This window comes from Paenibacillus sp. JT31N7 (assembly GCF_059692095.1).
In genome coordinates, this window is sequence record NZ_JCAUAT010000001.1 from 115,344 (window position 1) to 346,029 (window position 230,686).

At 51.0% G+C, this 230,686-nt stretch carries 196 protein-coding genes, 6 pseudogenes and 1 riboswitch (2 of these 203 only partly in view); of the genes and pseudogenes, 88 read left to right on the plus strand and 114 right to left on the minus strand.

All coding sequences use genetic code 11. From position 1 onward, the window contains the following. Positions 1–604: the 3' portion of a KPN_02809 family neutral zinc metallopeptidase gene (gene ypfJ, locus AC58P5_RS00505; protein WP_497383911.1), read on the plus strand. It extends 236 nt beyond the left edge of the window; only the last 604 of its 840 coding nucleotides appear in the window; the start codon falls outside the window, past its left edge; the stop codon is at positions 602–604. A gap of 156 nt (positions 605–760) precedes the next feature. Next, positions 761–1,546 (plus strand): delta-lactam-biosynthetic de-N-acetylase, encoded by a 786-nt coding sequence (gene pdaA, locus AC58P5_RS00510; RefSeq protein ID WP_497383912.1) that lies wholly within the window; start codon positions 761–763, stop codon positions 1,544–1,546. Positions 1,547–1,845: 299 nt separating this feature from the next. Here the strand turns inward: pdaA and AC58P5_RS00515 are convergent, their stop codons facing one another. The 3 genes from AC58P5_RS00515 to AC58P5_RS00525 form a co-directional block, all read right to left on the minus strand. Next, positions 1,846–3,441: an oleate hydratase gene (locus AC58P5_RS00515; protein ID WP_497383913.1), complete on the minus strand. Its 1,596-nt coding sequence runs from the start codon at positions 3,439–3,441 to the stop codon at positions 1,846–1,848. Positions 3,442–3,804: 363 nt separating this feature from the next. After that, positions 3,805–4,341, minus strand: coding sequence for a GNAT family N-acetyltransferase (locus tag AC58P5_RS00520; RefSeq protein ID WP_497383914.1), 537 nt, complete (start codon positions 4,339–4,341; stop codon positions 3,805–3,807). A 166-nt stretch (positions 4,342–4,507) separates the two neighbouring features. Then, on the minus strand, positions 4,508–5,221 hold the full coding sequence (locus AC58P5_RS00525) for a 2OG-Fe(II) oxygenase (protein WP_497383915.1): 714 nt from the start codon (positions 5,219–5,221) through the stop codon (positions 4,508–4,510). 490 nt (positions 5,222–5,711) lie between these two features. Here AC58P5_RS00525 and AC58P5_RS00530 point away from each other — a divergent pair, with 490 nt between their 5' ends. The 11 genes from AC58P5_RS00530 to AC58P5_RS00580 all read left to right on the plus strand — a co-directional run bounded on the left by AC58P5_RS00530 (position 5,712) and on the right by AC58P5_RS00580 (position 21,207). Next, positions 5,712–6,749: an EamA family transporter gene (locus tag AC58P5_RS00530; protein WP_497383916.1), complete on the plus strand. Its 1,038-nt coding sequence runs from the start codon at positions 5,712–5,714 to the stop codon at positions 6,747–6,749. 267 nt (positions 6,750–7,016) lie between these two features. Continuing rightward, entirely contained in the window at positions 7,017–9,326 is a 2,310-nt protein-coding gene (locus AC58P5_RS00535; protein ID WP_497383917.1) for a helix-turn-helix domain-containing protein, read from the plus strand. 203 nt (positions 9,327–9,529) lie between these two features. Continuing rightward, positions 9,530–11,155, plus strand: coding sequence for an extracellular solute-binding protein (locus AC58P5_RS00540; protein ID WP_497383918.1), 1,626 nt, complete (start codon positions 9,530–9,532; stop codon positions 11,153–11,155). A 97-nt stretch (positions 11,156–11,252) separates the two neighbouring features. Next, complete coding sequence (locus AC58P5_RS00545; RefSeq protein WP_497383919.1) at positions 11,253–12,209, plus strand: ABC transporter permease; 957 nt, start codon at positions 11,253–11,255, stop codon at positions 12,207–12,209. Between the two features lie 18 nt (positions 12,210–12,227). Beyond that, entirely contained in the window at positions 12,228–13,103 is an 876-nt protein-coding gene (locus tag AC58P5_RS00550; RefSeq protein WP_497383920.1) for a carbohydrate ABC transporter permease, read from the plus strand. Positions 13,104–13,115: 12 nt separating this feature from the next. Then, positions 13,116–15,380 (plus strand): glycosyl hydrolase family 95 catalytic domain-containing protein, encoded by a 2,265-nt coding sequence (locus AC58P5_RS00555; protein ID WP_497383921.1) that lies wholly within the window; start codon positions 13,116–13,118, stop codon positions 15,378–15,380. 2 nt (positions 15,381–15,382) lie between these two features. Next, a complete protein-coding gene (locus AC58P5_RS00560; protein ID WP_497383922.1) occupies positions 15,383–16,033 on the plus strand; it encodes an SGNH/GDSL hydrolase family protein in 651 nt (216 codons plus the stop codon). Positions 16,034–16,215: 182 nt separating this feature from the next. Further along, on the plus strand, positions 16,216–18,093 hold the full coding sequence (locus AC58P5_RS00565) for a chondroitinase-B domain-containing protein (protein WP_497383923.1): 1,878 nt from the start codon (positions 16,216–16,218) through the stop codon (positions 18,091–18,093). 236 nt (positions 18,094–18,329) lie between these two features. Further along, entirely contained in the window at positions 18,330–18,929 is a 600-nt protein-coding gene (locus tag AC58P5_RS00570; RefSeq protein ID WP_497383924.1) for a TetR/AcrR family transcriptional regulator, read from the plus strand. A gap of 158 nt (positions 18,930–19,087) precedes the next feature. Further along, positions 19,088–20,287 carry an MFS transporter gene (locus AC58P5_RS00575; RefSeq protein WP_497383926.1) on the plus strand — a complete coding sequence of 400 codons (1,200 nt, stop codon included), beginning with the start codon at positions 19,088–19,090 and terminating at the stop codon, positions 20,285–20,287. A gap of 53 nt (positions 20,288–20,340) precedes the next feature. Then, positions 20,341–21,207, plus strand: a complete 867-nt coding sequence (locus AC58P5_RS00580) for a proline iminopeptidase-family hydrolase (protein WP_497383927.1) — start codon at positions 20,341–20,343, stop codon at positions 21,205–21,207. 547 nt (positions 21,208–21,754) lie between these two features. Here the strand turns inward: AC58P5_RS00580 and AC58P5_RS00585 are convergent. After that, complete coding sequence (locus tag AC58P5_RS00585; RefSeq protein ID WP_497383928.1) at positions 21,755–22,465, minus strand: response regulator transcription factor; 711 nt, start codon at positions 22,463–22,465, stop codon at positions 21,755–21,757. 173 nt (positions 22,466–22,638) lie between these two features. Between AC58P5_RS00585 and AC58P5_RS00590 the strand changes: the two genes are divergently transcribed. The 9 genes from AC58P5_RS00590 to AC58P5_RS00630 all read left to right on the plus strand — a co-directional run bounded on the left by AC58P5_RS00590 (position 22,639) and on the right by AC58P5_RS00630 (position 32,724). After that, positions 22,639–22,752 (plus strand): lariocidin family lasso peptide, encoded by a 114-nt coding sequence (locus tag AC58P5_RS00590; protein WP_497383929.1) that lies wholly within the window; start codon positions 22,639–22,641, stop codon positions 22,750–22,752. A gap of 109 nt (positions 22,753–22,861) precedes the next feature. After that, the gene (locus AC58P5_RS00595) at positions 22,862–23,131 is read left to right on the plus strand and encodes a PqqD family peptide modification chaperone (RefSeq protein ID WP_497383930.1); all 270 of its coding nucleotides are present in this window, start codon (positions 22,862–22,864) and stop codon (positions 23,129–23,131) included. Then, the gene (locus AC58P5_RS00600; RefSeq protein WP_497383931.1) at positions 23,128–23,592 is read left to right on the plus strand and encodes a lasso peptide biosynthesis B2 protein; all 465 of its coding nucleotides are present in this window, start codon (positions 23,128–23,130) and stop codon (positions 23,590–23,592) included. Before AC58P5_RS00595 ends, AC58P5_RS00600 begins: the two co-directional genes overlap by 4 nt. Then, positions 23,589–25,592, plus strand: a complete 2,004-nt coding sequence (locus AC58P5_RS00605) for an asparagine synthase-related protein (RefSeq protein WP_497383932.1) — start codon at positions 23,589–23,591, stop codon at positions 25,590–25,592. Before AC58P5_RS00600 ends, AC58P5_RS00605 begins: the two co-directional genes overlap by 4 nt. 72 nt (positions 25,593–25,664) lie before the next feature. Beyond that, complete coding sequence (locus tag AC58P5_RS00610; protein ID WP_497383934.1) at positions 25,665–27,689, plus strand: ABC transporter ATP-binding protein; 2,025 nt, start codon at positions 25,665–25,667, stop codon at positions 27,687–27,689. Positions 27,690–27,799: 110 nt separating this feature from the next. Further along, entirely contained in the window at positions 27,800–29,491 is a 1,692-nt protein-coding gene (locus AC58P5_RS00615) for an ABC transporter ATP-binding protein (protein WP_497383936.1), read from the plus strand. A gap of 11 nt (positions 29,492–29,502) precedes the next feature. Beyond that, positions 29,503–29,952: a GNAT family N-acetyltransferase gene (locus tag AC58P5_RS00620; RefSeq protein WP_497383937.1), complete on the plus strand. Its 450-nt coding sequence runs from the start codon at positions 29,503–29,505 to the stop codon at positions 29,950–29,952. Between the two features lie 132 nt (positions 29,953–30,084). Next, entirely contained in the window at positions 30,085–31,083 is a 999-nt protein-coding gene (locus AC58P5_RS00625) for a helix-turn-helix transcriptional regulator (RefSeq protein ID WP_497383938.1), read from the plus strand. A 195-nt stretch (positions 31,084–31,278) separates the two neighbouring features. Next, on the plus strand, positions 31,279–32,724 hold the full coding sequence (locus tag AC58P5_RS00630) for an MFS transporter (protein WP_497383939.1): 1,446 nt from the start codon (positions 31,279–31,281) through the stop codon (positions 32,722–32,724). 164 nt (positions 32,725–32,888) lie between these two features. Here AC58P5_RS00630 and AC58P5_RS00635 read toward each other — a convergent pair whose 3' ends face one another. From AC58P5_RS00635 to AC58P5_RS00655, 5 genes are all read right to left on the minus strand, one after another. Next, on the minus strand, positions 32,889–34,343 hold the full coding sequence (locus AC58P5_RS00635) for an esterase-like activity of phytase family protein (RefSeq protein ID WP_497383940.1): 1,455 nt from the start codon (positions 34,341–34,343) through the stop codon (positions 32,889–32,891). 225 nt (positions 34,344–34,568) lie between these two features. After that, positions 34,569–35,750, minus strand: a complete 1,182-nt coding sequence (locus tag AC58P5_RS00640; protein WP_497383941.1) for an MFS transporter — start codon at positions 35,748–35,750, stop codon at positions 34,569–34,571. 162 nt (positions 35,751–35,912) lie between these two features. Further along, a complete protein-coding gene (locus AC58P5_RS00645) occupies positions 35,913–36,179 on the minus strand; it encodes an ArsR/SmtB family transcription factor (protein WP_497383943.1) in 267 nt (88 codons plus the stop codon). A gap of 218 nt (positions 36,180–36,397) precedes the next feature. Beyond that, positions 36,398–37,957 (minus strand): glycosyl hydrolase family 18 protein, encoded by a 1,560-nt coding sequence (locus AC58P5_RS00650; RefSeq protein WP_497383944.1) that lies wholly within the window; start codon positions 37,955–37,957, stop codon positions 36,398–36,400. Between the two features lie 391 nt (positions 37,958–38,348). After that, positions 38,349–38,861, minus strand: a complete 513-nt coding sequence (locus AC58P5_RS00655; RefSeq protein WP_497383945.1) for a DUF3231 family protein — start codon at positions 38,859–38,861, stop codon at positions 38,349–38,351. A 326-nt stretch (positions 38,862–39,187) separates the two neighbouring features. Here AC58P5_RS00655 and AC58P5_RS00660 point away from each other — a divergent pair, with 326 nt between their 5' ends. Continuing rightward, positions 39,188–40,018, plus strand: a complete 831-nt coding sequence (locus AC58P5_RS00660; RefSeq protein ID WP_497383947.1) for a CPBP family intramembrane glutamic endopeptidase — start codon at positions 39,188–39,190, stop codon at positions 40,016–40,018. Positions 40,019–40,136: 118 nt separating this feature from the next. Here AC58P5_RS00660 and AC58P5_RS00665 read toward each other — a convergent pair whose 3' ends face one another. After that, positions 40,137–40,715 (minus strand): NAD(P)H oxidoreductase, encoded by a 579-nt coding sequence (locus AC58P5_RS00665; RefSeq protein WP_497383948.1) that lies wholly within the window; start codon positions 40,713–40,715, stop codon positions 40,137–40,139. A 314-nt stretch (positions 40,716–41,029) separates the two neighbouring features. Here AC58P5_RS00665 and AC58P5_RS00670 point away from each other — a divergent pair, with 314 nt between their 5' ends. Then, positions 41,030–41,368 (plus strand): winged helix-turn-helix transcriptional regulator, encoded by a 339-nt coding sequence (locus tag AC58P5_RS00670; protein WP_497383950.1) that lies wholly within the window; start codon positions 41,030–41,032, stop codon positions 41,366–41,368. A 101-nt stretch (positions 41,369–41,469) separates the two neighbouring features. On the opposite strand, the gene AC58P5_RS00675 is transcribed toward AC58P5_RS00670, so the two are convergent. The 6 genes from AC58P5_RS00675 to AC58P5_RS00700 form a co-directional block, all read right to left on the minus strand. Next, positions 41,470–45,870 carry a family 10 glycosylhydrolase gene (locus tag AC58P5_RS00675; RefSeq protein WP_497383952.1) on the minus strand — a complete coding sequence of 1,467 codons (4,401 nt, stop codon included), beginning with the start codon at positions 45,868–45,870 and terminating at the stop codon, positions 41,470–41,472. 292 nt (positions 45,871–46,162) lie between these two features. Next, a complete protein-coding gene (locus AC58P5_RS00680) occupies positions 46,163–46,708 on the minus strand; it encodes a GNAT family N-acetyltransferase (RefSeq protein ID WP_497383954.1) in 546 nt (181 codons plus the stop codon). Between the two features lie 92 nt (positions 46,709–46,800). Next, the gene (locus tag AC58P5_RS00685) at positions 46,801–47,610 is read right to left on the minus strand and encodes a cytochrome c oxidase assembly protein (protein ID WP_497383956.1); all 810 of its coding nucleotides are present in this window, start codon (positions 47,608–47,610) and stop codon (positions 46,801–46,803) included. After that, complete coding sequence (locus AC58P5_RS00690) at positions 47,607–48,107, minus strand: DUF2243 domain-containing protein (RefSeq protein WP_497383958.1); 501 nt, start codon at positions 48,105–48,107, stop codon at positions 47,607–47,609. Before AC58P5_RS00690 ends, AC58P5_RS00685 begins: the two co-directional genes overlap by 4 nt. A 182-nt stretch (positions 48,108–48,289) precedes the next feature. After that, positions 48,290–49,162: an S-layer homology domain-containing protein gene (locus tag AC58P5_RS00695; RefSeq protein WP_497383960.1), complete on the minus strand. Its 873-nt coding sequence runs from the start codon at positions 49,160–49,162 to the stop codon at positions 48,290–48,292. A gap of 85 nt (positions 49,163–49,247) precedes the next feature. Continuing rightward, positions 49,248–49,685 (minus strand): GreA/GreB family elongation factor, encoded by a 438-nt coding sequence (locus tag AC58P5_RS00700; RefSeq protein ID WP_497383962.1) that lies wholly within the window; start codon positions 49,683–49,685, stop codon positions 49,248–49,250. 222 nt (positions 49,686–49,907) lie between these two features. Here AC58P5_RS00700 and AC58P5_RS00705 point away from each other — a divergent pair, with 222 nt between their 5' ends. The 21 genes from AC58P5_RS00705 (at position 49,908) to AC58P5_RS00805 (ending at position 71,642) form a co-directional block, all read left to right on the plus strand. Further along, the gene (locus tag AC58P5_RS00705) at positions 49,908–51,257 is read left to right on the plus strand and encodes a sensor histidine kinase (RefSeq protein WP_497383963.1); all 1,350 of its coding nucleotides are present in this window, start codon (positions 49,908–49,910) and stop codon (positions 51,255–51,257) included. After that, positions 51,244–51,882: a response regulator gene (locus AC58P5_RS00710; protein WP_497383965.1), complete on the plus strand. Its 639-nt coding sequence runs from the start codon at positions 51,244–51,246 to the stop codon at positions 51,880–51,882. The genes AC58P5_RS00705 and AC58P5_RS00710 overlap by 14 nt, the downstream gene beginning before the upstream one ends. 157 nt (positions 51,883–52,039) lie before the next feature. Next, on the plus strand, positions 52,040–52,531 hold the full coding sequence (locus AC58P5_RS00715) for a thiol-disulfide oxidoreductase DCC family protein (protein ID WP_497383967.1): 492 nt from the start codon (positions 52,040–52,042) through the stop codon (positions 52,529–52,531). Then, a complete protein-coding gene (locus tag AC58P5_RS00720) occupies positions 52,528–53,484 on the plus strand; it encodes a DoxX-like family protein (RefSeq protein WP_497383969.1) in 957 nt (318 codons plus the stop codon). The genes AC58P5_RS00715 and AC58P5_RS00720 overlap by 4 nt, the downstream gene beginning before the upstream one ends. Beyond that, positions 53,457–54,134 (plus strand): DUF4166 domain-containing protein, encoded by a 678-nt coding sequence (locus AC58P5_RS00725; RefSeq protein WP_497383971.1) that lies wholly within the window; start codon positions 53,457–53,459, stop codon positions 54,132–54,134. The genes AC58P5_RS00720 and AC58P5_RS00725 overlap by 28 nt, the downstream gene beginning before the upstream one ends. 292 nt (positions 54,135–54,426) lie before the next feature. Continuing rightward, on the plus strand, positions 54,427–54,960 hold the full coding sequence (locus tag AC58P5_RS00730; RefSeq protein WP_497383973.1) for a TQO small subunit DoxD: 534 nt from the start codon (positions 54,427–54,429) through the stop codon (positions 54,958–54,960). Positions 54,961–55,352: 392 nt separating this feature from the next. Beyond that, entirely contained in the window at positions 55,353–56,204 is an 852-nt protein-coding gene (locus AC58P5_RS00735) for a 2-oxo acid dehydrogenase subunit E2 (protein ID WP_497383974.1), read from the plus strand. A 155-nt stretch (positions 56,205–56,359) separates the two neighbouring features. After that, positions 56,360–56,980 (plus strand): LuxR C-terminal-related transcriptional regulator, encoded by a 621-nt coding sequence (locus tag AC58P5_RS00740; protein WP_497383976.1) that lies wholly within the window; start codon positions 56,360–56,362, stop codon positions 56,978–56,980. Between the two features lie 256 nt (positions 56,981–57,236). Further along, positions 57,237–58,799 carry an amino acid adenylation domain-containing protein gene (locus AC58P5_RS00745; RefSeq protein ID WP_497383977.1) on the plus strand — a complete coding sequence of 521 codons (1,563 nt, stop codon included), beginning with the start codon at positions 57,237–57,239 and terminating at the stop codon, positions 58,797–58,799. A gap of 14 nt (positions 58,800–58,813) precedes the next feature. Next, positions 58,814–59,074 (plus strand): acyl carrier protein, encoded by a 261-nt coding sequence (locus AC58P5_RS00750; RefSeq protein WP_009673659.1) that lies wholly within the window; start codon positions 58,814–58,816, stop codon positions 59,072–59,074. Positions 59,075–59,086: 12 nt separating this feature from the next. Further along, the gene (locus tag AC58P5_RS00755; protein WP_497383978.1) at positions 59,087–60,253 is read left to right on the plus strand and encodes a cytochrome P450; all 1,167 of its coding nucleotides are present in this window, start codon (positions 59,087–59,089) and stop codon (positions 60,251–60,253) included. A 35-nt stretch (positions 60,254–60,288) separates the two neighbouring features. Next, entirely contained in the window at positions 60,289–61,209 is a 921-nt protein-coding gene (locus AC58P5_RS00760) for a 3-oxoacyl-ACP synthase (RefSeq protein WP_497383979.1), read from the plus strand. 13 nt (positions 61,210–61,222) lie between these two features. Next, positions 61,223–62,404, plus strand: coding sequence for an aminotransferase class III-fold pyridoxal phosphate-dependent enzyme (locus AC58P5_RS00765; protein WP_497383980.1), 1,182 nt, complete (start codon positions 61,223–61,225; stop codon positions 62,402–62,404). 21 nt (positions 62,405–62,425) lie between these two features. Then, the gene (locus tag AC58P5_RS00770; RefSeq protein WP_497383982.1) at positions 62,426–63,112 is read left to right on the plus strand and encodes an RraA family protein; all 687 of its coding nucleotides are present in this window, start codon (positions 62,426–62,428) and stop codon (positions 63,110–63,112) included. 62 nt (positions 63,113–63,174) lie between these two features. Further along, the gene (locus AC58P5_RS00775; protein ID WP_497383983.1) at positions 63,175–64,935 is read left to right on the plus strand and encodes a thiamine pyrophosphate-binding protein; all 1,761 of its coding nucleotides are present in this window, start codon (positions 63,175–63,177) and stop codon (positions 64,933–64,935) included. A gap of 32 nt (positions 64,936–64,967) precedes the next feature. Next, positions 64,968–65,786 (plus strand): methyltransferase domain-containing protein, encoded by an 819-nt coding sequence (locus tag AC58P5_RS00780; protein ID WP_497383984.1) that lies wholly within the window; start codon positions 64,968–64,970, stop codon positions 65,784–65,786. 82 nt (positions 65,787–65,868) lie between these two features. Further along, a complete protein-coding gene (gene cimA / locus AC58P5_RS00785) occupies positions 65,869–67,491 on the plus strand; it encodes a citramalate synthase (RefSeq protein ID WP_497383986.1) in 1,623 nt (540 codons plus the stop codon). A gap of 35 nt (positions 67,492–67,526) precedes the next feature. Beyond that, the gene (locus tag AC58P5_RS00790) at positions 67,527–68,783 is read left to right on the plus strand and encodes an MFS transporter (RefSeq protein WP_497383987.1); all 1,257 of its coding nucleotides are present in this window, start codon (positions 67,527–67,529) and stop codon (positions 68,781–68,783) included. A gap of 52 nt (positions 68,784–68,835) precedes the next feature. After that, on the plus strand, positions 68,836–70,257 hold the full coding sequence (locus AC58P5_RS00795) for an FAD-dependent oxidoreductase (RefSeq protein ID WP_497383989.1): 1,422 nt from the start codon (positions 68,836–68,838) through the stop codon (positions 70,255–70,257). 53 nt (positions 70,258–70,310) lie between these two features. Next, a complete protein-coding gene (locus tag AC58P5_RS00800) occupies positions 70,311–70,613 on the plus strand; it encodes a Dabb family protein (protein WP_009673837.1) in 303 nt (100 codons plus the stop codon). Positions 70,614–70,880: 267 nt separating this feature from the next. After that, positions 70,881–71,642, plus strand: a complete 762-nt coding sequence (locus AC58P5_RS00805) for a hypothetical protein (RefSeq protein ID WP_497383990.1) — start codon at positions 70,881–70,883, stop codon at positions 71,640–71,642. A gap of 22 nt (positions 71,643–71,664) precedes the next feature. Here AC58P5_RS00805 and AC58P5_RS00810 read toward each other — a convergent pair whose 3' ends face one another. From AC58P5_RS00810 to AC58P5_RS00850, 9 genes are all read right to left on the minus strand, one after another. Beyond that, the gene (locus AC58P5_RS00810; RefSeq protein WP_497383991.1) at positions 71,665–72,273 is read right to left on the minus strand and encodes a flavin reductase family protein; all 609 of its coding nucleotides are present in this window, start codon (positions 72,271–72,273) and stop codon (positions 71,665–71,667) included. Positions 72,274–72,339: 66 nt separating this feature from the next. Next, a complete protein-coding gene (locus AC58P5_RS00815; RefSeq protein ID WP_497383992.1) occupies positions 72,340–73,044 on the minus strand; it encodes an ArsR/SmtB family transcription factor in 705 nt (234 codons plus the stop codon). Positions 73,045–73,400: 356 nt separating this feature from the next. After that, positions 73,401–73,895, minus strand: coding sequence for a GNAT family N-acetyltransferase (locus AC58P5_RS00820; RefSeq protein ID WP_497383993.1), 495 nt, complete (start codon positions 73,893–73,895; stop codon positions 73,401–73,403). Between the two features lie 126 nt (positions 73,896–74,021). After that, a complete protein-coding gene (locus tag AC58P5_RS00825; protein WP_497383994.1) occupies positions 74,022–75,125 on the minus strand; it encodes a GerAB/ArcD/ProY family transporter in 1,104 nt (367 codons plus the stop codon). A gap of 31 nt (positions 75,126–75,156) precedes the next feature. Further along, positions 75,157–75,348 carry a hypothetical protein gene (locus AC58P5_RS00830; RefSeq protein WP_497383995.1) on the minus strand — a complete coding sequence of 64 codons (192 nt, stop codon included), beginning with the start codon at positions 75,346–75,348 and terminating at the stop codon, positions 75,157–75,159. Between the two features lie 44 nt (positions 75,349–75,392). Beyond that, the gene (locus AC58P5_RS00835) at positions 75,393–76,544 is read right to left on the minus strand and encodes a Ger(x)C family spore germination protein (protein WP_497383997.1); all 1,152 of its coding nucleotides are present in this window, start codon (positions 76,542–76,544) and stop codon (positions 75,393–75,395) included. Between the two features lies 1 nt (position 76,545). Then, positions 76,546–77,991: a spore germination protein gene (locus AC58P5_RS00840; RefSeq protein ID WP_497383998.1), complete on the minus strand. Its 1,446-nt coding sequence runs from the start codon at positions 77,989–77,991 to the stop codon at positions 76,546–76,548. Positions 77,992–78,204: 213 nt separating this feature from the next. After that, positions 78,205–78,648: a carboxymuconolactone decarboxylase family protein gene (locus tag AC58P5_RS00845; RefSeq protein WP_497384000.1), complete on the minus strand. Its 444-nt coding sequence runs from the start codon at positions 78,646–78,648 to the stop codon at positions 78,205–78,207. A 115-nt stretch (positions 78,649–78,763) separates the two neighbouring features. After that, the gene (locus AC58P5_RS00850; RefSeq protein WP_497384001.1) at positions 78,764–79,624 is read right to left on the minus strand and encodes an RNA polymerase sigma-70 factor; all 861 of its coding nucleotides are present in this window, start codon (positions 79,622–79,624) and stop codon (positions 78,764–78,766) included. Between the two features lie 232 nt (positions 79,625–79,856). On the opposite strand from AC58P5_RS00850, the gene AC58P5_RS00855 reads away from it, so the two are divergent. Both AC58P5_RS00855 and AC58P5_RS00860 read left to right on the plus strand, forming a co-directional pair. Next, entirely contained in the window at positions 79,857–82,016 is a 2,160-nt protein-coding gene (locus AC58P5_RS00855) for a heavy metal translocating P-type ATPase (RefSeq protein WP_497384002.1), read from the plus strand. Positions 82,017–82,137: 121 nt separating this feature from the next. Then, positions 82,138–82,503 (plus strand): ArsR/SmtB family transcription factor, encoded by a 366-nt coding sequence (locus tag AC58P5_RS00860; RefSeq protein WP_497384003.1) that lies wholly within the window; start codon positions 82,138–82,140, stop codon positions 82,501–82,503. A gap of 12 nt (positions 82,504–82,515) precedes the next feature. Here the strand turns inward: AC58P5_RS00860 and AC58P5_RS00865 are convergent, their stop codons facing one another. Further along, the gene (locus AC58P5_RS00865) at positions 82,516–83,796 is read right to left on the minus strand and encodes an ATP-binding protein (protein ID WP_497384004.1); all 1,281 of its coding nucleotides are present in this window, start codon (positions 83,794–83,796) and stop codon (positions 82,516–82,518) included. Positions 83,797–83,964: 168 nt separating this feature from the next. On the opposite strand from AC58P5_RS00865, the gene AC58P5_RS00870 reads away from it, so the two are divergent. The 5 genes from AC58P5_RS00870 to AC58P5_RS00890 all read left to right on the plus strand — a co-directional run bounded on the left by AC58P5_RS00870 (position 83,965) and on the right by AC58P5_RS00890 (position 90,243). Next, entirely contained in the window at positions 83,965–84,612 is a 648-nt protein-coding gene (locus AC58P5_RS00870; protein ID WP_497384005.1) for a hypothetical protein, read from the plus strand. After that, positions 84,609–85,394, plus strand: coding sequence for an arylamine N-acetyltransferase family protein (locus AC58P5_RS00875; protein WP_497384006.1), 786 nt, complete (start codon positions 84,609–84,611; stop codon positions 85,392–85,394). The genes AC58P5_RS00870 and AC58P5_RS00875 overlap by 4 nt, the downstream gene beginning before the upstream one ends. A gap of 50 nt (positions 85,395–85,444) precedes the next feature. Beyond that, a riboswitch (cobalamin riboswitch) is annotated at positions 85,445–85,638 on the plus strand. 186 nt (positions 85,639–85,824) lie between these two features. Next, positions 85,825–88,122 (plus strand): 5-methyltetrahydropteroyltriglutamate--homocysteine S-methyltransferase, encoded by a 2,298-nt coding sequence (metE, locus tag AC58P5_RS00880; RefSeq protein ID WP_497384007.1) that lies wholly within the window; start codon positions 85,825–85,827, stop codon positions 88,120–88,122. A 222-nt stretch (positions 88,123–88,344) separates the two neighbouring features. After that, positions 88,345–88,587, plus strand: coding sequence for a YolD-like family protein (locus tag AC58P5_RS00885; RefSeq protein WP_497384008.1), 243 nt, complete (start codon positions 88,345–88,347; stop codon positions 88,585–88,587). Positions 88,588–88,695: 108 nt separating this feature from the next. Further along, positions 88,696–90,243 (plus strand): FAD-dependent oxidoreductase, encoded by a 1,548-nt coding sequence (locus tag AC58P5_RS00890; protein ID WP_497384009.1) that lies wholly within the window; start codon positions 88,696–88,698, stop codon positions 90,241–90,243. Between the two features lie 93 nt (positions 90,244–90,336). On the opposite strand, the gene AC58P5_RS00895 is transcribed toward AC58P5_RS00890, so the two are convergent. The 4 genes from AC58P5_RS00895 to AC58P5_RS00910 form a co-directional block, all read right to left on the minus strand. Then, positions 90,337–91,557: a GNAT family N-acetyltransferase gene (locus AC58P5_RS00895; protein WP_497384010.1), complete on the minus strand. Its 1,221-nt coding sequence runs from the start codon at positions 91,555–91,557 to the stop codon at positions 90,337–90,339. A gap of 141 nt (positions 91,558–91,698) precedes the next feature. Further along, complete coding sequence (locus AC58P5_RS00900) at positions 91,699–91,956, minus strand: hypothetical protein (protein ID WP_497384011.1); 258 nt, start codon at positions 91,954–91,956, stop codon at positions 91,699–91,701. Positions 91,957–92,163: 207 nt separating this feature from the next. After that, positions 92,164–93,738: an FAD-dependent oxidoreductase gene (locus AC58P5_RS00905; protein WP_497384012.1), complete on the minus strand. Its 1,575-nt coding sequence runs from the start codon at positions 93,736–93,738 to the stop codon at positions 92,164–92,166. A 5-nt stretch (positions 93,739–93,743) separates the two neighbouring features. Beyond that, complete coding sequence (locus AC58P5_RS00910; protein WP_497384013.1) at positions 93,744–94,577, minus strand: sugar phosphate isomerase/epimerase family protein; 834 nt, start codon at positions 94,575–94,577, stop codon at positions 93,744–93,746. Positions 94,578–94,824: 247 nt separating this feature from the next. Between AC58P5_RS00910 and AC58P5_RS00915 the strand changes: the two genes are divergently transcribed. The 4 genes from AC58P5_RS00915 to AC58P5_RS00930 all read left to right on the plus strand — a co-directional run bounded on the left by AC58P5_RS00915 (position 94,825) and on the right by AC58P5_RS00930 (position 98,757). Then, positions 94,825–94,926, plus strand: a complete 102-nt coding sequence (locus tag AC58P5_RS00915; protein WP_497384014.1) for a sporulation protein YjcZ — start codon at positions 94,825–94,827, stop codon at positions 94,924–94,926. A 198-nt stretch (positions 94,927–95,124) separates the two neighbouring features. Then, entirely contained in the window at positions 95,125–97,254 is a 2,130-nt protein-coding gene (locus tag AC58P5_RS00920) for a catalase (RefSeq protein WP_497384015.1), read from the plus strand. Positions 97,255–97,419: 165 nt separating this feature from the next. Beyond that, positions 97,420–98,154: an MBL fold metallo-hydrolase gene (locus AC58P5_RS00925; RefSeq protein WP_497384016.1), complete on the plus strand. Its 735-nt coding sequence runs from the start codon at positions 97,420–97,422 to the stop codon at positions 98,152–98,154. After that, positions 98,155–98,757 (plus strand): TetR/AcrR family transcriptional regulator, encoded by a 603-nt coding sequence (locus tag AC58P5_RS00930; protein WP_497384018.1) that lies wholly within the window; start codon positions 98,155–98,157, stop codon positions 98,755–98,757. It abuts the gene before it with no gap. 224 nt (positions 98,758–98,981) lie between these two features. Here AC58P5_RS00930 and AC58P5_RS00935 read toward each other — a convergent pair whose 3' ends face one another. After that, on the minus strand, positions 98,982–99,926 hold the full coding sequence (locus AC58P5_RS00935) for a hypothetical protein (RefSeq protein WP_497384020.1): 945 nt from the start codon (positions 99,924–99,926) through the stop codon (positions 98,982–98,984). Between the two features lie 594 nt (positions 99,927–100,520). Between AC58P5_RS00935 and AC58P5_RS00940 the strand changes: the two genes are divergently transcribed. The 3 genes from AC58P5_RS00940 (at position 100,521) to ilvD (ending at position 105,722) form a co-directional block, all read left to right on the plus strand. Then, the gene (locus AC58P5_RS00940) at positions 100,521–102,935 is read left to right on the plus strand and encodes a glycosyl hydrolase family 18 protein (RefSeq protein WP_497384021.1); all 2,415 of its coding nucleotides are present in this window, start codon (positions 100,521–100,523) and stop codon (positions 102,933–102,935) included. A gap of 255 nt (positions 102,936–103,190) precedes the next feature. Then, positions 103,191–103,922, plus strand: coding sequence for a phosphonate ABC transporter ATP-binding protein (locus AC58P5_RS00945; RefSeq protein ID WP_497384022.1), 732 nt, complete (start codon positions 103,191–103,193; stop codon positions 103,920–103,922). Positions 103,923–104,036: 114 nt separating this feature from the next. Beyond that, positions 104,037–105,722: a dihydroxy-acid dehydratase gene (ilvD, locus tag AC58P5_RS00950; RefSeq protein ID WP_497384023.1), complete on the plus strand. Its 1,686-nt coding sequence runs from the start codon at positions 104,037–104,039 to the stop codon at positions 105,720–105,722. 139 nt (positions 105,723–105,861) lie between these two features. On the opposite strand, the gene AC58P5_RS00955 is transcribed toward ilvD, so the two are convergent. After that, positions 105,862–106,731 (minus strand): AraC family transcriptional regulator, encoded by an 870-nt coding sequence (locus AC58P5_RS00955; protein ID WP_497384024.1) that lies wholly within the window; start codon positions 106,729–106,731, stop codon positions 105,862–105,864. Between the two features lie 138 nt (positions 106,732–106,869). Beyond that, on the minus strand, positions 106,870–107,475 hold the full coding sequence (locus AC58P5_RS00960) for a TetR/AcrR family transcriptional regulator (protein WP_497384025.1): 606 nt from the start codon (positions 107,473–107,475) through the stop codon (positions 106,870–106,872). 204 nt (positions 107,476–107,679) lie between these two features. On the opposite strand from AC58P5_RS00960, the gene AC58P5_RS00965 reads away from it, so the two are divergent. After that, the gene (locus AC58P5_RS00965; RefSeq protein WP_497384026.1) at positions 107,680–108,894 is read left to right on the plus strand and encodes an MFS transporter; all 1,215 of its coding nucleotides are present in this window, start codon (positions 107,680–107,682) and stop codon (positions 108,892–108,894) included. A 77-nt stretch (positions 108,895–108,971) separates the two neighbouring features. Here the strand turns inward: AC58P5_RS00965 and AC58P5_RS00970 are convergent, their stop codons facing one another. The 3 genes from AC58P5_RS00970 to AC58P5_RS00980 form a co-directional block, all read right to left on the minus strand. Next, a complete protein-coding gene (locus AC58P5_RS00970) occupies positions 108,972–111,206 on the minus strand; it encodes an MMPL family transporter (protein WP_497384027.1) in 2,235 nt (744 codons plus the stop codon). Between the two features lie 74 nt (positions 111,207–111,280). Further along, the gene (locus tag AC58P5_RS00975; RefSeq protein WP_497384028.1) at positions 111,281–112,663 is read right to left on the minus strand and encodes a sensor histidine kinase; all 1,383 of its coding nucleotides are present in this window, start codon (positions 112,661–112,663) and stop codon (positions 111,281–111,283) included. Then, positions 112,660–113,340 (minus strand): response regulator transcription factor, encoded by a 681-nt coding sequence (locus AC58P5_RS00980; protein ID WP_497384029.1) that lies wholly within the window; start codon positions 113,338–113,340, stop codon positions 112,660–112,662. Before AC58P5_RS00980 ends, AC58P5_RS00975 begins: the two co-directional genes overlap by 4 nt. 285 nt (positions 113,341–113,625) lie before the next feature. Between AC58P5_RS00980 and AC58P5_RS00985 the strand changes: the two genes are divergently transcribed. Together AC58P5_RS00985 and AC58P5_RS00990 are read left to right on the plus strand one after the other, a co-directional pair. After that, the gene (locus tag AC58P5_RS00985) at positions 113,626–114,351 is read left to right on the plus strand and encodes a YceI family protein (protein ID WP_497384030.1); all 726 of its coding nucleotides are present in this window, start codon (positions 113,626–113,628) and stop codon (positions 114,349–114,351) included. Between the two features lie 67 nt (positions 114,352–114,418). Further along, positions 114,419–115,237, plus strand: a complete 819-nt coding sequence (locus AC58P5_RS00990; RefSeq protein ID WP_497384031.1) for a class I SAM-dependent methyltransferase — start codon at positions 114,419–114,421, stop codon at positions 115,235–115,237. Between the two features lie 122 nt (positions 115,238–115,359). Here the strand turns inward: AC58P5_RS00990 and AC58P5_RS00995 are convergent, their stop codons facing one another. Both AC58P5_RS00995 and xerS read right to left on the minus strand, forming a co-directional pair. Then, positions 115,360–115,914 (minus strand): GNAT family N-acetyltransferase, encoded by a 555-nt coding sequence (locus AC58P5_RS00995; RefSeq protein WP_497384032.1) that lies wholly within the window; start codon positions 115,912–115,914, stop codon positions 115,360–115,362. 146 nt (positions 115,915–116,060) lie between these two features. After that, entirely contained in the window at positions 116,061–117,143 is a 1,083-nt protein-coding gene (gene xerS / locus AC58P5_RS01000; RefSeq protein ID WP_497384033.1) for a tyrosine recombinase XerS, read from the minus strand. 434 nt (positions 117,144–117,577) lie between these two features. Here xerS and AC58P5_RS01005 point away from each other — a divergent pair, with 434 nt between their 5' ends. Continuing rightward, positions 117,578–118,249, plus strand: coding sequence for a DUF421 domain-containing protein (locus tag AC58P5_RS01005; RefSeq protein WP_497385999.1), 672 nt, complete (start codon positions 117,578–117,580; stop codon positions 118,247–118,249). Positions 118,250–118,267: 18 nt separating this feature from the next. Next, a complete protein-coding gene (locus AC58P5_RS01010; protein WP_497384034.1) occupies positions 118,268–118,777 on the plus strand; it encodes a DNA-deoxyinosine glycosylase in 510 nt (169 codons plus the stop codon). A gap of 327 nt (positions 118,778–119,104) precedes the next feature. Here AC58P5_RS01010 and AC58P5_RS01015 read toward each other — a convergent pair whose 3' ends face one another. From AC58P5_RS01015 to AC58P5_RS01030, 4 genes are all read right to left on the minus strand, one after another. Then, positions 119,105–120,268 (minus strand): iron-containing alcohol dehydrogenase, encoded by a 1,164-nt coding sequence (locus AC58P5_RS01015; protein ID WP_497384035.1) that lies wholly within the window; start codon positions 120,266–120,268, stop codon positions 119,105–119,107. 106 nt (positions 120,269–120,374) lie between these two features. Further along, positions 120,375–120,791 (minus strand): organic hydroperoxide resistance protein, encoded by a 417-nt coding sequence (locus tag AC58P5_RS01020; protein ID WP_497384036.1) that lies wholly within the window; start codon positions 120,789–120,791, stop codon positions 120,375–120,377. 256 nt (positions 120,792–121,047) lie between these two features. Beyond that, positions 121,048–122,574: a PH domain-containing protein gene (locus AC58P5_RS01025; protein WP_497384038.1), complete on the minus strand. Its 1,527-nt coding sequence runs from the start codon at positions 122,572–122,574 to the stop codon at positions 121,048–121,050. Then, positions 122,567–123,046 carry a PH domain-containing protein gene (locus tag AC58P5_RS01030; protein ID WP_497384040.1) on the minus strand — a complete coding sequence of 160 codons (480 nt, stop codon included), beginning with the start codon at positions 123,044–123,046 and terminating at the stop codon, positions 122,567–122,569. The genes AC58P5_RS01025 and AC58P5_RS01030 overlap by 8 nt, the downstream gene beginning before the upstream one ends. Before the next feature lie 258 nt (positions 123,047–123,304). Between AC58P5_RS01030 and AC58P5_RS01035 the strand changes: the two genes are divergently transcribed. From AC58P5_RS01035 to AC58P5_RS01045, 3 genes are all read left to right on the plus strand, one after another. Beyond that, positions 123,305–124,609, plus strand: coding sequence for a PASTA domain-containing protein (locus tag AC58P5_RS01035; protein ID WP_497384041.1), 1,305 nt, complete (start codon positions 123,305–123,307; stop codon positions 124,607–124,609). 191 nt (positions 124,610–124,800) lie between these two features. Beyond that, complete coding sequence (locus AC58P5_RS01040; protein ID WP_497384042.1) at positions 124,801–125,358, plus strand: hypothetical protein; 558 nt, start codon at positions 124,801–124,803, stop codon at positions 125,356–125,358. 179 nt (positions 125,359–125,537) lie between these two features. Then, on the plus strand, positions 125,538–126,962 hold the full coding sequence (locus tag AC58P5_RS01045) for a PQQ-dependent sugar dehydrogenase (protein WP_497384044.1): 1,425 nt from the start codon (positions 125,538–125,540) through the stop codon (positions 126,960–126,962). 61 nt (positions 126,963–127,023) lie between these two features. Here the strand turns inward: AC58P5_RS01045 and AC58P5_RS01050 are convergent, their stop codons facing one another. Then, complete coding sequence (locus tag AC58P5_RS01050; protein WP_497384045.1) at positions 127,024–127,413, minus strand: YmaF family protein; 390 nt, start codon at positions 127,411–127,413, stop codon at positions 127,024–127,026. Between the two features lie 303 nt (positions 127,414–127,716). Then, positions 127,717–127,902: a hypothetical protein gene (locus AC58P5_RS01055; RefSeq protein ID WP_497384047.1), complete on the minus strand. Its 186-nt coding sequence runs from the start codon at positions 127,900–127,902 to the stop codon at positions 127,717–127,719. 215 nt (positions 127,903–128,117) lie between these two features. Here AC58P5_RS01055 and cls point away from each other — a divergent pair, with 215 nt between their 5' ends. The 5 genes from cls to AC58P5_RS01080 all read left to right on the plus strand — a co-directional run bounded on the left by cls (position 128,118) and on the right by AC58P5_RS01080 (position 132,650). Next, positions 128,118–129,563, plus strand: coding sequence for a cardiolipin synthase (gene cls / locus AC58P5_RS01060; RefSeq protein WP_497384049.1), 1,446 nt, complete (start codon positions 128,118–128,120; stop codon positions 129,561–129,563). A gap of 219 nt (positions 129,564–129,782) precedes the next feature. Then, entirely contained in the window at positions 129,783–130,502 is a 720-nt protein-coding gene (locus AC58P5_RS01065) for a YebC/PmpR family DNA-binding transcriptional regulator (protein ID WP_497384051.1), read from the plus strand. Positions 130,503–130,684: 182 nt separating this feature from the next. Then, the gene (locus AC58P5_RS01070; RefSeq protein ID WP_497384053.1) at positions 130,685–131,068 is read left to right on the plus strand and encodes a GntR family transcriptional regulator; all 384 of its coding nucleotides are present in this window, start codon (positions 130,685–130,687) and stop codon (positions 131,066–131,068) included. Beyond that, the gene (locus tag AC58P5_RS01075) at positions 131,065–131,964 is read left to right on the plus strand and encodes an ABC transporter ATP-binding protein (RefSeq protein ID WP_497384055.1); all 900 of its coding nucleotides are present in this window, start codon (positions 131,065–131,067) and stop codon (positions 131,962–131,964) included. Before AC58P5_RS01070 ends, AC58P5_RS01075 begins: the two co-directional genes overlap by 4 nt. Continuing rightward, positions 131,961–132,650, plus strand: coding sequence for a hypothetical protein (locus tag AC58P5_RS01080; protein WP_497384057.1), 690 nt, complete (start codon positions 131,961–131,963; stop codon positions 132,648–132,650). The genes AC58P5_RS01075 and AC58P5_RS01080 overlap by 4 nt, the downstream gene beginning before the upstream one ends. Before the next feature lie 1,014 nt (positions 132,651–133,664). Here AC58P5_RS01080 and AC58P5_RS01085 read toward each other — a convergent pair. The 22 genes and pseudogenes from AC58P5_RS01085 to AC58P5_RS01190 form a co-directional block, all read right to left on the minus strand. Next, on the minus strand, positions 133,665–133,919 hold the full coding sequence (locus AC58P5_RS01085) for a glutaredoxin family protein (RefSeq protein WP_497384059.1): 255 nt from the start codon (positions 133,917–133,919) through the stop codon (positions 133,665–133,667). 14 nt (positions 133,920–133,933) lie between these two features. After that, positions 133,934–134,554, minus strand: a complete 621-nt coding sequence (locus tag AC58P5_RS01090) for a nitrite reductase (protein WP_497384061.1) — start codon at positions 134,552–134,554, stop codon at positions 133,934–133,936. 11 nt (positions 134,555–134,565) lie between these two features. Next, positions 134,566–135,489 carry a DUF8832 domain-containing protein gene (locus AC58P5_RS01095; RefSeq protein WP_497384063.1) on the minus strand — a complete coding sequence of 308 codons (924 nt, stop codon included), beginning with the start codon at positions 135,487–135,489 and terminating at the stop codon, positions 134,566–134,568. 21 nt (positions 135,490–135,510) lie between these two features. Next, positions 135,511–137,967, minus strand: coding sequence for a heavy metal translocating P-type ATPase (locus tag AC58P5_RS01100; protein WP_497384065.1), 2,457 nt, complete (start codon positions 137,965–137,967; stop codon positions 135,511–135,513). 32 nt (positions 137,968–137,999) lie between these two features. Beyond that, positions 138,000–138,200 carry a copper ion binding protein gene (locus AC58P5_RS01105; RefSeq protein WP_497384067.1) on the minus strand — a complete coding sequence of 67 codons (201 nt, stop codon included), beginning with the start codon at positions 138,198–138,200 and terminating at the stop codon, positions 138,000–138,002. 99 nt (positions 138,201–138,299) lie between these two features. Beyond that, positions 138,300–138,452, minus strand: a complete 153-nt coding sequence (locus AC58P5_RS01110) for a metal-sensing transcriptional repressor (RefSeq protein ID WP_497384069.1) — start codon at positions 138,450–138,452, stop codon at positions 138,300–138,302. A gap of 200 nt (positions 138,453–138,652) precedes the next feature. Beyond that, a complete protein-coding gene (locus tag AC58P5_RS01115) occupies positions 138,653–139,003 on the minus strand; it encodes a metal-sensitive transcriptional regulator (protein WP_497384071.1) in 351 nt (116 codons plus the stop codon). Between the two features lie 122 nt (positions 139,004–139,125). Further along, positions 139,126–140,571: an MFS transporter gene (locus AC58P5_RS01120; protein WP_497384073.1), complete on the minus strand. Its 1,446-nt coding sequence runs from the start codon at positions 140,569–140,571 to the stop codon at positions 139,126–139,128. Between the two features lie 773 nt (positions 140,572–141,344). Further along, a pseudogene (locus tag AC58P5_RS01125) lies at positions 141,345–141,566 on the minus strand (hypothetical protein); the annotation flags it as partial. Positions 141,567–141,621: 55 nt separating this feature from the next. Further along, the gene (locus AC58P5_RS01130) at positions 141,622–142,335 is read right to left on the minus strand and encodes a GntR family transcriptional regulator (RefSeq protein ID WP_497386000.1); all 714 of its coding nucleotides are present in this window, start codon (positions 142,333–142,335) and stop codon (positions 141,622–141,624) included. Between the two features lie 272 nt (positions 142,336–142,607). After that, a pseudogene (locus AC58P5_RS01135) lies at positions 142,608–142,976 on the minus strand (amidohydrolase/deacetylase family metallohydrolase); the annotation flags it as partial. A 173-nt stretch (positions 142,977–143,149) separates the two neighbouring features. Beyond that, the gene (locus AC58P5_RS01140; RefSeq protein ID WP_497384074.1) at positions 143,150–143,737 is read right to left on the minus strand and encodes a DUF1349 domain-containing protein; all 588 of its coding nucleotides are present in this window, start codon (positions 143,735–143,737) and stop codon (positions 143,150–143,152) included. 151 nt (positions 143,738–143,888) lie between these two features. Next, positions 143,889–144,029, minus strand: coding sequence for a hypothetical protein (locus tag AC58P5_RS01145; RefSeq protein WP_497384076.1), 141 nt, complete (start codon positions 144,027–144,029; stop codon positions 143,889–143,891). Positions 144,030–144,473: 444 nt separating this feature from the next. Continuing rightward, positions 144,474–144,887, minus strand: a complete 414-nt coding sequence (locus tag AC58P5_RS01150; protein ID WP_497384078.1) for a nuclear transport factor 2 family protein — start codon at positions 144,885–144,887, stop codon at positions 144,474–144,476. A 231-nt stretch (positions 144,888–145,118) separates the two neighbouring features. Then, positions 145,119–145,634 (minus strand): GNAT family N-acetyltransferase, encoded by a 516-nt coding sequence (locus AC58P5_RS01155; RefSeq protein WP_497384079.1) that lies wholly within the window; start codon positions 145,632–145,634, stop codon positions 145,119–145,121. Between the two features lie 439 nt (positions 145,635–146,073). Further along, positions 146,074–146,304, minus strand: a complete 231-nt coding sequence (locus tag AC58P5_RS01160) for a hypothetical protein (RefSeq protein ID WP_497384080.1) — start codon at positions 146,302–146,304, stop codon at positions 146,074–146,076. Positions 146,305–146,379: 75 nt separating this feature from the next. Further along, positions 146,380–146,604 (minus strand): helix-turn-helix domain-containing protein, encoded by a 225-nt coding sequence (locus tag AC58P5_RS01165; protein ID WP_497384081.1) that lies wholly within the window; start codon positions 146,602–146,604, stop codon positions 146,380–146,382. A 150-nt stretch (positions 146,605–146,754) separates the two neighbouring features. Next, complete coding sequence (locus tag AC58P5_RS01170; RefSeq protein WP_497384082.1) at positions 146,755–147,897, minus strand: alpha/beta hydrolase; 1,143 nt, start codon at positions 147,895–147,897, stop codon at positions 146,755–146,757. A gap of 103 nt (positions 147,898–148,000) precedes the next feature. Beyond that, positions 148,001–148,660, minus strand: a complete 660-nt coding sequence (locus AC58P5_RS01175) for a TetR/AcrR family transcriptional regulator (protein ID WP_042226198.1) — start codon at positions 148,658–148,660, stop codon at positions 148,001–148,003. 535 nt (positions 148,661–149,195) lie between these two features. Further along, positions 149,196–149,753 (minus strand): fibronectin type III domain-containing protein, encoded by a 558-nt coding sequence (locus AC58P5_RS01180; protein ID WP_497384083.1) that lies wholly within the window; start codon positions 149,751–149,753, stop codon positions 149,196–149,198. Between the two features lie 915 nt (positions 149,754–150,668). Beyond that, positions 150,669–151,376: an ATP-binding protein gene (locus AC58P5_RS01185; protein WP_497384084.1), complete on the minus strand. Its 708-nt coding sequence runs from the start codon at positions 151,374–151,376 to the stop codon at positions 150,669–150,671. A 164-nt stretch (positions 151,377–151,540) separates the two neighbouring features. Next, entirely contained in the window at positions 151,541–152,200 is a 660-nt protein-coding gene (locus AC58P5_RS01190) for a TetR/AcrR family transcriptional regulator (protein WP_497384086.1), read from the minus strand. 126 nt (positions 152,201–152,326) lie between these two features. Here AC58P5_RS01190 and AC58P5_RS01195 point away from each other — a divergent pair, with 126 nt between their 5' ends. The 3 genes from AC58P5_RS01195 to AC58P5_RS01205 all read left to right on the plus strand — a co-directional run bounded on the left by AC58P5_RS01195 (position 152,327) and on the right by AC58P5_RS01205 (position 155,624). Beyond that, positions 152,327–153,892 (plus strand): FAD-dependent monooxygenase, encoded by a 1,566-nt coding sequence (locus AC58P5_RS01195; RefSeq protein ID WP_497384087.1) that lies wholly within the window; start codon positions 152,327–152,329, stop codon positions 153,890–153,892. 99 nt (positions 153,893–153,991) lie between these two features. Then, the gene (locus AC58P5_RS01200; protein ID WP_497384088.1) at positions 153,992–154,939 is read left to right on the plus strand and encodes an ABC transporter ATP-binding protein; all 948 of its coding nucleotides are present in this window, start codon (positions 153,992–153,994) and stop codon (positions 154,937–154,939) included. Beyond that, positions 154,914–155,624, plus strand: a complete 711-nt coding sequence (locus tag AC58P5_RS01205; protein WP_497384090.1) for an ABC transporter permease — start codon at positions 154,914–154,916, stop codon at positions 155,622–155,624. The genes AC58P5_RS01200 and AC58P5_RS01205 overlap by 26 nt, the downstream gene beginning before the upstream one ends. Positions 155,625–155,628: 4 nt before the next feature. Here AC58P5_RS01205 and AC58P5_RS01210 read toward each other — a convergent pair whose 3' ends face one another. From AC58P5_RS01210 to AC58P5_RS01225, 4 genes are all read right to left on the minus strand, one after another. Beyond that, a complete protein-coding gene (locus AC58P5_RS01210) occupies positions 155,629–155,847 on the minus strand; it encodes a hypothetical protein (protein ID WP_497384091.1) in 219 nt (72 codons plus the stop codon). A gap of 431 nt (positions 155,848–156,278) precedes the next feature. After that, positions 156,279–156,701: a DUF3221 domain-containing protein gene (locus AC58P5_RS01215; protein ID WP_129112501.1), complete on the minus strand. Its 423-nt coding sequence runs from the start codon at positions 156,699–156,701 to the stop codon at positions 156,279–156,281. A 144-nt stretch (positions 156,702–156,845) separates the two neighbouring features. Further along, positions 156,846–157,997 (minus strand): chymotrypsin family serine protease, encoded by a 1,152-nt coding sequence (locus tag AC58P5_RS01220; protein ID WP_497384093.1) that lies wholly within the window; start codon positions 157,995–157,997, stop codon positions 156,846–156,848. 462 nt (positions 157,998–158,459) lie between these two features. Beyond that, positions 158,460–159,086 (minus strand): nitroreductase family protein, encoded by a 627-nt coding sequence (locus AC58P5_RS01225; protein WP_497384095.1) that lies wholly within the window; start codon positions 159,084–159,086, stop codon positions 158,460–158,462. A gap of 111 nt (positions 159,087–159,197) precedes the next feature. Here AC58P5_RS01225 and AC58P5_RS01230 point away from each other — a divergent pair, with 111 nt between their 5' ends. Next, on the plus strand, positions 159,198–159,560 hold the full coding sequence (locus AC58P5_RS01230) for a winged helix-turn-helix transcriptional regulator (RefSeq protein WP_497384096.1): 363 nt from the start codon (positions 159,198–159,200) through the stop codon (positions 159,558–159,560). Positions 159,561–159,921: 361 nt separating this feature from the next. Here the strand turns inward: AC58P5_RS01230 and AC58P5_RS01235 are convergent, their stop codons facing one another. Continuing rightward, positions 159,922–160,875 carry an aldo/keto reductase gene (locus tag AC58P5_RS01235; RefSeq protein ID WP_213645251.1) on the minus strand — a complete coding sequence of 318 codons (954 nt, stop codon included), beginning with the start codon at positions 160,873–160,875 and terminating at the stop codon, positions 159,922–159,924. 158 nt (positions 160,876–161,033) lie between these two features. On the opposite strand from AC58P5_RS01235, the gene AC58P5_RS01240 reads away from it, so the two are divergent. Continuing rightward, positions 161,034–161,699 carry a TetR/AcrR family transcriptional regulator gene (locus AC58P5_RS01240; protein ID WP_497384097.1) on the plus strand — a complete coding sequence of 222 codons (666 nt, stop codon included), beginning with the start codon at positions 161,034–161,036 and terminating at the stop codon, positions 161,697–161,699. A gap of 400 nt (positions 161,700–162,099) precedes the next feature. Here the strand turns inward: AC58P5_RS01240 and AC58P5_RS01245 are convergent, their stop codons facing one another. After that, positions 162,100–163,026 carry a ketopantoate reductase family protein gene (locus tag AC58P5_RS01245; RefSeq protein WP_497384099.1) on the minus strand — a complete coding sequence of 309 codons (927 nt, stop codon included), beginning with the start codon at positions 163,024–163,026 and terminating at the stop codon, positions 162,100–162,102. A 162-nt stretch (positions 163,027–163,188) separates the two neighbouring features. Between AC58P5_RS01245 and AC58P5_RS01250 the strand changes: the two genes are divergently transcribed. Further along, the gene (locus AC58P5_RS01250) at positions 163,189–163,740 is read left to right on the plus strand and encodes a TetR/AcrR family transcriptional regulator (protein ID WP_497384100.1); all 552 of its coding nucleotides are present in this window, start codon (positions 163,189–163,191) and stop codon (positions 163,738–163,740) included. A gap of 589 nt (positions 163,741–164,329) precedes the next feature. On the opposite strand, the gene AC58P5_RS01255 is transcribed toward AC58P5_RS01250, so the two are convergent. The 3 genes and pseudogenes from AC58P5_RS01255 to AC58P5_RS01265 form a co-directional block, all read right to left on the minus strand. Next, on the minus strand, positions 164,330–164,593 hold the full coding sequence (locus AC58P5_RS01255; RefSeq protein WP_317954793.1) for an acyl carrier protein: 264 nt from the start codon (positions 164,591–164,593) through the stop codon (positions 164,330–164,332). Positions 164,594–164,732: 139 nt separating this feature from the next. Continuing rightward, positions 164,733–165,722 (minus strand): hypothetical protein, encoded by a 990-nt coding sequence (locus tag AC58P5_RS01260; protein WP_497384101.1) that lies wholly within the window; start codon positions 165,720–165,722, stop codon positions 164,733–164,735. 470 nt (positions 165,723–166,192) lie between these two features. Beyond that, positions 166,193–166,273, minus strand: a pseudogene (locus tag AC58P5_RS01265) (Gfo/Idh/MocA family oxidoreductase); the annotation flags it as partial. A 713-nt stretch (positions 166,274–166,986) separates the two neighbouring features. On the opposite strand from AC58P5_RS01265, the gene AC58P5_RS01270 reads away from it, so the two are divergent. After that, positions 166,987–167,442 (plus strand): hypothetical protein, encoded by a 456-nt coding sequence (locus AC58P5_RS01270; RefSeq protein ID WP_497384102.1) that lies wholly within the window; start codon positions 166,987–166,989, stop codon positions 167,440–167,442. A 189-nt stretch (positions 167,443–167,631) separates the two neighbouring features. On the opposite strand, the gene AC58P5_RS01275 is transcribed toward AC58P5_RS01270, so the two are convergent. Further along, on the minus strand, positions 167,632–167,868 hold the full coding sequence (locus AC58P5_RS01275; RefSeq protein ID WP_497384104.1) for an NUMOD4 domain-containing protein: 237 nt from the start codon (positions 167,866–167,868) through the stop codon (positions 167,632–167,634). A 21-nt stretch (positions 167,869–167,889) separates the two neighbouring features. Between AC58P5_RS01275 and AC58P5_RS01280 the strand changes: the two genes are divergently transcribed. After that, on the plus strand, positions 167,890–168,846 hold the full coding sequence (locus tag AC58P5_RS01280) for a sigma-70 family RNA polymerase sigma factor (RefSeq protein WP_497384105.1): 957 nt from the start codon (positions 167,890–167,892) through the stop codon (positions 168,844–168,846). 27 nt (positions 168,847–168,873) lie between these two features. Continuing rightward, positions 168,874–169,108 (plus strand): annotated as a pseudogene (locus AC58P5_RS01285) (SRPBCC family protein). A 79-nt stretch (positions 169,109–169,187) separates the two neighbouring features. On the opposite strand, the gene AC58P5_RS01290 reads toward AC58P5_RS01285, so the two are convergent. The 13 genes and pseudogenes from AC58P5_RS01290 to AC58P5_RS01350 form a co-directional block, all read right to left on the minus strand. Next, complete coding sequence (locus AC58P5_RS01290; protein WP_217563010.1) at positions 169,188–169,604, minus strand: VOC family protein; 417 nt, start codon at positions 169,602–169,604, stop codon at positions 169,188–169,190. 287 nt (positions 169,605–169,891) lie between these two features. Then, positions 169,892–169,981, minus strand: coding sequence for an aminoglycoside 6-adenylyltransferase (locus tag AC58P5_RS01295; RefSeq protein ID WP_497386001.1), 90 nt, complete (start codon positions 169,979–169,981; stop codon positions 169,892–169,894). Between the two features lie 192 nt (positions 169,982–170,173). Beyond that, positions 170,174–171,448 (minus strand): alpha-L-fucosidase, encoded by a 1,275-nt coding sequence (locus AC58P5_RS01300; protein ID WP_497384106.1) that lies wholly within the window; start codon positions 171,446–171,448, stop codon positions 170,174–170,176. Positions 171,449–171,666: 218 nt separating this feature from the next. Next, on the minus strand, positions 171,667–172,623 hold the full coding sequence (locus AC58P5_RS01305; protein ID WP_497384108.1) for an ROK family protein: 957 nt from the start codon (positions 172,621–172,623) through the stop codon (positions 171,667–171,669). A gap of 154 nt (positions 172,624–172,777) precedes the next feature. Further along, positions 172,778–173,046, minus strand: a pseudogene (locus AC58P5_RS01310) (copper homeostasis protein CutC); the annotation flags it as partial. Next, positions 173,043–174,671: a leucyl aminopeptidase family protein gene (locus AC58P5_RS01315; RefSeq protein ID WP_497384109.1), complete on the minus strand. Its 1,629-nt coding sequence runs from the start codon at positions 174,669–174,671 to the stop codon at positions 173,043–173,045. The pseudogene AC58P5_RS01310 and the gene AC58P5_RS01315, both read right to left, overlap by 4 nt. Before the next feature lie 17 nt (positions 174,672–174,688). Further along, positions 174,689–175,675 carry an ABC transporter ATP-binding protein gene (locus AC58P5_RS01320; RefSeq protein ID WP_497384110.1) on the minus strand — a complete coding sequence of 329 codons (987 nt, stop codon included), beginning with the start codon at positions 175,673–175,675 and terminating at the stop codon, positions 174,689–174,691. Next, on the minus strand, positions 175,672–176,673 hold the full coding sequence (locus tag AC58P5_RS01325; RefSeq protein WP_497384112.1) for an ABC transporter ATP-binding protein: 1,002 nt from the start codon (positions 176,671–176,673) through the stop codon (positions 175,672–175,674). Before AC58P5_RS01325 ends, AC58P5_RS01320 begins: the two co-directional genes overlap by 4 nt. A gap of 14 nt (positions 176,674–176,687) precedes the next feature. Continuing rightward, positions 176,688–177,599, minus strand: coding sequence for an ABC transporter permease (locus tag AC58P5_RS01330; protein ID WP_497384113.1), 912 nt, complete (start codon positions 177,597–177,599; stop codon positions 176,688–176,690). Between the two features lie 12 nt (positions 177,600–177,611). Continuing rightward, positions 177,612–178,538, minus strand: coding sequence for an ABC transporter permease subunit (locus AC58P5_RS01335; protein ID WP_497386002.1), 927 nt, complete (start codon positions 178,536–178,538; stop codon positions 177,612–177,614). 239 nt (positions 178,539–178,777) lie between these two features. Further along, a complete protein-coding gene (locus tag AC58P5_RS01340) occupies positions 178,778–180,379 on the minus strand; it encodes a glutathione ABC transporter substrate-binding protein (RefSeq protein WP_497384114.1) in 1,602 nt (533 codons plus the stop codon). 72 nt (positions 180,380–180,451) lie between these two features. Next, complete coding sequence (locus AC58P5_RS01345) at positions 180,452–181,468, minus strand: asparaginase (protein ID WP_042234427.1); 1,017 nt, start codon at positions 181,466–181,468, stop codon at positions 180,452–180,454. Positions 181,469–181,523: 55 nt separating this feature from the next. Further along, the gene (locus AC58P5_RS01350) at positions 181,524–182,681 is read right to left on the minus strand and encodes an ROK family protein (RefSeq protein ID WP_497384116.1); all 1,158 of its coding nucleotides are present in this window, start codon (positions 182,679–182,681) and stop codon (positions 181,524–181,526) included. Between the two features lie 645 nt (positions 182,682–183,326). Here AC58P5_RS01350 and AC58P5_RS01355 point away from each other — a divergent pair. Continuing rightward, positions 183,327–183,599 (plus strand): VanZ family protein, encoded by a 273-nt coding sequence (locus tag AC58P5_RS01355; protein ID WP_497384117.1) that lies wholly within the window; start codon positions 183,327–183,329, stop codon positions 183,597–183,599. A gap of 304 nt (positions 183,600–183,903) precedes the next feature. On the opposite strand, the gene AC58P5_RS01360 is transcribed toward AC58P5_RS01355, so the two are convergent. Further along, positions 183,904–184,581 (minus strand): hypothetical protein, encoded by a 678-nt coding sequence (locus tag AC58P5_RS01360; RefSeq protein ID WP_497384118.1) that lies wholly within the window; start codon positions 184,579–184,581, stop codon positions 183,904–183,906. 625 nt (positions 184,582–185,206) lie between these two features. Then, positions 185,207–186,856, minus strand: a complete 1,650-nt coding sequence (locus AC58P5_RS01365; protein WP_497384119.1) for an FAD-dependent monooxygenase — start codon at positions 186,854–186,856, stop codon at positions 185,207–185,209. A 215-nt stretch (positions 186,857–187,071) separates the two neighbouring features. On the opposite strand from AC58P5_RS01365, the gene AC58P5_RS01370 reads away from it, so the two are divergent. Further along, positions 187,072–187,716, plus strand: a complete 645-nt coding sequence (locus AC58P5_RS01370; protein ID WP_497384120.1) for a TetR family transcriptional regulator — start codon at positions 187,072–187,074, stop codon at positions 187,714–187,716. Between the two features lie 187 nt (positions 187,717–187,903). Here the strand turns inward: AC58P5_RS01370 and AC58P5_RS01375 are convergent, their stop codons facing one another. From AC58P5_RS01375 to AC58P5_RS01405, 7 genes are all read right to left on the minus strand, one after another. Further along, entirely contained in the window at positions 187,904–189,211 is a 1,308-nt protein-coding gene (locus tag AC58P5_RS01375) for an alpha/beta hydrolase family protein (protein ID WP_497384121.1), read from the minus strand. Between the two features lie 176 nt (positions 189,212–189,387). Then, complete coding sequence (locus AC58P5_RS01380) at positions 189,388–189,816, minus strand: DUF3021 family protein (RefSeq protein ID WP_497384122.1); 429 nt, start codon at positions 189,814–189,816, stop codon at positions 189,388–189,390. A gap of 16 nt (positions 189,817–189,832) precedes the next feature. Beyond that, positions 189,833–190,279: a LytTR family DNA-binding domain-containing protein gene (locus tag AC58P5_RS01385; protein ID WP_497384123.1), complete on the minus strand. Its 447-nt coding sequence runs from the start codon at positions 190,277–190,279 to the stop codon at positions 189,833–189,835. A 391-nt stretch (positions 190,280–190,670) separates the two neighbouring features. Further along, entirely contained in the window at positions 190,671–190,799 is a 129-nt protein-coding gene (locus AC58P5_RS01390; protein WP_497384124.1) for a Mur ligase family protein, read from the minus strand. 5 nt (positions 190,800–190,804) lie between these two features. Beyond that, on the minus strand, positions 190,805–191,950 hold the full coding sequence (locus AC58P5_RS01395; RefSeq protein ID WP_497384125.1) for a hypothetical protein: 1,146 nt from the start codon (positions 191,948–191,950) through the stop codon (positions 190,805–190,807). A gap of 335 nt (positions 191,951–192,285) precedes the next feature. Beyond that, positions 192,286–192,738, minus strand: a complete 453-nt coding sequence (locus tag AC58P5_RS01400; protein WP_497384126.1) for a VOC family protein — start codon at positions 192,736–192,738, stop codon at positions 192,286–192,288. A 436-nt stretch (positions 192,739–193,174) separates the two neighbouring features. Continuing rightward, entirely contained in the window at positions 193,175–194,677 is a 1,503-nt protein-coding gene (locus AC58P5_RS01405) for an alpha/beta hydrolase family protein (protein ID WP_497384128.1), read from the minus strand. 182 nt (positions 194,678–194,859) lie between these two features. On the opposite strand from AC58P5_RS01405, the gene AC58P5_RS01410 reads away from it, so the two are divergent. Next, the gene (locus AC58P5_RS01410) at positions 194,860–194,991 is read left to right on the plus strand and encodes a hypothetical protein (RefSeq protein WP_497384129.1); all 132 of its coding nucleotides are present in this window, start codon (positions 194,860–194,862) and stop codon (positions 194,989–194,991) included. 415 nt (positions 194,992–195,406) lie between these two features. On the opposite strand, the gene AC58P5_RS01415 is transcribed toward AC58P5_RS01410, so the two are convergent. From AC58P5_RS01415 to AC58P5_RS01445, 7 genes and pseudogenes are all read right to left on the minus strand, one after another. Beyond that, positions 195,407–195,697 carry a hypothetical protein gene (locus AC58P5_RS01415; protein ID WP_497384130.1) on the minus strand — a complete coding sequence of 97 codons (291 nt, stop codon included), beginning with the start codon at positions 195,695–195,697 and terminating at the stop codon, positions 195,407–195,409. 33 nt (positions 195,698–195,730) lie between these two features. After that, positions 195,731–195,859: pseudogene (locus tag AC58P5_RS01420) on the minus strand (IS110 family transposase); the annotation flags it as partial. Continuing rightward, positions 195,811–196,002 carry a hypothetical protein gene (locus AC58P5_RS01425; RefSeq protein WP_497384131.1) on the minus strand — a complete coding sequence of 64 codons (192 nt, stop codon included), beginning with the start codon at positions 196,000–196,002 and terminating at the stop codon, positions 195,811–195,813. The gene AC58P5_RS01425 and the pseudogene AC58P5_RS01420, both read right to left, overlap by 49 nt. A gap of 120 nt (positions 196,003–196,122) precedes the next feature. Then, complete coding sequence (locus tag AC58P5_RS01430; protein ID WP_497384132.1) at positions 196,123–196,911, minus strand: class I SAM-dependent methyltransferase; 789 nt, start codon at positions 196,909–196,911, stop codon at positions 196,123–196,125. A gap of 633 nt (positions 196,912–197,544) precedes the next feature. Beyond that, a complete protein-coding gene (locus AC58P5_RS01435) occupies positions 197,545–198,000 on the minus strand; it encodes a DinB family protein (protein WP_497384133.1) in 456 nt (151 codons plus the stop codon). A gap of 436 nt (positions 198,001–198,436) precedes the next feature. Continuing rightward, the gene (locus tag AC58P5_RS01440) at positions 198,437–199,852 is read right to left on the minus strand and encodes a sensor histidine kinase (protein WP_497384134.1); all 1,416 of its coding nucleotides are present in this window, start codon (positions 199,850–199,852) and stop codon (positions 198,437–198,439) included. Then, positions 199,853–200,566: a response regulator transcription factor gene (locus AC58P5_RS01445; RefSeq protein WP_497384135.1), complete on the minus strand. Its 714-nt coding sequence runs from the start codon at positions 200,564–200,566 to the stop codon at positions 199,853–199,855. A gap of 168 nt (positions 200,567–200,734) precedes the next feature. Between AC58P5_RS01445 and AC58P5_RS01450 the strand changes: the two genes are divergently transcribed. From AC58P5_RS01450 to AC58P5_RS01465, 4 genes are read left to right on the plus strand one after another with little or no spacing between them, the layout of a single operon-like run. Beyond that, complete coding sequence (locus AC58P5_RS01450) at positions 200,735–201,652, plus strand: ABC transporter ATP-binding protein (protein WP_497384136.1); 918 nt, start codon at positions 200,735–200,737, stop codon at positions 201,650–201,652. Then, positions 201,649–202,401 (plus strand): ABC transporter permease, encoded by a 753-nt coding sequence (locus AC58P5_RS01455; protein ID WP_497384138.1) that lies wholly within the window; start codon positions 201,649–201,651, stop codon positions 202,399–202,401. Before AC58P5_RS01450 ends, AC58P5_RS01455 begins: the two co-directional genes overlap by 4 nt. Before the next feature lie 12 nt (positions 202,402–202,413). Continuing rightward, on the plus strand, positions 202,414–203,145 hold the full coding sequence (locus tag AC58P5_RS01460) for an ABC transporter permease (RefSeq protein WP_497384139.1): 732 nt from the start codon (positions 202,414–202,416) through the stop codon (positions 203,143–203,145). A gap of 22 nt (positions 203,146–203,167) precedes the next feature. Then, positions 203,168–203,548, plus strand: coding sequence for a YxeA family protein (locus AC58P5_RS01465; RefSeq protein WP_497384140.1), 381 nt, complete (start codon positions 203,168–203,170; stop codon positions 203,546–203,548). Between the two features lie 748 nt (positions 203,549–204,296). Here the strand turns inward: AC58P5_RS01465 and AC58P5_RS01470 are convergent. The 9 genes from AC58P5_RS01470 to AC58P5_RS01510 form a co-directional block, all read right to left on the minus strand. Then, a complete protein-coding gene (locus AC58P5_RS01470; RefSeq protein ID WP_497384141.1) occupies positions 204,297–205,664 on the minus strand; it encodes a M20/M25/M40 family metallo-hydrolase in 1,368 nt (455 codons plus the stop codon). 14 nt (positions 205,665–205,678) lie between these two features. Then, entirely contained in the window at positions 205,679–206,959 is a 1,281-nt protein-coding gene (gene fabD, locus AC58P5_RS01475; protein ID WP_497384143.1) for an ACP S-malonyltransferase, read from the minus strand. A 21-nt stretch (positions 206,960–206,980) separates the two neighbouring features. Continuing rightward, positions 206,981–207,697, minus strand: a complete 717-nt coding sequence (locus AC58P5_RS01480; RefSeq protein ID WP_497384144.1) for a thioesterase II family protein — start codon at positions 207,695–207,697, stop codon at positions 206,981–206,983. 39 nt (positions 207,698–207,736) lie between these two features. Continuing rightward, complete coding sequence (locus AC58P5_RS01485; RefSeq protein ID WP_497384145.1) at positions 207,737–208,708, minus strand: cysteine peptidase family C39 domain-containing protein; 972 nt, start codon at positions 208,706–208,708, stop codon at positions 207,737–207,739. 33 nt (positions 208,709–208,741) lie between these two features. Continuing rightward, positions 208,742–219,046, minus strand: a complete 10,305-nt coding sequence (locus tag AC58P5_RS01490; protein WP_497384147.1) for an amino acid adenylation domain-containing protein — start codon at positions 219,044–219,046, stop codon at positions 208,742–208,744. Positions 219,047–219,060: 14 nt separating this feature from the next. Further along, complete coding sequence (locus AC58P5_RS01495; RefSeq protein WP_497384149.1) at positions 219,061–219,864, minus strand: CPBP family intramembrane glutamic endopeptidase; 804 nt, start codon at positions 219,862–219,864, stop codon at positions 219,061–219,063. Beyond that, positions 219,861–220,670 (minus strand): CPBP family intramembrane glutamic endopeptidase, encoded by an 810-nt coding sequence (locus AC58P5_RS01500; RefSeq protein WP_497384150.1) that lies wholly within the window; start codon positions 220,668–220,670, stop codon positions 219,861–219,863. The genes AC58P5_RS01495 and AC58P5_RS01500 overlap by 4 nt, the downstream gene beginning before the upstream one ends. Before the next feature lie 4 nt (positions 220,671–220,674). Then, positions 220,675–221,547 carry a CPBP family intramembrane glutamic endopeptidase gene (locus AC58P5_RS01505; protein WP_497384152.1) on the minus strand — a complete coding sequence of 291 codons (873 nt, stop codon included), beginning with the start codon at positions 221,545–221,547 and terminating at the stop codon, positions 220,675–220,677. Positions 221,548–221,911: 364 nt separating this feature from the next. Then, a protein-coding gene (locus tag AC58P5_RS01510; protein ID WP_497384153.1) for an amino acid adenylation domain-containing protein crosses the window boundary here: on the minus strand, positions 221,912–230,686 show its 3' portion. 3,375 nt of this gene lie beyond the right edge of the window; only the last 8,775 of its 12,150 coding nucleotides appear in the window; its start codon lies off the right edge, out of view — the gene reads right to left on this strand; the stop codon is at positions 221,912–221,914.

Sequence of the window (230,686 nt, forward strand, 5' to 3'; positions counted from 1 at the left end):
GGCCGATACGGAAGACGTGTGGACCGCCCAGTTTAAGGAACGTGGTCTCACTTATGAAAAACCGACGCTTGTTCTGTACACGGACCAGGTGCAATCCGCTTGCGGGACGGCAGGTTCGTCAACGGGACCGTTTTATTGCCCGGGCGACCGCAAGCTTTACATCGATCTAAGCTTCTATAACGAGCTTAAGCAGGAATTTAAAGCGCCGGGCGACTTTGCCATGGCCTACGTAATCGCCCATGAAGTCGGGCACCATGTGCAGACACTGCTCGGGACGTCCGATAAGATTATGCCGCTGCGCCAAAAGATGAGTGAAGCGGAGTTCAATAAATACCTGGTCCGCTTTGAGCTGCAGGCCGATTATTTTGCCGGCGTCTGGGCGCATCATGCCAAAGGAATGGACGTGCTTGAAGAAGGGGATCTGGAGGAAGCGTTAACGGCTGCGAGTGCGGTCGGGGATGATACGATTCAGAAAAGAGCGCGCGGCTACGTGGTTCCCGAAAGCTTTACGCACGGCACATCGGAACAAAGAAAATCCTGGTTCAGCAAAGGCTATCAATCGGGAAGAATAGAGGACGGAGATACTTTTTCGAATAGTAAATAGGAAACACAGTCCACTTAAGAGAAAATATCCGCCATTCCGGCGGGTATTTTTATTTTGTCAAGTCCCACAAAGTTCCAAAGCATGGAATCGCATGAATCCTTCCAATAAGAGACATAGTACCAAATGAATCAAAGTTATGAAAAACGGAGGGAAATCATGAAACGGTTCGCGATCGTTTTTTCTTTATTCACCCTTTTCATCACGCTGTTTCCTTTAGACACCTTGGCAGCCGACGGGGGAAACAAGCCCTATCATTTCGGTTTTAAAAAGAGTAAAAAAGGGAAGCCCGCTTCCATTAATGAAGAAGGGTTCAAGAGCATTTTGGAGAAGCATGGAGCCGTTTTTCTGGGAGACCCCGATAAAAAAGAACTTTATCTCACCTTCGATAACGGGTATGAGAACGGATGTACGTCCAAAATACTGGATGTTTTAAAAGCCAAGCAGGTGCCCGCGGCGTTTTTCGTAACCGGTCATTTTGTCGAGGACAAGCCCGAATTGGTTAAACGAATGACGGCCGAAGGCCATCTTATCGGCAACCATTCCTGGAGTCATCCGGATATGTCCCGGATCTCCGAGGAGAAAATCAAGACCGAGCTGGACCGGGTCAAAAATGCCGTCGCCAATCTGACGGGTGTGCAGACGATGTCTTTTATGCGTCCGCCGCGCGGAATTTTCAGCGACCGGGTGTTAGAGGTAAGCAAACAGTCGGGTTACACCAACGTATTTTGGTCGGTTGCTTATAAAGACTGGGACGTCAACGATCAAAAGGGCTGGAAATATGCCTACGATAAAGTCATTGCCCAGCTTCATCCGGGCGCAGTCATTCTGCTGCACTCGATTTCAAAGGACAATACGGATGCCCTGGACAAAATCATTGATGAAGCAAGAAAGCAGGGATATGACTTCGAAAGTCTGGAAAAATTAGATAAAAAGACTTATTGAATTAGTGAAACCGGAGTAGTCACTCAGACGGCGAAAAACCAGGCATCGTTCCGTTGTCCTGGTTTTTCATTATTCTCATGCCGGACGGCATTCGGAGCATTCTCCCAGGATTTGTACCAGACAATGCTGCTCTTTCCGCCATCGAAATTACTGACTTCCTTCCATTCCACGTACTTTTTTATGCGGGCGAAGACAGCGCCTATTTGACGGGCACTTACCTGCCTGTCAGCGGGGGCGGGGAAATGTAGCGGACATCCGAAAAAGCCCCCGCCGGTTTAGTGGGGGCTTCTCGAAGCGGGCTATCTGACCATGGTCACTAACGAATCGAATAGCACTTTCGCATGATGGTTCCCGTGGTACATCCCGGGAATCTTTTTGTCGATGTCGAGCAGCTTATAGACAGCCGTTTGAGCCGTGCGGACGGAATATTCCACCGTGAACACGACATCGTCCGGAATTTCGGTGAATTGACCGATAAAAGCGAAATTTCCCGAGCCTTCCGGTACGACTTGGGGACGATCCCCCGCTTCGCGGGGCATGAACTGGCTCGTGATAAACGGCATCATGCAGGGAATGCAGATGGAGCTTTCCAGCATTTCCGGCCGTTTTCCCCCCAGTTTCAGATGAGACAGCAGTTCCGTTAAAATTTCTTCTCCCGTACATTCGGACATTTTCTTCGGTACAAAGTCACCCGGCTTGTCCGGGAAAAGGCCGTAGCCCCAGAACACCTGCACATCGTCCGGCTGGTTGCGGAAATGCGGCTGGTGCGCAAGCACAACGGACATCAGCCAGCTGGAATCTTTAAAGGTAACGAGCGCGCCCGTACCCGCTTTGTTGCCGGAGAAGTTTTCCATGAAGTCGAAAAACATCGGGTCCTTGCAGGTGACCGTAAACGATGCCCACTTGGACTCGGGGATATGATCGTCGAATGCGGACGGGTTGCCGGAGCCGGGCAGCTTGGCGGCAATTTTTTCCCAAAGGCTGAACGAAGGTCCTTTTTCGCCGAGCTTAGGTGCGGAGGTCATCGAACCGAGATCCGAGCCTTCCGTCATGGAGCCGTTCGTGAAGAACACGAGATCGTCCGGTTTTACCTCAATCGAGCCGACATTTCCGTCTTTGACGACCTGTATGCGGTCCACCACCGCCGGGCTTTTCCCCGTGGGGTCCGGCTTGAAATCCAGATCGGTTACGCGCATCTTTCTTTCGTACCGGACGCCCTGGCTTTCCAGCCATTTCTGGATGGGCAGCACGATCGAATCGAATTGATTGTAAGGCGTGCGGGCGACACCGGCCAGTGTGTGGATGCGGGGAAACTCGTGCATAAACCGGATCATATATCTTTTAAACTCCACGAGGCTGTGCCAAGGCTGAAAAGCGAACATGGTCGCCCACATAAACCAGAAATTCGTTTCAAAAAATTCGGGTTCGAACCATTCGTTTATTTTTTGCTTGCCGAGACGATCTTCCGGTGTGACAAGCAGCTTACCGATATCCAGGCGGTCTTTATTGGAAAAGAGCATATGCTCCACATCGACGATATTCCGGTCCTTATCCACGAGGCGGGCCTGTGCGTGGGTCGGATATTTTTCCGTAAAGGCGTAGATGTCGTCTTTGACGGATTTCCCGGGCGAATCAATCGAAGGAATGGAATCCAGCAGCTCCCACGTGCATTCGTAGGTCGGTTCGTTCAGCATCCGGCCTCCCCGGATCACATAGCCTTGCTGCTCGTCACCGCTTCCGTCCAAAGATCCGCCGTTTACCGGACGGTCTTCCAGGATGTGAATCCGTCCGCCTGCCCAGCCGCCGTCCCGGATCAGAAAGACGGCCCCCGCCAGGGAAGCGATGCCACCTCCTATGAAATAAGCATGGTTGTGTGTCCCTTGATGCGTATTCATTCTCATCAGCTCCTCTCCCTGATTACTTGGACACAGGACGGAGAAGAGTAAACTAGACAATTTCCGCGTTTTGTCGCAAGAAATAAGCCGGAGCCAGCAAAACAGCGGGGTTTACAAACCGGCTGCCGTCTTTTTCTTTCCGTTTTCGGCAGGCCGGACGCGAAATCCTAAGCCCGCAAATCCTGCCAGCAAACAAAGCGCGGCTCCCGTAATAAACATGACCGGAAACGAGGAGGAAGAAGCGACAGGCTCCATTTCCATGTGGCATCGCCAAGAACACCGTTTTGAAACGTGAGAAAAAACGCAGCAAAGGCTGCCGCGAATGTGCGGCAGCCTTTGCTGCGTGATCGGGCCGGCTGCGAGTCAGTCTTCCCGGCTTCTTATATAAAGGTTTAAAGAGGGGGAAGAAGGGTCGGACCCGGCATCTTCCCCGCTGCTGAGCGTGCCTGAGAAAGTAAAACGCAGCTTCTGCAGCACTTTAATCGAATTGGCGTTTCCCGGCTCGACTTTAGCTTCGATCCGGTTCATTCCGAGCTCATCGAAGGCATAAGCAAGCAGGCATCCGATCGCTTCGGGAGCATAACCTTTTCCCCAGAATGCCCGGTCCAGATCGTAGCCGATTTCGGCTCTGCGTCGTCCGTGATCGAGTTCATTGAATCCGCATGAACCTATAATCGCACTCGATTGCCTGTCGATGACCACATAGCGGACAGCCTTGTTTTCCAGGGCCAGTCCGTTCAGAAAGGCAATCATTTCCGCTGCCTGTTTAACCTCCGTAAACGGATCGATATTCATAAATTTCGTTACATCGGGAGAAGACCAGATCTCGAATAGACGGGGAGCGTCCGCTTCCGTCATGGTTCGGAGTACGAGTCTTTCCGATTCCAGCTTATCTTTCATCAATAGCTTTACCTCCAGTTTATTTTAGCTTCGGCGGGTTAAAGTATTGATATCTGCGCATAGTTCAGTCCTTCCTCTATGTAGATTCATCCAGTATACCTCAAAATGGCGCTTTTTGCATGAGTTGAACTTATAGGCCCTGAGCCCGTGAAAAAACATGCGGCTGTTACTTGGCATCGTGAAAAACGAGTCCCAGACTGTAGCGTGTACCCGTCGTTACGGTGCTTACGCCATGCCGGAGCGTAGTCTTGTAGTACCCCCGGGAACCGGACACCGGACGATGTGTCGTCGGGAAAATCAATCCTTCGCCGCGTTCCAGCGTAAGGACATGCCCTCTGCTCTGAGCGCGCGGCCGCTGTTCCATTAGCAGAAATTCTCCGCCCGTATAATCCTTTTCTTTCTGATTCAGCGCAAAAACGATCTGGAAGGGGAAGAACACGCTTCCGTACACATCCTGATGCAGGCAGTTGTAGCCTCCGGCTTCATACTTCAAGATGAGCGGGGTAGGGCGGGTCTGTTCCTCCATGCGGCACTGTTCCAAAAACTCGGATAACGAATCCGGATAAACGGCCTCTTTGCCCAGCAGTTCCAGCCAGCGGTTTGCCGTGTGCGCAAGCGGCGGATAAAACCCTTCGCGCATCGCCTGAATCACGTCCGGAAGGGGAGCGCGATAATATTTGTACTCCCCGAGCCCGAAACGGTACCGGGCCATAAGGATCGTGCTGCGGAAGAGCTGCTCCTCCCCATAGCCGCCGATAAGCTCCTCGCAGTGCGCGGAATCGAGCATAGCAGGGAGCTTCGCATATCCGTGCTCGTCCAAAGACTGCCGGATCGAATCCCAGTCCAGCCCGGCGATGCGACCGGTTATGTTATCCGGCATACGGAATCCCTCCTCCGGCGCAAAAGTCGTCGCTGACGAATCCATCGAAGGCTGAACGGACGGCGGTACCCGTATAAACAGGTCCTAGTGGCGACGGGGGAAGCGCAGCTTCTTTTTTGGACGGCAAAAGAGTCCGGTCAAGGTCAATATCAACGGAATGATTCATAACGGATGATCCTCTCTTTCGGTTAATAAACGGGTGACAGCGTTTGGGCTTTTCTGAAACAGTATACCTCTGGAAGGGCATTTGCGTACCCGTTCCCGAATGAAACCGCAAGATTACGAAATGCGCCTATGGTGACCAGGGAGATTCGCGGAAAATGACGCCGGTAACCTGCGAGTATCAAGTGCGGCGTAACCCGGAAGCTGCTGCCGATAGAAAAGCTTACCCGGGCCGGGTATACAGCAGACGGCATTAAAGGCTATTATGTCTATAAAGATGATAGGCGTTTTAGTTTGGCTGATCGTACAGAGACGGAGGAAACGAACGATGTGGTTTATGTATGCTTCACTTGCAGCCGTCTCTTTCGGGCTGCGTGGAATTTTGTACCAATGGACTTCCCAGCGGCGCACCGACCGGAACGTGCTGCTTTTCGGCGTTTATTTGTCCGGCGCCCTGATTTCATTGGTCGTTAATTTGTTTGTTAACCAGGCATGGAGTTACGGCGTGTGGTTCGGAGTCCCTATGGGGCTTTTCTCCTTTATTGCGAACGCGTCCATGTATAAAGGCTATTCGGTCGGAAGAGCTTCCCTGATCGCACTGTTTACGGGTCTGCCGCCGGTGGTCGTGGCGACTCTGGCGTATTTCTTGTGGGGAGAAGCGCTGAGCCTCGTGCAGCTGGCCGGTTTTTGCATCGTCATTCTAGGTCTGCTCGTTATCCGGTATTCGCATGATCTGAAGCTGGGTCAGCTGCAAGGAATCCAATGGGGCCTGCTGACCATGCTATTCTTCGGCTTCACGGATTTATCGTCCAAGCAGGCGACCTTATCGGCAGCGAACACACTGCCTGTATTAACCGTCATGTACGGTACAGGCACTTTCATGTTCGCATGCATGTATCTGCTGTCCAAGCTGAAGACTCCGGCGGATACGGGGCAAAAAATCTTGGCGGTCGAGACGACGCGCGACAGCACGAACGACCGGGAGACGGGGGATGGCGCCTATTCGCAGCAAGCCCGGATTTCCCGGCACTCCGGCGAAGACAGGAGTCTTTACGACAGCGGAGACGATGGCCGGTCGCATCAAATCTCGGACGGCACGGACAATACGGCATCACCAGCCTGGTCGATGAAACGGACCTTGCTCTGGGGGATGACCGTGGGCATTACGAACCTGGCCGGGATGCTGTTTATCATCCCCGCATTCCGGGGAGGCGTGACGGGGATCGTATCCGCCATTAGTGCGATGAACGTCGTGCTGGTTCTGCTGTACGCACAGTTTTACCTCAAAGAAAACATTTCCGGAAGGGAAGCTTGCGGCATGCTCCTCGCTTTGGCCGGTATTCTTGTGGTAAGACTGGCGTCGTGACACGGTGCTTCCGGATATTCCGGTTGAATCCGAGCCCACTCGAAACGATTTATGATTCTTGCCGCAAAAAAAAAAACGAGCCGCACGTAAATGTAGCGGAGATATCATGCAGCCAGTCTGTTCCGCTGAGAACACTGGCCTTTTTTACGCACCTTTACAAAAAAAACTTAAAAGAAGCCCGATCAACGTTCATGTTCACGGTCCGGCTTTTCAGTATAATGTTTAATAAAGCGTTTACATTTTGAGGTGAATGGGGAAGAGTGCAGCATGAAGAGATTTAGATTCAACCGGCGCAGCGTTATTGTAACCTGGCTCATTTCCTACATAACCGTGCTGCTAGTTCCCGTTCTGATCAACGGTGTTATTTATATGGTGACGTGGAATGTGGTCGAAACGGAAGTAAACCGGTCCAACGAAGCTGTGATCAAGCAAATGGAGCAGGCGATTGACAATCATTTAAAAGGCATCGAAAGGCTTAGCGTCGAAATGGCGCTCAACAAGCGGCTTGCGGGGTTTATCCATGCGGGCAGTCCTTTGGCGGACGACGATCACTATGAGCTGATCGGGATTGCGGGCGATCTGGGCGTGTATAAGGTGGCCAACGATTTTATCGATCAAATCTATATCTATTACAAAAATAGCGATACGGTCATTTCTCCCCGCGAACGTACAGACAGCCGTGCATTGTATGAGATTTTACGCGAAAAAGAAGTCACGGGCTACGACGAATGGAAATCTTTCTTCGATAAAAGATTTATCCAGGAGTATACGCCTGTGAAACTTATGGAAAACGGCAGCGAGACTAGCGCCGTCCTGTATGCGAAATCGATTATTCTGGACAATCCCGATCTTCCCGGCGGGGTCATTCTGTTTGTCATTAAAGATTCCAAGCTTCTCGCTAATCTCGAGTCCGTCCATAATGCCTCCGTCGCCGTGCTGGACGAGAAGAACCGCCTGCTGGCTTCCTCCGGCCCCGGCCAAAAGACCGACTATCCGGCCTACGGAGAGCTCTCCGGCAAGAGCGGGCTGGTCTATAAAGAATCGGCCGGCAGGAAAATGGCCGTGTCTTATACCACGTCCGAGCAGACCGGCTGGAAGTACGTGTCCATGATGCCGGCGGAGATTTTTAACGAGAAGATGATGCATATGTCGGTTCTTATTTTTGTGAACTTGTTTTTAAGCCTTCTGATCGGGGGGATTTTGACGTTCCTGTTCCTGAAAAAGAACTACAGCCCCATTCATGGTCTGATCCGCAATCTCTCCTTGAAGTCCGGCGTGGCGTTCGATGAAGGCTCCAATGAATACGGCTTCGTCCAAAACGCGCTGAACAACGCTTTTGCCGAAAAGGAGATTGTCAGCCGGAGGCTGATGCAGCACCGCGATGCGATCCGTTCTCATTTTCTGCAGGGGCTGCTCAAAGGCAGGCTCGATCCCAACGTCCCGGTCCACGAATCGCTGGCCGCTCATGATATCGGGTTCCTGCATGAGAACTATGCCGTCCTGCTGTTCCGGATCGATCAATTCGGGAAATGGGACGAACCCGGCGAGAACGACGCCAAAAAAATCAGGCAGATTCATTTCCTCCTGATGAACGTGGCGGAAGAAGCGGCGGCGGCCGGAAACTGTCGCGCGGTTACGACCGGGATAGACGATATGCAGGCCTGTATTCTGAATATCGGACCGGAGGCAGGCACACAAGAAATCCGGCGGCTGGTCGAACAGGTGAAAACGTTTCTGTCGGACCACTTTCAGGTCCGGTTAACGATCGCGATCAGCGGTGTCCATTCCGGGCTTGCGGGCATTCCGCTCGCTTATCAGGAAGCGCTGGGGGCCATGGAGTACCGCATTGTCATGGGAAGCGGAGAAATGATCGCGTACGGTGATCTGCCGGGGGGAGACGAGTCCGGGGAAGCGGCTTTCTATTCATATCCGATGCATGTGGAGCAGCAGTTGATCAACTTCGTAAAAGCGGGGGATTTCGTGCAGGCAAACGCTCTCGTGGAGCAGGTTATTGAGCTCAACGTAGTCCGGAAGACGCTTTCCGTGCCGCTAAGCCGCTGTCTTCTGTTCGATCTGGTCGGCACCCTGCTCAAGGCGCTGGATGAAATCGGACTGCCGGGCAAACGGGAGCTGATCCGCGAACTGAATCCGGCCGAACGGCTGGCCGGCTCGGAGACGCTGCAGGAAATGACGGCCGGAATGCGGGAAGTGCTGGCGCGCGTATGCGGATTTATCCAGGAAAACCGCAAACCGGAACACGATCAGCTCAGCCGGCAGGTAACGGAGTATGTACGGCAGAACTACAGCTCGGAGAATCTGAATATTAGCATGATCGGGGAAGCGTTTGGCCTCACGCCCTCTTATTTGTCCAAGCAGTTCAAAGCGCAAACGGGCGAGGCGCTGCTGGACGTGATCAATAAGATCCGTCTCGCGGAAGCCAAAAACCTGCTGTCGCGCACAAGCGACCCGATCATCGAGATTGCCCGGAAAGTCGGCTATTCCGATATTAATACCTTCAACCGGATTTTCAAAAAATTCGAAGGCGTCACACCGGGCAAATACAAAGAGATCCTGTAGAGGCGGCCCTCCGGCGGTTTTATGTTTTTGTGTTTTTTGCAGAGAGACTGCGGTTTTTACAGCCCGCCAGGCGGGTCGTTTTTCGGCAAATTGATGAACCATTCCGGCTTTTGAAGATATCTTTTGGGGGCAATGGCGAGTCATACTGACACTGAGATGCGCGGCGTAACTGTGCATCCGTGATTTTGTAGAGGAGGGTTTGCATGGTCAGACATTCGGGGAAAAGAAACACCCGCTCGGGCGTCATCGTCGTTCTGGCAGCATCGGTTATGCTTGCCGCTTGTTCGGCCGGTACAAATGGAAGCAAGGGTGACAAAGAATCGAAGGTGGCTTCGGAACCGGGCAAATATCCGGTTCGTGCGGAAGAAACGCTAACCTCGTGGGAGCCGATGGACACGAACCTTTCCGCGTTCGTAACCAATCTGGCGGACTCGCCGTTCGGCAAACAGCTTGAGAAAGAGACGGGCATCAAAGTCAAGTATACGCATCCGGCGGACGGACAGTCCAAAGACCAGTTCAATCTCTTGATCGCGTCCAACAATTTGCCCGATGTGATCGAGTACAACTGGAGCGGAGGCAGCGGATCGTACCCGGGCGGACCGGAGAAAGCCATCGCCGATAAGGTGATTATTCCGCTCAATTCGTATATCGACAAGTATGCCCCGAATTTGAAAAAGCTGCTGGAAAAAGACAAAGAGCTGGACAAAATGATCAAGACGGACAGCGGGAATTATTATGTTTTTCCAATGATCCGTCCGGAGAACGGCCTTGTATTCCGGGGACCCATGATCCGCAAGGACTGGCTGGACGAATTGAAATTGGACGTTCCGGCCACGATCGATGACTGGTACACCGTTTTGAAAGCGTTTAAAGAGCGCAAAGGGGCCGCCTCGCCGTTTTCCGCCTTATACCAGAACGAGTTTAACATCCAGGACGCTTTTATCGGCGCCTATAAAACGGCAAACCGCTACTATATCGACGACGAGGGGAAAGTCAGATACGGGCCGATCGATCCCCAGTTCAAAGAGGCGCTGACCCTTCTGCGCAAATGGTATGCGGAAGGGCTGATCGATAAAGATTTCGCCCTCAATACGGATTCCAAATCCCTGGATACGAAAATGCTTAACGAAAGCACCGGGGCAACGGTTCATCTCCTGAGCGGAGGAATGGGACGGTGGATGGATACGGGTAAGAAAAAGAACCCGAATTTCCAACTGGTCGCCGCCCCGTATCCGACACTGACCAAAGGGGAGCGGCCCTTCATCGGCCAGCGTGATTTCAAATATAATCCGGCTGCCAGCAAAGCGGTTACGGACGCCGCCGCTAATCCGGAACTGGCCGTGAGATGGCTGGATTACGCATACGGCGAGAAGGGCAGCCTGCTTTTCAACTTCGGCACGGAAGGCGAGAGCTATACGGTGGAGAACGGCACCCCTAAGTTCACCGAAAAAATTGCGAAGGACGGGAAATACACCCTTCAGCAAATGGTTTCCCAGTATACGAAACCGAACGGACCCTATCTCGGAGACAGCCGGAAGAACTTCAATACGTTCAAGCAGCAGGACGAGGCCCTTAAAATATGGTCGGAGACCGATGCCGCGAAGCATGTCATGCCGCAGTTTCTTACGCCTACCGTAGAGGAAAGCAAAGAAATCGCCAAGCTGAATACCGCTATTACGAGCTACAAAGAAGAAATGTTTATTAAATTCGTTATGGGAAAAGAATCTCTGGACAAATACGACGAGTACGTAAAGCGGATCAAGGAGATGGGAGTCGATAAAGTGACGAAAATTTACCAGGATGCCTTCGATCGCTACAACAAGCGCTAATAACATGCTTTGCGGCAGCCCGCCGATCGGATTTTAACGCGTGCGCCACTACATCGCGTACGGCCGGAGCTGCCGATACGAACGGAGGGATTGTGTCATGGCCGCCATGAATCAGGAAGTTCTGCCGTACCCGGCCGCAAAAAAACGGGCCCGGTCCGGTCTCCTGCTCGATATCCGCAAAAATAAGCTTCTGTATGTGATGCTGCTGCCTGTTTTGCTGTACTACGTTGTTTTTCACTATGCTCCCATGTATGGCGCCATTATCGCGTTTAAAGATTTCTCGCCGAGGCTGGGCATCTGGGGAAGCGAATGGGTCGGATTCGCCCATTTCGAGAACTTTTTCACCGGAGCCTATTTCTGGAGAACGATCAAAAACACGGTTCTGATCAGCTTGAACGAACTTGTTTTCGGTTTTCCGGCGCCGATCATTTTGGCCCTGCTGCTGAACGAGGTGCGGAACTCGATCTTTAAACGGACGGTTCAGACCGTCACTTATATGCCTTATTTCATTTCTCTCGTCGTTATCTGCGGCATCATTAAAGATTTCACGGCCAGCAGCGGGGTGATTAACGATATCATCGCGTTCTTCGGCGGCGAACGCCTGACGCTTCTGCTGGAACCGGAATGGTTTCGTACCATTTATGTGTCCTCGGGCATCTGGCAGCATATCGGCTGGGGAACCATCATCTATTTGGCGGCATTGACCGGTATAGACCAGGAGCAATACGAGGCGGCCAAAATGGACGGGGCCGGGCGCTGGAAGCAGATGCTGAACGTTACGCTGCCCGGAATAATGCCGACCATCATCATTCTGCTGATTCTGGAGCTGGGCCGTATGATGAACGTCGGTTTCGAAAAAATCATCCTCCTCTACAATCCGAGCACGTTCGATACCGCGGACGTCGTGTCTTCCTACGTGTATCGGGTCGGACTGCAAGAGTTTAATTACAGCTTCAGCTCCGCGGTCGGTCTATTCAATTCCGCGGTGAACTTCACGCTGCTTCTCGGTTCCAACTGGATCAGCCGGAAGCTGAACAGCACGAGTCTCTGGTAGGAAAGGAAGGAATGCCTTGTGAACAGACGGACTTTCTCCGAACGGGCGTTTGACGGCTTCAATCTGTTTTTTCTTACGCTGCTTATGATCGTAACGATCTACCCACTCGTGTATGTCGTGTTCGCCTCGCTCAGCGATGCGGGAAGTCTTCTCGCGCACAAAGGGTTTTTGTGGAAACCGGTCGGCTTTTCGCTGGACGCTTACGCCAATGTTTTCCGCAATCCCATGATTTTGAAAGGTTACGGCAACACGTTTTTCGTAGTCGTCGCGGGTCTTGCGATCAATATTTTGCTGACCTCGCTCGGCGCTTACGCCTTGTCCCGCAAAAGTCTCGCTTACCGCAAGCGGATCATGCTGTTTATCGTATTCACGATGTTTTTCAGCGGCGGTCTTATCCCGTTTTATTTGACGGTCAAAGGAGTGGGGCTTGCCAACACCTTGTGGGCGCTCATTATCCCCACGGCGGTCAACACGTTTAATCTGATTCTGATGAAAACGGCTTTCGAGGGCATCCCGGATGCGCTGGAGGAGTCGGCCAAAATCGACGGGGCGAATGATTTCGTCATTCTTTTCCGGATCGTCCTGCCGCTTTCTCTTCCGGTTCTAGCCGTCATGCTGCTCTATTATGGTGTCGGTCACTGGAACGCGTGGTTTAATGCCCTTATCTTTCTGCAGGAAAGATCCATGTTTCCTTTGCAGCTCATTTTGCGCGAAATTCTTCTTCAGGGGGAAGCGAACTCGAACCTGGGCGCATCCGAAGGCGATGTGGCTATGCTCACCGTCACGCTCAAATACGCGACCATTATCGTCGCAACGGTGCCGATCCTGCTCGTGTATCCGTTTTTACAGAAATATTTCGTAAAAGGAGCTCTCATCGGAGCGATAAAAGGATAGGAGTGACGCTTCATGAAGCAATCCCTAACGAACAGCGTGCGGCTGGATCTCGATTGGCCGACTTTTATGGCGGAGCACGATATGCAATGGGTCGTAAAACCGACGAGTTGGGATGAAGGCGCTTTCATTGGTAACGGAACGATCGGAGCGATGGTCTACGGGGCGGAAAATGTGAAAAAGCGGCGGACGCTCCGGTTTGTCATGGGCCGAACCGATGTAACGGCGACCCGTACGGACCGCGAAGATTTTAAACCCCGTGTACCGATAGGCGAAATGAATCTGGAGCTGGCGGGTCTGATTTATAATCCTACGCAGATGCGGCTGGATTTGTGGAATGCCGAGCTTCGGGGCTCGCTGACTACGACATGCGGAGAAGTGCGCCTCCGGGCACTAGTGCATGCCGAAGAAGAGGTCATGGCCGTTGAACTGGAAACATCGGAGGAGGAAAAGGAGGCATGCCTGGAATGGGTGCCTCACTCCGAAGTGGACGAAGTACTCAAGTTTGCCGACGGAATCAACGCGAATCAGTACATTCCCGATGCCGGACACGAGACGTCCCGGGAGGACGAAATAACCTATACGATCCAGCGCTTCGCGGTAGGAGAAGACTGCGGCGAAGGGTGCGTCACCGCCTGGACCGTAACGGAACTTCCGGAAGGACGAAAAATCGCCTTCGTCTCTGTCCAAAACGGCTGCACCGAGCAGGCGAGAAAGGACGCGGTGGAGGCTGTCCGGAAAGCGGCGTCCGCCGATTTCGGCGAATGGGTGGCCGCTCACCGCAGGTGGTGGCACGGCCATTACCGCCAAAGCTTTGTTTCCATCCCGGACCGGCGTCTGGAAAGCTTTTACTGGATTCAAATGTACAAACTGGCCTCGGCGGCCAGGGCGGACAGTGTCCTGCTGGACAATCAGGGTCCATGGCTCGCACCGACTCCCTGGGCCGGGAACTGGTTTAACATGAACGTCCAGATGAGTTATTCTCCGGTGTATGCGGCCAACCGTCTTGCCATCGGAGAGTCGATGGTGAAAGCGGTAGCGGCTAACAGAGAGCATCTGAGAGGCAATGTTCCGCAGCCGTACCGCCACGATTCCGCCGGTCTGGGAAGAAGCGGCAGCTTTGACCTGCGCAGCGAAGTAGGCGAGGAGACCGGGAACTTGACGTGGCTCTGCCACTGTCTCTGGCGGCAGTACCGCTATTCCATGGACGACGGACTGCTGCGGGATGTCCTGTATCCCGTGCTGCGCGAAAGCGTCAATTACTACCTGCATCTGCTTCAGACAGGCGAGGACGGGAAGCTGCATCTGCCTCCGACGATCTCGCCGGAATACGGCTCGTTCAAACGGCTGACCGTCAGCGACTGCCATTACGACCTCGCGCTGCTCCGCTGGGGGTGCGAGACGCTACTAGCCGCAGACGCACGGCTCGGAATCGGCGATCCCCTTGCCGGCAGATGGCGTGAAGTGCTGGACAACCTGACTCCGCTGCCGGTGGACGAAAGCGGCTATATGGTCGGCCGCGGAGTCCCCCTTGCCTTCGGGCACCGGCACTTCAGCCACCTGCTGGCGGTTTTTCCGCTGCACCTGGTCAGCCCGGACCGGGAAGAGGAACGGGAGCTGATCGCCCGTTCCCTCCGGCACTGGCTGGACAGCGAAGGCGACCTGCGCGGCTTCAGCTTTACCGGGGCGGCTTCGATCGCCGCCACACTCGGCTGGGGAGACGCGGCCCTGCGCCTGCTGCATACCCTTCTTGGCATGGCCAAGCCGAACACGATGTATAAAGAAGCCGGGCCTGTTATCGAGACGCCTCTGGCCGGAGCCGAATCGCTGCACGATATGCTGCTGCAGAGCTGGGGCGGCACGATCCGGATCTTCCCCGCAATCCCGGAAGAGTGGAAGGAGGCCGCCTTCCACGACCTGCGCGCCGAAGGCGCCTTCCTCGTCAGCGCCGTCCGCCGCGGCGGGGCCACGACTTTCGTACGGGTCAAGAGTCTGGCGGGGGAGCCGTGCGAAATCCGGACGGGCTGGACCGGTACGGTTCACTGGCGGCTGGCCGGAGAAGACAGGCGCCATGACGTACAGCTGGCGGACAGCCGGGAATCCCTCACGCTTCCGCTACAACAGGGGGAGGAAGCGATTCTTTATCCGGCCGGCGGTAAAGACCCCGAGCTGCGGATCAGACCCGTTGAGGCGAAGACGGGCCCCGTCCGGTATTTCGGAGGCTCCAAGCCGTGGCGGATGCACGGATTTCCGTTCCGAAGCCTATTAGAGGAGGAGTGAACATGAAGGAGCACAAAGATATGGCGATCGGACGGGGAGAACTTCTGCTTTTTCAAGGAGACAGCATTACGGATACCGGCAGAAACCGGGAAAATCATGCGGACCTGGGAAAAGGCTACGTCCAGATGATTGCAGGCTTGTTCGGTGCGGCTTGTCCCGCAAGCCGGGTTTCATTTATTAACAGGGGGATCAGCGGAAACCGCGTGAAAGATTTGCAGAACCGCTGGCAGCAGGACTGCATCGATTTGAAGCCGGATTGGGTCACGATTTATATCGGGATCAACGATTGCTGGAGAAGATATGACCGCAAGGACCCGACATCGCTGGAGACGTTTGCCGAGGGATACCGTCAGCTCTTGACGCGCACGAAGGAAGAAACGGGAGCCCGGATCGTGATGATGGAGCCTTTTGTCCTGCCCGTGCCGGAAGACCGCAAGGCTTGGCGGGAAGATCTCGATCCGAAGATCGGAGCCGTACGGGAGCTGGCCCGTGAATTCGGCGCCCGGCTTGTTCCGCTCGACGGCTTGTTCGCCCGCGTTTCCGCGGAAGCTCCCCCCGCCTATTGGGCTCCGGATGGCGTACACCCCTCGGCCGCCGGCCACGGCCTGATCGCCAAGGCATGGCTGGAAACGATGAAGGTAAAGCTTTTTTAAAAGAAGAAGGCCGATATTCCGGATTTTGAGGAGTCTTTTCGAGAATTAAAGATGGATATTGCGGGTTATTTGCGGTATACCGGAAGTAGAGTGCGCACTCTGCAGCCTGTTTACCGGAAGGAGAAAGAAAACCGCGAGTCAAGCCATGCGCCGAAAATACGTTCAAAAAAGGATGTGTTGTGATGAACGCAAGTAAACGTACTTTTTCGCTCATTATGAGTCTTTGTCTGCTTCTCATGCTGGTTCCCGCTCAAGGTTATGCGGCGGACTCCAAGTTTACGATCCCCGCTTCATCCGTAACGGCAAGCAACGATGACGGCAACAAGCCGGGTAATACGGTGGACGGAAACCTGGGGACCCGCTGGTCTTCGAACGGCGACGGCCAGTGGATCTTATTCGATCTCGGTTCACTCCATAAAGTCTCCTATATCAAGATCGCTTTTCTGAGCGGCGACACGCGGACATCCACTTTCGATATCCAAACTTCGGCGGACAACGTCACGTTTACGAATGCCAAGGCAAATGTGACGAGCAGCCTGAACACGCAGCTTCAGACTTTTGATTTTACCGATGTGTCTTCGGCGCGGTATGTAAGAATCGTCGGACACGGCAATTCCACGAATCTGTGGAACAGCTACACGGAGGTCGAAATTTACGGAGAAAACGCCGGCCAAGGAGGAATTCCCGTATCGACTTCGGCAGGACTGGCGGCGGCTCTGAAAAACGCAAGCGCGGGGCAGACGATCGTGCTGGCGGACGGGAGCTATACGGTCAGCGGCAGCAATACGTCGATTCTGATCGAAAACAAAAACGGCACGGAAGCTAACCCCATTACGGTCAAAGCCGCAAACCGGGGAAAAGCCGTTATTACGGGTTCTGCTACGTTCGAAGTCAAGAATTCGTCGTACGTCACGATTGAAGGCTTGAAATTTACGAATTCGGCCGACAAGGGCGTCCTGCTGAACGGGTCCCATCATATCCGGCTGACGCGCAACCAGTTCGCCTTGCCTGCACGGGGCAAAGACACTATCTGGCTTCAGGTCAGCGGTACGAACAGCCATCATAACCAGATCGACCGCAACGATTTCGGCAACAAAACGGACACCAATCCTCTGATTGCTTATGAAGGGGACGGAAACGGGAAGATTTCCCAACATGACGTGATCGAATACAATTATTTTCACGATGTAGGTCCGTGGGTCGACAACGGCAAAGAAACGATCCGGCTGGGCTTGTCCCAAATCTCGCTTTCCGACGGGTTTAACAAAATCCAGTATAATCTGTTTGAAAATACGGACGGCGAACCGGAAATCGTTTCCGTAAAAAGCAGCAACAATACCGTTCGCTATAATACGTTCAAAACGTCCAAGGGCGGACTTACTTCGAGACACGGTCACAGCAACAGTTTTTACGGGAACTTCTTTCTCGGCGACGGGGTAGAAACGAAGCAGGCAGGCATCCGCTTTTACGGGAACGATCATAAGATCTACAACAATTACATGGAAAATCTGACGGAAAGCGCGATCATTCTGGACAATGGAAACTATGACGGGGGAACGGGCGGTTATCCTTCGAATCCGAGCAAAGACGATCTGAAGGCACAATGGAGAATTTACCGGGCCCAGGTTGTGAACAACACGATCGTGAACAGCACGACCGGTATCGTAGTCGGCTCGGGCAAAGCTTTCACACCGGTAGACAGCCGGGTAGCCAACAATATCGTGAAAAACAGCTCCGGCATCCTTTATAACGAGGCAACAACGACGAATACGGTATTCGAAGGCAACATCGGCTACGGAGGGACGGTTACGAACAAAAACAGAACGTCCGCCGAGATCTGGAATAAGAATCCGCTGCTGACGGTCGTGCAAGGGCTGCAGAAATTATCGGCTTCCAGTCCGGCAATCAATTATGCCAAAGGCTCTTATTCTTTTGTCCAGGAGGACATGGACGGGGAAACCCGCTCGGTTAACGATGCGGGGGCCGATGAGCGTTCGAGCGCGTCAAGCTTCACGAATCATCCGTTGACTCAAGCGGAAGTGGGCCCGGATGCTCCCTGATTTATAAGGGGGAAAGACAGCAGGGGATCTGCATTCCGCTGTGAAATGTAATGGAGCCGGCACGGGTTGTGCCGGTTTTTTTCTATGGTTTGAGCCGAAAGCGAAGAATAAAAAATTTGCCTTAGTCAGCTGTTTTTGATAAGATACAGAACGAACGTTCAGTATTATTTACCCGAGAAAACGACCGGCAGGTACGAATGCCGTCAAACCATCCACGAAGGAGTGAAGCGGAGCGGATGAATAAAAAGCAGCTGCAAAGCGAACAGACAAAAAAACGGGTTGCGGATGCTGCCAGGACTTTGTTCGTCCAGAAGGGTTACAAAGCCACTTCTATCGAAGATATCGTGGAGGCCACCGGAAGCAGCAAAGGGAACATTTATTATCATTTCAAAAGCAAAGAAGGCTTGTTTCTTTATTTGATCGACGAGTGGGATGGCGAATGGGAAGAAAAATGGCTGGAAAAAGAACCGCTTTATAAAACGACGACCGAGAAGCTGTTAGGGATGGCGGAGCAGATGGTCATCGAAGATTTGAACCATCCCCTGACCAAGGCGGCCGACGAGTTTTTCAACAATGAAGAAAAAACGAACGATGTGGAAGAACGGATCGCCGAACTGGTGAACCGGCATCTTAAGTTCAATCAAGACCTGATTCAGCAGGGGATAGACAACGGGGAATTCAAAGACGCCGATGTGGAGCCTCTTGCGGTGATTCTGGAAAGTCTGATCATGGGGCTGAGCCAGATGTCGCGGAAATCGTCCACGGCGGAAGCATTGAAGTTGTACCGGCTGGCTTTCGGCGTCTTCCTGCACGGAATCGCCAAACCAAGCCGATAAGACGGATTGCCGATGACAGCCCACGAATCTTGCGATTCAGCGCATTGGCGTCTTCTATCGCGTCTATATATAGAACGAACGTTCAGTATATAAACGGCGAATGAAGCGATCCCGGATAGATAACGATACAGATACAACTCGTGGAGAAGGGGATGGAAATGGATTTGCTGCTAAGAAACAGAGGAGCTGTACTGCTGCTCATGCTTAACATTTTTCTCGTATTTACCGGTATCGGACTCGTTATTCCGATTATGCCGACCTACATGGATGAGCTCCATTTAAACGGCAGCATTATGGGCTTCCTCGTTGCCGCGTTTTCGCTGACCCAGCTCATTTTCTCGCCGCTGGCCGGCAGGCTTTCCGATTCGCTGGGCCGGAAAAAAATGATTGTGTCCGGCATGGTCATCTTCACCGTGTCCGAGCTGCTCTTCGGCGTAGTAAGCTCGCCCGTTCTGCTTTTCGCTTCCAGAATGCTCGGGGGCATAGGTGCGGCGCTGATTATGCCTTCGATTATGGCGTACATAGCGGACGTCACTACAACCGCGGAACGGGCCAAAGGAATGGGATATATCAACGCCGCGATCACGACGGGCTTCATTATCGGCCCGGGCATCGGCGGTTTTATAGCGGAATTCGGCATTCGCGCGCCTTTCTACGCCGCTGCGGCCGTCGGCGCCGTCGCCGCGGTTGTCACGCTGTTTATTCTGCCCGAATCGAAACCGGTGGAACCGCCCGTCAAAGCCGGAGCGGCTCCCGCGCAGAAGCAGGGCTTTATGGCCCAGATGCTGAGTTCGTTCCGGGAACCGTATTTTATCAGCCTGGTCATCGTATTCGTGATGTCGTTCGGCCTGGCGAATTACGAGACGGTTTTCGGACTTTTTGTGGATCATAAATTTGGATTTACACCGAAAGATATCGCTTTTATCATTACGTTCGGCTCTATTTCCGGAGCTGTCGTGCAGGTCACGATATTCGGCTGGCTCCTGAATCGTTTCGGGGAGAGAACCGTCATTTCGGTCTGCCTCGCCATGGCCGGTCTGTTCGTTTTGCTGACTTTGTTCGTAAATCAATACTGGCTGATTGTTGTCGTGACGTTTATCGTTTTTTTATCCATCGATATTTTGCGTCCGGCGATCGGAACTCAGATGTCGAAAATGGCGAACGAGCACCAGGGATATGTAGCGGGTCTGAATTCGGCGTATACCAGTCTCGGAAATATTACGGGTCCGATCGTTGCCGGAATCCTTTTCGACCGGAATTTGAATTATCCCTATGTGTCGGCGGCCCTGGTCTTGTTTCTATGCTTCGCCTTGTCCTTGCGGGCAGGAAGAAGAGGATCGGAATCCGGCGTTTCGTAAAGCCGCAGGAAGCTTTATACTAAAAGGATGATAGAAAGCGGGAGGCATGCAGGATGCAGGATTCGGAAGGCTATATCGAAGTACCGGGGGGTAAAGTGTGGTACACCTCGGCAGGAGAAGGCGGCGGAACGCCTCTGCTCGTTCTTCACGGCGGGCCCGGCAATACTCACGACCCGCTCAAAGCGGCCCTTCACGTGCTGGGAGATGAAAGGCCGGTTATTTTCTACGATCAGCTCGGAGGGGGCAATTCGGACAGACCGGAAGATTCCTCCTTATGGCGGACTGAACGGTTCATCGAAGAACTGGTTTGCGTCAGAGAGGCGCTCGGGCTGGAGGAGGTTCATATTCTCGGGCATTCCTGGGGAACGATGCTTGCGGCTTCGTATTTGATCGAACGCAAGCCCGCCGGAGTGCGCAGCGTCATTTTCTCGAGTCCCTGCCTGAGTGCGTCACGCTGGAAAGAAGACGCGGACCGATTCCTGGCTGAACTGCCGAATGAAGTCCAAGCGGCCATCTCGCGCAGCGAGGAGCAGGGCACAACGGATTCGGATGACTACCGGGAAGCGATGAAAGAATACTACAAACGGCATGTATGCCGAATCGATCCTCTGCCTGCGGTCATGCTGGAAAGCCGGGGCAAGGCCAATAAGGACATTTACATGTCCATGTGGGGGCCTTCCGAGTTTTGCCCGACCGGCAGCCTGAAAACTTACGACGTGACACCGCGGCTTCATGAGATTAACGTGCCGTCGCTGTTCCTGTGCGGCCGGTATGACGAAGCGGCACCGGAGTCTACGTTTTATTATCACTCGCTTGTCCCGCATTCGGATTTTCAAGTGCTGGAAAACAGCTCCCATGTGGGGTATCTGGAAGAACCAGATGAATATGTCCGTATCGTACGCGGCTTTTTAACTTCATAATGGCCTGGCAAAAAGACAGATTTTCTTCAAAAGAAAATCTGTCTTTTATTTGGTGAGCCGTAGTCCGGAGCGTTGAGAGCGAGGTTGTGACTGAGAGTGTCCTGCAGCAGCCTGCCGTCCGAAAGGCAGACACGGGTGCCGAGTCTTGCCAAGTGATATCCGTCCGCTCCGTATCCCCGAGATTTGCCAAGGGCTACCTGTCCAGCTCCGACCCCGAGATTTGCCAAAAATGCCCGTCTCCTAACCGCCCGCACCGTAACCCGGACTAGGCTTGGTGCAGTCTCCCTCCGGTTTGCCTTTCCATCTATCCGGGACCCAGAGGCGGGCGCCGCCGGATACATCGAGAATCTGGGCGGTGACCCACCGCTGTCCTTCGACGCCAGAAAAGCCGCCGCATCGGCGATGTCGCCGACGGAGTATCCAATACGCTGATGATGCACGTTCATGCGGAGGATAAAAGTCCGTATTGACGCAACCGGATAAATAATATCCTGGAACATGTCCCGTTTTTTACAAATGAAGCCGGGTCTGTTCCCGGTATGCACAATTAGGCTGTCATAAGTGTCCCGATTCCTTGAAGAAATCTTTCCGACAGTAGAGCAAACGGAAGCAGAGTAAAATTTTCGATCTCAAATAGCCGCAGCGCCCTGCATTTACGCACCGCGTAAGACCGGGAAGTCACATCCAGTTTCCTGTAGCTTCGACTGAGATGGTATTCGACATTTCGCGTTGACATGGCCAGAGATTCCGCGATTTCTTTGTTCGTTTTCCCGGCAGCCACTTCCCGGAGGATTTCAAGCTCGAAGTCCGTTAACGGCTCGGGTAAATCTTCCAGAAGGACGGGCGGTTGAAGATGGACCTTTTTCAGAAGGTCCAGCGGAAGTAAAACCGTCTCATCCATGCAGAGTGAGATGCTCGTTACAACCTGCCTATCCGTGTAAGATTTATCGATGAATCCTTTCACGCCCGCTTCTACCAGACGGTCAAAATATGGGTTGATTTCGTCGCCTGAGAAGAAGATCATGATTCTTGCCTCGGGTAGTAGTTCAAGAGTTTGAATGCTCAAATTCAGGCCGTTCATCCCAGGCATAATCAGGTCGAACAGCATGACATCTGCAAAAGCTCCCTTCTCTCTCATTAAATGAATTGCTTCCTCACCGGAATGACAGACCGTAACTCTCATCTCATACTTTTCGAGAATCAGCTTCATCCCCGAAGCGGATACCCTGTGATCATCCACCAGCAGTATACGGAACATGGACAGCGCCACCTTTGCGAATAGTATCTACCGAAACAGAAGCGAAAAAACCGAAATGATAGATTTGGGCAAATTTTGCGGTTTTTTGGTTTTCTTTTCGGAGACGGGTCTACTCCTTCATGATATATTAAAATAGAAATATATTTCAAATATGTAAAAAGGAGGTGTTAATCATGAGCAAATTGCAACCAGCTCAAGTTAAAAGTTATGGTGCATTCTTAACAGTTACCCTTTCCAAAAAGAGCAAACCGGGCGACGGAAAATCCGGCCGTGGTGTGAAAGGCTAATGAAGCCGGAACTATTGGATTCCTTGTAAAGAGAGCCTACCGGCTCTCTTTACTCTTTTCCGCCCGTATATATCCCGTAAAAAATAGGACAGAAAGGACTCGGCTGCAGATGAAAATTAACCGGAATAAGGAAACCGCCACAACGGTGTTGGAAGAAGAATGCATTGTGCTTGAAACTGGGAGTGGACAATACTTCGGACTGGAAGGAGCTTTGAAGGAACTGTGGCTCGAAATTGAGAAGGAAGGAAAGGACACGGCCGAGATTCTAGCAAAATGGCGGATTGCTTTCGATCAAACGGAACAGGAGCTGAGCCTCATCCTCGATGATGCCGTCCGGGAGCTTTCGGATAAAAGGCTGATAGTGGTGGAAGCGTCATGAAAGCGAGGCTGTCCGATGCCAGTCGAGTTTATTTTACGGCCATGCATGGATTTGTTCGAATGATGCTGCTGGAGCATGATTTCGCGGAAGCGTATGAAAAAATCGCCGTCCATATGTTTCCGCTTCATGCCAGCGCCGGTCGGCGGAAAGCCGGCTCGGTATCCATCAGCGAACTGCACAGCCTTGGACAGATGCTCTATGCTTTAGACGAAGAGGATCATCTGGTCACTTCATGCGTGTCGATTGCGCTCACTGTCCAGGCTGTTCTTTTTAGCGCGGGTTATGAATCCGACTTGCTAATCGGCGTCAAAAAAATCGACCAGAAGCTTTTTTCTCATGCGTGGGTGCGCTTAAAGAGCGGTGAAACGATCGATCCCAATCATAAAAGCGAAGACCTGAGTGTGCTTCAGACGTATGACATGAGCGAGTATGCGGAGAGGTGGGTGATGTCTTTAGCATGAAGATCTGGATCGCAATGCAAGGTGAAGACCACAGTAAATGGGGGAATTGGTTGAATGCCCTGAAGCATTGGGGACGCACCACAGCCGTCCGATCAACCGAATCCCGCATAGCACACGTGGCGGAGATCCGCATCGATTACGGAAAAACTTTGGTAGGTGCTGCGTACGAGCCTCTTTCGGTTCCGCTGGCCATAGACGGATGGATAAGCGGAAGTATCAACGCGAAAGCGGAAGGGAGAGACGTATTGAAGGAGCACTGCCGTCAGGAATTGTATTCGGTTCTGCAAGACAAGCCCCGGCACTTGTTGGCTGGCTGCCATGGCGAGTTTACAATGCTAGGCTGGAATGAAAGGCTTGGCAGCTTTATTGTTGCCACGGACATTTATGCAACCCGGCCTGTCTATTACTGGATCAGTCCTTTCGGAGAATGGTTTATCGCCAATGATATCCGGGCCCTTCTGCTGCTCGATGAATTACCTTTCGAGGTGGACGAGGAAATCTGTAAAATGTTCCCCACTTCAGGCTTTGCCGTCGGAGAAAACGGTTTTGAGGATAGGACCTTTTTCAAAGGCATCCGCAAAATTGCTTCCGCTTCTATCGCTTTTTGGCATCACGACACTTTAAAAACGGAAGCCTATTGGGGATTGGGGGACCTCCTTAGCAAGAAGCAGTTGACCGGGGACGCCGTGCCCGTTTTCCGCCAGAAACTCCAATCCGTGACGGCTGACCGGCTGACCGGCCGCACTCATATCCTTGAACTGAGCGGGGGCCTTGACTCGGCGGCCGTTGCCGCAGCGGCTTTAGCAGGGGGGCATAGAGAAAAAATGGTGGCCGTAAACATTTCGTTCGAAGCCCCGGACATGATTTTAAGCCATGATAAAGATCTTGTTCACAAGATGATGACAGACCTGGGAGTAACGGGCCATATTATTCTGGGAGATGCGACGGCCCTGATTCCGAATGCGGAGCCGGGACGGGACCCTCTTTGGTTCGTCGACGGTCCCGATCCCCGGGCGAATTCGCTTGTGAACGAGACATTTACAGTAATTGCCCAGGAATACGGGGCAGACTCCGTCCTTACAGGGGAAGGGGGCGATTTTCTTTTCAGCGGGGAAGAAGCCGTACTGGATTCCTACATCCGGCAAGGAAACATATTAGAAGCGTACCGGGTGCTGCGCGATTGGTCGGAAGGCAAGCCGGGAGAGATGATTAAGAAAGGATTTCGTTACGGCCTAGCTCCTTTTCTTCCAATTGTAGGGGAGAAGTTCTATTACAAGCTTTTATGGTCGGACACGGAGTATGAGCTGCCCGAATTTTTCACCCCCGAGCATCGTACCAGGGAAAAGGAAATAAACGCGATGGATAATCTACGCTACCATAAAAGCGGCCCTCTCGGTTACTGGGGAAAGAGGTTTCATTACGATTTTCTGTGGCCGCGGGCCCGGTATATGGACTCTGTCGGCGTGTCACTTCCGACGTATCACCCCTTTCTGGATAAAAGGATGATCGAATTTTCATTTAGAGTGCCGCCGGAACAACATTTCGATGTGATGAAAGGTCAGGCTGACAGCTATGCCGGGTCGAAAAAGCTGCTGCGCCAAGCATTTACCGATATTTTGCCTTCCTATGTGTATAACCGCTCTTCCAAAACAACGTATGCGCACATGGCGAGAAAAAGCTTCCTTAATGACCGAAAGCATCTTATAAACTTGTTCGCCAAAGGAGAGCAGGTGCGGGTCGTCGAAATGGGTATCGTTGACAGGGACCTGTGGTGGAAACATCTTCTTGCCATGGCCATTCGTTCCGAAGATCCGAATAACGACTTAGGGATGGGTTACCAATATATGAGATCGGTTATCGATCTGGAAATCTGGCTGCGGGAGATGGCAAAAGGGAAGGAATATGTCCTAGAGCGGGCTCGTCCGGGTAAGCCACGTTTACTTGCCGATATCGTTCCGGTTAATGCGGGAGACAAGAAGCGGTTTTATTCGTACGGCTGAAATTGATTTTATTAGAAGGTGCGCGAGAGAATGGAAAATGCGAAACGGGAAGGAATAAGTAAGAGGGATCGCATGCGGGATGCGGTCAGGACGGGACGACTGCTTGGGGGGATGGTTTGGCAGTCGGGACCCTGGCTGACGCTCTGCATCCTTTTGTTTGTGATCGTGGAAGGGACCCTACCGGCTGTCCAACTCTACGCTTCCAAGCAAATGATCGATGGGATATCCCTCAGGGATTTGTCATATCGCGCTGAAATCTGGGCGTTCGTTTATGCGGGCAGTCTTGTTATGCTGGGTGTTGTCAAATCCTTGGAAACGTGGGTCAAAACCCTGCTTGCAGAAAGGTCGATGATCACGGTAAACAGCCTTCTCCTTGACGCATTCGACAGAATCCGAGGCATGCGTTTTTTCGAGGACCGGCGTTATCGTGATAAGCTGGAGACACTACGGGACCGATCCACATGGTTGCCGGCACAGCTTATTAACTTTAGCGCAAACCTTTTTACCGCCGTTTTGACATTGACGGGCATTCTTCTCGTTATGGCTGCGTTGTCTCCGTGGCTCGCGGTTATTCTTGTGCTATCCACCGGGCCGTTTGCGTTTGTGCAAAACCGGTATAATGAAATGGAATGGCAGTACTCCAAGGAATTTGCCCACGTGAGAAGAAGGGTGGCGTATACACGGGGCCTGCTGCTGGGCAGACGTTCCGCGAAGGAGATCCGCCTTTTCGGCCTGGGCTCTTATTTTTACGACAGGTATATAGAATCTTTCCGGTACTTGTATGAAAGGTTTCAACAACTGCAGAGTAAAAGCGTCCGGGGAACCGTTCTGACCGGCTTTCTGTCGGGGACTGCCGCGGGAGCGGGTTATTTCTGGATTATCGTCCAGTCCGGATCTGGAAGCGTATCTCTCGGCGATATCGCATTATATCTGGGTGCTGTATTTCAACTGTCATCCGCTCTTCGGGGAGTCGCCAAGGAGGGAGCGGATACCGTCGATCTCTGGAGAATGGGCAAGGATTTCGTTCACTTTATGAAAGCGGAGCAGGACATAGCTGCCCCATCCGAACATGCCCTGATTGCCGGAAAAGGAGCGGTTTCGATTGAGTTCCGGAATGTTTCGTTCCGGTACCCCTACCAGGAAACGCCCAATGAGGAGAAGGAAGGGGCTTTGCAAGAGGAAATGGAAGAGGGGGAAGATGACGAACACGCCGAGATCGAAAAGCTTTACGAGCCTTATGAGGAGATGTACGATGAGGTAGATCAAAAGAAGCCCCAAGCGGGTCCCGGAGACGATATGTCGGGCGGGAAACGGCAGGACGTCACTGAAAAAGCCGGCGATAAGAGCGATGAAAGCCGGCAAAACCGGAAAACAGGTTCCCGTCTTGTGCTTGATAATATCAGTTTTTCCGTAGCTCCGGGCGAACGGATCGCAATCGTGGGAGCGAACGGATCGGGAAAAACAACGCTTGTTAAGCTTTTATGTCGTTTTTACGAGCATGATGGGGGAGAAATCAGGATAAATGGCACTGATATCCGTTCTCTCGATGTGCAAGAACTGCGAAACCGTATTGCAGTTGTTTTCCAGGAATTCGGTCGCTATGAGCTGTCACTGCGTGAGAACTTCGGCCTGGGCGACCTGACTTCACTGGATGACGATGACAAAATCCAGAGAGCCCTCCGAGTTTCCGGTCTGGAGCCGCTTACGGATTCGCTTCCGCAAGGCTTGGATACGGCGGTCGGTCCCGAATGGGGAGGGACCGACTTTTCAGGGGGGCAATGGCAGCGTATCGCATTGGGCCGGGCGGTTATGAAGCAGGCCGATTTGTTCATTCTGGACGAGCCTGCAGCATCCTTGGATATCCGGGCGGAATATGAAATCTTCCGTCAGTTCCAGGAGTTTACACGTGGCAAAACCGTTGTCATGATCTCCCACCGATTCAGTACGGTGAAGATGGCGGACCGCATCCTCGTGCTGAAAGGCGGGAAAATTGCAGAGGAAGGAAGTCATGAGCTGCTGATGCGCCAGAATGGCGAATATGCCGCAATGTTCCGGTTGCAAGCAAAATCTTTTCAGGGAGAGGATGCGGTTTCTTGATTACAATCCGGCGAATCATGACACAACTGCCTCGGTCTTTTGCTCCACTGTTGTTCGGAATCCGGTTAATCTGGAATTGCGATCGGCCTAAAACGGTTACGGTGTTTCTCATGAGAGGGGTTGAAGCTCTGCTGGGGCCGCTGCTCGTCTGGTTGAGCGCTATGATAATCGACGAGCTTGTGCAAGGACCTGTCCGCTTGTCTTCCTGGAATATGCTGGTCTGGATGATCTTGCTTTATATTACCTGCACAATGACGGTAGATGCCCTTCAACCGATAGCCGAAATGAAAAAGCGGCTTCTTACGGCCAAACTGCAAGCCCATATCGACGAATTGCTCATGAGCAAAGCGATATCCATTCCGGATATCGCCTCATTTGAGGACGCTTCCTTCCATACGAGAACACAGGTGATCCGTTATAACGAGCATTTCGTTACCATGTGGCTGAACCTTGTCACCCAGACTTTCGGCGGAGTCGTTATGATCGTTGCGGGGAGCGTTCTGATCGGGTCGGTAGTTCCATGGGCGCCGCTGCTGCTTTTCGCATTGGCCATACCGAAGCTATACTGGGAAGCGAAGATAAATAATGCGACCTTCGAAGGCCGCGAGGAAGTGCAAGAATTGCGGCGCCGGGCAGAATACTACTCGGGGACGCCCTTAATACCGGAGACGTCTGGCGAAATCAAGATGTACGGGCTTGTTCCTTTTTTCAAAACCCGGTATAGGGGAGTTGCCCTGGAGCTTCTGCAGACTCTTTCGAAAGATCAAAGAAAACTGGCGTTTCATCATTTGTTGTGGTCAGTACTTCAAGCTATCGCTTCCGGAGTTATTCTGATTTATTTGGTCCATCAAGCCGTACAAGGACAAATAGTGATCAGCAGTCTGCTGCTTTTTATCGGTGCCGCGCTCCAATTCAATGAAGGAATTAACGAACTTTTCGCAGTATTCGCCATCGGTGCCAGAGAAACACGTCATTTAAGCAAGATGGTTGCATTTCTGGACAGTGAAAACCAGATGCAGACGGGTTCCGTCATTCCTTCTTCGAAATTACAGGAAGGCTTTAGACTGGAAAATGTCTTATTTACATATAACGGCACAAAAACGGTACTGGATATTCCGAATTTGGATATCCCCGCCGGTAAAACGACCGTGTTGGTCGGCGAAAACGGTTCGGGGAAAAGCACGCTGGTGAAGCTGCTTTTACGGTTTTTCGACCCCGATCAGGGTACGGTATATTATAACGGTTTACCTCTCGGCGTTTATGATATCGATGTGTTCAGAGCCGGATCTACGGCCGTTTTTCAGGATTTTTTGCGCTACGAAATGAATCTCAAAAGCAATATCGGTCTTGGGGATATCCGGGCTGCAGACGACGAAACCAGAATTGCGCAAGCGGCTTCTCTCGGAGGGGCCGATCATTTTCTACACAAGCTGGACCGAAAATTCGAGACAGAGCTCGGTAGGCTGTTCGGAGGTAGAAATTTATCGGGAGGAGAATGGCAACGCATCGCATTATCACGCGCGTACATGCGGGATGAGGCGGCAAATCTGCTTATTTTTGATGAACCGTCTTCCGCGTTGGATGTTTTCATGGAAGAAGAGACTTTTGAAAGATTGCGAGGTTTATCTCAAAGAAAAACGGTGATTGTAGTCTCGCACCGGTTATCTACGGCACGTTTTGCCGATCATATCATTTTCCTGGAGCAGGGAAGGGTAGCCGAAACCGGAACCCATGTTGAGCTGTTGGGAAATCGGGCTCAATACGCCGAATTGTACGAGCTCCAAGCACAAAAATACAGATAGGAGTAGGCAAAATGGCAAACGGACAAGGATTTAGAGTCTTAGAGGAGCAAGACCTTGAGATCTTGGAGACGTGGTTTGAAGACAGAGAGGTATACCGGCGATTGGAGGGAATGCTCCCTCTTCGGAAATGGTACGGTTTTATCCGTTATAATCCCGCGTACCGGGTTTGGTTGGCTTGGGAAGAGGGGAAGCCGGTAGGAATCGTAATGGCCGAAATGGAGGATAACCTTACGAGCAGTATAGCGCTGCTCGTTCATCCCTCCTTGCGAGGCAGGGGATACGGCAGGGAACTGATCCGGAAAATGATGGCTCTGTCTGAGATGAAGGCCGTCCGGAAATGGTACGCCGGAATCGAGAAAGACAACACGGCATGTCTGAAATGCTTTCAGGCTGCCGGTTATACCTATGAAAATGCAGAACCGGATTCAGACGGTTTTTACTCGCTTCATTATTTCAGTTAAACATTACCGTATTTCCGAATCGGGCATTTGGTATCTCCGTTAGTTCAATAAATTGAGCTAAAATTGTATTCCTAAAGTGCATAGAATATAATGCAGATAATCTCTGGATTAATTAGGCAAGAAGGTGTCAATTTGACTTTACATATAGTTAATAGCGAGGTGCACAGCCTTTTCGATCAATTTACGGATCTGATTCAAGGACAATCCCGGCTTCGGGCATGGGAGCAGCATATTACGATTCCGCCCGAGATTGGACAAGGAAGCATCCTCAGGACGCGAATCCGTCCCGGCATGGAAATCGTGATAACGGACCTGACCTATGTGCAGGATATGAAGCTGCGTATTCAGGAGGCTTGTCCGTTGTTTGAGCTAAGTTATTGTCTTAGCGGCGATATTTATTGCGAGTGGGGCGGAAAGGAAAGCTATACCAATCATCGGACGGGCAACGTGCTTTTTTTCGAGGATGAATTGGTATATGAAGAGAAAAAGGCGGGTGTCCGCAATCATATGCTGGAAATCCGCTTATCTCCACAGGAGCTGTTACATTATGCGGCCGATTTTACCGAGAAAGAGAGGATGGAATCCTGGCTGCAGCGGCATAAGGGCAAAATCGATAAATACCCGAATACGCCGGAAATTCTTCGCTGTGTGTCGGATATGCTGAACTGTTCATATGATGGGGCGATGAAACGGTTGTACATGGAGAGCAAAGCCATGGAGCTGATCGCTTTGTTCGGGGAAGTAGAAGGCCATTATGCGGAGATTGGAAAACCGTTTTTGAACCGTGATGATCTGGCGAAGCTGGATCAAGCCAGGGAACTGGTGATTCGTCATTTCGAACAGCCGTTATCGATCCGGGAGCTGGCGAGAAAGGTCGGACTCAATGAATTCAAGCTGAAAAAAGGTTTTCGGGAACGATTTGGCATGACTGTATTTGAACTGGTACGCAAGCAGAGGATGGAAAAGGCGCTTTATTGCATGGAAGTGCAGCGGATGAACGTCGGAGAAACGGCGGTGGCCGTCGGCTACAGCAATTTCAGCAATTTCGCGGCAGCCTTCCATAAAATATATGGATATAATCCGAGTGAATACCTCAAGATGTTATCCCATCGGGATGCAAAAACAGAATAGATCGGCTTATTCGTTTAAAAAAGGATTTCGGACATAGTGATCATGTTCGGAATCTTTTTTTGTTCCTTCCCCTCCTTCTATAGGGAGAGAAAATACCTTTGCAGGTAGAACCACCGTTTCATTATCGCTGATAATAATGATCAATTGGCCATGCTGGTTCGCTTAATTTGGCGCTGGACGAGGGGGGGGTTAACAATGAAGGATCTAACTACTGCTTATACGAGGGAACCCGGCGCGGCAACGCATCCCGATCCACGCCGCTGGATGGCTTTAGTCCTGATTTTACTGCCGACGCTTCTGATTTCGCTGAACAATTACATGATGCAGGTGGCGCTTCCGAGGATGCAGGCGAGCGTCCATGCCGGCTTTGCCGAAGCGCAGCTTATTTTTTCGGGATATTCGTTAGGGCTTGCCGTTGCTTTGATTTTGGGCGGAAAACTGGGTGACTTATATGGCCGAAAACGAATGTTACGAATCGGGGTTTCCGGGTTTACCTGTATGTGCCTGCTTGGCGGATTGGTATCGAGTCCGACTTTACTCATTGTCATTCGCGTCATCCAGGGTTTATCGGCAGCGATGATCCAACCGCAGGTTTTGTCCATTATGCAGAGCATCTTCCTCCCGAGGGAAAAAGGGCTGGTTTTTGCCATCTACGGGGCCGTTATCGGCATAGGTTTCACCCTTGGCCTGATTTTGGGCGGGTTTTTGGTGGACTGGAACCTGTTCGGCCTTGGCTGGAGGATCGTTTTTCTGGTTAATGTGCCTTTTGGACTGCTTGTGATGATGGGACTGTCGGTCGTTCCCGAATCACGCGGGCATTCCGATCCGAGCATCGACTGGATCGGCATTGCTCTTGTTATGTCCGGATTGTTTTTGCTCATTTATCCGTTAACGATCGGGCAAAAACAAGGATGGCCGGTATGGACCTGGGGATGCTTGCTTTTATCGATTGTGCTTCTGCTTCTATTCGTGCTTCTGCAGAAACGGAGAGAGGAGGCGGGACGCGCGCCGTTGATGGAACTTTCCATGTTCAAAATAGGTTCCTTCCGGATCGGAATCATCACGGAGGTAGTTGTCTATCTCAGTATGTTCTCTTTTTTCTTCATTTTAAATTATTATTTGCAGGCGGGACTGCAATTCGATCTTAAATCGACCAGCCTAGTTTTTTTACCGCTTGGCTCGGGGTGTTTCGCCACTTCTTTAATGTCGGCGTGGTTGGTGAAAAGATGGGGAGTTGCCGTATTAAAAACAGGGACGCTTACGATGGGAGCGAGCTTATTTATGCTGATTTGGTCTCTGCATGCCGATGCCGTGCATGTATTTCATTTTCAAAACCTATTGATTCTGTTGGTATACGGGCTGGGTCTGGGAATGGCCACAACACCGCTTGCCAATACGATCTTGAATCGCGTGCCGGCGGCATCGGCCGGAACCGGTTCGGGGCTGTTTACGACCTTTATGTATTTGGCGAACGCTATGGGTGTGGCCTGGATCGGCATTTTGTTTTCCGCCGCGCTGAATGCGCCCCTTGCCGAAGCCGGCCTGGGGGATTATATCAGAGCTTTTACCGTTTCAACCGCCGCGAGCGGAGTGCTGGCTTTTGCCGCTTTTGCATGCATCTGTATGTTAAAAAAGGAGTGATGTGACTGATGTGAGTAACTTACTTGAAGTTTACAGAAATGAGCTGCTTGGAATAGTTATTCATTTATCATTTTGATATAGAAAATTTTCAGATTACTCGACCGATTCAAAAACATAAAACCCGGCGGACCGAGGTCCTGACCGGGTTTGCTGATTTACGCGTTTTACTTGATGGTGTAAGGGAGCTTGAATGTCCAGAGCTCGGTGCCGTTTTCCGGAGAGCTGCTGTCGACGCCGAAATCGTTGTCGTTCACGATGACAAGTGTGTTGCCGTTTACGAGAGACACGCCTTCTACTTTCTCATACGGATATTTGAAAGCGACCAGATCGAGCAGCGTCCGTTTGGAAGGAGGAAGGATGTTCTGACCTTTCAGGTCGGCCGGTGTCATTTGCTCCAGTGTTTTACCCGCTGCTTTGGTATCGTCGTATTTACCGAGAATGTTGGTCGCGTTGGACAGATCGATGGAATAAATGCGCTTCAGCTGCGCTTTGTCTCCCGCATTTTTGTCGCGTTCGTCGATAAGCAGCGTATTTTCGTCCACTACCACGAGGTCCGAAATGACGATATCGGCTTGCTTTAATCCCTTGAAGTCCTTGGCGTCTTCCGAAAGGTAAGCGAATTCGGCAACCGGCTCCAGCGTTTGCAGATCAAATTTGACGATACGCAGCTGACGTGAGTTGTCGGACTCCTTATTCGGGCTGCGCAGCGGGCTTTGCATTGCCATGAACATATAGCGGCCGTCCGGTGTGATGCCTACGGCTTCGGCGCCGCGGTTTTGGCGGAGCTTGTTGTAGACGGCCGGCAGTGTTTCACGGGCAGGTAGAAGCGGTGTGGATACTTGAGCGGACCAGCCTTTGGGCACGATGCGCTCGATCAGGGTGCCGTCGCGTTTTACGTGCACGAGGGAGGGACCGTATTCGTCCGATACCCAGAACGTGTCGTCTTTGGGGTTATACGCCAAGCCCTCTACGTCCAGACCGTACGGATCGTAAGCGAGTTCTTTCTCGGCTTTGGCGTCGAAAGGCGCTTCGTCCCGGCCTTTGATGTTCGGCAGACCGCTGATGTTAGCTTTTCCGGTCGCCGGATTGATTCCGCTTAATTTAAGAGGGAATTGATCGAGAATGTTGATTTGACCGTCTTTAATTTCGATTTTGTAAATGGTCGGGGTGTAGTCGGCGAGCGGGAACGTACGGACGGTGGTTCCTTTCACATCGACTTCACCGTTCGGACCGCGGTCCGCCGTTGTATAGAAAACATTGTCGGGATCGCCCGGCAGGTGGGTCAGCGAGGAGCCTATGCCCATTTTGACTCCTTTGGCCAGATCGGGAGCATTCAGCTTGTATTTGCCTGTCAGTGCAGGCTTGTCCGTCAGGGAGACACGGCTGCGGAACGCGTCCCAATCGACGTATTTGCCGGTCGCTTCACTGATGGCGCGAAAAGGCAGATACAGGCTGCCGTCGATGTTCACGGCCGGAACGGACGGAGCAACGGCTTCCCCGTTATTGGTGTAGGTGACCGAATCCGCCGTAGAGCCTTTCAGATCCGCGGCAAAAGCGGACCCCGTTCCGGATACGAGCGTAAGCACTGCCGATGCGGCGATAAGCCAATTCTTTTTCATGTTTGTAGCTCCCCTTCTTAAGTCGGATAGTATGTATGAATTACTAAACCTGACTATAGCAGGGCATTGTTAACGTTGAGTAAGTGGATTATAGAGATTTTGTAAAGACGGGACAGTGAATAGGTCAAAATGGCCCACGGTTCACAGCCAAGCACCGTGCAAGAATGATTCGTACCGAAAAAAAAGCTATCCCTGCCGGGATAGCTTACCGCCTCATACGGGCGTTTAGGCGTGTTGTATGTTCTCAGTTTTGCGTCTTCCGGCATTCGAGAGCTTGAAAGAGATGAAGTTGATGACGATTGCCACCGCGACCCCGACCGCTCCTATCCATGTAACGGCATTCAGAGAGACGCTTCCGACGATGATGCCGCCGATTCCCGCACCGGCCGCCATGGAAAGCTGCATCACGGAATTGTTCAGACTGAGCATAATTCCGGACGATTCGGGCGCCATCGTGACGAGATTATACTGCTGGGTCGGGCCGGAAGACCAGGCGGCGAACGACCACAGAATCAGTATAGCGATGACGACAACAGCGGAGTAGGCGGCCAGCGTCAGCAAAAGCAGCGTGACGACATGCAGTGTCATGCCGGACATGAGCGTGCGGTAGACACCCCATTTATCGGCGCTGTAGCCGCCCAGCTTGGAACCGGCGAGGCTGGCGATACCGAATGCGAGCAGTGAGGCGCTTAGCGTTTGTTCGTTCATACCGGTAACCGTCAGCAGATAGGGGGAGATATAGGTGTAGGCGATGGAGTAGCCCCCGAGCCAAAAGAAACTTACCGACAAAGCCAAGAGTATTCGGGGTTGTTTGAGAAGAGCCAACTGTTCGCGCAGGGGAACGGGGGCATCTCCTTCCGTTTTCGGTATGGTGACGGACAGGATGAACATGGCCAGCAGGCCGAGCGCGCCGATTCCGGCGAAAACCGTTTTCCAGTCGTAAGCCGCCGCAATCAGTCTTCCGAGCGGAACGCCCACGATGAGTGAAGCGGTAAAGCCCATAATGACGGTCGCAATCGCGCTTGCCTGCTTACCGGAGGGAGCAATTTTGGCGGCTACGGTCAAAGCGGTTACGACGACCACTCCCGCACCGAGCGCCATCAGAACACGGGCTCCTATAAAAGCGGCAAAGCCCGGCAGGATAAAAGCGAGTACGTTCGCGACGACAAAAAGTCCCAGTGAACAGATCAGTAATTTGCGCCGTTCCCAGCGGGCGGTCAATGCGATCAGAACCGGAGTCCCGAGCCCGTAAACGAGCGAAAAAACGGTAATCAGCTGGCCTGCGGCAACTAGCGAGATGTCGAGACTGGAAGCGATTTTATCCAGAATTCCGGCAATGATGTACTCGGATGTTCCCACCAGAAAGCTGATCAGGGCAAGCATGTAAATTTTCCATGTTTTAAACATATCGTCATCCTCATTTCTCAATAATATTGTATTTCTAGAAATATAGAAATTAAAAGCGGATAAGGGCGTTGTAGACTATCTAGGCACGCAAGCAATTAAGGAGAGGCATCGCAATAAATATTTTGTTGTTTCTAGATATATCGAAATATAAAGTAAAAAAAACTAGTCGATCAAATAAGGCGCAAATTTTTTGACCGTTTCTTCATTCAAACTGTAATAAATGTAAGTACCCTTTTTCTGGGAATGAAGCAATCCGCAGTCCGATAATTGTTTCAAATGATGAGACAAAGTGGAAAGAGCGATCGATTCTAAACGGCTTTCGAGATCCGCCGGACAGAGATTGCTTTCCTTGGTCAGAATTTGAACGATTTTATAACGCGTCTGCTCACCTAATGCCCTGTGCACTTTAACGGCTTGATTCGTTTCCATGCTATCTACACCCTTTTTCTACCGGCCTGACACGCTGCTTGCCGCTTTTTCATATTTCTAAACTTTTCGAAATAACTATACCATGCCTTTGTTCAAAAGTAAACGGCTTTTCGGTCTGAAATCAACATAAGAGTACTATTTGCTCTAAAAATAAAAAGCTGCCCCGGTCCAAATAGGACGTCGGGACAGCTTTTTCTATGGCGAAACGGAACAGAGGTTTATTTGAGTGCGGTATAGATGGCATCCAAAAGCTCTCCGCCCAGGTTTTGACCATACTCCCAGAACATGATGCCGCCCAGGTTGTTGCTTTTGAGATAGTTGACTTTTTGAGTCAGAGACTCTGCGTCATCGTAGCTCAGCATGCTGCTGCCGTTAGTGAGGTAAGGGGCTTTGGCAACATCGTCCCATTGGCGGGTCCAGCCGTTTTTGTTGATGTAGCTGGCTTTGAGCTCGTCATACGTATAATCGCCGGCACCGTGGGAATAGAAAGCCCCGCCGATTACGATTTTTTCCGATGGGAAGCCGCGTCCTTTGTAAAGCTTCACGGCATTGTCCACACTGTAGCTGGAATTCAGGGAAGACGTGTACAGGTTCGTGTGATGGGTGTTGGCACCGACCTGCATGTCATAGGTCATAATGTTAATGAAGTTGAAATAAGGGTGTACGCTTCCCAGGTCGATTCCTTGTACGCCGTACTCGGAAGCGCCGGTAGCGGCTGTAATTTCATACTTTTTGGAGCCGGTACGGCCGTCGGCCGCACTTCCGGCATCGAGAACTTCACGAAGCTTTTTCAGGAAAAGAGTATAGTTTTGTTTATCCGCCGTTGTCGGATACTCCCAGTCGAGATCGATTCCGTCAAGTTTGTTGGCACGGATATACTGCAGGGCGCTGTTAGCGAAAGCGGTACGGTTCGCATCTGTGGAAGCTGCGCCCGCAAAACCATCGGAACGGCCCCAGCCGCCTACGGAAATCAGAACTTTCAGGTTCGGATTTTTCTGTTTCAGCGTGACCAGTTGGGCGATTTGCGAAGTATCTCCGCCGCTGACGCCGTTATTGGCGACATCCGCGAACGCATAGAAGATGTGCGTCAATTTGTTGGCAGGAACCGTGCTCACGGCCGGGAAATGCCAGGAAGCAACGTAGGCACCGTTGATTTTAGCAAGAGGTGTCGTACCGCCGCCGTCCGCGGACGTAGTCACCGCGAGGACATTGCTGGCTGCCGACAGGTTGCCCGCCGCGTCCTTGGCTTTAACGCTGAAAGAGTAAGCCGTATTGGCTGCGAGTCCGGTAACCGTAGCGGTTGTGCCGGTTACCGATGTAGCCAGCGCGGAACCGTTGTACACGTTGTAGCCGGTTACGCCGACATTATCCGTGGAAGCATTCCACGAAAGGGACACGCTTGTGGAAGTCTGGCCGGTCGATGTCAGGCCTGCAGGAGCGGTCGGTGCCGTTGTATCCGTCGTGCCGCCACCGCCTGTGCAGTCGCTGACGTATTTCCAGCTTCCCCATGTGTTCGTCTGGGAAGGTGTTTCGCCCTGCGTCCACCATTTCGCTTCGAATACTTTACCGTTGTAGGAAACTTTCTGTCCACCCGTGTAGACTTTCGCCGAATCCCAGGCCGCATCCGTACAAGCGGCAGCCGCAACGCTTGACGCCGCGGAAGCCTGCTGGGTATTCAAACCAAGGAAAGGCAGCAGAGATACAAGCAGGGATGCGATAAGCAAAACGCGGAACAAGACCTGCTTCGGAGATTGAGAGCGAATAGATTGCCAATTCATTACATAATGCCTCCTTTAATAGATGAGTATGATACCGCTTACATGAAATTGTTTCGCTGCTTCACCTCGCTTTGTAACGACTCCCGTACGGCCGGCGATCCAAAAGATTAGCCGGGTTGCAGAAAACCGCTAGTAAAGAACGGTAACTCCGTCATGCGGCATCGGAAGTCATTTATTGAAAAGGATACTGCGCAAGTCTATGAATCTGCTTGCTCTCCTATTATCGTTTAATATTTTTACCAAAAAAAGGGGGATTTTTTTATTATTAGGGAGAAATTCTCTCTTTTTTTACATTTTTCATCGAAACAGGGGAAAAGACTCGAAGGGGAATAACGTTCTTGCGGAAATAAAAAAATCCCGCCCGGAGGCAGGATAGAAAGCAGGTTCACGCTTATTCGGATTCGGGGCGTTTCAACTGCAGCGGGGGAGGAACTAACCAGCCCTTTTCCTTAGTAAGCCTCAAAATTCGGACGCCCAAGGCGGCTTTAGTCAGATGATATTTGGCGAACAAAGCGCCGATATCTTCACGGATGGATTGACCCATAGCCTGACTGCAGGCAACCAGACCGATGGATGTATCCGCGGCCAGCTTGGCGGCAATTTCCGGATCCGTAAAACGGGCACCGGGCGGGATATCTTCCAGTTTAACGGGGGGCCGTTCCGGCAGAACGGGTGCAGGAGGGATTCCATTGTCGGTTAGTAAGGTATCGCATTCTTTGATTTCAAGCTTTGCCTGATCGATAAGATCGTCCAGTATTTTTTTGAGGTCCTTATCGCCGGCATGATTCAAATACGCCTGGTAACAGGAGACAGAGCCTTTGGCAGCCATGGAAAACTGCCATACACTGTTGATTTCGCCGAAGTGCATCGGTTCTTCTTTCGGATTGCCGCTTAAAATACCCACATGTTTCGCTCCCTTTTTTGCATGTTGTTTACAGAGCTAATATTCCCATTTTCGACGTATTTATGTAAGGAAGAGCTGCCTGGGGAACAGCTCTTGAAGCACGTAAACGGGGGCAGGCGGCTATTTTCGGGGAAATGCCGAGTAAATGGGTACCTTCCAAGAACATAATTCCTTTCAACTTACTATATATAGAAGGTGTCGATATAAAAGGTCGAGAGACACGGAGGTAGTTTAAGAGAGGAGAATGTGCTATTAAACCTTCACTTGAAACTCAGGGCAGCCGTGTGTCCGCGGGATTTATCCGGGATACCGAAGGAAGAATTCACTTGGTCTGGCGCATCCTGCTCGGCTGGCTGTCGTTTGTCACGGCACTGGGACTGGCCGTCGCCGTTACCCTGACCGCGCAAAACTACGGCTTCCCCGTCCTTGCCCAACAAATTATCCTTGCGGTCGTGACTTCGGGTATTGCGGTGCCGCTCATTTATTTGTTGAGACGGTATGCCGACAACAGACCTTGGAGCGGATTGGGACTTAGCCCCCTTCCGTCGGGGCTTCCGCATCTGCTGCTGGGCGCAGGTTTTTTAAGCGCGATGATGGCCATAGCTCTGCTTGCGGGAACGCTGGCAGGCTGGATCCGGGTGGTAGATGTTCACTTGCCTGCCGAGACTCTGCTCGTCATTCTGATCAATATTCCCATCGCTTTTTTCTACGAGGCGTTTCCGGAGGAAGTAACGTTCCGTGGCTATCTGTACAGCAACCTGAACACACGGTTCACCAGATGGCTGGCGCTGCTGCTTCAGATCGTTCTTTTTGTGCTTGCCCCTGTCGCTCTGACTGGCGCTCTGGTTGCCGCCGGAGTTGGTACATGGGATCTGATTACCTTTGACTACGTCATCAATTTGCTTGCCTTCGGCACCGCACTTCAATTGTGCCGGATCTTCTCCGGAAATTTGTGGATGTGTATCGGATTTCATCTCGCCTGGCTGGAAATCATTCGTTTTGTGATTGTTCCTTCGGATTATGCCCTAATTGAAGTGGAATATTTGTCGCCTTACGGAAGTTACCTGGTGTCGCTCGGTTCCGTAATCATCGGCATTCTTGTCCTGCTCTACTGGACGTACCGGAACAGAAATCGGCAAAAGGAGATTCGCGAATAGGCACGCCCCCTTCCGCATAAATACTACGGAGTATGCGAGACGAATGATTAAGGGAAAAACGGCACTTTCGCCCATAGGGGAATGTGCCGTTTTTTTGTCGGGAAAAGAAGAACCGCTGCTATTGTTCGCGTCCGTAATGAAGCCCGTGCTCGTAGGCTTGATGCAGCAAATCCTCCATATGGCCGGGATTGGCGCTTAAAGTATCATATAGAAATTCAACTTTGGAAGTTGGAATTCCCGCATATTCCGCCAAGCCGATATTTAACTGGTGAGTGATCATCTGGTCGTAATTTCTTATTTTCAAGTGCTCGGAAGTCGCTCCCGCGAGGCTGAGCCACAACACTTTGCGATGATGCAGCTTGCGGGGGCCATAGGCGAATCCGTAGTTCCATACGCGCTCGATGTATCCTTTCAGCATAGCCGGCATGCCGTACCACCAGAGCGGGAAAATGTAAGCCAAACCGTCGTGTCGGTTCATGCGTTCCATTTCGGTTAGCACTTCAGCGGAATACTGTTTGCCGCTGTCCGTCCAGTCCGGCTCGTCCGGTGCGTTCAGGACGGGGTTAAATCCGCTGCGGTAAAGATCCAGCACTTCCGTTTCATGGCCCGCATCCCGAAGGCCGCGTTCGAAGCGGTCGGTAACCGCCATGGTCAGGGAATCGGTTCTAGGATGGGTAACAACCGTCAGCACTTTCATTTTTCAACCTCCTCAAAAGGAAATAGGCGCACGCCGAATTGTCCGAAACGGTTCCGGGTACAAGGGAATTATGCATCCTGGGATCGGGAATGGGAAGTACGCACTTTTTCGTCTTATTGCTACCAAAAAGTATCTTAGGCACCAATTGGTGCCTTAAAATTCGCTTTGCTGCCGGGCTTTTTTCCGGCCGTATTCCTTGCCGAAGGCGGGGTTCACATTTTAGACAAATACTGGTTAATAGCAACGGGGTAGGTTAAAATGGGCGTAAGAACCGCACGATAGACATTCGGATAAAAAAGGATGTGCAGCAACCGATGCCCGCGAAACCAAAAAATAAACGCACGTACCATATTCCGGTGGAAGCGACCTTGGATGTTATCGGGGGAAAGTGGAAAACCGTTATTTTGTGCTACTTGACCGAAGGCCCCAAAAGAACGAGCGAGTTGAAAAAAGAGATACCGGCCATCACCCAGAAAATGTTGACCCAGCAGCTTAAAGAGCTTGTGGAAGACGAAATTATCACCAGGACGGTATACAATCAGGTTCCGCCTAAAGTGGTGTATGAACTGAGCCCGCTTGGCTGGTCGTTGAAATCGATTCTGGATCAAATGTGCGACTGGGGAGACCAGTACATGAAAGACTACATCAAGTAAGACAGACGGGTAAAAACGCAGTCATTCCATACAAAAAAACAAGCTGGCCCGGTCTTAACCGGTGCCAGCTTGTTTATCGTGAACACGGACGCCGAGCACGTTTATTTCAAAAGGTTGTAAACCGCCTGTGCGCTTTCCGCGCGGGTAAGGACGGCTTGAGGCGCGAATGTGTTGCCTTCACGCCCGTTTATCAGCCCGGCGTCTGCCGCTTTCGCGACATCATCCTTTGCCCATTCGTGGATGCTTCCGGCATCCGTGAAGGAGACAGAGGGCGCTTCAGCGGACAACTTCCCGTGCTTTGCTTCGTAGGCGCGGATCAACATCGCCGCCATCTGTTCGCGTGTAACCGCTCCGCCCGGATCAAACACCGAATCGGTCATACCGGTTACGATTCCCGCGTCATATGCTGCGGCGACTTCTCCGGCAAACCAGTCTCCGGCTTTTACGTCCGAGAATGGAGGGATTGCTTTTTGGGGCAATCCCAGAGCGCGAACCAGCAGGGCGGCGAATTCGGCCCGGGTTACCTGACGCTGGGGACTGAAGAGGTCCTCGGCAACACCGTTTACGATCAACTTGCGGCTCAGCTCGCTGATTGCGGGATATGCCCAATGATCGGTATTTACATCTTGGAACGATTTGGTTATCTCCAGCAGGCCGTAGATACTGAAATGACCGATGTTCGCCATGATCGTTCCGCTGCCGGATGGTTTCTGACCAGGGATATACTGGATCGTTCCGTCACCGGATAAGTGATAGAGCGCCGTACGGCTCAGGTCGCTTCCATCCGCAGCCTGAAACGAGATCTCAAGCGGAGTAGAGAAGCGGTCCATCACCGCTGCAGACTTGCTTCCGGTCAGGACTTCCATCCGGAAGTCGTAAATTCCCCGGGTGCGGATTTCACCGCCCAGCTTATGTTTAGCGGCTTGAAGCAAAGCTTGTAGTGGACCGCCTTCGACGGGCTGCGCTTTGAAAACAAGCTTCGCTCCGATATCGGCGGTTAAACCCTGCCACTGCTGTATCACCGGGTTCGGTATCGATACATTCACGTTGGCAAACCGAAGAAGAAGCGGGCTGCTATTGCCTATCAACGTGCCCGTGTTAGCCGGCAGCTGTACTTCATGGATACCCGGAGGGATGGAGATGGTAACTTTGCCGTCCGTTTCCTTAAGATCCTTGGGTTCTATGACTTGAACCCCGTCTGCCGGTGATGGCGAAGGCGAAGGCACGGACGGATCTGTCGGTCCCGAACCGCCAGTTGATCCGGAACCTCCGGAACCGGATCCGCCGGAGCCGGAGCCATCGGAGCCTGAAGAAGACTGAGTGGTTACCGTAATGGCGGTACCCTGACTTTCCAAGCTGCTTCCGCGTTCGAGAGCCGTAACGGCGTACGTGTAAGTCGCACCGGCCTTGACGTTGCTGTCAATGACAGTTTGAAGCCCCGCCGGTCCTGTCTTTACCTGTTTCCAGATAGATGAAGGATCTGAAGTATCGGGTGCAGCCGTACCCGCCGATCTGTAAATCACGTAGGTTCCGGCCGTGCCGCCCCCTTCGTTTTGAATACTCAGGTTGATGCCGCTGCCTTCAGCGGCAGCCGTTACGATCGGAGCGGCGGGAAGCGATTTGGAAAGCCAGCTCATTTCCGGCTTCAGGGCCGGGTATGGATACAAATCGGTTTTTAACCGGTCCTGAAAACCGAGTTTATTTTCCAGAACCTGCACGGCGGAGAAGAACATACTTCCTTTAACGTCGGCGAAGTTCCTGTTGAATAAGATTTGGTTAGGCAGTTGGTCCGGATCCAGCCAGTTCGGGTCGTCTGCTCCGATTTTATGAACGCCGTGACCCGCATAGAGCAGGACATGTTTGCCTTCTACCTGCCGCTTCCACCAGTCGATGAGCTTATCGTAGGCAGCGGGACTGTAATTGATGTTCCAGTACAGCTGCGGCGTGATGTAGTCGATCCATTGTTCGTCCACCCATTTCTTGCTGTCCGCATAGATGGCCGAGTAGCTTTCCAACCCGTTCGTCTCGGAACCTGCCGGATCGTTCGCTTTGTTTCTCCAGATACCGAACGGACTGATACCGAACTGGACGTAAGATTTGGATTGTTTAATCTCGGCGGAGAGCTGCCGGATCAGCGAGTCTACGTTACTGCGCCGCCAATCCGCAATGTTCATGCCCGATCCGTAGGCCGCATATTCCGCAGCATCGGGATAATCCACACCGGTTACTGGATACGGGTAGAAATAGTCGTCAAAATGTATCGCGTCGATATCGTAGTTGTTTACCACTTCCATTATGCTGTCGATAATATACCGCTTCACTTCCGGTTTACCCGGATTGTAGCCGAGCTTACCTCCGTAAGAGACGACCCAATCGGGATGCCTTACCGCGGGATTCGTATCCGCCAGCTTGCTTATATCCGTATCGTTGCTGATGCGGTAAGGGTTGAACCAGGCATGAAGCTCCATATTCCGCTTATGAGCTTCCTGTATGGCGAAGGCAAGAGGATCGTAACCCGGATCCTTGCCTTGTGTCCCCGTGAGCCAAGCAGACCACGGATTCAAAGCGGAACGGTAGAAAGCGTCCGAAGTGGGACGGACCTGATAGATCACCGTATGGATTCCGGTGGCTTCAAGTTCGTCGAGCAAATTAATCAACTGCTGCTTCTGCTGCTGGGCATCGTAGGTTCCTTTTGCGGGCCAATCGATATTTTCGACGGTCGCAATCCAGGCGGCTCTCATTTCGCGTTTTGGAGCGCCGGTATCTTTATTAACGACCAGGGAATACGTGTCCGTTTTGCCGTTTAGCGAGGCACTGATTGTCGTGACACCAATGCTTTTGGCTATAATTGTTCCGCTGGCGTCGATCTCGGCTACTGCCGGACTGCTGCTTGTATACGTCACGCCGCTTGTAGCTGCCGCCGGTGGCTGGGGAACATCGAGCAGCGTATAGGTGGCAAGTACTTTTGCCTGCCGAGCGGCTCCGATATTCATTGATTTCATGTCGGTCAGCTGAATTTTGGTCAGAACCGGAACGGGTTCGGTAACCGTTAAGGGAATTACCGCCTGACGGCCTGCGAAAGTAACGGTCACCGAAGCGGTACCGGGTGATTTTGCCACAATTTTCCCGTCAACCGATATTTCGGCTACAGAAGGGTTGGAACTCACTAACCGGGCTTCTTTCGTGACTTCGAGAGAATCGGCTTGATTGGCGTAAGCTGCAAAAACTTTGGGAGTACCGGTCCGGCCCGCTTCCAGCCGATCCGGTGCGAATGCCTGGATGCTCAACACCTGCGGTTCGTCATCGGTGACGTCCAATTCAAATGCGGCGGGCTGACTATCGGAATAAAGGGCGACAATAACCGCTTTTCCGGCCTTGAGCGTACTTACCCGGCCGCTGCCGTCAACGATAGCCACATCCGGATTGCTGCTGTAAAAGCTGACTCCGCTTTCGACTTTTTGAGGCGAAGTGCTGTTGACTTTGGTCAAATAAACCTCTGCGGTTTTGCTTTGACCTGTTTTCATCGGAGTCAATCCGGTCAGGTCGAGTCCCGTAATTTCAGTGTTTGAGTAGATCGCGCTCAACCGGTCGTAATAAAGAACGCCGGCGTTTTTGTTCGTATCTTTCGTTTCGACCAGATAAAGGTCCATAAACTTGAAGGGACCTGGCTGTGAGGAAGGAATCTCTGCCGTTACGTAGCGCCATCCTTTCCAGTTGAAGCCGGTGCTGCCGGTAAAATCAACGGTAAAAGAAACGCCGGCCTGATTTCTGAGTCTTGCGCGCAGCCAATGACTGCTCTCGTCCCCGTAAACCCAGACGCCGATTTTTTTCGGTGTGCCTTCGATCACTCTGTCAAGAGCTCCCGTATCTGTATGACGGAGACTAACGAATGCGGCCGACGTACCGGAGGTTCCTCTCATATCATAAGCAAATTTAAGGGAGCGGCTGCCGTAAAGCACGGGTTCGGGCCTTTCCGCCAAGCTGATGGAGCTTTTTGTTCCCGCCGCGCCCGCGGTTCCTGCGCTCAACACCGCTTTACCGTTATGGATGGTTTCAAAATCTTCAAGTACGGCCGTCGCTTTGCTTCCCACCATTACAAGCGCTTGGGCGCTTAGCCCTCCGTAAGAAGCGGTAACATAACCGGCCTTGAATCCGCCGCTGCCAGCTGCTGTCGTAAGCAAACCGCTCGGATCGATAGTGCCGATCGCGCTGTCGGCGGACCAGCTTACATCGTTAGCCTGGAGTTGAGTCGCACTTCCGTCGGCACCGTAAGCAGACACGGCAAACTGCTGCAAGGAGGAGGGAGTAACGGTGATCGGATTGGGAGTCAGGGCGAGCGAACGATAGGTACCATAAGTAACGCTGGTTACTGAACTAACGGGGAGAGCAGAAGAAGGAAAGTGGTAAGCGCTTACAGAAAGGGGAGGAAATAAGCCGATCAAAAGTGCGAAGGCCAGAAAAAATGAGAGAGTGGGACGGCAGCGCTTAAATGTGCGATCCAATCAAGTATCACTCCTTATCTAATTTTAAAAGGGCCGGCTTGTGGAAATGCTCAATCTTTACAAGCATTTTAATGTGTAAAGTGACCTCCTTTCCGTTCTTGGCAATCAGCTCTATTATAGAAAAACATATTTGGAGAATCAATCCATTTTATTTTTTTGTTCAAAAGCGCTGGAAAACACATTCCGTCTGTTCCAACATTTCCAGCGCATGGAACTTTGAGTTGTGCCTCCGTGGCTGCACGGCACCTTATGCGCCTGAAATGGATCGCCGCGGGTCTTCGAAAGACGAAAACTAAACCATACGTTCTACTGAATTCCCGGGAAATTCAAGTCTCCATTCATTGGACTTCATCCAGGTACCTACGGGAAATTCAACCTCCGTCTCTCCCGCGAGAGAGAAGCCGAGCTTCCTGCAAATGGCGTTCGAAGGGGAGTTGGACACAGATGGAAACGCATAAACGACTGTGCCGGGCATATCGTCTCGGAGGATGGCGAGCATGGCCGAGGTTGCGGTTACAGCGATACCGTGCCCCCGAAACTCCGGCAATACGCCCCAACCCACTTCAAAAACATCCTGATCTCTCCAGTTTTGCGCCCAGTAGCCTACGTTGCCCACAGCTTCTTCTCCGAAAAGAATCGTAAACATGCGTACCTTGCCCGGTACGGCTTTCATGTATCTCTGATGCCTGGAAGCTAAAGCCTCTTCCGATTCGGGGCCTCCAAGATGGGCCCACATTTCTGCCGTGTTCATCCGTTTGAGCAGAGGAAGGTCATTTTCGGCCCAGGGACGGATAGAAATTTCTAAGCTCTCCGGCTTACCGGAATGGGGTGTGCTCATCGTTACCTTACCCTCCATTATTTACTAATACCTCTATATTAGAACAAATGTTCTTGTGATTCAATATACGAACTACAAAAAGGCCCGAACTTTTAAGAGTTCCGGCTTCTTTGTCGTCCGCTGCCCGATAGGGCAGTATTCCGGGGACGGGCCGCTTTGTACCATTGCAGGCAAAATAGCGTGATGAGCATAATGTCTGCGGCATCGCCGCCGTAATACATGATCAGCGATCCGGTTTCCGCTTGCTCCGGTGGAACACCGTCAGGCGGGTGCGCGTACAAGTATTTCGCCAGAATTCCGTGTGCGGCCAGAGCAAGAACGAGCACAACGGCCCGGTAAACGAAACTTTTGCGGTGCGGTGCCGGGTCGATGGGAATCAGGGAGGCCGTAAATAAGTAGCCCGCCAGGAAAACATGGGCATGAATCACCACATGGAATAGGAAGCTGTGATGTATCCATGAATATAACGGGGTCAAGTAAAGGAGATACAACCCTCCGATGTTGAGCAAAGAGGCGGTGATGGGGTCACTTAGCAGCGCGAATGCCCGGTGTCTCAACACACCAGAAACGCACCGCGATGCCCGCACAGGCAGCGCTCTCAAAAGCAGCGTCACCGGCGCCGCGAGCGTCAATAAGAGCGGAGCAAGCATGCCGAGCAGCAGATGCCCGGTCATATGCGAGGCAAAATCCGTACGCGCCCGGTCGGCAAGGGGGCCCGCAAGAGCCGCGGCGGCACTCGCGATACCGAGGAACGCATACAAATATCTGTGGAGCGGCCATGATTTATAGCTCCGGCCGCTTTTCAACGCAGTATAACAATAAAGCAGCAGTATAAACAGGAAGGGCAGAAAAGACAGCCCGCTCGGCCATGCTTCGCTGCCGTGATGAACATGACCGCTCACTGTGCACCGCTTCTTTCAGCCGCGTCCACTTCTTTGCGGGAACGGACAGCAAGCATGCTTCCTGCGATGATCATGACAAGCGCCAGCAGGTTCCAAATGATATCGTAGACGGCTACATCGTCTACATAGCGGATTTGGTGGAGTCGCATAAGTTTATGCTGGATCGTCCCGTCATAAAGCTGAAAAATTCCACTGCCGAGAAGCGAGCCACCCAGCCAGCGTTTTTTCACCCAGACGTTCCGCCTGCGGAGGTCGGCAAACAGGAATAAAGCGCCGATCGTTGCAAACCAGCTGAACGCGTGAAACAGGCCGTCGGAAATCAGCCCGATGTCCGAAGTGGACTTGTCATAGAAATGATGCCAATGAAGCAGCTGATGAAAAACCGTCTCATCTAGAAAGGCGACCAGTCCGACTCCGAAAAGAAAACCGGATCCTAAATTGCGGCCAAGGTAGGCGGCGCGCCGTTCCGGACTTTTACATATGTGTCGTGCAGCCATGGGGGGAACCTCCCGATCGAGATAAACGCTAGTCTTTTCTTCCATTGTCACCCTTTCAACAGCGTTTTAATCAGAAAGGCCGTCTTCCGCTTCCACAGGAAAGAGCTTCTAGCAGAGGACACTTTGCAAGGTACGAATAAAAAAAAGCGCCGCTCTCCGTAACCGGAGGCGGCGCCTGAGTGTCAGTCGGCCTGGATATCTACTTTATATTTACTCGAAAGATAGGTTTCCGTTTTCGATGTCCATATGACTTGGGGGTACATTTTACCCGGTTCTGGAGAAGTCAGCTTGTAATGGATTTTCGCGTGCCCGCTGTCGTTCATCTCGATTTTCGTAATCGAGAGGCCGTATCCGGGACTGGGCTGCTCCCTGCGGGTGAGTACGATTTTGTTGATGTCCGCGTTTACCTTTTCGATCGTAAAGCTTACTTCCTGATTCTCTTGATTATCCGTTTGTTCCTTGTGGCGGTCGGTAAATTCAATCGCCTTGGCGATCATACCCGCCGCTTCCATCCGGGTAATGCGGTCCTGCGGATGAAACTCGTTTTTGCCGTCGAGGAAGGCAACCTTCATAAGCAGCAGGTTCTGTATGCTGCCTTGATACGACGGGTTCATCTGATCTTCGTCCGCGACTTGAATATACATCTTGATCAGCGGATAGTCGCCGGTCGCCCGGATTCCCTTATACAGAAGTTGTGCGAACTGTTCGCGGGTCAGCTCGGCCGACGGGTCTGCCGCGAGTTCGACGGGCAAACCGTTTTTTGCGGCGATTTCAAGCGATTCGGCATACCAGGGCGCGTTCGGATTAGTCAAAGTTCCGTCGCCCGCCTTTAACTGCAGTGCCTTGACGATCAAATGTACGCCCTGCACGGATGTCAGCTTGCCTTGAGGGACAAATTTGTCCTCCGACACGCCTTGAATCACTCCTTTGCTCTGTAAAGACTCGATAACGGCGGCATCCGAGCCTTGAACGTCGGAGAACGCCGAAGCGGAAGAAGCTGCCAGCAGAGAGCATCCCAAAGTCAGTGCTGCAATCATGTTCTTTTTATTTTTCATCGTTTAGTTCACCTCAACCTTACTGACGGAAAAAATTTCTAGAAGGTTGCTTGTTCTTGAATCCGCGATACAAATCGTATACCGGTTAAACATCGCCGGCGTTCATAAACCGGATATCTTCGATCCGCACGCAGCATTCGCCCGAAGGAGTCTCGATCGTAAACGTTTGTTCCCGCGATCCCAGCAGGAGATGGCTCCCGATAGGAGATAAGAAAGAAATCCGGTTGCTGGAAGGATCCGTTTTGGACGGGAAAACGATCGAATACGTATCCGACTGGTTATCATCCAGGTATCGGATTTGTACCTTGCTGCCAATAAGCACTTTGGAATGCAGAAGCTCCTCGCTAAATTCGCTGATCAGATTGGTGAGAGCTTCGGAATACTCGTGAAGCCGCTCTTCGGTATAGGTCCGCGATTTGGTCGGGGAGGGATAATAGAGCTCCAGGAACTGATGCAGTTCCTCGTCGAAATAGACGAGCTGGTTAATGAGCTGATGCCGGGACCCCGTCAGACTAAGGTTCATAGTAGATTCCTCCTTCCATCCCCAGATCCGCGCCGGCAATGCCGGTCAGCCTTTCTTTCCAGTTTGTCGTCATAGGGGGTTGCCTCCTTATGTAAAAATAAGACTCCCGGTAGGAGCCCTTCCTTCTATACTATCAGAATTTTCCGTAAAAGCTATCCGTGATCGGATTTCCTTGGGGGAATATGGTAGGATAAATATATCTGTTTCCGTAAGGGTGATGGTATGCTTTATTATTTTCTGGCTCTCTCGCTGGCATCGCTTATTCTTCTGGTTCCCCACCTTCATAAGGAGACGAACCGGTGGGCGGCGTTCTTTCTCTTCAGCGCTTCCATAGGCGGATTGAACGGGCTGCTCCAGCAAAAAGGTTTTACGGGTCTGGCTCACGCATCGGAATTTATCAATCATACGCTGACGCCTTATGGGGTGCTTGTCTTTAGTCTTGTTTACTCGGGCGTTTTGGAAAACAAACCGCGGGCCGTGCGGGCCGTCAAAGGACTGCTGCTGCTGCCTGTTCTGGCCATGTTAATCTATACGGCTTCGAGGGTTGTCTTTGCCATCCATTACGGCCCGCTGCTTTTGTGGACGGCTCCTTATTATCTGGGCGCCTGTTCGCTGCTTGTCCTTTCTCTCCGGAGAGAAGGGAATCCCGTCCGCAAAAGAAACCGGCTTATCACGACGCTGATCATCGTTCCCACGCTGCTTGGCGTACTGCTGTTTATTAACGTGGCTCGTGTGTTATCGCCGGAATTCGATTTTTTTCGCTACGTTTCCGTATTTGTGATGTATTCGTTCGCGGTGGCGCTGCTATGCGTTTTTGTATACGGCGTATTGGGTATCCGGCTCCGTTTTGAAAGGGATTCGCTCGATACGACTATGCAGGCGGTCACATCCGGCACGACGCTGCTCAATCATTCCATCAAGAACGAGCTAGGCAAAATATCGCTTAGCACGGTAAATTTGCAGGGAAACCTGGACGAGAAGGACGAGGAAGCGAAGGAGCATCTTCGGATTATTTCAGCCGCCTCGGATCATATGCTCGATATGGTAGGCCGCATCCATAACCGGACGAAGGAGATTACGCTTAAAGAACGGCCGGTCTCTTTGGATGAACTGGCCTTGGAAGTTGTCCGCCGGCACGGACAGCTATTTGCACGGCAGAGCATTACGGTCCATACTGTCTTCGACTGGCGTCCGGCTGTCAGGCTCGATCCCGTGCATCTAACGGAGGTCATCGGCAATTTGCTCGGCAATGCGGCCGAAGCGATGCCGGACGGGGGAGCGCTTACCGTGACGCTGGCAGCGTCACGTCATGGCGCGGTGCTGAGCGTTGCCGATACAGGCGGCGGAATTCCTTCCGACCGGCTGTCGCGCGTGTTTGAGCCGTTTTATACCACCAAGAAAAAAGCGGCCAATTACGGGCTTGGTTTGTCTTATGTGTACAACGTGATGCAGAAAGCCGGAGGCTCGGTGGAGATTTCAAGCAAACCGGGAGCCGGAACATGCGTCCGTCTTTATTTTCCGCGCAACAAAATCGTTCAACTAAACGGAGAGAAGTCCGATGGAACTTATTAAAATACTGCTTGTGGAGGATGATCCGGATTGGATCAAAGCCATGACTTCCTATTTAAATAAGGAAGACGATCTTCTGGTTGTCGGCGCGGCCGTTCATCCCGATGAGGCAGTCAGTATGGCGGCGAAACTTGATTTCGACGTGGTTTTGATGGACATTCAACTGACGGATCGCGGACTTGACGGCATCTATACCGCCGTGGAAATACTGGAACTGCGTCCGGTCAAGATCATTATGCTGACTTCCGTGTCCGACGAGCATGTCATGACGGAAGCTTTTACCGCGGGGGCCGTCAATTATATTGAAAAAACGAGGTTCCGTGAAGTTCCCCACGCCATTCGCGGCGCCTATCGCCATCCTGCCGCCATGGACGCTCTGTTGAAGGAATTTTCCCGGCTGAAAAGGGAAGAACAGCTGAAAGAGCTGACGGCCGCCGAGCGGGAAGTATTCGAGCTGATCGAAGAGGGCTATACGCAGCCTCAGATCGAGAAAAAGCTCGTGAAGGCGGAGAGCACCCTGAAGAACCAGGTGAATAAGATGCTTAAAAAGCTGGGTGCCAAAAGCAGCAAAGAAGCGGTGGAGAAAGTGCGAAGGCGGGGGATTTCGCGGGATAAGCAGACAGAATGACCCCTGATCCGGCGGTATGGCCGACAAGAGGTTCTACGATTCGTAGAACCTCTTTTTGCCGCGTTCTAAATAAGTTAGAACTGAGCAAAAACGCCATTCTGCCCTATACTGGCGTTAAGACAGCGGAGATAGAAGACGGCTGCCGGGGAGCGGAGAGATGGGGAGACGAAAATTGGCTTATCAAAAGGATTCCGTCATCCTCCTGATAGACGGATCCTGCATCTTGTGTCACGGGATCACCCGGTTCGTGATCCGCAGGGACCCCTCGCGGCGGTTTCGGTTCGCTGCCATCCAGTCGGAGGCGGGCAGACGCCTTCTGAACACGCAGGGGCCGGCGGCAGACGACCCGGATACATTTGTGCTGATCCAGGACGGCCGGGCATATACGAAATCCGCGGCGGCTCTGCGCGTTTTCCGGTGCATGCCGGGTTTCTGGCCGGTACTGGGCATTTTCGCGGCCGTGCCTATTCCTGTAAGAGACGGGGTATACGACTGGATTGCCCGGAGACGACACCTCTGGTTCGGGAGAAGGCCGGACTGCCTTCTCCCTGACTTGGACATCCGGAAGAGATTTATGGAACAAGGGAGGGACACGGACGGCACGGGTAGCGGAAAACCGCCGGGACGCGGAGAGGGGAGAAACGAATGAAGGCAAAACCGATCTACGTGGAGCTCGACATTCAGACAGACATGGAGGCGCTGTGGAAAGCGACGCAGACTCCGGGACTGCATCAGCAGTGGGATCTGCGCTTTACGGAAATAACCTACCTGCCTCGAAGCGGGGATAGGGGGCCTCAACGGTTTCATTACCGGACAAGAATCGGCTTCGGGATGAACATTGCGGGAACGGGGGAGACAAAAGCAAAAGTGAACCTGCTGACCGGGGAACGCATTTCAGGTTTGAAGTTCGGCTCCCCCCAGCGGATCTCGCTGATCCGCAGCGGGAGCGGATATTGGAGATATACGCCCAAAGGCGGCGCTGTGACGTTCGCGACACGCTATACGTACGATACACGCTTCGGAGCGGCGGGGCGCTGGTTCGACCGGATCTTGTTCCGCCCGCTTTTCGGCTATGCGACGGCTTGGAGCTTTGACATGCTCCGCATCTGGCTGGAAAAAGGAATTCCGCCTTCGGTCAGCATCCAGCGCGCTCTGATGCACTATTTCAGTGCGGGACTGCTCGCGCTGCTGTGGGTGTACCAAGGGCTGGTGCCGAAGCTGCTTTTCCCGGGCGGAGGCGAGCTGGCCGTCCTGCAGGCAGCCGGGTGGTTCCCCGGAGGCGAAAAGCCGGTACTCGCCCTGCTGGGCGCGGGCGAAATCGGCATCGGCCTGCTTGCGGCTGCGGCTCACAGACAGGCCGGCGTTTACCGCGCGCAGGCGGCGCTTCTGCTTCTGCTGCCCGCGATCGCCCTCGCCCGGAGTCCCCAGCTGCTTCAAGCGCCGTTTAATCCGCTGACCCTCAGCGGAGCGATGGCCGGCTTGTGCCTGCTGGCGTTCTGGTCGAGGCGGGATCTGCCGCAAGCAGGGCGATGCTTGCGCAAGCCGCGCAGCCATCACAAGGAGGGAGAACTACAATGGCATCCATATACGAGCGGGCGCTAGGCGAGGACTTCGCCAGGCTGCATCCCCGTATCCGGGAGCGGTTCGGTTTCAGCAGCGGGGACGGCGTTGCTTCCATTGGCGAAGGCGTGATGCACCGTATCTGGGCCAGCAAGTGGACGGCTCTCCCGCTGCTGATCGGCACCTCGCGGCACATCATGTTTCCGGAGAGCGGCACGGAAATTCCTTTCACCATCGAAAATTTCGCCTACCGGGACAGCTACGGCCGGGAAACGGTAACCTGGATCCGGAACTTTACGTTCGGACCCAGGGCACGGCATTTCGATGCCACGATGATCTACAGCAGCCGGCGCGGACGTATCGTCGATTACCTGGGGAACAAGCAGCATCTCGCCGTAGATCTTGATCTTGCGCCGGCTCCCAATGGCGGTATCAAGATCCGGTCGGGGAACCAGCGGTTTTATGAAGGCTGGCTCCAGTTTCCTTTTCCCGCCGGATTAACCGGGACGGCCGAAGTATGCGAGTGGTACGACGATGCCGAAGACGTTTATAAAATTTCCGTAAACGTGAGCAATCCCGTCCTCGGCCCGGTGTTCGGCTATCAGGGATCTTTCCGTGCAAAGCTTGTCCCCTGCAGAACGACCGACATTCCGGATCGTGTAAAACCGCTGCGGGAAGAGCGCCGGGAGTGAGGGCGATTTCATTAAATTTTACCCCCGTCCAGAACGGAGTTTTCTTTATTTCACCCTGAATTGACGGGATTTGTGCTTCACCTTCGATGCGAGTGTCAAAAAAGTCCATTAGTTAATGACAAAAAACAAATTGATAGCGTTTTAAAAATCAAGTACAATTAAGTCGATATTTACCATTACATGGAAAGGAGGGTATCTATATCCAGTTTGGATTGATCGGAAGGAGATTTTCACCAAAACACAGCTCTGACATGTTTATGCAGAGCCATACCAAAAGGAGATGATCAAATTGATGAATTGGTTAAGAACGAATGTTTACGCCTCGGGTTTACTGCTCTTGCTTCGTCTTTACGTGGGATGGAAGTGGGCAAGTGCGGGATGGGGCAAGATTACGGGAGGTTTCGATGCATCGGGTTTTATGAAGGGCGCTATTGCGAAACCGGTGACGGATAAGGCGACTAACGCGCTCGTTTATCCGACGTACCATGCTTTTCTGGAAAATGTGGCGCTTCCGGGCGTTAAGGCATTTAACATCCTGGTTCCATGGGGTGAACTTCTGGTCGGTCTCGGTCTGATTCTTGGCGGTCTGACGGCCGTAGCGGCCACGTTCGGATTGATGATGAACTTTATGTACATGTTTGCGGGAACGGTCAGCACGAATCCATGGATGATCCTGCTCGGGTTTTTCGTGGTTGCGGCAGGGGCAAACGCAGGAAGATTCGGTCTCGATTATTACCTGCTTCCCTATTTAGCTTCTAAGGCGGGCCGGAAAAGAAAAGCGGTTGGTTTCAACAAGGACAACAAACCGGCTTTTGAACACGGGTGAAGATTTAGCTTTACGAATGTTTACAAAAGGATCTATTAGCCTTGCCTTAGCGGCAGGGCTTTTTTTCTGTTTGAATCGGATTGGCCCGCCTTAGAATGTGCTGCCAGAAACAAGAATAGAACTTATTTAATACTTATTCCTATATTGTATCATATATTCTTCCAATTACCAGTTGTATCCAATTTAATCGCTGTCCAGTTAGACGATTTCTTCGATTAGGCGAGATTTGGCGGGTTTTGTCAGAAACAATGAAGCCTTTTTTGATGATTGCGAATCAATTGACAGGCTGTAAACGAGTGGGGTACAATTTCTAAACAATAAAAGGCATTCATAACCAATAATGGAAGTATAGGCAGGCGGATTCTTACAAAAGAAAGGAGACTTTCCCGGTTATGAGTTTGGAAAAGGAGCGGGAGCATATGGAGAAAGGCGATAAAAGTCATGCGGAAACGAAAGAAAAACCTGTTCACGTAAGAAGCACCGGCATCCATCTTTCGGACAATCCTCCAACCCCATTTGGTCAAACGGAAGCGGAAACAGTCGGCGAGGCGGAGGATTTTATCAAAGTCACGCCCGTCCGTCATACGATAGCCATGCGCACGCTGCAGAGCGTCCGGGAAATTCCCCACGCCTTAACATCGATTGAGACGGATGTAACGGATCTGGTAAAGCTCCGAACGAAACTTAAAGATGATTTTATGCGCCGAGAAGGCGTTAATTTGACCTATCTGGCTTTTTTTATTCAAGCGGTCGTATCGGCCATTAAGGATTATCCGATGATGAACTCGGTGTGGGCCGTCGATAAAATCATTATGAAACGAAATGTCAACATCTCCCTGCTCATCGGGACGGAAGATTCCGTCCTTGCCCCCGTTATTAAATTCGCGGACCAGAAAAGCGTCTCCGGGATCGCCCTGGAAATCGCAAGCCTGACGCAGAAAGCACGGACGGGCCGCCTCACTCTGGACGATATGCAGGACGGAACGTTTACGATCAACAATACGGGTGCCTTCGGTTCCATCCTTTCCTCTCCGACTATCAATTACCCACAGGCAGCTATTCTGACGATCGAATCCATTGTAAAAAGACCCCGGGTCGTCGACGAGATGATTGCGGTCCGTTCCATGGCAAATCTCTGTCTCTCCAGCGATAACCGGATCCTCGAAGGCCGGGTTACCGGTCAATTCCTGCTTAGAGTCAAGGAAAATCTGGAGGCTTTCCATCCGGATTCCCAAATCTATTGAGGCTCCGGCTCGCAATCCGTAATCTCCCTACACTCCCGGGCCAAGCCGTTCACGATGCTCCAAACGATAAGGAGTGATCCGCTATGTCCTAAAACGGATGCAGATCAAGAGGATAGAACGGTTCAAAAATAAGAATCAAAAACGGAGAATGTGTGATGAGAGAGAAAAACAAGCCAATTCATGTCTTCATTGTGGATAACAGTTCCGGGAAAAATCCCACGATTGCAGACTATCTCAGCCAGTCCGATCAATTCCAGATCGCCGGAATCGATACGGGAATGAAATCGGCGTCTTTTAACCATTTGGGTGTGCTGCCCGAACCGTTCGTCGTCGTTATGCTCATGAGCGATTCCCCGCATTGTGATATTTTATGGATCAAGAAAATGAAAAAAACCTACGCGGATCTGCGGATCATCGTATTGTCCGAATACAACTACGTCCTGTTTTTCCATACGCTTATGGAAGCGGGAGTCAACAATATCCTGAATATGGATACAAAACCGGAACAGGTGGCTCAAGTGATCGAGTGCACGCTGGACGGGCATTTCTTCCTGCCGTATTCTTTCTATCATTTGTTAAATCATATCTCCTCGGTATTCACGGAAGTGGAGATTCAGACGCTGGAGCTGATTGCCCTCGATTATACCAACGCCCAGATGGCCAAGGAACTGAACGTCACCATACGTACAGTAGAGAGCCGGCTGACCAAAATCTATGACAAACTGGAGGTGTCGTCGCGCAGAGGCGCTGTGAAGAAAATTATGCAAATGAAGTGAGCAAAAGGTTCCCCGCCGGACTTTAACCGGTGCAGGGAGCCTTTTTTGATGGAGACAAAACCACATTTTTTATGTGGGTGACCACATTTTAATTTCGGTAGGGGTAGTGATAATTTAAGGACAGCAATCCCTCTAAATATCCCCATTAAATGAGCAAAGGATGTGACCGGACAACGGCAAAAAAGCCATGCGAGAACTCACCGTTTCGTTCAGCTGATGAATAGGCACACGAACATGACGCCCAGTGGAGGTCTGTATGTATCGCTCTGACGAACCTAAATTTCTGCATGATTATTTCTTGAAATTTGCCGCAAGCACTCCGGAATCACTAGCTATTATACACCATTCCGAGAAATGGACGTACGCACGCCTAGCGGAGAAATCCCGCAATTATGCGGAACGGCTGAAATCGACCGGCCTCCGTACCGGGGACCGTGTCGTTCTCGAGCTCGACCCTTCGGCGGATGCGGTTGCCGTCATGATTGCGTGTTCGATCCGGGGATTCGTGTTTGTTCCCCTGAATCCGGACACTCCGCAGGAGCGGCTCGAATCGATCCTCACGCGTACGGGTGCCCGGCTGCATATTCAAAAAGGCCGCAGCCGGAAGCTTTCGCCACAAACGGAAGCCGTGCAGGCTTATCTCGAAGAAGACAGTCTGCTTGTACCGGATATAAGCCCAGCTGCAGGGGAGGATCGTTCTGCGGCTCCTAAACTGCTGGACACGAATCTCGTTTACCTCATCTTTACCTCGGGCTCTACGGGACAGCCGAAGGGCATTATGATGACTCACCGGGCGGTAGTTAGTTATTTCGACGGGATGAACTCGCAGTGCGCCCTGCCTAAGAACACACGGGTCGGTACGGTATCGTCCCTGCAATTCGATTTCAGCCTCCTCGACATGGGGCTGGCGTTCGGTACCGGAGGCACCCTCGTCATCGTCCCGCGTTCGCTCATTTTCCAGCCCAGACGGTTTCTGGAGCACCTGCATCAGCAGCGGGTGGACTTGATGAGCGGCGTTCCTTCCATCTGGAAAAATGTCCTGGCTCACGAGCGTCAGCCGGTCGAGGAGATTCATCTCCATTCGATCTTGTACGGAGGCGAGTACTGCTCGGCGCGGGATCTTCGCAAACTGCAGTCTCTGCTCGGCTTGAAGCGGATTATTAACTGTTTCGGGCAATCGGAATCCATTGCGTGTTCGTTTAAGGATTTACCTCTTCCGCTCCCTGATACGGAAACGATTTCCGTCGGTTCGGGGATGCACAACATCGAGATGCTGCTCGTCGACGAAGCGGGCAAAATCATTCGCGAACCGGGAATCACCGGTGAAATTTACCTGAGGGGAGCTTGTCTGTTTTCAGGCTACTGGCTGGAGGAAGAATTGACGAGCAGCCGGCTGGTCCCTCATCCCGAAATGCCCTACACCGGTGAGAAAGTGTTCAAAACCGGCGACCTGGCATATATGGACGAGAACGGCGAATTTTATTACGTCAGCCGGACCGACAACCAGGTTAAAATTATGGGCTACCGGGTCGAATTGGAGGAGGTGGAGCGAAGACTTCTTTCACATCCGATGGTCGACGGCGTAAGCCTGATTGTAAACGAGGGGAACAAAACGGAGCTTCACGCTTTTACGGTCCTGACGAATCAGGAAAACACACAGGCCGTCCAGCGGCAGCTGCGGGCTTATTGCGCCGAAATTCTGCCGTCTTACATGATCCCTTCACGTTTTATTTTCCTCAAAGAATTCCCGCTCAATACAAACGGCAAGGTCGACCGGAAGGCGCTTAAAGGAATGCAGATTCCAACCCTAACCCGTTAAGGAGATGATCGATTATGACTAAAGAAGACGTGTACGCGAAATTTGTGGAGCACATCCAAAAAACGAACCAGGTGGAAGACCTGCAGATCGACGAGAATGATAATTTGCTGGAGCACGGGTATATCGACTCCTTGTCCATGGTGGATATGATCGTGTTTCTGGAAGAGCAGGTCGGGCGTGAAATCGTCATTGAAGATTATGATATCCGCAAGTTTTACACGCTGAAATCCATTTACGAAACCTTCTTCCAAGACCATCTGGTTTCCTCCAATTAGGATGGTGACTCTATGAGAAGCGAAGCGACTCCTCTCGTCATCGATTATATGTCCACCGAGTTCAGGCAGGACCCCTGGCCGCTTTATACCGCTTTAAGGCAGGAGGAGCCGATTCACTGGTCGGAAAAGCAGCAGTGCTACTTCCTGAGCAAGTTTAAACATATCAAGCAGGTTCTGCTCGATACGGAGAATTTTACGGTCGAGCATCCGTTCCGGACGACCCGCCACCTGTTCGGCTCCACGATCATCGATATGGACGGCAAGAAACACAGCGAGAGACGCCCGATCATGAGCAATCAGTTCAAGCCCAGCGCGATGCAAAAAGGGATGGAGGACGCCGTCAGGCAGGTGATTAAGCGGATTGTGGACGGGATCCCTTCCGGCCGGGAGGTGGATTTTATCCAGGAGGTCGCCATCCCCATTCCGATGACCATCATCATGGAGGCGATCGGTCTGCCGGCCGAGGACGCCATGTGGGTCTATCGCAAGATGCGGCCGATTATTCTCCATCTGGATAACCCCAAAAGTCATTTTCAGGCGGCCCTTGAAGCGAGCGATGAGCTGTACGCTTACATCGAGAACTTCGTGAATGGCGGAACTTCCCGTGGGATGATCACCCATTTCCGGGCTGCGGTGGAGAAGGGACAGTGGACGCAGGAAGATATGAACCGGCACATTCTGCTTCTGCTGTCCGCCGGTTCCGAGACGACGGCCTGCTCCATTGCCAATATCATGGCCATTCTGCTGGACAAACCGGAAGAGCTCGCGCGTGTGATGGAGGATGGCGACTATCTGAAGTCGGCCGTTCAGGAAAGCCTGCGCTGGCAGCCGCCGCTTCATACGACGACAAGAATTTGCAAGAAAGATTACGAGCTGGACGGGGTCGTCATACCGAAAGGGAAGTTCGTTATCCTTTTTCTGGCCAGCGCCAACCGGGATGAGGAGATGTACGACAATCCGGCCCAGTGGATTCCTTCCCGCAAAGAAAAAGTGAATTTATCGTTCTCAATGGGCTCGCACAATTGTCTCGGATTTAACCTGGCAAAGCTGGAGCTTGAGGAAACGTTCCTGCAGCTGTTCGACCGGTTCGGCGGAGTCAAACTTGCCCAAAGCGAACGTCCCGTTATCCAAGGACAAACGTTCCGCATTCCGCAGAAGCTTCTGCTTACCTTTTCGTAAAGCAGGATGCGATAGAGAAGAAACGAGGTTTGGCTATGGTCGGAATCAGTCATGTGCATTATGTGTTGGGAGATTATAAACCTTTGACGGAAATTCCCGAGATGGATACCTCCAAAGAAAATCTGGCCAAATTCCGGATCAACGGGGTCCGGCAGTACTGCGGGTCCGATAAGACGATGTACCAGCTTGCGCTGGAGACGGCCACGGCTACTCTGGACAAAAGCGGACTGGACAAAAACTCGGTTGGCGCCGTTTTCTTCACTACGGGAAACCATCACTGCCGGGAGCTGCACGAGGAGGATTTCGCCGGGCGGCTGCTTGACGAGCTTGGACTTGGCAGCGCGTTTTTTTACGGCGTTTTCATGCAGTACTGCGCAAGCGTTGCGGCAGCCCTTCAGCTGGCGGCCCAGTTTGCGGAAGCGAACGACACGAACGTACTGCTCGTGAGCGTGGATAAAATCCTCGATTACGGACCTATCGTGCGCATCATTCCCGGCGTGATCGGTCTGCACAGCGATGGCGCCGTTTCCTGTATCGTAACGGGCCGGAATCCGCAGTTTACGATGACTCCTTTTCAGACGCTTCAGGATTCTGCTTCGTGGCGGCTTATGTACGGCCAAGAGAAGAAAGGGCTGCAGGACAGTTTTCTTACGAATTCCCGTCTCGTTATCGCCCGGGTTCTCGAAGCGAACAACCTGCCGAAAGAGAGCATTCATCATGTGGTAACGAACAATTTTAATTTTACCATTTCCAAAAATCTTTCCGTATACTGGGAAATCCCGTACGAGAAATTTTTCAGCCTGAACATACCGAGAACGGCTCACTGTCCGGCCGGGGACGTGTTTATTAATCTTCTGGACATGAAGACGGCTGGAATCATTTCCAGGGGAGATTCCATTCTGACGTTCTTTCCGGCTCCCCATTCGTGGATGGGAACGCTATTGACTAAAAATTGAAGGAGCTGAGCATATGACGTTGAGCGTTTTTGATGAAAAGTCAATTTATGGTGCGGATTATTATCTGGCCGGTTCCAAGAACGAATTTCTGATCCTGGAGGACCGTGAAGGAAGACGGAAGCATTATATCGACTGCATGAGCGCCTACGCTTCGGTGAATTTTGGTCACTGCAACCCGGATATCGCTCCGTTCCGCGAGCTGCGCTCGGATATTGCGGCCTGCTTTTACCCGAAAGAAGCGGAGCAGTATGCACAGTGGCTTCTCGGCAAGCTCAAGGCTCCCGGCTACGAGCTCCTGTTTCAGATTGGCGGCAGTATGGCGGTTTCCACGGCTCTTTCCATCGGCCAGCGCGTCAGAGAAGGCAAAATCGCTTATCTCAAAGGCTCTTTCCACGGACTGGGCCTGGATGCGCTTGCCGTAACGAGTGTGCACAAAAATTTTGCCCTGCAGCAAACGCCCCTGTTGGGCGAGCTTGAAAAGCACTGCATCGAAATCGAGCCTGGGCAGACGGATATTCCGTGGGAGACGATTTCGACGTTTATCTACGAGCCGGTGCAGGGAGCGAACGGGTACATTCCCCTTCCGGCGAAGTGGCTGACCGATACGGCCGCCGAAGCCAGGCGGCATGGCGTGGTCGTCGTTTCCGACGAGATCCAGTGCGGCTTCTACCGGCACGGTCATCTCAGCATATCCTGTCACCTCGGAATCGAGGCGGACATTTACTTGTTCAGCAAGTCGATGACCAACGGGCTGTATCCGTTTTCCGCCGTCGTATACCGGGGTTCGCTGAAAGAATCGATCCCGGGCTCGCTGTTTCTCGCCCATACGTTCCAAACTTCGTCTTTAGGCTGCTTTGCGGCCATGGCGGTCGCCGAATATATCGATGCCAGCCGTCCCGAAGAGCTGTGCGGCGAAATCGAAGCGCTGATCCGCGAGCATTTTCCTTTCGAGCTTCCGCTGCTGCGGGACGTCCATCTGACAGGTCCGACGCTCTCCTTCGAAGTCGAAGGCGTTTCCGGAAAGTCGATCGTCCAGCAGTGTCTCGAACGCGGAATTCTGATTTTCACGGGCGGTCCCGCCGGCCAACGCATCCGTTTCGCCCCGCCGCTGACGATTGAGAAGACGAATCTGGTGTACGCCATCAAACAGCTTGCCGATGTGCTGACACACGCGGGCGCGGTTCATTCCATTTAACCTAGAAGGAGAGTGCTGAACATGATTACGGAAGAGAAGGGCATCGACTTATCCACGATCGAGCAGGTCAGACGCCAGTTTGCCAATATCGGCTGCGCTCAGCTTAACGATGCTTCCCAGAAGTACACGGTTCCGTTCCCGACGACCTTTCAGAACCGGACGCGGCATCTTAAACTGTGCGGACCTGTGTATACGGTCAATACGGACAACGATATGCTGCCGGGCCTGGAGGCGCTCAGCAGGGCACCTCAGGGCAGCGTCCTGTTTTTGAACAATGTGAACGAACGTTCCGAAGCGCTCGCGGGAGATATTTACGTGCTGGAAGCGATCCGCCGGAAGCTGGGCGGTCTGGTCATCAACGGCGCCGTCCGCGATATCGACGATATCAATAAGCTGGACTTTCCCGTGTTCTCTACGGAAGTTACGTACGTATCGGCCAAAACGGCGGTTAAGCCGGCGACGAAAGTGCCGGATACTGTCAAGGCCGGGGACATTGTCATCGAGCCGCAGGATTGGATTTTCGGAGACAACGACGGGCTGCTGCTCATTAAGCGCAAATATTTAAACGCGGTTCTTCAGGGAGCCCTTTATGTCGAACAGAGGGAAGAAGAATTGAAGAAGGAAATTTTAAGCGGCAAAAGCATGGCCTCCCTCACGGGGCTGGACGATTATCTGGCCGGCAAGGGACCGCTGAAATTTGATGTCTAGGACGGGATCTCGCTTCCGTCCGGTTATTCTTCCATTTCCGTTAGAAGAAGGGGAATAAAACGATGTATATCAAGGAAATTGTCGCGCTCTGGTTAAAACGGATGGGCATCCATACCGTCTTCGGCATCCCCGGAAGCTATGTGCTTCCGATGATCGACGAAATCTCCCGCAAGGAAATCCGGTTCGTGCTTTCCCAGCACGAATACGGGGCCGCGCTTATGGCGGACGGCTTCGCCAAAGCCGGCGCCGCGCCCGCCTGCGTCATCACGACGACGGGGATAGGAGCCACGAACGCACTCAGCGGAATTGTGAACTCTTTCACAGATTCGCAGCCCGTCATTCTGCTGACCGGCCAGGTTCCCATATCGACATACGGGAAAGGCGCGCTGCAGGAATGTGTCGGTGAAGGGCGCACGTTCGATCTGGAAGCGCTCATGTCCAACGTGACCAAGTATTCCAAGCTGGTGGAGTCCGCGGATCACCTCCTGGATACACTGAAGGAAGCGGAGGAGCACTTGTGGACGGGACGTAAGGGACCCGTACATATCTGCATTCCGATCGACGTGCAGTTCACGGAAATCGATTTTGCCGGGTTCGAGCCGTTCAGCTTCCCGAAGCCGACGGAAATCGTTGACGCCACCGGAGAAGAAGTGAGCCGGCTCGGAAATCTGCTGAAAGAGTCGCAAAAGCCCCTGCTGCTGCTCGGGGCCGGCGCAAATTACGCCCATAACGAAGAAGTCGTCGAGCAGATTGCCGATCTGGGCATTCCGGTAGCTACGACGCTCAGAGGAAAGGGGATTCTCAGCGAGAATCATCCGCATGCGCTCGGCTGTACGGGTCTTCACGGAAAATCGGCGGCCAATTATTATTTGTACCGGGAAGCGGATCTCGTCATCGCGGTCGGCGTGTCCATGAGCGAGTTTACGACGCAAGGCTGGGACTCCATTTTCGATAAAGTCCCGCTGGTGCAGGTTGACATCGATCCGAAGCAGATCGGCAAAAACTACGAGGTGCGCATTGGTATAGCGGCGGACTCGGAGACTTTCCTGCTTGCTCTGTATAACTTGCTGGAAGACGCGTCTTGGGAGAAAGCGACGGCGGCGCTGCGGCAATCCAAGCACAAATTTGCCGATGCCGACCGGGAGAAAGATTTGACTTACGTCTCCGCCGTCGAAGGCAAGCTTCATCCGGTGCAGGTCATCGAAACCCTGCAAAAACTGCTGCCGCAGGGCAAAACGATTTGGGTAACGGACCCGGTCTCGTGGACCGAAACCCATTTGCTTTCGAAAGGCGCGGGCACGTATATCGAGGGCTTAAACGGCGCGGCCATCGGGTATGCGCCTCCGGCCGCGATCGGCGCCAAATGCGCCAAGCCCGATTCGTATGTCGTTTCGATCTTCGGAGACGGCGGTTTCCGCCAGACCGCGCTGGAAATGGCGACGGCCACATCCCATGAAATACCGGTGCTCTGGCTCAACTTGAACAACGAGAAGTTCGAGTCCATCAACAATGCCCAGAAATCCTACTACAAAGGCAACGTGGTAGGAACGTCGTATAAACCGATCGACTATGTGGCCTTTGGCGAGTCCATGCTGATCGATACCATCCGTGTGACAACAGTAGAAGAGCTTCAAGAGGCGGCGAAATCGTTTCTGCATGAAGAGCGGCCGCTGCTTCTGGACATTATGATCGTGGGTTCGGTCGTGTCCGCGCCTAAATTCAGGCAGCTCGCCAGGTACAAAACGTGGAAGCTCACGACAACCCGGAAGTCTTCCGAGGATATGAAAGAAATCGTCAGCTATTTTCTGAAAAACCGGTATTAAAAAGCGGGATACGTATGAAAGGAGACGCGCTTATGAGCGGTGGAATAACGGAAAACAGAGCCAGACTGGACAGTACCGCGTCCAGTGTGCGGAGCGTGTTCGACGCAAGAACGGTGGGAGCCTCGCACCGCAGACTGGCTGAGCTTCTTGAGCCGGGGCAGTCGGTACTCGATGCCGGCTGCGGGACGGGAGCCATTACGAAAGGGATAGCGGAAGCGGTCGGTCAAGAAGGCCGTGTCGTCGGAATCGACAATAACGAAGGACTGATCTCATACGCCCGGGAAACTTTCGGCGGGCAGGCGTCGCTTGACTTCGAAACGGCGGATATCCACTATTTGCCGTACAGGGGCGAATTCGACATCGTGACGACGGCACGCGTGCTTCAGTGGCTGGCCGATCCCCGGCAGGCGCTCGGCCAGCTCATTGAAGCCGCGAAACCGGGCGGACGCGTGATCGTGCTGGATTATAATCACGACAAGATCAGCTGGCAGCCGGAGCCGCCCCCGAGCATGAAGGTCTTCTACGCGGCCTTTCTGAAATGGCGTTCCGATGCGGGAATGCGCAACGGGATAGCCGACGAGCTGCCCGACGTTTTCGCGGACCTGGGGCTCGGAGATATCCAAAGCAGCGAACAGCACGAAACCGTGTCGCGTGAAGACGAGAACTTCCTTCGGCAGGCCGGAATCTGGGCGGACGTTGCGGCAACCCGCGGTGTCCAGATGGTGGCGGACGGCTACTTGTCCGAGCACGAACGGGCGGCTGCCGAAACCGAGTACCGGCAGTGGGTAGAAACGGAAGCGGTCTCCCAGACGATGTATATGCTTGCCGTCGAGGGAGTCAAGCCGGAATAATCCTGGCCGACAACTGACCGGAGGCCGCTAGGCAGGCGGTCTCCGGCACAAGTCGGCGGAGATTTTCAAGCGGGAGGGAGCTATGGACACTCGGATTACGATCTTGGATACGACTCTGCGGGACGGCACGCAAGGTGAAGGAGTCAGCCTGACGGTCGAGGATAAGCTGAAAATCGCCAAGCGGCTGGATATGCTGGGGGTTTCCTTCATCGAAGGCGGCTGGCCCGGCAGCAATCACAAGGATGTCGAATTTTTTGTCCGCGCCAGAGAGTTGAACCTGCAGCAGGCGAGGATTACGGCGTTCGGCTCGACCAGGCGCAAGAACAGCTCGGCCGAGCGTGACGCGAACCTCCGGCAGCTGCTGGATATCGGGGTAGGCACGGCGGCGATTTTCGGCAAATCGTGGGATTTTCAGGTTCAAACGGCGATCCAGACGTCGCTCTCCGAAAATTTGAACATGATCGAGGACACGGTCCGCTTTCTGAAATGCAGCGGAATAGATGTGATCTACGATGCGGAGCATTTTTTCGACGGCTTCAAGAGCAACCGCGCCTACGCCATGTCGACCATCCGAAAAGCTTACGAAGCCGGAGCGGACTGGATCATTCTCTGCGATACGAACGGAGGAACTCTTCCGCATGAGGTCGCGGCGATAGTCGCTTCCGTCAAAGAACAATTGGACTGCCCGCTCGGCATTCACGCTCATAACGATTGCGAGCTCGCCGTAGCCAATACGATCGCCGCCGTCATGGCGGGCGCCGCACAGGTGCACGGAACGATCAACGGCTATGGCGAAAGATGCGGCAACGCCAATCTCATCTCGGTTATTCCGAATCTCCAGCTTAAGCTGGGCCTGCCGGTTATAACCGGAGAGCAGCTCGCCGGACTAACAAGTACGGCGCGTTATGTGAGCGAGATTGCGAACATGCACATGCCCGTGAATCAGCCTTTTGCCGGACATGCGGCCTTTGCTCACAAGGGCGGTGTCCATGTTTCGGCTATTTTGCGCGACTCCAGCACGTATGAGCACATAGCACCCGAACTGGTTGGGAACAGGCAGCGGGTTCTGGTTTCCGAGCTTTCCGGCCAGAGCAACCTTGTTTTCAAGGCTCAGGAACTCGGTCTGGAGCTGGCAGCGAACAACCCGAATACGAAAATCCTTATCGAACGCGTAAAGGAGCTCGAGCATCAGGGCTACCAGTTCGACGGGGCTGACGCCTCCCTTGAGCTTCTGATCCGGAGCGTGCACGGGAATCTGGAAGAAATCCTTACCTTGGAGTCGTTTAAAATAACGGTCGTCAAATCCGTCGACCAGGCGATTTTGTCCGAAGCGGTTGTGAAGGTCAAGGTACACGGAGAGTCGGTGTATAACGCGGCCGAAGGCAACGGTCCCATCAACGCGCTGGATAACGCGCTCCGCAAATGCCTGATGCAGCACTATCCGACTCTTCAGACGATGCACTTGTCGGACTATAAGGTCCGCGTGCTCGACGACAAAGACGGGACCGCCACGAAAGTCAGAGTTCTGATCGAATTTTCGGACCGCGAAGAAACCTGGAGTACGGTCGGCGTTTCCGAGAACATTATCGAAGCCAGCTGGCAGGCTTTGTGCGACAGCATCCGCTATGCGCTGCTGGATGTCAAGCCTGCGGAGAACAAGCGGGCCGAGGGGATTAAAGAAGCCGTCGGTCTCGTTAATCACTGACAAACTAGTCAAACAGATAGAGAGAGGTGAGCACCATGTCTACGAAACAACCCAAAGAAGGGAAAGCGGCTCATGCTTCCGGTGCCGGGATTCAAGGACCCGAACGGACCCGGATGCCGCTGGCCGTATATTTCCTAGCTGTGAGTATTTTCATTATTTGTACCGCCGAGCTTCTGCCGATGGGCCTGCTGCCGCAGATTGCCCGGGATTTCAACATGAATGTGTCGAGCGCGGGTCTGCTCATTACGGTTTACGCACTCGGCGTCGCGATCGGCGGGCCCCTGATTACGGCCGCGACGGGAAGAATCGAGAAGAAGAAGCTGTTGATAGCCCTGCTTCTTCTATTCGTTGTCGGATCCTTGATCAGTGCGGTTACGACCAACTATTACCTGCTGATGGTCGGACGGCTGTTCTGCTCGTTTGCTCACGGGACGCTTGTCGGTGTGGCCATCGTGGTGGTCCAGCGGCTTGCGCCTCCCGGAAAAGAAGGCAGCGCCATCTCTTATTTGACCGTGGGTTTGACGGTTGCCACCATACTGGGCGTTCCGGTAGGGACTTTTATCGGCAACAGCTACGGCTGGCGGATGTCTTTCTATGCCTTGACGATTGCGGCTGCCATCTGTGTTATCGGAATGGCATGGCTTGTTCCAACGATCAAGTCCGGCAAAGCCGTCGGGATGGCTAAGCAAACCCGGGAAATTTTCCGCGCGAAGCCTCTTATCGCATTGCTGACGACGGTTTTCAGCTCCGGCGGCTTGTTTGCCGGTTATACGTATATCGCGCCTTACCTTGAAGAAATCACAGGCTTTACCCCGACAGCGGTTTCTCCCATTATGCTCGCGTTCGGGATCGGTTCCGCCATCGGCAACATCGCCAGCGGAAAGCTGGCCGATAAGGGCCTGATGAAGACGCTGCTCGGTTCGCTGGCAGCCATGATCATCACGATGACAGGCTTCGCCCTGCTGGGACAGGTGCCTATTCTGGCCGTGATTTTCTCCTTCCTCTGGGGACTGACCGGTTTCGCTATCGTAACACCGCTGAATATGCTTGTCCTGCGGAAAGCAGGAGACGCGGCGGATCTGGCGGCTTCTCTCAATATTTCCGCCTTTAATGTAGGCAGTGCCATCGGAGCCGCTGTGGGCGGAGTTGCCATCAATACCGCGCTGGGACTCCGTGGAGCGCCGCTGTCCGGCGTGGCCATCGGCTTGATCGGCGTCCTGTTCGCCATTACGCTGATGTGGATGGACCGCAAATCGGCCTGGCGGCAAACCGTAACCAAAAGCAGCACCTGAACGATCGGTGGATCAGTTGAGGGACTTTTAGACGGGAAGGAAGTGTGGCGGAATGAATGATTTCAAGAAGGAACACGGCAGGCCGCGCAAAGCGATCGTCATCGGCAACAGCATGGCCGGAAAACTGGCCGCTCGGGTTCTGTCCGATTACTTCGATACTGTGACGATCATCGAGCAGGACCCTCAGCCGGAAGGGCCTTATCCTCGTAAAGGCACACCGCAAAGCTATCATACCCACGGGCTTTTAAAAAGCGGTGAAAATACGCTCGATAAGTTTTTTCCCGGTATTATGCAGGAGCTGGAGGGCCATGGCGGAGAGAGACTCGATTTTATTCGGGATATTTCCTGGGTTTACCAGAATTTTCACTTCGTCCGGTTCAACAGCGGGTTCGAGGTAGTTTCCCAAAGCCGCCCCCTGCTGGAATGGCGGGTTCATCAGCGGCTGCTGCAGCGCTCCAACATCGAATTCGCTTATTCGCACAGAGTCGTTCAGTATATGAGCAGTCCCGGCGAGAGCCGCTTTACGGGTGTCGAGACGGAGAATCTGGTTACCAAGCAATCCGAGCGTCTGGAGGCCGACCTCATTATCGATGCGGCGGGTTCGGCGACTAAAACGCCGGATCAGCTCCTCAAGCACGGCTTTGATCCTTTACCGCAATCCGAGGTGCATATCAATCTGGCTTATGCCACACGAATGTACGAGCGAGATCCTTCCGTAAATCACGACTACAAGTCCGTGATCGTGTTTCCGAATCCGCCGGAAGTGTCCAAAGGCGGCCTGACTTTCCCGATAGAAGGCGACCGCTGGTCCGTTACCCTAGTCGGATACGGAGATGAAAATCATCCGCCGCGCGATGACCAGGGATTCCTGAATTTCGCCAAGTCCTTAACACATCCGCATTTGTATGACCATATCAAATCGCTTAAACCGGCGGGCGATATTCATGTGTACCGGTTTCCGAGCCAAGTGCGCCGGCATTACGAAAAACTCGACCGTTTCCCGTCAGGACTTGTTGTCATTGGGGATGCCTTCTGCCGGTTTAACCCGGTTTTCGGGCAGGGCATCAGCATCGCTTGCCTGGAAGCGCTGGAACTGCAAAAGGTTCTGCAGGAAGTCCGTTCGGGCAAGATCACTGCCGAGGTTATTCCGTCCGTTCTCCATAAGCGGTTGTCGGCGCTGGTTGATCCTACGTGGATGACGGCGACCTCGGATGCGTTCCTGTATCCGAATACGAAGGGGAAAAAGCCGGCCGGCCTCGGTTTTATGCAGTGGTACGTCCGCAGACTGTACCGCCTGTCCGAGTACGACGAGGACGTGTACGGGAAGTTTATCCGCATTCTGCATATGGTGGAAAAACCGACCGAACTGTTCAAACCGGCGATGATTTACAAAGTCATGCGGGCCAAAATGCCCAAGCCCGTCAAAAAAACGCCCGGCAGCCCGATAAACCGGGATCGCGAGCAAACCTTGTAGTCCGTAATCTGTTCAAATTTGTACAGACAAACACAGGAACGGGAGGAACGGAAATGAGCACTATTCGTCATCTGGTATTATTCAACCTGAAGCATGAGGAAGGTTCGGCCGAAGCGGAAAAGTTTTTGAGCGACGGAAGAGAGCTGCTCGCCTCCATTCCGCAGGTGCAGAAGCTTCAAGTTTTACGGCAGATCAGCCTGGAAAACGACTATCAGTACGCGTTCTCGATGGAGTTTTCCAGCCAAAGCGATTATGACGAGTATACGGCCGTTCCGCGGCATATCGAGTTTGTGGAGCAGCGGTGGCTGCCGGAAGTGGTACGTTCCTTCGAAGCGGATTTCGAAGTACACAGCTAAAATCCGGCAGGCAGTGAAGTCTGATTGCTACGGAATAACAAAAGAAGCGCCTTTCATGACGGTCGCAAGGAAGACCCGATTGAAGAGGTGCTTCTTTTTTCTTTTTACTTCCGGGAGGACCTATAAAAGTTAGACCTGTTTGACCGGGAGGTCTTTTGGTATTCTCGACATGAGCGAGAGGGCGATGGGACGTTTCTTCCAGGCGAAAGGTCTCTGGTTGACAACGAAACATGCAGATGCTAGCCATTAGCAGAAAGGAGGAGCGGGATGAAAGAAACAGCGGGCGTTAGCGGAAATAACGTCTGGAGCTTTATCCTGTCCAAACTGGCTGCAGCCGGTACATTATTTATCATTTTTATCGCCGTAACGGTAGGGGAAGCGGATTTGTACAAAATTTCGGAAGGTGCCCGGTTCTCCTTTTTTTGGTGGCTCCTATACGGCTACGCCATTACTTTTTCCGTGATTGCCGAGTCGGTTCTGGTGAAATTCTTTCCGCAGGCAAAGGTTGGCGTCCGGATGATCGTATACGGTGCCGGAGGATTTGCTCCGTTCGTTGTCCTTTTTTTTAACACGCCTTATCTAGCGATTCCCGGTCTAATCGGATCTCTCTGCGCGCTTTTTTTCTATGCGGCGGATTCGCTGTTCAGAAGAACGAAGATGTTGTCGGCGGTGGCAGGCCTATGTATTCCGGCCGTTCTGCTTATATTTGCTGGGGGCGATTTCACGGAGACGAAACAGTGGCAGGAGGTTTGCACCCAATCGTCTTACGAAGTAAGCTTTGCTTATTTTAACGGGGAAAAAGCCGTTCCGGTTCCTTTGAAAAAGGGAGAAACGGCTCTGTTGACCTATTCGTGGACGATGAAAAGCGGCGGATACGGGATCCGGTTTACGGACGTTAAGCAGATACCCGGAGATCCGCCGGAAGATAACAAGATTCGCATCCATGCCCCCGAATCCGGCATTTCTACCCTTATACTAACGGGAGATCATGCGGAAGGGACATTCCGGATGGAATGGAAGGCGGAGTAGAACGCGTCCCGTACATGCCCATTCAGGTTTCGGACTTGAAGGACTTGCCTTTTTCCGCATCCAAGCCGAAGTAATGCCGGAAGCTGTAGATGAGCGGATTCCAGGCGGCCGGATTCACATAGCGTTCTCCCAGCACGATCCGTTCGTCGGCGTGGACGGCGCGGGATTCCGTCTCCACGATGCAGAATCCGTCGCTTGGGTGCAGCCCTACGAGAGCGGCTTCGATTTGCAGGGAACATTCCTGAATTCTCTGGGGCTTCACACATTCGGACGGAAGAGGAGTAAAGCCGGCAGCGGCAAACTTGTCCCTTTCGAATCGGTATAACTCACGTTTGTTTTCCGGAACGGGGGATTTGCCGGTCAGCGGGGCCAGCTTCTCGACTTGTTCCCACAGGGAACTGTCCGGTAGGTTGATTACGCATTCACCTGTCCGGGACAAATTTTCGAGCCCTTTTCCACCATTTCCGATGCCCAGAATAATCCGGCTGCCGAGCGCCCAGGCGGACGACAAAGGAGAAATATTTGTACTGCCGTCTTCGCTCAGTGTGGTGAGGAGAACGACCGGCGTTCCGAAATAAAGAATCGAAGGCCGGATCGTCCGGAACGTGTGGTGTGCTTCTTGTTTGATCATCAATATCACCTCGCAAGAAGTATACATGTCCGATTATTCGGCCTCCGTCGAATTGTCCTTGCAAGCTCAGCGCGCTTTCGCAGCCAGGTTCAGGTCCACCCCTAAATGCCGGAGCCCGTCACATCCGGTGTCCGTAATCCGGACGGCCCGACCGCCGGGAATCCGTTCGATCCATTCCCGTCTGAACAGCTGCTCCGTCAAGGCGGCGCCCAGGCTTCCGGCAATGTGGTACCTGCGTTCGCTCCAGTCCAGGCAGCACTTGGCGAACTGTCTCCGGCTTCTGCGGAGCTCCGCGCAGTTTATGCCGAAGGCTCGGAGAAAGGCTTCGCCTTTCTCCGTAACCGTAAAATCGCGGCCGGACTGGCCGATGATGCCGGTCTCAAGCAGGCGGTCGGCCAGCGCGACTCCCGCTTCTCCCGCCAGATGGTCATAACAGGTTCGGGCGAAGCGCAGATGATTGAGCCGGTCGTACTCCCGCAGCGAGTTGACCGGCTTAGGCTGCGCCAGTGTGTTCAACGCTTCAAGCGCATCGGCGACTTCCGGGCCCGCAAGCTTGTAGTAGCGGTGGCGCCCGGAGAGCTCAACCGTTAGCAGTCCGCCTTCCACCAGCTTGGCCAAGTGCGAGCTGGCCGTCTGGGGAGTGATGCGGGCGGCTCCGGCCAGTTCGCTGGCCGGCATACATTTACCGCTCAGAAGCTCCAGCAGCATCTGCATCCTCGACGGTTCTCCGATCAGACCGGCTAGGGTTATTGTGTCGGGTATAGCATTCATGTTCGCATCCCTCCAAAGCAGTTACATGTTCTACTTCTACAATAGCACATCCACTATTCGACCGGGATCGAATTTTAAGGAGACGAAAAAAAGAGCCCCAAAGGGCTAATTCATTTAATTAACCTCGTTAACTAAGGAGTTTAATTAATGAGGTTAACTATAATCAATCAGGCTCTCAAAATGTCTTTCACTGCCCCGTGAATAGCTGCATTACTCACTAAAATAGCGGGATTTTGAGCATTCATGATACGACTATAATGCCGATATGGCGTCAAGCGGCACCTGCTCTTAGGCGACATCCCCCCGTCTGCTGTTCAAGAAACAGATGCGGCCACAGACGGCCGCATCTGTCCTGGTTACAGGGGCAGGGTAAGAATGTGCTGAGGGCCAAGCGGACCGAGCTTGGTCCGTCCGTGATCCTCGAACCCGCATTTCAAATACAAATTCCGTGCCGGACTATTTTTCATATTGACCCCGAGGCCAATGATACGGACCAGAGGAAACTGTTTTTTCACAAAATCGGGGAGGAGAAGCAATCCCTGCTTGGCGTATCCTTTCCCCTGTTCCGCATGGTTGACCGAGAAAGCTCTCAGTACGATAGTGTGCGGGTCGTCCGAGTACAGGGCGATTTCTTCGCCGTCGTATAAGACAAAAAAACCGACCGGTTTCGAATCGGCCAAAATGACAACCGGATAGCGGTGAGGATCCTGGGCAGCCACCGTCAGCACGTCATGAGGCATGGCGCTGAACTGAAGCTGCTCGTCCGGCAAATAAAAGGAACGGAGTCCGTCGTCGTACTCGGTTTTGTAAAAATCCAACTGAACGAATGATTTTGCGGCAGAAGTTGACATGATATCTCTCCAGTATTCATTGGGAATAAGTGCCTGAACCGACCCCAAGGCACCACTCTTTACAGAATATCACAGCCCAATGAATTTGTATGGAGAGCTTAAGGAGAAACAGAGAAAACATTCAGTTTATTCAGTGATTTGGAATTTTTTTTTGCTAAATTTAATTCTCACATAAGCGATAATCGTGTAATAAACGGGCAGAGCATCCACCAACACCCAAAACATGATGATGGAAGGGGAGTTCATTTCAGACATAAAACGGGTCGAGTCCCGGGAATATTGAAGTGCCGCGACAACTGCGGTCCCGCCCAAGAGAGGAAGGATCGCTTTTCTCGTCTGAAATTTAAACAGCTGTGCCGCACATTTGGTCCCTACGTACAGGAGAAACGCATCATGAATGAACATGGATGTCGTCCACAAGCCGATCAGCAGGGGATCCGCATTGCCGAGAAATCCGCTTAACGTTGAACTTCGGATCAATTCGAGCAGGGGATACTGAATACGGCTCCCGTAGTAAGAGCCGAAATTAAACAAAGTCAGCATCCACTGCAAGGAGACGGCAAGCGTCACTAGCAGACAGGCCGAGAGCAGGTTGCGAAGCGTTTTGGGGCCGAATTTCAGATGGGGCACCATAAATAAAAAAACGAACCATTCGCCAAACCAGGAAACGGCGGTAAAGGTATCCCGCAACGCCAAGCCCATTTTGTGATGAGTCCATAAGGCGGGGAACATTTGGAAATTGGCGTTCGCCGTAAACAAGCCCAAAATGATGGCAATCCCGAGCATCGTAATGAGGAAAAGCCCGTCCGCCATATAGACAATCGAGGCAAATCCCCAGCGCGCCGTAATCACGATAACCAGCCCGATGATAAGCTGCAGGAACCATTGAGGCGTTTCTCTCATATAAATCGATCCGTAGAACAGCGTAAAGCTTTCGAGATCAATAGAAACGTAATAAACGCACCAGTACAGAACAACGAACAAAACGAAGCGGTGCGGCCATTTTCCGATAATCAGCTCGCCGGACTGAACCCAAGGAACGCCAGGGCTCAAGCGGCCGATATAGACCGTGCAGCAGATGAATAAAGCGCTGATAAGTCCTCCCAGAAGCAGGGAGATCCAGCCCTGATAGCCGGAGGTTGAAATCAGAGGGGCAATAAGAAAAGCGATCGGCTGTGAAATCATGTAAATCGTTGCAAACCGGAACGTCTGCCAGGACGTCGAGCGCATGCGATCACTTCCTTTAATCAAAATAAGAAGCTTACTCCAGCCAGCCAAACAGCAGATGCATGAGCTGAGTGGGCTGGGGCCACCACGTAAAGGCGGAGGCCATGATGCTCCAACAACCCAGCACCGAGAAAATCACCCAGAATTTGACGGTGTCGCCGGGAGGTCTGGGGCTGGTTCTGAGCCATTCCAGCAAGCCGATAGCGAAAAAAGCCACAGCGATCATAGCGGATTTTCCTTCCCTTAGAATGACGGAACGGATTGGGACCGTTAAGATTGAATTCCGATCTGCTTCACATTTATCTCGCATTTAAATTCGATATCAAGGTCGTTCTTATAATAATCGGTCCAGTTTTCCCGCTTTCTCTCCCAAAATTTTGGATAATTCCATTCAAGCAGCATGCCAAGCTGCAGGACATCCGACTCTGCTTCTCGTGTTTTGGCGAATCCGCTTTTTAACTGTTTTTCGATTTTCTCACGCAGCTTCTGTTCAAGGATAGCGTTCATTTCGTTCTCGTCGCGGTGCATGGGATCCCTTTTCTGGATCAAATCTCCGTCGCCTTTAAGGGTTAGCGTGAACCGGGGACCGTCGGGTCCCATCCGGACCGATTTTTTGCTCGTCAATTGATTAAAGAGGATGACCGCCTTACTTTGACCGTCGTCCCAGGATAGGGTGTAAACTTGCCTGCCCAGCCTGCCCAAGGCCCAGGCTATGGCCCTGCCTTCCGCGCTCGGAAGTACTCCTGTGAGCTTGTCGTTGTTATACAAGGCTATTCCTTGAATGCCCGCCCATTGCTCGGCCTTTTCGTTCTCGCTAGCCATTTTCATCACGCCCACCGACAAGTAATTGGTTGCGACCCCATGACCGGAAGCTTCTGCTATCAAGCACTGCTTGGCGCTCGTATCCAGCATCGCTCTTTGCAGGGACATTTTGAGCATCACTTCCGCCGGCATCTGTTCGTAAACGGGCGTAATTTCCGCTATCTCTCTTGCCTTGCCCGGGGCCGTATTCACAATAGTGCTGATATGAAAAGTGGGTTCTCTTTGCATCCAGCTCAGCATATCTTTGATCCCGTTCTCCGCGTATTGTCTACCGACAATAACGACCCGGGTATGCCCGAAGTTAATCTTCCTGGTCAGATCTCGTTGAATAAGCATAAGAGCCTGCTGAATGGAGGCTCCTTGTTTACTGATCATGGCGTAAGGTTTACCGTTGGCCGCGCCGCTTCCGGCCTGCTGTCCGGACATGAGGCGGTTCGGCAGGGGGCTGCTGATCGTGACTTCGACTTTATCGGGAGAATCCCCCTGATCGATGTATAAGGCGAAAATAAACGTTTGTTCGTCGATTTCGACCTTCGACCAGCAGCCTGTCATTATCAGCAGCAGGGGAAGCAGAACAAGGAGAAGTTTTATCCGGTTCATTTTATTTCTGCCTCCTGAAGTTCCTATCGATGTACGCTTTGGAACGCTTGGTCATGAAAGGCGAAGGCACACGCATAAAGATGTCCTTCCAGTCTCTGAACACCAGAGGCGCCAGCGGACTCAGGTAAGGGGCACCGAACGATCTTAGGCTCGTGAGATGACCGTACACAATGAAGGTGGCGATGAAAACACCGATGAGGCCGGTCGTCCCTCCGAGCAGCAGGAGAGGGAAACGCAGCAGACGAAGGGCCAGCCCCAGCTCGAAGTGGGGGATGATGTAGGAGGCGATCCCCGTGATGGAGACGACAATGACCATGGGAGCCGATACGATCCCGGCTTGTACGGCCGCCTGCCCGATTACGATGGCGCCGATGATCGAAATTGTCTGGCCGACCGGCTTCGGAATGCGTGTCCCGGCCTCGCGCAGCCCTTCGAAGGTCAGCTCCATGATAAGAGCTTCCATCAGTGCGGAGAACGGAATATTTTCACGGGCCGCAGCGATCGTAAGCAGCAGTTCCGAAGGGATAATCTCGGGCTGAAACGTGGTGATCGCCACGTACAACGAAGGCAGGAGCATCGAAATCATGGCAAAGAAGATCCGCACCAGCCGAATCCAGCTTGCCGATAAATAGCTCTGGTAGTAATCCTCGGAAGACTGGAGGAGAGACAAGAGCGTGACGGGAACGAGAAGAGCGGACGGCGTCCCGTCCTGCAAGAGGGCGACCCGGCCTTCCAGCAGGGAAGCGGCGACGGAGTCCGGCCGTTCCGTGTATTGGAATTGGGGAAAGGGCGTTTTATTTCCTTTCTTCATCTGCTCCGAGAGATAGCTGACTCCAAGGACCCCGTCGATGGAAATTTCATTGATTCCTTTATCCAGATCTTTTAATATTTCCGGTTTGCACAGTCCCTCGATATAGACCATATACACAGTCGTCTGCGTATAAGTGCCTACGGTATATTTGACGGTTTTCAAATCCGGGTGCTTGATTTTATGCCGGAGCAGGGACAAGTTGCTGACGATATCTTCGATAAACGCCTCTTGAGGTCCGATAACGACAAGCTCGTTCTGGGATTCGGAAACCGCTCTTTTCTGATATTTAACGACATCAAATATATAGGCGCAGCCAAGTCCTTCCATGCAGAGCGCCGCTTTACCGTGTACGATTTCCCGGACCGCATCCTGGGAGGCGTAAACCAGCTTCGCCGGCAGAGGGAACAAAGTCCCTTCGTCCAGCAGTTGAAGGAATTCCTCCATCTCATGGTCGCCTTGGGCCTCAGCAATGAGAACGGAAGCGACCTTTTCTTGAAGCGTCTTCACATCGACGATCGATTGGATGTAGATAAGAACACAGGAGCGTTCGTAAAGGAGAAAAGGCTGATAAACCGTATCCTCACTTCCTGCGAGAAGTTGCTGTATATTTTCGTACATCAGTCCCTTCATTTCCATGCGTACCCCTCCTTTAATCCATCCGGTATCCTTTTCTTTAGAATGCGGAAATTTCTGCAAGTTATACAGGAAAGCCGGACAAGCTTAGAGTAAGGGAGCGGATACAAAATTAGGGCGCTTGCTGTCGGGGCGCCTCCGCAAAAAGCAAAAACTCCCTTGCCACATAGACAAGGGAGTCTGGTTTTCGCCTTCCAGGAAGGTTGAGGATGGGAATCAGTCCGCGGCAGGCATCTTCCTGGCCGTTACGGCCAGCCGGTTCCAGGCGTTTATGACGACGATGGCCATAATAATTTCGGACGTCTGTACTTCGTCGAAATAAAGGCGCACTTCGTCGTACACGTCGTCCGGGACATGGGTTTCGGCAACGAGCGTAACGGCTTCGGTCAAAGCGAGCACCGCACGTTCTTCCGGCGTGAAAAACGGCGTTTCGCGCCAGGCGTTTAAGGCGTAAATGCGCTGCTCGGTTTCCCCGTGTTTGCGCGCGTCTTTCGTGTGCATGTCGATGCAGAAAGCACAGCCGTTCAACTGGGATGCGCGTATTTTGATCAGCTCTTTCAGCGTTTTGTCCAGGCTTGTGGACCCCAAGTACTGCTCCAGACCCAACATGGCGGCATAACCTTTCGGAATCAGCTGATCCATTTGAAGACGTGTTTTCATTGTGTATTCCTCCTCTTATTCGCATTCAGTCATATAACAGAACAGGAGGCTATTTCGTGACAGAAAAAAAAGAAAGGAGCGAAAAAGTTTTCCGCTTCCTTTGTTTGGGTTAACTCTATAGACGGATTCCGTGCAGCTTATCCGGATTGCTGACTATATACAAGCGGTCTACCCGGCCTTGTTCCCAGTCCCATGTCATGCTGACCGCAAGGACCGGACGCTCATCGCGGATGAGGACGAAGCCCAGCTCTCCGTTGATTCGGGCGGGAAGCAGGGAGCCGCTGAAATAACCGCGCGGCCAGATACCTTCGAACAGCGCCCGAATCCGGTGCGAGCCGTAAATGGGACGCAGCGCACAGCGGACTTTGCCGCCGCCGTCCGTAACCAGAACGGCGTCCGTTGTCATCTGCTCGATAAAAGCTTCAAAATTACCCGTTCTGGCCGCGTCGAGAAACAGTTTCACGAATGGGTCCTCCCGTTCGCTTTTTTGAGCGGGCGCCGTCTCCTTCCGGACAAGCTTCGTTTTGACGCGGCTGTAAATCTTGCGGCAGTTCTCTTCGGACTTATAAAGGGTATCTCCAATCTCCTTGTAGCTGTACTGGAGCGCTTCACGCAGGATGAACACCGCACGCTCGACCGGATTCAACCTCTCCATCATGACGAGCAGCGCGTAGGAGACGGTTTCTTCCTGCACCACTTGCTCGGCAAGGTCCGGCAGAACGGCCGATGGCTCGGGCAGCCATTCGCCCGTATACACTTCCCTCCGGCTGCGCGCGGATTGGAGAAAATTAATGCAGCGGTTAGTTACCGCCTTACATAAGTAAGCTTTGATATTAAAGATACGATCCAGATCCTGCTGCTGGATCTCCAGATAGACGTCCTGGATGATATCCTCGGCATCGCTCAGGGTTCCGAGCATCCGGTAAGCGATAGAATAGAGAAGAGGATGGTACTGTCTGTACAAGGCTTCCGTCATGGAATCTAAACCTCCCGTTTTCCTCTGTACCTGTTCTTTTTATCATAGCATCCTTTCGGATTTCAGTCTCCATACGGCATGTCCGCCGGTGAGGGAAGCGGGATAGGAAACTATTTTTCTCCTATGAACTTCCAGTATCTTGACTTTGCGTTTCCAAAAATTTATTATATGAACATATACTCATATTTTGCGTACTTTATAAAAAACGTTTGTTTGGAAAGAAGGAATGGAGATGGAGGAGCACCGCGTAAAAGGTCTTACCTGCGCCAACTGTACGCGCGAGCTGGAAGAACAGATTCAGAAGCTGGAACACGGAGCCGAAGCCAAGCTCAGCTATAACAGCGGCAAGCTGACCGTGGACAACCGGATATCCATGCCCGCCGTCGAGAAAATCCTGAGCGGCGACGGGGCCTATCTGGTCAAGCCGAAGCCTGCGGGCGTGCATGAGCACGATGCGGACGGACACAGTCACCATGGGCACTCACACGGTCACGACCATGGCCACGATCATGATCACGGCGGGCAATCCAACCGGTCGATTACGCGCAATCTTATCATTTCGGCGGTGCTCTTCGCGATCGCGTTTACCACGGACGGACGGATATCGGCCTATGTATCCATCCCCTTGTATTTGATCATCATGGCGCTTAGCGGTTACATGACATTTGTTAAGGGCGCCAAAAACCTGTTCCGCCTTAAATTCAACATTGATACGCTGATGACCATCGCGCTCGTGGGGGCCATCGCTATCGGCGAGTGGAAGGAAGCGACGCTTGTCGCCATCCTCTTCGGACTGAACGAGCTGCTGGAGGGAATGGGAATGGAGAAAGCGCGCCGCTCCATGGAAACGCTGCTTCAAGTGGCTCCCAAAGAGGCGGTCCTGCTGACGGACGGCAAAGAATCCGTCGTACCCATCGCGTCTCTCAAGATCGGAGACCTCGTTCAAGTAAGATCCGGGCAAAAAATTCCTTCCGACGGCATTGTGGAAGAAGGCAAAAGCTCGGTCAACGAAGCCGCGATAACCGGTGAATCCCTGCCTGTGGACAAAGCGCCCGGCGAGAAGGTGTTCGGGGGAAGCATCAACAACGAAGGCCTGCTCAAAATCCGCATCGAGAAGGCGTATGAAGATTCGTCGTTGGCGAAAATCCTGCATCTGGTCGAAGAAGCCCAGGAGACGAAAACACCGACGGAGCTGTTCATCAACCGCTTCGCCAAGTATTATACGCCGCTCATTATGATCATTTCGCTGCTGGTTATCGTCATTCCGCCGCTATTCCTGGGCGGCAGTTGGTCGACGTGGCTGTATCAGGGGCTGGCCGTTCTGATCGTCGGCTGTCCGTGCGCCCTGATTTTATCCTCGCCGATCGCCATCGTATCCGGCATTACCCGCGCTGCCCGCCACGGCATTCTGATCAAGGGCGGCGTATTCCTGGAGCAGCTGGGCAAAATCGATACGCTCGCGTTCGATAAAACCGGCACACTGACCAAAGGGGAGCCCCATGTGGAGAAGTCCGTCGTCCTGGATGAGCACAAGTTTTACCCGGCCGCCGCGGCCATCGAGAAGTCTTCCTCGCATCCTCTGGCCAAAGCGATCATGAAGGAGATAGAGGCGAAGGGCATCGTGGCTGAAGAAGCCGACTCTATCGAAACGGTATCCGGCAGGGGAGTCGTGGCCAGCTTCAAGGGAGAGCGTTACTGGCTCGGCAACGAGAAGAGCATGGAACACCTGCGGCTCCCGGCGGATATCCAGCAGCAAATCGACTTCCTGAAGGAGGAAGGACTTACTTTAGTTATAGTCGCCGATAACGAAAAGGTGCTCGGCATGTTCGGAATATCCGACGAGATCCGGGAGGAAAGCCGCGAAGTGATCGCCGCCCTGCATAAAGCGGGCATTCACAAAACGGTCATGCTGACCGGGGATCACCAGAAGACCGCCGAGAAAGTCGCCAAAGCCGTCGGTGTAAGCGAATATTATGGCAGTCTTCTACCCGAACAGAAGGTCGACAAAATCAAAGAGCTCGCCGCAGACGGTGCGGTTGCCATGATCGGGGACGGCATCAACGATGCCCCGGCACTCGCTTCCGCCCAGCTTGGCATTGCGATGGGCAAAGGAACCGACAGCGCGGTAGAAACCGCCGATATCGTGCTGATGCAGGATCACCTCGGCAAGCTGCCCGAGGCTATCTCCGTAGCGCGTCAGGTGAACCGGGTGATCAAGATGAACATCAGCCTTGCGCTCGGATTGAAAGCCATCGCCCTGCTTTTGACTATTCCCGGTCTGCTGACCTTGTGGATCGCCATATTGTCGGACATGGGAGCCACCATTTTCGTAACGCTGATCAGCTTGACGGTTCTTATCGAGAAGAAGCCCTCTTCTTTAGCTAACAAATAGAAAAAAAGTGCTCCGCACCGGGTGCGGGGCACTTTCTTATTGCGCAGCGGAGAAGGGACTCCCTTAACCGTAATGTTTTTGATATAATAAGCCGTATGGAAACGAAGGCGGTGAATGGATCATGCAAAAACCAATCGAAGACCTCTGTGACGAATCCTGCGCGGGGACGGAATCGGACGGAACGGCTCTGGAGCACGCGAAAATGAACGAATCGATGGCCGTAAACATGGCGGAGATGTTCAAAGCGCTCGGAGATCCTACGCGCGTCAAACTCATTTATGCGCTTTCCCAGCAGGAATTGTGTGTCCACGATCTGAGTGTCGTGCTTGAAATGGGGCAGTCCGCCGTCTCCCATCAGCTCCGGTATTTACGGAATGTCCGGATTGTTAAACGGCGCAAAAGCGGCAAGACCGTCTTTTACTCGCTCGACGACGATCATGTTAAAGAAATTTTCCGTCAAACCCTGCAGCATCTCGTGCACGTATAAGAAATAGAGTATCTATTCCCGGGGAATAGATACTCTTTTTTTTGCCGACAGGGGGAAGCTGATCATAACCTCAGACCCAACGCCGACTTCGCTGGCGAACCGCATTTTCCCGCGCATGGCATCGATCAGGCGAGTCGTGACCATCAGACCGAGCCCGGTTCCCCTGCTTTTCGTCGTATAGAAGGGAGCCCCCAGTCTTTCGATTTCTTCCTTGGTCATGCCGCTTCCGTTATCCGTGATGGTAATGATGGCTTTATGCTTCCGGACATAACCGTGAATGCGGATAAGACCGTCCGTTTGGGTCGATTCGATTCCGTTTTTGATCAGATTGACGAACGCCTGTTTCAGCTTGGAAGAGTCTCCCTCGATAAAAATATTGTCCTCGCAGGAAAGCTCGATTACGGCTCCCGACATGCTGGCATAAGGTTCAAGCATCGTCACGGCCTGCTGAAGCGAATCGCCGATATGGATGATGCCGGTTTCGGTCAATTCGGGTTTAGCGAAGAGCAGAAACTCCGAGATAATCTTCTCGGCCTGGTCGAGTTCTCCGATGGCGATGTTTAAATAACGGCCGAGCTTCTCATCGGCTTCTTTCTGGGAAATCTGGATATAACCGCGCGTAACTTGAAGCGGATTACGGATCTCGTGAGCGACGCTTGCGGCCAGATCGCTGAGATGCTGCAGCTTCTCGGCTTTCTGGATTTCGATACTCATCTGGTCGTGCCGGAGCATATGCTGAAACCACAGGATAAGCAGAACCGGCAGCAGGAGCTGTACGATCACGAGAAGACTTACTTGCGGCAGCAGATCCTTCCAGATAAAACCGTGATGCGAAACGATGTACGACAGCCAGATAAGCAGCGCGGCGGCGCCGATGCCCGCGTACAAGAGCGACAGGCCGATCTTTTTCCGCGAAGGATATTGGTAGAAGACACGGGCTCTCAACAGGATGGGAAGAAAACCCGCCGCATAGAGAATGACGTCCGAAACTCCGAAAGACGGGAACATAATCCCATGAAAAATCAGCATCATCCCAAGCGCCGTAAACCCTCCGTAATACCCTCCGTACATAAAAGCGAGCAGAAGAGGAACGCCTCTTAAATCCCAATAAAAATCGGGAACGAGATACATGACCGGATAGCTTATACTGAAAATTCCGGAAAAACCCATCAGGATTCCCATCAGAAACCGGTTTCGGATTTTTTCTCTTTTGTAAAATCGCGTAAGCATAAAAATCTGGTAAATATGAGGGGGAAATGTCATGATGAATAAATGGACTAGGGTATCTTTCACGGGCCGCACTCTCTTTCTGAAAGAAAAAAGAACTCAGATTCCTATTATGGAGTTCTCTGGCAGATAATGCAATAAATAATGATGCCGATTGCGCGGAAACTCATCAAAAATTGGTGAACATGGAGGATTATTTCACCAAGTTGTTGAATCTTTCAGAATAAGTCGGAGGTGGTTAGATTGAAAATACTCGTCAGCCAGCCTAAGCTGGAGCGGAACCTGGAACAACTGCAAGCGGAATTAATGATGTATCCCGACATAACCGCGGCTGTTTTCCCCGAAGGATACTTACATACCAATCTATCTCTGGCATGCGAGCTTGCGGCCCGTACGCGTACTCTTCTTATAAGCGGAACGAAAAATCCGAAAGACCGGGCCGTGATCATTAACCGGGAAGGGCAGATCGTGATGGACCGGGCCAAATACAGCGAATATAAATCCGTAAACGAAGAGGGCCTGATTATCACTCCGATTCTATGTGATGAACTGGTTTTGCAGGAGATAGGAGAGCCGGGTAACCGGGGGACCGATTTGTTTGTTCAGCCGATCGGCGTCGGCATGTTCAGTGAAGAACAGTTCGATGAATGGGTTGCAAAAGCGAAAGAAATCGCTTCCCGGCATCATGCCATGGTTATCGGGACGAGTCATGCGGACGGATCCTTTCGCGGCAGCGAAGTTTCGCTGCCCATCGCGTATTGGATAGACCGGGACGGCAAGCCGCTGTTCATTTCCAAATGCGATGTGCGCAGCCGTATTGTGGATCTCCGCACCAAACAAATCACGGTCTGCGAGGCTGCCGTAAAGGAGGATGTCTCGTGAGAACGGATAGAGAAGCTTTGAAACCTGAAGTGGAGGCTTACCTCAACCGAATCGGGTACGAGGGGCCGCTGGACGGCAGTTACGAAGCGCTGGCCCTGCTGCAGGAGCAGCATCTGCATACCGTACCGTATGAAAATCTGGACATCCTGAACGGTGTTCCGCTGTCGCTGGAGATTAAGTATCTGCGGCATAAAATCGTCGAGCGGCGGCGGGGCGGCTACTGCTTCGAGCTGAACGCCCTGTTCGGCTGGCTGCTGCGCAAGCTCGGCTACCCGGTTACCGATTATGTCGCCCGGTTCTGGCGAGACGAGACACAGCTGCCGCCCAAACGCCGCCATCACGTGCTGAAAGTGGAGGCGCAAGGAGTCAGCTACTTATGCGACGTAGGTGTCGGGGGCATCGTGCCGCGGAGGCCTGTCCGTCTTGCCGAGAAGCTGGAACAGCGGCAGGGCGAGGAGCTTTACGCCATGGAGCGGGACCCCGTATTCGGCTGGGTGCTCAGCGAGAAGCATCATGGCAGTTGGAGGCGCATTTACTCGTTTACCGAGGAGGCGCAGCTGCCCAAAGATTTTGTCATGGCCAGCTTCTGGTGCGAGCACAGCCCGGACTCCATTTTCGCTAAGGATGCGATGGTAGCCCTACGGACCCGGGAGGGACGCAATTCGGTCTCCGGCAAGGAGTTTAAGCTGTTCACGCCCGAAGGCGTGCGCACGTTCGTGCCTGAAAACGACGCGGCTTACAAGGAAGCTCTGCTTAAATATTTCGGCATTCCTCTGGAATAAAGCTTGCATAAATAAGCTTCGTTGTGTATAGTCATTCCTAAGTTAACCAATTGAATATGTTGGGAATAGGTGCTCAGCCCCTCGGGGGAGCTGGAGCTTAAAAGGGAAGTCCGGTGAAAAACCGGCGCGGTCCCGCCACTGTAACAGAGGAGTCAAGGCGATTATGCCACTGGTCTTAGACCGGGAAGGCAGCCGAAGATGATGATTCTGGAGCCAGGAGACCTGCCTATTCTGACAGCACTGCTTTACCTACGGGAGATAGGGAGGTGTTAAAGTACGGGCCGCTGATTATACAAACAGAGGGCGTCTTTATCCTTGCATGCTTCGGGGATAATGACGTCCTTTTCTTATTTTTCGCGTACAAATAAGCAAATGAAGCAGAGAACTCATGCAAACATCCAATTCAAGCCACTATCAGGAGGTCAAGATCATGAACGCATTGAAAAGCAGCAGTTTGGGATACCCGAGGATCGGAGCGGGACGTGAATGGAAGAAGGCGCTGGAATCTTTCTGGGCCGGTAAAATCGGGGAGCGGGAGCTGACAGACAAGCTGGCCGAGGTCCGTCTGGGAAATCTGCGCATTCAGCGGGAGAAAGGCATTGAGCTTATCGCCGTCAACGATTTTTCGGGTTACGACCATGTGCTGGATACGGCCGTTATGTTCGGGATCGTCCCGGCACGGTTTCATTACGAGGGCGGTGAAGTGCCTGTCGGCACCTACTACGCGATGGCGAGAGGGGAAGATGGGGCGGCCGCATGCGAAATGACCAAATGGTTTAACACCAACTACCATTATATCGTGCCGGAACTCCAGAGCGCCAAGCCGGAGCTGGTCGAGAACAAACCGTTAAAAGCTTACCGCGAAGCGAAAGAAACGCTCGGAATCCAGGGCAAACCCGTACTGCTCGGACTGTTTACTTTTTTGAAATTGTCCAAAGGGTACGCCGAGACGGAAACCGATGCCTGGATCGACCGGCTGCTTCCGCTTTACGGCGAAGTGCTGCGCGAGCTTGAACGGGAGGGCGCCGAATGGGTGCAGGTGGACGAACCGGTGCTTTCGACAAGCGTGTCCGCACAGGATCTGGAACGGATCGAACGGATCTACAAAGCGCTGGCGGAGGCCGCACCGGGCCTGAAAATCATGCTCCAGACTTACTTTGAATCCGTGGAATCCTACAGCCGGGTGGTCCGGCTGCCCGTTCACGGGATCGGGCTTGATTTCGTCCACGGCGGTGAAAAGACGCTGCAGCTGTTAAAGAGCGAAGGTTTCCCTGCCGACAAGGTTTTGGGAGTGGGCATCGTGGACGGCCGGAGCATCTGGCGTGCCAACCTGAAGGAGAAGCTGAATACGCTTCATGACATTTTTGCCGTGGTACCGGAAGAGCGGGTGATCCTCCAGACGTCCAGCAGCCTTCTGCATGTGCCAGTGTCCGCTGTTTACGAGGACAAGCTGGATCCGGTGCTGAGAGACGCCCTTGCCTTCGCAAACGAGAAGCTGGAGGAAGTCGTCCTGCTGTCCAAGGCGGCGGTGTCCCAAACGGCGGAAACCGGCGATGCGCTCCAGCGGAACGAAAAAGCGCTTGCCGCCCTCCAGTCCTCGGAAGCTCGCGGCAACAAAGCCGTCCAAGAGGCAGCCCTGCAGCTTCAGAAGGTACCGGCGGCACGGAGCGCTAGCTTCAACGAACGGCGTGCCCTTCAGCGCGAGAAGTGGAAGCTTCCTTTTCTCCCGACCACGACAATCGGAAGCTTTCCGCAGACAGCGGAAGTCAGACAAGCACGTTCCAAATGGAGAAAAGCGGAATGGACGGACGCGCAGTATAAAGCGTTTATCCGGAGCGAGATCGGGAAATGGATGAAGCTGCAGGAGGAGCTGGATCTGGACGTCCTCGTTCACGGGGAGTTCGAACGGACGGACATGGTGGAATTTTTCGGCGAAAAACTGGACGGTTTCGCCTTCACTCGCAACGGCTGGGTGCAGTCTTACGGCTCGCGCTGTGTGAAACCGCCGGTCATTTACGGCGATGTGGCCTTTACGCAGCCGATGACCGTCGAGGAAACCGTCTACGCGCAGTCGCTCACGAAACGTCCCGTGAAAGGGATGCTCACAGGACCGGTCACGATTCTCAACTGGTCGTTCGTCCGGGACGATCTGTCCAGAGACGTAGTCGCCTACCAGATTTCCCTCGCGCTGGAGAAAGAAGTGAAAGCTCTCGAAGAGGCGGGGATCGAAATGATCCAAATCGACGAACCCGCTGTCCGCGAAGGCCTTCCTCTTAAGAAAGAAGAGCACCGGGCTTATCTCGACTGGGCGGTCAACGCTTTCCGCAGCACTACGGCGAACGTCCGGGCCACGACGCAGATTCATACGCATATGTGTTACTGCGAATTCCACGACATGATCGGGTCTATCCGTGATATGGATGCGGACGTCATTTCCATCGAAACCTCCCGCAGCCACGGGGAGTTGATCGAAAGCTTCGAACAGCATACGTACGAGAAGGGAATCGGTCTGGGTGTCTATGACATTCACAGTCCGAGGGTCCCTTCCGTCGAAGAGATGGTAAGCATGATCGAGCGCGCGCTGCGCGTACTTGACCCGCAGCTCTTCTGGATCAATCCCGATTGCGGACTCAAAACGAGAGGCGGCGAGGAAACCGCAGCCGCCCTGCGCAACATGGTTGCGGCCGCCAAACAATGCCGGGAAACGATGGCTGTTCCTCAAGGCTGAGCGGGGAGGCAAGTCTTTACTGCAGCCGCTCTCGGACCGATAAAACAAAAGCCATCCATAATCGGAGCCTTTTCCCGGTACAAACCGGGCAGGGGCTCTTTTTTACATTCGCGCGGGAAGAAAATAGGAACGCTAGTTTCCAAACCATTGGAAGAACCCCATAAACATGGTAAGATAGAAAGATAAAACGGCAAAAGGTAAGACCGTCATTCAGGAGGTATAATGGCAAAGGCAAAAGTAAAACGTCCGACCCGGGATGAATTCGAGCTGGAGGAACTGGGGAACCGGCTTGTGGAAGCCAAGAACGAGGATTCTCTAATTCTTCTTACGGTATGGGGCTGGGCAGAGCAGGTCTACGGCAGAATTACGGTCATGGATCCCCGGACGAGACTCGTACATGTTCAGGACGGCGAACAGCTGACGAAAGTTCCTTTTATGGACATTATGCAGGTGGATAACGCCTGATTAGCCTTAAAAGCATCCGGAAGGGTGCTTTTTTACTTTGGGCGGAACGAATAGAATGAGGTCACTCTGGAGAAGTTAGGAGAATATTGGTAAAAGGAGCTAATCCACGTGAACGAAACGAATTCGAAATCAGCAGCCGCTTTTCCCCAGTTTCCGGAATCGTACTGGCTGGCTTCCGCCCAAATTCCCTCCTATTCCAGGCTGAACGAAAATATCCGGGTGGACGCCGCTATCGTCGGGGCGGGAATTACCGGTCTGACAACGGCGTATCTGCTTGCCATGAAGGGCTTGAAGGTCGCGGTTCTGAACGCGGGGCGGATTTTGCACGGAACGACGGGGTATACAACCGCCAAGATTACGGCCCAGCACGATTTGATTTACGATCAGTATATTACCGACTTCGGTGAAGAAAAAGCACGTTTGTATTACGAGGCGAACCGGGACGCTCTTCAGTTCGTGCGTCATCTTGTCAAGGCACACGACATCCGGTGCCAGTTTGAAGAGCAAGATGCCATCGTGTACACGGATACGGATTCTTCTCTGCACAAAGTGTTCAAAGAATACGAAGCTTATGAAAAATTGAGAATCCCCGGTGCATATGTAGAAAAAACCGCTCTGCCTTTCGAAACGAAAGGGGCGGTCGTAATGAAAAATCAGGCACAATACAACCCGGTCCCGTTTCTGACTCATCTGGCTGAAGAAATCGTGCGCAAAGGAGGGCGGATTTACGAGGAAACGACCGTAACCGGATACGAGCCGGGGAGTCCGTCCATTCTCAAGACGAGCGGCGGGTTTACCGTCAGCAGCTCGCATGTCGTATCCGCTTCCCACTTTCCATTTAACAACCTGCACGGGCTGTATTTTGCGCGTCTTCATGCGGAGCGTTCTTACGTGCTCGCCGTCAAAACGGACAAGCGCTACCCCGGAGGCATGTACCTCAGTGCCGATAAGCCGAAGCGCTCCCTGAGGTCCGTGCTGATTAACGGCGAGCCGATGGTGATCGTGGGCGGAGAAGGACACAAGACGGGCCAGGGCATCTGCACGTTCCAGTATTACGAGGCGCTCGAGAAATTCGCGAGAGAAACCTTCGGGGTGAAAGAAATCGCGTACCGCTGGTCGGCTCAAGACCTGTACACGCTGGATACGATCCCGTACATCGGGCAGGAACTCGATGATGTTCCGAATCTGTACGTTGCCACTGGGTACAAGAAGTGGGGGATGAGCTCGGGCATTGCCGCCGCCCAGTTGAATGCGAAGCTGATTCTCGGGGAGGACAGCCCCTACAAGGACTTGTTCTCACCGTCCCGGTTTCATGCGACCCCGTCGGTTAAAACCTTTATCGTGGAAAATGCGAACGTCGCCAAAGAGCTCATCTCCGGCAAGCTGGAATATCCCTCGAAAGAAGCCGACGAACTCCGCGAGGATGAAGGAGCCGTAGTGCGGGTCCGGGGAAAAAGAGCGGGCGCTTACCGCGACCGCGAAGGCAGCCTGCACGTGGTCGATACGACCTGTACGCATATGGGCTGCGAGGTGGACTGGAACGAGTCCGAACGGACGTGGGATTGTCCCTGCCACGGCTCCCGTTTCACGTATACCGGTGAAGTGATCGAGGGTCCGGCTTTGAAGCCGCTGGCGAAAGTGCAGCTGGACGATTAGACGGCGGAATGCCTGAAAAAACCGCTCCGGCAAGGAGCGGCTTTTTGCGTGTTTTTCATAGAGGCGCGAAGCGGGACACCGGCGCTAATTCACTTAGAAGTAATCCGAGAAATAAGGCTGCTCATTCGTAATCAGCTTCTCCAGCAGTTGAACCGACTCTTTATCCGCGTGAAACCGGCGTATCCTCTGCAGGTAAGAAGGCCGCTTGTAGCTCATCAGCATCGTGGTCAAGGTCTGGATATCGAAGGAAGCGGAAGGAGTTCCGCCCCCGTCGGCCAGCCGGCCCCGGCCTTCTTTGTCCACTGTCAAAGTGAACGTTCCCTGATTCCATTCCAGCATGGGATCATGCAGGTTGAAGGTTAGCTTGCATTCTTCCCCCTGCGCCTGGAACGGGTACTGTTCGATGAACTGGCTCACATCCACGATCCTCGCCATGAAATAAGGCGCAATCGTTTCTTTGATATCTCCGTCCTCCAAGAGGAAGGACATCGGTTCGTCCTTGTAAGTATGGCCTTTTACATAGGTGACCATGGAGAAATGCGCGCTTATAAAATTCCACAGGCCCGTCCGGGCTTCTTCATCGAGAAAAACCATTTCCTTCATATGAAAAATTTCGCCTGCAATCCAGTACAGCAAAAATCCCGAAGGTTCATGGTCGGCATCGTAATAAATGGCCACGGTCATATCGTCGAGATCCCAGCGCAAATATTCTTCCCAGGCCAAATTGTTCCGCAGCATGGCGGCGTGATTCTGGAGAGCGAAGCGTTGATAAACGGTCTTGATGTCGGGGTGTTCGATTGTGACCCGTTCCACGTTGCCGGGGACAGTTTTCAGCTTGGGCAGCTGCGTGTCTTTGACTTCGAACGAAATTTTGTCGGAAATAATTTCCCAGCCTTTGCGCCGGTAGTACGGGATGGAGTATGGATACAAATACGAAATAGACTGCCTGCGTTCTCGCATGTTGGTAAGAGCCTGCCGCATCAGTTGGTTCATAAGCCCCATATTGGCGTATTCGGGATAAGTGCCGACGCCCGTCAAACCGCCCATATCGTAAATCCGGCCGAAAATATTGACTTGAAACGGGTATACGGCCAGCTGCGAAATCAGTTTGTCTTCGTCAAACCAGCCTAAGACATCGGCCTGCTTCAGCACCGGAAGTTTTGCCTGGGCAATTTCGCGGTCTTCCCAGCCGAACGTTTGCAAATCATGGTTCGTCACCTGGAACACATAGCGGAGCAAATGGTTGAACTGTTCTCCGTGCTGGGGCTCCACGCTTTTCATTTTGAGTCTTTCTTGCAGTTTCCGGCGGCTCATGGTCGCACCTCCGTATCGAGCGTTCGTTATAGGGGCCACATTAGGATGGACTCTCCCAATTTCCAGCTTACCCTTTTCAACCCGGGTGTAATCAGCATCGAAAAAAGGCGCAAGCTTAGAGAACAAATAGATCGGGAATGGTTAAAATTGTAGGTAGGAAACTACAACGGAGGCGGCAAAACCGAGTACGGCCGCAATAAAAAAAACGGAACGGAAAGCGTGTAGGAGAGGCTTTTTGTCCAGTTTAGGAGAGAAGTACTCCTCGGCGTCCGGAGGTTGTATGTACCTGTCTTCCGTATGAGTCAGATTAAACCTCGTAAAAATGCCGCTGGTGCATCCCCAGATTAACAGGGAAATAATGGACCCGATGAATAGATCATCGGAAAGAGAGCCGGCCATTCATTAACCTCCTGAAATAAAATCGTATTTCCTGATTATAACAAAAAGTTAGCGGTCTCAGGGTTTTTTTCTTTTATGAAAAAGCCTCCAGAAAGAACTGGAGGCTTTGAGCCGGACTGACGGATACCCACGAACACGTATCGGTAAGTAATAGCGTAAAATGATGCCTGCCCGCCCGCTGAGAGCCGGAGCGGACTCCTGGCGTACCTAGACCGGCCGGAGCGCGGGCCAATCCAGTTCGATCCCGGCTTTGGCCAGGTGCGACTGGAATTTGGCCAGTTCTTCCGGATCGCCACGCAGTTCGCTCGGCGTCATGCCGTTGTCGATGCAGTAAGCGGCGCAGTATCCGGCCGCTTCGCCGATATTCCACTCGACGGGATGAAGCCGGTAGCAGCCGTTCGTGATATGCGTGACGCCGATGTTTTTGCCGGCGGCCAGCAGGTTGCGGACGCGTACCGGAATGAGGCTGCCGAGCGGGATCTGAAACGGCAGGGAAGAGACGTCGATATACGGGCGGTTCTCCGTGCTCGGATGCAGGTCGATGCGGTAGCAGCCGATTCCCACACTGTCCGCGAACGCTTCGGCCCGGCCGTCGGGTCTGCACGCGGTGGCGACGTGCTGCTCCAGCACGGTAAACTCCGCTCTGATCCGGCGGGACTCGCGGATGTAAGGATACATCGCCAGGCCGTCCTCCGTGCCGACGACATCTTTGCGCAGCCGCAGGCCGGGGTAGCCTGTACCGCCGTCCGGACGGGGGGCTTCCGTCTGCAGCCAGTACAGGAGAGAGAGCGATAGCTGCTTGGCCTGGTACAGATGCTTCTGCTTCTCTTCGTCGGAAACGTCGATAACGGAACCGAGCCAGTAATCGTTTTGCGGCCAGTTGACGAGCGAAATACTGCTGCGATAGGTTCCTTCACGAAAATGCTCTTTGTCCGCGATCTGCCGGTACCGGAAGAGGGAGAAGTGCTCTGTCCCCGGAAAAATTTCATACCGGACCGGCTCGTTTGTGGCCGGCTTCACACCCGTCAGGCTGAGCAGGCGGTCCGGCCAGAAATCGGCTTTGTACGATTTCCAAAACTCGTACATCTCGGGTTTCTCGATGACGTGGTGCTCGCCTTCCAGATGATCCACCGCGAAGCAGTATGTAAAACCCTGCATATCGCCCGGAAGCGGATCTCCGGCTACCGCGTTCGGTTCTCCGGTTTCCGCGTAAGATTCCGCGCCGGTTACATACTCCGCTTTCGCAAGGGGCAGCAGGTCGCCGCATTCCGTAGCGTCCAGGAAGTAGGGAGCTTTGAGAACGGTCAGCGCGCCGCTGTCCAGGCTTTTCACCTCAACCGATGTAATCGCGTCCCCGTCTGTTTCCGCGTTTACCGGAATATGCCGGAGCAGGATGGTCACCTGACCGCTGTGAACGTAAGGAGCCAGCATTTGCTGGAGTACGGCCAGTGCCGTTCTGGGCTCGTGGCACAACCGGCTTACGGAGCCGCTGCCCGGGTTAAGCTCCGTTATCGCTTTGGCTTCGGGTGTCATCGGGAAATAATCCCGGTAATAATTCCGGACGCCTTCGCGGAACCGGCGGTATGTGCGGGTACAGCCGAATTTCTCGATCCACGGGTGTTCGTCCGGCGGAACCGCCTGACTGGTGAGCTGTCCGCCGATCCACAAGGTTTCTTCGGTCAGGATAACGCTCTTGCCTGACTCGGCTGCCGCAAGCGCTGCGGCGAAGCCGCCGGTTCCTCCGCCGATAATGACGACATCAGCTAATTGAATGGGGGTCATTGGGTTTAATCTCCTTTGGTTTGGACAAGGTGGTTGAAATTTTCATAGCTTTTGCGGATTCCTTCGGCTTCGTCTCCCGTTCCTTCGTATTCGAGGACATAGGCACCGTTATATCCGGCTTCCTTCAGTCTGGAAACGATAACGTCCAGATGGACGTCCCCTTCGCCGGCGAAGACGCCTTCATACGTTTTGCCGCTCAGCGCTTTGTATCGTCCTGCGGGTGTTTCGGCGAAGTCTTTAATATGGACATGCCCGATGTGAGGAAGCAGAACGTCCAGCGCATGAAGCGGTTTCTCGTCTACGAGCAGGAAGTTTCCCGTATCGAAGGTCGATTTCAAGGCCGGCGAGCCGACGCGTTTTAAAATCTCCAGGACTTGATCCCCTTTACCGGCAAGCTTGCCGTGATTCTCCAGACACAAGGTAATGCCCGCTTTTTCAGCTAAAGCCGCCGCTTCCCGGAGGCCGGATACGATCCATTCAAGTGCGGAATCGAACGTAAAGGCGTCAGACATATTTCCCGAGAAAACGCGGACAACCGGCGTCCCGAGCCTTCCTGCCGTTTCGATCCCGTCCCTCACCACACGGAGGGCTTCGGCTCTTTCGGCGGGAGTCCCTTTTACGAAATCGTTGCCGACGGCATAGCTGGACAAGGTTAGTCCGTTTTCTTTCAAAAAGGCAAGAACCGCTGGAATTTCAGCTTGTTTGTCTTTCCAGAAGACATCCAGAAGCTCGACTTGCGCGATGCCTTCCTGCTGACAAAAAACGAGAAAATCCAGGACGGTTCCCTGATTTTCACGGGTTGTACGGTGCATGCTCCACATACTCAAAGACAGCTTCATCAAGTTGTAACCTCCAGGTTGACAGACCCGCTGCGGGGCGAATTTATTTTATTGTAAAAGGAGGGCCGCCCTCTTAGTAGGTCAATGTCATGACCATTTCTGGTAGTTTGATGCCGACCTTAAGGTATAGTTCCGTCAGCACCTGATTTTTTGCGAAAAATTTCCTCGAACCGGGAGATGAGTCCAAAAATTATAGGATCATGGGGCATACGATATCCTATCCCAAACAAAGAAAGGGTGTTGACGAATGGGTTACGGAGGAGTAGGTTACGGCCTTGGTACCAGCACAGCTGTCATTCTGGTTCTCTTCATTCTGCTGGTCATAGTCTCCCGCACTTTCTTGTATTAGGCGAAACCCAGTGATCGGAATCCCTGCCGGCCAGGCAGGGATTTTTTGTTTGTGATTTTAGGGGCAAGCTTCCTTTAATATGGATCGATGTGGAAGGTCATGTAAGATTTTCTCATTCTGATTGCGGTTTGGCTTTATCTGAAACAGGTTATTAAGTAGAAGAGTTCATTTCCTAAACAGATCAAAGGAGGTTGTCCGATGAAAAAAGACGATCAGCGCGAGCCTGTAAACGAACAAAGCAAAGATAAACAGCTTGACCCGTACAGGGTGGACGACACCGGGCAGAAGTTGACGACCAATCAGGGACTTCGCGTCAGTGAGGATGAGCACTCCTTGAAGGCCGGGGTGCGCGGGCCGACTTTGATGGAAGATTTTCATTTCCGGGAAAAAATGACTCATTTCGACCACGAGCGTATTCCGGAGCGCATCGTACACGCAAGAGGATTTGGAGCACACGGTTATTTCCAGGTATACGAACCTATGACGGAGTATACAAAAGCGAAATTTCTGCAGGATCCTTCCGTGAAAACGCCGGTTTTCGTCCGTTTCTCGACCGTTGCCGGGTCGCGCGGCTCAGCCGATACCGTCCGTGACGTTCGCGGTTTCGCCACGAAATTTTACACGGAGGAAGGCAATTACGATCTTGTCGGAAACAACATGCCCGTCTTCTTTATCCAGGACGCCATGAAATTTCCGGACTTCGTCCATGCGGTCAAACCGGAGCCTCATAATGAAATACCGCAGGCTCAGTCCGCGCACGATACGTTCTGGGACTTCGTAACTTCCAATACCGAGACGGCTCATATGGTGATGTGGGCGATGTCGGACCGTTCGCTTCCGCGCAGTTTCCGGATGATGGAGGGCTTCGGTGTACATACGTTCCGATTCGTAAACGAACAAGGCAAAGGGCATTTCGTCAAATTCCACTGGAAACCGCTGCTGGGCGTACATTCCCTGGTGTGGGACGAAGTGCAGAAGCTGGCGGGCAAAGATCCCGACTTCAACCGCCGGGATTTGTGGGATGCCATTGAGACCGGTAATTACCCGGAATTCGAATTCGGTGTTCAGATCATCAAAGAAGAAGACGAATTCATGTTTGACTTCGATATTCTGGATCCGACCAAGATCTGGCCGGAAGAACAGGTTCCGGTGAAAATCATCGGTAAAATGACGCTCAATCGCAATACCGACAATTTCTTCGCCGAAACCGAGCAGATCGCTTTCCATCCCGGACATGTCGTTCCGGGGATTGATTTTACGAACGATCCTCTGCTTCAAGGCAGACTGTTTTCTTATACGGACACTCAGCTTTCCCGCTTGGGCGGCCCCAACTTCCACGAAATTCCGATCAACCGGTCGGTGGCTCCCGTGCATAACAACCAGCGCGACGGCATGCACCGGATGACGATTAACCGCGGACCGGTCAGCTATCACAAAAACTCGCTGGCAGGCAATTCTCCTGAACCCGCGTCGGAGAAAGAGGGCGGCTACGCTCATTACGCGGAGAAGGTGGAAGGCCGCAAAATTCAGGCGCGCAGCGACAGCTTCAAGGATCATTTCAGCCAGGCGACCTTATTCTGGAACAGTATGTCTGCCGTGGAAAAGCAGCATATCGTAAACGCGTTCCGGTTTGAGCTCGGCAAAGTGAAAACCAAAGAAATCCGCCAGCGGGCCGTCGATATGTTCAGCCGGGTAAGTGTGGATCTGGCAAAGCAGATCGCGGCGGGAATCGGCGCCAAAGCGCCGGAAGGCGCTTCCGATACCGGCGTGACGCTGTCCTCTCCGGCACTTAGCCAGATGAATACAGTGAAGACACCGCTGACCCGCAAAGTGGCCGTACTGGCCGGCAACGGCTTCCGGGGAAAAGAAGTGAGCGGCATGCTCCAAGCGTTGAAAGCGGCCGGTCTCGTTCCGGAAGTGGTCAGCGTGCAGCTCGGCACGATCGTATGCGACGGCGGAAATCCGATGGAAGTGGAGCATTCCCTTCTCACGGCAGATTCCGTGCTGTTTGACGCCGTCTATATCGCGGGCGGACGCCAGAGCGCCGACGAGCTTCTGGGTGATTCCAAGACGGCGGACTTCATCAAAGAAGCTTTCCAGCACTACAAGACCATCGGCGCAGTCGGTGAAGGCGCGGAGCTTCTCGCCGCAGCGGGAATCGCCCGATCGGCTGCCGGTAGTCCGCCGGCAACGGCTGCGCCGGAAATTCAGCCGGGCGTTCTGACGGCGGATCGCGCGGATGAAGCAGCCGGCTTCAGCCGTGATTTCGCGGCTGCCGTCGCCCAGCACCGCCACTGGAACCGCAGCCTGCAGTCGCAGGCGAAGTAAGCTCGGTTTCGGCAAGGTCTCGCTTTCAAGACCCCTGACAATTCAGGGGTCTTTTGCTTTTTTCTGATGATAGAGAAGGAAGTGAAAATTTGGGCTTGCTAAAACTAATGGCATTAGTTATTATAAAGCTAATGATATTAGTTTTTGGAAGCGGAGGAATATTCGATGAAAATTACGCGTGTGGGAAATCTGTACCAATTGGCTTTTTTACCCCGGCTATTTCCGGTAAACTGTTATCTGGTGGAAGAAAAGGACGGATTGACACTCGTGGACGCGGCGATGCCTTTCAGTGCCAAAGGCATTATGAAAGCCGCCGGCGGAATCGGCAAACCGATTAAGCGGATCGTTCTGACGCATGCGCATGAGGATCATGTCGGCGCTCTCGACGAGCTTAAGAAGATCCTGCCCCAAGCGGAGGTGTTGATCTCCGCCCGTGACGCGCGGCTGCTCAAGGGAGACGTCACTCTTGATCCGGATGAGCCTCAGACGCCCGTTCGCGGGGCCGTTCCGAAGAAAGTGACGACCGTCCCTGACGTGCTTTTAAAGGAAGGAGACCGGATCGGCTCCCTGCTTGCTTTGTCGACACCGGGACATACGCCGGGTTCGATGAGCTTCCTTGATGTCCGCAGCAATGCCGTCATCGCGGGCGATGCCCTGCAGCTCAGAGCGGGGATAGCGGTTTCGGGTCAAGTTAAACTGCTTTTCCCGTTTCCGGCGCTGGCTACCTGGAACAAATACGAAGCGCTGGATAGCGTCAAGAAGCTTCGGGAATATTCCCCGTCTCTGCTCGCGGTCGGCCATGGAACGATGCTGGCAAACCCCGCCGCCAAGCTGGATCTGGCCATTACCGCCGCCGAGCGGAATCTTGCAACCACGCTGAATGGAAGGAGCTCCCTTTAGATGTCACCCAGAATAGGTCTCGATGAACAAACACTTCTCAGAGCGGCTGCCGAGCTGGCCGACGAACACGGCTTTGAAGCCGTTACACTGGCCTTGCTTGCACAGAAGCTCAATGTGCGCTCTCCATCTCTTTACAATCATATCGAAGGACTGGGCGCTCTGAGAGCCAGACTTGCTCTCTACAGCCTGTCGATCCTTCAGGGTGATTTGGCCGCTGCCGTCGAAGGATTGGAAGGCGACAAGGCTGTCTTTGCGCTGGGGGCAGCTTATGCCGCCTTTGCACGGAGACATCCCGGTCTTTACGAAGCGACACTCCGCGCACCCGACCGGAAGGAGAGCGAGCTGGAGCGTATTTCGACCGAAATTGTCAGCCTTATCGTCGGAGTACTCCGTTACTACGGGCTGGAAGGGGATGCGGCTATCCACGCGACAAGAGGACTCCGAAGCATTTTGCATGGCTTCTCATCCATCGAGCGTTCCGGAGGTTTCGGGATCGCGCTTTCGGTGGAGGTGAGCCAGAAGCTGCTCATCTCGGCTTTTCTGGCAGGTATTCATGTGATGAAACAAGAAGAAACCGGGCCGCAGAATTCTGCTTTAAAATAAAAAGTTTGAGTTCAGACCAAAAGCATTCTAAATAAGGTTTTGGATGTAAAATAGGGTTTCAACCGAGATGAAGACAAATTAGACACCATTGATACAACACAAAACCCATAACGATCTAAATATAGAATTAATAATAAGGCAACCAAGGCTATTTCTTTAATTAGATGAAAGCCAATGGTTGCCTTTTATTTAAGTAATGTTATATATGATTAGTTTAGAGGTAATTATAATCCCATTTTGCGAACAATAATTTTTTCACGGTCATCAAATTGCTTAGGCAAAATAATGAAATCAGATTGCATTTCTCGTTTAACCTCGGTCTCGAATTCGAAATATATGGTTGAAAACTCGATATGTGAAATTAAATTTATCGGTATTAATATTTTTTTCGGATCAAAATCATTGTCGGTAGCACCAAGCAATAAACTGTTATCAATATTTGGATTTAAAAGGTATTTGTTTGCGTGGATATGTCCATTTCTAGTAGTTACATTTAACACTACTTTAGAATGACTGATAAAATGCCAGATCATTCTCAAAGGAATTAAGCTTAAGGAATATAAACTAAAACAGAGGATAAAAATATACACATAGCTAAAAGGCAATTTATAAAAATAAAAAACTGCCATAATAGAGGATGACACGTTTAAAGTATTTTCTTTTATCACCACTATTAAAAGTGAATTCACAAGGGTTCCCATACTAACCCCAATAGTTAGAAAATAGAAAATAATTAAAAAAAATAAAAGTAGCTTGGATTTTTTTGTTCGATTCTGATTGATTCCCCTTTTTGCCCAAGATCTATACTTAGATTGTGCTGTTTTACTCAATGAAAAAACAATAACTGCAATAACAAAAGGCACAAAGAACATGTAAAAATATTTAGATAAATAAATGGGAACTAAGTAATTGTAGAAAGAGAATTCTGAAGATGAATAGGTTGTAAATAAACCAAAGTATGCTGCACTGAAAACGGCACTACTCATCCATAGAAATACCCTTCGCACAGCTCTGCCTTGTCTACTCAGTAGAGTTTTTTCTTCATTGGAAAGAAGTGGTCTAAAATATCTAAGTGCATAGATGAGACCTGGAAATAGGAGTGTTACTATAGACGAGATTGTAAATACTCCTACACCACTGAATACCCATTGAATATCCGATTCTTTCAATTATTTTCATCTCCTTGCAATATGTTTAATAATTTTATCGTAATCGAACAGATATAAAATTAGAGTGCAATTTTTACAACGATATTTGTGCAATGTTAGCTTTTGGCTCCTGATTGTGCATATGACTGTTCACGATAACGGAGATAAATAATTATTTAACCCTGGAATTGGATATATTGTAAATTAAAAATAATCGACGATAACAAATCGGCGGCTAATTACTTTTGTTCAGCGATTGCTGTTTTTAGCCATTGGCTGAGAAAATATCTTGCTATCAGATTGGAAACCTGGATGATCAAAATAGGTTCATCAAACTTCAGACATAAAATTCATTTGAGAGAAGGAGCCTTCCCGGCTTCTTTTTAATTTCCAGTAAAATGGATATAATTCTCCCTCTATCATGCGAATGTCCCCCTTGTGGAAAACGCTTCCATATTTAAAAATAGGATCATGGCTTCTGCGCCCGACACCGGTATAAGCTCCTTTCATTTCGGGAGTTTTTATACAATTTACAGGAAAGGAGACGAAGAATCTTTACGCCTGCCAGGGAAGGCAAGGACCGCACAAAACTTAAATAGTGGAAGGAGTTATTTTATGCACGCAACGCAAGCGTACGGTAAGAAATTACTCCCATTGCTGCTGCTGGTCACTTTATTGCTCAGTTTACTTCCCCTTTATCCCTCTACATCATCGGGAGCGGCCGCCCAATGGGCGCCGAACACGGCTTACAAAGCGAAAGATCTTGTTTCCTACAACGGTGTCACGTATGAATGCCTGCAGCCCCATACTTCCTTGAACGGGTGGGAACCTCCGAACGTAGCTTCGCTGTGGAAAAAATCGGCGGACCCTACACCGAGCCCTAGCCCGAGTCCGAGTCCCAATCCGAGTCCAAGCCCCAACCCAAGTCCAAGTCCCAATCCAAGCCCCAGCCCGAGTCCAAGTCCAAGCCCAGGTACGGGAGCACCCGCTTGGCAGGCCGGCACCGCCTATAAGGTAGGCGACCTCGTCACTTACAACGGCAAAACATATAAAGCTCTTGCGGCGCACACTGCGCTTGTAGGCTGGGAGCCGGCTTCGACGCCGACGCTCTGGAAGCTGGATACGACGGATCCGACCAAGCCCGAACCGACGACGCCTTTCTGCGCGCCGGATTGGAGCGCTTCGAAGATTTACGCCAAAGGCAAAATTGTCGGTTATAAAGGAAAGGCATACAGAGCCACTTCCGATGTGCATGGCATAGCACCTGACGACACCACCTATAACATGTGGGAAGTAGCCGGCAAAATCAGCAACGATCTTTGTCCGGTGTCCATCCCGAACAACATAGATTACGGCACGGCGAACCCGGGAACCGGCAACACCAATGCCGGTAAAGTTAACCCGACGGGCGCAATCAGCGCCGGACATCCCGTATCCGGCACGGGAACGGGCGGCACCAAGGGCGGTATCGATCCCGCCACCGATCCCGGCGGCAACCATCCCGGCTTTGACGCCGATACGGGCGGACGGGTCGCCAAGCTTCCTTCGGGCACATTGCCGCTGCAGCACAACACGTACGAAATGAGTGCCGGCCAGGAAGTTGTCGAGTACCTCGGGGACTGGGCCATCTACGGCCGCCGGTTCGATTTCAGCAAGCTTCCGGTGAAGAACGTGAACCGGCTCGTTTACGGCTTCGCGGGCATCTGCTTCCCGGCTGCCCAGAACACGCAGGACCCGGGTTTCCCGACCACGGCTCCGGCATCGGTTAACCGGACGTGCAAGCAGAGCAAACTGCCTGACGGAGCAATGGCTATCGCGGATTTTGAAGCCGCTTTCTTGCGGACGCTTCCGGGTCAGACGGGAGGCAAAATCACGGGAACCGAGAGCATGTACGATCTAGATCCGAACGATGTAGCGGGTGTTTTCGGCGCGCTCTACCAGCTCCGCAAAGCGAACCCGAATCTGAAGCTGGATCTCTCCGTAGGCGGCTGGACGCTGAGCGAAGGCTTTCCGTGGATGGCTTCCGATACGACGCGACGCAAAGCGTTCGTCGATTCCGTCGTCCGCTTCCTGGAACAGTTCGGCTTTGACGGCGTCGACATCGACTGGGAATATCCCGCTTCCGACGGTGCCGTCATAGGGATGGCACGCAAGGACGATCCCGAGAACTACATCAAGCTTCTGAAAGAACTGCGGGCCGGCCTCGACTGGCTCACCAAGAAAACCGGCAAGGAATACCGCCTGTCTAGCGCGATTCCGGCGACGGAAGAAAAACTGGCCAAGATCGACTGGGCCGAAGCGAGCAAATACCTCAACCGTCTCTACGCAATGACCTATGATCTGAGCGGAGCCTGGGAACGGGAGCTTGGCCATCACACGCCGCTGTATCCAAACCCGAACACCAAGGACCCCGCAACGGGCAAGCACGTGGATCTCTCTCTGGATACGACTGTCAAGCTGCTTAAAGGATACGGCGTACCGGCCAATAAAATCATGATCGGCATCGCCAACTATCACCGCTCCAAAGCGATGAAAAACGGGGACATTACGGAATACACGAACGGTTTAATCGCTAAATCGACTTTCGGAGACCTGGCCTGGAAAGGCAAAAGCCTGATCCTCGGCATCGCCGGAGTAGGCTCCTGGGAAGCCGGAGTCGTCGAGGGTTACGATCTTTATCAGAACTACCTGGATAAAGAGCTGAAGCCTAAGAACGGCTATAAGCTATACACCGACAAAGCGGCCAATGCCGATTATCTCGTGAATCCGATCGGCTCGTTCATCACCGTCGAAACACCGCGTACTGTCGCGCTTAAAACGCAGTATGCCAAGGACAACGGGCTTGCCGGTATTTTCGGATGGCAGCTCGAGCAGGACAACGGCTACAACCTTAACGCGCTGAACCACATTCTCGGCAATAAGCTGGTCAGCGATGTTTCGGACGGCAAGCCGAAGGATCAGATTGCGGTGTGCGGACAGAACGTAACCGCGGCCGAATGCGATCAGCTTAACGCAAGCTTGAAAAAGTGAAGATTGAAGCAGCGGCATCCGTATCATTCCGACGATCCGGCCGATTAACCTTGTAAGCTAAATGGTCATAAGTTGTTTCTGCGGACCCTTCTGCGGGTGTCTTTTTTCAGACACCTGCGGGAGGGTTCCGTACGTCCTCCTGACGAAACGATTCCTCATCGACCGTGTTTTTGCTATAATAGGTGAAACTAGCAAAGGCTGACGCACGCAGTTGTAAGCGTGTGCACCTAACGGAGACGAGGGAGCATACGGCTGATGTTGACGATACGCAATTTGACCAAAAAGCTGACCACGGGACAGGAGATCCTATCCAAAATATCGCTGCAAATCGACGAAGGCGAGCTGATCGGGCTTGTCGGCGCAAGCGGGAGCGGGAAAACGACCCTGCTGAAGTGCATCGCTTTGAAAGAAAAATGGGACGACGGCCAGTTCATTTATAACGACCGGGACATTACGTCGCTCGGAATCGCCGAGAAGTTTAAGCTTAAGCGGGACTGGACGTTTATCGAAGAAAGCCCGGCACTGGACAGGAAGCAGACGGCCGTCAAGAACGTGCTGAAAGGGCGGTTTTACGAAAAGTCCGTCATGCGCATGTTAACCGGCACGAATGCCCGGGACGAGCATGTGCTTGCCATGGACTATCTGGAGAAAGTCGGCCTGCTCGATAAAGCCGAGAAGAAAGTCGAGGATTTGAGCGGGGGAGAGAGGCAGAGAGTTTCGATCGCGCGGGCGCTTGTGCAGGGCGCGAAAATTGTCATTGCGGATGAGCCTGTGTCCGGTCTCGATCCCGAAGCCGCCAACAGCGTGCTGCAAGATTTGCGGGAGCTTTGCAAGCGGGAGAAGGTGACGGTCGTCTGCTCCCTGCACAACGTGGAGTTCGCGGAGCGGTATGCCAGCCGCATCTGGGGCCTCGCCGGAGGGAAGATCGTCCTGGACATCGCGGGCCGCAAGCTCTCTTCAATGGAGCGAGCTAAAATCTTTGATTGATATTTTTCGACATTCCTTTGCAAAAAAGATAGGCAAACAAGGATTATCCGTGATACAATTCCTTTTAATGCAGTAAAACGGCAACGCACTTGATAGAATCGGGAGGAATCATAGATGGCTAAACAAGGCATGAGAAGCGATATGATCAAGAAGGGGTTCGACCGGGCGCCGCACCGCAGCTTGCTGCGCGCGGCTGGAGTGAAGGAAGAGGATTTCGGCAAACCGTTTATCGCGGTATGCAACTCTTACATCGATATCGTACCGGGTCACGTTCATCTGCAAGAATTCGGTAAAATCGTTAAGGACGCTATCCGCGAAGCGGGCGGCGTACCATTTGAATTCAACACGATCGGCGTAGACGACGGCATTGCGATGGGCCACATCGGCATGCGTTACTCCCTTCCGAGCCGCGAGATTATCGCCGACTCCCTGGAGACGGTCGTTTCCGCGCACTGGTTCGACGGCATGGTTTGTATCCCGAACTGCGACAAAATCACCCCGGGTATGATGATGGGTGCCCTGCGCGTCAACATTCCGACCGTATTCGTAAGCGGCGGCCCGATGAAAGCGGGTAAAGACAGCAATGGCCGTTCGATTTCCCTGACTTCCGTATTCGAAGGCGTAGGTGCCTACCAGGTCGGTAAGATCGACGATAAAGCTCTTCTCGAGCTTGAACAATATGGCTGTCCGACTTGCGGTTCCTGTTCCGGCATGTTCACGGCGAACTCCATGAACTGCTTGTGTGAAGCGCTTGGACTGGCTATGCCGGGCAACGGCACGATTCTCGCCGTATCTCCGGAGCGCAGAGAATTCGTGAAACAGTCCGCGACGCAGCTAATGGAGCTGATCAAGCTCGATCTGAAGCCGCGCGACATCGTTACGATCGATGCCATCGACAACGCGTTCGCTTTAGATATGGCCATGGGCGGATCGACGAATACCGTTCTTCATACACTGGCTCTCGCTCATGAAGCGGGATTCGAATATCCGATCGAGCGCATCAACGAAGTGGCGAACCGTGTGCCGCATCTGTCCAAAGTCGCTCCCGCATCGGACTGGCACATCGAGGATATCCACGAAGCCGGCGGCGTAAGCGCGGTTATCAACGAACTGCTCAAAAAGCCGGGCGCCATTAAAGGCGACTGCATGACCGTAACCGGCAAGACGCTGGCCGAGAACGTGGCGGGCGCGGAGATTTTGAACAAGGAAGTTATCCACTCGCTGGATAACCCGCATTCCGAGCGCGGCGGCCTTGCGGTCCTGTTCGGCAACCTGGCGCCGAACGGCAGCATCATCAAGGTCGGCGCGGTAGACGCTTCCGTAGGCGGACGCCATGTCGGACCGGCCATCTGCTTTGACTCCCAGGACGATGCGCTGTACGGCATCGCCAACGGCAAAGTCAAAGAAGGCCACGTGGTGGTCATCCGTTACGAAGGTCCTAAAGGCGGCCCCGGCATGCCGGAAATGCTTGCTCCGACATCGCAGATCGTCGGCATGGGCCTCGGCGCCAAAGTCGGCCTGATCACGGACGGCCGTTTCTCCGGCGCATCCCGCGGAATCAGCATCGGCCACATTTCGCCGGAAGCGGCCGAAGGCGGACCGATCGCCTTCGTTGAGGATGGCGACATCATTGAACTGGATCTGATCGAGCGCAAAATCGAGCTGAAAATCAGCGACGAAGAAATGGAAGAGCGCCGCAAAGGCTGGAAAGGGTTCGAACCGAAAGTGAAGACCGGCTACCTGGCCCGCTACTCCAAGCTTGTTACGAGCGCTAGCACCGGCGGCGTAATGAAGATCTAATACGCACTTATCTGTTCTATACGTTTATACTAGAATCGGACATGAAAGAGCCCCGTTGAGAACGGGGCTCTTTTTGTGCTATAGATATTTTTGGCCAATAGAGATCTTTCTTTACCTAAGCTTGTGAGAGATTGGAAGGTTACTTTTTCACAACCGGAATCCATATTTCACTTCTGTAGGTCGGGGAACTGGTATCTTTGCTTTCGTTCCATAATAGTTCCGGTCCTTCCGTACTTTCATAGCCGGAGGACGGAAACCATTCGGCATAAATCCGGCCCCAAACATTTTGAAGCGTCTGGGGGAAAGGTCCGACCGCTTCGAATACCGCCCAGGTGGAAGCCTTAACTTCCAGCTGAGCCAGTTGCTCGGGGCAGTCTTTCGTCGTTGCGGCGCCGATATAATGATCGAGCTCCCCGTGTTCGAGACGCCCTTCCGAGAAGTTCACGGACGCACTGATGATGCCCGACGGTTCTACGCTCGATAACGATTTCAGCAGTGTGATCGTCTCAGGGGTCAGACTTTGCCACATCGAATCCATCGCGGGGTTAACTCCGTTATAGATCAAGGGTACTCTCTTGTAAAGTCCGACGATCCGGAAGGCTTCTTTTTCTACAATACGATAGTTCATCTCGCTTCCTCCTTGTATCGTTAACTGGAAGGTCATGCGCGGGTAAGCTTTCAAAGATTGCCCCCGAATCCGAGCTTCGGATGGATTAATCCCATGGAGACTGAGGAATGCTCTCGCAAAAGAATCGGAAGAGCTGTAGCCGTACTTAACGGCGACATCCAGCAGCCTGAGGTCCGTGTTGGCCAGCTCCAAGGCAGCCAGTGTAAGGCGCCTGCGGCGGATATACTCCGAAAGCGTAACTCCCGCAAGGGTCGAAAACATCCGTTTGAAATGATACTCCGAGCTTACCGCAAGCCTGGCGACTTCTTTGAAATCAATGTCGTTGGTAAGGTTTTCTTCGATGTACGCAAGGGCACTGTTCATCTTTTCCAGCCCATTCATGCTCATGACCTCCTTTCAACTTTACACTAGCAGAAACGGGTTTATCGCATCCGACAATTCGTGCACCGTTTTGCAGGGGGCGCAAAAACCGGCCGTCCTTTAACGGAGCGACCGGCTATCATTTATGCCGACAGATTTTCAGGCTTTCGGCAAAAAGAGCTGAAGCAAATTGCGGTGCAGGGGAGTGCCCGTGAAAAAGATCCCTCTTGTCTCGGCAAGAAGCACGGCCTGGATCATATTCGTGAAATAGAAGGCCAACTCGCGCGGATCGCCTTGAATGAATTCGCCTTTCTCCTGGCCTTCCCGGAAAATACGGGTGAGCAGCTTCAGATTGTCGCCGATGCTCGTGCGGACGGACATTTTCAGCTGATCGGACACGGAGTCGGAAGTGAGAATCTGGTCCGCGACGACCTGGTAGAATACGGCGTCGTCCCTTCTTTCGCTGTGGACCTGATCCAGCAGCCAAGTCAGTTTCTCGTAAGAAGAGGCATCCGGCAAGTTGTGCGCCTGCTCGAAAAGCGCCGTCAGGATGCATAGATTTTTCTCCACGATCGAAATATAAATTTCTTCTTTGGACTGAAAATAGTTATAAATAAGGCCGTGGCTCATATGGGCTTCTTGGGCGATCTCTGAAATCTTCGTGGAGTTTAGCCCGTTTTTGGCAAAAAGCTCGACAGCCGCGGATAAAATTTGGTCACAGCGTTCTTTGCGGATTTCCTGGTCTCGTTTTGGATTTCTGGGCAATCTTTTCACCTCGGTTAAGCATTAAATACCAACCTTATCATAGGAACGAGACTTGTTTAAAGTCAAGCCCGTCCCGGAGAGTTATCTTATAAAAAAAACTTTACAACCTTACAAATTGACTAAAAGTTAATCTGTGCGCTATACTTCTGTAATACAAAAAGAAGCAGTTACCCTTTTATAAGGATAGCTGAAGGGAGAATCCAAATGAGCACAATGAAAAACCGCCGCTCGCCGTTGGTCATCTTGATGATCAATATGTTTATCGCGATGCTCGGTATCGGACTTATTATTCCGGTCCTGCCTGAATTTTTGAAAGAGTTTGGCCTCGGAGGCAAGACAGCGGGCTATCTCGTAGCGGCTTTCGGTCTTACTCAGTTTATTTTCTCTCCCATCGGGGGGGAGTGGTCGGATAAATACGGCCGCAGAAAAATGATCGTGTCCGGTCTGGCGCTGTTCACGATCTCTAATCTGCTGTTCGCCATGGCTTCCGAAGTCTGGATGCTGTATGCTTCCCGTCTGATCGGCGGTATCGGCGCAGCCGCTATGATTCCATCCATGATGGCTTACATTGCGGACATTACGACCGACGAGAAACGCGGAAAAGGAATGGGGATGCTCGGGGCGGCCATGTCGCTCGGTTTCGTTATCGGACCCGGCATCGGCGGGTTTCTGGCGGAACTCGGTTTGCGGGCTCCGTTCTACGTGTCGGCCGCGGTCGGCGCTTTGGCGATGATCGGTTCCCTGCTTGTTCTGCCCGAATCGTTGTCCAAAGAAGAACTCGCCGCTAACCGTTCGTCTCAGGTGAAGAAGGAAAGTATTTTTATTCAGCTGGGACAGTCGTTCAAAGCCCCGTATTTTATCCTGCTGCTGCTCGTGTTCGCACTTACTTTCGGGCTGGCTAACTTCGAAGCGGTATTCCCGCTGTTCGTGGATAACAAATACGGTTACACAGCGAAGGATATTTCGATTCTGATTACCGTCGGAGCGTTGATCGGCGCCGTTATTCAGGCGATGCTGATCGACAAGCTGATCCGTCGTTTCGGAGAGAAGAAGCTCATTAACTTGACCTTTATCCTGTCGGCAGTGTGTCTGATTCTGATGCTGCTGTCAGGCAACTTCTGGTATATTCTGGTGATTACTATGATGTTCTTCACCCTGACTTCCATCATGCGGCCCGCAATCAATACACTCTTGTCCAAAATGGCGGGAGATGAGCAGGGCTTCGTCGCGGGAATGAACAATGCGTACATGAGCCTCGGGAATATTTTCGGCCCTGCCATCGCGGGTATCCTGTTCGACGTACAAATTAACCTCCCGTATATGTTCGGTGCGGTTATCCTGGTCATATCGTTCATCATCTCGACCTCCTGGAGCAGCAAAAGCAAACGCAAGCTGATTCCGGCCGGCGGCTCTAATTAAAAAGACAAACAAAGAAACGCCATTACGGCGTTTTTTTGTTTGTCACGAGCAAGCTAGCCCTCCTGAGATTTGTTTGGTTAACGGGGCGGAATAAGTTCTGTTCCGGCTTTACGGTGCATCCGGCTATTTTTGCGGTCCCCGGTAAAGACGAGCAGAGCGGGGAGCAGCATGCCCCGGACCAGGAACGTGTCGAGAAGAATGCCGAGGGCCATCGTCAAGCCGAACAGAAAGAGCTCCTGCAGCGGCTGGGTGATGAGCACGGTGAAGGTGGCGGCAAGAATGAGTCCGGCAGATGAGATAACTCCTCCCGTCAATGCGACGCCGCGACTTACGGCTTCTTTCCACGGGTGTCGTGCCGCCTCTTCTTTAATGCGCGATACGAGCATAATGTTGTAATCGACACCCAGCGCGATCAGGAATACGAAGGTGTATACCGGCAAGCGATAGCTGATGGAATCATAACCGAGCACGAAATGAAAGATCATCCAGCCAAGGCCGAGTGTAGCCGTGTAGGACAGCAGCATCGTTGCGATCATAGTGAGCGCATGCTTCAACGATTTGGTCTGAATGAGCAGCATAAGCGTAATAAATAGCGTGATCAGAGAGAAAAGAAGGATCGTATCCCGCTTGTTCATGTTCCTGACATCGAGCTGCTCCGCCGTTTGTCCTGCGTAATGCAGGGCGAATTCGGACGGACTCAGTCCGCTTTTCTCCAGAAGCGCCGGACTGATGCCGCGAAGCAGACCGAGCCGATCGAGCGAGACCGGCTCGTACGGATTGCTCTCCAGCGTCAGCTGCAGTTTCATAGCGGTTCCGTCCGCCGATAACACATTTTTCGGAAGCTGCGTACCGCCGCTTGCGGGTAAAGCGGGCTTAATCTCCGGAGAGACGGCGTTTACGCCCGGCTGATTTTTTAAGAGGCCGGTCAGGGCGGCGGTCTTATCGTAAAAGGCGGCGTCCAGCGGCAGCTTTTTCTCCGAAGTTAAAAGGACCGATACCGGGGCAAGCTGTCCAGGCGGGAACTTGGTTTCAAGAATCTCGAAGCCTTGACGCGATGAAGTACTGTCCGGAAATGATTTCAAGAGATTAAACGAATACTTCATCGAAGTGACGGTAAGCGAAGACGCGAGCAAGGCAAGAAGAAGTATGCCGGCCGTTAAACCGGGCTTGCGCGTAACGAATCCGCCCATTCGAGCCCAAATGCCCTTCACTTTGTCGGCTGAGGGTTTCGCAGGCTTCGGAACAAACGGCCAGAACGCTTTCCTGCCCAGCAGGGCAAAAACCGCGGGAATAAGCGTAAGTCCACCGAGCAGGATAACGGTCATAGCTGCCGAGAACACGGGGGCAAAATGGTGGTAGGGCTTGAAAACGGCGGTAAACAACGTGAGCATGGCGACAAGTACCGTACCGCCGCTGAACAGGATCGGCTCCGCTACCCGGCTTAGGGCATGCTGCATGGCTTCGTATTTGCCGGCTGCCGTTTTGAGTTCCTCCCTGTAGCGGGCCAGTACGAACAAGCAGTAATCGGTCAGTACGGCGAAGAGCAGAATCATCATGATGGATAGCGCCTGTTTGTCGACGAGAAACCAGCCGTATTTCCCGGCCAGGCCGAGCAATCGGTCCACGACCATGTAGACCATGCCGGAAATGACGAGAGGGATAACGGCTAGAAGCGGTGACCGGTAAATGATCATCAGAATCACCAGAATCAGGCCGACGGTAGCGAACATGAGGACAAAGTCGGCGTTCTTGAAAAGGGAAGTCGTGTCCGCCGCAATACCGGCCGGGCCGGTGATTTTGAAATCGAGTGAACCGATTCCGGTCTGCTCGACATAGGTGCGGATTTGCTGCAGCCCTTCGTACAGCTGTCCGGATTCCAGATCTTTATGGAAAGCGGCGTTCAGCAGAATGGTCGTTCCGTCATCCGAAAACATCTTGTCCTGGACTGCTTTCGGCAGCGTATGAAAAGGGAGCGTACCGGCTATCTGCGGCGGTTTGCCGGCGGAGGCCAGCCATTCGCTTATTCCGGCTATCTTCGACCGTTCTTCGGCCGTAATCGCATTTGTGCCGTGAAAAACGAGCAGGGCGGTCAAACCGTCCTCGGATGGAAAGCGCTCGTTCATGATTTTTTGAGCCGCTTCCGAAGGCGTCTCGCTAAGTGCGCTGCCTTCTCCGCTGCTTACGGCAACCTGTTTCGATCCCGGCGCAGCCAGGCTGAGTATCACGATCGCGATTATCCATACGGCAGCGATGATTTTAGCTCCTCTGGGGGAGCTTACTGTGCGCGAGAGTTTGTTCCACGGGTTGTTCATGATGTTCATAACCTCCTGTCCTTATTCTAAACTGAATTGTAGGACAGGATTATGAACGGACGATGAACGGAAGGTTACAGTTGAGGAAGACGGATCCGAAACACCGTTCCTTCGCCCGGGCGGCTCTCGGCTTCGATACTGCCCCGGTGCAAGGTGACGATTTTATGGGCGATGGAAAGTCCTAGGCCGCTGCCGGAGCGGGAGCGGTCGCGGGATTTATCCCCTTTATAGAAGCGGTCAAAGATATGGGGGAGGTCTTCGGGAGGGATACCCGGTCCGTTATCGCCGATTGTAACGAGGATCTCATGTTCTTGTTCCAGCCGGATTTTTACGGAGATCGTGTCTCCCGGCCGGGTAAATTTGATGCTGTTGGAAATCAGATTCAACCACACCTGGTGCAGAAGCGGCGAATCCGCGCGAATGACCAGCTCGGGGAGATCCAGTTGGAGTTGAAGCGCTTTTTCCGTCCACTGCCATTCCGTCGTAATGAAAATTTGCCGGATCTGCTCGTCCAGCCGGAAGGAGGAAGGTTTAAGGACACTAGCCTCTTTGTCCAGGGCGGCCAGCGTCAGAAGCTCTTTGCTGAGAGACGATAGCCGGCGGCTTTCTTCTTCGATAATCCGGAGGTATCTCCGCTCCTCCTCGGGTGAAGCGCCTTTCTCCAGGATGCTCTGGGCAAAACCTTGAATAGTCGTGAGAGGAGACTGAATTTCATGCGAAACATTAGCGACGAACTCCTGCCGCATCTGATCAAGTTTTTCCAGCGACTGCGCCATCTGCGTAAAATGCCGGGCCAGGTTGCCGATTTCGTCCCGCCGCGTGACGTCCATATGGATGTTATAATCTCCGCCTACGATTTTGTTCGTTGCTTCCGTCAATTTCTGCACGGGCTTAACGATAAAGCGGGTGGAAATAACAATGAGCACCAGACTGAGCAGAAACGTGAAGCCGAGCAGAAGCGCCATCAGAATCCGGACTTCCCCGATCTGCTGCTCCATGTTGGGACGGATGAATAAGGCCATCGTTTTGCCGCCGCTTTGCACCGGAATTCCGATGCTGTTGCGGATGCTGTTCTCGAAAAAACCCGTCACGAGGAGCAGGTGCCGCTCTTCCATAACTCCGTGATAAGTATCGCCGTTCAGCACGCGGACAATCGTTTCTTTGTCGATCTCTTTATGTTTGAAAGGCGTCCCGTAAAAAGTTCCCCTAAGCCCGTCGTCTACCGCATAAACTTGAAACCCCATATTGGCGATGGAGGTCAAATACTCGTCGAGCTTAAGACCCGGGATTTTCTCGTACAGACCCCGGATTTCCTGTGAAATTCTCAGAATCTTCTGTTCGTTATAGTCCCGGAGCTTGGCGGAATAGTAGCCGTTGGAGAGGAGAAGCGCCGCCGCGCTGCTGACTATGGCGATCAGAAGAAAGGTGACGACGATCCGTACATACAAAGTCTTCATGTGGAGCACACCTCTAATTTGTAGCCGAGACCGCGTACCGTTGTCAGAACGAAATCCCGCGTTTTATCGTGAAAACGCTCCCGCAGCCGTTTGATGTGCACGTCTATCGTCCGGCTGCCTCCTTCATAGCCGGCTCCCCATACCCGTTCCAGGAGCTGCTCTCTCGTAAAAATGCGGCCCGGATGGCTGGCCAGTTGAGCCAGCAGTTCGAATTCTTTGAGCGGAATGACGTATGTCTTTCCTTCAATATGTATTTCATAGCTCTTGCGGTCTATAACGGTCCGGTTCAGTGCGATAACGTCCGAAGAAACGAGCTGATAGCGTCTCAAAAGAGCTTTCACTCGGAAAAGTAGTTCTTTAGGCTCGAACGGTTTCACGAGATAATCGTCCGTACCGGACAAATATCCTTTTTCCTTATCCTCAAGCTCGCCTTTGGCGGTAAGCAAAATAACCGGGATGTCATAATAGCTGCGGATTTCCTCGCACAGCTCCAGTCCGTTTTTGCCCGGCATCATGACGTCGATAACCGCGAGATGAATTTGCTCCCGTTCCAGCAGCACGGCGGCTTCTTCGCCGTTAGCGGCCTCGGATACGAGGTAATTTTCCTTTTTGAAAATAAATTGCAGAAGCTCGCGTATATGCGCATCGTCATCGGCAATCAAGAGATGAGTCTTCAAGCTAACACCTTCTTCAGGGGAATGGTTGCTCCATTATTGTACTCGATTCCTGGCGGATGTAAAAATTAACTTAAAATTTGAATAATTCCGTATACCCAGAAAAATTGGGAAAGGAATATGAAATTTTATGACGAATTAGTTATCTAGGACAAATTTCCTATAACGGTGGCATTTAGGAGATGAACTGAAAGCGCTTGTAAAATCAATTTACATGTTTACATAATAAATATTATGTAACTTATTGAAGGCCATCCGGTTATGCCAAAAAGGGGGCACTGCTTACGAATGAATCGGAGTCGCTATTGGTGGTTCGGTACGCTTGGAGCTGTTCTGATTTTGGGGAGTTTGGCGGGATATATCGCAATAGCCAGGGAACCTTTATGGACACAGGAGAAGGAAATACAACAAGGAGACAAGTTGGGCCCGCTCCAACTGGGCAAAACGTGGAAAGTGACTGCGGGGTCTTCGGCGGCGGTTTCGGTTATATCGCCTCACGAATCGCTTGATATTACGTTTCCGAAGCTTTCGGGGCTGTTAAAAATCACCCAGGAAGACACGGAACACATACTGGGCACGGTTGCCGCCGACATGACTTCTCTATATTCGGAAGATCCTGCTTGGAACGCCAAGCTGCGGGATTGGTATTTTTTTAACGCAAAAGCTTATCCGGAAGCTTCGTTTCGGGTCGTTAAAGTGGGCGGCCTGGAAAAACCTCTCCTGGAAGGGGAACCTCATCCGCTGACGATCGAAGGCGAACTGACGGTAAGGAATATGACCCAACCGATCCGGTTCAAAGGAGAGATCAAGCATACCGGCAGCCGAATCGAGCTAAAAGCAAGGTGCAGCGGCCTGGAAACCAAAAAATTCGGAATTCCCGAACTGCTCGAACCGATCTATACGGGAAAAAATATGGCCACGCTTGAAGTGACGCTTATTCTGGAGCCTGACAATCCGGATACACAACAACACCGGCAGGCCGATTCGCACAATTTCCTTGAGATTGGCGCTTGACCCATGCCAAACATCCGCTTTATCCATACGGTAATAGTATCTGGTAAAGGGATAGGGAGCGATGGGTATGAAAATCGATTTGGGATGCGGCCTGCGCAAACATCCCGGTTATATCGGTATCGACAAAGAGGCGCTCCCCTGTGTTGATCTTCAGTGCGATGTAAATGAGGGCATCCCGCTCGATAACGATACGGTTGATTTCGTCATGGCCAGCCGTTCGCTGGAATATGTGCCCGATCTGATGAACGTGATGAAGGAAATTTATCGTGTTTGCCGGCATAAAGCGGTCATCTGCCTGCTTGCTCCATATGCGCATACGTCTTATCATGCGGTTAACCCGAAGTTCCGTTCCTTGTTTGACGAACAGCTACCCCGTTTTTTCACGAACGAGTTGTATGTATACGATCCTTTGCGCGAAAACAGCTATATGACGGACGTGCCCGCCGGATGGGATAAAGGTTCCAAGGCCGAGATCGACTTAAGGCTTCTGCGCTGCGAATTCTTTTACCTGCCGCAGTATTTGTCTCCCATCTATGATGATGAAGACCGGCGTATGCTGCGTCAATCCACGCTCAATGTGGTAGACGAAATCTTGTATTATTTCGTGGCGGTTAAGGAGCCGATTTCTCAGCAGGAGCTGGAAGAGCTGGCGCAGGGGACTTACGAAGAGCCGCTTGTCCTGACGGAGCGGAGAAGGGAAGAGGCCGCCAGAACGGAAAGCGGCGGGCTGCCGCATGAAAGCATGTTCCGGCATGAGCCAGGCTCTGTTCTTCCCCAGCGGGATCCTCTGCCGGTTCCCCGCAAACGGAGGAAGGAAAGCAAGCGGCCGGTGAAAAAGAAAACGGCTTCGCGCAAACCGGTAAAAGGCCTCCGTAAACGGAAATAACAAACTTGCAGCGCAATAATATACCGGTCAAGGCCCAAGGGCACTGAAAAAGACAGTTCAGGAGAGCTTATCCAAGCTTCATCTGAACTGTCTTTTGTAATGGTTGAAGGCACAGCCGGAAGTTAAGACCGCGGCCGCTCGTCTTCTTCGAGGATGGCAAACATGACGTGGTCCTGCCAGGCTCCGTTGATTTTCACGTTTTTACGGGCGAGGCCTTCACGCTGAAAACCTGCCTTTTCCAGCACCCGGATAGAGCCGATGTTGTGAGGCATAACTCCCGCTTCCACGCGGTGAAACCCGGCTTCATCGAATGCGAAGTCCAAGGCAAGGCGTGCCGCATGGGACATGATCCCTTTACCTTGGTAGGCGTGATCCAGACAGTACCCCATCATGCATTTGTGCGCCGGTTCGCGGGAGGCGTGGAACAATGAAATCTCCCCGATCAGCTCATCGTTTTCTTTGAAAAAGAGTCCGAAATTGTAGCTCTTGTCCGCTGCCCTGTCGTCGGTCCACTTTTGAATCCGTGCGGATTGTTCTTCAAGCGTGTAAAACGAGTCCGGACGTGTAATCGTAAACGGCTCAAAGTAGGTCTGGTTTCTCTGCATGAGCGCGAGGAGAGCGGGAGCATCCTCTTGAGTCAAATAGCGAAGGTAAATAAGATCAGTTGTTATAGGCATCCTAGTCACGGCATCCTTTACGGCAAAGTTTAGTGAAGCTTAGTGAATAAAAGAAGATTCTATAGAAATTGGAGAGAAGCGGAAAGGGAGGTAAGAGCAGACTGAATATAGTTAATGAGATTAATTATTAACGACCTCAATGAATGCTAGCCTTCTTTTCGCTTGTCGATCGCTTCTTCCATCGTTTTATCGGTCAAGTGGGCATAAATTTGCGTCGTATCGGATGATGCGTGACCAAGCTGTTCCTGCGTCTTGTACAAATCGTTTTGCAAATAATAGTCGGTTGCGAACGAATGCCGCAGCTTATGTACGCTAAGAAAGGGCTTGCCGAAGCGCTTCGCATATTTGATGACCATTTCCTGCATGGCCCGCTTGGACATCAGCTGCCCTTCCTTTTTACCGTTGGGAATCGTAAGAAAAAGCGCTTTTTCCTTCTTGGGAGGATGGTACCGGGTTTCTCTAAGCTGCAGGTAGCAGGTTAGATCGTCCACGGCTTCCTGCCGGAAGAAAACCCTTGTTTTGAAAGAACCGTCGTTGTTACCTTTGCGGTATACATACACGGTTCTTTTTTTCATATCGAGATCGTCCAGCGTTAAATTGACGACTTCCGAGACACGCAGGCCCGAATGAAGAATGAGGCTTACGATGCAGGCATCGCGGATTTTGTTCAGCTCGTACGCATACAGGGCCTGCTTATTGTTCGCGATGTCATGTTCGTACCCGCTGCGGATATAGTCGATAAATTCGAAGATTTCATTTTCTTGAAGAAGCTTTCCTTCCAATTTTCCCGCCAAATCTTTGGCCTTGTTCGTCCGCTTGATTTCAATCTTGGCCATCACGTTGCGTTTAAGCAGCGGATAATAATTTTCATCCTCGGCAATCTGGCTTAAGTAATGAAACAGAGAACGCAGAGACGAAATTTTGCGGTTGATCGTAATCTTCGTGTTGGCTTGATCTTTCTTCGTCGCCAGATAAGCCCGGTAATGATCGACGCTTTCCATATGAAGCTTTTCCAGATCCTCCAGTGGAATGTCCGCCATCCGTTCCGCGGTGCTAAGTCCCTCGGCCAGGAGCCAGGAGAAGAACGTTTCATAATCCCGTACATACTCCAGCAGGGTGGAAGGGGAGAGGTCCGGAAGCTTGTGATGAATGAATTTATCCACATACCACGGCATAAAAGGAATCTTTCTATCGAGTTCTTCACGATCTTTTTGTTTCTGAATATTCATCGGGTGCACCTCAATACCTTTCTTAATCAAGCGAGCCAGGAAAGTCGAACATGAGCAGATGTGCTGAAAATGAACGATAATACGTACATACATCCGCATGCGGAAACTGGAAACCAAACGGGAGTTGGATACTACAGCAAAAACAGAGCCTACGTAAATCCGAGTGTCTTGCGGCGCAGCTTCATTCCAAAGTAAGAAGAGATGTTGTTTACATAATAAATATTATGTAACTATCTTTTTTTGTTCGGGCTTGAGTCTTAATTCCCTGTTCGTCCTTCTTCTATTATAAACCATGCCCGGCTGACACGGAATTCCTGTTTGCAAACGGGCTTTTCCGGTTATTGAGTACTATCTGAAATTTGAACGGCATGACGGCTGTTTTCAGGTTACCGAAACTACCAGGACCAGAAAGCGGGTGTTCCAGCGTGGATTTTATGTACATCGGAATCAAACTGATTACCGCATTCATCGGCTTGTGGGGAATAACCCGGCTGCTCGGCAAAAAAGAAATTTCCCAGCTCACTCCGTTCGATTTCGTCTCCGCTCTTATGCTGAGTGAACTTGTGGGGAACACCGTGTATGATAAAGAGGTCAAATATATTGAGCTTTTGTTTGCGCTCGCCTTCTGGACCGTGCTTTCCCTGACGTTCGAAAAAATTACGCAAAAATATAAAAAGCTGCGCCGCGCGTTCGAAGGCAGTCCGGCTGTCGTTATTGAAAAAGGGAAGCTGAACGTAAAGGCGATGAGAGCGAACAGTCTCGATTTGGAACAGCTTCTTATGCTGCTTAGGGAACAGGGGGTTTTTTCCCTTCATGAAGTCGCTTACGGCATTTTCGAAAACAACGGCTCGCTCAGCGTATTAAAAAAATCGCCGTACGATACGGTCGCCCGGGGAGACTTGAACCTGCCGGAAGACACCGTGGAACTGCCGGTCCCTCTGATTGAAGAAGGACAAATTAAATTCAAAGAGCTGGACCGCATCGGCCGGGACGAAGAATGGCTGAAGGAACAGGTGAAGGAGTCCGGCTTCAAGCAGATTAAAGATATTTTCTATGCGGAATGGCATCGTGAGCATGGCTTTTACGCATCGGAATGGGGAAAATAAGAACAGGAGAAGGTACTTATGTTATGTATGGGATTCGAGCCTGTCATCGCTCCGGACAGCCTTGTGCTGATCTTGGGCTCCATGCCGGGAGAGCTTTCGCTGGAGAGACAGGAATACTACGGAAATCCGCGCAACGATTTCTGGAGGCTGCTGGCTTCGCTGCATGGTGAAGACCGGGTGCCGGATACCTATGAAGAACGGCTGCGGTTTGCAGTCAACCGCAAAATCGCTTTATGGGATGTGCTCGCTTCCTGCGAGCGGGAGGGGAGTCTGGACGCGAACATCCGGGAGCCGGCCGTGAACGATTTTGACGCGTTGTTCGCGGAATATCCGAATCTTCGCACCGTCATGTTTAACGGCGCAGCTTCCGAGAAGCTGTTCCGCAAGCATGCCGGGCACCTGCTCGCCGATAGCCGGCTCGACTTTGTCCGGCTGCCGTCATCGAGTCCGGCCAACGCGATGGGCTGGGAGCGCAAGCTCGCCGCCTGGCAGGAAGCCTGGCAGGGCGTGCCCGGCCGGAACGCATAAATGCGGCGTCCTGTCCTTGCGCGCTTCGTGGGTCCCCGCCAGCCTGCGGCTTAAAGCGCGGTCCACCGTGATCCGCCGCCTTCCCGCATGCTGAAAGCTTGCGCTGTGCCAAACAAGGCACCGTGCCCAAAGCTGGCTTACCGGCCCTTCGCGCCGCCGTGATCTGCTGCCGGGCAGGCCAAGCCCTGCTGACGCAAAGAAGCCCCGCTCCACTGACAACCGTCAATGAAGCGGGGCTTCTTCTATGTTCAGCCGGAGCTTGGCAGTTGGCGCGGCGTGCGCCTTGCGGCTGCTTTACCGGGGGATGGTGCGTGCCGTTACGGTCGGTTACAGCGAAGCCCGGTAAATGGCCGTCACATCTTCGCGGTCCAGACGCTTGAAATAGCCGAACGGACCGTATACCATCGCCCGGTCGACCATGACGTCCAGCTTGCTGTCGTCGATGTCGTAATCCGCCAGACGGCTTGGCGCGCCGATGGAATTCCAGAAGCTGCGCAGCGCTTCAATACCTTCGAGCGCTACATCGCGGTCGGACTTGCCGTCGGCCGAAATGCCGAATACACGGACTGCGAACTGCTTGAACCGTCCGACATTCTCGTCCAGAACGTGAGTCATCCAGTTCGGGAACAGAATGGCAAGTCCTCCGCCGTGCGGGATGTCGTAGACGGCGGAAACCGCGTGCTCGATATTGTGACTCGCCCAATCTCCCTGCACACCCATGGCGAGCAGGCCGTTCAAAGCCATCGTGCCGCTGTAAAGAATGGTTTCCCGGTATTCGTAATTCTCCAGATCTTCAACAAGCTTCGGAGCCGTTTCAATCACAGACCTCAAGATGGTCTCGCAAAAGCCATCCTGGACAAGCGTGTTTCGCGTATGATGAAAATACTGCTCGAATACGTGCGACATAATATCGACCATGCCGTACACCGTCTGATCTTTCGGTACGGTTGCCGTGAAGGCCGGATCGAGAATGGAGAATTTCGGGAACACGAGCGGGGATCCCCAACCGTATTTCTCTTGGGTTTCCCAATTGGTGATGACGGAACCGGCGTTCATTTCCGAACCGGTCGCCGCTAGTGTCAAGACGGTTCCGAACGGCAGCGCATCTGCGGGAGATGCTTTGCGTGTCATGAAATCCCACACGTCGCCGTCGTATTTGGCACCCGCCGCTATAGCTTTCGTGCAGTCGATTACGCTGCCGCCGCCTACAGCGAGGATCACTTCGATATTTTCTTTCTTGCAAAGATCCGCGCCGCGCTTCACCGTACTTACGCGGGGGTTCGGTTCTACGCCGGCCAGTTCGAAAATTTCGGCACCGGCGCCTTGGAGCAGGGAAACGACCTGGTCGTAAAGCCCGCTGCGCTTGATACTGCCGCCGCCGTAAACGAGGAGAACTCTTTTGCCGTATGCGGTAAGCTCTTTAGGAAGCTGTTCCAGCTGTCCTTTGCCGAAAATGAGCTTGGTCGGATTATGGAAAGTAAAGTTTTTCATAGTGGGATCTCCTTCTACCGGGAAGATGGACGGAAATATCCGTCTTTTCTATTGTAGCCTATGAGCAGGGCCGCAATCCACTTTATCCAGGTAGGGATTGGAAGTATTAAACCGCTTGGAGTTCTACCTCCATATTTCCGCGTGTCGCACGGGAATACGGGCAAACCTGATGAGCTTCTTCAAGCAGTTCTTCCACTTGGGACTTATCCGCTCCGGGCACGGAGAGCTGAAGTTTAGCTGCCAATTGCAGGCTTCCATCCTCGTTTTTGCCGATAGAAACATCTGCCGTCAGCTTCGCGTTTTCCGTGGAGATGCCTTTTTTCTTGGCGACCAGTTCGACCGCGCTCAAAAAACAAGCCGAATAGCCGGAAGCGAACAATTGTTCGGGGTTCGTTCCTTCGCCACCGTCACCGCCCATTTCTTTGGGCATGCTGAGCTGTAGATCCAGTTTACCGTCCGGGGTTGCGACCCGTCCTTTGCGTCCTTTTTGAGCCGTTGCGGAAGTCGTATACATGGTTTTCATGATCGTTTATCTCCTTTCGATTGTGAGGAATGTCAGCCAAATCAAGGATTTGTCCGCTCCTACTCCTTAAAGCAACTGAAGAAGGATGAAACGAAAACGGCCGAAAGGAAAATGCTGGATACCGGCGAAAGCATCCGGAAAGCGAATAAAAAAGTATAGCCGGGTAACGAAATGCGCTTTTTACGGGTCGGGGAACAAATGTTCCATTTCCGGCAAGCTAGATGCAAGATGATGGCAAGGCGTGCTCCAAAAAGCTTCAGTCCTTGCCGTGCGCGTTTTCCGCGCTTCTGCTGAACCAGGACCATACACGCTGCGCATCCCGGTCTTCGATGTAGGAGACTTCGCAGGCGGCTGCGCTCGTGTCTCCCATAACCGAAACGGAGAGGCTCAGAAGATGCTTGCGTCTCTGAGAACTTGTGCCTTTCATGCGCAGGCTCAAAATTTGAGGGCGCCGCACGAGCCAGGTCGACCTCGCGATTATCCGGCCGCGTATGGTAAGCTGGCTTCCCCGGAGAGTCATTCCCGAACTTCTGAAGCGGGAGTATGACCAGAGGAAATCCAGCAGAAGCAGCAGCAGTCCCCATAGGGCGGCCGCTCCCCAGAAATAGATGGCTGCCGCCGCAAGAACAGCCGCTACGGCAACGTCGGTGCGGCTGTAATACAGCAGTGCTCTTGCCGGCGGCCGGTTCTCGATATCCGGCAGGCTGAAACGCGGGAGCAGAAGCGGCAGCAGCTGCGGAATCCGCTTAGCGGACACAAGCGGCATGAGCATGATTTTTTCTTCTTTGGAAGAAGAAACGACCCGCAGTTCGATTTGAGCCCGCCCTATAAGCTGCCGCACTAGCCCTTCTTTAATGAGCACCGCCTGCACGCGCGCCTCCTGGAAGGTGTGCTTCTTTTTTTCCAGCAGCCCGTAGGAAACGGTGATCGTCCCGGCCTCGGCCCGGACGGCGAAGCCCGCATATTTGAGCAGATACAAGAGTCCTGCCAGCAGCCAAGCCGCCGCCAAACCGCCGAGGCCCAGCAGGACGTAGACCAGCCAGCCGCCGTGCAGTTCGTTGCGCGCGTTCCATAACCGTGCGTATAAATTGCCGGGAAGCACGTCGTCCGCAAGAGACAGCACACCGGCCACGAAGGCTGCGATCAACCCGATGTTGAGCGTGGAGAAAGCGGCAAGAATCAACGTTCCGGCCGACGCCCGGTAAGCATACACGCCCGTTTCATCCGCAGAAGCGGAAAGCGGCGGCCGGCCCTCTTGTTCCGCAAGTTCCGCATGTTGTTCGGCAGCCTTATCCGTGCCCCCGGCACTTTCACCGTTCCCTGCGGGATGAGGGGAATAACCGGAGGAGGAGAGGAAAGCCTTAATCTCTCCGATAATCCTTGCGGCCTCTTGCGCCGATACGGCCGGCAGAACGCCATCGGACTCATTTTTTCCGCCCGGCATTTCGAGCTTGAGCTGCACAACGCCGAGCAGCCGCTGGACAAGAGGCTGTTCCGTGTTCATCGAATGGATTCGGGGATAATACAACATTTTTTCCTCGCGGAATATAAGGCCTTTTTGAATGATCAGACGGTCTTCTTCCAGCCGGTAGCGAAACGTGTGCCAGCCGACCGCTCCGAACCCCGCGAACAGGGCGCAGACGCCGAGCAGGATCAGAAGGGGAATCCATCTCCATTCTCCTTCCCGTATGGCAATAAGCACAAAAACCGGAACCAGGGTTTGAAGCCCCTTCAAGACGGGGAAAAGAATATAAGACTTATGTAATTGGCGCGGCTCATTCATCTTCGTCCACCGCCCTTGCGAGCACACCAAGCCGGTGTTTTAACGCTTCCGCATCGTCCTCGCTGAGGCCCCTGATCCGGTGAGTCGTGGCGGCCGTCACGATTTTCAGCTCGGCGAGCCCGTAATATCTCTGCAGGGGCCCCCGCTCAAGCTCGACGTGCTGGACACGTACCATCGGCACCAGAATATTCGTAATCCAGATCCAGCCACTGCGGATTTCAAGTTCTTCTTCGGTTACTTCGAACGCATACAGCCGGTATCTCGCCTGCGGAATCACGAAAGTGAATAAAACAAGCGATAGGGCGAAAGCGGCTGCCGCAATCCATCCGGGAAGCATCAGCCAATCCCGGTTTTGCGCCACCGTTAGGTAAGCTAACGAAGCCAGCAGCAAAATGCCGTTAGTCAGCAGCGAGCTGATCTGAGATACGGTCACAAATCGCCGGTCCAAACGGCGGGTCAGCGGTCTGTTCATTTCTCCTCATCCTTTCCTTTACGGTTCTCTTTGTCTAGTTTCCAGCCTTTTCCGGTAAGGCCTTTCCCCATTATAAAACATTTTTTCAAAACTGGGAGAAGAGGGAAGGATTTTTGCTATTTTCTCCGTTTTCCTTCATAATGACACGAGAGACGCTTGTTTTCGCGCACAAAACATGAATAAGCTCCGAATGGTATACTATAGAAAGAGAACGATTGGAGAATCGTAGAGGATCGCACGGACGGGAGGACTGTTAAAATGGAACAGCGCATTGGAGAGCGGTACGTATTGACCGAACCGATTCATCCTTTGGCGGATGGCGTCATGTATGCAGGGAAAGACCTGTCTTTGCACCGGGATGTATTTCTGCTTATGGTAGAAAAATCAGGGGACGCTTCATCATCCGATTACTTGCGTGTGCTCGGTCAGGCCGCACAGTTTTCGGACGAACGTTTTTTTCATATTTTGAATGCGGGACTTGCTGAAAATCATGTATATACGGTACTGACCGCACAGAAAGGAACACCGCTTCCCGCTCAGCTGGGACGCCACCGCATGCGGGGCAAAGAAATTGTCTCCGCTATTTTCGATTTGGGCAAAGGCATGCAGGAAGCGATGGAAGAGGGAATCTCCGGTTTCTCGGTAACGGCCGAGAATATGTGGATGACGGAGGATAACCGCCTGAAAGTGATGAATTACTGGTCTCCCGGCAAACTGATTTCGCGGGGCTCGCTCGGTTTGTGCACCCTGTTGTATCAAATCAGCACGCATTCGAAACAAGGACCGGCGACGTTCGACCAGTACCAGGAGAATGTGGTGCCGAACCTGAACGGGCTGACGTCCGGACAGAAAGAGGCGCTGCTTGCTTTGTCGCGCCGTGTTTTCCGCGAAGAAGTCTCGCTGTCTTCGTTTATATTCAGCCTGCGGGAAATCATCGCGCTGGAGAAGACGGCGGAGGCACCGCCTAAGGCGTTCATACCGCCGGCCGCTCCGGCGGAGCCGGTGCGGGAGACCGTGCCGCCGCGCATCCAGTATCGGCAGGAAGAAGAGCCTGCCCAGCAGGAACGGGTCCGCCGGATTGAGAAGCCCGCTAAGGCTAAGGAGCCGGAAGCGGAAGAAGCCGAGACCCGGGAGCGGATGCCGCTCAAGCGGACCATCTGGACCTTGGGGACGGCGGCCGTCGTTCTGCTCGGCATTGCCGTATTCATGTATATGCTGCTGCCGGGCGGCCCCAACAAAGGTCCAGGTGGCGGCGGTACGGCAGGCAATACGGCCACTTCCACGCCGGCGCCGACGCCCACGCCTACGGTTAATACGGCGTCTCCGGAGCCTACACCGACGCCCACGCCGGCAACCGACGCGGTGCCGGGCCAGATTCCGAATCTGATCGGAATGACCCAGGAAGAAGCGGAGCAGGCGGTGAAAGCGGCCGGGATGCGGTATTCGTACTTCATCGAACCCAATCCCGCCGAAAGCGGCAAAGTGTTCAGGCAGGAGCCCCCGCCGAATCAGCCGGCGAACAAAGGCGACCGCGTTACGTTCTACATCAGCAAAGGACAGTAACGGGCAGCCGCAAGACGTAAACCTAGCGAAAGAGCCTTCACCTCCGGGTGGATGGCTCTTTTTTTCGTGAATATCGCGGATTCTCTGCAAATTTATCCCTTCACAAGACATTTGATAACCTACCTGAAAGACTGGAAATCGTTTACTATTATTCACAGAGAGCGAATAGTAAAAAAGGAGGACGGGGGCGAGTGGAGAAAGAGTGGTCGATGTGGGGCAACGAGCGTTATTTGTTTGACCTGCTTATGCATTCGGAAGGCTCATCCATTAAGATGCTGGAAATCATCCTTCAAGAACAATTGAGCGAGGAAGTCGTCGAACAGGTACTGATCCCCGTTAAAAGCTTACATAAAAAGCCTCGCGCCGTCTTCGGACAGACAGGCCCGCTGCTGCGCAGAGTCAGTTCTTACCGATACAGGGAAGAGACCATTCTTCATAAGGCGATTTATGCTCATCTTGAGGCGCTGCCGGGAGGTACGCTGGACGGAATGAATCACGAGGAACTTCATCTGGAGAAGCTGATTGACAGTCTGGAAGCGAAGCGGGAAATTCTGTACGCGGGCTACGAGAACAGCCGAAGCGCGGAAGTTTGTTTCCACCCGGTTAAGCTCAAAGCGGATCTTTTTCCCGTAAAAGAATATCAGCTTACGTGCAGCGGTTCCGTCTGTTTTCTGGTTCACGAACTGTTTGATGCGGAATTGATTTTGCGCCATTCGCGCAGAAAATTAAGAAAAGAAATTTTTATGTGAATATGTGAAATCGTAGACTTGCACCTTTTAAAGCTTGAAACGGTTAACGGCTTCCGGAAATGTTCCGGGAGCTTTTTTTGTATCATGAAGCTAAGAGGGCTTACGGCTTAAGTTGGTACTAATAGAATTATTCTACTCATATTCTTATAAAAAAACACGAAGAAGGAGCGTACAGTTATTTGATAAAAGTGAAGGCCAGTTTACGGCCCATTGTAAGCAAGATAAACTTACCCACTGTTTTGAAAACAACTATACTTCCGGGTGACTCAACTGAAAGATTATTTATCGCAACCCAGGTAGGAGAGATCTTTTACATAGGGAACGGGGTCATAAGGACGTTTTTAGATATTCGCCCACGAATCATAAAACTAGGTGTCTCTAGTGGTGGATATGATGAACGGGGATTGCTAGGGCTAGCATTCCATCCCGAATTTTATTATAATGGTTTGTTTTATCTCCATTATTCACTAGCTGGAACCCAAGGTCCAGGCGCTCTTCCAGGTGCTTTTGAATCCTTTAAGCCTAACCCGTGTGATTCTAGAAGCTTAAACCTAAAGTGGATCAATAGGGAAATTCATTATGATCATATTGATACAGTTGAAGAATGGATTCTACAATCGAATGGTCAACCTCAGAAACGGCGGACATTGCTTCATATAAGAAGACCCTTTTTAAATCATAATGGTGTCAACAGCTTAAACTTTTCACCTGAAACAGGAAAACTTGTTTTGACAACCGGAGATGGCGGATCAGGCTATGATCCATTTAATTTAAGCCAAAATGATATGGAAATCGCAGGTAAAATAATTGAAATGGATGTCGGGAAGGATACATTTATCGTTAATCCGCCCGTAGTTACACGTTTTAATGAGCTGCCCGTACCTATTCAGGAAACGCTAACGGTAATTGCCAAAGGAGTTCGCAATATACCAGGCATTTCATTTCAAAGGTTTTATAATCAGTATATCAAATACGCAGGAAATGTCGGACAGGATCTCGTAGAGTCGATTTTTTCATTCGTTCATTATAAACCCATACCGGTTACTCAGCTTGTTCAAGCCTTTCTAATGAAATCTGAACCTGACCAAGAAGGATTTATTAACTTTGGCTGGCGAGGGTGGGAAGGCGCTTTTCCTACTTCGATAATAACAGGCTGCTCTGCAAATCCGGCTTTGGCTGAGAAAACCATCGCTTATTTCGATGAAGCCGTAAAAACTTCAGTGCGGCGTCTTCAACCTCTAACGAGTTATTTTCATAAAGATCCCCGAACCGATAAGTTTGAAGGAACTGCACTTACAGGAGTCCAGCCATATATGGGAAATGAAATCCCCGATTTAGCGGGAAACGTTGTGTTTACCGATTTAGCTCGGGCTACAGAATCTCAACTTCCGGTTAGAGGAGTTTTAGCCTATACCCGTGTAAGAACGGATTGTAAACTAAATGATTTTAGTATAATTGAAACCGATTATAATTTTGGGTCTCAATCCGCTTATTATGTTAGTTTGGGTACGAATCTGAATCAATCCAGACTATATTTAGGGGTTTATGGCTCTACGAAAGTCGCTGATTTTAACCAAGGTACTGTTTTTGAAATTGTTCCATAACTCATAACTATAAAATGAAGGACGTCCTATAAAGTATAGGGTACGTCCTTCACTTATTTCCTTACATACGACCCACTTCATTCCCCGTTCGCCCGCTATAGGCATGTGAATGAGGATGACGGCCGTTAATCGTCGTATATCCCTCGAATAAGTGATAATGTCCGCCGCCAGGAAGATCAATAGCTGGTCCAGTTGTTCCCTGTATGATGTGGATGTGACCTTGATTTAGCGAAGTTTCGGTATGATATCCATGTACATGAGGAACACCGGTAGGGGCAGGGGCAGTCCAGCTCGCATACTCATGAGAATGTCCATCTTCAATGGAAGTTATCCCGGAAAATGCATGGATATGGACAGGGGTGCCATTCCAAGAGGTTATATAAAGCTTGTGCGAATGATGGGCGTCGTCGTCTCCAGAATCCATTACGAATCCGGTAACAGGAATCTTCATACTGGAGCTCCTTTCATCTTATGGGTTAATGTACTGGATTAGTGTATGAAGAATGATGTTTGTCAGGAAACGGCTAAAACCCATAGGCGTACACGGAAGCGCCGAGCTGTCCAAGTCGCGTAGTTCGTAGCGAGTTGAATGACCGGTGGTCCGGGTTATACCGTCCGGACTCTTGGGCTTAGAGTATGAAAAAACGCTAAGCCGGTCACGTCCGAAGGCTTAGCGTATATTTTCGTTATAATGTTGGCGGGACCCCTAAAAGAACAGGCGCAGCATGCACCTGTTCTTTTTTAGTTAACGAGGTTAACTATGATAGCTGCCTGTGGGTGCATTCAGTACCCATTCCAGCATAAGCGTCATATCTTCGAGTTTTTCCAGCTGCGCTTTCAGAAAATCGTTCTCCGGGTCGATGTTCAGGCGCTCCTGCACCGATTGTTTCTGTTTATTTAACTCCGTTAATTTTCTTTGGACTTGATCTTCTGTACGCATGGCGGCCCGCACCTTTCCTGAAAAATTGTGCCTTTCGACATGTTATTTTAACATGTTTACAGGTGCGAACGTCAAGAATCCCCCGCAAACGACAATTTAAATCGAAAAGAAACCGGGATAATCTTTTCGATTTCATCCAAAATGATGTATGATCATGAAAGGGATCGGCATCTAAAATATTCCCGGTTCCCTTAGTTAAATGGAGGTACGCATCTTTGGACATCTTGATGAAGCTTTATTCTTTTGTTCCTCTATTGAACTTTCTGTTTGCCCTGGCTGTCGTGTTTATGGAGAAGAGGAACGCAAGCGTTACGTGGGCCTGGGTCATGGTTCTGATTTTTTTGCCGGGGATAGGATTCATCCTTTACTTGATCTTCGGGCAGAACATGAGCCGGCGCAAAATTTACAAGCTGAAAGAATTTAATCAGAAAGATATCGACAATCTGATCGAATCTCAGCGCAGAGGCTTCCGTGAAAGCCAGGTGAGATACAAGGATCCGGCCATGGCCGATTATCAGGATCTCATTTATATGAATTTGACCAGCAGTTCCGCGGTTTATACCCAGGATAACGAGGTCGAGATTTTTACGGACGGCAACGACAAGTTCGCTTCTCTGCTGACCTCGATCAAAGAGGCGCAGAGCCACGTTCACCTCATGTACTACATCGTCAAAGACGACCGGCTCGGGCGCAGGATTATCGATGCGCTGGCGGAGAAAGCACAAGAAGGCGTCGAGGTCCGCTTTCTTTTCGACGATATCGGCAGCTCGTGGCTGCCCCGTCATTTTTACAAGCCCTTGCTGGATGCGGGCGGAGAAGTGGCGATTTTCTTTCCGTCCCGTATTCCGTACCTGAATTTCCGCGTCAATTACCGCAATCACCGGAAGCTGGCGATCATTGACGGCATGACCGGCTATATCGGCGGATTTAACATCGGCGACGAATACCTCGGTATCAACGAGCGGTTCGGCGACTGGCGCGATACGCATCTGAAGGTAACAGGCAGCGCCGTTCTGCAAATGCAGGCCCAGTTCTTTATGGACTGGAACCTGGCATCCTCTCAGTATCTGAAGGCGGTACCGCGGTACTATCCTTTAATCAAGCATCAGGGATCGGTAGGTATTCAGATTGTGTCAAGCGGCCCCGATAATGAGCTGGAACAAATCCGCAACGGGTATCTGAAAATGATTTATGCGGCCAAAGAAAGCATTTTTATCCAAACCCCGTATTTCGTGCCGGACGAGAGCCTTTTGACCGCATTGAAAATGGCCGCGCTGTCGGGCGTGGATATCCGGATCATGATTCCGTCGATTCCCGATCACAAGATGGTTTATTGGGCCACCAAATCGTATCTGGGAGAACTGCTCGAGCTGGGCGTGAAAGGGTATTTGTATGAGAAAGGCTTCCTTCATGCGAAAACGATCGTCATCGATGGCAAAGTGGCTTCGGTCGGGACGGCCAATCTCGATATGCGCAGCTTTAAGCTGAATTTTGAAGTCAATGCTTTTCTGTTTGACACCCGTACCGCTACGCAGCAAAGGCTTATTTTCGAGGAGGACATGCTGTACTGCTCGCAGTTTACGCCTGATATGTACAAAGAACGGTCTCTCATGGACCGTATCAAGGAGTCGGTTGCCCGTCTGGTTTCTCCGATTCTTTAGCGCAAGAGAAAACCCGCGTTTATGGCGGGTTTTTGTGTTTTCGGGACCGTGGCGGAGCATGCTGCAGACGATTTTGAAAGTATTCGAACTTGTTCAAGAGGTCCGATTAGATATATAATATATTCGTTATAATTGAGGCAGCACTTACTAGGGCGGAAGATCAGTGTCCACCGCTGCCATCCTCGGTATATACCTTTCTGAAAGTGAGTGGGATCATTAATGGGCCGTAAGTGGAACAATATAAAAGAGAAAAAAGCGTCGAAAGACGCAAGCACCAGCCGGATCTATGCGAAATTCGGCCGCGAGATTTACGTGGCAGCCAAGCAGGGCGAGCCTGATCCGGAATCGAACCGTGCTTTAAAAGTCGTTCTTGAGCGTGCAAAAACATACATGGTGCCGAAGGCGATTATCGACCGCGCGATCGAGAAGGCGAAAGGCGGAGGAGAAGAAAGCTACGACACCCTTCGTTACGAAGGTTTCGGGCCTAACGGCTCCATGCTGATTGTCGATGCGCTCACCAACAACGTAAACCGGACAGCTTCGGAAGTACGCTCCGCTTTTAACAAAAACGGAGGCAGCATGGGCGTCAGCGGCTCGGTTACTTATATGTTCGATCCGACGGCCGTTTTCGGCGTCCAGGGTAAATCTTCCGAGGAAGTACTGGAGCTCTTGATGGAAGCGGATTTGGATGTTCGCGACATCATCGAGGAAGAAGATACTGTTATCGTTTATGCGGAATCCGATCAGTTCCATGCGGTACAAGAGGCGTTCAAAAACGCGGGAGTCACCGAGTTTACCGTAGCCGAATTAACGATGCTCGCGCAAAACGATCTGGAACTGCCGGAAGACGCGCAGGCCCAGTTTGAAAAATTGATTGATGTTCTGGAAGATCTGGAAGATGTCCAGCAGGTTTATCATAACGTAGACCTCGGTGAATAAACATTTGTAAGCCGCCTTCGGGCGGTTTTTTTGCGTTTGAGGGCAACACATTCCGATTCTGTTTACATAACTAATATTATGTATGGTAATAGTTAAAATGACGGGTGCCTATTGACGGGGCGCCTCTTTTGTTATATGGTTAATTACATGAGTAACTAACCAATTAAGTTTGAACATGAGAGATGGTGATAAAAGTGTCGTTCCGAATTGATGACAGCCGTCCTATATTCATGCAAATCGCGGAAAAGATCGAAGATGACATCATTGAGCAGCGGCTGCCTGAAGAAACCCAGGTTCCATCGACCAATCAATTCGCCGCGTTCTACCAGATTAATCCGGCAACGGCGGCCAAAGGTGTTAACTTGTTGGTGGATCAAGGAATTTTATACAAGAAGCGGGGGATTGGCATGTTTGTTGCTGAGGGAGCACGTCAAGGATTGATGGAGAAGCGGAAAACCCAATTTTATGAGCAATTCGTTGTCTCGATGGTTCAGGAGGCTGAGAAATTGGGCATTACAACCGAAGTGCTTGTCGAAATGATCCGGAAAGGGGACAGAAGCGGATGAAGGAATATGTAGTGGAAGTTAGCCGGCTTACGAAAACGTTTCAAGAGGTTACGGCGGTGGATGGGATCGGCTTTTCCCTGGAGCCGGACAAAATTTACGGTCTACTCGGTAGAAACGGAGCGGGCAAAACGACGGTCATGCAAATGGTTACCGCACAAATGTTTCCGACGAGCGGGGACGTGCAGGTTTTTGGGCAGCGTCCTTATGAAAATTACGAGGTAATGAAACAGATTTGCTTTATTAAAGAAAGCCAGAAATACCCCGATAACTTTCGGGTAGCGGATGTGTTGAAAGTAGCGGCAGCCGTATTTCCGAATTGGGACGGAGATTACGCGGAATCGCTGATCCGGGACTTCAGACTGCCTCTTAAGCGGAATGTCAAAAAGCTTTCCAGAGGAATGCTTTCCTCGGTCGGCGTAGTAGTCGGCCTTGCCAGCCGTTCGCCGCTCACTATTTTCGACGAGCCTTATTTAGGGTTGGATGCCGTGGCACGGAGTCTTTTCTACGACCGGCTGATCGAAGATTATACGCAGCATCCGCGGACGATCATTTTATCCACCCATCTGATCGACGAGGTAAGCCGGCTGCTGGAGCATGTCCTTGTTATCGATAGCGGCAAACTGATCCTGGATGCCGAAACGGAGGAACTGCGGGGAATGGCTTATACCGTGATCGGTCCGGCTTCGAGCGTGGAATCTTTTGTAAAAGGAAAAGAAGTGATCCACCGGGAACCGTTTGCGTCCATGCTTTCCGTCACGGTTACGGGGGATTCCGAATCCCGGGCTAAGCTGCTGGCCAAAGATATGGGGCTCGAAATCGCTCCGGTATCCCTGCAGCAGCTCATCATCTACCTGACGAAGACCAATCTCGAAGAGAAAGTGGTGAACGGGTCATGAATTTGCAGCGTTTGTCCGGAATTATGAGTATTCATTACCGGAATAAAGTGTTATGGCTGTATGTTCCCGGCGGGATCCTACTAGGGAATTTTATCGTAAATTACCTGGTAAGCACGCTTACGGGAAGTGTTGAAATCTATACCGGCGGTTTAGCTTCCGTCTTTGTCTGCCTGTTTATCGGCGGGATCCTTACGGCTGCACAGACGTTTCCGTTTGCGCTCGGTTTCAGTGTAAGACGTACCGACTATTATCAAGGTACCCTAATCATGTTTGCAGGCGTATCCGTGCTGACCGCTCTGCTGATACTTCTGTTATCCTGTATGGAGGTATGGACCGGCAATTGGGGAAGCAATCTGCATTTCTTTCATTTACCTTATTTGAGCGACGGATCGGTTCTTGCGCAGTACGTTATTTTCTTCAGCCTCCTGCTCTACAATCTATTTGCCGGTTTTGTAATCGGGAGCTTTCAGCGTAAATTCGGGGGAAAGGGGACATTCATCCTGATGGCGGCTCTTTTCCTGGTGATTACGGCATTTGCTTTTCTTTGTACCGCCAACGGCTGGTGGGCAGCCATCTTTACATGGATAGCGGGGCATAAGGCCGTACAATTAGCGGTTTGGCTGTTTCCTGTAACGATACTATTTGCCACGGCTTCTTATCTCCTGCTTAGAAGAGCGAGCGCTTGACCCAAATAATGAGGACGTCCGTTTTTCGGGCGTCTTTTTTATGACTGCATATTGGAGGTGAGTTTAGTTTAGTGTGGGTCGTCGTGTAGGAGGAAATTTAGTTTACATAATATATATTATGGTTATAATAAGCCCGGAGCGCGATATAGCGGGAAAAAAGTAATGAACACAAACCCAGGCGATTATACCGGCTGTTGTTGAACTTGTGGCAGCATTTTCCATGAATAAAGAGAAATCCGATCCGTCATCGGAGCTTGAAGAATACACGGCGTCGCATTAAAAAACTCAATTTAAAGATCATAAGATGACTAGATGACTAAATGAATATTAAAACATTAAAGATAACTGATGTTATGCGAATATTTTAAACAAAGTTAGAAGTTTGAAAGTGCTTATAAAAATAACAAGTAATTTTTATAAGCAAAAGTAAATTAAACTCACAAGTATTTAAAACAATTTAGAAAGCGCGTTGCGATTGATTATCGCGTAATAATACCGAACAAACAAAACAAATACAAATAATGCAGCAGCCTCAGAGAGTTTCTATACATCTACTTCACAAAATCCGTATTTTGTACATATGTCTACAAGTAGCTCGGTTTTGTCGGATGACAAGAACATACTGCTTGGACGTCGAGTTGTTTTCTACGCTTAACTCACATCGTTCTCTTTGCGTCTTGAGAAAGATCCTCAATTACGGGAAACGATATATGTTCTTGTCCCAATACGGCAAACGATATAAGTTCTTGTCATCCGACATTCGTCGTTCCATTATCCTTATTGCATTGGTGAACTTAAACGTTTTGCGTAAGTAAAAAATGAACTTAAAGTTATTGCATAATGCCGTTTAGAACGAACCGTTCCTTCTAATGCAATAACTCAATAACTTTAAGTTCAAAAAATATACGTAAATTGAGCTAAAGTACAACAACATGTTTAGTTACTATATCTTATCCATATTGTTAATAGCACTCTGCATTTCATCATCGTTGTTTGTAACTTGTCATCCCACATTTATTGCAGGAGCTTGCTTATCTCGTTCAAGTTTTCAGCGAAACCAACGAACACCTTGTCTTGAATGACAATGGTAGGTACGATCTGCTTTCCGGTCAGCTCCAGCACTTCTTTCGTATACTTCACATGTTCTTCGCAGTTGAAGTCGATGTAGGGAATTTGATGCTCATTAAAGTAGCGCTTGGCAAATTGGCAATCGTTGCAAGTCGGAATCGTGTAAATTTTGATTGGTGTTTTCGAATCGATTTTTAGCATAAAAGTTCGCTCCTTTACGCGACAAATTGTTTTAACTGCTCGATCGTAATTCGGTCCACGAATTTGCTGAACTTTTCTTTGCCTTTCGCTTGCTTCTTGTAGAAATCGATAAGCGTCGATACAACAGGTACAAGCCGTTCTTCCGTTATGCCGGAGATCAGCAGTCGGCCCATCGCGGCCTTGATTCCTTTAGGCTCTCCTCCGACGTAGATATCGAATGTGTCTCGCATTTTAACGATCCCGATATCTTTCAGCAGTGGTTCACTCGTACCTAGCGCACAGCCTGCGTATCCAATCTTCAGCGGGGTGGGCGTCGCAATACCGGCAATCGCCCGATGCAAGATGCGAGCCGTCTCCAGACCGGCTTCTTCCGCGCCTTTGCAGAAGTTGCAGGCAATCAGGCTCTTAGTCGCAAACCCCGCCGGGTATACTTCCAGTCCGGCGCGCTCCAGCTCCTCCTGGATAGCCTCCCGCTTATCGAGAGGCACTTCCACGTAAAGCTGCTTGAACGAGGTCATTTCAATTTTGGCGTCCGAACCGGTGATCGTACCGATCTTGGCAAGCTGTTTCGGCGTAAAGAGACTTCCCCCGACTTGAATGGCTGGTGATACCGCCAGTTTCGTCTTTTCTCCCATGATCATTCTCCTTACTTCACATCAACGACGAATGGTACGGTGAACACTTCGCCGTTATGCTGAAATTGTCCCCATAATTTGTACGTCCCGCTTTGCGGAAAAGAAGTCGCGAATTTCGCATCCGGCCCCATCGCTTTCTCATCGACCGGATGAACATGAAGATACTGATTCGCATCTTTCGAGAGAATCACAACATGGCCGACCGCACCCAAATAAGGCTGAAGGTTATCAATTCCCTTCTTCGTCTTCGCATCGCGAATGTAGAAGGTCAATGTCACGTCTTCGTTCGGTTTTGTACCACTCAAGGCCAGTTCGATTTCCTTGCCCCCCACTTCTTTCACCAGCTTCGCTTCGGCCGTAATCGCGGCATGTTTGTCTTCCTTGCCTTCTACCTTCACCCATTCGCTGAGCGTTGTGTTGATACCGCCAGTCGGAATAAAGTCCGCAAACACCTTGTACTCGCCGCCAGCAGGGAACGAAGTGTTCACCGTAAATTTGCCGTCTTCCTTAAACTCTGGATGAATGTGGTTAAAGAACGACAAATCGTGATTGACGATGATAAGATGAAGCAGTTTCTCGTGATTGACATCATACTTATTGACCGTTTTCCCGTCCTTATCCGTAACTTGAATAGTCAATTCCGTTTCTTCGTTTGCTTTTGCAGCGCCTGCAGGGAAGGTAAACGATACGTTAAGATCCTCCGATGCAGGCTTTGCAGCTGCGCTATGATCGCCGTGGCCGCCTCCGTGCTCCATGTCTCCCGCCTCCTTTTTCTCATTTTCTGCCGGTTTCTTGATGTTCTCTTGCCCGCTGCTTGCTGCATGCCCGGCATGGTTATTTCCGCCTGCTGGCTTCTTATCCTCCCCTTTGCCGCATGCATCCAATACGCTAAAAGCGAGCACCGCAGCAGTGACGAGGATAATTTTCTTCTTCATGGTTATAGCAACTCCGTTTCATTATAAATTCGAGGATGCAGAGCGCATCTTGACACGCTGCAGCCGCAAAGCGTTAAGTACGACGGAAACCGAACTGAGCGCCATCGCCGCGCCTGCAACCCAAGGGGCGAGCAGTCCGATCGCGGCAATCGGAATTCCGAGCGTGTTGTAGCCGAGCGCCCAGAACAGGTTTTGCCGGATGTTGCTCATCGTTTTGCGGCTCATGTAGATCGCATCCGGAATGCTCGTCAGATCACCGCGCATCAGGGTGACGTCCGCCGCTTCCATGGCCACGTCCGTACCCGTTCCGATCGCCATGCCGATATCTGCCATGGCCAGTGCGGGGGCGTCATTGATGCCGTCTCCGACCATCGCCACCTTCTTGCCCTGTGCTTGCAGCTTCTTCACTTCTTCCGCTTTGCCTTCCGGAAGCACTTCGGCGCGAACATGATCGATGCCGACTTGCTTGGCTATCGCCAGTGCGGTGCGTTCGTTGTCTCCAGTAATCATGATGACTTCAATGCCCATTTCTTTCAGCCGCGTTACGGCTTCTTTCGACGTTTCTTTAATCGTATCGGCCACCGCGACAAGACCTGCATACTTGCGGTCGATCGCGATCAGCATCGCCGTTTTCCCGTCTTCCTCCAGCTGAGTCATGCGGTCAAGCGCCTGTTCAACCGTAACTTCATATTTCGCCATCAGCTTGCGCGTACCGGCCAGGACTTCTTTGCCTTCGACGACGGCGCGGATCCCAAACCCCGGAATCGCCTCGAATTGTTCGGTTGCCGGAAGTTCGATGCCTTTAGCCCTGATTCCGGCAACGATCGCTTCCGCAAGCGGATGCTCGGAGTCCTTCTCGGCAGCGCCAACCAAGCGAAGAAAAACATATTCATCCCTATGTGAGGCGACAACATCCGTAAGTTCTGGCTTCCCCTTGGTTACAGTGCCGGTTTTATCGAGAATGATCGTATTGATCTTATGCGTGGATTCCAGATGCTCGCCGCCTTTGAACAGCACGCCAAGCTCCGCGGCGCGACCGGACCCCGCCATAATCGATGTCGGTGTAGCAAGTCCCAGTGCGCAAGGGCAAGCAATAACCAGGATCGCAATCCCCTTCTCCAGCGCATTTGCGAAATCGCCGGGTGTCACCCAGAAGTACCAAATGAAAAACGCAGCAACCGCAATCCCTACGACGATCGGCACGAAGATACCGGAAATGACATCCGCTACCCGCTGAATCGGCGCTTTCGAGCCTTGCGCTTCTTCCACCACCTTAATGATTTGGGCGAGCGCGGTTTCCTTGCCGACTTTGGTCGCTTTCAATCTCAATCTGCCGTTTTTGTTGACGGTAGCACCGATCACGCTGTCTCCGGCTTTTTTCTCGACCGGGATGCTTTCGCCAGTCAGCATCGATTCATCGACCGACGAGCTGCCTTCCAGCACTTCCCCATCCACCGGAATCTTTTCGCCCGGTTTCACGACTACGATATCGCCGGCGAGTACATCTTCTACCGGGATCGTCATTTCTTGTCCGTCACGAATGACGAGAGCCGTTTTCGCCTGAAGACCCATCAAAGTCTTGATCGCTTCGGATGTGCGGCCTTTAGCCAGCGATTCGAACAGCTTTCCGAGAATAACAAGGGTGATGAGGACCGCGCTCGTTTCATAGTACATCGAGGGACCGTGATGAGCCATGCTGCCCATCGAAGCCCATTCGATCGTTAAGTATAAGCTGTAGAAGTACGCAGCCGATGTTCCGAGCGAGACGAGCACGTCCATATTGGCGCTCTTATTCCGCAGCGCTTTGAACGCGCCCACATAGAACTGTTTGCCAATGTAAAATTGAACTGGTGTAGCGAGCCCCAACTGAAACCACGGATTCATGAAAAGTTCGGGCATCCAGATCCAGGATAAGAACGAAAAGTGGCTGACCATGGACCAGAGCAACGGCAGTGAAAGAACCGCGGATATCAGCAGTTTGCGCTTTTGTTGCCGAATAGCTTTCTCACGATGCTCCGCTGGATCGGCTTCGTCTTGCTTCGTAATCGCTTTATAGCCAAGTTTCTTCACGTGTTGCTGCATATCGGCAATAGACACATCCGCCGCATTGTATTCAACCCGCGCCGTTTCGATTGCAAAGTTAACGGAAGCGTTCGTGACACCGGGCAATTTGCCAAGACCTTTCTCGATCTTATTCGCGCAAGCCGCGCACGTCATGCCTTCCAATTTGAAATCGACAACTTCTTTTGCCGTGCCGTAGCCAAGTTTTTTGATGGTTTCTTCCAACCGCTGGACATCCACCTTCGCCGGGTCATACGTTACGCTCGCCTTTTCCAAAGCGAAGTTTACGTTCGCGCTTGCCACGCCTTCGATTTTGCCAAGACCTTTCTCGATCTTATTGGCACAGGCGGCACACGTCATGCCTGTGAGCTGCAAGGTCGTTTGACTATTTTGATTGGTTGCGATTGCTGCTGCCATTGGTGTTCGCTCCTTATCTCGTCTAAGGTTGATTAAACGACGTCGTATCCTTGCTCATCAATCGCTTCTTTAATGGCCTCGTTGGAAACCCGGTTCTCCTCGTATGAGACATCCACCGTACCACTTGCCAGGTTCACTTTACCGGTTGCTCCGATTTCTTTTAGTGCGCCTTCAATGGAAATTACGCAATGCTGGCAGCTCATACCTTCGACTTGCAACGTTTGATTTGTCATGTTCATTCTCTCCTTATCGGATTAATTTGTTCATGCTCTCTAGCATTCCGGCAACGATCGCTTCTTCATTCAGATGGGGCTTGCTCTTCATGTACGATTTCAATCGATGAAGCAAACCAGCTTCCCTACCCCATGAAGGGCATTGTGAACGGCTGTTGTTTGATGAAGCACTTGACCGCAATAGTCGTTTCGTTTCACTTGGCGCTGTACGCCCCGAACCTGACCTTCAATTCGATGCAGTCGGAGGTGCAATAGCCAATTTCTCTTTCGTGTTTAGGTAGCTCTCTATTTGAGGCGATACCTTGGATTCCTTTGTGGTCATTTCCAACGATCTCCTTTTTTTTAGTATACCTCTCTATAGTATATTAATTTAATATTTAGGATACCCCTGTATCCTATAATGAGAGGGGTATAAAAAGCAGCAACACTGCTGCTTTAAAGCGGTCTGACTCTTATTTCATCAGTTTATTGATGGTCGTCATCAACTCTGTTAATACTTCCGCATCCCCTTCTTGAATCCGTTCGATAACACAACTTTTCATATGATATTCAAGCAGCAGCTTCCCGACACCGTTCAATGAAGCTTGTACCGAAGCGATCTGATTCAACACATCGTCACAATAGATATCTTTTTCAATCATTCCTTTAATGCCGCGGACCTGTCCCTCGATTCGATTCAATCGGTTGAGCAGACCACTCTTGACTTTATCGGAATGATGGCTCTTGCGCTGACCTTCTCCATGAGAGCAGCAGTCTGGATCTTGCTCTATCGGTAATTCCACGAATATTGTTTCTTCGCTCATCGGAATCCCTCCTTTCTCTTAGTATAGCATACCCCCCTCCCCTATAAAAAGAAGAATTCATCCTGTTAAATCAATGGGCTCCACCAAATACGATGATTTGGCTTTGGAGCCCGATTCATCGATTACATGGCTGCCGTGTTGCTTTCCTCACCCTGCTTAGGCGAACGGATAAACAGAAACGCTAGAACTGCACCTGCAAAAGCAACGATACCGGACCACAAAAACGCTTGTTGAAACCCTTCGTTTAGCGCGGCGACCGGGTCAACACCGGTTTGGGAAGCAGTTGTTGAGCCCGCAATCGCAACCATGATGGCCAGGCTGATAGCTGATCCAATCTGGTAGCTCGTATTAGCGAGACCCGATGCAAGCCCTGCTTCTTCGGGTCTCGCCCCCGACATGGCGGACATCGTAGCCGGAATATAGGCAAGCGACATACCAAGCGCACCGAGCAAGGATGCCGGAAGCACGTTGGCGATGAAGTTTCCATCAACCGGCGTACCACCAGCGAACAGAAGCATCGAAGTTCCGAGTGCAATCAATCCAATGACCAGATTTGCTTTTATCCCGAATTTACCGATTAATTTCCCGGTAATCAGAATCATGAAAATAGCAATCAGGATCGTCATCGGCAGCAAGCCAACTCCGCCGGCGAAAGCGGAAAACTTTAGCACCTGCTGCATATAGAGATTGAGGAAATACCACAGCGGAATCCAACCACCGGCCAGCATAATGAGCGCGATATTGCCTGCAGCCAGATTGGGCGCTTTAAAAATCTTCAGTGGAACAAGCGGCTCTTTTTTAGTTGCCTGAACGATCAGGAACAGGATAAACAATACGACTCCTGAAATAAGCGTCCACAACGTGGACGGCGCTCCCCATCCATTGTGTTCTGCGGTAACAATGCCATACACCACCAACACCAAGGCCGCTGTGACGAAGATGGAGCCAATGACGTCAATGCTGCCTTTTCTACGCATTCCTTTAGCCAAAAGTCCAGGGGATAGAAGCAACGCTATAATACCAACGGGTACATTGATGAGAAAGGTCCATTGCCAGCTAAGCCACTCGGTAATGACCCCACCGAGAAATACGCCGGCCGACCCGCCGGCAGCGGCCGATGCTCCCCAGAAGCCTAATGCTTTCCCTAACTCTTTTGGATTGCCGCCGAAGAGCATCATGACAATCGTTAATGCAGATGGGGCAATTAATGCGGAACCAAATCCTTGCAGGGCGCGGCCAACATTAAGCGCCTCTTCGTTCCAAGCCAATCCTGCCAACAAGGAAGCTAGCGTGAGAATAGAGAACCCCCACATGAATATGCGACGCTGACCAAATAGATCGGACAATCGACCACCGAGCAACAATAATCCGCCAAAAAAAATGACATACGCGTTGAAAACCCACTGCAAACTTGCCTGCGTATAGCCAAGCGCTTCTTTGATGGCTGGCAGTGCAACGCCGATAATGGATGTGTCCATGATCACCATAAAATTGGCAAGGCATAGTAAGGCTAGCGCCATCCAGCGCTTGGGATTTGCTTGCGGTAAAGACTGGGTTTGACTTTTCATAATTTTCATCCTCCTCCTTATGCAACCGATTATTCAAAAATTATCGTGTTGATGTGATAATACTATACCCCCCTACCCTATATGTCAAGAAGGATTTGTCCTATTCTCCTCTGTTGCTGAAGAATTAAAAACTGAACTAGGAAAATGCTCGTTACAACGCTCCTTATTGGCAGCCAGACGTTATGGTTTAACCTTTAACCGTACGGAGTCACTTTTCCGTACGTTAAGGATGCAGCACAAAGTCATTTGTGTTGTGTTGGCCAATCATATACAACAATGGGTTTCTCCCTCTAATGCTACACAATTTAACCGCGATTTCGGATGGATCGCAATGCAACACAATTGTTAGCGTACGATTTACGCGTTTTATTGTTTCTACCCCTCTACCCCATTAAGGGAAGCCGAGCTCGCTCCAAGTATTGTTCCTCGCTTTACGGAGCGGGCGTATTTCCCCGAAGGCAGAATCTCTCTCCTCTTGAGCTATAAAATTTGGATATCACTCGGGTTGTTGGAACCGTCGTCGTCGATCGCTTTCTACGCGGACCTGGTGCCGCGCATTGCGGTTGGTGCATCCTTCAGGTAAACCAATACATGTTCTTGTCCTCAATCGGCAAACGATATAGGTTCTTGTCATTAGGGTTTGACAAGAACCTATATCGTTAAAACAAAAAAAGCCGCAACTGCGCGACTTTAAAGCATATATGTTCTTATCATCCGACACTAGTCGACATGATAATGTCGACATTATCACCGCGCATCGATATGTTCATTTACAAGTCGGCGCCTTCTTTAGCATAAGCAGCTGCTATTGCACGTCCGAATCCGCTATCTCCCCCGGTAATGATTGCAACATACCCTGAGTAATCGAAAATAGGACGCGGCACCATAAGATACTCCAGTCCAGGGACATGATCCTGCTGCTGCGGCGGAAATGCGATCGGTTCCTGTACTAATTTGGTTTTGTTCAAGATGCTCGATCCGAACCCCTTCTCAATCTATTCTTGAGGAGTATTAAGACACTAAATGTACGTTGCGATTTATTACTATTGGCTAAACATTATAATTTACAATATAACTGTGCATTCCCGTATTGTAGAAGCCCTCGCTGTATTCGATCACCTCGTCCGTTTCGTCATAGGAATAACGCAATCTTTTCAATAAAGGGGTTTTCTCTTGCACGCGTAATTTCTCCTCTATCAGAGGAGAAGCAAATGCTACCGCAAAATGATCCCGATATTTCGCCAACGTGATTTCTTGCTCCTCAAGCCACTCGTACAGAGACTGAGCATTCAGTTTCCATTGATCGATTTCTCCTATACGCATGGTCAAATAATGTGTGTAATGCGTATAGGGCACATTATTAAGGCTGTACAGACGTTCTATGCGGACGCACTGTGCTCCAAATAGCTGATGTGGTTCCGTACCCTCTTCCGTCATGATCACTTCGACTTGCAACAATTGCTTTTGAACCTGATTGCCTTCTTCGACCAGTAGCTCTGTAAACCGCTTCCATGTAGACAGCTTGGAAGTAGCCGTATTGCGTATAACCTTCGTCCTTTTGCCACTGCCCTTTTCCAGATAGCCTTCTTGGCACAGTTCTTTGATGGCGTTGCGAATTGTAATCTTGCTGACCTCGAACTCCTTCTCCAATTGGGGCTCTGAAGGGATATTCGCCTTAATAGGATACACGCCGTGCAGTATTCTATCCTTTAAAATATTTTTGATTTGCAAATACAAGGGCCTTTGATTCCGGGATAAGTTCACTTCTGCATCCACTACCTTTCTAAGTCCCTATTGAGCTCGACAAAGCTCCGAGTAGTTAACACTCCGATGACTTCGGAGAATCTCCCGCTCTGGGGGCACGAACATGACTGCCACCGCGATAAACTCAACTGTTCGGGCAGCCGGAAGAATCTTTCCGACTCACCATGCACGGTCTCTCTCGATATGCATCTCCAGTCCCATTACGCAAGCGTTCTTGAAATATTAAATACTCATACTCTCGCTTGCGCTAATGACGCGTTAAAACCTCGTAATTAACATTCCATGTAAACACCGTTCACAACGACCCCTTTGGCTTCTATGCTTCTATCGGCTGTCCACTTGACACCTTCCGAATCAACCAGTGTAATCGGACCATTCCGAAGGGTGAATAAGGTTAAATTGGCAACGTCTCCAACTTGTATCCGGCCAAGCTCCGGTTTTCCGAGCCAATTGGCCGCATGATCCGTAACAGCTGCAATCACTTCCTCTAGCGAATCTCCCAAATAAAGAAATTTTGAGAGGACATTGGCCATACTATACACGGGTCCATTTAATCGGTTTCTACGGTAGATGTCCGTGCTAATCGTGTTTAAACCGATGCCATGCTGCTTTGCTGCCTCGGCAATTCTTAACGAAAAGCTTGGCTCTGATTCTTGATGAGCCAACTAATGTACTGGATCCAGCCGGAATTGACAATAAAGGGGATGTTTGTGTCAATAACCTCCGACACAAACATCCCCTTTAAACTAAAAAGGACCCTTGATATTATTGTATTTTAATTATTGTGTCTTTAGACGGCTGCCTCCCCTTCCAATCATTCATGAGCCTTCCACATGCATTCCGTGATCTCCATCCCACTAAAAACAGATGTGAACGAAGAATTCTCTGGGCTGCACGCATACATTCCCAGTTGAATATCCCCGCCTCCCTCAAATAAATGAAAAATACGCATTTGTCTATATTCTACTCCGTCATAGGAGTTCTCGATGCAGAAATCACGATTGCGACGGCTAATTCTGTAAAATATAATTTTAATACTAGCGTCAATATCTGTCGTCGCCCAATCGGAAAATCCGTTGTTCGTCACTACACTGCCTAATCGTTGGTATAGTTCATTTTCGTACTCAATGGAAGCCTTGAACCAATTGTCGCTGTTTTGGTAGATCGCTACACCGCATTGATCAAACCGATTGTTAGTATCAAACTCTGTTCGGACCACAAATGAAAAGTAGGGTTCATGAATCTTAAATAACAGAGCCGGTGCGTTATCGTTTCTAAAACCGTAGTATGTACGCTGCCAGAAGTCCGTTCCAGGCTCTGTTTGAATTACAACTTCATTTTCTCGAATCGAATAACTCGTGGGCTCATTTAACCAAAATAATTGACTTGGATCGTATTTCATGAACTGCCCCTCCTGCTCACTGAATAAGACCCATTATACCGTAAAAATCGGTACTCCAAAACTTGAAGCCGTCACCCTGCGTCCAGACTTGTTCATTTGGGTGATCATATGCTAGATCCTCTCCACAATCATTATTAGCGACGAATTACTTTCATTTCAATATCGCAAGCGCCTGTTCTGCCGCTGCACCTTCATGCACAATCGACATTAACGCAACCGTCATGCCTGCAGGATTCGGATGCTGAATATGCTTTTCTTTATCATTTGTCGTTTTTTTATTAACTTCATACATAGCAGCCGCCACTGAAACATATGACGTTGATTCTATTTTATATATGATTGTTCAAATTATGGAACCACAATCTCACGAGAAAGATCCTCACTTACGGGAAACAATATATGTTCTTGTCCCAATACGGCAAACGATATAAGTTCTTGTCACTGACTTGTGACAAGAACTTATATCGTTAAAATAAAAAAAGCCGCTGCTACGCGACTTTTAAGCATATATGTTCTTGTCGCCCGACATTTCGGCTCGAAACGCGAGACGGATACGGCGTCGTGTGGAGTTCTCTGCGAACAACTGGCGCCACTTTTTTTGCAATGAATGTTATTAAACTAAAACTGCTCTTTAGTTCAACAGCAAGCTGCCAAACGTGCGGCAGACCAAGACTGAAAAAAAATCTTAGACGCCGCTGTTATCATTCAAAACGTTCTTCTTCGTTAGCGTAACGCATTAACAGTCTCTTAAATCAAAAGCTTCTTCTAGTGCAGCGGTATCTTCGAAGATTTGAAAAAACCTTATCTTCTCCTGTTCTACTTCGCAAATAATTGCCCAATCACTCTCGAACACTTTCCCGGTTACATTGACCTTGATGCGGAAATTCCCCCATGCACACGCTGCTTCCTGATTACCGATGAGTTTGTGAAGGACAAACCTCTCTATTTGTTCTGCTTCTTCTAATAAGTTTAAATAATTTCTAACACCTTCTTTTCCATGATATGTGCCGTATAAAGGAATTTTATTAGAGGGCTCTTTTTTAAGAATAATAAATTTCGCTTCATCATGAACCAATTCGATCACTTTATCAATCTGTTTGCTTCCTAATGCTTGAAAATAACTTGTTAGCACTTGTTGGGCACTTTGCATTTTCTACTAATCTCCCTTCGAATGGGCGGAATAAGCTTTGCACAATCCAATAATAACATATAAATCTACCATCCTGCCCGTTGGCTTAACGCCGCCGCTATAAGTCTAGAACTATATTTTCGCGGTCTAACACTTTATTTTCTCAGTCTATACTTTATTCTTGTCATCCGACATGACCATAGCATTTAAAGGCATATTACATTATCAAGTGTTTTTTACTTTTTATTATGCTCATTTTGTTCGCTCTACAGAATACAGAAAAAATTCCATATCTATATTCCTAAAATTCTTAGTATCTTTATCAATAATATTCATACCATTTCGAACAGCAACTTTTTGAGAGGCTATATTTGTGTCCCTAATAATAGAATAAACCCTATTTGCATTAAGAACTGAGAAAGCGTATTCCTTGCAAGCAATTGCCGCTTCTGTTGCGTAACCTTTGTGCCAATACGCTTTTTGAAACAAAAATCCTATTTCCAAAATTTCTTTTTCTCTCCAGCCTTGCATTGTCAAGCCACATTGACCAATCATTTCGTTTGTTTCTTTTAATACAACAGCCCAAAGTCCAAAACCATACTCTTCATATCTTTTAAGATGTCTGTTAAGCCAATTTTGTGCTTCTTCTAAGTTGAATGCACTTTCATAAGCAGCACGCATTACTTCCTCGTCACACATTATTCCGCACAATGCTTCATAATCGGACTGCACCATTTCTCTAATTATAAGACGTTTTGTTTCTATCAAAAATCTCCCACCTTTCTATTATATCAATAACCTCTCAAAAATTCCCGGATCAGCGGTGAGTTGCTGACGCCGGTCCCTATTACGGTCACATCCCGTCCGGCAAGCGATTGGATATAGGTGTTAAAAGTAGGATTCATAAGCACCTCAACTTTGAAAGTATCACTACATCAAATATACTATATTTATAGTAGCTTTTCAGTGGACTTCACCGGTTCCTATAAGTCACCTGCGTTACTGCCTGGACGTCGCGTTGTCTACGCTTATCTCACATCGTTCTCTTTGCGTCTTGAGAAAGATCTTCAATTACGGGAAACGATATATGTTCTTGTCCCAATACGGTAAACGGTATAAGTTCTTGTCACTGACTTGTACCAAGAACTTATATCGTTAAAACAAAAAAAAGCCGCTGTTACGCGACTTTTAAGCATATAAGTTCTTGTCATCCGACATGGTCTTCGAGGAGAAACAACTGTACCTGCCGATAGCCATATTTGCCATCATACTTGAAGTATATCGCCTGAATGAGATCCTTGAGCGGCTTGTCCCGATCCTGCTCTTTTCGCTTCTTGTAGGCATAGAATCCACTTCTGGATACACCGAGCAGGCGGCAGAGTTCCGTGGCGGTTCCGGTTCCCGCCGCCTGCTCGACCACCTCGTATTTTCGCTTCACACCTCCCGCATCCAAATTTCCAAGCACTTTTTTAGCAAGTCATTCTCTCGTTTCAAGCGAACCAATTGCTGATTTTCATCGACGTACGATTCCTTCGCCGCTCCTCTTTGGTCGAAGAGGCCATACTCGCCTTGTTTTTTTATAGCGAGCCATCCACTTTCTCACCCGATCTTGGTCATGAATGTCCAAGTGAGCTGTAATTCTTCGATACGTCCAACCTTCTTCAACATGAAGGCGTATGGCTTCCTTCTTTAGTTCCTCCGTATAGTGCTTGAACTTTTGTCCTTTTCTCGCTGGCATAAAAATGCACCCCCTAGAATTTCATCGGAATTACCCATGGGTTTTTCCAATGTCCATTCTAAGGGGTGCACTTCACTTATGTGATGAGGGTTATCGGCTCTGTGTCTGTACGGTTAGCTCTTTGACAAGCGTTTATCAGCACACTCTCGGTTATGTCACTTGTTGCTGGTACTTCTTGATCAAGTCCACGCCATCGTATGCCAGACTTTCCACACTTGCAGCCTTCTGCAGGATGTAATGCTCAAAAAAGTTCTTCGTATAATCTGTAACAAGATTTCGCATCTCCATAGCATCCCGCTCGCCTCTGAGTTCCGCATTAACACTGGTAAACACGATGTCGCAGTAATCTAAATGCGCAACACGATCAACAGAGAAATAATAGGTTTCCATGCTATTGTTAGCGCCAATTATCGCATTCATGTTATAGTTAGGTTCACAAAACAGTAGCAAGAAGGGTTTCTTAAGGTCGCTGCCCTGAAGGCCGAACGCACCGCTATCCAAGCCAATCCCGCAGGCGAACCGGTCGTCGTCCCGGCAAACAATCGCCGTCGTAAGCCCTCCATAAGAATGTCCGACTATGCCCATGCCGATGTCAAGCAATAATCTGCCCTTAAAGTTGGAATTCAGCTCTCCAGAGTCCAGTTTGTAAAGATAATCGGCTACATACCTTACGTCTTCTGCCTGTAATTCACTATACTCTGTTAACTTGGAAACTATTGGCAGTGCAAGCACGTTATGGCACATCTTAATGGCAGTTTCATCGTCAGGCCGCATCTCCATCTTACCAGCCAACGCCTGCATCTCCGGATCTTCAGAAAGCGCTATAATGACATCCGAAAAATCCTTTGATACATTAAACAGGCGCCCATCTTTACGCTTATACATCGTGCTATTCTGATGGCCGATGCTTACCACAATATATCCCATGCTTGCCAAGTCTGTACAGATCACTGTACCCCATTCTGGAGAACCGCCCCCGCCGCAAACATAGAATAACACCGGGTAGCGCTTTTCCTTCCCGGAGAGAGCAAGGTCGTCGTAACACTGGGTCTTGATATCTGTAGAGAAAGCATCCTTCAACGGAGTGACAAGTGGCTGTTCATTAAACATCTCGTAGACTTCAGGAAACATGTACGTTGATGTAGTCTTCCCTTCGCTACTGTCGGACGGATAGTACACAAACGCCGTCAGTTCTCTTTTGGAGTGATCTGATGCCGTGTACTCCAAATCCATCTGGCTCCGGCCGACAGTATAGCTGCCAATTGGTTCTGGAAATGCGTCATACGTTTTCATTTTCTTGTTCCTCCTTAATTAATAAAAGTGGCGAATGTGAAATACATACGTTATAAGCGCTTTTCAAAACAGTGAAACGATTACTATCTTCAGTGAATCATATCTACTCCTTGGCTTTCTTGAGATCGCTAACCATTTCAGAATATTTATGATCTTCAAGCAGCCCATGACCCATAAAGTCAGCAAAGTATTTGCTAATCTTATGTTGCAGCTTAGAGTCCTTAATATCGAATTCCCTAAAAAACATGACTAAATTAAACTGCATTGACTCAAACATAAAAGAAATCAGGTCGTCGTCAATATCAGGTCGGAGATATCCATCAACTCTCATTCGGCGTAAAATGCCCTTGATTAAAGGGGAGGACTCGCCCTTTAGCACATTCAGATATACTTTAAGTAAAATGTTCTCAGGAATGTATAAAAATGTTTTAGTGAGTTTGATTTCCAACTCATTCAGTGGCTCGGTCACAATGCCATTAACGTTACCAAATAAGCCATTAAGGAAAAACTGGAAAAGGGAATCTTCATTACTGCTATTAAAATACGCAGCTCTTTTCTGGGTCACATTACGTATTAAGAGACAATAAAGGTCATCTTTGTCTTCAAAATACCGATAAAATGTTCCGGGGTGCATGGACAAACAATCCAAAACCATTTTCATAGTTATATCCTCGTAAAGATTATCAACAAAAAGATGCATAGCGCTATTAGATATTTCCTCGCGCCTTGCTTCATCCAAACGAAAGAACGAATTTTTTGGCATAGGCTACTCCTTCATGTGATGTGTGAACTGATTCACACTATAACGATAATTTATTCACATGTCAAGTAGTATTGAAATATTAATATCATTATAAAAAATTAAAACCTTTATAAACCACGTAAAAGACGCAAAAAGCTGCCGATTCAATTGGCAGCCTTTCATGAGAATTGATTGTTGAACATCTGTTTGGGTTATTAAGATACATTTAAGTGTTGGTTTAAACTGCGTAATAAGGTTATCAAACCTTTGAATATCAGATACGTAATCGAACCCATTCTTTCCGCTAAAAGTCCATAGACTATTCGTCATTCGTACAACCACCGCATTGTGTTCAGGGATTACAGTACATGAACAACCAGATGCCCCCAGGGTTTGGTATGTTCCTTCAGGAAGATCTGGTCCAATTTGTTGCCCTTATATTGCTCCCTTATTCAGATGCAAGTTCCCCAGCTTTGGAACGTAATCAAACGGCCAAAGAATGCAAAAAGAAAAAAATGACAGTCCTTTTTTTCTTTTTGATCCAGTCAATGTCCAGTCAAATCAGGAGCTCGGTAGCAAATGTTCTTGAGAGCATAAGCCGAAAAACTGGTTTTTCTAACTGGAAAACGCTTACTTGGTCCACTTTCTTCTCGTCATTCACGTAGAGGCGATATCCAATCACGGAAACATGATCTTGTGCCGCTAGCCAGGACAACTTCATGCTCGTTTGCGTAATATCCGAGACGGTCAGCTCATTGCCCCCCGGCCATACCGGCGCTTCGGTGTCTGGATCGGGTGATTGCGGCAATGTCTTAGCCGAAGTAGTCAGTGCTATACTTTCGTTCCCCGCCGCATCGTAGGCCATGATTTTGAATGTGTAGGTTGTGTCTGCCGCCAAGCTGTCAATGGTGGCTACATAGTCACTGCCGCTTACCGTTTCACGCTCCGTGCCATTCACGTAAATCCGGTAGCCTGCTACACCCACGTTATCCATCGCGCTTGGCCAGGAAAGCTTGACGCTCGTTTGCGCAATGTCCGAAACGGTCAGTGCGCTACCCTCTGGCCATGTCGGCGCTTCGGTACCCGGTTCAGGTCGTTGGGGTGTGACGCTCACTTCGAAATATTCTCAATTACGGCAAACGATATATGTTCTTGTCCCAATGCGGCAAACGATATAAGTTCTTGTCACTGACTTGCGACAAGAACTTATATCGTTAAAATAAAAAAAGCCGCTGCTACGCGACTTTTAAGCATATATGTTCTTGTCATCCGACAATATAATAATGTCGGACTCTTCACTAATGATTTTCGTAATTACATGCATGTCGGCGAAGTTCATTTCCGGACTTCCTAAATCATCTGCATTCATATATTCACGATAAAAGTAAGTCTTCTGCAGCACAGATTTTCTCCAAAAGATGTATGCGTAAAATGTCCGGAAATTTACTATAGCCATGGTTACGCAGATCCCTAAGTTGATTTAAGCAATGGATATGGTTTTTAATCAGTTTTTTTCGAATATATCGATCAATGGATTTAAATGTTTCTTTATTCGCTTTGAATATGGTTTTCAGTTGTTCTTGGTTTAATTCTTGAGTAACGGATCGACTATTCTTTCGTTGAAAATTTGCGCTTGCGAATGGGGTTGTGTTAACTAAAAGGTCAATTCTCCCATACTGGGGTATGAAAAACAGCTTGGTACATGGGTGCTTCTCTTCCCCATTTATTGAAAGCCACCTTAACAAGGAAGAATCTTTAATTTCAGACTCGGCTATGTCCCATTCTCTCCATCTACTATTTGAAAAGTCAGCAAGCTTATAACCACAATTACATGTAAATGGACTTCCCAGCCTTCTATCACTCAACAAGAAAGGGATTTCTTCCTGGCAACTAGTACATCTTGTATGTAGTTTTGTCTTTTTGTAGACAGTCCGTACACCATTTCAAATGATTTGTAAACCAACTGCTTGGCTTCTCTTTAAAATGCTGAAGCGGCTGCAAAAGCAAACTGATTGTTACTTTGTTTTGTTCATGGAGATCGAAATCCAATGTTATTTGTTAAAATCTCTTCGTCAATCCCTTTTAATTCAAACAATTCCTTCCATACATCCCCCACTTTTTTCATATTCCTTAATTTTTGTACTTGGTCTACACCAAACACTTTTAAAATATCATTGCGAGTTGTTTGATTTGCAAACAATATTTTTTCAAATATCGACCAAGGTGCTTCATACTTATGAATCCATTCTTCAGTAAACGCAAAGTATTCCATAGGAATTTCAAAATCTGTCGAAACACCATGCTCCTTACGAATCTCTACGAATAGCTGATAAAGATGCGCTGCTTCCTGTTCTAAGCGATTTCCCTCCTCGTAACCGATAGGAAAAAAGTATTTTGTATAGCTCCAATCACTATCTTTAGGATAGGAAGAAGTTTCTGGAACATCATAACACTTCAAAACAAATCTGATATCATCTAATGATCTCAGTCCCATGAAATGATGCTCGTGTGTCATGAATCGGCCGATAATTTGGGACTTCTTTTGTTCCAGAAAAAAGGTTCTTCGTGAGAGTAATTCTTCCTGTCCAATGGAGATCACTGTCATACTGATCTTCTCCCGGTCCAGCTCATTATATATGTCCATGAGCCAGTTAAAGTGAAATTCTGTTAACCGATGAGCTTCATCCATTACCAAAACAATTCTTCTCATTTTTGATTTTTCTGCTTTCTCTAACATAAGATTGACAATCAAGTATGCGATATGGAAACATCAAATGACCGCTAATCTTTATTAGCGGTCATTTACTTGGAAATCAGTTTTGAAATGCCTACACGTCCTTAGCGTATATTTACGTTAAATTGGCGGCCCCACCAGCCTTTTATCGTTAAGCAAAATTGCGATCAGTATGATGGTTGATTTTCGTTTTGAACGGTACGTGGTGCATAAGCGCAAAGAAAGACGCGTACGCCTTCAGTGATGATACGTTTGGTTTGTTCCTCCTCTAATGTCCCGGCTTTTCTCGGTTGATTAAATACCAATAAAAACGTTAATGCAGCGAAGTGCTTTGCAGCCATTTTAGGATCGAGCACATCGAGCAATCCGTTTTGTCCAAACTCTGTAAACCTCCTGATAATCCCCTCTTCAGTTGCGTTATCCAGCCTTTCAAAAAACGAGTCTGGCAGGTTGGCGGCTTCCACCATAACCAGACGGATCAAAGCCATGTAATCGGACGAACCGTTCGCAGAAGCTACGATTTGTTCGCAAAATAAGATGAGCGCCTGCTCCAGATCCTCGAATTCCCAGAGGTGGTCTGTAATCCCTTGCTCAATCATGTCCAGAACCGCCGAACTGGATTCTTCCACAACGGCAAGCAGTAGGTTCTGTTTGTCGCCATAATAATCATAAACTGTCCGTTTGGAAACTCCCGCTTTAGCTGCGACCGCATCGACGCTGGAACGATCAAACCCATCTGAAAGAAACAGGTCTCGTGCCGCCGCAATAATTTTAGCTCGTTTGTCTGAAGAGCCTTTGCGGATTTTCTTGTTTTCCGTATTATCCATTCTTACGTTTCCCCCTTATAGGTATACTATCAGAAATCGATTAGAGTCCTGCTTTACAAATTACACTGCACGGTGTAGTATAACAAATGTAGCCTATCAAATCAATGATCAAGGAGGATTCTATCCATGAATACCATACCTTCTTTTGTTGATGTTCTCATTGTCGGGGCCGGACCCACAGGGCTTACACTTGCCTGCGACCTTGCCCGTCGAAACATCGACCATCGTATTATTGAACGAAGCACCTTATATAACGTTGCATCTCGCGCTAAAGGAATCCAGCCTCGCTCGCTTGAAGTCGTCGATGATTTGGAGGCCGTTCACTACATTATTGACACAGGTGTTGTGGATCTGCCTGTTCGTTATTATACCGCAGATGGCAGGAGTGTGGACAAGCCGGCTATTACCGTTGCGGCCAGCGCCGAACTTGAGACACCCTATCGTGATCCGGTCTGGATTGCTCAATTTGATGTGGAAAAAGCATTGCGCGACCGATATGCAGTGCTTGGCGGTCAAGTTGAGTTGGGCATGGAAGCTGTAGGGCTTGTTCAGGATTTGGATGGTGTAACGGTAACCGTGAATACACCACAAGGAGAAGAGCAAATTCGCGCTCGTTATGTAGTCGGCGCTGACGGGGGCAAAAGCAATATCCGCAAGTTTATTCACTTGCCGCTGGTTGGGGAAACACACGATCATGAGCGATGGTATCTTGGCGATGTACGATTGGAAGGGTTAGATCGTGACCATATCCATATCTGGACATCTTCGGAGGGGATGGTCGGGGTGACACCGCTGCCGAAATCCGATATTTGGCAACTGCAGGCTACAATTCTGGCAGACATCGAAGAACCAGAGCAGCCGTCGCTAGAGGCATATCAAGCCATGTTTGACCGTCGCGCCGGGGCCGGACGTGTTCGGCTCACGGATGCTTCCTGGCTGTCCATCTACCGGGTCAACGTCCGTATGGTTGAATGTTACCGCAACGGCCGGGTTTTCCTTGCCGGCGATGCTGCTCATGTTCATTCGCCGGCCGGCGGTCAAGGCATGAATACGGGGATGCAGGACGCGTACAACCTCGGCTGGAAGCTGGCGGCTATCATACGCGGAGCGGACACCGCCTTACTCGACACGTACGATGAGGAGCGCCGCCCTGTGGCTCAAGCCGTGCTCGAGGACAGCACGAAGAAGATGGGAGGGGTCGTAGGAACGGCGACTGAAGGCGGAAGGTTGTCCCAATCCTTGAGCACCATATCCGACGATCTGACGAGTGGGCTTCTCATTTCCTATCGGTCAAGTTCTCTTACCCGTCCGTCTGCTCGAACAAATGCTACCCGTTCATTTCCTGGAGATCGTGCTCCTAATGCTACGGGCCTGCAAGGCACCGGGTTTGCAGGAAGTGTCTTTGACCTATTGCGCGGCCCGCACTGGACGCTTTTGGCTTTTGCAAACTGCATCGATCCTTCTCTGAAGAACTTCACCAACGACGAACTCCATGTGCATTATATCCTGCCATCGAAGGTGGAGGGGGCGGAAGGCATAATAGACACAGCAGGGAATGCCTATCGAATTTACGATGTAGCAAGTAAAGAACTCGTATTGATTCGTCCCGACGGTTACATCGCACTGCGTACCTCCATTGATGATACCGCATCGATCTTGAATTACTTGAATTTCATTTATCGCGAAAACTGATTTGGAAAAGCCGGCGGCGATCTTTTACAACATCTCAGGTGACCGCCGGCACTTTTAATGAACTGAGTTTAAATTGATGATACAGGAAGGACTGTTTCTATGGAAGAAATTATTCGAACCGTTAACCTGACAAAGCAATACGGAAATAAAGTCATTGTAGATCACGTTTCGATTTCCGTTAAAAAAGGAGAAATCTACGGATTCCTGGGGTTGAATGGCGCAGGGAAAACGACAACCATTCGAGCTCTTCTCGGAATGAGTAAGCCTTCTTCCGGAGAAGTGTATTTGTTTGGTCAGCGCTGGGCGAATGGGAATCCCGATTTGTCGAGACGAGTAGGTTATATGGTGGAAGTTCCTTATGCCTACCCTAACTTTACGGTTAGGGAAAACTTGAGTTTGATGGCCAGATTGCGAGGATTACCGGTTCCGAGGGCAGTTGACGAGATTATGGAGCAATTGAATTTGACCCAATATGCGGATAGTAAGGCAAGAGATTTGTCACTTGGTAACGCGCAGAAACTTGGATTGGCCAAAGCGTTAATTCATAAGCCGGACGTTCTGATTCTTGATGAGCCAACTAATGCACTTGATCCAGCCGGAATTGTCGAGATAAGGGAAATGCTGAAAGCTCTATCTTCTCAACATGGGGTTACCGTGTTTATATCGAGCCATATCCTTGAGGAAATGTCCAAATTGGCTTCTCGAATCGGCATTATTCACAAAGGCGTATTGCTTGAAGAACTGACAACAAAAGACTTTGAAACCATCCGCCGAAAGCAGTTGATGATCGGAACGAAGGATGCTCGGAAGGCTCAAGCTATTCTTTCAGACTCCGGGTATGCGGTACATTCGACTTCGAATAACTGCCTTGCACTACCGGATGATCATGCCGTGAAGCATCCCGAACATATTGCGAGATTGCTTGCTCATCATGAAGTGCCGCTCACCATGCTTAAAATTGAAGAAGAGAATTTGGAACATTATTTTCTCAAAGTAATCGGAGTTGAGGAGGGAAAACTGAGTGAGACCATTGTTGACAGCCTGTAGCGTTGAAGTTTACAAATTGCGTCGATCCTTTGTTTTATGGGGCACGCTTCTGTTTATATTGTTTGTCATCACGTTGTTCTTGGGACAGCCAGATTGGCCTTCTTTTTTTGAACGGACTGCGTTTTTGTATGCATCCGTGTTTGGGCTGCTGGGGTTTGGATTGGTGACAAGCTGGACATTTGGCCGTGAGTATTCTGATCGGACGCTCAAGGATTTGCTCGTTTTGCCTATATCGCGCGGTAAAATAGCGATTGCCAAATATGTCGCAATTATATTCTGGTGTTTTGTAATGATGTTGATCAGCTTTGCTTATGCCTTAGTACTTGGTTTTGCTATTGGACTTCCTGACTTTTCGTTTGCGATTGTACATCATTATTTGTTCCTAATACTTATCATTGGCGCTCTCCACCTATTATTAAGTGCCCCTCTTGCCCTATTGGCCTGTATATCGCGCGGTTCTCTGGTGCCGATCGGCTTTGCTTTTACAACTTTGATGCTGGCATTGGTATTCGGGCCTACTGCCATTGGCACGTATCTGCCCTGGTCTGTACCTGCTTTGCATTTGAAGGAAAACGGCGTCGCATCATTTCCCTTGGCAGGTATCAGTTATTTTCTGGTATTTTTAATAGGACTGGCAGGCTTTATTGGGACGGTAAAATGGTTGCAAAACAGGGAGCAACGATGATTGACTAGGAAATACTTCTGCATAGAAATACATTTGGAAGGAGATGATGCACGCTCAATGTGCCTTCTAACTCTTTGAATCGCTTCATATTTTTCACTGGACTAAATTTCTCATGTTGATGCTTGATTCCACTACTCAACAATTCAATATAATAATCGACAAAATCAGTGTGGCGTATCCAAGGATGCAACTTACTGACCTTATCTGCATCCACTAATGCCATGACATCCTCATGCACTTGGGCATTATATTTAGCATTTAAAATATTACTTACCCCATGTTGCCTGTTCTCTTCTTTATTCCACTATTGATAACAAAGTCTACATCTTTAATTATCTCTTTAACTGAGTCGTTTGAATACATGCTTCCCTGCCTCAATAACTTATCAAATGACAAGCCACGTCTAAGTATTAGGTATCCCGTCCTTCTACAAATTTAACTAATACTTGAGAATGATTCTCAAATACGACAAACGATATAATGTTCTTGTCACTGACTTGTGACAAGAACTTGTATCGTTAAAATAAAAAAAGCCGCTGCTACGCGACTTTTAAGCATATATGTTCTTGTCATCCGACATATGGTCATTATATTCAGCAACTTATGGACAGGCCATTCCACCAGCAGCTGGGCATTATCTTTCAGCGGCAACACTTAATCCTTAAGCTTAATACTTATCTCTATTTTGTTCGCGTCTTTTTTATCAAATAAGGTAACTGACCATTCTTTGCTATCTTTTGAATAAGCCAACTCTTTAACTACTGGTACTTCTAGCTCGGTATGTTGCAGCAAAACGTTTTCTAATACCTTACTAGCCTCCTGATTAGAAGACTCTCCCACTTTTATCTCACGTAATATAATTTTCTTGGATGTAGCCTGACCTGGATCTGAAGCCTTTATTTCACCACCCTCAATGAATACTTCCACTAACTGACCTATTTTAACCTCCTCGGATGATAATACCCAAGTCGCCGAGTATTCATTATTAGAATCTGCTACTGAGGAGACTATCAGAAATCTGTCTGCTTCTTTTTTAACAACATAACCCACTATAGATTCATCCACTTTAGTTTTCACGCTTTCTTCTTTTGAACAACCGCCTATAATGATACATGCAATAATCAGAATACAGATTACCCTCATCTAATACATTCATTCCTTTCTCCGTAAAATGTAAAGAAAGCGAGTAGAGGTTATAATCTACTCACTTTCTTATTATAACTAGTAGGCCGTATCAGAAGTGTAAAGAGAATAGTCAGACCAATAGTAATTTAAGTAGGAAATCTTAGTAGCTGTTGCAAACGCATCAGTACCAGATGCTGTCGATTTAGTGGACATTATCCCATAGAGAACATATGAAAGCGAACTGCTGCTAAATAATGGGCTACCGCTATCTCCGTTATTCTGGAATGTCCAATTCGGATTTTCTAATTGAATTGTATCCTGATATAGTCCATTATAACTTGTGCTGATGACTTTGCTACATTGATAACCAGTTTTAATACCGGATTTACAATAAGTAGAACCTTGTGTCACTGATCCTGTTGAAGTGTATTTGTAGTCGTAATCGGTTGAGTTTCTTATGATTTTATTGCTAATTGTGCGACCGGTTGCCGTAACTTTTATAAGACCGATATCGTGGCTTACAGCTTTCGCCCAATCAACACCAACATTAGTCGTATTCTGCTTAATAACCGTAGTTCCGTCACCGGTTAAAGCATGCCCAACTGTAACTAGATAGCGATCCGAACCTTTTTTGGCGGTAGCTGTTATTGTAAAACTGGAGTTATTAGCAGCTATACCTCCACCAAGGACTGCATTATTGCTCGTTCTACTAGTTTCAATTTCGCCGGTGTATTTTTTATCAACTTTTATCTCAAGCATGTCACCGTATTCTTTGATCAACTTCTCACGAGTCTTTTCTGGTAACTCAGTAGCTACAACTACTACTTTATCCAGTTCTTCATCAATTGCTGTACTTACTACGTTAGCACTTTCTTTTTTAAGCTCAGGGAATTTTTTGTATAGATCGAAACTAACGTCCTTTAGTTCCTTTGTTGAGTATTTTGATTTAGAGAATTTCACTTTTGGAAGTTTCTCTTTAAGATCTTTCTCAATCTTTTCTGTTTTCGCATCTGCTTTACTAATGGACAGCACAATATCATTGTTATCATCGATGTATAAAGTACTGTAATCTTCATAGTTTCCTATGATATCATGAGCGACCTTTAGATTTTGATGTTGTACACTGACCTCCTCGGGTGTTAATGCACTAGCATTTGCTGTACCATTCTCAACATTCAAAAATGAAGATGAAATCATTGTTAGAGACAGTAGTGCGGATAAAGCTGTGATTTTTAGTTGCTTTCTCATTTTCACTTCTCCTTCAATGGTATTATTGTAAATATATTACTATTTGATAGTAAAGGCTAGTCCATCATTTGTAAATACTTTCTAAAAAAAATTTTTGTTAATTCTGTTAATATAAGGAATTCAAACCTTGAGCATCTGCCGTTGAATTACGCTTTAGAAGATTGCCTGCTAGCAATCTCTTAACAAAAAAATGACCGTTAGCATTGTGAACCATATATTATAAGTATCCTGCCCGTTAGCTTAATATAGAGCCGAATCAGCTCCTCGAAATGCCTCAACGGACCGACTTGTCGAGTGGAATACAAAAAAGCGCGAAAGAACGGCTGAGAATGCAAATAAGAGCGGGACAGAAGGCTATGGTTGCCTGTGTTCCGCTCTTATTATTAGGGGGTATAAAAAGTTCTCGCCATTTGCATACCATCCCGAAGTCTGTAATGCTCCCCGTTGTCAAGACACTATTTACTATTCAACCCTATCTATAAACGTTATATCCTCAATATCATGTCTTACAGTTGAATGACCATCTTGAATCCCTCTGCCAACACTTAATAACATAATATCTTCATAGTGATCGGGAATGTTGAGTTCTTCAAAAAGAGCAGCTTTATCATAACCTGACATCGTGATTGTCTGGTAACCTTTTTCGTTCAAAATAAGGACTAAGGTCATTGCAGCCAGACTGCCATCGCGGACCAACTCTTTTATGAAATCTTGATGAGACATGTTTCGATAATAACCAATGGCTGCATTTGTTAAATACGTTTTAGTATCTTGAGTTAAATAACCTTTCTCAAAAGCCTTATTTTGAATAGCATGGATATTTTCAGTATGAAAAGCACGGTAATCCCCCAAGATCAAAATCAAATAACTGGAGGTTTCAACCTGCTCCTGGTTATATGCAATTGGTTTAACTTTAGTGCGCAACTCTTTATCTTCGATGAGTAAATAACGTGTGCTCTGAACGTTATTTCCGTTTGGTGATTTAGCTGCCAGTTCAATCGAATCAAGTATTTCCTTTCTTTCAATCTCATAGTTTGGATCATAATGTCTGACTGATTTCCTTTTTAAAATAATATCTTGCAAACTCACTTTAACGCCCCCATTTCTTAGATTTGCTATAATCATATTATCTTGAGCTTATGCAATTGAAAATACTGCACTTTATAGTCACTAGGTTACTTTGAAGTAAGGAGGAATATCATGAATAAAATAAATACAGGATTTGATGTGGTGCAAAATATCATTAGTGGTAAATGGAAAAGCATTATCCTCTATCAACTAGGATATGAGCAAAAGCGAACAAAAGACTTACTCAAGATTTGTGAAGGCGTCTCACATAAAGTTTTAAACGAACAATTAAAGCAAATGCAACAGGATGGATTAATTAATCGCGCGGTATATGCAGACGAGGTTCCAATTAGAGTAGAATACACCATATCAGACTATGGTCGAACATTCCTTCCATTATTAAAAGAAATGTGTGATGCTGGCGATAACCATCTTAAAAGAGAGGGGATCACTGCAGGTAACAATAAAATCTGCGAACATTCTAGATCTCTGTAATCGATAAACATGAATCACCCGGAGGCAAAAAGCTAGCTCCTAATCTTCTATTTTAATATTAAAGAACTTAATTCATAGCTTTTGACGACAACATCGTTTAATTCTAACAAAGAGAAAAGATATATAAAGCTCCGAGTATACTTAATGTATATAAAAGTATAGATTTAAATCCATTAAAGTAAACTGCCAGTTAGCGCAACAAGGCTGCCAATCGTGCTGGCAGCCTTGTTATGGTTGAACTATCGTGTCCCGTTAGCTAAATCGCCCTTACTTTTAAAACTTCGATCGTAATCTGCACTACATCAACATCCGCTGTGATTAGGATTTATATTTAGCGTTATTCCGCAACAGGATACTACTATTAATAACGACCACCAAACGCATTTGGACTAACAGCATCAATACGGGCAAAATCATCAGACGTAAGATGAATATCAAGTGCCTTGATATTATCCTCCAAATATTTACGGCGTTTCGTACCAGGAATCGGCAATGTGCCTCTTTCTACTGTCCATGCTATTGCTAGTTGAGGTACCGTACAGTTCTTTTCTTTGGCGATTTCCGCTAGTTTATCAACGATGTTAATATTCTTTTGGAAGTTCTCACCTTTGTAACGTGTAAAATGATTGCGCATATCATCAGCTTGGAAGTTCTCATTAATATGACGTTCCCCCGTAATAAAGCCTCTGCTTAGAGGACTGTAAGCTACAAGGGTGATTCCTAATTCTTTTACGGTAGGTAGAGCTTCTTCTTCAATTTCCCGACTCCAAATGGAGTATTCCGATTGGACTGCGGAAATAGGGTGTACTTCATGCGCTTTACGAAGTGTAGATGCACTAATAACTGATCCATTTAGGCCATTAGAAAGACCAAGATAACGTACTTTACCTGCTTTAACTAAGTCAGCCATAGCACCAACTGTCTCCTCAATTGGAACATTAGGATCTACCGCATGTTGATAATACAGGTCGATATAATCGAGACCAAGACGTCGAAGGCTTTCATCAATTGCTTTCTTTACATAGTCCGGGTGTCCTCCGATGAATTCCCAATTTGGACCATACGAAAACTTGGTAGCGACAATTGCCTGTTCTCTTCGTCCCTTCAACGCTTTTCCTAATAGCTCCTCATTATGGCCGTTGCCATATGTATCAGCAGTATCAAGCAAAGTTACCCCGAGATCAAGCGCCCGATGAATGGTTTTAATGGACTCCTCATCATCAATGGTGCCATATATGCCGGGGGACATGCCCATCATACCCAATCCAATAGAAGAAACGACGATATCGCTGTGACCGAGCTTTTGCGTTTTCATTTTAGTTACCTCGCTTTTTATATGTTTTAGCTTCGAGTTACATCTTAGCATAAAGACAATTACAAGGTAAACACTTTTAACCATTTTTGTATAATTTGCAAAATGTGTTTGTGCCGAAAGCGAAATTCCGGTTATAATAAAAGTAAGGGGGGCTTTATGTGAATAGCCAGATATCAGATAAAAAAAACGAAACACGAGCTAAGCTTATGAATAAGCTGCTTCCTTATTTACGAAAAAATGGCCTTCAGTCCGTTCGGATGGACGAAATTTCTAGAGTAATGGAGATAAGCCGAGCGACTTTATATAAGTATTTCTCAACCAAGGAAGAAATTGTCGAGTTCATCGTAGATGGTTTTATTGAATACATGAAGGAACTGACTCACAACCCTTTGGATTCGGTTCAAAGTTTCGGTACTCGTTTTTTGCAAATATTTGAACAAACCATATCTCTAGTCGTTTATTTCTCGGATATTATCCTTCAGGACCTCGAAACCAGTTACCCGGATTTATTTGATCGCTTTAATGAAGCTATGAAGGAGCGAGAAGAGAAGATACTGGCTTTCTTTGAGGAAGGTAAACAAAAAGGGATTTTCAATCAACTTAACGGCAGGCTATTAATAAAGCAGGATGAAATTCTAAGAGGGATGCTCGATGTTAAATATCTGATGACCAATCAATTCACGGTTCAACAAGTTTTATATGATTATTTTCAATTAAAGAGGATTCAGTTGTTTAAGCCCGAAAAGCTGACAGCAATTGATGATGAAGTGTTGATGCCGAAAATAGAACATTTAACTCAAAAAGTGACCAAAAACCTTTTTTAACATTTACTAACGCGATACTACAATGATAAGAGGCCCACCAAATTAAATTAATGGGGGTTCTTCACTAACACGCCCGTTAGTTTAACAAAAATGGCATCCTTTTCAACTTGCCCCTGCTACCGATGATGTGATCATATCGGGAATGTAACAAAGTTCTTGTCATCAGTCGGGAATGATATCAAGTTCTTGTCATTGTGTTTTGACAAGAACTTGATATCATAACAAATAAAAAGCCGCATAATTAGCGGCTTCTAATGATACAATGTTTTTGTCACCCGACAAATGTTCTTTTATTCTCGTCACTTCTACCGGAAAGACAGGCCGTAAGTACGGCCCTGTAAGTGCTTCAACACTTCCCGACATCACTCTTCACGATATATCACACGGCTTGCAGCAGTGACTATGCTTGAATAAGCCAATCTGTCTCTAACGCATTCCAGTTTGGCGTAGGCACATCCGACCTTGCCCTCCATTCAGCAAAGTCCTCATTCAAGGCTGTGAGCTCAACTGCTGTCCCATCAATCAACCCGCTAACCGGAAGCATGAAGAAAATCTTCAACGCCCAGCGGATTAAGTTTGGATAGCCGGTGATCCAAGACGCCTGCTTCGCAGGGGTTAACGGGTATCCCATTGATTCAAGTACACGGAAGCCTTCTCCCATCGCCGCCACTAACTGACGCATTCGCCTGTCGTCACGGACAACCTGTTTCATCTGGAAGCTATGGAACAGAATGACCATGTTCATGGGCACGACCAGCACCATGTGGTTTTTCAGCCAGGCATCAATCTGATCATGGTAACTGAGCTTGTACTTGGTTGGCATGAATGCCTGCTCCAGCAGGGAGCGAAACGGAACGGGACCGTCCAGACCCCCGATGACCATCTCCCCATGGCCGCCACGAATGCAAATGACTCGTCCGTCGGTACGTGTACCTGCAGTAGCTTGGAATCCAAAAGCGACCTGTTTAGGCGACTGTCCATGTTTACTCAAATGATCCTGCATGGCGTAGGTATTCATATTGTTGCCGACCAATACGATATGACGGCTAACGTTTTCTGCGAGGATCGGTAGCACAGCCCCGAAATCCGAATATTTCATCATGACGAAGATCAAGTCATACGCGTCACCTGACTCTAGTCTACGAATTACACGAACCCGATCAACAGTTGTCTTGCGCTGAAGGTAATGCCGAATGACCAGTCCCTCCTTTTCCAGTTCCTCCGCTCGCTTTCCTCTTGCCAACACAGTCACGTCATGACCGCCCTTTACTAGGACATGTGCCAGATAGCTTCCCTGCACACCTGCACCGTACACAAGTATATTCAATATTATCCCTCCTTTTATAATTAACAGTTGTTGAATATATAACACCTGTGTATTACAATCAAGATATCATTGGAACGGATGCAGGTACAATGGCTAATTGCTTTCGTTTCTGTTGAGAAATGAACAACGAATGCTGGATGTGTTCAGGAAAGAGGGAAAACCATGGATCGGCGCATCGTGCGATCAAGACAAATGATTATGCAAGCGTTCATTGGGCTGTTGGGAGAGCAGGAATTTGAGAGGATCACCATTCAAGGTATTGCGGATCGGGCCAATGTCAACCGCGGAACGATCTATTTGCATTTTACAGACAAATATGACCTGCTGGAACAGAGCGTGGAAACGTATCTGATGATGCTTGCTGACAGTTGTGTGCCGGAGGATGGGGCAACTAATGAACTGTCCCGGGAACTGCTGATTCGTGCGTTCACGTATCTGAAAGAGCATGCAGAAATCTATGGCGTTTTGATTACCAATAAAGGTATTCCGACGTTCAGACACCGTATGACACAGATGATTGAAGCGAATATCACCTTGGTGGTGAACCAAATGAAGCTAGAAACCGGTATCCACAGGGATGTATTGGCGCAATTCTTATCCGTTTCCATTACGGGGTTGATTGAGTGGTGGGTCGTCCAATCTATGCCATATACGCCAGAAGAGATGGTTGAACAGATGGCTAGAATTTTGGAAGCAAGGCTGCAGCTATGGTAATTTAATATTTACATTTCAAACGGGTTTACAGCCAGTTGAAATACTTCCGAGGACTGAAGTTTTTTTTGATCCTAATCCAGTCTAGTTTATCACTCAAAAGAGCCCCACGTTCTTGTGGCATCTGCCTATTGGCGACAGATGCACGAAAAAAATAATGCCTCCCTTATGCTCACACGGCCTAGTCAGCCGAATTATTCTCTTAGTGGTTAAGTTAATAAGACTAACTCTGATAGAATGACAGTGGTGATGGTGGCGTATGCAGCCGCCCCTCCTGCTCGGACGCATGCAGGTTCAAATCGACCTTCATTGATCGATTCAACCAAGTAAAGACGAACGTATGAGCGATAAAGTCAGCAGCCGTGGACTGGAATGTCACGGACTTGTGACAAGAACTTATATCGTTTAAATAAAAAAAGCCACTGCTACGTGACTTTTAAGCATACATACATCTTCTGTCCCGTCATGGATCAAACAAAACAAAGCTGCCGTTTAAAAATCGGCAGCTTTTAGATTGGTGCTTGTTATCCACTACTTACAGTCAAAATCCGTCATTTCATAACTCTATAAAAAGCTTTATTTTAACTAGTACTCACTTTATCTTGCTGTCAACGCTATCTTTAATTTTTTGAATCGTAGAGAATCTTTCAAGCAAATTTTCATCACCTGAGAACTCAATATCGTACTCATCTTCCAACTGAACAACCATTTCGAATGATTTCATGGAGTCTAAACCAAGTTTCCTGAGATCCTCATCAAGGGTAATGTCACGATCATGCTTCAAAATGGCCTTAACCTTATCCTCGATTAGTTTAATGATTTTAATATCTTCTATAGATGTTTGATTATTACTCATGTGATTCTCCTCTTTTTAAATGTTCTTCGTTGAATAATAAAGTTCCCATCGGATTAGCTCTCCGAGAAATGAACTGGAACTAAATGTCAATCCATATGTACCTGACTCTGCAAGTAAGTATCTACTGTGCTAATTTTCGCTATTTTGCCTCCACCAATAGCTGCCACATCAACTTCTCATTCTCAAACAACAATTTTGCTTCCGCGATAATGGAATCACGTGGAACGTTTCGACTCTTCTTTAATTTTGCTTTGACCTTCATCAAATTATTGCGTATGGTCTGCCATCCGTTCTCTAAGTTCTTTGCATGGTGCAACATGGTTTCAAATAGTTCATCATTTATCTTCTTATGTTTATGTAGATGTTTAAATAGCTTAACGTTTGCGATATGACGGTTATAAAAATACTCCACTCCGATAACGCTATAATCCAAATGATTAGAAAGCAATTCAGACTCTTCATCGAACTTCCACAGATCATCGATAGTAAATTGTTCTATATCCAGCACTAACCTGCGAGCATGATCTTGAACGGTTTGCAACGTTACCTCATAAGGTAAAAGGGGTTGATGCAGCTGAAGCTTCACTATTGGATATGGCCAATTTTCTCGATCAGTAAAATAATCCGAGGATCTAAAACACTTTACAACGGTGTCTTCTGACACTACAAATTCGTTATATCCATTCATGTCATCATCCAATACAAGATAGCAATTATTTACTTCATCGTAACCTTTTATTAAAGAAAAATGACTCCAATGGTATCGCTGATAACAAAATGACCCCGGAATCCAGCTATACAAGTTTACAGATAAGAATACCAGTTGTCCCTGTCGAATCATTTGTTTCAGTTCTTCAAGAAAGTTTTCTTCATTTTCAAAATGACAATTCTCAATCGAATATGTAAAGTTTGGAAGCATTTCAGAGAATTCCGCATGCTTAATAATAGGCAGCTTAAAGCTTGGATCTTTATAGTTATTTGTATGTTCGAAAGAATAGTGATTCACATAGGACGCATATTTATTATTTGGATCATAATACGAAGCTATCGAAAAAAGTGCATTATACTTACAATTCATCCAAAATTCATTAAATGGCTTAATATCGGTTCCAACAAACGATGAATTCATTAACTCACCAACCTTTTGTAATAATTATTCAGCTTTACCCACCATCATCAAGGCTGCTGGCACATAGTGTCGTTGCAAAACTATTTGCAGCGTAACCGTTTCAATCCATACAATGAAATAGTTCATTCCTCCCAATGAAAATCAGAATGATTGCAACTTTCGGCACAGTTAGCGTAACTGAACATCTATGTTGAATGCTGTCGAATCTTTGTATTGAATTATATTAAATTTTTAACGAATGTCATTACCGCCAGATTATCGACTGTGCCGGGCGCACCATAAAAATACGACTGCCCGATAATCATTATCAGGCGGTCGCGAATGTTTAATCAGGTCCCTCCGAAGGTCGAATATTCAACCACAGGTACAATAAAAATGCACCCCATAGACCTGCATCGGACAAACCGGGGAATCATCCGAATATAGTCTAAGGAGTGCGCTGTCGGACCGTGAAGCCGGTGCTCGATTTTTTACAGGCTCCCTTCTCTGCTTTCTTTAATGGAACGTTCGATTGCATCCACGACTCTTAAAGAATCCAATGCTTCCTTAGGACCATTGATTCAAGCTCTCTTTCTGGTGGATATGGAAAGTGGGATTTTGATTTTCCACTTGGTACAGCAGTGGCAAAAAATTCTTATTTAATGCAACCGGGCATCAGGGTAGCAAATACTTCAGGCATGATATGTACCCATCACTTCCATCTAAACGCTGAAGGTTCGTAACTAAGAGAGCTTATATCAATATTGGTCCAACTGTAATATGTTGAGGTCATTAGACCAACTTTTAAATTAGGGTATTTGTACCTAAAAAGACCTTGAATCCGTTCAGTCCCCATTCGAACGGGTCAGCACTTTCCGATTCGACTGTCGAGAATCCTCTCTATCGCTGGATATTCCTCGAATCTTCGTTCGAAGAAATGTTGAATAACCGTCCCGAATAGGGGCGTTTTTCTTATGCTTGCATATTTGTTTACAGAAAAAAGGCTTCGATTAATTTCACTTTGCGATTAAATCCAAAGTGAAATGTTTCATTTTAATCTGAAACGGTTCCTGCCGCCGCTCATACCTAAGCCGTATAGTTTTAAATCTACATCAGATCCGTCGGCCCGTACCTTTCATGACGCATGCTGACGCTCGGGCGACCGGGGCCAGACATCACGTAAGTCCCAGCGGTTCTTCTTCCATTTGTTCCCTGATAACTTCCTGTTATATACTAATAGAGATAAAATGAAGCAAATATAAATTATAAGAGGTGAAGTGAGATCATGAATACAACAAAATGGAGACCGTGTATGCTTATCGTGGTGTCGATCACTTTGGCATGGGTACTGGGAGCTTGCTCGACCAAGGAAGATGCCAATCCCGGCAAGGAGTCGAAATCCGTTACCGTCCAATCCGATGGAGCCAAAATACCGGAGCACTTGCCGAAAGACTTTCCTCTGCCTAAGGATGCAGACCTGAAGACTTCCCATTCCGAGCAGAGCAACGGCAAAAAGTCGGCACTGCTTGTGTTTACCTCTCGGGAACAGCTCGGCAAACTGGCCGATACTTATAAAGACTACTTTCGGAAGCGCGGGGTTAAGGATACCGGCGAAACGACAGACGAGAAGAACTTAATTATTCAAGGATCAACGGACAAGGAGAGCTGGTCGCTTATAGGTGGCGCTTTATCTAATCAGGAGGGAGTGAATGAGCTTACGCTGACTTGGTCCGAGAGGTAAGCTACGCGTCAGCGAACGATGGCACCGTCCAGATCGACACGGTTGATTTCGGATGGTCCTTGTTGCGGGTCATGAGCAACTGGAGTAAAGGTCCAACTCTTGTGGCAAACTCATAAGTTATACCGGCTTCGGTAAACAAAAATTCAATACGTGCCAAGTCGCTACCGATTCCACGACTCTTCCCCACTATCAATGCATGCCTTTATAATATCCTTCTGGGAGATGATTAAAAGCCTGCTCCCAAAGCTCTGATGTCAAATGAAGCTTCCGTTCCCCTTTCTTACTTAAATGGACATATTTGAATCCATACTGGTCATCGTTACGTGACATGAATTTCTTTCGGCGTACACTATAAATCCGGCTACTTTCCGTTATACGGTAATGCCCCTCGTATCCAACGATGTCCGTGCTTATTTCATTATCCACTTGTTAACCAGGGAGGCCGCGATGAACGAGACCGCATTTGACGAACCATTATTTGCAAGCTTGAAGCCGGGCTTAACCTCGTTCTGTTACCGAATGCTAGGCTCCATGGACGATGCGGACGATGCCGTTCAGGAGACGAGTATTCGGGTCTGGCAGAGCTGGAGCACGTTCAGACAGGATTCCTCGTTCAAAACTTGGGTCTATCGGATTGCCTCCAACCTTTGCTTGGACAAGCTGAGACAATCCAAACGCCGCGCGCTTCCCGTTGACCTGTTCGACCCGGCCGTCGCCATCGTCGAGCCGCGCGACACGCTGCCGGACTCTGCCTGGATCTGGCCGTCTCCCGACTTTGGGGGCAATCCGGAGGATCGGCTCCTCCGCAGAGATACCCTTCAACTGTGCTTCATCGCTCTCCTGCAGACCTTGCCTCCGCGGCAGCGCGCGGTACTCATTTTGAAGGATGTATTTGAATGGTCCTCCAAGCAGATCGCGGAAACGTTGGCGATGTCGCCGGCAGCGGTGAACAGCGCCTTGCAAAGAGCCCGAGAGACGATGGACCGGGCGCAGCTTCGCTCGGATGAGCTCAGCAGCATGAACGTTCAACCGGAACAGCAGCTGCTGTCCCGGTATGTGGAGGCCTTCGAGCAATTCGATATTACTGCGCTCATCGCGTTGTTCCACGAGGAAGGCTGCATGTCGATGCCGCCCTTCGAGATGTGGATCCGCGGCAAGGAAGATTTGTCCGCTTTCTATTCGCTTACTCGCTGGCATTGCGAAGGTTCGCGATTTGTGCCCATTACGGTGAATGGCGGTTATCCGGCGTTGGCCCAGTATATGCCGGGCAAAGAAGGCTCTGGCCTGGTACCCTGGGGCATCCACGTCATCGAAACCAAAGAAAATCAAATCCTGCATGTTCAAAACTTCATTCATACGCCATTATTTTCGCGATTTGGGCTGCCTGAGCGAATTGACCAATGAATTTCGTCATTGGCTTACGTCTATATCATTGAGAATAACCAAACGACGAAAGTAACCGTGCAAGCCGTCATTCAAGCCCCTGTCGAGAAGGTATGGCGCTATTGGACCGAACCGGATCACATCACGAGGTTTCGTCGATCAAGGGAATGAGACGAAGGTCATTGAAACGTTCGACGCGGAAAGCTCCAATCCCGTCGAGTTCCAGCAAGCAGGCTGGCAAGCGATCCTGAACAATTTCAAAGCCTACTCCGAACAAAACTAATCATCGCGAAGAAGACGCCTGGGAAGTTGCCCGGCGTCTTTCTTTTTGAACCCTAGTACGAGCGTGCTCTCCGTTAGCCTTAATCTTGTGCCGCATCTATGTTCATGTAGTTAATGGCCCACAGATGACCGTCCAAGTCTACGAAGCCCCAATGATACATGAACCCATGATCTTCAGGTTCAGCGTGCAATTTCCCGCCCAAGGAGACCGCGGTATTCACGATTTCATCGACTTTTTCCCGGCTCTCGAAAGCCAATGCGATCGTCATCTGCGCATACTTGCTCGTATCGACGGTTTCCTTCTCCGTGAGCGTATTAAAGAATGCTTGATTGATCAGCATGACCTGCAGGTTGTCGCCGATCACGATGGCTACCGAATTCTCGTTCTCGGGGAATTGCGGGTTGAGCTCGAATCCGATTCCGGTGAAGAACGCTTTCGATTGTTCTACGTTTTTTACAGGCAGGTTGAAGCTCGTGAATGCGGACGTTAATGCCATTTTCAAAACACCTCTTCGTCAAATTAGTTTGTGTTCATTTATGCCTTCGTTTATATAGACGACATCCGATCTGGGAATTCATCGGTCTCATGGATTCGGAAGCGTAAATTTTGAAAAATAACTTGATATTGAGTTCGGATACCCGCCATTCCCGTAAGGTTGCTGATTCTTATTGTGCAGGGATAAAGATTGAACCTCTTTAAAAAGGAATTCGTCTGAATATATGACAATTAAAGGGTGGGTATCGAGTGACGGAACAGGTGTTCTTGTTAAATATTCACTAACTACTAATCCAGCCAGTCGTTATTCTTCATGAAATGATCCATATCCGTAACAAAGTAACTGAACTCGTAGTCCTGAAATTCGTCCGGTGGGATATTTACTAGTGAGTGAGCTTTCTAGCGTAAAAAATTCTGTTCTTCTACAATTTTATGTATCCATAATTTGTGAATCCATATAATTATAGCTCAATGAAGGAGGATGAAAAAAAGACACGGGATGACCCTCCGTGTCCTGCAATTCTGTTTAGCCCTATAGATTGTACTCTGTTAAAAGTTAAAGCCGCAGCCCTATCTCAGATGAAGCTCAATCACCGTATCGCTCTCATCCGGAAGCCTGGATCCGGCAAGATTAATGAAGGCGCCGTTCTCAATGTCAGAGTATTCCAGCGCCATCCATGGAACTTCTACCTTAAGTTCGGTCCCATCCCGCAGCAGTCTGGCTTTCTCAATCTTGCCCTTCAACCCTTCGAAGTAAATTGGGCCTATCCCCCGGTCATATACATGGGCATACAGCCTGTTCCCGTTCTGGGTGTAGCGGCCCCACTCGGGCTTCGGCAAATCGGCCGCCTTACAGCCATAAATGCTGTCACCGTTCAGTCTCAGCCATTCCCCTACTTCGTCCAGCACCTCCAGTGTCTCCCGGTTGATCTCGCCCTTCGCATCCGGGGCCACGTTAAGCAGCAAGTTCCCGTTCTTGCTGACGCATTCGACCAGGGTACGGATCACCTGCTTGGCTGACTTGTAGTTCTTGTCCGCAGCATGATAACCCCAGTTATCGTTAAGGGTGATACACGCTTCCCAAGGGACAACCTCCCCTTTCTCATCCACGATGCCACCAGGTGGAATGATCTGCTCCGGGGAGAAGAAATCCCCGGCATATTCCTCGGGTTCTGCCGCCCGGATATTACCGCCCAGGCGGTTATCAATGATGATATCCGGCTGGATGGAACGAATCATCCGAATCAGCTCGGTCGCTCTCCATTTCTCGCCGGTCATATCATCATAGGAGAAATCGAACCACATGATGTCAATCTTGCCGTAGTTCGTGAGCAACTCCTTCACCTGACCATGCATGTAGTCCAGATATCGGTCGAAGTCGATTGGCTTGTTCTTGGCCGCTTCATTGTCCCGATCCGGGTGCGCTTTGTCCCCATATCCCGGGTAATCGTCATGATGCCAGTCGATGATCGAATAATACAGTCCGACCATAATGCCCTCCGCGCGAAAAGCATCCACATATTCACGAACCAGGTCTCGTCCAGCCGGGGTGTTCGTCGCCTTGAAATCCGTCAGCTTGCTGTCGAACAGACAGAAGCCGTCGTGGTGCTTGGTCGTCAGCACCGCATACTTTTGCCCTGCAGCCTTGGCGGCCTTCGCCCATTTCTTCGGTTCATACCGGGATGCGTCGAACTCTTCAAAATACACTTGATACTGCTCATAACTCATCCGCTCGTTGCCTCGAATCCATTCTCCCCTGGCGGGAATGGAATATAATCCCCAGTGAATGAACATGCCGAACCGGTCCTGCAAAAACCACCGGGTCCTTTGCTCTCTTGTGCTCATGCGACAATCCCCCGTCTCCCATGAAGTGATTTTAAATACACACAATGGCTGAAAAGACTACTCCGGATGCGGAACGTTCTTGTGATCGCTGTTGTCCCCAGATTTCTGGGTTATACCGCTTAGCGAGTGAAATCCGGGACAAAGGCGAACGCTGCGCTTCTTCAGAATCGTTCCGCTCCCTCCGTTGCTTAGCATAAAGTTCATTAGTTCCCGCTTAATCAAGTATGAAACAAAGCCGCGACTCCGATCAGGCCGACGTCGTCCCGCAATCCCGCAGGCACGATCTCATACGTGCCACGGTATGGCTTCATGACCAGCTTCCCGGTCTCCGCCTTAAGCGCCGGGAACAGCAGGTCGCCTGCCTTGCTTACGCCGCCGCCGATTACAATCCGGTCGGGATTGAAGGTATGAATCGCGTTGGCCAAGCCCAGCGCCATGTAATGAACCGCCCGGTTCACCACTTCGGCGGCGATGGGGTCACCCTGACGGTGAGCTTCGAACACATGCTTGGCCGAGATCTCTTCACCGCTTGCAGCCGCCAGTTCTCCAATCACGGACGGGTTGCTCAGCATAAGTTCCAGCGCCGAGTTGCGGATGGCGGTTCCTGAAGCGTACATCTCCCAGCAGCCATTGTTCCCGCAGATGCATGCCGGCCCATCCGGCACAACAATGTTATGGCCCAGCTCCCCGGCAAAGGAAGTCGCGCCCAGGAGCAGCTTCCCGTCGAGGACAATGCCCGCACCGATGCCTGTACTGAACGTGATGTAGACCATGTTCCCGGAGCCTTTTCCCGCACCCCGGACATACTCGCCCCATGCCGCTGCGTTCGCGTCATTAACGACCTCCACCACGACGCCAAGTGCGTCTCCCATCCACTTTTTCAGAGGAACGTTGTTCCATTCCGGCAGGTTCGTGCCCTGAAGCACGATACCGTCCTTACTGTTCACGGTCCCAGGCGAGGCCAGACCTACGCCGCATATCGGGTGTTCCATGGACACGGAATGAATCATCTCCACCATGCGCTGCACGACTTCTTCCGCTGTGCGGGCGCTCGCCGTCTCCATGCGTTCACGGTTCAATATCTCACCGTCAGCATTAAAGAGAGCTGCGGCGATCTTTGTTCCACCAAGGTCAATTCCCACTACATATTTGTCTGTGTTCTGCAAATCAATCACCTATTTTCAGATCTGTATGGATGGGACTTAAGGCAACGTTCGCTCTATATTTCATTCATTTCTTCCCCGCTTTACCCGCTGCCCTGGTTGACACATTGCTGTTGACGCTTTCAGCTTGCTTTATCTGCTTGCCGTTGCTTCATGCAGATTTAGGAACAATGCCTGCGGCACTAGCCGCATTAATGGCCCGGATCTCGGCTATCATCGTCTCCAGATCAAGCTTGCTGTACACAAAGCTGCGGCTGTGCGGCCGGACCATCACATGGACCGGAATCTGCACAGCCCCTACAACCTGGCGGATCAATCCGATGCCCGGCGTCAACCCGCCTTCGGTAACGGCCGTAATCAACTCCAGCCGATTTACCCCATTTTCTTCAGCCTTAACGCATCGTCAATACAGGTAGCGATGACTTCCAGGATCATAACGAACCCTCCTGTTTCCGGGATTCATTTACGGATACGTCCCTTGATACAATCCCTGCTGCATCCCTTGATGTATTCTCTGACACATCCTCTGATACGTTCTCTGTTGCATTCCTTGCTCCATTCCCTGGTGCCTTTCCCGTGTCACACTTCCGGGCATAATTCACCGCATAATCAGCCAGCAGTCTTGCGCCATACCCTGTCGCTCCCGCCTCTGCGTAACCGACATCCTGCTTGTACTGTACCGTGCCGGCCATATCAATATGGACCCAGTTCATGGATTTGTCGACGAACCGCCGAATAAATAACGCTGCTGTGATGGCGCCAGCCAGCGTAGAGGTGCCCACGTTACGCAGGTCGGCATAATTGCTTCTCAGCTCGGATTCATAATCATCCATAAGCGGCATCGGCCACAGCCGCTCGCCATTATGCTCGCCAATCTGGGCCAGCTCGCGCGTCATATCGGCATCGCCCCATATGCCGGCGATCCCGAGTCCCAGCGCATCTCCGACATTGCCCGTTAGCGTGGCAATGTCGATCACCTGCGCTGCACCAAGCCCGGCCGCATGGATCAGCGCGTCTGCCAGCACGAGCCGGCCTTCTCCATCCGTATTTGCAATTTGAACGGTCAAGCCGTTCGGATAAGCAATCACGGATGAAGGTAGCGTGGCGCGGGCATCCGGCAGGTTATCGGCCACGGCGATCAGGGCCGTGACCCGGACCTTGGCCTGCTGCCGGACCAGAATGTCCAGCGCGCCGATGACGGCGGCCGCTCCGCCCATATCCATTCGGGCATCACTGATGTCCCGGCCCGTCTTCGCGTTCATGCCGCCCATATCGAAGGTGATGGCTTTGCCGACCAAGGCTAACATTGGGGCATCCGGGCAGGCTTCGTACCTCAGCTCGATTAGCGCAGGAGCGTGCTTGCTCCCGGCACCCACTGCAAGCAGGCCGTTCATGCCGCGCTCAGTTAGCTCCTGTCCCCGGTAGACATAAATATTTACCGGCCTGTCTTTGAAGAGATCCCGCGTCCATTCCACAAAAGAATCCGGGTTCAACGTACCCGGCGTCTCATTCACCCAGTCCCGGGTCAGATTTGTCGCCTCCGCCCGGTGGATGGCCGTCTGAATGACCGAATTCAGCCCGGCCGCAGAAAGTTCAGGCCAATCTGCGGACCGCAGATTCAACTGCACAGTGCCGCTTATTTTCGTGGCATTTCTATATTTATCGAACCGGTATAATCCAAGCAGCCAGCCCTCAATCCAGGCCTGCAGCCACGCGGCCGTTGATTCTATGCTTTCACTGCCTTCAACTCCAATTACTGTGCCCGGATGTCTGAGCAGCGTTGCGCTGCCCCGCCCTTCCTGCAGCAGAGTCCGTGCCGCGGCGCCCCCGGCGCGGCGTACCCATTCCAACGTCCCGGCACAGCGCTCCCCCATTCCGGCGGCGAGCACATCCGCTTCACCTGCAGAACGGGCGTACAGCCAGGTCATGGTGCCCTGCCGCTTGCGCGCTTCATTTAGCGCATAGGGAAGCGATTCCCCCGCATATGCCGGATGAATGAGAACATCCTCCAGTTCAGTCATATCTAGTGTAATGTGCATGGCGATCCTTTCCTTAGGCATTGTAATAAGCCGCCTAATCAGGCTTCATTATAGAGATGGCAGGCAACCTGATGTCCGGGTTCCACCTCCCGGAACACCGGCTCCTGCTGCCTGCAAATATCCATGCAGGCCGGACAGCGGTTATGGAACCGGCAGCCGGAAGGCGGATCAACCGGACTCGGCAAGTCCCCTTTCAAAATAATGCGCTCCCGCTTCTGATTCGGATCAGGAACCGGCACGGATGACAACAACGCCTGGGTGTACGGATGAAGCGGACGGTCATAGAGCGTGTCTTTATCCGCCGTCTCCACCAGTGTGCCAAGGTACATAACCCCTATGCGGTCGCTAATATGTTCAACGACACTCAGATCATGGGAAATGAACAGATAAGTCAGGCCGTACTCCTCCTGCAGATCCTGCATCAGGTTCAGCACCTGGGACTGGATGGACACATCCAGTGCCGAGACTGGTTCATCCGCCACGATCAGGCTCGGACGTACGGACAGCGCCCGGGCAATCCCGATCCGCTGCCGCTGGCCACCGCTAAACTCATGCGCATAGCGCTCGGCATGAATGCTGCTGAGGCCTACTGTCTCCAGCAGTTCCCGGGCCAGCTTATCCCGTTCCTTCACGCTGAGCTTCGTATGGATCAGCAGCGGTTCAGCCACAAGTTCCTTCACTTTCATCCGCGGATTGAGCGATGCGTATGGATCTTGAAAGACCATCTGCATATCTTTGCGCATTGGACGCATCTGGTTGTCGGAAAGGTTGCTGATATTCTGTCCGTTGAACCATATTTCACCGCTTGTTGGCTTCAGCAGCCGATTCACAAGCCGCCCGGTCGTAGACTTCCCGCAGCCGCTCTCCCCGACCAGACTAAACGTCTCCCCTTTGCGTATAGCGAAGGACAGACCATCCACTGCGCGCAAGTATTTGGCCGCGCCGAACCAGCCCTTTTTCACGGCAAAAGATTTGCGCAGCCCCTTTACCTCAACCAGCGGAGTCTCTGTGTGTGACTGTATCATTGGTTGTCTCCCCCTTCCGGTGTATCCATTTGCGTCAACCAGCAGCGGCTTTTGCGTTGCTCCTGTCCTTCCACAGGCAGAAGCTCCGGTTCCTGAAGACACCGCTCCATCGCATACGCACATCGCGGCATGAATTTGCAGCCTGGAGGCATCGCACTTAAGTCAGGCACATTGCCCTGAATGGATTCCAGACGGCGAACCTTCTGGCGCAGCTTGGGAACGGATTGGATCAGGCCTTTGGTGTACGGATGCTGGGGATTTGCGAATAACTCTTGAACCGGTGCCTCTTCCACAACCCGTCCCGCATACATAACAACCACCCGGTCACACATTTCCGCCACAACACCGAGATCGTGTGTAATCAACAGCATGCCCATCTCCTGTTCTTCCTTCAATCGTTTCATCAGGTCCAGAATCTGCGCCTGGATGGTCACATCTAGCGCCGTTGTCGGCTCATCGGCAATAAGCAGCTTCGGGCCACACGACATGGCCATCGCAATCATCACGCGCTGCCTCATTCCGCCGGACAGTTGATGCGGATATTCATCGGCCACGTCCTCCGCTCGGGGAATCCCGACCAGCTTCAGTGTATGAATGGCGTGCTCCCGTGCACGCTTCCGGCTGTATCCGAGATGCAGCATAACCGGCTCCTCCAATTGACGTCCGATTCGCAGCACCGGGTTCAGGGAGGTCATCGGCTCCTGGAAGATCATCGCCAGTTCATTGCCACGGAACTTCCGCATCTCCTTCTCCTGAATCTGAGTCAGGTCGGTGCCTTCGAACCGGACTGCCCCGCCAGCAATCCTTCCCGGTGTATCCTTGAGTAGGCGCATAATCGATAAGGAAGTCACACTTTTTCCGCAGCCACTCTCACCGACCAGCCCCAGCACTTCACCTCTATTGATGTGAAAATCAATGCCGGACACTGCCATTACGCTTCCGCCATCACGTCTGAACTCGGTCTTCAATCCTTCCACTTCAAGCAGTCTGGGTGTCATGGCCCTGTCCCCCTTTAATTTTTCGTCTTGGGATCCAGCGCATCACGCAGTCCGTCCCCAACCAGGTTAAAAGCAAGTACAGCCAGAAAGATCGCTACCCCGGGAAAATACACAATGTGCGGAGCGATGCTCAAATAGTCGCGCCCCATGCTCAGCATCGCGCCCCAGTCCGGTTCGGTCGGCTTCGCCCCCATACCCAGGAAACTCAAGGAGGATGCCGCCAGAATCGCACCGCCGATCTTCATCGTTACGTTCACGATCACACTCGGCATGGTCTGCGGAAAAATATGCTTCCATACAATGCGCGCGTTCTTCGCGCCCATCGAGCGGGCTGCTTCCACAAATAAAGTCTCTTTGGCGCTTAAGGTGACACTGCGGATAATCCGTGCAAATGACGGCGTGCCAAACACGGCAACGGCAATGACCACATTGGACAGTCCCGGGCCCAGAATCGCCACAATTCCGATGGCCAGCAGCAGATCCGGGAAGGAGAACAGCACATCGCTGCCCCGCATGATGAGCCGGTCGAGCCAGCCTCCGTAATATCCGCTGAGCAATCCAAGCACGGTACCCAGCACAGCGGCAATCAGCACGGAACTCAAGCTGACCGCCAAGGTCAACCTTGTTCCGTCAAGCAGACGGCTCAGGATATCCCTGCCATATTCATCGGTTCCGGCCCAATGCGCGGCGGATGGACCAGTCATGAGCGCATCATAATCCGGCACATTCGGATCATAAGGTGTAAGATGCGGACCGAAGATCGCTATAATCGTCAGAAAAATAATAAAAATGCCTGCTGCAAGCGACGCTCTCTGCTTGCAGAACTTGCTGAAGAACTCCGCTGCACGGCCTTTGGTCGGCTTCGTCACTAGGGTCACACCGGCCCCTGAGGAGTCGGCTCCCATCACCGTTGTATTGTTGTCCATCCTGTTCCCCTCCTAGCTAGACGCATACCTGATTTTCGGATTCAGAACACCGTACAGCATATCAACGATAAGATTAATAAGTATGAATTGGGTCGCAAACAGCAGTAGCAGCGCTTGAATCACGGTATAATCCCGAAAAGAAATCGAATCCACAAGCAGCCTTCCAAGACCCGGAATACTGAATACCGTCTCCACCATCACGGAGCCGCCCAGCAGGAACCCGAATTGCAGACCCGCCACAGTGACAACCTGAATCAGCGAGTTGCGCAGCGCATGCCGTCCAACCACGATGAACTCTCTAAGCCCTTTCGAACGTCCCGTCCGGATATAATCTTCCCGCATCGTCTCCAGCATGGATGAGCGGGAGAACCGGGCAAGCATGGACATAATTCCCGCTCCAAGTGTGAGGGAAGGCAGGACATAGGACTTCCAGGAATCCACTCCGCCGGTAGGGAACCAGCCGAGCTGTACCGAGAAGATCTGAATCAGCACCAGCCCCAGCCAAAAGCCTGGGATCGAGATGCCTGAAATTGCGGTCAGCATGCCCACGTAATCCGGCCACCGGTTCCGGTTAACCGCAGTGATCGTACCAATCAGCAGACCGATGATTAATGCCCAGCCCAAGCTCAAAAACGTTAAAATAAGGGTTGGCGTCAATCTGCTCATCAGCATGTCGGATACCGGCAGGCCGGACCGCAGAGAACTGCCCAGATCGCCATGCAGCAGCTTGCCCATATAATTGAAATATTGCTGCCATAGCGGCAGATCCAGCCCGAGTTGTGCCCGTATGCCGTTAATCTCCTCCAGTGTGGCTTCCTTGCCCGCGACAAGCCGGGCCGGATCGCCGGGGATTAAGTGTATGAACATGAAGACCAGCACCGATACGACAAACAGCAGCGGAATGACTCCAAGTAGTCTTTGTAGCGCGTATCTTCCCATCATGTGAGCCCCCTTCATTGAACAAGTACATAAGAGGGGCCGCTCCTCAGCTACAGACAGAAACGGCCCCTTGCTTTGCATCAACAACCCCAAGCTATTGCTTGTTTAGTGCTTCCAGCTTTTTACTTTCTGCTTCTAGCTTCCTGCATCTTGCTTTCATCTTCTGCTTCATCTTGTATCTTGCTCCTGCTTCTTGCTCCCTGCTCGTATCACCGGACTTGTTCGTCCTTAGGTAACGATTACTTCACTTCCACATCACGAACGGTGATGGAGCCGTCCGGTAATACTTTTACGCCGCTCAGGCTGGCTCTCTTGCCTGAAATCACCTGATCCACACCCATGAAGGCCCATGGGGCATCCGCCCAGATTGTTTTTTGAATATCCGCATAAATGGATTTCGCTTTTTCTGGATCGGTCGCCTTGTTGGCATCGGCAATCCATTGATCCACGTTCGGATTTTTATAGTACGCCGTATTGGCTCCTGCCGGAGGGAACATTTCGCTGCTGAACAGACCTCTTGTAGCGCCGTCTGCATCACCGGAAGACGGGGACCAGCTTACATACCACATTTGGATCTTGGCCTGCTCTGGTGTAGCAGCGGAGTTAATCTGCTCAGACAAGGTACCGCCTTCCATCGACTTCACATCCAGCTTGATGCCAACAAGAGCCAGTTGCTGCTGAATGAACTGCATGCCTTTCATTGTCTCGGAATCATTCTCGCCCCAGATCTCGGCCGTGAAGCCATCAGGATAACCGGCTTCTGCAAGCAGGCTCTTTGCTTTCTTCACATCGTAGTCGTAGCCGCTCTGCTGGGAGTAGTACTGCGTCTTGGAAGACATGGTAGAATCCAGCTTCACACCCAGACCGGATTTGACGACTTTGATGTAAGCTTCTTTGTTAATCGCATAGTTAATCGCTTGACGAATCTTCACATCATCGAACGGCTTCTTCATCGTGTTGAGTGTGACGTAACGGACAATTGTGGAATCCGTTTTATCTACCACAATATTGCTGTCCCCCTCTACTTGGGAGACTTGTTCAGTTGGCATCGGATAGATGAAATCCGCTTCCCCTGTCTTCAGCATCGCAATCCGGGAACCATTCTCCGGTACCGGCTTGAAGGTGATGCTCTCCACCTTCGGCAGATCCTTTTGCCAGTAATCCGGGTTCTTCACCACCACTAGGCGGTCGCCCTGCACCCATTCCTTAAATTTGAAAGAACCTGTACCTACCGGATTTTTACCGATATTCTCGCCCTGCTCCTTCAGTGCTTTAGGGCTTACGATCAGGGCCATCGCCATTTTGTTCAGGAAGGCGTTATATGGTTCGCTTAAGGTGATGACTACGGTTTTGGCATCCGGGGCCTCAACTTTGCTGACTTTGGCGAAGCTCTTGCGCATCTTCAGGTTGTTCTTCTCATCACGGATGCGGTCCAGATTCACCTTAACTGCTTCGGCGTTGAAATCCGTACCGTCGTGGAATTTGATGTTCTGCTTCAATGTAAACGTGTATACCAGACCGTCATCACTAATTTTGTAGGAGTCGGCCAGCACTGGAACGACTTTCATGTTCTCGTCGAACCCCATCAGGCCTTCAACCATGGTTCTTGCTCCGGTAATCGAATGAGTATCGCTCGTGTTGTGAGGGTCCAGTGTAATAAAGTTGGCATTAATGGCAATAACAACATCTTTTTTGTTTTTGGATACGGTCTTAGTACCTTCACTCTTGCCCGTATTCGCACTTTCCTTGCCAGTCTCCGTATTGCCTCCGCAGCCTGCGGCAACTACCGCGAAGATAAGCAGCAGCATTAGTGTGGACCACATTTTCCCTTGTACCTTCATTCGTCTCACTCCTCAAAAGTAGTTAATATAGAATCGCTCCATGTCCGGGATGCTTACTTGCAGGATTGGAGGTTATTCCCTGGATGAAGGCTTCAGTTCGAACACCGCCCGGCGTTCTCCCACTTCCGTTCCCCCGTCATTGACGATGGAATTTGGTACAAGCTTGTATAAGCGGTTAATTGTCTCTTGATTACTGTAGCCGAGGCGCTCGAGGATCGAAGCGATAATGCACGGCCACACCTGTTCGGAACCGTCGGACACCTTAAGGGAGATTCCGAGTCTTTCGTTTCTCAGCCCAATGCCGTACACTCCCTTTGCGCCGCCTTTGGCCGACAGGTTCGGGTCCTTGAGCAGCTCCGAGCAAACGAACCGGGTATCCGCGATCATATCGGGGTACTCATTCATCAGCCGGGCGATCCGGGCCGCCGCCTCCCGTGTCTCCTTATCTTCAATGAGGTCCGGACAGGCCAGCTTCAGGAAGGAATAGGCGATCTTGTGCAGCGGTAGTGCAAAGATCGGCAGTCCGCAGCCGTCAATCCCTTGCGGGATCGAAGCTTCGGGAACCTCTGCAATATAAGCAAGGGTCTCCACAATCTCCTTCTGAACAGGATGCTCAGGCTCGTAATACGTCCGCTCATCCCAGCCCATATGCTTGCTCAGCGCAATAAGTCCGGTATGCTTGCCCGAGCAGTTATGGAAGATTCTCCGTTTAGGTTCGCGGTCCCGGTGGCGCTCGGCCTTCGCATCTTCATTGAGCGGATACGACTCACAGCAGTGCAGCCCTTCCTCCTTGATGCCTGTCTTCAGAAGCATGGATTCCAGCGCATCAATATGAAAGCGCTCTCCACGATGAGATGCAGCAAACAAGGCCGCCTCCTGTCCGGTGAGTCCGTACACCTCGTCAACTTTTCTTTTCATAACCGGAAGCGCCTGGAACGGCTTGGCAGCCGACCTTAGAAACGTGAGATGTTCAGGGTCGCCTGCCGAATAGAGGATTCGGCCCTTCTCATCCACGATGCTGACCGCTCCGTAATGCACGTTCTCCAGCACACCGCCTCGGTATTCCTCAACTAATGGTGTAAATCTCATCGTTGTCCCCTCCTTAATGTCCAATCCTGCTCTCCCTCTGCTTAACTTCTCTGACTTATTCCAATGCAAAAAAACAGTTTTGCGAAATCAATCCCGAGCCGATGACTACGCCCTGCTCATGCAGTTCAGACTTCAGAATCCGAAAGGCACCCCTGAGGGGCTCCCACACATATTTCGAATAACACAGGTCGACCACCTCATCGAGGATCTCCGGGAATTTGTCGGTCAGTTCCCCGCTAAGGATGACACTGTCCGGGTTGTACATGCAGACCACATTGTTAATGGTGATCGCCATGTACATGAGCGCGCGTTCGATCAGATGCAGTGCCCAGCGTTCCCCTGCCTTCTTGGCTTCAAAAAGGTCCTCGATCGAGCGCACCGGCCGGATCTTATTCGCTTCCGACAGCAAGGATTTGATATTGATGTAAGTCTGTAGGCAGCCCGCCTTCCCGCAGTCGCACAGCATGCCGTTCGGATCAATCGTCGTATGGCCGATTTCACCGGCGCTATTCGTCCTGCCCCGGTAGATCTCCCCTTCCATGATGAACGCCGAACCTACTCCATTTCCGAAGCCAAGCAGGACGGTCCGCTGTGAGCCAATCGCCGCGCCCTTCATATGCTCGGCCAGGGCCTTGGCCTTGAGCTCGTTGTCCACCGCCACATCATAACCGGTGATTTCTTTAAGCCGTTCAGCAAGCCGGACATTTCTCCAACCGAGCTGTACGGAGAACATAACTTCTCCCGTGTCATTATCTATAATCCCGGGAAGGCCTACACCAACTCCGATGATCCGCTCACAGTCGATCTCATTGGATTTCGTAAGCTGGTCAATCTCTGTTCCAACGCGTTCCAGCGTAACTTCGGGACTCTCTTCCACTGACCGCGGATATTGGCTCATGGCTACAACATTGCCCTGCAAATTCACAATGCCGATATTCACTTGATGGCGGTCCAGCTCAACGCCTACCGAGAGCACGGCGGCATCTACCATTTCAAGCAGCGTGGACTTCCTGCCGAGCCCGGCAGAGACCTGTTCGGACTCCAGCAGATACCCTTCCTCTGCAAGATCCGCCACAATTCGGCTTACCGTAGTTGGGCTCATCCCGGTCTGCTTGGCAATGGAAGCCCGGGAGATGGGCTGCTGGTGCTTGATGATCTCAAACACCGTCAGCCGATTCTGGCGTTTCATAAAATCCTGATCATGTTTTTTCACTATTCATTCTCCATTACTTTTACCAATGAATTAATTAATGAGGATTTTGACTGTAAACTGATGTTTTTAACGGATATCCAACGAAAATTCTGTCTATTTTTCTTTATATTCTCCAGTGATATTTATAATAATAATCACAGCCTTATATGGTGTCAATATAAATAACATGAATTATGAATAAAAATTTTAAAGCAAAATGTAAGCGATTAAATTTAATTGGAATTTTATTTTAATAACCAAAATGATTATTAAGCCGCTTAAACATAACATGAATATGACATAGAAAGCTTTTTTTAGGCTTCATAACCGCAAGTGACTAGGATACACACGGTCAATTGAATCTTGAATTTCAATAGATTTTAGCTGGATGTGTAAGGTGATATGACTAGTAGGTAAGATTTTTACCACGGAGAAATTAATTGTGAGGTAATGGAATTCTACTGCCGGAAAGCTAGGCGAGAAGCTGCGTTGAGAGAAAGTCTTAAGGCCCCTCTATAGAAGCTTAAGGAAATCTTTATCTTTTTCCCACATCATCTTAAATGTTGTGCTTTAGCTTTGAGAGGTAGGACAAAGACCAGCAGAGCGTATCTTATTCCTTTCCATGAGATTGTCACTTATTTCGAGTAAGCCACCCTGCACAGCTGGGTGAATTTCGCCGGGAACATCCTGAGCTTCATGCCCTTCGGCATGAAGCTGCCGCTTCTGTTAAGAGGCATGTCGAATCCTTGGTCCAAGGTGTTCATGCTGTCCTTCACCTTCAGCCTGGGGTGGGAGACTTCCCAGTTAATCCTGACCATCGGCACGTTCGACGTGGATGATCTGATTTTGAACACATTTGGGGGCTTGTTGGGGCATGAGGTGCTGAGATGGTTGCAAATATATATTGCACCCAAGAAAGCCCCGGGCACTCTTCAATAAAAAGATCGCTAAAGCGCTTGGCATTAGCGATCTTTTTAGTTCGCCACTTCTTAAGGAGAGGCTCTTCCCGCGAAGGCTTGGCCTTGATGGAAAGGAGTGTTAGAATGCTTTCATAACAATGCATTGAGAATTATCTTCAATTACGGTTAACGATTACGCGACTTTTAAGCATATAGGTTCTTGTCATCCGACAAATGTTGTCGGAATGTTGTTGCTTAATATATCTAACTATCTATCGCTGGATATACCTCGAATCTTCGTTCGATGAAATGTTGAATAACCGCCCCGTAAAGGGGCGGTTTTCTTATGCTTGCATGAATGCTTCTAACGGCTCCAGAGTCGAGAACGTCTTCTTTGCATCCTTCTTCCGTTGCTCATTATAGAGTTTGAGCAACTCTGCGAATGATTCAGCTTTAATTTTCGTATAACTCGATTTGGTGTATCTGTTTATGTGCGTCTTTTGCCCTTCCTCTTCAACCCACTCGTAAACCACGTCATATTTGTCCCTCAGATTCTTCAAATGAAGTGCCCGACGCAACACTGCAAAGTGTTCTTCAATGGCTTCATCGCATTCCTCCACAATCTTTTCGTATGTGCAGCCAACTCGCATCAGAATCTCCAATGCCCGTTCATCGCCGTATCTCGCGAGAAATTCCTTCAACGAAACCAGCGCATATAGCGTTATTTGTTCCTTGTCATTCGGATTCTTGTATTCATAACAGCCTACAACCAAATTGCGGTCGGTCAATTCCTCCTTACTGAATTGCATATTGAACAAATACTCGAGTGACTTCTGCTTCATAACGGTTTCCAACATATGTTCTTTATCAATCTTGATGCCCGTTGGCACCCACGGAAACGGTAGTTGGCCGTTACTTTCACGCGATAAGCTGCCCCTAACATTCAAAATCGGCAGACCCGTAGCAATTGCGTACGACCTGTTATATCCTTTGCCCGCGAATATTTCCTGTTCTTCTCGCATGTGTCCTGCCCCTCCTTTTAGTACCAAGTTCCATTCGGCGGCGCGTAGTGCCACCAGTTGTCTGCGAAGTGAATCTCCGTTCGTAGACTATTGCATATCCATAAAGCTACCACTTTTTTGTGTTGGTCTACTATTTGTTCATCACTGCTGTTTTTCAATAACCCGGAAGATATTTCTGGGACAAATTGTATCATATTAGAACCATAAGTTCATCTAATGGTTGCGTTATCCTGCCCGTTGGCTAATGTCGGCTGCCAGTCTACAACTTTATTTTCACGGTCTAATGCTTTATTTTTCAGTCTAACACCTTATTTTAATAGAACAATTAGACTGCTATTGGGTTTCGTTGCTATTCCAAATGTTCTAATCCCCACTATCTTTTTACACGACAAGAACATTATTTTATTGAGTAAACGTTTCTGTTAGAATTCCGTACTTTCGAAAACGTTGACCTACGCTGACTCGCTATTGGTGGCTTGGCTTAAGCCTTTCCAAGCAGGATTTCTACCTGTTAATCTAAGCTTGGTCGCACCGAAAGTTGAGTTATTAATAATTGCGCGTTTGGAGTCTAAACGTCAAATAACCCCCATCTGACTCAACAGACGGGGATTATTTGACGCTTGCGTTAAGCTCTTTTTTTGCCGAGAAGTTGGGCAAAAACCTCTTCCAATGTTAAGGTCGTTTGCTCGATATGTTCTTCGCAACGCCAACACACAAAACCGTCTGGGCGAACGAGAACAACGCTTTTTTCCTTGGCTTGATAAGCATTCTGCCAGCCATGATCTTTGTCAATGAAATCTCCATTCTGTCCTACGCTATAAGTATTGATTTTGACACCAAACTGCCCGGATACGTATTTCGCCGCATCCTCCCATCCCTCGGCTTTTACCCCTACAAACAAAACAAATCCTAATCCTAACAAGTCAAGCGTGGAACATTCCTTACCTTGATATTCGCCCCAGATATGAGGGGCCCGTGTACCGAGGCGTCCCTTTAGTTCAAAATGATCAAGCGATGAAGGAGCGGCATCCTGTTTAAGGATGGCTTTGGATTCGTAATGATAGCCAACCGATACAATCAGATCATCAAACGGAGATGTTCTCTTTTCCGTCTGTTTTTTCATGGCCGAAAACACACCCGTGTCGGCGACTCGCCCGGCCTCTGAAACCGTCATTTGGGCGACGGGACGACGTTCAGCCTCATAAGTTTTCAACAGTTCAGGGCTGGCCGCTTTATGAACGGCTGCTGCCAATTTCCATGCCAAGTTATGAGCGTCTTGTACACCCGTATTGGCTCCGTAACCTCCAGTCGGCGGCATGAGGTGAACTGCATCCCCAATTAAAAAGACGCGATCCCGTTGAAATTGCTCAGCGACCTTTTCCGCTGCTTCCCAAGGCAGCACACTCAATATCTTTACTTGGAGATCCGGTAAATCAATCGCCTTTTGTATGACTTCCCGGCATCGTTCTTCTGAAAAATGAGCAGCAGTCTCACCGCCTTCAAAATCATAAGAAACGTGATAGCACCAACGGTCACGATTATTAATGGCAAGCAACACGCCTGCCGCCCCGGTACGTGTGATGTTGCACGCACTGAATTCGCGTCCCTTTACAAAATGTTCGAGATCTGCTTCAAAATAAATATTAATGATATGACCGTGCGAATTCATTTCGGTCATCTTGATGTTCAGCATTTGACGAACCGGGCTTTTTGCACCGTCAGCAGCAATCATATAGTTTGCTACTATGGTTTCTTCAACACCCGTTGTACGATTGAGAACGGTAGCCCTAACATGGTCTTCATTTTGTTCAAAAGCAGTCAATTCCGTATGAAACCGCAGATCCCCCCCACGTTCGCGAGCTGCTTCAAGCAAGATGGGCTCGACCAGATTTTGTGTAGCACGGACGCTGGAAGCAGGACTTATCTCTTTAAGGGTAGCAAAATATGATTTCACAGACTCTGGCAGTATTTTGGGGATATCCATTTTTTCCGGATCAAACTCTGCCTCTCTTAATGTATGGGCCGTGTACCACCCTTTGCCTTTGGCCAATTGCGCACCGATCTCTTCGATTGCTTTATCCAACCCCAGTTCTCGATATAATTCTATTGTCCGAAAGTTTAAGCCCCGCGCCCTTGGATGAATGTTCGTTTTTTGATGACGTTCAATAAGTACATAGGGTACGCTATGCCGCGACAAGAATAACGCTGCGGAAAGACCGGCCAATCCCCCTCCGACAATCAATACAGGAACATTAGTGATTTTTTTAGACATCATATCCAATCCATCCTTTCTGTCCTATTCTCTCCAATTGTTTTGACTAAACCATGTACTTCTGTCGCCGGTAACTCTGCGCCCTCCTCCTTAACAGTGTTACATTGATTTTTACTATAACGGTGTTAAGGGGAATTTGTCAAGCGAGTATACAAAAATAATGTAACACTGTTAAGTTCGCTTGTTATGTCTTATAATTAAACAAAAGAGGTGCGAACATGGAAGATCATTTGAAACTAAGTGAAAGACAACAGGAAATCGTCGAAGCGGCGCTTGAATTACTGGCTGAAAAAGGATATGACGAATTATCTATTCGTGATATTGGAAAAAAGCTAGGTGTCAAAGCCCCGGCCATTTACTGGCATTTCAAAAACAAAGCCATGATTGTGGACTACATGGCCGAGCATATCTTACAAAAAAAGATGGGAAATTTCGTTCCAAGGGAAAGGGAGCAGTCCTGGCAGGATTGGCTGATTGAACATATCACATTGTTTCGTAAGGCTATGCTCTCTTATCCTGATGGCGGGCGTGTGATAGCCGGCGCGCATCCTTTTCCCCATGGAACTTTAGCGAAGTTTTTGGAAGTTTCTTTTGCCTCCCTTCGCAGTGCAGGAATGGATATACGAACAGCCAGAATTGTTATGCTTACCGTTATTCGTTATACATTTGGCTGTGTGATGGAGGAACAGGCGGACGAGCAAAACTGGGAAACGCTGCCCGAGCGTACAATAAACAGCGGCGAATTAACAAACATTATGGAAGCTATTAATGTCGGCGGTACGGATGACGAAAATTTCATGACAGGGCTTAAATTAATTGTCGCAGGTGGAAATGAAGCGATGGCATCCGACAAATTTTTTTGAAATACTGTTACCGCTCGTTCCCCGCCGTCCCCACTGCCTAAATGAAAAAGCCGCCCGTCGCAACGACGGACGGCGGTTTTTTTGTTTAAAATCAAGCGTCGCAAGGCTTCCCGAAAATAATCGATAAAGTCCGGCTTGTTTTACCTGACATGCTGGGCGAGCTATGCAAAAAATACGGAACAGATACTCAATACGTCGCTTTTGGAGCAAACTGACCTTGATTCTTTAGAGCATAGTCAAAGAAACGAAGGATAAGTTCATTTTGAGTTTCAATCGCATAATAGGTATCGATATCTGCTTTTCTGCCTTCTTGCAGCAGGTTTGCCAATATAGGCGAGAATAAAGGTAGATCGGTTAAACTTAAATGTTTTGCGCCTTTAAAATGAACATTGTATGCACCTTTGAAATTTTCATTCGAAATTCTATTCGCGATATACGAAGAACTGCTGTCGAGCTGTATCCACACATCATCCGAATAAACGTTAAGAAGCGGGATGGTATAAGCTTCGGATTTTGCAGTTAATTCGTTTGTAACTTTATCATATACAAGCTCGCTAAAGAACGGAGCATCTATATTTACTACGGCGTCAATGTCATCGCGTTCTCTGCTCAATGCTACGCTTGCCGCACCCCCCATAGAATGACCGAACACGCCTATTTTCTGTGTATCGATGCGTTCATATACAGAATCTTTTTTTTGCGCGGCTTGTTCCAGAATCGTATCCATGACAAAATCCATATCATCCGTTCGCAATTTCATCCATTTTTGAGTAAGCTCGAAAAACTCACCAAGCGAATAAACCCCTTCTTTATTTGCATTCTTGACTTCTTGTATGTACTCGGAATTAATCGTCACGACCTTTCCATCCTCGGAAACGGTATAAAAAGAATGATAGGGATGGTCAATCGAAACGACGACATAACCGTGGCTCGCAAGTTCTGTAAAGGTAGAAGTGTTGCTTGTTTTAATACCGAATGCTCCATGGGAGAAAACAAGCAAAGGATAGGTTCCGTCTGCCTGTTCAGGATACCAAAATTCCACGTTAACAAACCGATTGTCTCCCTTATCCGTAAATTCCTCGATGCGATTCTTGTCCATATAGCTGTAAGTGGCGGTCGCCACTGCATACGGACCTGTCACTTGCGGCAGCCTATGCTGGGGAAAAAGTAAAACAGGAACAAGGGTACCGACTACGGTCAGTGCTAACAAGAGGAATTTCCATATCGTAGAAAAAACTTTGTAACGCGGTGTATGTGTTTGTTTGCGCAGGAGTGCAATAATTTCCTTGAACGCTAATATAAAGAGGAAGCCTGCAAACAGCCCCCAAGTGTACTTCCATACGACAACTTTCCCCAAGATCAGCATCACGAATCCTATAAGCATTGCGATTCTCGTCCAACTCTTTATCTTGCTGCGGCTTTGCTTGGTTGCAATGGAATAAACGGCAATTGCCAGCTCAAAGACCAACGTAACAACAAGTATTAAAATCTGCATAAGACTTCTCTGCTCCTCCTCCACCTTTTTATGAGTTCATCATAATAAATGGCCGAGCAGGTGTATACGCATAAACGATAAGCTGTAGCTGAGAGCCAATAGGTTGTAAAAAACAATGCAATCAAGTGTATTTTGCTGCGAATACGACTTTATTTAGGGCAGTTTGTGTATATCTTCTAAACCTCGTTTTTAAATGTTTTTAGTCTTTCATTGATCTTTTGAGCTTCCTTTTTGTCATTCTTATACGACAGTAGACGAACGATAGCGTATACTGCGGCAATTTCCAAAGCCAATAATAGTATACCGAAAGTGCTGTATACGAGATTCAATATGACAGCCAGAGAAATTAATAGGGCTTCCAGAAAAAGGAAATGCAAAATCACTCGGATGCGCATTTTATTCTCGCTAATCGCATACGGCGTATATAAAATGATTCCGGTCAAAGCACCCAGAAAAGAGAAAGCCATAATTGTAAAAATCGTCTTTAATTCGAAACTTGCATCAGGAGCATGGATTTGCCGCAAAATAGCGATGATTATAATGATGGAGGCAAATATAATTAAGAAATCTCTAATCATTTCTTTAATGAGCTCGGAATACTTCATGTAGTTCCCCCCCTTTTTATAATCCAAGCCTATGTTTAAGTATTGGCACATACTGCCGTGATATGACAACCTTTTCCCCGTTATCCAATAATGCTTGAAAACGGCCGCTGATCGACGGATGAATACTGGCAATCTTAGCTATATTTAGAATGGTCGATTTGGAGGCGCGAAAACAATGTTTCTCTTTGCAAAGTTCCTCCAGTTCATAAAGTTTTTGTTTGACTTCGTGGACGGTGTTCTTACCATACGCAAACACTTTCCCGTCAACGGCTTCAAAATAATAAATATCACTAAGTTTGATGCGGCTGATCTTATCCTCATGATAACCAAGTATAATGAGCGTTTCGCTTTTTATTTTATTAACGAGCTCATGCATTTCTTCGTCTACTTGGTGACACCTGATGCGGATCTCCTCTTCTTCTGTATGGTCTATTACTTCGATGTAAATTTTGATAGAAATCACCCTCGGAAATTCGAATTAAAGTCAGCACCATCCTTCGTAAAGGTCGTAAACGGCGCAGAGTGTGAGAAACAAAGGATTTCTACGTATCTATTCGTTGCATTCCTATGACGACCTCCACATGCATTTAGTGTGTACCAGGCTCCAATCAGCAGATTTAGCATCAAAGCCTCAACCAAGTATTAGATATCCCGCCCTTCTACAAATTTAGCATAATAATTGAAAATTAACTTCAATTACGGGAAACAATATATGTTCTTGTCCTAATACGGCAAACGATATAAGTTCTTATCACTGACATGTGACAAGAACTTATATCGTTAAAATAGAAAAAGCCGCTGCTACGCGACTTTTAAGCATATATGTTCTTGCCATCCGCCATCCTCTTACGATATTACTCTTTCACCGAATCATCACGGTTGAGAACGGCAAGATCGTCATCACTCTGAAAGTTCAACAGGCGGCGCTTCGCGGCGGTATATTCATCCATGTCGCGGTGCCAGTCGTCCCTTGTCGAAGTCATTGCAGTTAAACGGACATTTTATGAGCCAACACAATGGCATTTACCGCTGATACGGTATCCTTGGCTACCAGTTGTTCATCCAGCTTCAAAAGAAATTGTAAGGTAGAGACTGGTGGATTTTTAGTAGAAATCATGAGCTCAACCTCATGAGATGAAAGCACCTTCGCTTGCATGATTTGCAGCCAGGGGATAAGATCCGGTAATGATTTATCCTCCGAAGGGCCGGTTTCCATGCCATCCACCCCAATAGGTGAATGCCCATCGAAATACTCAATCCGGAGCACGGCATAAGAGGGGGTACTGTTCCTCTTCAAGGTTGTGACCTCCTCCAGCCGATGGCGGGAGGTTTTTTTAGGACCGATAATCACATTCCACAAAACGATAAACAGAGAGGGGATGAGGAAACCGAGCACCGCCAACCAACCACTGGAGGTCTTGACATAGACGGTAAAAAAGAGGGCTGCGGACAGAATCGCAAGCAACCATATGTAGAGCTCCTGCCGCCATTTGGGCTGGCGCTTCCCAGATGCTGGAGGAATGGACTGTGCTGGCTGAATTTCCAGAGCTTGCTCCGTCTGAGTTACCGTACGTTCTCTCCATGGCAAATGCTCCCCATTCAGCATATAGAAGTTATCGGCTGCTCCCTGCCAGACCTTCTCCTGCGAGGGATGCGGCGACTGCCAGAGGGTAACGTATTCTTGAATGTCTTTCAGATAGAGGGCGGGATCGCCCGTGAACGAGAAATATTGCGAAAGCTCCAGATGAATAACGGCAGCAGAATAGCGCTGTACATGGGTCGATAAGGTTTCCAGCCACTCATGTACAGGAGCGGCAAGCGAAGGGAAGTGGGCCAGCGTGCCGGGTAAACTCAGGCGCAACTGCTCTGCAGCATCCGCCCATGGAATCTGCCATTGGAATGCCTCGGAAAAGCATTCCCACTCAGGCAGATCCTCCACATCCGGTTGGTCCATATGGGGTTGAATCTTGCTCCATGCTTGCATAAGCTGCCCGCTATAGCGCTGGAACTGCTCTTGGCTGACCAGACAAAACCATACTGGAGCGAGAAAATTATTCGTCTCGAAAGCTATATTCTCATAATCGACTGAATCTGTATCGGCGTTTGTAACGCTCAGGAACGTCCGGTTTCCCATATAAGATCCTTTCCTCCTACCTTTGTTTCACATCCAATAATGGATTCAAAAAGCGATTCTAACAGTCCATGTTTTTTTGTTGGAAATTAAGTTTCAGACTTGAGAAGAAATTAGTTTGTATGGAATTCTTAACTCGAATTTTTCCTTTACCATCACTTGTGATACGGTTCTCCGTGCTGTCTGTAACCGCAAGTTTTAGGGCCATCCTTCGCGGATGGCCCATTTTCAGTTCGCTTTCTTCATCTATCGTTCTCCCGTTATCTCACTGCTTTTCTGTTTCTAGTTTTATTCTAGTAATGTATATTTCAGTTAAGTCTTCTTCTTTTAAACGTCACTTATTTATTACCGAGTTGTTCCGCCAAACCGATTAGAAGTCCTTCATTTCCACGAATGTAGCAGAGCCGATACGAGTCCTCGTACTGAACCACTTCGCCAACGAGCTGAGCACCATGCTTAGTGAGTCTGGATACCATTTCGTCAATATCTTCAACGGTGAACATGACGCGTAGATAACCGAGGGCATTTACAGGAGCAGTTCGGTGATCTGATATAGCAGGTGGGGTGAGAAATCGCGATAGTTCAAGTCGGCTGTGGCCATCTGGGGTAACCATCATAGCAATCTCTACACACTGTGAACCCAGTCCGGTTACGCGACCAGCCCATTCACCTTCGACAGTAGCTCGCCCTTCGAGCTTCAAGCCAATCTCCTCGAAGAAAGAGATTGCGTCATCAAGGGATTCTACGACGATGCCAACATTGTCCATTCTTAGTAATTTGTTTTTTGCCATAGTTTTATCTCCTTATGTGTACAAATTTATTACCTGATCATCTTCATATTTATTCTATCAAGAATTACTAATTCTAAAACTCCTAATATTTTATACTTTAACAATTCGGAGTTACGATATTATCTCCTTTTGATCATTAAACTAAACTGTCCGTTAGCTTAAACCCGGTTCAAGCAATATTTGGTACATATTTTATATTCGTGACTTGGCTCAAGACCCCTTTTCGAGAGGGCATTTTCTTTTTCAGGAGGAATAAAAGAATGAGGATGATCAAGACAAAGCAGGACTTTGACATCCTGCGCCATGGCTAGTTTCTTAGGTCGCATTGTATTCGTTCTTCTTAGACAAAGGAAAACTCCCCTTCAAGTAGCGGTTTATTTAGTAAACCTGTCTACTTAAAGGGGGGCCTATCAAAATCGGCAGCCTGTTCCGTAATTTATAATAGCGAGGTTACGAACTTCATCTCCGGAAAGCGGCTATCCGGTCCTTTCATTAAGATTCCGCCTTGATTTTTCAGATACATATCGAAGAAATCCAGCATATAGGCATTGATAACGGAGTTCGCTCTTTCGGGCGCAATCTTTCCTGTAATGCCCAGCAACTTGAATACCGGAGAAATGAATGGTATGTCGGTAAAATTCAAATGCTCTGTATTGTCGATATAGAGGAATTGCCCCCCTGAAGCAACCGTTTCGCGCATCCGTTCAAGCTCTAACTTTTTGTCTTCCGTTACTTGATCCATCCACTCTCTTGTGTTGCCCATACGTTTAAGCTCTGTCTCCGTGTAGGCGTGGTTATCCATCACCATCTTTAATCTTTCGAATTCGCTTTCCGAGTTCATGAACAAAAACGGCTTTCGCAGACCCTCTCTGTCACGCAGTCGATAAAGCCCTCCATCCAAGTCTATTCCAACCGCGATTCGCGGATCGTAAGAAGCGTCATAGGCCGTCGCTCCGCCGATGGAATGACCGAACACCCCCACATGACCGAGATCAATCCTCCCTTTTAGATGGCTTGGATTCTGCCCCGATTGGATGAGCTCGAATTGGTCCAGCGCAAACGTCACATCGTCGGTTAAAACTTTTCCCAACTTGTCGCGATTTCCTCTACTCGTCCGGTAATCATGGTCGGGCGAGAATAAATCATTGGTTTTGCTGGTCGTGATTCGCCCGTCCGGAAACTCGGTTGCAAATGTATTATACGTGTGGTCGATCACTGCCACGATATATCCGTGACTCGCGAGATTTTCGGCTTGCGACGTGTGGAGGAACCTGGAAGAGGCGTTGCCGGGATTCGCAAGGATCAGCGGGTATGAAGTCTGTGCCGAAGAGACTTCGGCCCCCGAATAAGCATGACTGGATACGTACTTCAAATGTTGAAAAGTAAACCCGGGAAGGCCATAGTCCGCGGCCATATAACGTAAAATCCGGGTATCGGGAACAAAGGGAGCGTAATTGCCGGTGCCAGCTTGAGCCGGATACCATACCTGAACCATCAATTCTCTTTTACCCTCTCTGGCTTTGTCGAAAATCTCTTCCCTAGTTGTATCCACGAAATGAAAAGTTTGCGTTCCTACCTTAAATTCGCCTGTCGGTACAGGCAGTTTAAATACAGGGAAAACATACATGAGCCCCCCTGTGACGACCAGCATTATCGCTATAGAGGTATAAGCTGTACCCAACATGAATCGCGGGATTTTTTTTGGGCCGTTTTTTTTAAAATAGCTATAACCTGAAATGGCTAAAAAAATGATCGTTATGCAATAGGAGAAAAATAGCTGAACTCTGTATCCTTCCACCGTCCAATGAATGACCAGTAAAAGTGTGGCGATCCCGCTTGCAATGAATACTGGGATTCTACGTCGTCCTTTTTTTAATAGGACTGTTAATGCAAACAAGCCGATGTTAGATGAAAAAAGCAGCAGTTCAAACAGCCTCATCTCGAGTCTCCTTTTAAAAAACTTCTATTTTCGTTTGTTCCAATTTTATCCTGCCAGGCTGGCCTAAGCTATCGATTTGCCTTACAGCTACCTTACAATTTTGTAATTGAATCTTGTAAGTTCCAATCGCTCTTCGGCGAAGGCATGCTGGTGTTTTTTAATCAGGAAAGGAGCCAAGTCCTATGTTTAGTATCCTGATTGTAGAAGACGATCTTAAGCTGACGCAACTGCTTCAATCATATATGGAGAAATACGGGTATCGAGCTGAAGCGGTCCAGGAGTTCGACCGAGTTATGGAGGTGTTTCAGGTTTGATGATGGATATCCCCTACTATCGCATGCAGTTTTGCGGAAGTTTTAACAGTTGGTATCATGGGCTCTACCTCTTGATCCTCGATTTCTAAAATTTTCTTGTCTTCGTATCGTAAACACCATATAAGTTCACTCACAACTCTCACTCTTTATGGGAAAATAAATAAGCCGGTCCTTTAGCAGTACGCTAAGGGGTCGGCTATCTCATGTATTCGGAGGGATTTTTATTTTATAAGACTGTCGCTGTTTTATTGAACTAACGTTCCTCGTTAGCTTAACGCCATCGCGAGTCTAATGTAGTGTAATGCTTATAAAAATTCAATTAGCCCATCACCGTAATTTGGAAGCTCCTTAATTTCCAATTTGCAGGGCAATGGGCTATTTATGTTCTATTTAAGGCAGTGTAAGACACTGTCGTTTATAAGACATCATCGTCAGCTAACTCATCTGCCTCACGTTCGTAATCTTCTAAATTAGATGGGATCTTTAACTTCACTTTATCGCCGTCAAGGATTACTCCCATTTTGCTCGCGTGTTTGAACGGATCATACGGTTCGTTGTTTTTAAGGCATGAGTATAAAACTTGGGCTATCTTACCGCATACATGACCTATTGCTTTTCTCTTCGCCATTCCTCGATCAACTAATCGTTTATAGTAAACACGAAAACTATTTTCACTTATTTTTGGAGATATTAGTAGCAAAGTCATTAAGAATAGAACTCTGCGAGTATCTCTAACACCCTCGTATGTCTGCCTACTCTTAAAAACGGATGTGCCGGAAATTTTATTCTCCGCAGCAACCCCAAGGTACTTTTTAAGCTCTAAATATGTTGAGAAACGTTCAATATCACAAATGTACAGGCCATAGATTCACTCATGATAGGGAAGGACATAAGAATTTTTGTATAAGGATGAGGTTTATATCCTTTTTCTTTATCACCATAAAGCAGGGAAGCTATCTGTTTATCCATGCTTTTTATCGCTTCATCTATATGCAAAGCTTCTTCATCCACATTAGACTCAGAGGTTAACTGGTACTAATGTATTTTAGCATGTTGCACAAAAGTGGTAAAAGCCTATTTATAGAACTACCGTTTCAGGTTAGTATAACTTTTTAAAGATTAAATCTCCGATTAAAGTTTCCTTGCTTTGATAACGAAGGACAAGGGAAACTGTTTCGCAGTGAAAGCAGAATGGTATTCCTGTTTAACTCCACTCTCGCTTTCAAAGGTTTGTTTATCAGTTTCTTCAATCATTTCCTCAATAAAAAATCCTGCTTTCGATAGAGCGTTAATATACGTTGAAATTTTCCTTTTGCTGAGTGAAACATCGAAGCCATATTTTTCATAAGTTACAAGGTTCTCATCGTAATATGAGCTTTTAACTACAAGATTATTATCTTCAACTTCCATACATCTCGTAACAGGATGATCCCAGCTAAAAATAAAAGTACCATCTTTTTTTAAATAGGAAGCAATTAAATTAAATGTTTTTTGTAAATCTGTAGCCCAGCCGATTGCATATATTGAATAAACAATATCGAAATAATCGATTGGTAAGCCAGGATTTACTTCCATAGGGCTATTGAATAAATGTGCTTTATATCCACATTCCTTCAAATATTGGTTTGCATTTTCAATTTGCTGTGTTGACATATCGAGTCCCCAAAGTTCTGAAGCACTATGGTCACCATTGTATTTAAGTGAGTGACCACTTCCACAACCAATTTCAAGAACTTTTTTACCAGACACATCACCAAACAAATGTAAATCTTCTTCTGTTGGAATCAAACATCCGAGTTCTGGGAGTGCAGTTACACCAAACCATTTGTCAGCAGTTTTATCCCAAAACATTTTATTTTGTTCTAAAACCCCTTTAGTATCAAGAGTGTTATTTCTTGAGTTTAATAGAATATTGCTCATATAAACATCCCCTCTATTCACAGATTCATTTGTTACGATTATAAAAGGAGATACCAATTTTTACAAACCTAAAAAACGTACGTTCGCTTTTTTTCTTAATTTGCACTTCCGCATTACAATGCCTTAATTTGGGCTTTTCAGAAAACAATAACTCTGAATATCTCTAAAAAACATGGATCTTCTCATTTTTTCTCTTGTCAGTATATTGCGCTAAACTACTCGTTAGTTCAATAAAAAGAACGCTCCCACGCCTTCGCTTGGGCTACGTCCTCCTCATTATCCATTTCCAATCACCTAATAAAGAACGTACGCGGGTAGCATGTAGTGCTTACACAGGGGAGTTATCCTAACCTAAGCACTAAGAAAATACTTTAATTTCTCAGTCTACAACTATATTTAGATAGTCTAGTACTTTATTTTCCTTGGACACTTTGAAGTTGGGCCTCTATTTGCAACACGATCATGTAACGTTGAAGTTCTTCAATTTACGTTGTACAAAATCCAGCCCTCTGTTTGCGCTCAGCCATTGACAAGAAAAAATAAAGTCATAGACTGCCGCTGTGTTGTTCAACTAACGATTCCCGTTAGTTCAATGCCAATCCCATTCCGAGTAATGGTGATGATTAGGCCCTGTTAGAGCCTCGCGAACGTGATGTAATCGACTTGGACAGGCTCTGCCGATTCGATCCGAAGTGCCCGGTTGATCTGTCCCCGGTGATATTGCCCATGTAAGAGGACCTGCAACAGGATGTCCCGGGCGGACGTTCGGAACGGAACCCCGTTCTGGCTCGCATAGTCGATCATCTCATCTAACTCGGATTCCTCGAGCCCTTCGATATAGACGCGATATTGCTCGGCGTTTTCTTCGAACATCGTCCGGATCGCCGTCAGGTCTTCCGCTTCCTCCCACAACGAATATTGCGCGCTGCTCTTGCCCTGCAATCGGGACAGCCAGACTCGTTCCGCGACCGCGACGTGCCGAACCAGCTTCAGAAGGTCCTTATTCTTCGTCTCACTCTCCTCGAGCGCGTCCAAGATGCGTTCGTCCGCCCAGTACAGGTGGCCCATCATGCACTTGATCGTCTTCATTTCGGTTTCCCCCTCTTCGTCTCATCGATTACTTGAACCTAGTGTTATCCGCTAGTTTAATCATTTTGAATGAACTGAAACAACCTTTTTGGGGATCAAAAGGGAATGACATATGAAGACCTCCCCTGGATTCCGATATTTTCGAAATATTCAAAGTCTATCTATTCGCTATTTGGTTAAATTATCCTGCCCGTTAGCTTAACATCTACAGCCAGTCTACAACTTTTTTTCTTAGTCTAATAACCCGCTTCCATTAGTGCCATCAATGTAGACGCCAGCAAAAACCTGGAGGCGGGGTGCATAAATTTCTTCACTCATAAGATTCAGTTTTTATACTTGTGAACTAAAAGACTCAGGAACATTATCTATACTTAAAACATTAAGGTTAAATCTCCTTACGATCGTTTGTATTAAGTAAAAATCGCACCTCATGCAATCAAATTTTCTCATTGTCTAATTTTTCGTTCTGTGACAGCACAGGGAATTCCAAAACCGCTGTTAGACCTCTTTGGTCCATACCACTTGCAAGAACGAGGCGACCGTGATGCGCCTTCGCAATCCTTGCCACCATCGGAAGCCCCAGCCCGTGACCTTGCTGGACAGGCCGCTTTCTCCTTGTTGAAAAGTGTAATTCGGTAATCTTCGTCAATTGCTCCTGTGGGATTCCCCGTCCATTATCCCTTACGATAAATTGATATTGGGAACGGTCTTTGGATAGAGAGGCTTCTATTAAAATTTCGCAGCCCTGCGAGTTATGATGCACACTGTTTTGGACAAGATTACTGATTGCCCGAAGCAGCAATTTCTCATCCCCATTGATCTGAACCGCTTCATCGGCCAGGTTCAATTTGATTTCATAGCGGTCATCCAATCCGTTATTCAAAAATTCCGTGATCACCTGTCTAGCCAGTACAGATAGCCGAATATGCTTCAAATGCAAAGGCTGCATTTCATACTCGAGCATGGAGACCAGATTCAGGTCACTTACAAGTGAGCGCATCTTCTCGCCTTGGCGCCGAATGATACCGGCCTGATATCTCTGCTCCTTCGACAAGTCTGAATTATCCTCCATTTCGCTTGCGTAGCCTAAAACTATCGAGAGTGGCGTCCGGATATCATGAGAAATCCCGGCAATCCAGTTGGAGCGTGCTTCATCCCGTGTCTTCAACGCGGCCGTCTTCTTCTGAAGCATAGCCGATGCAGAATTAATGCTCCGGGCCAAATCACCGAATAGACCTTTGGAATCCAACTGGACCGCTTCCTCCCTAGCAAGATTGTGGACTCCCCCCACAAGAGGACGTATCCCTCTCATAAGACGAGTGCCAATCAAGACAGAGATCAGCAGGGCCATCACCACATTTAGGAGCAGTAGAAGTACCAGCCGCATGGGTAACGACCTTAACCATTCGAAAAGAAAATTAAATTGATACTTCTCATAGCTTCTCTTAGGGTACCCCACCACAACCAGGCCATCTTCATGCTCCCAGCTATAAACCGGATATTCGATGAGATAATAACGCGAGAACTTGGCTACCTCGATTAGAGTGTAGGTTCGCGGAACATCATTAGGCAGATGGTAGTGCCATTGCACATGGCCATCTTCACCGAGCAGCAAGGCCCAGGCCTGATTGTCTTGCAGAAGTCCAGCAGCGTGCTCGTCCAGACGGTAACTGTCGTCCTGCTTGCCTAAGCCTTGGGCCACTTGCTTGAGAACGCCCTCCGGAGACGGACGTTGGTTAATTTCCATGAACACCAACGTGCCCAGTAGTACGAAATTAAAAAGAAGCAGAAATATCGAGATAAAGATGGTAGTCACGACAAACCGGCGTAATATGCGAATAATACCCTCCACTCAACGTATCTCCTTTACCATCAACTTATATCCCAGCCCCCTGACGGTGAGAAGATGGCTCGGTTTGGAGGGATCGAGCTCGATTTTTTCGCGTACCCGCCTGATATGGACCATTAATGTATTTTCGTATCCGTAGCTGTCGTCTCCCCATACGGCCTGGCATAAGGCATCGCTCGTGACGATTCGGCCCTGGTTCTCGTATAACTTCACAAGAATCGCATGTTCCTTTGCCGTCAACGGCAGCTCTTTCTGATTCCTGTGCACGACAGCGCTATCCAGATCAATGGTCTGTTCTCCCAATCGGAAGACAGACAGACGCTCAACCACGGGGGAGGAGTAGATCCGCTTTAAAATCGCCATCAGTCGCAGTACCAGTTCGCGCGGCAGGAACGGCTTCACAATGTAATCATCTGCCCCTAGACCCAGTCCCAGCAAACGGTCTTCATCCTCTCCCCGGGCGGAGAGAAAAAGGACCGGCATGTCCGAGAACTGTCTAATGGATGACAGAAGCGAGAATCCGTCGCCATCAGGCAGCATGACATCAAGAATCACGATATCCGGCTTCCCTGTGCGGCAGATCGACAGAGCTGAAGCGCAGTCAGCTGCTATGTATATGCGGAAAAAGCCCTCTTTTCTTAAAAACCTTTCAATCATAACTCTGATTTCCGGTTCATCATCTACAATTAATATTTTTTTGTCTTTTAAATTCTCCATGCTGCACCACCCGATTTTATTATACATGAACAGGGGGGTTATCTGTGTTGTTCTAATTCTATTTAAGGTTGACGTAAGGTCTTCTAAAGACTGAGGAAAGGTGGGTTTATTACTGTTGAAACAGAGGAGAAATATCTATTAAAAACTTGAATGGAGCTGACTTTTTTCATGAGTGCATTAGCTATTGTGCAAACGCAAAACCTGTCCAAAACGTACGGGGCAATTAACAGTGTAAATAAAGTTGATCTACATGTTCAGGAGGGAGAAATCTATGGGTTTCTGGGTCCAAACGGAGCGGGGAAAACAACTACGCTAAAAATGCTGCTCGGACTCATCAAGCCTTCTGAAGGAACAATCCGAATTTTCGGGGAAAGTCTGAGCAAACATCGTCCATCCATCCTGCAACGTACCGGATCACTGATTGAATCTCCCTCCTACTATGGGCATTTGACAGGGCTTGAGAATATGATGGTCATGCAGCGCCTGCGGAACGTGCCAGATAAAAACGTACATGAGGCGCTTCGTATTGTACGGCTGGAAAATCAGAAAAACAAAAAAGCTGAACAATATTCGCTAGGAATGAAGCAACGGCTGGGAATCGCAATGGCCCTGCTCGCCTTCCCCAAGCTGCTGATCCTCGATGAACCGACAAACGGTCTTGATCCTGCAGGAATTGGTGAAATTCGGGAGCTCATCAAATCATTGCCCGCACGCTATGGAATAACGATATTGCTCTCCAGCCACCTGCTTTCGGAAATCGAACAAATCGCTACCTCGGTAGGCATTATCAGCGAAGGGAATTTGTTGTACCAGGGCTGTATGACAAGCCTGCGGCAAAAAAATAAAAACGTCATTTTTGTGAAAACTGGGGACAATGCCAAAGCAGAGCAGCTACTTTTCACGCAAGGATATAGTCCAACCCAAAGGGGCAGCCGGCTTGAGTTGGGTAATCTTCAAGATACGGAAGTGGGAAAAATGAACAGATTGCTTGTTGAACATCAAATTGCTGTCACCCGGATTGAGGAGCAGAAGAAAAGTCTGGAGGATATTTTCTTGGAGTTGACAGGAAAGGAGCGGAGCTTGTGATCAAGTTATTAGGACTGGAATATTTCAAAATCCGTCGCAAAAAAATATGGATCATGATTATATTATTTCTTGTCGTGGAGATGCTGTGGGCCTTTATGTCCATCAGCCGATCCATTGCGAGCAATCCGGATCACGCCGTTTGGGAATCTATTTTTTTTAGTATATCCTCCATGAATGGCTTTTTTATGCCGATTATTTCGGCCGTTGTTGTTTCACGTATTTGTGATATGGAGCATAAGGGATTGACCTGGAAAATGCTTGTTGCTACCAATGTTGGACGCGGGCATCTCTACGCAGCGAAGTATATATGTACCAATAGTCTGCTCCTGTATGGGATCTTTGTACAGGCTTTATTCATGATAGTGTTCGGACTCATAAAGGATTTTCCCGGCGCTCTTCCTATCGAATTGCTAATCCGGTTCATTGGGGGTACCCTGCTCACGACTCTCGCTGTCACAGCGTTTCAACAATGGATTTCTTTTGCCATTAAAAATCAGGCCTTTGCGCTGTGCTTGGGCATGCTGGGCGGCTTCATCGGAATGACCGCCGGATTATTCCCGGCTGCTATTAGACATATTTTTATTTGGTCTTACTATTTGGATCTCAGTCCGGTTACTTATCTATACGCCGAGTCTGCGAGCGCCTATATGGTACAGCCAGTAAGCTTTGGAATTGTAGTGGGTGCGTTGATTATGGCTGTCCTGTTCTATATCGCCGGAAGCATCCATGTAAGCCGACAGGAAATCTGAGGAGGGAAGTTGATGAAACGAAGTATTTCTGCTGAATGGCTCAAACTGCGCCATTCCCGGATCGGTCTTGTAATCGCTGTGCTTCCAATCATAAGTCTATTGATTGGGTGTACGAATTATTATTTTAACCAGGGCGCCCTGCAAAATGGCTGGTACAGCTTGTGGACCCAGGTCAGTCTGTTTTATGGCGTGTTTTTCCTGCCTATTCTGATTGCCATCTGTTGTTCCTATATCTGTAGATTGGAGCATTTAAACCGAAATTGGAATATGATTATGACCTCTCCTGTATCGGTTGCCAGTGTATTTCTTGCCAAATTGATTGTCGTAAGCGTTTTGATCTTGTTCGCACAAGCGCTGTTCGTGGGACTCTACTGGCTTGCAGGTACCTTATTCTCCGTATCCGGGCCTTTCCCTGTAGAGACTATAGATTGGACGATACGCGGATGGTATGCTTCTATGTCCATTAGCGCTCTGCAATTGGGACTTTCGCTGCGGATCCGCAGCTTCGCTACGCCTATCGGCATAAGTCTGTGCGCGGTCTTTATCGGTCTGGGCATGTATATTGCCAAGTTGGGAACATTTTTCCCGTTCTCATTGCTCAACATTGGCATGAGTGTGATGAGTCAGGATAAGTTGACTGTCATGCAGAACATTCTGTTTTGGGTGATCAATATGGCTTTCATTATTATTTTTGCGTCGATGTCTATTCGACGGTTGAAGAACAGAGACATTGTCTCATCCTGATTGCGCTTAGGAGGAATTTATAATGAAAAAAATATTGCTAGTGCTGGGGCTCATCATCGTGATTGGGACATGCTTGTGGATGTTCTTCTTCAGCTCGGAGAAGTTGACGCCTGAAAATTCCGCGGGAAAAACCTTCTATTATACGATGATAACCGGCCTCGGTATTCAAGATGAGAACGGACGTTACAACTATGAGCTGACTTCATATAATGAGAAAGGAAAGGAAAAGAAGCTTGGTTTTTCGGCCGGAAAGCAATTGAGAGAAGGAGCTTATGTTCAGCTATATAACACGCTGATTCGGGGTGTCACGCACTGGGAAGAGGTTCCCTTCGAGGAGCTGCCTAAGGCGGTTCAGCGGCAGTTTCAAAATAATACGAATATGAAGGAAGAAATCGGACCGTAGATCCGACTTCTGCGAGCTTGTCGAGAAAGTGGTTCATCCTGAGAATAGTTGTTACAGGTAGTCGGTTACCTACTTCCTGTAACTGTTGTCTGCGGTGTGTGAGAACTATATATCCTCTCTAACATATTCAACTTTCTTTATCCATCCAATTATTTGATAGAAACTTGCCCGATCTTGACCTGTTTCGGTTGGGCAGGCTGCTCGACTTGTTTCATCATTTTTCATTCTTGTGGATTACGACAGGATTTGAGTCAACTTCAACGAAAAGCCCCTTTCTTTCCCGCAGCTTCGGCTTCTTATTTAATCCGAATACTGGCCCAACTACAGCCTTCTTGGTGCCAATTCTTGAACAGACCTTTAACAAGATTTATTCTCAGTTGCGCTTAAAACGATACATGTTCTTGTTTTCAGCTTGGGACAAGAACATGTATCGTTAAAGCAAAGAAGCCGCAACCATGCGGCTCCTTAACGTTGTATGTTCTTGTCCTCCGACGCTTGCATCTTCACTTCCAACGGATAGCTCAGTCTTATTCTCATACAAAAACACCTCCAAAATTGTCCTCCACATCTTACGACATGGAAGCTTTCTCTTGAAGGTGCTTTTGTTTGTCTCACATTATGGGGTCAGGACCTGGCGAGAGTCGCCCTGAACTTGCTTTTCTTCTATGCAAAAATTGCATATTCCCCGCATCGGTCAACGGTAACGGTATGTGTATGGCAAGCTGCTCTAACGATCCGATGACAGCGGCTAAGCTCCGTACCGCTCCAGCACCCGGTAAATCGCATCCGTGCCGAACCCGACCGCTTCTACGGGAATGCGTTCATCCGCCGCATGAATCAGTTTGGTAAACTGCATGTCCTTGGGCAGCGGCATTGGCAGGAAACCGTAGGTTTGGATGCCGAGCCTCGCAAACAATCTTCCGTCCGTTCCTCCGGGCAGCAGCATCGGCACCGGTACGGCCTCCTTATCCGCTTCTTTCAGCACATCGGACAGCAAACCGAACATCCCCATGTCGGGAGCTGCGGCGCATGGGTCATGGCGCAGCACTTCCAGCCCGATCGAATTGTTAATCGCGAATCGGCGCAGCTCGTCCATAAATTGCTGCGGAGTGACGCCCGGCAGCGTTCGGCCATCCAGCTCGATCGTAATTTCGCTTGGATGAACGTTGATTTTCTCGCCGCCGCGAACGACGGTCGCGCTGACCGTATTACGCAGAAGCGGGGCGAACGTCCCGCCCTTTTCCCCCAGCAGCTTCAGAATGAGGCCGCCCAGCCGGGGACGCAGCAGCCCTCTCAGCAGCAGCGCCGGCAGCAGCGGCAGCGCGGCGGCCATGCTTTCAATCATCAACCGGGCCGCCGGTACCGCACGGATCGGAAGTTTATTCCTGTTAAGCGATTGAAGCATGTCCCCCAATTGCGCCATACAGTCGGCTCCCGGCTTGCCCATGGAGCCGTGGCCTCCGTCTCCCCGAATCGTCGCTTTGAGCCAACATAGCTGCTTCTCCGCCACCATAATCGGATAAAAGGTTTTCCCCAGCGCATGAAACGCGAAGCCGCCGAATTCGCCGAGCGCATACTTTACGCCCGCAAAATAATCGGCATGCCGCTCTACCAGGAAGGAAGCCCCGTATTCGCCCCCTGCTTCCTCGTCGCTGACAATCGCCAGAATGAGATCGCCGCGCAGCGGCAGCTTGCGGACATGCGCGCGGAGGAAAGCCGATACGAGCATCGCCACGCCGCCTTTCATATCAAGAGCGCCCCGCCCCCAGACGAAGCCGCCCTCAATGTCGCCCCCGAACGGGTCGCGGCTCCAGGTTTGCATGTCGACGCCAACGACGTCGACATGCCCGTACAGCAGCAGCGGCGGTACGTCCCCGCTGCCCTTCATTCTGGCCAGCAGATTGGGACGGGCCGGATCAAGCGCACAGGTCCGCGTCTCAATGCCCGCATCCTCAAGCAGTTGCCGGATATACATGATGCATGCGGCTTCCTCGCCCGGCGGATTTGTTGTATTGAAGCGGATCAGTGCCTGCAAAATCTCCACGGGAGACGGCAGCTCCGCGGGGCGCTCGACTCCATCCTGTTCCAACTCGTCATTGGCCAGTCGTATACCCATGATCCCGCTCCTTCTTATAATAGACTGTCCGCGTATGGCCGCTCGGCAGGAGAAACGCCTGGCAAGCCGCGCAGGTCGAACTCACCCTGCAGTCTTGCAAGCCGCCGCTTCTGCTCTTCGGCGGAAGTGCCTTTGGTGCGAAACACCGATTCCAGCATCGTCAGCGCTTGCCGAACATGCGCCTCCGCCACTTGCTCTCCCGTCTCCCGCAGCCGCTCGACCAACTGCTGCACGCCGCGGTAAGGCGAAGTGACGCCTTGTTCATATTCGGCCGCGTTCCAGTTGCGGTTGCGGACGCAAGTGGCGATAGCCAGACATCGATTCAGCAGTTCAATCGAATAAGCGTCCGTTTGCCGGCTTGCGGCAACCAGATACGACTCATCCTCCTTGTCGTCAAAAGCGAATACGCGCAGTTCTTCCGATTGAGCCAGTCGTTTCAATACATTGCCCGGACCCAGTTCCACGGCAGCGGCAACGCCAGTGCTCTTCTGAAAAGCAAGGACCGCCGGCCAATTGACGGGGTCCGTCAATCCCCTTGCCAGCATACCCGCGATCTCCGCCGTATTCCCGTAAGGCAGACCCGTCAAGGAGGATACTACGGGAAAACCCATTTCTCCAAACGAGACGCGGCTCAACACTTCGGCAAATTGCGCCGCCGCCGGCGCCATCAACGGGCTATGGAATGGCGCGCTTACCTGCAGCGGAATGACTGCGGCCCCATGGGCGGCCAGTCTTTCGGACGCTTCATGGACGGCCTCTTTGTGGCCCGAAATCACCGTTTGCCGCTCTGAATTCATATTCGATACCACAACAATACGGCTTCCGTCCGCGCAGCCTGCGCTGGTTTCCAAGCATACTTTGGCGACAACATCGGGACTCGGCCCGTTCACGGCGGCCATCGCGCCGATCCCCGCAGCGACGGCCACTTGCATCAACTCGCCGCGGCGGCGTACGAGCCGGAGCGCATCCGGGAACGTTATGGCCCCCGCGCAGGTTAAAGCGGTAATCTCGCCCAGGCTGTGGCCGGCAGCCATCGCAGGTAGGTAACCCCACTCCCGGCTGTAGACGCGGTACATCGCCACGCCAAGCGCAAGAATGGCGGGCTGGGCGTTGTCTGTCCGCGTCAGCTCCGTCATCGGTCCTTCATACATCAGGCTGTCAAGGCGCAAGCCCAGTGCTTCGTTCGCTTCCTCCATCGTCGCTCTGACAACCCAATGCCGCTCGCTCAGCGCTTTTCCCATTCCGACGCGCTGCGAGCCCTGACCGGGAAACCATATCGCATGTTTGTTCAGCATCTTCCATCACGCTCCTCAGGGTCAGATCGGGGCAGGCGCCTCGGTCAGCATTTTGTTGATCACCGCTACAATATCGCGTTCCCGCTCATGCAGGAAAAAATGTCCGCCTTCAAACAGCATCAGCTCGCACCCTCCCGTCGCATAACGCTCCCATTCACCGAGCGGGCCTTTGACGCAGCCGTCATCCTTGCCGCTCAAGATGGTGAGCCGGAGGGGCAGCGGCGGCCGCATCCGATGCTCGTATTCGCCGACAAGCTTGAAGTCGGCTCTGAGGATCGGCATAAACATATCCAGCAGCTCCCGATGCCGGAACAGCTCGCCCGGCATGCCGCCGAGCCGTTTCAGTTCCTCCAGAAACTCGTCATCCGGGAGCATATGGGTCCGGCGAGCCTCTTCCTGCTCGCAATGCGGCGCCCCTCTGCCGGAGAGAAAGACTGCCGCAGGCAGCGGGAATCCTTCCTCCCGCAGCGCATGCAGCACCTCATACCCAAGCAGGCTGCCCATGCTGTGGCCGAATAAAGCATACGAATCGGAGCCAAGCGCCGTCTTTAGCACCAGCGGAAGCAAATCCCGCACGGCCTCCGCCGCGTCCGCATAGAACGGCTCGCCCATGCGGCTTCCTCTGCCCGCCAGTTCGGCCGGCACTAGACGCACGCCAGGATGCAGCCGGTTCGTCCAGCGCTTGTACACTTGTGCGGAGCCTCCTGCATATGGCAAACAAATTAAAGATATTGTCATAACATCCGCCTCCCGGGTAACATGTTGACGCAAGCGGCCTTACGCGCCGGCGACAAGCGTGGTCCAGAACGCTTTTTCCTTCGCGAACAAATCTTCCGCGAGCGCCAGCTCTCTGCCGCGTTCGAAGTCCCCCGTCACAAAGCGGTCCTTCACCAGATCCCATCCGTCCTTCACTGCGCCAAGCTGACCGGACAGCGACTCATGCAGCGCTTCGCCGATCAGCCTCTTCTCCCGCATGGAGCGGAGCAGCGACATATTGGCGGTATGCCGGTTGCAAATGATGTTGACGCCGACAAGGCCATAGGTCAAATGAGCTTGCTTCTTCTCCGGGTCGGAATCTACATTCCACATGCCCTCTATGGAGAACTCTTCAAGCTCCCTCGCCAGCCGCTCCGCATTTTCCACCACTTCAGCCAGCTTCAACTCGTAGGGCTGAATCTTTTCCTGCAGATTGTATACGTAGAAGGCAGGCCCCAAATAGCCCGGGTTCACGTTGTATTCCGAGTTGCCGTACGCCTTGAGCAGCCTTTCATCCGGCACCTCGTGCTCCTCGTAGCCCGCAAGCGTATCGTCAATGACGTAGAAGACGCCGCGCTCCTTGTCGTATCCGTTAAACAGCGAGTAATGATACCAATGGAACCTTTTCCAGGCCATGCTCCCCGGCAGCCAGTCATACAGATCGACGTTTACGCTCAAGTTGCGTCCGCCCTCCAGCATCGCCCTGATTTCATCCAGCACCGTCTCCTTGCTGCGGAAATGACCGGGCTCGATATAGCGGATCACCTGCGACAGCGGGAATCTGGCCGGGTCGTCCATATAATACAGCGTGTCAATAGTCGGATAGCGGAAGTCTTTGTCCGTTGCTGCCTCCCAAGGATAATACCGGTAAATGTTCAAATACGCCGCGTCCCTGTAGCTGGGATCCTCGGACACCGCAATGGAAAACGCCTGGTTCAGCATGCAGTTCATCCAAAACTCGTTAAACGGTTTCCTTTTCATCGACAGCTTCATCGTTCGCCGCCCCCTTAGACTCAGAATTTTGGTTCAAGCAAGCACAGCACTGATTTTTTTCTTTGCTCCGTCTTCAACCAGCGCGTGTATGATCGCCGTATAATCATCCGCCAGCGCCCAGGCGTTCTCTTCGCGGAAAAGACTTGTCGCATATTCCAGCGTAAAGCCGATCCTGCCGTCCCGCTCCGCCGCTTCAAGCGTCAAATCGAATTTGCTGACGCCAGGATCGAATTCCTTGGGATCGAATTCAATGCCGCCCGAACGGTAAGCGACGCGATCGATATTTTGCAAAATAAACATCGTATCGAACAGCGGATTGCGGCTGCGGTCCTGTTCGATTCCGAGCTTTTGCACCAAATCCTCGAACGGATAATTCTGGTGCTCCAGCGCCCGGAGTACATCCTCATGCAGCTCGGTCAAATAGTCGCCAACGGTCCGGTACGATTCCGGGAAGCTGCGAATCGCGACCGTATTGACGAACATCCCGATCAGCCCGTCAAGCTGCGCATGATTGCGGCCTGCTACCGGCGTGCCGATAATGATATCCTCCTCACCGCTCCATTTGCTCAGCAGCATCGAATACGCCCCGAGCAGCACCGTATACAGCGTCGTGCCGCGCTCGCGCGCAAACGCCTTGATCTTGAGCGTCAGCTCCTCATCCAGTTTGAAGTTGATCAGACTGCCCTCGAAGTTTTGCAGTTCCGGCCTTGGCGAGGCCTTCTTGAGCGCAAGCGTCGGCAGCTCCCCTTCGAACGCCTCCAGCCAGTAGCGTTCGTGCCCCATATAGGCCTCGCTGCCGATATGTTCTTCTTGCCATACCGTGTAATCCCGGTACTGGATATCCAGCTCCGGGAGCTCGCCGCCGCCGTACAAAGTGGTCAGTTCCTGCAGCAGGACGCTGACGGAGACGCCGTCGGTAATAATATGATGAAAGTCCAGCAGCAGCAAATGGCGCTCTTCGCCAAGCGGAATCAATCCGGCCCGGAACAGCGGGAGACTGCCGAGATCAAACGGACGGATAAAGCGTGCCATCAGCGCGCTGATACCCCCGAACAATCCTTCGTCTCCGCCTTCCGCGAGCAGCTTGCCCGCCGCCATTCTCAGCCTGGCGCCCTGCTCCAGCGTAAATACCGGCTCCCCATGCACGTGCTGGCGGAACTCGTCCTCTTTGTGATGGAACGTCGTTCTGAGCGATTCATGACGGCGAATCATCGCAAAGAAAGCTTCCTCCAGCCGCTCCACATCAAGCTTGCCTTGCATATGCACGGCGAACGGCACATGGTACATCGTTGCCTCGCCCGAGATCAGCCCCATCATAAACTGGCGGCGCTGGGCCCTCGACATCGGATAATGCTCGCGCTCCGGCTGCTTCGGAATTCGCGCGGCCGCCACGGTTCCGCTAGTGTCCAGATGGGCCGCTAAAGCTTCAAGCGTAGGATTCATAAAAATATCGCGCAGCGGAATTTGAATGCTAAAGCGTTCCGCAATGCGGCTGATCATACCCGCCGCCTTTAGAGAATGACCGCCCAGATCGAAAAAGCTGTCCTTGGCGCTGATCGCATCCGTACCGAGCAGCTCCTTCCAAATCTCCGCCAGCTTGCGCTCAGTATCGGTCGACAGCGGAACGAGCTCGCGTTTGCCCGCGTCGGCCGGTCCCGGCTTCGGCAGCGCCCTTCTGTCGATTTTGCCCGTTGGCGTAAGCGGAATCGCATCCAGAACGACCATGAAGGCCGGGACCATATAAGAAGGCAGCTTGTCCCCGAGATATTCGCGCAACTGCGCGGTCAACCGGCCGGATGGCGCGTCGTCGTCCGGCTCCGTATCCGCTGCCGCGGCGTTCTGCATGACGACATACGCGCAAAGCGCATATTCCTCATCCTCTTCCTGAAACGCGGTGACGACCGTTTCCTTCACCTGCTCATGGCGAATCAGCAACTGCTCAATTTCACCGATTTCAATCCGGTGGCCCCTGATTTTCACCTGGAAATCGCGGCGTCCCGCATAGGCAAACTCCCCATTTTCAAGCCTGCGCCCAAGGTCGCCCGTGCGATACATGCGTTCGCCCGGTGCATAAGGATTCGGCACAAAAGCGACATCCCATTCGGGATGACTGAGATACCCACGCCCGACGCCCGGCCCGCCGATGCAAATTTCGCCCGTCACGCCTGTAGGCTGCAGCTTCAGTCCTTCGTCAAGCACCATCATGAGGGAACCTTCGATCGGCGTGCCGATCGAAATGTCCTCGCCTTCGGTCACTTCCCGGATTGAGGTCCACACCGTCGTCTCCGTGGGACCGTACAAATTAAACAATCTGGCTCCGGTAGCGGCGCGCAGCCTGCCAAGCACATCGGCCGTCAGCGGCTCCGCCCCGATCATCAATATACGCAGCCTTTGCCAGCCGTCCGTTTCGCCTCGCTGATTCATCCACCATTTGAAGCGCGACGGCGTAATTTGCAGCACATCGACATCGTGCGCGTCGATCAGGCCTTGCAGCAAGGCGGCGTCGCCCCGTTCCTCTTCGCTCGCGAGTACAATCCGCATACCCAGCGTGAGCGGAAGCAGATTTTCAACGACAAAAATATCAAAGGAGACCGATGCCATCGCCAGGATGCTCTGGCCCTTCTCAAACGGAATGCGGTTTCGGAAGCCGCTGACGAAATGCGCCAGCCCGCGATGCTCGATCATCACTCCTTTGGGACGCCCGGTCGAGCCCGACGTATACAGCACATACGCCAAATGGTCCGGCCCATGGACAAGCTCCGGATTGCCTCTGTCCGCCGCATACAGTTCCGGATCGTCCAGATACCACTCGGCAACGGCTCTCGTTACGACTCCGGCATATGCTTTTTCCGTCAGCAGAAGCGCTTCGCCGCAATCCTCAAGCATCCAGTCGATCCTCTCTTTCGGGTAAGCGGGATCAATGGCGACATATGCGCCTCCGGCTTTCAGAACACCCAAAATGGCGACAAGCAGCAGCGGACTGCGGGACGCCATCAGCGCGACAATGCGCTCGGGCCCCACACCCTTCGCCCGCAAGGAATGGGCAAGCCGATTCGCGCGTTCATTCAGCTCGGCGTACGTCACCGTCTCCGCGCCGAATTGAATCGCCGCCGCATCCGGCGTACGCGCCGCCTGGCGCTCCACTTCCTGTACAAACCCCGTCCATTCCGCCGTTGCTTGCGCGGAAGCCGCCGCCGCGTCTCCTTGCCGGACCGTCATGCCTTTCTCAGCTCGAAATTCCATCCTATCATTGCTCCTCTCTCTACTCGCCGCCCGTACCGGCATGCCTCCTCCGGCTAACAGAGCCAGCAATTGCTGTCGCTCGCTTTCACTCATCAGCTCAAGCTCGCCGACCGTGCGACCCTGCGATCTGCACATCTCCCGCACGAGTACGGTATAGCTTTCCGCCATGCGGCGCGCGGTTTCCTCATGAAACAAATCCGTTGCGTATTCCAGTTGAAGCTCGATTTCCGCTTCCCGCTCCACCGCTTCCAGAGTCAGGTCGAACTTGCTTGTCCCCGCCTCGAACGGCATTTCGCCAAAGACGAGGCCGCCAGCTTCCATCACCGCCCGGTCCATATTTTGCAAGACAAACATGGCGTCAAACAAAGGATTGCGGCTTCTGTCCGCATCGGCCTTCAGCCCTTCGACCAGCTCCTCGAAAGGATACGTCTGGCGCGATAGCGCCTCTACGACATGGTTATGGAGCTCCGCCATATAGGCTTGTACTGTCTTGTCTCTCTCCGGCCTTGTCCGCAGCGCCAGCGTGTTGACGAACATGCCGATCATGCCATGCGTATCGGCATGCTCCCTGCCGGCGGCGGGGGTGCCCACAATCACTTCCGCCTGCCCGCTGTATTTGGCCAGCATCGCGGCAAAAGCGCCCAGCAGCACCGTATACAGCGTCGTCTTCGCTTCCCGCGCCAGCTTTCGCGCCTCCGCCGTTGTCCGCGCGTCCAGCCTGAACGAATGGCGGCGGCCCTTGTAGCTCGGCAGAGACGGCCGCGGCCGATCCGTCGGCAGCTCCAGCACAGAAAGCTTGCCTTCGAAGATTTCCATCCAGTACCGTTCATGCTCCGCATAAGCGGCATTTGCAAATCCGGCTTCCTGCCACACCGCATAATCGCTGTATTGCACGCGCAGCTCCGGCAGCGCTTGTCCGGCATACAGCTGCGACAGCTCATTCACCAGCAAACCGGTGGATACGCCGTCCGTAATAATGTGATGAACATCCAGCAGCAGCAGATGATCTTCCTCATTCAGCCGCAGCAGCCCCGCCCGCAGCAGCGGCAGCTTGTCCAGAGGGAACGGGCGCTGGAAGACTTCCATCAGCCTCGTCACCTCGGCGCCGTCCGGCGGCGCTCCCCGGAGCGCTTCTTCCCCGGTCAACGCTGCAGGGTCCAGCGCCTCCAGCTTGAACGCATACGGCGAATGAACCATTTGCCTGAACTCGTCCTTTGTCATATGGAAGGTCGTTCGCAAGCTTTCGTGGCGGCCGATCAGCGCCGTAAACGCGTTTTCCAGCCGCGCCGTATCCAGCCTCCCCTGCAAGCGGAGCGCGAACGGCACATGATACATGGTGGCGTCTCCGGCCAGCAGCTGCATCATATATTGGCGGCGCTGGGCGCGCGACATCGGATACCACTCGCGGCGCTCCGCCTTCGGGATCGGCTCGGCCGCCGCAGCGGCGCCGTCCCGCTCCTTCAGCCAGGCGGCCATTTCCGCAATGGAGGTAAGCTCGAATATCAGGCTGAGCGGAACCAGGGCGCCCGTCGCCTGCTGCAGCTTGCCCGCCAGCACGGCAGCCTTCAAGGAGTGGCCGCCAAGCTCGAAAAAGTCCTCGTGAATGCCGATTGGCCCGGCCGTATCGCCCAGCACTTCCTCCCAAATGGCGGCGACGCGCTCTTCCATCCCGTCTCGCGGCAGCTCCGGCTTTTCCCGCTCCCGAAGCCCGACTTCCAGCTCCGGCAAGGCGCGCCGGTCCACTTTCCCGTTCGGCGTCAGCGGTATCGCGTCAATCGCCGCGATATAGGCCGGAATCATCGCCTCCGGCAGCTTGTCTTTCAGCTTTTTTCGCCATTCCCACGAAGGGAGCTTGTCCGAAGCGACCACATACGCGCACAGCTCCTTGTCGCCGCTTGCCTGCTCGTGGACGACCACAACCGCATCCTCCACCTCGGGAAGGGAAATCAATTGCGAGCGAACCTCGTTCATTTCAATCCGCACGCCTCTGATTTTTACCTGCTGGTCGGCCCGGTCCACATACATCGCGTTGCCGTCCGGCAGCCACTTTGCGATATCGCCGGTGCGATACATGAAGCGGCCCTCGCGGTACGAATGGGGCAAAAAGCGCTCGGCTGTCATCTCCGGCTTGTTCACATAACCGTCGGCAAGGCCGCTGCCGGCAATATACAGCTCCCCGGCTGCACCGATAGAGGCAAGCTGACCGCCATAGCCGAAGATATAAATTTCGACATTGTGCATAGGCCGGCCAATCGGCACATAGCCGCCGCGATAAGAGCCCGGCTCGTATGCGTACATAGTGGAGCAAACCGTCGCCTCCGTCGGGCCGTAGCCGTTAATAATCCGAATCTCGGGATTAAGCTTCGTATACAGCTCCAGCGTTTCGTCTTTAATCGGCTCTACCCCGACGAGCATTTTGTTCAGCGTAATCGCGGAAGCCGATTGCTCCAGCAGCCGCGCAACCTCTTTCAGCAAAGACGGCGGCAAATAAGCGAACGTTATCCGCTCTTCCGCAATCACCTCGGCAATTCGCCGCGGATCAAGCAATTTCGGTTCCGGGTAAAGTACCGTACAGGCCCCGAACATAAGCGGCATAAACAGCTCCGCTACGCTGACGTCAAACGAAATATTGGTCAGGCTTAGGCATCTGTCCTTCTCGCCGTATTGCCCGTCGAAAAACGTCCTGAGCGAATGGCCGAAATTGTAAAAGCTGCGGTGCGGCACAATGACGCCCTTCGGCTGACCCGTTGAACCCGAGGTATAGATAACATACATCGGATCGGCGGCGTCCTGCAGCCATGCGGCGGCGGCATCGTCTTCTACGGAGAACAGCGCCTCATCCGCAATGTCCAGCACCTGCAAGGAGGCCGGCACGACGCCCACGGCCCCAGAACGCGCGCCGTCCGCAAATACCAGCTTCGCGCCGCTGTCCTCGAGCATATAGCGAATGCGCTCCTCGGGATAATTCGGATCTACAGGCATATAAGCGCCTCCGGCTTTCATAACGGCGAGCATAGCGGTCAGCATGGGGATGGAGCGCTCCGCCATGATGCCGACGATGCTGCCGCGTCCCACACCTTTGGCGCGCAAGGTTCGCGCCAGCGCATCGGTGCGGCGATCCAGCTCCCGATAGGTCATGGATACACCGCCGCAAGATACGGCCGGGAGGCCCGGAACGGCTTCCGCCTGTTCCTTGAAGCAATCATGCAGACAGCGCGGCGGCGGAAAGTCCGCTTCGCGTCTCCCCAGCGCCAGCATGTGCAGGCGCTCCTCCTCCGTCAGCATCTCCGCTTCGCCGAGCGCGGCGTCGGGACGGAGCGTCACGCTTCGCAGCAGCTGCACATAATGCCGCATGAACCGCTCGGCTGTCGCGCGGCGAAACAAATCGGCATTATATTCCACGACAAGCCGCCATTCCGCACCATCCTCCACAGCCTGAATCATCAAATCGTATTTGGCCATGCCATGCTCAAAGCGCTGGTGGCGATACGACAATCCCTCTGACGAAGCGTTTGGAATACCTAGGTTTTGCATGATGAACATCGTGTCAAACAGCGGACTCCGGCTGGCGTCCCTTCTGTCCATCCATTGCGTGATTTCCTCGAATGGATAATCGGCGTGGGCGTAAGCCCCGGTCGCCATCTCTTTCACTTCGGACAAAAAGGCTCTGAACGCCTTGTCCGCGCGCGGATAAGCGCGCAGCGCCAGCGTGCCGGTGAACATGCCCGCGATCGCTTCCAGCTCGCGCCTGTTCCGTCCCGCAATCGGCGTGCCGACTGCAATGTCCTCGGCCCCTGTATAGTGGGCGAGGAAAGTGTAATACGCCGATAACAGCACCATAAACGGAGTCGCGCCCGATTCGGCCGCGAGGCTGCGCACACCCGCCGTCAAACCGGCCTCGACGTACACGTCGAACGTTTCGCCGCGATTTCCTTTGACGGGCGGCCGCGGGGCATCGGTCGGAAGCGCAAGCGTCGGCCAGTCTCCCCGGCATTGCTCGCGCCAATACCGTTCGTCGTTCCCGGAGAGCGGCCTGCTCTCCTGCCATACCGCATAATCTTTGTATTGCAGCGGCAGCGGCGGCAACGAACCGCCCTGATATAAAGTCATCAGGTCGGACAAAAGAATGCCCGCCGACATGCCGTCGGATGCAATATGATGCATATCAAGAAACAGCACATGGCGCTCCGGCCCCAGCGTCAGCAAGGCTGCGCGGAGCAGCGGAGCCGTATCGAGCATGAACGGCCGGAACAAGCTTTGCAGCACGCCGTCCGCTTCCGCTTCATCGGCCTCCATGCGAATCAGGCGGAAAGGAATGGCGGCGTGAATGCGCTGCCTGATCTCCCCGTCGATGACGTGGAAGGTGGTGCGAAGCGTCTCGTGACGCTCCACGATGGCTTGCAGGACGGCCTCCAGCCGATCTGCATCAATAGCCCCGTCCAAGTGCAGCAATTCGGGCAAATTGTAGCTGCGATCATCCGGCATCGCCTGCTGCTGCAAATACATGCGTTTCTGCGGCGATGAAACCGGATAATGCTCTTGCGGTGCCGCCTTTGGAATCGGCTCCATCGTATCGCCGGACAAAGACTCGGACATCTGGCCGGTCAACGGCCCATCCTGCACGTTGGTTACTCCTGATCCGCCAACACTTACGGCCGCCGCTTGCCCGTCACGAGTACCGTCCACTATTTTGTCGTCAATGGTGACTGCTACCGCTTGCCCGCCATAATCGCGGTTCGCCTCGTGTCCGCCATTCCCAACGTCTTCCCCTTGTCGATCATGCCGGTCGTTCGTTCTTTGCGCTGTCGCCGCGCCGCTCTCCCTGAGCCGCCGCTCGATCAGCGCCGTGAACGAAGGCAGGTCCGCATGCCCCAGCAAATCCGCCGCCTGAATGCGGACGCCCGCAAGCTCGCTGAGCCGGTTTACAATTTTGAGCGCAATAATGGAATCTCCGCCCAGTTCATAAAACCCGGCATCCGCAGGCAATTCGTCATAACCGAGCAGCTCTCCCCAGGCATCTGCGACATGCTGCTCCCATTCCAGGCCGGAGCGCTCCCCGGTTAACGCAACGCCGCGGCGGCGCTGACCCGTCATCCCGCCGCTCCGCTCCAGCGCGGCTTGCCATCTGGCAAACGTCTCGTTCATCTCTTGTCCAAGCTCCTCGGGAATATCTCCACCGACCGAATATCCACTCCAGGCCGCAAATGGCAGATGAAGCGCCGCTCCGGCGCGCGCCTCCTCCACCCAGCAGTGGTGAGAATCGAACGGATATGTCGGAAGCGGCAGCCGTTGGCGGCGTTGTCCCCGATAGATCGCCTTCCAGTCGATCTCGTATCCGCCCACGAAACGTTGGCCCAGCTCCAGCGCTTCCATTTCCCGTTCGTTTGGAACGGGTTGCTGCCGCATATTCCCGGCCGCAGCCGAATCGGCCGTCCCGAAGCGGACGTTCGGCAGCGCAAGGCCGGTAAGGCCGCTTTCGGCTGCGGCATGCAAGGTTTGGGCAAGCTCTTCCCAGCCGTTTACCGCAATCGCCAGGCGATACCGATGGGCTCCCCGGCCGACGGCCAAGGTGTAGCAAAGGTCGGCCAGGCTGCGGCTCTCATCGCCGCGATGCTGCTGAGCCCAGTTCCGCATCAGCAGCACGAGCCGCTCCAGCGCCGTCATGCTGTGCGCGGACAAACAGAACAGCTCCGCTCTGTCCGAACGACCCGAAGGCATCTTGGCGGGAGCCTCCTCCAGCACAACATGGCAATTGGTCCCGCTCATGCCGAACGCGCTTACTCCACATCTTCTTGCTTCGCCGTCCGTTTCCCATGGCGTCAATTCGTCATTGACATAAACGGGCGAATCCACAAACGGAATGTTGCGGTTCGGCGAGCGGTAATGAAGCGTTGGCGGAAGCTGCTTGTGGACAAGCGACAGGATCGCCTTGAGCAGCCCTGCAATGCCGGCGGCATGGTCGAGATGGCCGATATTTGTTTTCAGCGAGCCGATGGCGCAAAATTGCCGTTTATCGGTATATCTCCGGAAGGCGCGCGTCAGCCCGTCGATTTCGATCGGGTCGCCCAGCGAGGTTCCCGTGCCGTGCGCCTCCATATACGACACCGTTTCGGGATCAATGTCCGCATCCTGCCAGGCGCGCACAATGACGTCCTCCTGCGCGAGGGCGTTCGGGGCGGTAATGCCGACAGAGCTGCCGTCCTGATTCATCGCGCTGCCTTTGATGACGGCATAAATAGGGTCGCCGTCCTCCTGCGCGCGGGACAGCGGCTTCAGCAGCAGCGCAATGACGCCGTCGCCGATGCCCGTTCCGTCCGCCGAGTCGTCGAACGTTCTGGCCCGGTTGTCGCTTGACTCGATCCCAAGCCGTATGCCGGTATCCAACGGCAGCACGTTAATTTTGACGCTGCCGGCAATCGCCGCCTCGCATTCGCCGCTGCGGATCGATTGGCATGCCAGATGGACCGCTACCAGCGAGGAGGAGCAGGCGGTGTCCACGCTAATCGCCGGTCCGCGCAAATTAAGCAAATACGAAATCCGGCTCGGTATCATGGAGCTCAGATTGCCGGGCGCCGCCATGGACAAGGCGTCCGGGTCCAGCGCTTCGATGATTCGCTTGTAATCATGCAGCGCGTCCCCGTTATGGCCGATAAAAACGCCTGTGCGCGAACCATGCAGCGCATCTCCGCCGTACCCCGCATTCTCAAGCGCGCCCCAGGCCGTTTGCAGGAACAGGCGCTGCGCAGGACTCATCAAAGAGGCTTCCTTGGGCGAGAGCCGGAAAAAAGAATAGTCAAAACCTGAAATATCTTCGATATACGCCCCGTCAAAAAAGGAAACGGAGCCGTACTGCGCCTCCATGCGGCGCAAATACGGCTTCAATTCCTCCTTGCGGGAATCCGGAAACCCGCCTACCAGGTCCTGGCCGCTCCGCAGAAGCTCCCAGAAGGCTTCGTACGATTCCGCGCGCGGCAGCTTGGCGGATATTCCGACAATCGCAATATCCTTGAGGGAAACATTGGAGACGGAGCCCCCGCTCCGCCCCTTCCGCCCGGATGTGTCTTTTTTGGTATTCAGCAAATCCAGTTGAAACATGGCGCCCTTACCTCCTAGCTAGTAATGGAATCGCTGATGGCCTGTCCTTTTTCCGCCCTTCCGCCGCTCCCGCGCAGCAGCAGCAAAACATGCGCCGCGATGCCGAGTCCGCTGATCAGGGCTAATAATCCAAGCGTACCGGACTGCCAATCTCCCGCCCATTGCAGCGCGATATACAAGGTGCCTGTGCTGCACACATGGGCCGCAAGCGACCCCCAAAGCGAACGCGAGCCGGCGCGAACGGCACCGTATACGATCGCGCCGAGCGCCGCAAATGCGCCAATCGTCACATTCATAAATACCGCGCCGAACAATACGGCCTGGAGCAGAACCGTCCACGGAACCGAAAGACGTTGACTGAGCGTATGGAACAGCATTCCTCTGAACAGCCATTCCTCCAGCAAAGACCCCAGCAGCAAGCTGCCGAGCACAAAAATGATCAGGCTGCCGCCGGCGACAAAAGCGACTAGGTCCGAAATGGCCGGAAAGGTCGCTTTTATCCACGGAAGGCGGGTAAACGCGGCGATAAACAAGCCGAGCCAGACTCCAGTCCCTGCGGACAGCAGCAACGATCCGCCGCGCGCAGGAACAAACCCCAAATCCTTCAGCGAAATTTTTTGCCAGCGCAGCAGCGGAAGATAGACGGCAAGCACGATGATATTGGATATAATCAGTACAATGCCGGAATTGCCTTTGATCCAGTCTTTTAGTCCGGGATCGCCGATCCAGTTGTAGAGCGCTTGATTGACAAGCATCACAATCGCCGCATATATGACCAAATATAAGATGGTATTTCCCGCTATTCGCAAGCCCTTCACGCCGACGTCACCGCCTCGGAAGACGGCGGCGCGGAGATCGAAGAGCGATGCTTGACTGCAAGGAATATGCCAACCGCAATCATGGCGACCGCCACAGCCATCACGATGGACATGACAGTGGTGTCCGTCGTCTCCGGCCCGTAATGCCAAAGCAAGTACTGGCTGCCCTGACAGGCGATTTGTGCGGCAATCGGCGCCCAGATGGATTTAAACCAGACATACAAAAGCGCAAAAATAACCGCGCCGAGAAAACCGTACAGCGACAGCGGAATGTCTCCGAGAAAGAACAACGCTCCGTACAACACGCCCTGAATCACAATTGCGATCCAAACCGGTAGCACGCGTCTGAACTCATTCATCAGAATGCCTCTGAACAACGTCTCTTTGTAAATATTTCCGAGAATCAGGAAAACAAGAAATACGTACCATTCCGCGCGGTTCAGGTAATCAAACAATTCGTGGAACCGATACTTGTCCGATGCAATGGCGGGAAGCCGGGAGAAAGCGACCGTAAACAGGCCGGCTCCAAGCCCGATCCATAAAGCGATCGCCACCGATTTGCCGCCCATCACGCGGAATTGGGCCGCCTTAAACAGATTTTCTTTGAATATAAACCTCCAGGCCAGCAGCATGAGCGGCAAACCCACGATATCGTTTAAAATAATGACGGCTACCGTGTTCTGTTCAAACCACGTGCTTTTGGGATACACATAATCGAAAAATAATGTCGTCACGGTAAAAAACCATGCAAAATACAGACCGATAACAACGGCCACGCGAGCCAGCATCATTCCCCATGCCTTCATGCGGTCAGACCCCCTTTTGTGCTGCCGACGGCGCGTCAGCCGTCAGCGCTTGACCGGCGCGTGCGCCGATGCCGCCGTTGCCGGAGGTCCGCCAGACATAGACGGAACCTCCAATCAACGCAGCCAGACAAAGTGCTGTAATGATATACAGCGAAACATCGCCCAGCTTGTCAAACCATTCGTAGAACCCGATATATTTAAATAGAAAGATGGTGCCCATGGCCGTATTCTGTACCAGAATAGGCGCCCACAGCGACCCGGTGCGCAAATACAGCGACCCGTAAATCAGGCCCGAACCGATGCTGATGACAGAAAGCGCCGCGCTCGGCTGGAAGTAGGCGTAAGCCGCGGCTTGCAGCAGCAAGGCCGCATATACCGGCATAACCCTGCGAAGCTCTCTGAAAATGAGGCCCCTGAACAATATTTCTTCAAATGCCGGGCCGATCAAACCGGCGCCCAGAATGACGTACCAGATCGAATCCCCCCTGATCATATCGTCGACCAGCGCGGGAATGGACGGAAATTGCCGCGCAATATCGTCAATGACGATAAGGCCGATGCTGAACAAGCTTCCGGCAAGACCCAGGCCAATCATCAACAAGACGCGCGAGGCGCTCAGCCGTTTGAAGCCCGCCGCGCGGAACAGATTTTTTTCCGCATGGGGCCAGATCCATCCTTTGATACGAAAGATGAGCATGTACACAAGCGTAATCAGCGTGAACAGAACGGCCATAAACATGGCCGGGTTGCGATCCAGAAACTTGGCGAAGGACAGCGTCACTTCGTAATGGTAAGTAGAGCGGAGCAGATAGAGCAGCGCATAAAAGACCCCGAGATAAAGCGCGATATTCCCTATCATGGTCAATACTTTTTTCACAGGCAAGCTCCTTTCTTCTTCTGTTCAGTACGTGTTTAAAAAGTCAGACTTTCAGCACCGAAGCTTATTCTTCCGATGTGCGTTTTTACAAAACGCTTCAGTCGGATGAAGCCAGAGACTGAGGAGCCGAGCTGCACGCTTTCGTAGAAAACGCCTCGGAAGCATAGGCTTGTTTTGGATACGTGAGCACCTAAGATGTTTCCGCAGGAAACATGACTTCGTAAGCATCCGCTTAGGCCCGGCTGAAATTCAAGATTCGATGTCGAAAAAGCACCCAGAATAGCTTCGTGATCAAAGGGGGACTTTTTAAACAACCTCTGTTAGATGTATTCTCAGGTTCAGGCACAACCCGGCTTGGCCCATGCTATGCCCCCGAGACGGCGCTGCCTGTTGCGGCGCGATATTGCTCGATCACGCTCGACAGCAGCTCCAGATAAGCGGAAGCCCAATCCAGCACCGCCTCTTTGCCGAGGCGCCGGGCGTTGTACGTCCATACCCCGCCAAGCTCTGGCCCTTCTCCCCCGCTTGGTGCGGCAGCGCCATCCATATACAACACAACATCGAATTGTTCCAACAGCGCCTCCCGCTCCTTGAACCCGTGCTGCGCTGCTCCTGCAAATAACGGGAATAAGGCAAATTCGGCTTTGGCTTGCGGCTGCTTTCTGATTTGCCGCGCGGTATAACATTCTCCCGCGCTCGCCCGCTTGGCGGCATGCCGCAGCAGCGTATCGAAATCGCGCACCTCCGCGAAGTCGATTTCCTTCGGAGCAATCAGCCCGTTGTCCGTCATTGCCGGAAGCACAAGCGGGTTGATGCCGGACTCGCCGCGCCAGAAGTACAGATATACGGCATAAGCCGCGGCTTCAACGGTCACCGAGCGGGATGCCGCAAGTTCCGCAAGCCCTTCCGCAACCGCCGTATCCACTTGAAACTGAACACTGCCGATACGCTCCGCGGCATAGCCGCTACTGACGCAGTCGTCTGCCACAGGCAGACCGCTCCAGCTCCAGCTCGCGAGCTCGCGATTTCTCGATTCCAGATAAGCCGCAAGCGATGCGATCGTCGGATAGGTGAACAAATCCGTTACGCCGAGAGCGCCGGGATACAACTCCTCCAGCCGTTGATGCGCCCGCACCAGCAGCAGCGATTCTCCCCCGACATCGAAGAAACGATGATGGATGCCGAAGTCGTCCCTTTGCAGGATTTCGCGCCATACGGCGGCAATCGCCAGTTCGATATCGCTTGCCGCTTCGACAAACGGAGTGCCGCTATCCGCCGCAAGCTCTGGCTCCGGCAGCGCCTTCCGGTCGATTTTGCCGTTTGGAGACAGGGGCATGGCTGGCAGTTCCGCCACGGCCTGCGGAACCATATAATCCGGCAGGCGCAGCGCTGCAAAATCCCGCAGTTCCTGATGGTCCGCAGGTTCGGAGCAAACGATGTACGCGCATAAATATTCGCTTCCGCTTGCGGCGTCCCGCTTCATGACCACCGCTTCCGAAACCGCCGGATGACCGAGCAGCACATGCTCGATTTCCCCGCATTCGATGCGCTGGCCCCTTATTTTTACTTGATGGTCGATTCGGCCCAAAAATTCGATCGTTCCGTCAGGCAGCCATCTGGCAAGGTCTCCTGTCCGATACATCAGACTGCCCGCCGCAAACGGATTATCGACGAACTTTTCTTTCGTCAAATCGGGTCGTCCGATATAACCTCGCGCCAGGCCCGCACCGGATATGCACAGTTCCCCGGCAATGCCGACAGGCTGGAGCTTCATCGCTTCGCTCACGATATAAAGCGAGATGTTGTCGATCGGCTTGCCAATCGGCACCTGGATCGGAATATCGCCGTCAGAGCAATCGTAATAGGAAACGTCAACCGTCGCCTCGGTCGGACCGTACAAGTTCACAAGCCTGGCATCGAACGGAACTCCAATCCGCTCGCGGAACCGCCGCACCTGATCCGCAGTCAGCGCTTCGCCGCTGGCGAACACATGGCTCAGGCTCTCCAGCCTGGCCTCGCCGCGTAGCAAGCCGGGATGCTCCAAGAACAGGTGCAGCATGGACGGCACAAAATGCATCGTCGTTACGCCATGCCGCGCTATCGTATCCATCATAAGCGCGGGATCCTTTTCGCCGCCGGGAGGCAGCAGGACCAGCTTGGCTCCCGCAAAGCTCCACCAGAACAGCTCCCAGACCGATACGTCGAAGGTAATCGGCGTTTTCAGCATAATGACTCCGCTTGCGTCCAGTCCGTATTGTTTCTGCATCCAGCCGATCCGGTTGACGACGGAATGATGCTCGATCATGACCCCTTTCGGCTGTCCGGTCGATCCCGAAGTATACAGCACATAAGCAAGCGAACGTGAATCATGCAGCTTCTCCACAGGGCAGTCGTCCCGCTCCTGCGCCAGCGCCTCATGAACGTCCATAAATGGCAGGAACGTCTCCAGCCCTTCCGGGGCTTTGCCCTTCGTCAAGACAAGCTTGGCTCCGGAATTGTCCAGCATGTAGCGGATTCGCTCCGGCGGCAAGTCCGGCGCAACAGGCACATAAGCTCCGCCCGCCTTCAGCACGCCAAAGATGGCAATCATCATCTCCAGGCTGCGATCCATCACGACGGCCACGCGCTCCTCGCGCTCGACGCCTTGCTTTCTGAGCGTCTGCGCCAGCCGGTTCGACCTCCGGTTCAATTCCGCATACGTCAATGCTCCGTCCTCCGCCGCAACCGCAACGGCCTGCGGCGTTTCCGCCGCTTGTCTTTCGAGGTAAACCTCTACCGTATCGCTGCTTGCATACGGCACGGCCGTGCGATTGAACGCTTCGCTCTGCTTCTCTGCTGCCGCGGCGCCCTGCAGACCGATCTCTCCGAGCGACCGCTCCGGCTCGGCCAGTGCAAGGCCGACAATACGGAAATACCATTCCGCCATTCTGCGTATGCTGTCTTCTTTAAACAGCGCCGTCGCATATTCGATCGTCAAGGCTGCGCCTTTTGCGCCCTGATCCGCGATCTCAAACGTCATGTCCAGCTTCGCTACGCGATTGTCCGGCACTTGCGCCTCGAATTGCAAGGCGTCCGCCGCCTGTACGGCTTCCATATGCTGCATGACAAACATCGTGTCAAACAGCGGATTGCGGCTCAGGTCGCGCGGCACATCCAGCATCGTCACCATATGCTCAAACGGGAGCAAGCCGTTGTCCAGCGCCGCAAGCGCAGTTTCTTTGAGCTGCTCGGCGAACGCTCTGAACGGCAGTTCGCCGGATGGCCTGCTGCGAATCGGCAGCGTATTGACAAACATGCCGACCAGAGACTCGGTTGCGGGATGGAAGCGGCCGGCGATCGGCGTGCCGACAATAAGATCGTCTTGCCCCGTCATCAAATGCAATAACGTATGGTAGGCGGCAAGCCAGATATGAAATGGCGTAACGCCCCATTGCTCTGCCGCCGCTCCGATCCCCTCGGCAAGCTCCGCCGGAATCGGCAGCGCAAGCTTGGCGCCTTCGAAGCTTTGTTCGGACGGACGCGGATAATCGGTCGGCAGTTGCAGCACAGGAAGCGTACCCGCTAGCCGGAACGCCCAATACTGCTCTTGCTGCTCTCTCGCCTCCGAGGCCATCCACTCCTGCTGCCAAACGGCGGCATCCTTATAGTGAATGGACAGCGGCTGCAAGGAGCCTCCGCGATACAGTTGCTCGAAATCGCCCGCCATCACATTCATGGACACGCCGTCGGCGACGATGTGGTGAATGTCCAGCAGCAGCGTATGCCGACTTTCGCCGTCCGTCGCGAGAAACGCCCGAATTAACGGAGCCTTTCGCAAATCGAACGGGCGGACGACCGCGCGAGCAAATGTATTCAAGTCAGCGGCATCCATCAAGGCATGTACGGCGAGTTCAAACGAAACCCTCTCATGGACACGCTGTACCGGCTTGCCGTCTGCCCAGTCAAAGCTGGTGCGCAGCGGTTCATGGCGGTCAATCAGCCCTTGAATCGCCTGGCGCAGCCTGTCCTGATCGAGCTTGCCGGTCAGGTTCAGAGCGAGCGGAAGATTGTAGGCCGTGCTGCCCTGATAAAGCTGTTGCAGTACAAACAGCCTGTTCTGCGCGAGCGACAACGGGTAGAACGGCCGGCTTTCCGCCCGGGCAATAACCGCGGCCCGCTTGGGGGCCGCGTTGTCGATGAGGGCCGCCATTTCCCGCAGCAGGGGAGCGTCGAACACATCCTTCATCGCAAACGCGGCTCCATAACGCTGCTCGATCAAGCCCGCAAGCTGCGCGGCGCGTAAGGAATGGCCGCCCAATTGAAAGAAATGGGCTTCTCTCCCGATCGCCGCCGGGTCGTCCGGCTCTCTGGAGGCCAGACCGAGCACCTCCCGCCAAAGCTCGGCCAGCCGCTGCTCCGTCGGCGTAGCCAGCGCCTCGCCGAAAGCCGCCGGTTCAGCGAACCGGGGCTGCGGCAGGCTGCTGCGGTCGGCTTTGCCGCTCGGACCCAATGGGAACGCCTCCATTGCAACAAAATACGAAGGAATCATATACTCCGGCAGCAGTTCCTTAAGTCCGGCCCGAAGGTTCGCTTCCTCGGGCATCTCCCCATCCGCCGTCACGAGATATGCGCAAAGCGCCGGTTCTCCCGCAGGGTCCGTCACCGCCGTGACCACGGCATCGCGGACTTCCGCCTGCAAGAGCAGCGCGTGCTCGATCTCGCCGCATTCGATGCGGAGACCGCGCAGCTTGACCTGATGGTCAAAACGTCCCAAATATTCAATGTTGCCGTCCGGCAGCCACCTTGCGCGATCACCGGTACGGTACAGCTTCACTCCTGGGGCAAACGGATTCGGAACAAAGCTTTGCTCCGTCAAATCCGGCCTGTTGCGATATCCGCGCGCAAGACCGGCACCCGCGATGCACAGCTCGCCGGACACGCCGATCGGCTGCGGTCTCATCCGTTCGTCCACAATGTAGAGCCGGATGTTATGAATTGGCTTGCCGATCGGAATCGTACCCGCCCCAGCGTCCGGGCATTCGTAATAGCTGACATCGACCGTCGCTTCCGTCGGGCCGTACAGATTAATGAGCCGGCATTGGCCGCCGCAGCGCTCCATCAGGCTGTAAAAACCTGCGACATGCGCGGGCTTGAGCGCTTCGCCGCTCGCAAATACGTATCGCAGGGAACAAAGCTCGCCGCCTCTGCCGCTGTCCGCCGCATAGGGCAAAAAGACGCCCAGCATGGACGGCACAAAATGCATAACCGTAACCGCCTGCTGCTCAATCGCGCTCAGCATGACCGACGGCTCCTTCTCCCCGCCGGGTTCCAGCAAATATAGCGAAGCGCCGGCAAAGCTCCACCAGAACAGCTCCCAGACCGATACGTCAAACGTAATCGGCGTTTTTTGTAAAATAACGTCGCGCTCATTCAGCGGATAAGCCGTCTGCATCCAGTTCAGCCGGTTGATCGCCGCGCGGTGCTCCACCATAACGCCTTTGGGTTTGCCGGTGGAACCTGACGTATAAATGACATACGCCAAATGCTCGGGGCCTGCTTGAGGCGACAGATCCGTTTCTTCTTCGCCCTTCGGCAGCTCCGATGCGGCGGCAGCCGCAAGCGCGTCCAGATCGAGCGTTTCTCCCTGGAAAGCCGGGAGCGTAGGAATCCACTTGGCCCCCGCCAGAAGCAGCCTGGCCCCGCTATCCTCCAGAATGCCGCGGATCCGCTCGGGCGGATGCTCCGGGTCGATCGGCAAATAGGCCCCTCCCGCCTTGAGCACCGCCATGATCGCAATCATCATGGACAACGAGCGCTGAGCGGCAATCGGCACAATCGTTTCGACCGCAACCCCCTTGCCTCTTAGCAAGGCAGCCATGCGTTCGGCGCGGTCATTCAGCTCCCCGTACGTCAGCGAGCCTTCGGCCGACCGCACCGCCGTCCGATCCGGCCACTGCCCGGCGGACTCGGCGAACCATCCGTGAATCGTCTTCTCCGCCGGGTACGAATGTCCCGTATCATTCCATGCCGCAAAGGCGGCTACTTCGGCAGGCGTCGCCATTACGACGTCGCCGCAGATCAGGTCGGGGCTGGCGGCCGTTTGCTCCAAAATGTAAAGCAGCCGATCCGCCAACCGCTCCATCGTGCCTTTATGGAACAATCCCGTATTATACTCCAGCTCCGCCCGCAGACCGCCTTCGCCATCGCTGTACAGATCGAGCTTGAAGTCCAGCTTGGATGTTCCGTGGCTGACGGGCAAAGGCTCCATGGTCCAGCCGTCGCCGCGCGCCGCCAGCTTCTCGTCTTCAAACTGGTTGTGAACGATCAGCATCGTATCGAACAGCGGGTTGCGCGACGGGTCATGCGGATACCGGGCCGCTTCCATCATGTGCTCGAAGCTGACATCGCCATGCTCGTATGCGGCAAGCAAACGCCCATGGGTCTCACCGACAAACGCCAGGATCGGCAGCTCGTCCGCCACCCGCATTCGAATCGGCAGAAACTGGTTGAACATGCCGATCATCCGGGCTGTGTCCGGATGCGTCCGGCCTGCAGCCAAAGAACCGATTGCAAATTCCGACTGATGCGTCGTTCCCTTGAGCAGCAGCGCGTAAGCCGCAAAAAGCAGGCTGTTCATGCTCGCTCCGGCGCTTGCGGCCGTCTCTTTCAGCCGTGCGGCGAGCGCCGCCGGAATGTGGAAGGTATACGTATCGCCCGCAAATGTCTGACGGTCGCCGCGCGGCCGATCCAGCGGCACATCGAGCGGCGCCGGCGGCTCTGCAAGCTGCTCCGTCCAAAACGCTCGGCTTGCCCTGGCCCGCTCCGAGCCGGAGTGTCGCTCCTGCCAAACGGCATAATCCTTGTAATGCAGAGCCGGCGACGCAAGTTCCGCGCCGTCGATCAAAGCGGTCAATTCCTCCAAGAGCAGCTTGACGGATATGCCGTCCGCCGCGATGTGGTGGATGTTGAGCAGCAGATAGGCCTCCGCTCCTTCCGATTCGGGCCGGCAGTAACATGCGGCGAGCAGCGGCGCTGCGGCAAGCTCGAGCGGCCGGAAAAACTCGCTCAAGCATTCCGGCAGCGTCGTCTCCGCAAGCTCCGCCGTTTGCAGAATAAAGGCGGCCGAATCGTGCACGATCTGGGCCGGAACGCCGTCGATCCATTGATAGGAGGACCGCAGCGGCTCATGCCGGTCGATCAACTTCCGAAGCGCTGGCCCGATACTGGTCTCACCCACCGCACCCGACAGTTTAAGCGCAAGGGGAATATGGTAGGTTAGTCCGATATCAGCCATGCTTTCCGCCAAAAACATGCGCCGCTGCGGCGGGCTGAGCGGATAGGATGCGGCTTTTGGCGCATCCGCAACAGGTTCGTACGCTTCCTTGGCAGCCCTGTCGATCCAGGCCGCCTGCTCTCTGACCGTCGGCAGCTTGAAAATTTCCTGAAGCGGCATGCGCACCCGGCAATGCTTGTAGATTGCCGAGGTCAATGCGGCCGCCTTCAGGGAATGGCCGCCATGCTCAAAGAAGTGGTCAAGCGCCCCAACCTGCCCCGCATGAAGCACTTCTTGCCACAATCCTGCGACAATGATCTCCGTATGTGTGGCGGGCGCTTCATATGAGACCGCGAGCTCGGGCGCAGGCAGACGTTTTTTGTCCACCTTGCCGCTCGCGTTCAGCGGCAGCTTCTCCAACTGCACAAACGCGGCGGGAATCATAAATGCCGGCAGCTTGCCTGTCAGTTGGTCCCGAACGCTTGCCTGCCCTTCGGTTTGCTCCGCAACGATATAAGCGCATAAATACGGCGCGCCGTCATTCTCGATCAGCGCCACTAACGCTTCCTTGACGCCCGCGCAATCCAGCAGCCTGCTTTCGATTTCGCCCAATTCAATCCGGTAACCCCGCAGCTTGACCTGGCTATCGATCCGGTCCAGAAACTCCAAATTTCCGTCAGGCAAACGGCGTACCAGGTCACCGGTTCCGTACACGGTTTCGCCTTCCCGGAACGGATGCGGCCGGAACTTCGAAGCCGTCTGTTCCGGCAAATTCACATAGCCGGATGCGACACCGTCGCCCGCAATCCACAGCTCGCCCGGTACCCAGTCCGGCTGCAGTCGGCCCTGCTCATTCAGCACCAGCGTTTCCGAACGCGCGATCGGCGCTCCGATGGGCACAGTGGCAGACCCTTGTCCGTCCCATGTCTCCGTGATCGAATAGCAGGTAGCGAACACCGTCGTTTCCGTAGGGCCGTAGACATGCAGCTGTACGCCCGGTCCAAGCGCGCGGAGCGCTTTGCGGATATGCGGCACGGAAGCCCGCTCTCCGCCAAATAAAATATGGCGCAGGCCGCGCAGCGACTCCAGCCCATGATCGACCAGCGTATTGAACAGTGCCGTCGTCACAAAGAATACGGTAATGCCTCTGCCCTCAATCAGCTCGGACAGCCGCACAACGTCGGCAACCTCTTCCTCGCCGACCAGCGTCAGCTTCGCGCCGTTCAACAGCGCTCCGTACAAGTCGAACGTTGAACCGTCAAAGGCGTAGTTGGAAAGCTGCAACAGCGCATCGTTTTTCGAAATGCTTACATAATCGGTATGGACGGCAATCCGGGACACATTGCGATGCGTGGTCATAATCCCTTTGGGCTTGCCCGTCGAGCCGGACGTGTACATGATATAAGCGAGATCGTCCGCCGAGCCGTCGATGTCCAGATCATGGCCGGACTCGCCGGTCCATCTCGTATCGAGTCCATCCATGTCGACGACATCTATGCTGTCTCCGGCAATCCGGGCGCCTATCTCCATCGTCGCAGCCGCAGTCACGATCGCCCGCGCTTCCGTATCCTGGAGCATAAACAAAATCCGCTCTTCCGGATACTGCGGATCGATCGGCACATAGACGGCTCCCGCTTTCAGCACAGCCAATATCGCCGCAATCATATCGGGCGAGCGCAAGAGCAGCAGCGCCACCTTCGCCCCCGGCGCGACGCCGCGACGCGCAAGCGCGCGCGCGAACCGGTTGGCACGTTCGTTCAGCTCGCTGTAGGTATACGCCCGCTCGCCCATTTCAACGGCAATCTGCTGCGGCGTCTCCCCCGCTTGCCGTTCAAACAGCCTGTGCAGCGACAGCTCCTGCGGCGGCGCGGCGAATGAACAGCTAAG

Coding starts and splice junctions, on each gene's coding strand:
- AC58P5_RS00640 (WP_497383941.1), bottom strand. CDS start 35,750: ATGTTTAAAACATGGAAAATTTACATGCTTGCCCTGATCAGCTTTCTG.
- AC58P5_RS00985 (WP_497384030.1), top strand. CDS start 113,626: ATGAATCGGAGTCGCTATTGGTGGTTCGGTACGCTTGGAGCTGTTCTG.
- fabD (WP_497384143.1), bottom strand. CDS start 206,959: ATGCTGAACAAACATGCGATATGGTTTCCCGGTCAGGGCTCGCAGCGC.
- AC58P5_RS00775 (WP_497383983.1), top strand. CDS start 63,175: ATGTATATCAAGGAAATTGTCGCGCTCTGGTTAAAACGGATGGGCATC.
- AC58P5_RS00630 (WP_497383939.1), top strand. CDS start 31,279: ATGAAGGATCTAACTACTGCTTATACGAGGGAACCCGGCGCGGCAACG.
- AC58P5_RS01345 (WP_042234427.1), bottom strand. CDS start 181,468: ATGAGATTTACACCATTAGTTGAGGAATACCGAGGCGGTGTGCTGGAG.
- AC58P5_RS01270 (WP_497384102.1), top strand. CDS start 166,987: ATGAATACAACAAAATGGAGACCGTGTATGCTTATCGTGGTGTCGATC.
- AC58P5_RS01190 (WP_497384086.1), bottom strand. CDS start 152,200: ATGGATAATACGGAAAACAAGAAAATCCGCAAAGGCTCTTCAGACAAA.
- AC58P5_RS01260 (WP_497384101.1), bottom strand. CDS start 165,722: ATGAATTCATCGTTTGTTGGAACCGATATTAAGCCATTTAATGAATTT.
- AC58P5_RS01435 (WP_497384133.1), bottom strand. CDS start 198,000: ATGAAGACGATCAAGTGCATGATGGGCCACCTGTACTGGGCGGACGAA.
- AC58P5_RS00770 (WP_497383982.1), top strand. CDS start 62,426: ATGATTACGGAAGAGAAGGGCATCGACTTATCCACGATCGAGCAGGTC.
- AC58P5_RS00850 (WP_497384001.1), bottom strand. CDS start 79,624: ATGACGGAAGCCTTGTACAGACAGTACCATCCTCTTCTCTATTCTATC.
- AC58P5_RS00815 (WP_497383992.1), bottom strand. CDS start 73,044: ATGAATGCTATACCCGACACAATAACCCTAGCCGGTCTGATCGGAGAA.
- AC58P5_RS01095 (WP_497384063.1), bottom strand. CDS start 135,489: ATGAAGAAGAAAATTATCCTCGTCACTGCTGCGGTGCTCGCTTTTAGC.
- AC58P5_RS00515 (WP_497383913.1), bottom strand. CDS start 3,441: ATGAATACGCATCAAGGGACACACAACCATGCTTATTTCATAGGAGGT.
- AC58P5_RS00725 (WP_497383971.1), top strand. CDS start 53,457: ATGGCATCCATATACGAGCGGGCGCTAGGCGAGGACTTCGCCAGGCTG.
- AC58P5_RS01185 (WP_497384084.1), bottom strand. CDS start 151,376: ATGTTAGAGAAAGCAGAAAAATCAAAAATGAGAAGAATTGTTTTGGTA.
- AC58P5_RS01070 (WP_497384053.1), top strand. CDS start 130,685: ATGGTGATAAAAGTGTCGTTCCGAATTGATGACAGCCGTCCTATATTC.
- AC58P5_RS00925 (WP_497384016.1), top strand. CDS start 97,420: ATGAAAATTACGCGTGTGGGAAATCTGTACCAATTGGCTTTTTTACCC.
- AC58P5_RS01025 (WP_497384038.1), bottom strand. CDS start 122,574: ATGAATGAGCCGCGCCAATTACATAAGTCTTATATTCTTTTCCCCGTC.
- AC58P5_RS01010 (WP_497384034.1), top strand. CDS start 118,268: ATGTTATGTATGGGATTCGAGCCTGTCATCGCTCCGGACAGCCTTGTG.
- AC58P5_RS00525 (WP_497383915.1), bottom strand. CDS start 5,221: ATGCCGGATAACATAACCGGTCGCATCGCCGGGCTGGACTGGGATTCG.
- AC58P5_RS01235 (WP_213645251.1), bottom strand. CDS start 160,875: ATGAAAACGCAAAAGCTCGGTCACAGCGATATCGTCGTTTCTTCTATT.
- AC58P5_RS00545 (WP_497383919.1), top strand. CDS start 11,253: ATGGCCGCCATGAATCAGGAAGTTCTGCCGTACCCGGCCGCAAAAAAA.
- AC58P5_RS00845 (WP_497384000.1), bottom strand. CDS start 78,648: ATGAAAACACGTCTTCAAATGGATCAGCTGATTCCGAAAGGTTATGCC.
- AC58P5_RS01085 (WP_497384059.1), bottom strand. CDS start 133,919: ATGCTAAAAATCGATTCGAAAACACCAATCAAAATTTACACGATTCCG.
- AC58P5_RS00695 (WP_497383960.1), bottom strand. CDS start 49,162: ATGAAAAATAAAAAGAACATGATTGCAGCACTGACTTTGGGATGCTCT.
- AC58P5_RS00700 (WP_497383962.1), bottom strand. CDS start 49,685: ATGAACCTTAGTCTGACGGGGTCCCGGCATCAGCTCATTAACCAGCTC.
- AC58P5_RS01315 (WP_497384109.1), bottom strand. CDS start 174,671: ATGCCTAAGGAAAGGATCGCCATGCACATTACACTAGATATGACTGAA.
- AC58P5_RS01140 (WP_497384074.1), bottom strand. CDS start 143,737: ATGAAATACGATCCAAGTCAATTATTTTGGTTAAATGAGCCCACGAGT.
- AC58P5_RS00670 (WP_497383950.1), top strand. CDS start 41,030: ATGCCCGCGAAACCAAAAAATAAACGCACGTACCATATTCCGGTGGAA.
- pdaA (WP_497383912.1), top strand. CDS start 761: ATGAAACGGTTCGCGATCGTTTTTTCTTTATTCACCCTTTTCATCACG.
- AC58P5_RS00745 (WP_497383977.1), top strand. CDS start 57,237: ATGTATCGCTCTGACGAACCTAAATTTCTGCATGATTATTTCTTGAAA.
- AC58P5_RS01485 (WP_497384145.1), bottom strand. CDS start 208,708: ATGAAGCTGTCGATGAAAAGGAAACCGTTTAACGAGTTTTGGATGAAC.
- AC58P5_RS00540 (WP_497383918.1), top strand. CDS start 9,530: ATGGTCAGACATTCGGGGAAAAGAAACACCCGCTCGGGCGTCATCGTC.
- AC58P5_RS00730 (WP_497383973.1), top strand. CDS start 54,427: ATGAATTGGTTAAGAACGAATGTTTACGCCTCGGGTTTACTGCTCTTG.
- AC58P5_RS00905 (WP_497384012.1), bottom strand. CDS start 93,738: ATGACCCCCATTCAATTAGCTGATGTCGTCATTATCGGCGGAGGAACC.
- AC58P5_RS01410 (WP_497384129.1), top strand. CDS start 194,860: ATGTTTAGTATCCTGATTGTAGAAGACGATCTTAAGCTGACGCAACTG.
- AC58P5_RS01330 (WP_497384113.1), bottom strand. CDS start 177,599: ATGGACAACAATACAACGGTGATGGGAGCCGACTCCTCAGGGGCCGGT.
- AC58P5_RS00680 (WP_497383954.1), bottom strand. CDS start 46,708: ATGAGCACACCCCATTCCGGTAAGCCGGAGAGCTTAGAAATTTCTATC.
- AC58P5_RS00920 (WP_497384015.1), top strand. CDS start 95,125: ATGAAAAAAGACGATCAGCGCGAGCCTGTAAACGAACAAAGCAAAGAT.
- AC58P5_RS01250 (WP_497384100.1), top strand. CDS start 163,189: ATGGATCGGCGCATCGTGCGATCAAGACAAATGATTATGCAAGCGTTC.
- AC58P5_RS00835 (WP_497383997.1), bottom strand. CDS start 76,544: ATGAACCGGATAAAACTTCTCCTTGTTCTGCTTCCCCTGCTGCTGATA.
- AC58P5_RS01150 (WP_497384078.1), bottom strand. CDS start 144,887: ATGCAAAGTGCCCAACAAGTGCTAACAAGTTATTTTCAAGCATTAGGA.
- AC58P5_RS00535 (WP_497383917.1), top strand. CDS start 7,017: ATGAAGAGATTTAGATTCAACCGGCGCAGCGTTATTGTAACCTGGCTC.
- AC58P5_RS01065 (WP_497384051.1), top strand. CDS start 129,783: ATGGGCCGTAAGTGGAACAATATAAAAGAGAAAAAAGCGTCGAAAGAC.
- AC58P5_RS00930 (WP_497384018.1), top strand. CDS start 98,155: ATGTCACCCAGAATAGGTCTCGATGAACAAACACTTCTCAGAGCGGCT.
- AC58P5_RS00650 (WP_497383944.1), bottom strand. CDS start 37,957: ATGAATTGGCAATCTATTCGCTCTCAATCTCCGAAGCAGGTCTTGTTC.
- AC58P5_RS00970 (WP_497384027.1), bottom strand. CDS start 111,206: ATGAACAACCCGTGGAACAAACTCTCGCGCACAGTAAGCTCCCCCAGA.
- AC58P5_RS01415 (WP_497384130.1), bottom strand. CDS start 195,697: ATGACTTTGCTACTAATATCTCCAAAAATAAGTGAAAATAGTTTTCGT.
- AC58P5_RS01480 (WP_497384144.1), bottom strand. CDS start 207,697: ATGACAATATCTTTAATTTGTTTGCCATATGCAGGAGGCTCCGCACAA.
- AC58P5_RS01100 (WP_497384065.1), bottom strand. CDS start 137,967: ATGGCAGCAGCAATCGCAACCAATCAAAATAGTCAAACGACCTTGCAG.
- AC58P5_RS00830 (WP_497383995.1), bottom strand. CDS start 75,348: ATGATCGCTGTGGCTTTTTTCGCTATCGGCTTGCTGGAATGGCTCAGA.
- AC58P5_RS01290 (WP_217563010.1), bottom strand. CDS start 169,604: ATGGCATTAACGTCCGCATTCACGAGCTTCAACCTGCCTGTAAAAAAC.
- AC58P5_RS00915 (WP_497384014.1), top strand. CDS start 94,825: ATGGGTTACGGAGGAGTAGGTTACGGCCTTGGTACCAGCACAGCTGTC.
- AC58P5_RS01055 (WP_497384047.1), bottom strand. CDS start 127,902: ATGCGTACAGAAGATCAAGTCCAAAGAAAATTAACGGAGTTAAATAAA.
- AC58P5_RS00765 (WP_497383980.1), top strand. CDS start 61,223: ATGACGTTGAGCGTTTTTGATGAAAAGTCAATTTATGGTGCGGATTAT.
- AC58P5_RS00910 (WP_497384013.1), bottom strand. CDS start 94,577: ATGAAGCTGTCTTTGAGTATGTGGAGCATGCACCGTACAACCCGTGAA.
- AC58P5_RS01120 (WP_497384073.1), bottom strand. CDS start 140,571: ATGAAAAGTCAAACCCAGTCTTTACCGCAAGCAAATCCCAAGCGCTGG.
- AC58P5_RS00710 (WP_497383965.1), top strand. CDS start 51,244: ATGGAACTTATTAAAATACTGCTTGTGGAGGATGATCCGGATTGGATC.
- AC58P5_RS00590 (WP_497383929.1), top strand. CDS start 22,639: ATGAGCAAATTGCAACCAGCTCAAGTTAAAAGTTATGGTGCATTCTTA.
- AC58P5_RS01390 (WP_497384124.1), bottom strand. CDS start 190,799: ATGACTTCGACAAGGGACGACTGGCACCGCGACATGGATGAATATACC.
- cimA (WP_497383986.1), top strand. CDS start 65,869: ATGGACACTCGGATTACGATCTTGGATACGACTCTGCGGGACGGCACG.
- AC58P5_RS00965 (WP_497384026.1), top strand. CDS start 107,680: ATGAGCACAATGAAAAACCGCCGCTCGCCGTTGGTCATCTTGATGATC.
- AC58P5_RS00860 (WP_497384003.1), top strand. CDS start 82,138: ATGCAAAAACCAATCGAAGACCTCTGTGACGAATCCTGCGCGGGGACG.
- AC58P5_RS00620 (WP_497383937.1), top strand. CDS start 29,503: ATGGCAAACGGACAAGGATTTAGAGTCTTAGAGGAGCAAGACCTTGAG.
- AC58P5_RS00645 (WP_497383943.1), bottom strand. CDS start 36,179: ATGGAAACGAATCAAGCCGTTAAAGTGCACAGGGCATTAGGTGAGCAG.
- AC58P5_RS00940 (WP_497384021.1), top strand. CDS start 100,521: ATGCACGCAACGCAAGCGTACGGTAAGAAATTACTCCCATTGCTGCTG.
- AC58P5_RS01175 (WP_042226198.1), bottom strand. CDS start 148,660: ATGCCAAAAAATTCGTTCTTTCGTTTGGATGAAGCAAGGCGCGAGGAA.
- AC58P5_RS01080 (WP_497384057.1), top strand. CDS start 131,961: ATGAATTTGCAGCGTTTGTCCGGAATTATGAGTATTCATTACCGGAAT.
- AC58P5_RS01165 (WP_497384081.1), bottom strand. CDS start 146,604: ATGCCAGCGAGAAAAGGACAAAAGTTCAAGCACTATACGGAGGAACTA.
- AC58P5_RS00705 (WP_497383963.1), top strand. CDS start 49,908: ATGCTTTATTATTTTCTGGCTCTCTCGCTGGCATCGCTTATTCTTCTG.
- AC58P5_RS00635 (WP_497383940.1), bottom strand. CDS start 34,343: ATGAAAAAGAATTGGCTTATCGCCGCATCGGCAGTGCTTACGCTCGTA.
- AC58P5_RS00820 (WP_497383993.1), bottom strand. CDS start 73,895: ATGTCAACTTCTGCCGCAAAATCATTCGTTCAGTTGGATTTTTACAAA.
- AC58P5_RS01220 (WP_497384093.1), bottom strand. CDS start 157,997: ATGAGAAAGCAACTAAAAATCACAGCTTTATCCGCACTACTGTCTCTA.
- AC58P5_RS00690 (WP_497383958.1), bottom strand. CDS start 48,107: ATGGCTGCACGACACATATGTAAAAGTCCGGAACGGCGCGCCGCCTAC.
- AC58P5_RS00900 (WP_497384011.1), bottom strand. CDS start 91,956: ATGGCCGGCTCTCTTTCCGATGATCTATTCATCGGGTCCATTATTTCC.
- AC58P5_RS01360 (WP_497384118.1), bottom strand. CDS start 184,581: ATGCGAGAAGAACAGGAAATATTCGCGGGCAAAGGATATAACAGGTCG.
- AC58P5_RS01195 (WP_497384087.1), top strand. CDS start 152,327: ATGAATACCATACCTTCTTTTGTTGATGTTCTCATTGTCGGGGCCGGA.
- AC58P5_RS01465 (WP_497384140.1), top strand. CDS start 203,168: ATGAAAAAAATATTGCTAGTGCTGGGGCTCATCATCGTGATTGGGACA.
- AC58P5_RS00595 (WP_497383930.1), top strand. CDS start 22,862: ATGAAAATTAACCGGAATAAGGAAACCGCCACAACGGTGTTGGAAGAA.
- AC58P5_RS00735 (WP_497383974.1), top strand. CDS start 55,353: ATGAGTTTGGAAAAGGAGCGGGAGCATATGGAGAAAGGCGATAAAAGT.
- AC58P5_RS00580 (WP_497383927.1), top strand. CDS start 20,341: ATGCAGGATTCGGAAGGCTATATCGAAGTACCGGGGGGTAAAGTGTGG.
- AC58P5_RS01015 (WP_497384035.1), bottom strand. CDS start 120,268: ATGAAAAACTTTACTTTCCATAATCCGACCAAGCTCATTTTCGGCAAA.
- AC58P5_RS01450 (WP_497384136.1), top strand. CDS start 200,735: ATGAGTGCATTAGCTATTGTGCAAACGCAAAACCTGTCCAAAACGTAC.
- AC58P5_RS00840 (WP_497383998.1), bottom strand. CDS start 77,991: ATGGAAATGAAGGGACTGATGTACGAAAATATACAGCAACTTCTCGCA.
- AC58P5_RS01020 (WP_497384036.1), bottom strand. CDS start 120,791: ATGAAAACCATGTATACGACTTCCGCAACGGCTCAAAAAGGACGCAAA.
- AC58P5_RS01365 (WP_497384119.1), bottom strand. CDS start 186,856: ATGATGTCTAAAAAAATCACTAATGTTCCTGTATTGATTGTCGGAGGG.
- ilvD (WP_497384023.1), top strand. CDS start 104,037: ATGGCTAAACAAGGCATGAGAAGCGATATGATCAAGAAGGGGTTCGAC.
- AC58P5_RS00825 (WP_497383994.1), bottom strand. CDS start 75,125: ATGCGCTCGACGTCCTGGCAGACGTTCCGGTTTGCAACGATTTACATG.
- AC58P5_RS00570 (WP_497383924.1), top strand. CDS start 18,330: ATGAATAAAAAGCAGCTGCAAAGCGAACAGACAAAAAAACGGGTTGCG.
- AC58P5_RS00530 (WP_497383916.1), top strand. CDS start 5,712: ATGTGGTTTATGTATGCTTCACTTGCAGCCGTCTCTTTCGGGCTGCGT.
- AC58P5_RS00955 (WP_497384024.1), bottom strand. CDS start 106,731: ATGAATGGGCTGGAAAAGATGAACAGTGCCCTTGCGTACATCGAAGAA.
- AC58P5_RS01105 (WP_497384067.1), bottom strand. CDS start 138,200: ATGACAAATCAAACGTTGCAAGTCGAAGGTATGAGCTGCCAGCATTGC.
- AC58P5_RS01230 (WP_497384096.1), top strand. CDS start 159,198: ATGAATAAAATAAATACAGGATTTGATGTGGTGCAAAATATCATTAGT.
- AC58P5_RS01430 (WP_497384132.1), bottom strand. CDS start 196,911: ATGAGCAATATTCTATTAAACTCAAGAAATAACACTCTTGATACTAAA.
- AC58P5_RS00560 (WP_497383922.1), top strand. CDS start 15,383: ATGAAGGAGCACAAAGATATGGCGATCGGACGGGGAGAACTTCTGCTT.
- AC58P5_RS01200 (WP_497384088.1), top strand. CDS start 153,992: ATGGAAGAAATTATTCGAACCGTTAACCTGACAAAGCAATACGGAAAT.
- AC58P5_RS00520 (WP_497383914.1), bottom strand. CDS start 4,341: ATGAAAGATAAGCTGGAATCGGAAAGACTCGTACTCCGAACCATGACG.
- AC58P5_RS01490 (WP_497384147.1), bottom strand. CDS start 219,046: ATGTTTCAACTGGATTTGCTGAATACCAAAAAAGACACATCCGGGCGG.
- AC58P5_RS00780 (WP_497383984.1), top strand. CDS start 64,968: ATGAGCGGTGGAATAACGGAAAACAGAGCCAGACTGGACAGTACCGCG.
- AC58P5_RS01400 (WP_497384126.1), bottom strand. CDS start 192,738: ATGGCAAAAAACAAATTACTAAGAATGGACAATGTTGGCATCGTCGTA.
- AC58P5_RS00610 (WP_497383934.1), top strand. CDS start 25,665: ATGCGGGATGCGGTCAGGACGGGACGACTGCTTGGGGGGATGGTTTGG.
- AC58P5_RS00585 (WP_497383928.1), bottom strand. CDS start 22,465: ATGTTCCGTATACTGCTGGTGGATGATCACAGGGTATCCGCTTCGGGG.
- AC58P5_RS01320 (WP_497384110.1), bottom strand. CDS start 175,675: ATGATACAGTCACACACAGAGACTCCGCTGGTTGAGGTAAAGGGGCTG.
- AC58P5_RS00810 (WP_497383991.1), bottom strand. CDS start 72,273: ATGATCAAACAAGAAGCACACCACACGTTCCGGACGATCCGGCCTTCG.
- AC58P5_RS00885 (WP_497384008.1), top strand. CDS start 88,345: ATGGCAAAGGCAAAAGTAAAACGTCCGACCCGGGATGAATTCGAGCTG.
- AC58P5_RS00795 (WP_497383989.1), top strand. CDS start 68,836: ATGAATGATTTCAAGAAGGAACACGGCAGGCCGCGCAAAGCGATCGTC.
- AC58P5_RS00665 (WP_497383948.1), bottom strand. CDS start 40,715: ATGAAAGTGCTGACGGTTGTTACCCATCCTAGAACCGATTCCCTGACC.
- AC58P5_RS00575 (WP_497383926.1), top strand. CDS start 19,088: ATGGATTTGCTGCTAAGAAACAGAGGAGCTGTACTGCTGCTCATGCTT.
- AC58P5_RS00720 (WP_497383969.1), top strand. CDS start 52,528: ATGAAGGCAAAACCGATCTACGTGGAGCTCGACATTCAGACAGACATG.
- AC58P5_RS00855 (WP_497384002.1), top strand. CDS start 79,857: ATGGAGGAGCACCGCGTAAAAGGTCTTACCTGCGCCAACTGTACGCGC.
- AC58P5_RS00750 (WP_009673659.1), top strand. CDS start 58,814: ATGACTAAAGAAGACGTGTACGCGAAATTTGTGGAGCACATCCAAAAA.
- AC58P5_RS00760 (WP_497383979.1), top strand. CDS start 60,289: ATGGTCGGAATCAGTCATGTGCATTATGTGTTGGGAGATTATAAACCT.
- AC58P5_RS01500 (WP_497384150.1), bottom strand. CDS start 220,670: ATGAAGGCATGGGGAATGATGCTGGCTCGCGTGGCCGTTGTTATCGGT.
- AC58P5_RS01170 (WP_497384082.1), bottom strand. CDS start 147,897: ATGAAAACGTATGACGCATTTCCAGAACCAATTGGCAGCTATACTGTC.
- AC58P5_RS00975 (WP_497384028.1), bottom strand. CDS start 112,663: ATGAAGACTTTGTATGTACGGATCGTCGTCACCTTTCTTCTGATCGCC.
- AC58P5_RS01115 (WP_497384071.1), bottom strand. CDS start 139,003: ATGAGCGAAGAAACAATATTCGTGGAATTACCGATAGAGCAAGATCCA.
- AC58P5_RS00555 (WP_497383921.1), top strand. CDS start 13,116: ATGAAGCAATCCCTAACGAACAGCGTGCGGCTGGATCTCGATTGGCCG.
- AC58P5_RS00945 (WP_497384022.1), top strand. CDS start 103,191: ATGTTGACGATACGCAATTTGACCAAAAAGCTGACCACGGGACAGGAG.
- AC58P5_RS01370 (WP_497384120.1), top strand. CDS start 187,072: ATGGAAGATCATTTGAAACTAAGTGAAAGACAACAGGAAATCGTCGAA.
- AC58P5_RS01005 (WP_497385999.1), top strand. CDS start 117,578: ATGTACATCGGAATCAAACTGATTACCGCATTCATCGGCTTGTGGGGA.
- AC58P5_RS01460 (WP_497384139.1), top strand. CDS start 202,414: ATGAAACGAAGTATTTCTGCTGAATGGCTCAAACTGCGCCATTCCCGG.
- AC58P5_RS01030 (WP_497384040.1), bottom strand. CDS start 123,046: ATGAACAGACCGCTGACCCGCCGTTTGGACCGGCGATTTGTGACCGTA.
- AC58P5_RS01075 (WP_497384055.1), top strand. CDS start 131,065: ATGAAGGAATATGTAGTGGAAGTTAGCCGGCTTACGAAAACGTTTCAA.
- AC58P5_RS00715 (WP_497383967.1), top strand. CDS start 52,040: ATGGGGAGACGAAAATTGGCTTATCAAAAGGATTCCGTCATCCTCCTG.
- AC58P5_RS01050 (WP_497384045.1), bottom strand. CDS start 127,413: ATGAAGATTCCTGTTACCGGATTCGTAATGGATTCTGGAGACGACGAC.
- AC58P5_RS01090 (WP_497384061.1), bottom strand. CDS start 134,554: ATGGGAGAAAAGACGAAACTGGCGGTATCACCAGCCATTCAAGTCGGG.
- AC58P5_RS01335 (WP_497386002.1), bottom strand. CDS start 178,538: ATGGGAAGATACGCGCTACAAAGACTACTTGGAGTCATTCCGCTGCTG.
- AC58P5_RS00565 (WP_497383923.1), top strand. CDS start 16,216: ATGAACGCAAGTAAACGTACTTTTTCGCTCATTATGAGTCTTTGTCTG.
- AC58P5_RS01470 (WP_497384141.1), bottom strand. CDS start 205,664: ATGGGTATACGACTGGCCAATGACGAGTTGGAACAGGATGGAGTCGAG.
- AC58P5_RS00990 (WP_497384031.1), top strand. CDS start 114,419: ATGAAAATCGATTTGGGATGCGGCCTGCGCAAACATCCCGGTTATATC.
- AC58P5_RS01395 (WP_497384125.1), bottom strand. CDS start 191,950: ATGGGAAACCGGACGTTCCTGAGCGTTACAAACGCCGATACAGATTCA.
- AC58P5_RS00755 (WP_497383978.1), top strand. CDS start 59,087: ATGAGAAGCGAAGCGACTCCTCTCGTCATCGATTATATGTCCACCGAG.
- AC58P5_RS01340 (WP_497384114.1), bottom strand. CDS start 180,379: ATGAAGGTACAAGGGAAAATGTGGTCCACACTAATGCTGCTGCTTATC.
- AC58P5_RS00800 (WP_009673837.1), top strand. CDS start 70,311: ATGAGCACTATTCGTCATCTGGTATTATTCAACCTGAAGCATGAGGAA.
- AC58P5_RS00605 (WP_497383932.1), top strand. CDS start 23,589: ATGAAGATCTGGATCGCAATGCAAGGTGAAGACCACAGTAAATGGGGG.
- metE (WP_497384007.1), top strand. CDS start 85,825: ATGAACGCATTGAAAAGCAGCAGTTTGGGATACCCGAGGATCGGAGCG.
- AC58P5_RS00615 (WP_497383936.1), top strand. CDS start 27,800: ATGAGAGGGGTTGAAGCTCTGCTGGGGCCGCTGCTCGTCTGGTTGAGC.
- AC58P5_RS01380 (WP_497384122.1), bottom strand. CDS start 189,816: ATGAAGTATTCCGAGCTCATTAAAGAAATGATTAGAGATTTCTTAATT.
- AC58P5_RS01035 (WP_497384041.1), top strand. CDS start 123,305: ATGGAACAGCGCATTGGAGAGCGGTACGTATTGACCGAACCGATTCAT.
- AC58P5_RS01375 (WP_497384121.1), bottom strand. CDS start 189,211: ATGCAGATTTTAATACTTGTTGTTACGTTGGTCTTTGAGCTGGCAATT.
- AC58P5_RS01405 (WP_497384128.1), bottom strand. CDS start 194,677: ATGAGGCTGTTTGAACTGCTGCTTTTTTCATCTAACATCGGCTTGTTT.
- AC58P5_RS01445 (WP_497384135.1), bottom strand. CDS start 200,566: ATGGAGAATTTAAAAGACAAAAAAATATTAATTGTAGATGATGAACCG.
- AC58P5_RS01255 (WP_317954793.1), bottom strand. CDS start 164,593: ATGAGTAATAATCAAACATCTATAGAAGATATTAAAATCATTAAACTA.
- AC58P5_RS00600 (WP_497383931.1), top strand. CDS start 23,128: ATGAAAGCGAGGCTGTCCGATGCCAGTCGAGTTTATTTTACGGCCATG.
- AC58P5_RS01145 (WP_497384076.1), bottom strand. CDS start 144,029: ATGTATGAAGTTAATAAAAAAACGACAAATGATAAAGAAAAGCATATT.
- AC58P5_RS01210 (WP_497384091.1), bottom strand. CDS start 155,847: ATGGCATTAGTGGATGCAGATAAGGTCAGTAAGTTGCATCCTTGGATA.
- AC58P5_RS01280 (WP_497384105.1), top strand. CDS start 167,890: ATGAACGAGACCGCATTTGACGAACCATTATTTGCAAGCTTGAAGCCG.
- AC58P5_RS01300 (WP_497384106.1), bottom strand. CDS start 171,448: ATGAGCACAAGAGAGCAAAGGACCCGGTGGTTTTTGCAGGACCGGTTC.
- AC58P5_RS01325 (WP_497384112.1), bottom strand. CDS start 176,673: ATGACACCCAGACTGCTTGAAGTGGAAGGATTGAAGACCGAGTTCAGA.
- AC58P5_RS00740 (WP_497383976.1), top strand. CDS start 56,360: ATGAGAGAGAAAAACAAGCCAATTCATGTCTTCATTGTGGATAACAGT.
- AC58P5_RS00995 (WP_497384032.1), bottom strand. CDS start 115,914: ATGCCTATAACAACTGATCTTATTTACCTTCGCTATTTGACTCAAGAG.
- AC58P5_RS00790 (WP_497383987.1), top strand. CDS start 67,527: ATGTCTACGAAACAACCCAAAGAAGGGAAAGCGGCTCATGCTTCCGGT.
- xerS (WP_497384033.1), bottom strand. CDS start 117,143: ATGAATATTCAGAAACAAAAAGATCGTGAAGAACTCGATAGAAAGATT.
- AC58P5_RS00895 (WP_497384010.1), bottom strand. CDS start 91,557: ATGAGCCGCCGGAAACTGCAAGAAAGACTCAAAATGAAAAGCGTGGAG.
- AC58P5_RS00805 (WP_497383990.1), top strand. CDS start 70,881: ATGAAAGAAACAGCGGGCGTTAGCGGAAATAACGTCTGGAGCTTTATC.